Origin of the sequence: Pantoea anthophila (assembly GCF_026104315.1) — a bacterium.
Classification (GTDB): domain Bacteria; phylum Pseudomonadota; class Gammaproteobacteria; order Enterobacterales; family Enterobacteriaceae; genus Pantoea; species Pantoea anthophila.
The window spans coordinates 1834957-2063091 of sequence record NZ_CP110473.1; the positions used below are offsets into that span (position 1 = coordinate 1834957).

The window sequence follows — 228135 nt, forward strand, 5'->3', positions numbered from 1 at the left end:
CGCCTGCACGGTGACTTCGCTGCCCAGTGCGCTGACGCGCAGCGCACTGTCGACGATCAGCAGGCTTTTCAGATTGCGCTTGCTGTCGATATCAGCGGATTCGAGCAGCAGGGTTGCCGGACGTGCGCCGCACAGCTGGTGAAACACTGCGGCCGGATCTTCGCGGTAGGGCGCGGTGCCGGTAATCAACTTCACTGTAGGTTTCGCATTTGGCATGATGATTTCTCTGAATTTCGCTCAAAAAAAAGCCCGCTCGGTGGCGGGCTCAGGTATCTGCACAGCGTTTACGCAAAATGTGCACGACCGTGTCGCCCGGTTTCGGGAACATCGCGCCAGCCATGTAAATGCGTAATTGTAATCGCCATGATGAAACACCCGTTACGTGTGAACTTGTGTACTAGTTAACGGGTTCGGGGCGGAAATGTCAATACACTTTTTCACTGAGCGTTAAAATCGTTATCATGCTGGCCGGTTTAGTTTCAGCAGGAGTTCTCTTGAGCGATATCGCCCGTTTCCCGGTTTATGATCTACACAGCCACACGCGCGCCTCCGATGGTTTACTGACGCCCGCCGTGCTGGTGCAGCGCGCGGTAGAGATGCGGGTTGGCGTTCTGGCGATCACCGATCACGACAGCGTGGACGGGGTGGACGAGGCGCAACAGACCGCCCGTGACCACGATCTGCCGATAAAAGTGCTGGCCGGTGCTGAGATTTCTACCCTGTGGGAGAATCATGAGATCCATATCGTGGGGCTGAACATCGATATCCATCATCCGGCGATGGTGACCTTTCTGGCGGGGCAACTGGCCTGCCGGCAGCGGCGCGCGGAAGAGATTGGTGAGCGGCTGGCGAAGGCACATATTCCCGACGCGCTGGCGGGGGCGACCCGACTGGCCGGGGGCGGCATCATTACCCGCGGACACTTTGCCCGCTTCCTGATAGAGCAGGGCAAAGCCGGTGACATGGCCCAGGTTTTCAAAAATTACCTGGCGCGAGGCAAAACCGGCTACGTGCCGCCACAATGGTGTACAATTAAACAAGCCATTGATGCGATTCATCATTCTGGTGGTTGCGCCGTGCTGGCTCATCCGGGCCGGTATGGTTTATCGGCGAAGTGGCTGAAACGGCTGATCGCCCACTTCCGCGAAGCGGGGGGCGATGCTATGGAAGTGGCACAGTGCCAGCAGCCACCCAATGAGCGCACGCAACTGGCGCAGTACGCCAGAGAGAATGAGCTGGCCGCATCGCAAGGTTCAGATTTTCATCAACCCTGCCCGTGGATTGAGCTGGGCCGCAAACTCTGGCTGCCCGGCGACGTTGAGCCGGTCTGGGAACGCTTTCCGGACCTCGCTCCCGCAGTGGCAATCACGGAAAGGTGACACGAGGTTTCTATGAGTCAACTGTTTCATATTCATCCGGACAATCCGCAGCCGCGCCTGATCAACCAGGCGGTCGACTACCTGAACAAAGGCAGCGTCATCGTCTATCCCACCGATTCCGGCTATGCGCTGGGATGCCGGCTGGAAGAGAAGGGCGCGATGGAGCGTATCTGCCGTATCCGTCAGCTCGATGGACACCACAATTTCACCCTGATGTGCCGTGACCTCTCTGAGCTGTCGGTCTATTCTCAGGTGGGAAACTCGGCCTTTCGCCTGCTGAAAAACAACACGCCAGGTAACTACACCTTTATTCTCAAGGCGACCAAAGAGGTACCGCGCCGTCTGATGAACGAAAAGCGTAAGACCATTGGTCTGCGTGTGCCATCCAATCCGGTGGCGCTGGCGCTGCTGGAAGCCCTGAATCAGCCGATGATGTCGACCTCGTTAATCCTGCCGGGCAACGATTTTACGGAATCCGATCCGGAAGAGATTCAGCATACCATTGGCAAGCTGGTCGATCTGATCATCGACGGCGGGACGCTGGGGCAGCAGCCGACCACGGTGGTCGATCTGACCACCGATACGCCGGAAATTGTGCGTGAAGGTGTGGGCGATACCCGCCCGTTCCTGTAATCAATCCGGCTCAGACACCGCGCGTCGGTGTCGGGGCCAGATTTGACTGCAACCAGCTTTTAAACTGGCCGTAGGGAATATAAAGTGAAACGTCTTTCAGGATCACTTTCCCGTTACGGCCATTTTTAATGGCATCGGAATAACCGACAATCACGCCGCTCAGCGTTTCATCGCGGTTATAAACACCGCCGCCCGACATTCCCTGAACCACGCCTGCATTAGAGGCCATCGCAATGCAGGGACTTTTATTCCATTTATTCCGAATAGCCGTGCGGGCTAAATTCACCCCCGTCGACTCTACCGGCATCGCGGAAATAAAGCTGTATCCGTACATTTTAACGGGATCGCCAATATCACCACTGCGGAATTTTGCCAGGGTGGTGGCATCATTCTTGTGATAAATAATCGCAAGGTCGCAATAGGGATGATAAGACTTCACGCGCTGCACGGCGGTTTTGGCAACGTGCGCTGCGGTAAGGCTATATTCAGGCGTCAGTGGGATGCTGGTGCCCAGTGTGCCGAAACCGAGGATCGTCGGGATGCCGGTCACGCTCATATCTACGTGCTGCATCGCCGTACGACTGTACTCAGTGTGGCCCACGGAACACCCGCTCAGCACCAGTGCAGCCAGCACCGGGCACAGAAACAGGTTTCTCATGATGGCATTCTTTATTTCGGCATGTCGGAAAATCCCTGGTGAAGACTTATGACATGCAAGCAAGGTTCATCAGTGAACCGTATTAACGCAACAATTCCGGATGCGCCGGTTTATTGGATTATCTGAAAACACGATTTTTATTAACGAATAACAAAGGGCCGTACTGTTATGATGCAGGACCATGAAATTTCAGGTGCTGCTTTTTTATTGTGCTGCTGAGAGAAAGTGTATCAGCTTAATAGTGTCAGACAATTTATTAAAGCTAATAAGAATTAAATACCCCTGAAAATAGGGTTTTAACAGAATCTGCATTAGGAATAATCTTACCCGGGCCGTTTATTTGGCTTATCGAGCTGACTAAAGATAATTTTACGGTTGTTTATTCTGCCTTTGAGAGAGAAGCCAGAGGATTAGATTCGCTGATAAATCTCTGGAAGTTTAAGATAGTGTTAAGTTTTTGATCGCTGCGGCCTCTTTTTACAGCCCCGCCAGTGTTTAAAAAATTTAATTTTCTTCAGCTATAAAGTTTTCGCCCACGCCGTTTTATTCAGTATATTTCCTTAACTGAGTCTGCTGTTATTTTAATCAGGCATGTAAATGATGAGGAATATTATTATCCGGTCTCTATGTTTTTTCAGCGGCTATTTGCAGAAGCACAAAGGGCGTTACATCGGGGTTAAATGCCTGTATAATGGGCCGAAGTTGATAGGTTAACCTGTTGATAAAGAAAGAATTATCACCCTGCCATGACGCCTGGGAAGGCGACAAAGAGGAAGCTCAATGAGCGAAAAGTTACAGAAAGTCTTAGCGCGTGCCGGTCATGGCTCGCGTCGTGAAATCGAATCAATGATTGCCGCTGGCCGTGTCAGCGTCGACGGAAAGATCGCCACCCTGGGCGACCGTGTCGAAAGCAGCAAATCCCTGAAAATCCGTATTGATGGCCATCTGGTTTCGATTGCTGAATCAGCAACCGAAGTCTGCCGCGTGCTGGCCTATTACAAACCAGAAGGTGAACTCTGTACCCGCAGCGATCCTGAAGGGCGCCCGACGGTCTTCGATCGCCTGCCGCGTCTGCGCGGGTCACGCTGGATTGCCGTCGGCCGTCTGGATGTGAACACCTGTGGTCTGATGCTGTTCACCACGGACGGTGAGCTGGCGAACCGTCTGATGCATCCCAGCCGTGAAGTGGAACGTGAATATGCGGTGCGCGTCTTTGGCCAGGTGGATGATGATAAAATTCGTCAGCTGAGCAAGGGCGTTCAGCTGGAGGATGGCCCGGCTGCGTTCAAAACCCTGCGTTTTGGCGGCGGAGAAGGGATCAACCAGTGGTATAACGTGACCCTGACCGAAGGACGTAACCGCGAAGTGCGTCGGTTATGGGAAGCGGTCGGTGTACAGGTCAGCCGTCTGATGCGCGTTCGCTATGGCGATATTACCTTACCGAAAGGCTTGCCGCGCGGCGGCTGGACGGAGCTGGATCTGCCGGCGGTAAACTATCTGCGTAACCTGGTGGAGATGGATGATGAGACGGTGACCAAACTGGTCGTTGAGAAAGATCGTCGTCGCACTAAAGCAAACCAGATCCGTCGTGCGGTGAAACGCCACAGCAAAGTCAGCTCGACCCCTCGTACGCCGCGCCGCAATCCGGGCAGCAAACGCAATTCCGGTTAATTATGCCGGCAGGATAAAAAAACGCAGCCTCCGGGCTGCGTTTTCTTTTTCTGTCACCAGTCAATACCCTGCTGGGCCTGTATACCGGCATCAAAGGCGTGCTTGACCGGGCGCATCTCCGTCACGGTATCGGCCATCTCAGTCAGGGTGCGGTGACAGCCGCGTCCGGTAATAATGACGCTCTGCTTCGCCGGGCGCTGCTGCAGCGCGGCGATCAGCGCCTCCAGCGGCAGATAACCCATGCTCACCATATAGGTAATTTCGTCCAGTACCACCAGATCGATCTGCGCATCGGCCATCATCCGCCGGGCATGCTGCCAGACTGCCAGACAGGCGGTGGTGTCCGTCTCACGGTTTTGCGTCTCCCAGGTAAAGCCGGTGGCCATAACCTGAAATTCCACCCCGTGCTGCTCCAGCAGGTTTCGCTCGCCGTTCGGCCAGTCACCCTTGATGAACTGGACCACCGCCACGCGCTTGCCATGTCCGGTGGTGCGCAGTGCCGTGCCGAAGGCCGCAGTTGTTTTGCCTTTGCCGTTGCCGGTAAACACCATCAGAATGCCGCGAACCGCTGTCGCGGCGGCGATACGCGCATCCACCTGCTCTTTCAGGCGCTGCTGACGCTGCTGATGACGATCGTCAGCCATTATTCCGCGGCTCCGGGTTTCCTGCCCGGCTGCGCATCGAAGCTCATCCCGGTCTTGCGGCGGCTGTCATCGCCCATCAGATAGAGGTAGAGCGGCATCAGATCGGCAGGCGTTTTCAGTTTATTTGCATCTTCCTGCGGGAAGGCGCTGGCGCGCATTTTGGTTCGCGTGCCGCCCGGATTGATACAGTTCACCCGCAGCGACTGGCTCTTATACTCATCCGCCAGCACCTGCATCATTCCTTCCGTTGCAAATTTAGAGACCGCATAAGCGCCCCAGCCTGCACGACCGGTGCGACCCACGCTGGAGGTGGTAAATACCAGCGAACCCGCCTCTGACTTCAGCAGCAGCGGCAACAGGGCCTGAGTCAGGAAGAAAGTCGCATCCAGATTGACATCCATCACCTGACGCCAGATCTGCGGATCGAGTTCAGCCAGCGGCACGATTTCACCGAGCAGACCGGCATTATGCAGCACGCCGTCGAGACGCGGAAACTGTTGCGCCAGCTGGTCGGCAACCCGCTGGCAGCGTTCTGGTGTGGCCTCGGCCAGGTCCAGCACCACCTGGTGAGCAGGGCGTTTATTGAGTTGATTGATTGACGTTCTGACCTGTTCGAGTTTTTCCGGGTTGCGGCCCATCAGGATCACTTCTGCGCCATAGCGGGCATAGGTCAGCGCCGCTTCCTGGCCGATGCCATCTGACGCGCCCGTGACCAGAATAATACGATGATTGAGCAGGTCACTTTTCGGTTGATAATGCACAGCGGGGTCCTCCGGCGAAAACAGCATGATTCCGCTTTATGCCTGAATTTACGAATGGGTGCAATCGCCAGCCCGCGCATTCTGTGCCAGCTGCTGGCATTTCAGGCGACGAGGCAGGGTAAAACGGCTAAACTGGCGAACTGTTTTTGATTCTTTTTTACTAAGGCGACCTGATGGATTTTATTTCAACGTATGGACTCTTTTTAGCGAAAGCGGTGACGCTGGTGGTTGCGGTCGCGGCGATTGTCATGATTGTGATGAATGCGGCACTGCGTAAACGCTCGCAAAGTGGTCAGCTGCGCCTGACCCATCTGGGTGATGACTATCAACAGATGAAAGAAGATCTGCAGCTGGCAAAAATGAAACCGCAGGCGCAGAAGGTCTGGCTGAAAAACCATAAAAAGAGCGAAAAGCTGAAAGCCAAAGCGGAAAAGCAGGCGGCGAAGCAGGGCGCGCGTGGGGGCGAGAAGCCGACGCTTTATGTGCTTGATTTTAAAGGTAGCATGGATGCCAGTGAGGTCACGTCGCTGCGTGAAGAGATTTCAGCCGTGCTGGCGGTGCAGCAACCGGGCGATGAAGTGCTGCTGCGTCTGGAAAGCCCTGGCGGTGTGGTGCATGGCTATGGTCTGGCCGCGTCACAGCTGCAGCGTCTGCGCGACCACGGGCTGCGCATCACCGCGGCCGTGGACAAAGTGGCAGCCAGCGGCGGATATATGATGGCCTGTGTGGCCGATCGCATTGTGGCGGCCCCGTTCTCCATTATTGGTTCAATCGGTGTGGTGGCCCAGATCCCTAACTTCAACCGTCTGCTGAAGCGCAATGACATCGATATCGAGCTGCACACGGCCGGTCAGTACAAGCGAACGCTGACGCTGTTTGGCGAGAACAGCGAAGAAGGGCGGGAGAAATTCCAGCAGGATCTCGACGAAACGCACCTGCTGTTCAAGCAGTTTGTGCATCAGATGCGCCCGTCGCTGGATATTGATAAGGTCGCGACCGGTGAACACTGGTATGGCCGCCAGGCGCTGGATCTGGGGCTGATTGATGAGATCGGCACCAGCGATGATTTAATCATCCGCCAGATGGATCAGTTCAACGTGCTGGGGGTGCACTTCGCCCGCCGTCGTAAAATGATGGATCGCTTTACTCAAAGCGCGGGCTCGGTGGCAGAGCGTCTGCTGCTGAAACTCTGGCAGCGCGGCGAAAAGCCGCTGCTGTGATGCGAAACCCGGCCTGTGCCGGGTTTTTTTATTCCAGGTGATAGTGCGGCGACAGGACCACCGCGAGATGTTTGAAGACGTTAAACACCGCTGTGGTTTTAGCCGTCGGCAATCCCTGATCGTCGAGAAAAAACGGGCCGCGAAAAACCAGCACATCACCCTGCTGACTGACGTCATCCGCCTGCATGCCCGCTAAATAATCATCATGTTCTTTAATCAGGGCGTTGGCCTTTTCCAGCAACGCCTGGCGGGAAATAGCCTGGGTCGGTGTCTGCATTTATTTGCTCCTTTTTTGACAGCACTCGAATCCTTTCTATATTACTGACGAGTCTGCTGGCATGACAACCCGCCCTGACCGATGAAAACCTGGCGTAACGACGGGCTGAATGCTAATTAAGTTGCGTAACAGATTTTATCAGGTAGAGTGTGGGCGATTCCGATTTCAGGGATTTTGCACCAGGATGTGCGAAGAGTTCAGATGGAAAAATCATGCTTTATCATGCAGTTGCATTTAGCCGGATCATCTGTTCTGAGATTGACCCCTCCGCCTTGAAATGTTAGACAGGCGCAGCAATATTGAACCCGATGGGTTTTTGGGCATCCAATCCTCTCCCGTTAAGCAGGATGTTTTCATTAGGTAAAGGTAAATATGGGTAAAGCACTCGTTATTGTTGAGTCCCCGGCAAAGGCCAAAACAATCAATAAATATCTGGGCAATGACTACGTGGTGAAATCCAGCGTGGGTCATATCCGGGATCTGCCGACCAGTGGTTCAACCGCAAAGAAAAGTGCTGACGCCTCGACAGATAAGAAAGTCAAAAAAGTTAAAAAAGATGAGAAAGCCGCCCTCGTCAGCCGCATGGGTGTTGACCCCTATCATGGCTGGGAAGCGGATTATCAGATCCTGCCCGGCAAAGAGAAGGTGGTGGCAGAACTGAAGGCGCTGGCCGCCAATGCTGACCACATCTATCTCGCAACCGACCTTGACCGCGAAGGGGAAGCCATTGCCTGGCACCTGCGGGAAGTGATCGGAGGCGATGACTCACGCTTCAGCCGCGTGGTGTTCAACGAAATTACCAAAAATGCGATTCGTCAGGCGTTTGAAAAGCCGGGCGAACTCAATATCGACCGGGTCAATGCTCAGCAGGCGCGCCGCTTTATGGACCGCGTGGTGGGCTACATGGTGTCACCGCTGCTGTGGAAAAAGATCGCCCGTGGCCTCTCAGCCGGTCGTGTGCAGTCAGTGGCCGTTCGCCTGGTAGTGGAACGTGAACGTGAAATTAAAGCCTTTGTTCCCGAAGAGTACTGGGAAGTTAATGCCGCGCTGACCACGCCAAACGGCGATGAGCTGTCGATGGATGTGACACACCGAGGCGACAAGGTGTTCCGCCCGGTCAACCGTGACGAAACTTACGCCGCAGTGGCGCTGCTGGAAAAAGCGCGCTTTGAAATTGTGGATCGTGAAGATAAGCCGACCAGCAGTAAGCCGGGTGCGCCCTATATCACCTCGACGCTACAGCAGGCGGCCAGCACCCGTCTGGGCTTTGGCGTTAAAAAGACCATGATGATGGCGCAGCGCCTCTATGAAGCGGGTCACATCACTTACATGCGTACCGATTCGACCAACCTGAGTCAGGATGCGGTGGCCATGGCGCGGGGCTACATCGAAAACAACTTCGGTAAAAAATATCTGCCAGACAGCCCCGTCACTTACGCCAGCAAAGAGAACTCTCAGGAAGCGCACGAAGCGATTCGTCCTTCCGATGTGGAAGTCGTGGCGGAAAAACTGAAGGATATGGAAGCGGATGCGCAGAAGCTCTATCAGCTGATCTGGCGTCAGTTTGTCGCCTGCCAGATGACCCCGGCCAAATATGATTCCAGCACCATCACGGCCGCCGCCGGTGAGTTTAAACTCAAAGCGAAAGGCCGTATTCTGCGCTTCGACGGCTGGACTAAAGTGATGCCTGCGCTGCGTAAGAACGATGAAGATCGCACGCTGCCTGCGGTCAGTGTGGGGGATAGCCTCGACCTGCAACAGCTGCTGCCGGGTCAGCACTTCACCAAGCCACCGGCACGCTTCAGCGAAGCCTCGCTGGTGCGTGAGCTGGAGAAGCGCGGTATCGGCCGTCCGTCGACCTACGCCGCCATTACCTCGACCATTCAGGACCGTGGCTATGTCCGGGTAGAAAACCGCCGTTTCTATGCGGAAAAAATGGGTGAAATCGTCACCGATCGTCTGGAAGAGAACTTCCGCGAGCTGATGAACTACGATTTCACCGCGCGCATGGAGGACAGCCTGGACCAGGTCGCCAATAACCAGGCGAAATGGAAAGCGGTGCTGGACCACTTCTTCAGCGACTTTACCGAGCAGCTTGAAAAAGCTGAAAAAGATCCTGAAGAGGGCGGCATGCAGCCCAATCAGATGGTGCTGACCTCGATTGACTGTCCGACCTGTAGTCGTCCGATGGGGATCCGCACCGCCAGTACCGGTGTCTTCCTGGGCTGTTCCGGCTATGCGCTGCCCCCGAAAGAGCGCTGCAAGCAGACCATCAACCTGATTCCGGAAAACGAAGTTCTGAACATTCTGGAAGGGGACGATGCCGAAACCAACGCCCTGCGTGCCCGTCGTCGCTGCCAGAAGTGCGGCACAGCGATGGACAGCTACCTGATCGACAATGAACGCAAACTGCACGTCTGTGGTAATAACCCGGAGTGTGATGGTTACGAAATCGAGAAAGGCGAGTTCCGCATCAAGGGTTATGACGGCCCGGTCGTGGAGTGCGAGAAGTGTGGTTCGGAGATGCATCTGAAGATGGGACGCTTTGGCAAGTACATGGCGTGTACCAACGAAGAGTGCAAAAACACCCGCAAAATTCTGCGCAGTGGGGAAGTGGCGCCACCGAAAGAAGATCCGGTGCCGCTGCCTGAGCTGGCGTGTGAGAAGTCAGATGCCTATTTCGTGTTGCGCGACGGGGCGGCGGGCGTCTTCCTGGCAGCCAATACGTTCCCGAAATCGCGCGAAACCCGTGCGCCGCTGGTGGAAGAGCTGCTGCGCTTCAAAGATCGTCTGCCTGAGAAGCTGAAATATCTGGCAGACGCGCCGGTCGCCGATCCGGAAGGGAATAAAACGCTGGTGCGGTTCAGCCGCAAGACTAAACAGCAGTATGTCTCCTCAGAAAAAGAGGGTAAAGCCACCGGCTGGTCAGCCTTCTTTATTGATGGCAAATGGCAGGAAGCGAAAAAGTAATCTTATCAGGCCAGCGTTCGCTGGCCTTTTTCTGAGCCTTATATCAATCCGTTCTATTCTCACACTTAAACTGATATAGTTGTTATAGCATTTCCGACCTTTCCTGATGCATAGCCTTTCTTCACCCTTGCGACTGTCGGTCAAGCGGGGATGCGACTCTGTAACTTACCAGGACAAAACAGATATGAAATTACAGCAGTTGCGCTATATCGTCGAAGTGGTGAACCATAACCTCAACGTCTCTTCGACGGCGGAAGGTCTCTATACCTCGCAGCCCGGCATCAGTAAGCAGGTCCGGATGCTGGAAGATGAACTGGGTGTGCAGATTTTTGCCCGGAGCGGGAAACATCTCACGCAGGTCACGCCAGCCGGGGAAGAGATCATTCGTATTGCGCGTGAAGTGCTCTCCAAAGTGGATGCCATTAAATCGGTTGCCGGTGAGCATACCTGGCCCGATAAAGGCTCGCTCTATGTGGCGACCACCCATACCCAGGCGCGCTACGCGCTGCCCGGCGTGATCAAAGGCTTTATCGAACGCTATCCACGCGTCTCTCTGCATATGCATCAGGGATCGCCGACCCAGATTGCCGAAGCCGTTTCCAAAGGCAATGCCGATTTTGCCATTGCCACCGAAGCGCTGCATCTCTATGACGATCTCATCATGCTGCCGTGCTACCACTGGAATCGGGCGATTGTGGTTACCGCCGATCACCCGCTGGCCGGAAAAGGGCAGGTGACCATTGAAGAGCTGGCGGAGTATCCGCTGGTGACTTACACCTTTGGCTTTACCGGGCGGTCAGAACTGGATACCGCCTTCAACCGCGCCGGGTTAACACCTCGCATCGTCTTCACCGCAACCGACGCAGACGTCATCAAAACCTATGTCCGTCTGGGGCTGGGTGTCGGCGTGATCGCCAGTATGGCGGTTGACCCGGTCTCCGATCCCGATCTGATTCGCATTGAAGCCGCGGATATCTTTACCAACAGCACCACCAAAATAGGCTTCCGTCGCAGCACCTTCCTGCGCAGCTATATGTATGATTTCATCCAGCGTTTTGCCCCGCACCTGACGCGTGACGTGGTGGATACCGCCGTTGCGCTTCGCTCTAATGAAGACATTGAAGCGATGTTTAAAGATATCAAGCTGCCGTTTAAATAGGGTTTACACCCTGCGCGACAACATAAGGCTGCCTGGTGCAGCCTTTTTTGTTGCCAGCCTTTAGCGCCAGATGAGACTGAAAGTTTTTATGATTTTTTTGTAAATGAAACATTGATCACATGTTTTCCGGTTCGGCTTTCTTAAATGCGAATCACAACACATTTTTAACTATGTCACTTTGCGACATGCCAGGATTATTCCCATACTCCAGTTAACAGCCTGTGTTGGAAGCCAGTAAACATCAGGCTCTGGGGTTTGCTCTTTAGTTTTAAATGGATCTGAAATGGAATTAACTCAAATTGATTAGTGCTTCATTTAATTAAAGAGTGGTTCCGCTGTTAATGATTTCTGGCGTTATTTAAGACTATTGATTAATACCGTTAATCGTTTTACTCAATAAAAATAACTGGATTTTTGGCCTTAACGCGTTTAGGATTCCTCCTAAATCTTAATCGTTGTTATCAATCATTTTGTTGAGAGTGATTATCAGAAACTATGAATACACGACTGACTGTAGAACCGGGTTTCCCGGTAAAAAGCACCAAGGTTGAGCGTACTGTTAACACCCGTCGCAAAGCCTGGTTAACCGTATTCGCTGCCTCTGCGCTGTTCTGGGTGGTTGTCGCGTTAATGATTTGGCGTATCTGGGGCTAAAGCCATGTGGGCAAACACACTCAGCCATAAACGTTCTCTGACGGCGCGTCAGACCAAGCCGGTCAGCTGCAAAGCGAAAGAGCCGCTTGCAAAGGACGAGAAAGTGTCTATCCCCGAGTCATGGGATTTGAGTGATAACCAGCGACTTTTTATTGAGTCGTTTCTGCAGCCTGAAACTAAATAATGTTGTCTGACTTTCTTTAGTCACCGCTCTTTTATTACCGGACTTTCCGGCGGGCTTTTTTAAATGCCCCTTTCCACATCCAGCACGACCCAAGGGTGTCGCCAGAGTTAGGTGACCGCAAAAAACTTTTACGCCCGATTCCGGCGAAGGAGTGAACCAAATGAATATGATTAAAATGTCCTGGCTTAGCGCGTATGCGTTCTCCTTTGCGTTCTGGTCTGCGGCGGTGTGGATAACGCTTTAATCTGAATTACCCCCCTTTCTATGATGCCTCGTGATTTTCACGGGGCATTTTCGTTTATGGGCGATTGTAGCAATTTGTGTTGTAATCAAAACGTTAACGAATTTGTGGACTATCTTTAACATAAACCTTTGTCTCTCTAAGGTTTAAAGACCATGAATGAAAGGAGGAGCTATGTCGTCTACCCTACGCGAGCAGAGTCAGGAAATACTGCAGGTCGACAGCAAAAAACATCATATCTTCAGTCTTCCCCGCGCTGCTCAACACCTCGGCAATATCGATAACCTGCCGAAATCGCTCAAAGTTCTGCTGGAAAACCTGCTGCGCTGGCAGGATGGCGACTCCGTCACCGAGGAGGATATCCAGGCGCTGGTTGACTGGCAAAAAGAGGCGCATGCCGATCGCGAAATTGCCTACCGGCCAGCCCGTGTTCTGATGCAGGATTTTACCGGCGTGCCGGCCGTCGTTGACCTGGCCGCCATGCGCGAAGCGGTGAACCGGCTGGGCGGCGACGTCGCGAAGGTGAACCCCTTGTCGCCGGTCGATCTGGTGATTGACCACTCCGTGACCGTTGACCATTTTGGCGATGATGATGCGTTTGAAGAGAACGTCCGGCTGGAGATGGAGCGCAACCATGAACGCTACGTCTTTCTCCGCTGGGGGCAAAAAGCGTTCGATAAATTCCGCGTCGTGCCGCCGGGCACCGGTATCTGTCACCAGGTGAACCTGGAGTATCTCGGCAAGGCAATCTGGCATGAAACCCTGAACGGTGAAGAGTATGCCTGGCCCGATACGCTGGTCGGTACAGACTCCCACACCACCATGATCAACGCGCTGGGCGTGCTGGGATGGGGCGTGGGGGGGATAGAAGCTGAAGCGGCCATGCTCGGTCAGCCGGTTTCTATGCTGATCCCGGATGTGGTTGGCTTTAAGCTGACCGGCAAACTGCGTGCCGGCATCACGGCAACCGACCTGGTTCTGACCGTGACCCAGATGCTACGCAAGCACGGTGTGGTCGGCAAATTTGTTGAGTTCTATGGCGATGGCCTGGCCGATCTGCCCCTGGCTGACCGCGCCACCATTGCCAATATGGCACCCGAATATGGTGCAACCTGCGGATTCTTCCCGGTGGATGATGTCACCCTGAGCTATATGACGCTGACGGGGCGTGATGCTGAGCAGGTCGCGCTGGTGGAGGCCTATGCCAAAGCGCAGGGCCTGTGGCGTCATGCCGGGGATGAGCCGCGCTTTACCAGTTCTCTGGCGCTGGATATGAACGACGTAGAGTCCAGCCTCGCCGGACCCAAACGTCCGCAGGATCGGGTGTCGCTGGGGGATGTGCCTGCCGCGTTTGACGCCAGCAACGAGCTTGAAGTCAACCAGGCGCAGAAACCCCATAAAAATGTCACCTATACCGACAGTGATACCGGGCTGACACATACCCTCTCAGACGGTGCCGTGGTAATCAGTGCAATCACCTCCTGTACCAACACCTCTAACCCCAGCGTGCTGATGGCGGCCGGTTTACTGGCGAAGAAAGCGGTTGAGCGCGGCCTGAAACGTCAGCCGTGGGTCAAAGCTTCCCTGGCTCCCGGTTCTAAAGTGGTGTCAGACTATCTGGCCGTGGCACAGCTGACCCCGTGGCTGGATAAGCTGGGCTTCAACCTGGTCGGCTATGGCTGCACCACCTGTATTGGTAACTCCGGGCCGCTGAAAGATGAAATCGAGTCCGCTATCAAAGCGGGCGATCTTACCGTCGGGGCTGTCCTCTCCGGTAACCGCAACTTTGAAGGCCGCATTCATCCGCTGATCAAAACCAACTGGCTGGCGTCACCGCCGCTGGTGGTGGCGTATGCACTGGCGGGTAATATGAAGATCAACCTGCAGACGGAACCGCTGGGCAAGGATCAGCAGGGCCAGCCGGTCTACCTGAAAGATATCTGGCCGACCCCGGAAGAAATTGCCACGGCGGTGCAGCAGGTCACCAGCGATATGTTCCATAAAGAGTACGCTGAAGTCTTCGACGGTACGCCGGAGTGGCAACAGATCAAAGTCAGCGAGGCGGCGACTTACGACTGGGACGAAGGGTCAACCTATATCCGGCTGTCGCCTTTCTTTGATGATATGGAGAAAGAGCCGAAGCCGGTGCAGGATATCCGCGGCGCGCGGATCCTTGCCGTGCTGGGTGATTCCGTCACTACTGACCATATCTCGCCAGCGGGCAGCATCAAAGCGGAGAGTCCGGCCGGACGCTATCTGCTCTCTCACGGCGTGGAGCGCACCGACTTTAACTCCTATGGTTCGCGGCGCGGTAATCATGAGGTAATGATGCGCGGTACCTTTGCCAATATCCGTATCCGCAACGAGATGGTGCCGGGTGTGGAGGGCGGTTATACCCGACACTATCCGAGTGGCGAACAGCTGGCCATCTATGATGCGGCGATGAAGTATCAGGCGGACGGTGTCCCGCTGGCCGTGATCGCCGGTAAAGAGTATGGCTCGGGCTCAAGCCGCGACTGGGCGGCAAAAGGGCCGCGTCTGCAGGGGGTAAGGGTCGTCATTGCTGAATCGTTTGAACGTATTCACCGTTCAAACCTGATTGGTATGGGAATCCTGCCACTGGAATTCCCGCAGGGCGTGACCCGCAAAAGCCTGGGACTGACGGGCGAAGAGCGCATCGACGTGGAAAATCTGCAGGCCCTGACGCCAGGCTGCAGCGTTAAAGTGACACTGACCCGCGCCGATGGCAGCAAGGAAGAGCTGGATACCCGCTGTCGCATCGACACCGGTAATGAGCTGACCTATTACCGCAACGACGGTATCCTGCACTATGTGATCCGCAACATGCTGAACTGAGTGACAAAAAAGCCGGGGAAACCCGGCTTTTATTTGCTAAAGAGCAATTTCCAGTCTGCTGTAAGACCGGAGCTGCACAGGGAAGACGGTCAGATCGGAAAGTCGCTTAAGCCATCCATGGCCGCTCGGCCCGCGCCGTCCCTGGCGCGGGACGCTTTCCTCTTCTGACCGTCTTCCCTGCGCTTTACGTTAGCCATGGCGGTCAGGCTCGCCCGGATGTGGCTTCGTCAGCGCACTCAGTCCTTACGACTTCGGCAGCAGATGTCCCATCTTCTCGGCTTTAGTGTCGAGATAGTGCGCATTCTTCGGGTTACGGCCGACAACCAGCGGCACACGCTCTACGATATTGATCCCGGCTTCACTGAGGATCTCCACTTTGCGTGGGTTGTTGGTCAGCAGGCGCACTTCATTCACGCCCAGCAGTTTGAACATGTCGGCACACAGGGTAAAGTCGCGCTCATCAGCGGCAAAGCCAAGCTGATGGTTCGCCTCGACAGTATCGTAACCTTTATCCTGCAGCGCATAGGCGCGAATCTTATTAAGCAGACCGATATTACGGCCTTCCTGACGATGATAGAGCAGGACGCCGCGACCCTCTTCTGCGATGGCGTTAAGGGCGGCTTCCAGCTGAAAACCACAGTCGCAACGCAGGCTGAAGAGTGCGTCGCCGGTCAGGCATTCGGAGTGAACGCGCGCCAGTACCGGCTCATTATCGTTAATATCGCCAAAGACCAGGGCAACATGGTCATGTCCGGTTGCCAGTTCTTCAAAACCAACCATCAGGAAATCTCCCCATGGCGTGGGCAGTTTGGCTTCTGCCACCCGTTTAAGCTGCATGTGACTCTCCAGAACCTTCAGAGGATGCACTATCATCATGATAGTGCACAGGCCAGTGTGGCCTGACAAACGTGCAATATTGTGCCACAACCCTGAGTCGGGCTGGTAATCTCTCATACCAATTGCATTGATAAAGCACAATTATCCAATCTGCAACAGGTATGTTATTCTTTTTTAAGCTAAAGTTATGCATGCTTTGTGACCTGACACCGGGATAAGGGAAGAGATGTTTAAGATTTCGCGCCGTACCACCCTGGGAATGCTGCTGCTGCTGATCATGCCCGTTACCGTCTGGCTTAGCGGCTGGCGCTGGCAACCCGGCGAAAGCAACGCCCTGCTGAAAACGCTGTTCTGGATGACCGAAACGGTCACCAGCCCGTGGGGCGTTGTCACCAGCGTGCTGCTGAGCGCCTGGATGCTCTGGTGCCTGCGCTTTCGCCTGAAGCCGGCGATCCTGCTGCTGCTGATCATGAATGCCACTATTCTGGCGGGGCAGTACACCAAATCTTTCATCAAAGAGCAGATCCAGGAGCCGCGTCCCTATGTCATCTGGCTGGAACAGCATCACGGACTGGATGAAAAAACCTTTTATGAACTGAAGCGCAAACAGCGTAGTGAGATGGTAACGTCGCTGATCGCCGATGAGACGCAGATACCCGGCTGGCTGAAACGGCACTGGGCTTTTGAAACCGGTTTTGCCTTTCCGTCAGGCCATACGATGTTTGCGGCCAGCTGGGCGCTGCTGGCTCTCGGCCTGCTCTGGCCGCGCCGTCACTATAAAACCGTGGTGGTGATCTTTCTCTGGGCCACGGGCGTCATGGCGAGCCGGATGCTACTCGGCATGCACTGGCCTCGCGATCTGGCGATGGCCACCGTGATCTCCTGGATACTGGTGACCCTGGCGACCTGGCTGGCCCAGCGCGTCTGCGGCCCGCTCACGCTGCCACCTGAAGAGCAAAAAGAGGTGGCACAGCGGGAGCCCTGATTGTAATTCCCCGCGAAGACCCCATATTATTGATCGGTCTTGCGCAAAAGCGACTCGGCCAATGCTGCTGGGAGCAGCATTTTTGCTGTAGTTTTGGCATAATTCTACCTGACAACCTCACAACAGGACGCACTGTGAAATATTTGCTGATTTTTTTAGTGGTACTGGTCATTTTCATTGTTTCCGTCACCTTAGGCGCGCATAACGACCAGGTCATTACTTTTAACTATCTGCTGGCGCAGGGTGAGTTCAGCATCTCGACCTTACTGGCATCACTGTTTGGCGCAGGGTTTGTCCTCGGCTGGGTCATCTGCGGCCTGTTCTGGTTACGCACCCGCGTCGCACTGGCGAATGCCAACCGTAAAATCAGGCGTATGCAGACGCAGATTGAACAGAGCACCGCGCTGGCGACCACGCCATCCTCTCCGGCCGGCCGGGAATAATCCCCGATGCATGAATTGCTGTTTCTGTTACTGCCGGTTGCGGCTGCGTATGGCTGGTATATGGGCCGCCGCAGCGCGCATCAGGATAAGCAACAGGAAGCCAACAGACTCTCGCGTGAATATGTTGCTGGCGTAAACTTCCTGCTTTCTAACCAGCAGGACAAAGCGGTCGACCTCTTTCTGGATATGCTGAAAGAGGACAGCGGCACCGTAGAAGCACACCTCACACTGGGCAATCTGTTCCGGTCGCGTGGCGAAGTAGACCGCGCCATCCGAATCCATCAGGCTTTAATGGAAAGTGCCTCTCTGAGCTACGAGCAGCGCCTGCTTGCCGTGCAGCAACTGGGCCGGGACTACATGGCGGCGGGCCTGTATGACCGCGCCGAAGATATGTTTAAACAGCTCACCGATGAAACCGACTTTCGGGTGGGGGCGTTGCAGCAGCTGCTGTTAATCCATCAGGCCACCAGCGACTGGCAGCAGGCGATTGAAGTGGCAGAGCGGCTGGTTAAGCTCGGCAAAGAGAAACAGAAAGGCGAAATCGCTCACTTCTACTGTGAACTGGCGTTGCAGGCGATGAGCAGCGACGACCTGGATCGTGCCATAAGCCTGCTGAAGAAAGGGGAGGCGGCCGATCGCAACAGCGCCCGCATCTCCATCATGATGGGCCGTATCCTGATGGAAAAAGAGGATTTCGCCCGTGCGGTGGGGCATCTGCAGCGGGTGCTGGATCAGGATAAAGAGCTGGTCAGTGAAACACTGGCGATGCTGGAAACCTGCTACCAGCGACTCAACCAGCCTGAGGCCTGGGCGGCGTTTCTGCAGCGCTGCGTCGATGAGAACACCGGTGCGGCAGCGGAACTCTATCTCTCTGATATTGTTGAGCAGCAGCAGGGTTTAGAGGCGGCCCAGAACTACATCAGTCGTCAGTTGCAGCGTCATCCCACCATGCGGGTGTTCCATCGTCTGATGGATCTCAACCTGCTTGAAGCCGAAGATGGCCGGGCCAAAGAGAGCCTTATGGTGTTGCGTGACATGGTGGGTGAACAGATTCGCACCAAGCCGCGCTATCGCTGCCAGAAGTGTGGTTTTACCGCTCATGCGCTTTACTGGCACTGCCCATCCTGCCGCACCTGGTCTTCCGTTAAGCCTATCCGGGGACTCGACGGCCAGTAATCCGGCCGACGCTGTCCGGTGTTTATCAGTGCGTTGTAGTTACAACATACTATAGGGGTGAACTGACGCCGGGGACAGGCAGCCGTGCATTTATTGCCGAGCAGAGGGGCACGGCGATTGTGATGCTCCGGAGCCGCAGGTAGAATGCTTGCCGTTTGTCTATTGCGCCTGCGGGTGCCTACTGCAGAGGAAATGCCATGCCTTCACCCCACCACGTGACCGCCTCGCCGATTCTGGTAGCGCTGGATTATCATGATCTCGACAGCGCATTGCGTTTTGTCGACCAGATCGACCCCCGCAGTTGCCGCCTGAAGGTGGGCAAAGAGATGTTTACGCTGTTTGGCCCGTCGCTGGTCAGAACCCTGCAGCAGCGCGGCTTTGAGATCTTCCTCGACCTGAAATTTCACGATATTCCTAACACTACCGCGCATGCTGTGGCGGCTGCGGCCGATCTCGGTGTCTGGATGGTCAACGTCCACGCCAGCGGTGGGGCGCGGATGATGAATGCGGCGCGTGAAGCGCTGGTTCCTTATGGCAACGATGCCCCCTTGCTGATTGCGGTCACCGTACTGACCAGCATGGATGCCGATGATCTGAACGGGCTGGGCATCACGCTCTCGCCGGCTGAGCAGGCGGAGCGACTGGCGAAACTGACTCACGCCTGCGGGCTGGATGGCGTCGTCTGCTCCGCGCAGGAAGCCGTTCGCTTTAAAGAAGTGATGGGCAACGACTTCGCGCTGGTCACGCCGGGGATTCGTCCGGCAGGCAGTGAGGCAGGCGATCAGCGTCGCATCATGACGCCTCAGCAGGCGAAGCAGGCAGGCGTGGACTATATGGTTATTGGTCGTCCGATTACCCAGGCGACCGATCCGGCTGCCGCACTGCAGGCAATTCTGCACTCTCTGGAGATACGCTAATGGCCAATGATAATCCACTGGTTTACTCAACCGACAGCGGCCGAATTGCTCAGCCGCAGCCGAAAGCGGAACGCCCCAAAGGGGATGGCATTGTGCGCATCCAGCGTCAGACCAGCGGCCGTAAAGGCAAAGGGGTCTGCCTGATTAGCGGGATTGACCTGGATGATGCGGCACTGACACTGCTGGCGGCGGAGCTGAAAAAGAAGTGCGGCTGTGGCGGATCCGTTAAAGAGGGCGTGATCGAGATTCAGGGCGATAAACGCGATCTGCTGAAAAGTCTGCTGGAAGCCAAAGGCATGAAGGTGAAACTGGCGGGCGGCTGATAAAAAAATCGGGCTACAGACGTAGCCCGATTGTAACGCAGATGCTTAGCGTAGCCGATTATAGTTTTAATAAGGTCCTTAGTGGACCTGATGACCGATAATACCACCCACAGCGGCGCCGCCGACTGTTCCGAGTGCGCTACCATTGGTCAGAACTGAACCCCCAATTGCGCCCGCACCCGCGCCAATCGCGGTGTTACGGTCACGTTTGGACCAGTTAGAGCAGCCGCTCAGTGCGACGGCTAAGGTGGTCGCCAGTACAACGGCAGTGATTCGTTTCATTGTTGTTGTCATACACTTCTCCTTTGATGTGCTCACAGAGGCAACACTCTTAGTATAGCTCCGATATTGACTCAGCCCGCTTGTGCCGCATCATTGCCGCGTCCGTGACGGCATCGAAATGTGATCACCATGGACAAACCGTTTGTAGCGGATGAGTAGCCATGCTGTCCCAACAGGTCCATGCATTGCCGGAGAGAATTTTAATCGTTCTGCGGAAATTCCGAAGATAGAAAATTCTTAAATCACGGCACATTTTTGCATTCATAGCCATTCCTTCTGCGTTTATAGCTAATCGCTCCATAACCCTTTGTCGGCCAACTCCGCAAAATTCAGGGACGATTGTCAGCAGGAGAAGAGGCATGCTGGAACACCTTAAACAACAGGTTCTGGAAGCGAATCTGGATCTACCCAAATATAACCTGGTGACCTTCACCTGGGGCAATGTCAGCGCAATCGACCGCGAACAGGGCCTGCTGGTGATTAAACCCTCTGGCGTGCGCTACGAGGTCATGAAGCGCGACGACATGGTCGTGGTCGATCTCACGACAGGTGAGGTGGTGGAGGGAGACAAGCGTCCCTCATCGGACACCGCGACGCACCGGGCGCTCTATCTCGCCTGGCCGGAGGTGGGGGGCATCGTCCATACCCATTCACGGCATGCGACGATCTGGGCGCAGGCAGGACGACCGATTCCCGCCTGGGGAACCACCCATGCCGATGATTTCTACGGAGAGATCCCCTGTACCCGCTCCATGCGCAGCGAAGAGATTCAGCACGATTATGAGTGGAACACCGGAGAGGTGATTATCGAAACCTTTGCGCAGCGTGGCCTGTCTCCCTCCGCGATTCCGGCGGTGCTGGTCAACTCGCATGGCCCGTTTGCCTGGGGGAAGGATGCCCACGCGGCTGTCCACAGCGCCGTCGTGCTGGAGGAGGTGGCCTACATGGGCTTATTCAGCCAGCAGCTGACGGCAAACCTGCCGCCCATCCAGCAACCGCTGCTTGACCTTCACTACCTGCGAAAGCACGGCGAAAATGCCTGGTACGGTCAGAAATAATCATCAGGACGCTTCGGCGTCCTTTTTTTACCCGCTTTACGCAGGGTGGCACGTTCTCTGTTCTGTTTTTTTCTGGCTTTTCAACAGCCGAAACCTGCGTCCACCCCTTTTAAGACGATTGCCGGATGACTGTACGCCGGTCCGCTTTATCTATTCAGTGCGCGTTAAGCATCGGCCTGGTGCTGCCTGACAGCATGGTGACAATGTGTAACGTGCCTAATCTATTTCTGACGAGCCTGTCAGGGATCACTCTGGATTTTGTGTTGTAAATCAATCTCTCATTTGGTCTGGCCTCACTCTGCATTACGCTGATGTCGCGTATTAAACGCATCAAATATAAACAGAGGATGAGACAATGACAGTAATTAACCAACCCACTTGCAGATTATTTACCGAAGCCGGCAACACCACGCAGTTAGTCGCCTATTACGAAGAAGGGCGTCGGACGATGTGGATGATGCTGCGTGCGCAGCCGCGCCCGAGTTTCAACCATGAACTGATTGAGGAGATCATGAATCTGAGCTACGCCGCACAGCGTTCTGGTCTGCCCATCGATTTCTGGGTCACCGGGTCACTGGTGCCGCAGATGTTCAACGCCGGTGGCGATCTGCGCTTCTTCGTCGAGTGCATCCGCAATAACCGCCGTGAGGCGCTGCGGGCCTATGCCCGTGCCTGCGTGGACTGCATCCACTCGGCGGCGCGCGGATTTGACACGGGGGCGGTAACGCTGGCGATGATCGAGGGAAGTGCCTTAGGCGGTGGATTCGAAGCGGCGCTGGCACATCACTTCATTCTGGCGCAAAATAATGCGCGGATGGGGTTCCCGGAAATCGCCTTTAACCTGTTCCCTGGCATGGGCGGTTACTCGCTGGTGGCCCGTCGTTCCGGCATGAAGCTGGCCGAGGAGTTAATCTGTGAAGGGGAGTCCCACAGTGCAGAGTGGTATGAAACGCGCGGTCTGGTGGACAAAGTCTTCCAGCCGGGCGATAGCTACCGTGCCACCCGCACCTTTATCGATACTTTACGGCCGAAGCTGAATGGCGTCCGGGCGATGCTGAAAGCGCGTCAGCGCGTGCTGCAGTTGTCACGCGCCGAGCTGATGGATATCACCGAGGATTGGGTCGATTACGCCTTTACGCTCGAACCTAAAGACATTGCTTACATGGAACGCCTGGTTCAGTTACAAAACCGCCACAGCGCATCACTGCGTAAAGCGGGATAACCGGACTCAGCGTTAAACGCGGGCAGGATGCTTAGCCAGCCAATGCCCAAATTGCTCCGCGGGCATTGGTTTTGCGTAGTAGTAACCCTGACGCCCATCCACACCACTTTTGAGAACAAACGACTCTTCATCCGGGGTTTCAATGCCTTCCGCGATGACCTGCAAATCGAGCGCTTTGGCAACGGCGACGATGGCGCGCACCAGCGACTGGGAAACCGGCTGCGTACTAATATTGCGGATAAAGCTCTGATCGAGCTTGATGGCATTAATCGGCACACGGGCCAGCTGCGACAGCGAGGAGTAACCGGTGCCGAAGTCATCAAGATGAATCTTCGCGCCCAGATCCTGAAACTGCTTCATCAGCTTCAGCGCTTCGGTCTCATTCTCAATCAGGCAGCTTTCAGTCAGCTCAATGTCGATGGGGCAGTCGGTAAGCCCCGCCTCATGCAGCGCCTGTTTCAGGTCGGTGTAGATGCTTTGATCGATCAGCTGGCGGGCTGAGACATTCACGGCGACGCGCAGGAAAATGCCCTCCTGGCGCCAGGCAATGATCTGCTTCAGCACGTTGAGCATCACCCAGCGGCCCAGCGGCACAATCAGTCCCGACTCTTCGGCATAGGGAATGAAATCGGCCGGCGACACCAGGCCCCGTTCCGGTGAGTTCCAGCGAACCAGGGCTTCCGCACTGCGGACTTCGCCATCGCTGTCGATTTTGGGCTGGTAGTAGACCAGCAAGTGGTCGAGTTCCAGCGCCTTGCGCAGATTGGTATCCAGCCAGAGGTATTCAAAAACCCGCTGGTTCATCTCGGCGGCAAAAACGCAGAATTTGCCGCGACCGTTCTCTTTGGCGTGATACATCGCGGTATCCGCATTACGAATCAGGCTTTCACGATCTTCGCCATGCAGCGGTGCGAACGCGATGCCGATTGAGCAGCCGCTGTAGACTTCGATCAGGCCAATACGGAACGGCTGACGCAGCCGCTCCAGAATGCGTGAGGCCATCGCCTCCAGCGCGGCCTGGCTGGTGTGCTCGGCCAGCACCACAAACTCATCACCGCCCAGCCGGCCCAGCGTCTGATCTTTGCCCAGACAGCTCAGGATCGCCAGCGACACCGCCTGCAGGAGCTGGTCGCCAAACATATGGCCGTAGGCGTCATTCACTTTCTTGAAGTTATCGAGATCCAGGTAAACCACACCGGTCTCATCTCCCCCGGAACACTCCAGCGCCAGGCTAATCTGTTGATGGATGGCGTTACGATTGGGTAAACCGGTCACCGTATCGGTGTTAGCCAGTACCCGGAGCCGTTCCTGAGCCCGACGCTCCTCGGTGATGTCGGTCCCGGAACAGATGAGGAAAATTTCATTTTTGCCACTGCCGCTGTGAACAAACTTATTACGAAACAGAAAGAGTCGCTGGCCTTTGCGGGTTTTGACCCAGCGTTCGACCTCATAGGAGTTGCCGTCGCGAAAGAAGCCCGCAATGTTGCGGCGCGACTGGGACGCTTCCTGTTTGGTCATAAAGAGCTGGAAGACGTTGCGGCCAATCACCTCATGCTCATTCAGGCCGGTATATTCTTCACTGAGACGGTTAAAACGCTGAATATTGCCGCGCTGGTCGAGGATGACAATCACCGAGTTGGCTTCAGAAACCACCTGTTCGGCGAAAGAGAGTCCCAGCGTTAGATCGCGTGCAACCGCCGAGGTGTCGCCCCAGGCGGAGGCGGTGCCTGCCCAGGATGCCTGGTTCACTTTACGCCCGACAAAATGCATAGGCACATCAATGCCCTGCAATGTCATGGTCAGGTTAATGCTTGACGTGATGACGGGCATCGCGCGAATCATCGCGGCCTGGCCGGGGGTCAGCGGCAGGGCGATATTGGTCTGTGACGACTCATCTTCAGCAAAATGTAGCGCATCGCTGTCCGCGGTCAGACGCCAATGAGGGCTGGTTGTACCAAACAGGGTGTACAACAAGGTTTGCCCTTGTTCATCGGTCATGGAAACTTCCTCCGGGAAGTGCTCTGCAGGCGTTATCTCATTATTTTAGCAACAGTATTCATCATCTGACGCCAGCACAAGATGCAAACCAAATATATTTTTCCATCCAGATAAGAATGGCACAAAAAAGCCCCGGCGGTGCGGGGCATTAAGCCATGATCAGCAGGGACATTTCCCCAGTTTTCCCGCCTGACTCGGGAAGCGCGCATCCAGACAGTAACGGTGGAAATCGCGCTCGTTCATCGTCGGCTGGCCAGGATGATGCTGCCGCATATGCTGCAGATATGTTTCATAATCCTGTACCCCGACCATTAAGCGAAAGCACTGCTGCAGGCCGCGCCAGAAGCCGCGCCAGCTGAACGCGACAGGAGCAGAGGCCGTAAGGGGATGACAGCCGATAATCTGCCATTTCCCCTGCGGCCGCTGGAACTGATGAATCGCATCAGACATGGCGCACCTCCTTGTTACGCAGCGCCACCGATGACTCATGGGTGGTTGGGGTGTCACTGCGCAGCGCCTTGCGGATAACAAAGAACGCGGCGATCAGCATCGTTACGGCCACCAGCATAAAAAAGGCACACAGCGCCGCGTTGATCTGATTGCTGAACACGATGGTCTGCATGTCCGCCACGCTTTTTGCCGGGGCGATGATCACGCCGTCCTCCACGCCTTTGCGGAACTTGCTGGCCTGCGCCAGGAAGCCGATAGCGGGTTTCTCATGGAAGATTTTCTGCCAGCCTGCGGTCATGGAGGTGATAAACAGCCAGACGGTGGGCAGGATGGTGACCCAGGCGTAGCGCTGCTTTTTCATCTTGAACAGCACGACGGTGCCGAGGATCAACGCCATCGACGCCAGCATCTGATTACCGATACCGAACAGTGGCCAGAGCGTATTAATGCCGCCCAGTGGATCCACCACGCCCTGATAAACAAAGAACCCCCAGCCCGCAACGGCGACGGTGGTGCCCGCCATATTGCCCAGCCAGGAACGGTTGTTCGCCATGGAAGGCACCACGGTGCCCACAAGATCCTGCACCATAAAACGGCAGGCGCGGGTGCCGGCATCGACCGCAGTCAGGATAAACAGCGCTTCAAACAGGATGGCGAAGTGGTACCAGAACGCCATCATCGCCCGGCTGTTAAAGATCTCGGTGATGATATGGGCCATGCCCACGGCGAAGGTCGGTGCACCGCCGGCGCGCGACAGAATCGAGCCTTCGCCCACGTCACGGGCGATGCCGCTCAGCATTTCAGGCGTCACCACAAAGCCCCAGCCGTTAATCACCTGTGAGGCGCTCTCCACGGAGGTACCAATCAGCGCCGCTGGCGAGTTCATGGCAAAGTAGACGCCGGGGTCCAGCACCGAGGCGCAGATCAGCGCCATAATGGCCACAAAAGATTCCATCAGCATCGCGCCGTAGCCAATAAAGCGGATATGGCTTTCGCGCTCCACCAGTTTAGGCGTGGTGCCGCTGGACACCAGTGCATGGAAGCCTGAGATCGCGCCACAGGCGATGGTAATAAACAGGAAGGGGAACATCGCCCCGGAGAAGACCGGGCCGGTGCCGTCGATAAAGCGGGTCACCGCCGGCATTTTCATCTCCGGCATGGCAAAGACAATGCCCACCGCCAGGCCGACAATCACGCCGATTTTGAGAAAGGTCGAGAGATAGTCACGCGGTGCCAGCAGCAGCCAGACCGGCAGCACTGAGGCGATAAAGCCGTAGATGACCAGCACCCAGGTCAGCGTGGTGCCTTTCAGGGTGAAGAAGGGGCCCCAGTAGGGGTGTTGCGCCACATCGCCGCCATAGATAATCGCCGCCATCATCAGCACAAAGCCAATCAGCGATACCTCCGCGATTTTACCCGGACGGATAAAGCGCATGTAGATGCCCATAAACAGCGCGATAGGAATGGTCGCGGCTATCGTAAACAGCCCCCACGGACTGTTAGCCAGCGCCTTCACCACCACCAGCGCCAGCGCCGACAGGATAATGATCATCACGCCCAGCGCGCCGAGCATGGTCACCACACCGGCAAACGCGCCGAGCTCCTGACGGGCCATCTCACCCAGCGAACGACCATCCCGGCGGGTTGAGATAAACAGGATCAGGAAATCCTGAACCGCGCCCGCCAGCATTACCCCCACAAGGATCCAGATAGTACCGGGCAGAAAGCCCATCTGCGCCGCCAGAATCGGCCCGACCAGGGGACCGGCACCGGCAATCGCCGCAAAGTGATGACCGAACAGCACCCATTTATTGGTCGGGACATAATCCAGCCCGTCGCTCAGCCGCTCGGCCGGGGTCATCCGGCGGTCGTCCAGCTCGAAGATATTACGGGCAATAAACAGGCTGTAGAAACGATACGCGATGCTGTAACAGGCGACAGCGGCTATCACCAGCCAGACTGCGTTGACGTGTTCGCCGCGGCTGAGGGCCAGCATGGCAAAAGCGCCTGCGCCGATTAACGCCACCACTAACCAGATCGCGCTGGTTTTGACGTTTTTCATGACTAACTCCTTGTAGGGATCGAGAGGAAGGCGATCGAAAACAACGAGTTAAACTTAATGTAATGGAATGTAAGTGAAAGTTAATCAGTGGAGAAGTGTGAAGCGGGGTACAAATATAACCTGTTTACAACCTGAACGGGGGCGGGAACGGGCGGGATAACCGGAGTTATCCCGCCAGATGGCGTAAGTCAGCTGGAACTCAGACGGCGGGACGCGCCACGACGCTGCGGGTTTCCATGCGGACTTCGGCGATGGTGACATCAATCACGTCAGTCACACGATAAACCACGTCGCCTTTAATCTGAACGCTGCCATTTTCCTGGCTACAGACCATCTCATCACGCACCGCGTGAATGAACGGAGCAGGGATAAAGGCCACCGCGCCATACTCCAGCAGACGAACGCGCATACCGCCGCGTGACACGTCGATGATCTCGGCGCTGAAGCGACGATCGGTGCCTGCAAACGGCGCAAGATAACGGGCGTAGAGCCAGTCACCCACATCACGTTCGGCCATGCGGTTCAGACGACGGCGCTCGCTCATCGTGACCGTCACGGCATCGTCCGGACGGGCGATCGTCTCGCCACGGATGATCGCTTTCAGCAGGCGATGGTTGATCATGTCGCCAAACTTACGGATGGGTGAGGTCCAGGTGGCGTACGCCTCCAGTCCCAGCCCGAAGTGCGGGCCCGGCTCGGTGCTGATCTCGGCAAAGGTCTGGAAGCGACGGATGCGGCTGTCGAGGAACGGCGTCGGCTGGGCATCGAGTTCACGACGCAGCACGCGGAAGCCTTCCAGGGTAGTAATCGCCTGAGCATCCACGGTGATGCCATGATTCGCCAGCACTGCTGCGGCCTGTTCAGCATTGGTGGCATCGAAACCGGCATGGACGTTGTAAATACCAAAGCCGAGACGGTCACGCAGCACCTTCGCCGCACAGATGTTTGCCAGGATCATCGCCTCTTCAACGATGCGGTTAGCGATGCGACGCGGTTCCGCGACGATCTCCAGCACTTCACCTTTTTCTCCCAGCAGGAAGCGGTAGTCAGGACGATCTTTGAACACCAGCGCGTGGGTCTGACGCCACTCGCTGCGCGCCTGGCAGAGACGATGCAGCAGACGAATCTGTTCTGCAATCGCGTCACTGTCCGGCTGCCAGCTGCCGCTGTTTTCCAGCCAGTCAGAAACGTCGTCATAAGCCAGCTTGGCTTTGGACTCGATCCAGGCCGCAAAGAAGGTGACATCATCCGCCAAGCTGCCATCGGCGGCCACGGTGACGCGGCAGGCCAGCGCCGGACGGCGGACATTCGGACGCAGCGAGCAGACATCATCAGAGAGTTCGCGCGGAAGCATCGGGATGTTAAAGCCCGGCAGGTAGTTGGTGAAGGCGCGCTTCGCTGCCAGCTTATCCAGCTGACTGCCTTCCGCGACATAAGCGGTCGGGTCGGCGATAGCGATGGTCAGGGAGAGCGAGCCATCCGCCTGCGCTTCCACATAAAGCGCATCATCCATATCCTGGGTGCTGGCGCTGTCAATGGTGACAAAATTGAGCGCGGTCAGATCTTCGCGCGTCAGATTCTCATCCATCATCTCGCCAAAGCTGACATCCGGCGCTTCACGCTCAAGGTTGTGACGCGACAGCGTCACCCACCACGGCGCCAGATGGTCATCCGCTTTGACGATAAAATCGGTGATTTCGGCGTAAAAACCGCGGTCGCCTTTCAGAGGATGACGACGCATTTCAGCGACAGCCCAGTCGCCATTCTCAAAATCATGGCTGACATCGCGCGCCGGGCGGCACGGGATAGCCTCTTTCAGCAGGGGATGGTCCGGCACGATCGACAGGCGATCGTCTTTCTTCTGTACCCGGCCGACAAAACGGCTCAGGAACGGCTCAACCAGGGTTTCCGGTTCAGCACTTTCGCGGTCTTTATCGGTGTGGATCACGGCGACGATACGATCGCCATGCATCACTTTCTTCATCTGCGGAGGCGGAATGAAGTAACTTTTCTGCGCATCGACTTCCAGAAAGCCGAAGCCTTTTTCGGTGCCTTTTACCACGCCTTCTGCACGTGGTGTCTGTGAATGGAGCTTCTCTTTCAGCTGCGCGAGCAGCGGGTTATCCTGGAACATAATTTTTACGTTTCGTGGCCTGAATGCGGCTGACAGTTTTACGCGAATCGACGCCGCGCGGCAAGGCAAAAAGCCGGACGAACCGGCTTTTCAGAGGGGCTGACAGGGGATCAGGCGATGCGCTGATCGGCCTGTGCCAGGGAGAGTTCCAGCTTCACGGGCACCGATTTGGAGGTCGGTGTACCGCTGCCATCACCAAAGCTGTTCAGCGGCACCAGCGGGTTGGTTTCCGGATAGTAGGCCGCCAGATTTCCGCGCGGAATATTATAAGGAACCAGTTTGAAACCGCTGACGCGACGGGTGATGCCATCATTCCACAGCGTTTCGATATCGACATTCTGGCCTTCGGTAAAGCCCAGATCCGCCATATCGTCCGGATTGATAAACACCACTTCGCGCTGACCAAACACGCCACGATAACGGTCATCGAGGCCGTAGATGGTGGTGTTGTACTGGTCGTGTGAACGCAGGGTCTGCAGGGTGAACGGCACCGCCTGATCCAGCGCCGGGAACAGTGAGTCCGGCAGCATCGACGCATTAAATTCCGCTTTCTGGCTCGGCGTATTGAAGCGTAACTCTGCAGCGGCATTGCCCAGGTAGAACCCGCCAGGGATATCGCATTTCGCGTTAAAGTCGGCAAAGCCCGGAATGGTCGCGGCGATATGATCGCGGATCAGGTTGTAGTCACCCGCCAGGTCGCGCCACTTCACTTTGTCATCACCCAGCACCGCCTGCGCGATCCCGGCGACGATGGCCGTTTCAGAGCGCTGCGTTTCCGCCAGCGGAATGCCGATCCCTTCGGAGGCGTGCACCATGCTGAACGAGTCTTCGACGGTAATAAACTGATTGCCGGTTGCCTGGCGGTCACGTTCCGTGCGGCCCAGCGTCGGCAGAATCAGCCCTTCATGACCCGGCACCAGGTGGCTGCGGTTCAGCTTGGTGCTGATGTGTACGGTCAGACCACAGCGCGATAACGCCTCTTCCGTGCGCGGTGAATCGGGCGCCGCCGCGGCCAGGTTGCCACCCAGCGCAATCAGCACTTTGACTTCATCACGCAGCATGGCATTCAGCGCTTCAACGGTGTTGTGGCCCGCGGCACGCGGTGGCTCGAAACCAAAATGGTTGCCCAGCGCATCCAGGAACGCCTGCGTCGGTTTCTCATCAATGCCCATCGTCCGGTTGCCCTGCACGTTACTGTGACCGCGCACCGGGCAGAGACCTGCGCCTTTTTTGCCCAGCTGGCCAAACAGCAGCTGCAGGTTGGTGATTTCACGCACCGTGTCTACCGAATGCTTGTGCTGTGTGATCCCCATCGCCCAGGTGCAGATCACCCGGTCAGCGCTCTGATAGATGGCCGCTGCTTCACGGATTTGCGCCTGCGTCAGGCCCGACTGCGCCACAATCTGCATCCAGCTGGTGTTGTCTACGGCGTCAAGGTAGGCCTCAATGCCGTTGGTTTTGGCATTGATAAAGGTCTGATCGAACAGGCCGCTTTCACCTGCCGCCAGGCGGGCACGGTGGGTTTCCAGCAGGGATTTCACCATGCCGCGCACGGCGGCCATATCTCCGCCCAGATTCGGCTGATAGTAGGAGGAGCTGATGGTGCCGGCTTTAGAGGTCACCACTTCCAGCGGTTTCTGTGGATCGGCAAAGCGCTCCAGACCGCGTTCGCGCAGGGTGTTAAAGGTCACGATTTTTGCGCCGTGGTCGGCAGCGTGACGCAGGCTGTGCAGCATGCGCGGATGGTTAGTGCCGGGATTCTGACCAAAGACAAAAATCGCATCCGCATGGTCAAAATCGTCCAGACGAATGGTGCCTTTACCGACGCCAATGCTGCGCTTCAGCCCGGTGCCGCTGGCTTCGTGACACATATTGGAGCAGTCAGGGAAGTTATTGGTGCCCACCAGGCGACCAAACAGCTGATAGAGCCAGGAGGCTTCATTGCTGGCGCGACCGGAGGTGTAAAGCTCCATCTGATCCGGATTGTCCATCGCCTTAATGTGCTGCGCGATCAGCGCAAAGGCGTCGTCCCAGCTGATCGGCTCATAATGGTCAGTTTCGGCGTTGTAGCGCAGCGGATGCGTCAGACGACCCTGATATTCCAGGAAGTAGTCACTCTGGGTGTAGAGGGTGGTTACGCTGTGGCGGGCGAAAAAGTCGGTATCAACCACCCGGCGTGTCGCTTCCCAGGTCACCGCTTTGGCGCCGTTTTCGCAGAAGCTGAAGGTACTTTTATTGTCATCACCCCAGGCGCAGCCCGGACAGTCAAAACCGCGTGCTTTGTTCATGCGCATCAGGTTGCGCATATTTTTCAGGGCCGCTTTGCTGTCAAGAACGAAACGCGTGGTGGCTTCCAGTGAACCCCAGCCGCCCGCAGCCGCGCGGTAGGGTTTGATTTGGCGTTTAAATTTCATATTGAGTGCAGGCTTTTTATAGTAGGAATAATTGTTTGATGATTGTTATCAGGTTATAGCCTGATGGTGAAGGGGAGTGTGCAATTATCGTCATACCTTGTCTAATTGATTGACATAATGGTGCGATAGCTGGCGTTTATCGTGCATCGGCCAGAAGTGTGATGCTGGTCAGATTTTACCCAGTTTTAACGTGCTGATAACGGGAGTTCTCCCGGTAACGGGCTAATACTTGCTGTTTATCATCAGAGAGGGCGCGACACCATGAAACAGCTGACCAGCCAGATCCACGCGTTCGGCAAAGCGCTAATGATGCCAATCTCAGTGATCGCCGCCGCAGGGATCTTTCTCGGGCTGGCGGCGGCGATGCAGAACCCGGCGGTGACCGGTGAGGCGTTTGTTCAGATGGCGGTGCCGCAGGTCATCATCGGCTTTATCCGCAAGATCGCCGGTGCGCTGTTTACAAACCTGCCGCTCTTCTTTGCCGTGGCGAGTGCTATCGGGCTGGCAAAAGCGGAGAAGCCCACCGCCGCGTTTGCTGCGGTGATTGGCTACATCGTGATGAATGTCGGCATCAGCGCCACCCTGGCGGCCAAAGGGATCACGGCCGCCACCACCACACCGGCCGCTCTGCAGCAGGCGGGGATGGATCAGACGACGGCGATGATGACCTCGGCGGAATATATCAGCATGCTGGGGGTCTTTACCTACAACATGAGCGTGCTGGGTGGGGTGATTGCCGGGCTGATAACGGTCGCGCTGCACAACCGCTTTTACACCCAGCAACTGCCCACCGCGATCAGTTTTTTTGGCGGGCGGCGTTTTGTGCCAATCGTCACCGTCGTCTGCCTGCCGCTGGTGGGGGTACTGCTGGCGCTGGTCTGGCCGACCATCGGCCAGGGAATCGCCTGGATCGGCGCGATGATCGGCAAAAGTGGCCAGTATGGCGCGTTCCTGCTGGGGGCATTTGAACGCATTCTGATCCCCACCGGCCTGCACCATATCCTCAACGAAACCGTTCGCTTCACCCCGATCGGCGGTATGGCCGTGGTCGATGGCCAGACCATTGTCGGTGCGCTCAACATCTTCAACGCGTCGCTGACCCATCCGGGGTCGATCCCGGATGCGACGCTGCGCACCGCCACGCAGTTTCTGGCGCAGGGTAAAATTCCGGTCATGATGTTTGGCCTGCCCGCCGCTGCCCTGGCGATCTATCACACCGCACGGCCAGAGCATAAACAGCGGGTCAAAGCGCTGGTGATGGCGGGCGCGCTGACCTCATTCACGACCGGTATTACGGAACCGCTCGAGTTCTGCTTTATTTTTGTCTCGCCGGTACTCTATCTCCTGCACGCCTTCCTGACCGGTCTCTCCTTCATGCTGATGTCGATGCTGCACCTGATGATTGGCAATGTGCAGGGCGGCATCATCGACCTGGTGGTGTTCGGCATGCTGGGCGGGGCGAAAACGCACTGGTGGTGGACACTGGCGCTGGGGGCCATCTACGCGCCGCTCTACTACTACGCTTTCCGGCTGGTGATCACCCGGATGCATGTCGAAACGCCGGGCCGGGAATCGGAAGAGGAGAAACCGCAGCAGGTCGCGGCGGATGAGCGCACTCAGGTGATTATCAGCGGGCTGGGCGGGCAGGCCAATATCGAGGATGTCGATTGCTGCTTTACCCGACTGCGGGTCCGGGTCAGAGAGATGAATCAGGTGGTGGATCAGACGCTGATGAGCACCGGTGCCAACGGCGTCAATCGCGTCAGCGAGCATGATGTTCAGGTGATTTACGGGCCGCAGGTTGAGAAAGTCGCCAGTGAGGTAAAGCGGGCGCTAGGCGTGGCTTAGCGACAGCCTGTTTCGGGTCATCAGCGGGCGGTCTGCCGGAAAGGGGGAGAAAGGCTGCACGCTGCCGCTCCGCTTATTGTAACTAAAAAAAGTTCAGCCCTAATGGGCTGCTTTTTTTTGCCGATATAGCCACTAATCCTCCCAATTTCCGGAACGTAGCGATGTCGTTAAAAAAGTCCTCCCTGATTATTTTTTCTTTCCTGCTGGCGCTGTTTCTTACCAGCGTGGCAATCAGTACCTGGCTGCTTGTTCAGAGCAATCACTCCCTGAATGCGGTTAACAAAGAGATCCGCGTTGTGCTGTCGGTGATCGACCCTATCAACCACAGCCGTACGCTGCGTGTCCGCCTGATGGAGTACATGAAGTCGATAGAGGGCAGTGAGGCGAATAACCCGGCCACGCTGGACAGCGTTCGCACCGTTGCCGGTAAGGCGGATGCGGCGTTTGAAGCCTATATGAACGCGCCGCGTCTGCCGGGCGAAGAGGCTGAAGCGGAAGCCTATCGTCAGGCCTATCAGGCCTATCGCCAGCAGGGCCTGCAGCCGTTAATTGAGGCAGCAGAAGCGCACGACCAGCTGCGATTCAAAAACCAGATTGCCACCGTGGTGCGTCTGGATCGCCAGTATGAAATTATTCTGGATCGGGTGCTGGCGCAGCATGAAACCTACGCCAGAAAACTCAACAGTGATGCGCAGAGTCATTTCACCACCGGCATTACCCTGCTGGGACTGTTTGGCGTGCTCTTTTTTGCCATCATCATCGCGATCTACATCTTCATGAAGCGCTACGTGCTCTCTCCGCTGAATGATGCGCAGGAACACTGCAGGCTGATTGCGGCGGGCGTGCTGGACAGCAGCGTCCCGGTCAGGGCGAACTCCCGCAGTGAAATTCAGCTGCTGATGGGCTCGCTGGAGCAGATGCGCAGCGCGCTGACCTCTATCATTCTGCAGGTTCGTGACTCGACCCGATCCGTCTCCACCGCATCACAGGAAATTGCTGCGGGCAACATCGATCTCGCCTCACGCACCGAGCAGCAGGCTGCCGCGCTGACCGAGACCGCCGCCAGCATGGAGCAGCTGGGCGCAACGGTGAAACAGAATACCGAAAACGTCTTTGAAGCCTGCCGCCTGACCAGTGAAGCGGTGAAAAATGCCGAAAGCGGTGAGAAAGTGTCGCAGGAAGTGGTGGTCTCAATGGGGCTGATTAACGCCAGCTCGAAGAAGATTGAAGAGATCACCACCGTTATCGACAGCATCGCTTTTCAGACCAATATTCTGGCGCTGAACGCAGCGGTGGAAGCGGCCCGTGCCGGGGAGCAGGGTCGCGGTTTTGCGGTGGTGGCGGGCGAAGTCCGGAACCTGGCGCAGCGCAGCGCCACGGCCGCTAAAGAGATCGAGAGCCTGATTGCCGAATCGGTCGCCATCATTCACGCCGGTTCTGATCAGGTCAGCCGCACGGGTGAGGCGATGAGCGCGATTATCTCCTCAGTGAGCCAGGTTAACCTGCTGATGGAGCATATCTCTACCGCGTCAGATGAACAGAGTCGCGGTATCGGTCAGATTGAACAGGCCGTGACCGAAATGGACAGCGTGACGCAGCAGAACTCGGCGCTGGTGCAGGAGTCTGCAGCGGCCTCCGCCTCGCTGGAAGAGCAGGTGCAGTACCTGACGCAGTCGGTATCCACGTTCCGTCTCGCCAGCCATTAACCGGCGGTTCCGCGCGGCGCCAGTGCCGCGCGGAACCTGCTTCCGGTAAGGCATGTTATCCGGGCAGATTGCCCTGAGGTCAGTGCGTCGGGAGAGTTTGATTCAGCGCCTTGTCGCCGGCCGGGAAACGGCGGATGATAAGGCTTTCCTCTGAATATGTGGTGGTCATGCTAATCAGTACAGAAAGTGCCCGCAGCCACAGCGCCGACACCCGTCTGGCCTGTACGCTGGCGGCCGCTGCGGGGGCGCTGAACACCGCCGCCTTTGAGATTGTCGGTTTCTTTTCTGCCAACATGACCGGCAATGTCTCGCTGCTCTCCGATCATCTGGCAAAAGCGAATCCGGGAACCGGCCTCTTTTTTCTCGCCATCGTCATCCTCTTCATCGCCGGGTCGGCGCTCTCCACCTTGGTTATCAATTCCGGTCGCCGCAGAAACATCCGCACTATTTATGCCTTTGTCATCCTGGCTGAAGGCGCTGCGCTGATGGTACTGGGGGTGATAGAAAATCATTTTCCGCCGCTGTCGCCGGGCGTGGTGTTAATCCTGAGCCTCAGTTTTCTGATGGGGCTGCAGAATGCGGTGGTGACACGGATTTCGGACGCCCGCGTCCGTACCACCCATGTCTCCGGCACGGCGACCGATATCGGGATTGAGCTGGCGATGTTGTTTGAGGTGCTGCGGCGTAAAATCTCCCCGAAAGAGGCGCCGCTCTACCTGAGCCGGTTGCGGCTGCATGTGCTGACGCTGCTCGCATTCCTGGCGGGCGGCATAGCCGGAATAGGGCTCTACAGGCTGCTCAGCTACGACTTTCTGCTGCTGGTGGGGTTCGGCCTGATCTGCCTGGCGCTGAACGCCATTTTCCGGCGGCCGGTAAAGACGGCAAGCTGATGGCCCGGCAGTTGCTGAGTAAAATCTGATAAGCCGGGGCCGCTCACCTTAGAAAACTCATCGGCCCCATGTTGTGAACCTCAAGCCTGCTTATTAAAGTCCAGCCATTCCTCCCAGCAATGTTCCGGGTCGATATCCTGATACCCACGACGCTCAGCCACAGCTAAAACTCCTTCAGCATCCGTGACAATAGCCGTGGCATTATCACGAATAGCCAACACCTCCTCTTTAGTCAAAGGAGAGCCTTTCTCCTCGGCTTTAGAGACAAGCAGGCTGATAAGGGACGGAATGAAAAGGATGATCACTTACCTTCCTCTTTCTGATAGATCGCGTCAGTGTCGCGAGGGTAATGTAGAGAGACGTTCCTGTCATGCTGCCATCTCTGCCTGAAATATTCACGCTGGCTCTCAGGCTGCTGCATCTCCACTTCATGCGGGATAACGGGCATATCATACACTCCTTGTCTTATTTGCAGACCAATTGGAAGTCTCCAGCACAATTCTGCAAGCGCCCATGATAATAACCTGTGTCAATAGGTCATTAACAGGCTTCGATGATGCTAAGTGCATACGCCCTGACATAGCCAAACAGGCCGAAGCATTACTGAAAGTGCGAATGGCTATGGCTGTTGAGGCATTCTGCTGGACGCCATCTGATACTGGATTGCAAAGACTGTATGCGTGCCGATCATGGTCACTAAATAAGAATGGCAATCAGCATGAGCTGACTGCAACATTTGAAAAGGTAGGGCGTTGAAGGTTATTTACACGAAGAAGAGCATTATTTTCTACACCAAACTGTAAAATCACTACTTGTAGCAGAAACTATAAACTCACCATCCCATGAAAACCCGGCGCAAATGAAATAGTCCCTGGCAAGTGTGATACAACCATCCTGATGACCAGTCGCTAAAGCATCTTTGTTTATCGGACACCATATTAGTAATTCAATAGGCCATTCCGGAGCTACGCGGACTAAACTTTCGCCATAACGGTTATACATTGGTAAACCGCCACCGCATAATCCACAAATCGAGATGTCTTCATGAGATAAAGGGCCAATCCCTTTACAGGAAAGGCTTAAGGGAGAATACCAGTCTGAATATTCATCGTATTCTCTGGCAAGCTTTTCACCATTAATACAGTTATATACACTGCGCCCAGAGGATGATACGACTAACAATAAATGATTTTGTTGATGGGAAAAGCCAACTTCGGTTAAGCCTCCTACAGCAACCTGTAAAACCGGAAGCCATTTTTCGGACGAAGAAGGAATGTTAAGGACTGATCCCACATAATTATCCGATTTATCTTTTTTGAACAAGCCCAGCATTTTTTTCATCCTCATAAACTTTCCCGTTCTGCAAATCAGCAACAACATTATCCTATTAAGTCATACAATACCTTAATTCAAAATATCTCTACCTTATAAAAAACCGCCGACCGTGCAATGACTCAACCGCGCCTCTTTCAGGGGGCGGCGGGGGGCAGGTGCGGGTGGCCGCTGGGAAGAGCAGGCAGAAAAAAGCCCACCAAAGGCGAGCGACCACAAAATTTACCAGTACATTGCAGAGAGGAAAAACCTCATAACAGGTATCGCCTTGCCGTAGAAAAAATTTAGCTCTTATGTCTCGCTTTTAATGGTTGTTTATTCACCTAAATCAAAGCGCAAAAAAGCCCGCGTTAAGCAGGCATGAATTGGCACAAAAAGGAAAAATCTCAGTATCAGCATTCGCTGACAGTCGCACCATACAGTGTTTCGGTCCAATAGATAGTGATGAATATGGCAATAGCGAAGCGTGAGCACGTTATGTATGTTCGCCATGTAAAACGAGGCAGCGCCCGTGCTGTAGAACATAAATTCAGCACCAGCCGCAGCTTTACAATTGTGCCTGCTGATTCGCCTTGATTAGATCCATCTATCGATACTGCTGTTTATCAACGCAGTACTTATCAAAAGGGAATTACTGATGGCGAGACGATACAGGTTCATGCACTACAGGGCATCATCGTGTTGGGTAAGGTTACAGCTGAAGTTCTGTCAGTGTTAAAGTCAAACCGACCCACAATTTGAAGCTCACCTGCAACAGGCATAGTATGATGTGAGAAGAAAAGAAATCTGAGGTGAAATTTCATTTAGTACATCGCGTAGTACGTAAAACACTAGATGGAAATTTAATTAACACCTGACTAATTGATTGGTAATTAAAATCGACATTAAACAACTGATTTATTTGTGTAACCTGGAGCGCGAACGCCATTTCGGGCGCGCAGCAGAAGCCAGTTTCGTTACACAGCCAACACTATCTATGCGCCTGAAAAATCTGGAGCGAGAGCTGGGCCTGCCGCTGATTAACCGCAGTAATAACTTCGCCGGATTTACGCCAGAGGGCGATCGCGTGCTGGCATGGGCGCGGGAAATCGTTTCGGTATATCAGGGGCTGAAGCTGGAAGTCGAATCACTGAAACATGGGGTAAACGGCACGCTGCGGGTGGGAGTGGTTCCGCAGTGCAGCATGGCCCTGCCGCTGCTGCTGAAAGTGGTCCAGGAGAGATATCCGCAACTCGACTACCGCATCGCGGTGCTGAGCGCTGATCAGCTGCTGGATGCGCTTAACAGTCACACCGTGGATGTCGGCATCGGCTTTTTTGAGATGGCGACCCTGCGCGAACTCCATTTTCAGACCGAGCTGCTGGCGGACCGCGGCGTTGAAGCGGTGTTCCATCCTGACCATTTCCCGGCGCTGGTGGGTGATACGCCGCTGGCGCTGTCGGATCTGGCGCAACAGCCGCTCTGCCTGGCGGAGCCGACCCGCTATTTTCGCCGTTATCTCGACATGGCCTTTCGTGAGGCGGGGCTGGTGCCACGGGTGATCGTCGAGAGCGCGTCCGTCATGCAGTTGATGCAGTGCGCTCAGGTCGGGCTGGGGCTGCTGGTTTCACCGGTGGGGCATCTGTTGCCCGCTTCACTTCAGGGGCTGCAGCAGCGCGCCATCACGCTGCCACCCATGGCACGTCAGGCGGCGCTGGTTATCGCCGAGCCTGGCCGTGCCACCCCGCTGGCCCAGCACTTTTTCGATGAAGCGCGCGCGCGGCTGCCGATGTAACCGGCGGCAGGCTCTCATTTTTTACGCTTACTGCGCTTCGCCCAGCGCGTAAAAGAGGCGACTGTTCCAGTTGCCTATCGCGACACGCTGAACCAGCGCGAAAAGCGCATCATTCTCCCAGCCCGCTTCCATGAGGGGTTGCAGATGGGCCGCGCTGAAGCGCTCCGGTGAGCGGGTCAGCTGCGCCGCCAGTGCAATAATCTGCTGTTCTGCGCCGCGTGATCCGGCATCATCGACCCCTTCAATCAGACTCGCCTGACCGTACAGCAGCCGGAAAAGCCAGCGACTGCCGAGGATGCGGGCGGCGACCGCCTCCGGCAAGGCAGGTTCGTCAGAGAGGTGCTGACGCAGCTGCGCCCAGCCATATAACGCCGCAGGATCGTGTGCCAGCACCCAGACTGCCTCCTGCATACCCGGCAGTGACTGGCAACGGGTGATTGCTGCGAGCTGCTCCGCGCTGGCATAACGCAGCTCCAGCGGCTTCAGCACCGGCTGCCAGCGGGCGGGCTGATCGAAGCCGGTTGCCTCTGCATCGGGGGGCGCGGTGCTGCCGGGCAGCCAGCGAACCGGCTGAGCCTGCAGTGCCTGTAAGCCCGCCACCACCCGCGCCTGATAACTGACAAACCCGATCACCTGATTCAGCGTCACGATATCGGGCTCGGTCAGGCCAACCCCATCCAGTGCGGTAATGGCGCTGCCGTTGATCAGCTCAGGCTGCATCGCCAGCTGACGGGCGTATTGCGTGATCTGGGTCAGGCGGTTGTTACTCTCGCGTGAAGAGTCGGGGCCGGGCAGCGGATTCAGGCGGGCAGAGTAGTGGTTACACAACCGCTGGATCCCCGCCACCTGCGCGACGGTCAGGGCGGTGCTGAGGCGGTCGTAGAGCGTTAACGTATGGGTGAGCGACGTGGTCACCCGATCGGGAAACAGCAGCTGCGCCAGATCGCGTGCGGCCAGCAGGGCGGCCTGCTGCGAGCGCAACAGAGAGTGCATCCCGGCGTGATCGGCGTGGCAGCCCAGCAGAAAGCGGTCATCGATATGGGCGGCCTCGGGCACCAGCGGCGCGGCCTGAGAGGTTCGTGGACTGGTCTGGCTCTCGTAAAACCAGTGGTTATGGCCCGGATAGCGGCGTTGTTCCATGATCAATCCTTTTGCAGATTCGGGTTCGGTATGCAGGCGGCAGAATCTGAAAATGTGCATATACCGAAGGGCAGGCTTATCGTCGCTGATGGCCGGTCCGGGGCAAAAGAATGATCGGTGATAATTAATAGCGTTACGCTATAACGGCAGAAAAATCAGGGAGTGAGGCGTGGCGAGGGCAAAAAAAGAGGGCGAGCCAGGCTCGCCCTCAGGGAACTTATTTCAGTTCCAGTTCGTTCATCGCGGCGATGCTGAAGCCGCCATCAACGTGAACGACTTCACCGGTGATGCCGCCTGCCAGATCAGAGCAGAGGAACGCGGCAGAGTTGCCGACATCTTCGATGGTGACGGTACGGCGAATCGGGGTAACCGCTTCGCAATGCGCCAGCATCTTACGGAAATCTTTGATGCCTGAGGCGGCCAGGGTGCGGATTGGACCTGCAGAGACGGCGTTAACACGCACGCCTTCCGGGCCCATGGCGTTTGCCATGTAACGCACGTTCGCTTCCAGGGACGCTTTCGCCAGACCCATCACGTTGTAGTTCGGGATCGCGCGCTCAGCACCCAGGTAAGAGAGGGTCAGCAGACCGGAGCCTGGATTCAGCATCTCACGGCACTCTTTCGCCATCGCAACGAAGCTGTAAGCACTGATGTCATGCGCGATTTTAAAGCCTTCACGGGTAACGGCGTTCACATAGTCGCCATCCAGCTGGTCGCCAGGCGCGAAGCCGATAGAGTGAACGAAACCGTCAAATTTCGGCCAGGTTTTTGCCAGTTCAGTGAACAGAGATTTGATGCTCTCATCTTCTGCGACGTCACATGGCAGCACGATGTCTGAACCCAAATCTTTAGCAAACTCTTCCACACGACCTTTTAACTTGTCGTTCTGGTAGGTGAAAGCCAGTTCTGCGCCCTGTTTGTGCATCGCCTGTGCAATACCGTAGGCGATGGAAAGTTTACTGGCAACGCCAGTAATCAGAATGCGCTTACCGGAAAGAAAACCCATAGCTGTAATCCTTATGGTCATTGTTGTTGGCGGCCGCATGATTAAAAAGTAAGCGACCGACGTTAATCGACGTGCGGATTCTAGCACGTCTCTCATAAATCAGGTAAACCGGCCCGCAATTTCCGCGACGGGCAGCAAAATCAGCGTTCGCGTCGCCAGGCTTCGGCACTCAGCGCTTCGCCGAAGTGGCTGCTGATCAGGCGTCGGGTCAGATCGTGCAGCGGCGAGGCCAGCACATCCGCGGTGCCGCCGCGCTCGACCACTTCGCCCTGATGCATCACCAGCACCTTGTCGCTGATATGTTTCATCATGCCCAGATGCTGCGTCACATAAATGTAGGAGATACCATGTTTTTCCTGCAGCTCCAGCATCAGATTCACCAGCTGGGAGCGCATGGTCATATCCAGCGAGGCCAGCGCTTCATCAGCCACGATCACTTTGGGCTGCAGGATCAGCGCACGGGCCAGACCCAGACGCTGCTTCTGACCGGGTGCCAGCATATGGGGATAATAGCCGGCGTGATCGCGCAGTAATCCCACCTGCCGCAGGGTTGCGATGATGCGCTTCTCGCGCGCTTCCGCATTGAGATCGGTGTTGAGCCGCAGCGGAAAATCAAGAATCTGACTGATGCGCTGACGCGGATTCAGGGAAGTGGAGGGGTCCTGAAAAATCATGCGGATGCGCTGACTGCGGTAGCCATAATCGCCAAAGGTCAGCGGATGATCGTCAATCAGAATCTCACCCTCCGTCGGCGCGACCATGCCGCTAAGCATCTTCGCCAGGGTGGATTTGCCTGACCCGTTCTCGCCGATGATGGCCAGCGTCTGCCTTTCACGCAGGGTAAAGCTCACCGATTTCACCGCCTCGACATGCTGACGGCGGAACAAACCGGTGCGATAGCGAAACGTTTTACTCAGGTTGCGCACTTCCAGCAGGGTTTCCATGTTACTGGCCCTCCATATTGAGCGGGAAATGGCAGGCATAAAGATGCGTTTTGCTGCCGGTCAGCCTCGGCGTTTCAATACATTTGCGTTGTGCGTAAGGACAACGCGGCCCCAGCCGGCAACCTATCGGCAGGCTCTCCAGCGAAGGGATCGCCCCGGAGAGGGTGTTGAGACGACTCTTGTGCGGCAGCGCACGCCCGAAATCGGGCATCGCCCGAATCAGCGCCTGGGTATAGGGGTGGTGCGGTGTGCTCATCAGATCGTCGCTCTGCGCGGTTTCTACCGTCTGGCCGCAGTACATCACGTTAATCCGATCCGCCCACTGGCTCATGGTGCGCAGGTCATGACTGATCAGCAGAATGGTGGTGTTATTATTCTGATTCAGGCGGCTCAGCAGGCGGAAAATCTGCGCCTGCGTGGTTGGCTCCATGGCGTTGGTCGGTTCATCCGCGATCAGCAGACGCGGCTGATTCGCCAGCGCAATGGCGATCATCACTTTCTGGCACTCGCCTTCGGTCAGCTCATAGGGGAAGCTGCGCATGATATCTTTGTGATCTTTAATACCGACGCGATGCAGCAGCTCGATGGCACGGGTTTTGCGCCAGAACCAGAAACGTTTCAGCCACGACCCTTTATACGTCCAGCGCGGGATCACCTGCATCAGCTGACGACCGATACTTTCAGAGGGATCGAGACAGGATTGCGGCTCCTGAAAAATCATCGAGACGTTATGCCCGATAATACGGCGGCGCTCGCGCGGCGTCAGGCGCAGCAGATCCACGTCATCAAACACCATACGGTCTGCGGTCACACGCCAGTTGTCATTGGTTACGCCGCAGATGGCCTTTGCCACCAGACTTTTGCCTGAGCCGGACTCTCCGACCAGACCGCGGATTTCCCCTTCGCCCAGCGTCAGGTTTACGCGGTCTACCGCTTTGACCGGTCCGTCAGCGGTCATAAATTCGATGGTGAGATTACGGATATCGAGTAACGGCATCTATTCCACTCCCGCTTCGACGGCGCGACGGATGCCGTCACCGAGCAGGTTAACAATTAATACGCTGACCATCAGCGCCACGCCCGGCAGCATCACGGTCCAGGGGGCCACGTAGATCAGCTCCAGCGAGTCGCCCAGCATCGCGCCCCACTCGGGTGAGGGCAGCTGCGCGCCCAGGTCAAGAAAGCCGAGTGCGGCAATGTCCAGAATCGCCATCGACAGCGCCCGGGTGATCTCCGTGATCAGCAGCGGCAGAATGTTCGGCATAATGGCGTAGCGCAGGATGTTGCGGCCGCTGGCCCCGTCCAGACGCGCGGCGACCACATACTCTTTTTCCAGCTCATCATGCACCGCGCTGTATATCTCACGCACCAGGCGAGGCATCAGCGCCAGCCAGACCGCCAGCAGCGCATGCTCCAGTCGCGGCCCGAGAAAAGCCACGACAATGATCGCCAGCAGCAGCGAAGGAATAGAGAGCAGCGTATCCAGTACGTGGTTCATTACCGCCGAGCGGATGCCGTGAGTCATGCCGGCCAGCACGCCCAGTATCAGGGCGCCCAGCGTGGCGAACAGCGTGACCAGCATGGCTGACCCTACCGTCGGGCCTGCACCGCTCAGCAGGCGGCTCAGCACATCCCGCCCAAGATCGTCGGTGCCGAGGAAAAAGGAGACGTCGCCATAGCGTGACCACGACGGCGGCAGCAGCTGATACCCCAGGAACTGCTGATCGATGCCGTAAGGCGCGATCAGCCCGCCGAACAGGCAGAGCAGCAGCAGGGTGCCAAAGCCATACAGCCCGACCATCGAAATCGGATTGCCGTAGAAATGGTGCCAGCTCTGACGAAACGCGCTGGGCAGGCGTTTCTCGGCATAGATATTATCTAAGGGCATACCATTCCTTATGTTTCAGCGGATTCATTGCCGCGCCAATCACATCAGAGATGACGTTGACCAGGATCACCAGCCCGCCAATCACCATCACCCCGGCGGAGATAGCCGCATAATCCTGCTGACGAATCGCATTAATCAGCCAGCGGCCCAGTCCGGGCCAGTTGAACACCATCTCGGTAATCATCGCCAGCGTCAGCATGGTGGAAAACTGCAGCCCCAGACGCGGGATGACCGGCGGCAGGGCGTTATGCAGCACGTGCCGGCGGATCACCGTAAAGCGCGACAGCCCCCGGGTAGCGGCTGCTTTAATATAATTTTTATCCATCACGTCGCTGGTGCTGTTGCGCAGCAGGCGGATCACCTCTGTGGTGGGGGCCATCGCCAGCACCAGCACCGGCAGAATCAGGTGGGTCAGCGCGCTGATGATCATCTCGTGACGCCAGGGCGAAGGACTCAGCCAGGCATCGATCAGCGCAAAGCCCGTGATATTCTGCACCGGGTAGAGCAGATCGTGGCGACCCGACACCGGCAGCCAGCCGAGCGTCAGCGAGAAGAAAAGCGTGAACAGCAGCGCCAGCCAGAAAATCGGCGCGGAGAAGCCGAACAGCGCCAGCGCACTGATGGTTTTATCCTGCCATTTATTGCGCATCACGCCGGCGCATATCCCCAGCGGGATCCCCACCAGCAGCGCGAACAGAAACGCCAGGATGCAGAGCTCCATCGTCGCCGGGAACACCTCGCGCAGCTGCAGGCCAATCTCCTGACCGTTGGTGCTGGAGACGCCAAAGTCGAACTGCAGCATTCCTTTAAACCAGAACCACCAGGCGTCCGAAAGCGCAGCGCCTTCCAGCGGGGCGTTGGGGGTAAAGTAGCTCAGGCTGAAGCTGACCAGCGACAGCAGAAATAGGGTAATGACCAGCAGCAGCAGACGCCGCAGAAGATAGATAATCACTTACTTTTCCTTATCGCTTTCACGATAAACCCCGGCAAACGAGGCGTTGCCAAACGGACTCAGCACCAGCCCTTTAATATCATGGCGGAATGCCTGCAGACGCAGCGAGGAGGCCAGCGGCAGCACCGGCAGCTCCTGCGCCAGAATCTGCTGCGCTTTGTCATAGCTGTCGATGCGGCCAGAGAGCTGCTGCGACAGCAGGGCATTCTGTAGCGTTTCATCAAAGGCGGGTGAGCACCAGTGCGCGTAATTGGTCTGGGAGCGAATTGCCGCGCAGCTGAGCAGCGGACGGAAAAAGCTGTCCGGGTCATTACTGTCAGTGGCCCAGCCAGAGAGGGTCAGATCGTGATTCATCGCCATCAGCTGCGCCTCCTGGAAACGCCCCTCCACCGGCACAATCGTCAACCGGACACCCACCTGGGCCAGATCCGCCTGCAACAGTTCAGCCGTTTTCAGCGGGCTGGGATTCCAGGATTGCGACGCTGCGGGCACCACCAGCCGCAGATGCAGATCGCTGATGCCCAGCGCGGCCAGCGCTTCGCGTGACTTCGCCGGGTCATAGCCAGTAATGCGCGCATCATTGTCATACGCCCAGGAGGCGCGCGGCAATATCGACGCGGCCGTTTCGGCCGTTCCGTAATAGATGGACTCCATCAGGCGTTCGTTATTGATCGCCAGCGCCAGCGCATGCCGCACCTCAGGCCGGTCCAGCGGCGGCTTGCGGGTATTGAAGGCCAGATAGGCGATGTTCATGCCAGGGCGCAGCGTCATCCGCAGACGCGGGTCATCGCGCAGGATACTGAGCTGACTGGCGGCCGGGTAGGCCAGCACGTCACACTCACCGGTTAACAGTTTAGAGAGTCGTCCGGTGCCGCCAGAACCGAGATCGATGACCGCCTGTTGCAGACGCGGCACGCCTTTCCAGTAATGCGGATTGCGCGCCAGACGAATGTACTGGCCGGTGCGATATTCGCTGAGCTGATAAGGGCCGGTGCCCACCGGCTGCCGGTCCAGCTCCTCCTGATGCCCCTGCGCCGTCAGCTGGTCAGCATACTCTTTCGAGAGGATCGGCGCATAGTGCGTGGCCATGTGCCACAGGAAAGACGCGTCCGGGCTGTTGAGCCGGAACTCGACCGTCCGGTTATCGATCTTCTTCACGCTCTGAACAGAATCGGCGAACTGCAGGCTGTCAAAGTAGGGGTAGTTGCCGCCATTCACGTTATGCCACGGGTGATGGCGATCAAACATGCGGGCGAAGCTGAAGACCACATCGTCAGCATTGAGAGTGCGGGTGGGGCGGAACTGATTCGTCTGCTGGAAGGCGACACCACTCCGCAGGTGAAAGCGGTAGGTCGCGCCGTTATCGCGCACTTCCCAGCTGGAGGCCAGATCGGGTTTCAGCCGGTAGGTATACGGGTCGACATCCAGCAGACGGTCATAAAGCTGAGCCGCCAGGGTATCCACCGTCAGCCCGCTGCTGGCCATCTGCGGATTAAAGGTGTTCAGCGTGCCGCTGACGCAGTAGACAAAGCCGGACTGGCGGATATCACCCGCCGGTGCTGACCATGCAGGGGCACTCAACACGCTGAGGCTGAGCAACAGCGAACTTAGTAGTTTTGACATAGAACTCAACGATTTTGAGGCATTGAACAGAGTGTATCGCAAAGCGGGCGTTGTCCCAAAACCTGCAACCGCCGTCAGCCTGATTTTCATCCTCTGCGGGGCAAAAGGGCGCACAGAAGGTGGGGTAATGAGAAATATTCTCAATTACACCTTTACAGATGATAATAAGAATGATTATTATTCATATGCACTTCGACGGTGGCTCTGCCGAAGAGGAGCACGACATTGCTCACATTGCTTCCAGTATTGTTGCCCGCCTGATGGCGGGCTTTTTTTTGCCTGACGCAGCCCGGGTGGGAAAGAAAGCAGGATAGTGAACCCGGCTTTACCCCGGTGCAACAACCCGCCGTGCAGCAGGCGGATCAGTTCTCGGCTTTGATATCGTGCTTTTTCATCATTGCGCGCAACTGGTGGTAGGTGACGCCGAGCAGACCGGCAGCGCGGCGCTGGTTGTAGCGTGCCTGTTGCAGACTCGCCTCCACCAGATCCCGCTCCTGCTGGTTTTGCCACTGTCGCAGATCCAGCGGCAGTCCGGGCAGCGCAGCGCTATCCGCAGCCGGATTTAACGGCATTCTGGCGACCGGTTGCTGGCGCGAAGCAAAGGGATTAATAATGATGTTATCCAGCGGCTGCTCGCTACTGTTATGCCGGTAGACCGAGCGCTCCACCACATTTTTCAGTTCACGCACGTTACCGGGCCAGTGGTAATCGAGCAGCGTCTGCTGCGCGCGGGCCGTGAAGCCAGGAAAGAGTAACAGCCCCAGCTCCCGGCACATCTGGATGGCGAAATGTCCGGCCATCACCAGAATATCGCTGCGGCGTTCGCGCAGTGGCGGCAACTGCACCACATCGAAAGCCAGACGATCCAGCAGATCGGCGCGGAATTTGCCCGCTGCCGCCAGTGCAGGGAGATCTTCGTTGGTGGCGCAGACCAGACGTACATTGACCTGCAGGGAGTGGTTGCCGCCGACCCGCTCCAGCTGACCATACTCAATTACCCGCAGCAGTTTCTCCTGCACCAGCATGGGTGCGGTTGCCAGCTCATCCAGAAACAGTGTACCGCCATCGGCCCGTTCAAAACGCCCAAGATGACGCTTCTGCGCGCCGGTAAACGCGCCCGCCTCATGCCCGAACAGTTCCGAATCCAGCAGATTCTCGTTAAGGGCGGCGCAGTTCAGCGAGATGAACGGCCCCTGCCAGCGGTCGGAAAGATAGTGTAACCGGCTGGCGATCAGCTCTTTACCGGTTCCGCGCTCGCCAATCACCAGAACGGGTTTCTCCAGCGGGGCGAGTTTAGAAACCTGCTCCAGCACCTCCAGAAAATTGTTCGACTCACCGAGAAGATTATCATTAGTTCCGGTCATGATGAATTTCGCTACCCGTTAATCATTTTGACTATCTTAAAGCAGCCGGGAGAGGGTGTAAAATTTAAAAGATGATTAAAATCAATTAGATGTAAAATTGGCACGCATCTTGTATTAATCAGGCAGGGCAACATTGTTTAAGACTTTTAAAAGAGGAACATCATTATGGGTATTTTTTCTCGTTTCGCCGACATCGTGAATGCCAATATCAATTCGCTGCTGGAGCGTGCGGAAGATCCACAGAAACTGGTGCGGCTGATGATTCAGGAAATGGAAGACACCTTAGTCGAAGTGCGTTCTACCTCTGCGCGGGCGCTGGCAGAGAAGAAACAGCTGTCCCGTCGCATTGAGCAGGTGGAGATTCAGCAGGCGGAGTGGCAGGAAAAAGCCGAGCTGGCGCTGCGCAAAGATAAAGACGACCTGGCCCGCGCTGCGCTGATTGAAAAACAGAAGCTGACAGATCTTATCGCCTCGCTGAAGCAGGAAGTCACTCATGTTGAAGAGACGCTGGAACGCATGAAGGGCGAAATTGGCGAGCTGGAGAAAAAGCTGAGCGAAACGCGCGCCCGTCAGCAGGCCTTAACGCTGCGTCATCAGGCGGCGTCGTCTTCACGCGATGTGCGTCGTCAGCTGGACAGCGGTAAAATTGATGAAGCGATGGCGCGTTTTGAATCCTTTGAACGCCGTATTGATCACATGGAAGCGGAAGCGGAAAGTCACGGCTTTGGTAAAACCAAAACCCTGGACCAGCAGTTTACCGATCTGAAAGCGGACGATGAGATCAGCCAGCAGCTTAATGCGCTGAAAGCCAAAATGAACCGCAGTGAGTAACCTTCGACGTTGCAAAAAGTGATTAAGGAGAGTCAATGAGCGCACTTTTTCTCGCCATACCGCTGACGATTTTCGTGCTGTTCGTGGCACCCATCTGGTTATGGCTGCATTACAGCAACAAACGCAACGGCGGTTCGGAACTGTCGCAAAGCGAACTTCAGCGCCTGCAGCGTGTGACCCAGGATGCGCAACGAATGCGCGAACGGATTGACGCGCTGGAAGCGATTCTGGACGCAGAGCATCCTAACTGGAGGCAGCCATGATGAAAGGCCGTAAGTTATGGCGTAAGCCAGACGAAGGAAAGCTGATGGGGGTCTGTGCAGGGCTGGCCGAGTATCTCGACATCCCGGTTCGCCTGCTGCGGATCATCGTGGTGTTATCCCTGTTCTTTGGTCTGTTTGTTTTTACGATTATCGCCTACTTTGTGCTGGGGTTTGTGCTGGATGAGAAGCCCGCCTCGGCCGCAGAAGGGGAACGCCCGCCCAGCGCCAGCGAACTGCTGGACCAGCTGGAAAGCGCACTGCAGCGTGATGAACGCAGCGTGCGCGACGTGGAACGCTACGTAACGTCTGAAACGTTCAGCGTACGCAGTCGCTTCCGCCAGATCTGAAACCGCCTGTACCGGGCCGCTTCAGGCCCGTTCGTTCACGCAATGGAGGTGTTATGTCTTTTTCGCGATCCACAATGTTCCGTCACCGCGCGGCACCTGCATTGAAGTCGGCGGCCAGATTCATCATTATCAATGCTGTTACCTATGGTCCGGCCGGTGTGACGGGCTGGGCGGTGAAATCGGTAGCGCGACGCCCGTTACGTCTGCTGCTGGCCGTGGCGCTGGAGCCACTGCTGAAGCGGGTGATGAATCGGGTTGCGTCGCGCTTCATCAGGGAGAAAGATGAAAAGACTGCAAACTGAACTACTGGCGTTAATGAACCGCGGCGTCGATCGCCATCTTCGTCTGGCGGTCACCGGATTAAGCCGCAGCGGTAAAACCGCCTTTATCACTTCTCTGGTCAACCAGCTGTTAACCGTTCACAGCGGCGCTCGTTTGCCGCTGTTTTCCGTTGTGCGGGATGAGCGTCTGTTAGGTGTCAAGCGGGTGCCGCAGCGCGACATGGGCACCGCACGCTTTACCTACGACGAAGGGCTGGCACAGCTCTACGGCACGCCTCCCGCCTGGCCTGTGCCCACCCGTGGCGTCAGCGAAATGCGTCTGGCGCTGCGTTACCGTCCCAGCGATTCCCTGCTGCGCCACCTGAAAGAGACCGCGACCCTCTATCTGGAAATTGTTGATTATCCCGGTGAGTGGCTGCTGGATCTGCCGATGCTGGCACAGGACTACCTCGCCTGGTCCCGGCAGATGAACGGACTGTTGCAGGGCGACCGCGCGGAGTGGGCAGCGCCGTGGCGCGCCCTCTGCGAGAACCTGGACCCGCTGGCACCCGCCGATGAAACCCGGCTGGCAGAAATCGCCGCCGCCTGGACCGACTATCTGCACCGCTGTAAAGCCGAAGGCTTACACTTTATTCAGCCTGGCCGCTTTGTCCTGCCCGGTGATATGGCGGGCGCGCCTGCGCTGCAGTTCTTCCCCTGGCCGACCACCGATGAGGCCCGGCTGACGAAGCTGGCGCAGGCGGACAAGGGCAGTAACTTTGGCATGTTGCAGCAGCGGTTTAACTACTACTGTCAGCATGTCGTGAAAGGCTTCTATAAGAACCATTTTCTGCGTTTCGACCGCCAGATTGTTCTGGTTGACTGCCTGCAACCGCTGAACAGCGGGCCGCAGGCGTTTAACGACATGCGTCTGGCCCTGACACAGCTGATGCAGAGTTTTCATTACGGCCAGCGCACGCTGTTTCGCCGGCTCTTCTCGCCGGTAATTGATAAATTGCTGTTTGCTGCCACCAAGGCCGATCACATCACCAGCGATCAGCATGGCAATATGGTTTCGCTGTTGCAGCAGCTGGTGCAGGATGCCTGGCAGAACGCGGCGTTTGAAGGGATCACGATGGAATGCATCGGACTGGCTTCGGTTCAGGCGACGCAGAGCGGGCTGGTCGATCACCGTGGCGAAAAGATCCCGGCACTGCGCGGCAACCGGCTGGATAATGGCGAGCCGCTGACCGTCTATCCTGGCGACGTTCCGCCGCGTCTGCCCGGCAATGCCTTCTGGCAGCAGCAGGGTTTTCAGTTTGAACAATTCCGCCCGCAGCAGCTCGACGTCGATCGTCCGCTGCCTCATATCCGCATGGATGCCGCGCTGGAATTTTTGTTGGGAGATAAATTGCGATGAGTGATCCGCTGAAGCCGCGTATCGATTTTGCCCGTCCGCTGGAGGAGAGCCGCACCACGCCACTGCGCCCGGCACACGCCTTTGATGCAGAGGCCGATGCCGCCTTTCTGGCAGTACAGGATGAAGATGTCGCCGTTGAAGAGGAGGGCGCAGGCGAACGGGCAGTGGAGGCCGCGCTGAAACCGAAGCGCAGCCTTTGGCGTAAACTGGTTACTGCAGGCGCACTGCTGTTTGGCGTCAGCGTCATTGCCCAGGGCGTGCAGTGGACCCATGACGCCTGGCTGGCCCGCGACTGGTTCTCACTGGGCAGCGGCGTGGCCGGTGGCCTGATCGTCCTGGCGGGGGTGGGTGCCCTGACCACGGAGTGGCGTCGTCTCTATCAGCTGCGTCAGCGCGCTGAAGAGCGCGACGTCGGCCGTGAACTGCTGCACAGTCATGGCATCGGCAAAGGCCGGGCCTTCTGTGAAAAGCTGGCGCAGCAGGCGGAACTGGACCAGGCGCATCCGGCTTTGCAGCGCTGGCACGCGTCCCTGCATGAAACCCAAAACGACAGTGAGATTGTCCGTCTGTATGCGCAGCTGGTGCAGCCTGTGCTGGATCGCCAGGCGCGGCGTGAAATCAGTCGCCATGCAGCCGAGTCCACCCTGATGATTGCGGTCAGCCCGCTGGCGCTGGTCGATATGGCGTTTATCGCCTGGCGTAATCTGCGGCTGGTCAACCGCATCGCCGCCATCTACGGCATCGAGCTGGGCTATTTCAGCCGTATCCGCCTGTTCCGTCTGGTGCTGCTTAACATGGCTTTTGCCGGGGCGTCAGAGCTGGTGCGGGAAGTGGGGATGGACTGGATGTCGCAGGATATCGCCGCCCGGCTCTCAACGCGGGCCGCACAGGGCATTGGTGCCGGTTTACTGACTGCACGTCTGGGTGTTAAAGCAATGGAGCTTTGTCGTCCGCTGCCCTGGCTGGATCAGGATAAGCCCCGGCTGGGCGATTTCCGGCGTGAGCTGCTGGGACAGATGAAAGAGGCGTTGCAGAAGGGTGGCAATAAATCTGCCTGAGGCACATCTGAAAGCATGAAGGCGGCCTGGCCGCCTTCATGCCGATCACGGTGTCTGACGCAGAACCTGACGAGAGTCGATAATCAGACAGTTACCCGGGCAAGGCCCTTCATCCGTAATAACCGGATTTTCGGGTAGGGTATAGGCCATGCCGTTTTTCTCGCGGATAAAATGGGCCATCCCGGCAAAGGTCCATGACATGCTCAGGCCCAGTCCGCCAAAATCATCATATTTCCGCAGCGTAGCGACTTTCGGTAAATACTCCCCGGTCAGGCGATAGTAGAGCGCCCCGTTGAACGCTTTTGGCACCTGCTGCGTGATCGCCCGTTCGAGCAGGGCAAACTCCTTGCGGGCAGGTGCGGAATAACCGTTGATAAGATGACTGATCGACAGTGAGGCCGCCGCGATCACCAGCAGGGCATAGAATGTCTTTTTCCACTTCAGCTTTTTACTGAGTTCAAACAGACCCAGAATAAAGACGCTGGTAGTCATCAGCGCACCGGCAATAAGCGTCCGGTAGGCCGCCATGCTCTCACTGACAATCAGGTTAGGCAGAGCGGCGATAACCAGTAAGATAAACATCAGATAAAATTTGTCGTTACCGGCTGCCTTAATTTTCTTCAGCCCAAAACCGATAATGATCGACGAGATGATGACTGAAACCGTCTTTGCGCCGAGGTCAAAATTGCAGATCACGTTCTTAAGGTATTCCGTGAAAAACCAGCTGAGCTTAGCCGGGACGTCATAGCTGAAGGCGGAGCGCGGCAGTGTGTGGCCATAAAGCTGGACCGGGAGGACCTTTGATGCGAGCAGCGCCGCAAACATACCGGCACCCAGTACAATCATAGAGATTGCAGCCCGCTTCCTGTCAATTCTTCGTACTGAAAGGCAGAGATCCAGCGCGGCAAAAAAGGTAAAGCTCATTGCGGCTGGCTGATAGAGACAAAAGGCAACGGTCAGCAGGCACACCGCTGACACGCGACCTGTCACGCCGGGTTTAGTCGAGAAGTGGTAGCTGGCACCTGCCAGTAAAATGGCAGCGATGTAAGGGAAGCAGGATGCCCAGGCAATATAAACCTGAAAGGAGGGAAGCAGGCAGAGTAATAACGCAAAGGTTATCCGCTGAGCCTGGCTTTCCATCAGCTGATATTTCTGGCAAAGGGTATAGAGATAGTAGCCGGTAAAGATAAGCAGAATAATGGCGACACCGCGCAGGAGTGCCAGGCGTTCTATGCTCGCGACCAGGAATGAGGCGCTGTACTGAATAATGCCATAGACCGGTCTGCCCGACAGGGTGTCCCAGTTTAAAATACTGAGCCTGTCAAAATTGGCCCAGTAGAGATTAGTCCAGTCATCGGTATAGGCGTATTGGGTCAGCCAGGCGGGACTGTAGGCCACCAGAAAAACTAACGCAAAAAGTAAAAAAACCTGACGGCGGGTCAGGCCGTTATCGGTGGCGATCATCTGTCATCCTTTTATTCTGACCATTATCTCTGCCCGTTTACCGGACAATTTAATCGATGTTTTCGGGTGGGCTTGATTTATTTTCCACGGATTTTCGCAAAATATAGCGAGGCCGGTTTTTGGTTTCCATATAGATGCGGCCAATATATTCACCCAGTACACCAATGCCAATCAGCTGAACTCCGCCAAGAAACAGTACGGAAACCAGGATAGAGGGATAGCCAGGCACCGGATTACCGAACAGGAGTTTATCTGCGATCATCCAGAGCCCATAAAGAAAGGCCAGCGAGGCAACCAGAAAACCCAGATAAGACCAGATACGTAGCGGTACGGTTGAGAAAGAGGTCAGTCCCTCCAGCGCCAGATTCCACAATTTCCAGCCTCCGAATTTACTGTGCCCCGCGACCCGCTCAGTCCGGACATATTCAACAATGTCAGTCTGTCCGCCGACCCAGCTCAGAATGCCTTTCATAAACAGATTTTTTTCGGGTAGCCGTTTAATGTTCTCAACCACTTCCCGCGACATCAGCCGGAAATCACCCACGTTCTCTTCAATCTGCGGATAGCTGATTTTGTTATGCAGCTTGTAAAACCAGCGGGCGGTTTTGCGCTTCAGATGGCCATCAGCACTTCTGTCAATCCGTTTGGCTAAAACGATATCGGCACCCGCCTGCCATTTACGGACCATTTCGGGAATTATCGTAATAGGATCCTGTAAATCGACATCGATTGGAATTATGGCCTCGCCGGTTGCCGCTTCCAGTCCGGCAAACAGCGCCGGCTCTTTGCCAAAATTACGAATAAACGACAGGCTGCGCACCAGCGGATCGCGCTGGCTCAGTTGAGTAATCAGCGCACGCGTTGCGTCCGTGCTGCCATCATCGATAAAAATAATCTCAACCTGCCAGGCCGCAAGCGCCTCATCTTTTCTCACGGCCTGATAAAAATGGGGAATAGCCTCTTCTTCATTGAATACCGGTACCACCAAAGAGATGTTCATGACTCTCCTTTAAAGACGATAAAGCGGGAAAAAAGGAAGCCACACGCCAGACTCAGGGCGGATGAGGCGATCAGCGTTATCAGAGGGTAGAGGCCGAGCCGGTCAGCGAGATAACCCACGCTAAAGGCCATTGCCCCCATAAACAGGACGTAAAGAAGATAGCGCCAGGCTGTTGCCTGCTGATTAAAGGTCCAGCGTGCATTCACAAAGAAAGAGAAGGTGACGGCCAGACAAAACGCCAACAGATTAGCGGTTGACTGGAAAAGGCCCAGACTAAGGCAGATAAAGAAGGTGGCCCAGTGAAGCAGGGTATTGATGACACCTACCGTCAGATATTTTGCGAAGAAAGTCAGCATTTTATAGTGGTTTTTATTCGGTTTTGAAAAATATACAGCAAGTCGGATGGGATAAAAACTCCGGCGCTGACAAATCCTGACACTCTGAGACAGAATCATGGTCTCAGCGGCGCAGTACAAAATGCCATCATCCACGCCAGAAGTGTCAACTTTTCCTGACAGAGTCCTTTCTGCCGGTGCGCGACTTAGCGTATCATTGAACCATCTGAACCTGATTAAGGCGAACGCAATGCGTCTGGAAGTGTTCTGTCAGGACCGTATCGGTCTGACGCGTGAACTGCTCGACCTGCTGGTGGCACGCAATATTGATTTACGCGGTATCGAAATTACGGCGATTGGGCGCATCTATCTCAACTTTGCTGCACTGGAATTTGATGCCTTCAGCAATCTGATGGCTGAAATCCGGCGTACGCCCGGCGTGACAGATGTGCGCACTGTCACGTACATGCCTTCTGAGCGGGAACACCGTGCGCTGAGTGCGCTGCTGGTGGCGATGCCCGATCCGGTGTTCTCTGTCGATCTGAAAAGTAAGGTTGAGTTAGCTAATCCGGCGGCACAAAACCTCTTCAATCTCGATGAAGAGAAGATGCGCAATTTCAGCGCCGGTCATCTGATCACCGGCTTTAACTTTATGCGCTGGCTCGAGAGCGATCGGGTGGAAGCGCAGGCGCAGCATGTCGTTATTGAAGGCCGGGATTTTCTGATGGAAGCGCGTCCCATCTATCTGCCGGGTGAAGAGGGCCAGAGCGATCGGCCGGTCGGCGCGATGGTGATGCTGAAGTCGACCGCCCGCATGGGCCGTCAGCTGCAGAATCTGGTGGTCACCGACGATTCGGAGTTTGATCACATCATTGCCGTCACGCCGAAAATGCGGCAGGTGGTGGATCAGGCCCGCAAGCTGGCGATGCTGGATGCGCCGTTGCTGATTGTGGGCGACACCGGCACCGGGAAAGACATGCTCGCGCGCGCCTGCCATCTCCGCAGCGCCCGCGGGAAGAATCCTTTCCTGGCGCTGAACTGCGCCTCACTGCCTGACGACGTTGCGGAAAGCGAGCTGTTTGGACATGCTGCCGGCGCCTATCCTAATGCGCTTGAAGGCAAGAAGGGCTTTTTCGAACAGGCGAACGGCGGCTCGGTGCTGCTGGATGAAATCGGTGAGATGTCGCCGAGAATGCAGACCAAACTGTTGCGTTTTCTCAATGACGGCACCTTCCGCCGCGTCGGTGAAGAGCATGAAGTGCATGTGAATGTGCGGGTGATCTGCGCCACGCAAAAGAACCTGATTGAGCTGGTACAGCGCGGAGAGTTCCGCGAAGATCTCTTCTACCGTCTCAATGTCCTGACGCTGCAGTTGCCGCCTCTGCGCGACCGTCCGCAGGATATTCTGCCGCTGACCGAGATGTTTGTTGCCCGCTTTGCGGATGAGCAGGGGATGGCGCGTCCACGCCTCTCTCTGCAGCTCAACGCGTTTCTGACCCGCTATGCCTGGCCGGGCAACGTACGTCAGTTAAAGAATGCGCTTTACCGGGCGTTAACCCAGCTGGAGGGTTACGAACTGCGTCCTCAGGACATCGTACTGCCTGAGCAGGCGCTGGATGTGTCGCTGGGTGATGAGGCGCTGGAAGGCACGCTGGATCAAATCACCAGCCGTTTCGAGCGCTCAATCCTGACGCGGCTTTACCTCTCCTATCCCAGCACCCGAAAACTGGCAAAACGGCTTGGCGTGTCACACACGGCGATTGCCAACAAGCTGCGGGAATATGGTCTGGGGCAGAAGCGCAGCGACAGCGAATAGGCTATGCGCGAAAGGGAAAAAGCGGATAACCCGGTTATCCGCTTTTTTTTATTACTTCAGCGCGGCCAGCGCTGCGTCATAATCAGGTTCGTTGGTGATTTCATCCACCAGCTGGCTGTAAAGCACTTTATCATTCTCATCCAGCACCACTACCGCACGCGCGGTCAGCCCTTCCAGCGCACCATCGGCAATTTCCACGCCATAATCATACTTAAACTCTGAGCCGCGCAGCGTCGACAGGGTTACCACGTTGCTCAGGTTCTCTGCGCCACAAAAGCGCGACTGGGCAAACGGCAGGTCAGCAGAGATACATAACACCACGGTGTTATTCAGTTCGCTGGCTGCCTGATTGAATTTACGCACTGATGACGCACACACGCCGGTATCCACACTCGGGAAAATGTTCAGAATTTTGCGTTTTCCTGCATACTCAGAGAGCGCAACGTTAACCAGGTTTTTCGCCACCAGGGTGAACGCTTTGGCTTTATCGCCCGCCTGAGGGAACTGACCTGCAACCGGGACGGCATTACCCTGAAAATGAACAGTCTGAGACATAGTGATTCCTTTTGATGATAAAAAAGCGCTGATACAAAAAGGCTAAACTTAGCCGTTGTTTATGACATAAATGTTAAGGGTTTACGAGTTCAATTGTCGAAATCTCTGTGGCGGTCTGCCACTGCGTCATTCATTCTGGAGTGGAAATGAGAACGGTAAAAAGTTATCCCGAGGCCTGGCCGTTGCATACCCCGTTTGTCATTGCCCGTGGAACCCGAACCGAAGTGAAGGTGGTGGTGGTTGAGATTGAAGAGGGGGGCGTCAAGGGGGTGGGTGAGGCAACGCCTTATGCCCGCTATGGCGAAACCGAGGACTCCGTGCTGGCGCAGATCGCCTCTCTGCTGCCCGCGCTGCAGCAGGGCATGACGCGCGAGGCACTGCAGCAGGCGCTGCCCGCCGGTGCCGCGCGTAACGCTATCGACAGTGCGCTGTGGGATCTCGCCGTTCATCAGCAGAAAATCAGCCTGTGGCAGCTGAATGGCGTCACCGCGCCCCCGGAGGTGGTGACCGCCCAGACGGTGAGCATCGACACGCCGGCAGCGATGGCCAGCAGCGCGCTGGCGCTCTGGCAGCATGGTGCCACGCTACTGAAAATTAAGCTGGATGATAATTTCATTACCGAGCGGTTGATGGCGATCCGCGCAGCGGTGCCGGAAGCCACCCTGATTGTCGATGCGAACGAATCCTGGCATGCAGAGGGGCTGGCGGCGCGCTGTCAGCTGCTGGCCGATATCGACGTGGCGATGCTGGAGCAGCCGCTGCCCGCCGGTGAAGATGCGGCGCTGGAAAACTTTATTCATCCCCTGCCGATCTGTGCCGATGAGAGCTGTCACACGCGTGACAGCCTGCCGGCGCTGCGCGGCCGTTATGAGATGGTCAATATCAAACTGGATAAGGCTGGCGGGCTGACCGAAGCGCTGGCGCTGGCCGAAGCGGCGCAGCAGCAGGGCTTTGCGGTCATGCTTGGCTGCATGCTCTGCACCTCGCGGGCGATACGCGCTGCACTGCCGCTGGTGCCGCAGACTCGTTTTGCCGATCTTGATGGCCCGACCTGGCTGGCAGTAGATGCCGAACCACCGATTAACGTGCGGAACGGTCAGTTACTCATTGCTGCCAGCGCAGCAGGTTAACCATCACCTCAAGGTAGACTTCCGTCGCTTCATCCACGGAGATTACCGGCAGCTCCGCGGTCACGCAGGGCAGGCTGAGATCTTTGCACCAGCTGCCGAAGGAGCCGGGAGTGTCATATCCGACGCTGGTGACGCGGGGGAGGCCGGTGTGGTCGGCCAGCCAGCCGCCTATTTCTGACTGATGCGGGTCATCAATGCACCCCAGCGGCTCATGCCAGGAGACGATCCAGCGTGGTTTGATCTGATGAATCAGGGCGCAGAGCGCCTGGGTTTCCGGTTCTGAGGCGGGATGATTGCCGGTTGAGAGCGCCACATCGCGCGCATCGGCGGCGCTGTTCCAGCGATAAACGGTATCGCCCGACTGCCAGTTTGCGGCCGGAAAGTTACGGTTGAGATCCACACCACTGGCATTCGCGCGCAACCCCAGCTGACAGCCGTCTGGATTAACCGCTAACACCACATGATGCCGCCGCATGCCATCGGGCAGCGTCCGCAATGCGGCGGAGAGCGTGGCGATAGCCGCATTCTCATCCCCATGGGTGCCTGCCAGGATCAGCCCGCTCTCTGAATCGCCCAGCGGAGCCGGAAACCAGAGCAGCGGCGCGCCCAGGAGTGAGCGACCATACTGCTGATACGGAACGTCCAGCTTGCCACGCAGCGGGCGCGGATGAAGTGGCGACATAATGATTTCCTCGAAGGGTTTTATTAAAAGTAGCGGAAAAGCAGAAGGCGGAAAATAGTTATTTATCCATCAGCGATTTGCGTTAAAGTGCCCTGCACAAGCTGCATCGCGATCGGCGTCGTGCAGCGCTTCTTTGAGGTAAAGGAGTGATTATGGTTAAAACCTTTCGCATGACGCTGGCCGCCATCAGTCTGAGCAGCCTCTTCACACCCGCCCTCGCGGCGAATCCACCCGCTGGCGCGCAGCTGGCTGAGCAGCAGCAGATCGTGCGTCATATCAAGGATGAACCCGCTTCGCTCGATCCGCTTAAAGCGGTCGGCCTGCCAGAGATTCAGGTCATTCGCGATCTCTTTGAAGGCCTCACCAATCAGGATGCGCACGGCAAAATCGTACCGGGCGTGGCCCAGAGCTGGAGCAGCAGCGACAACAAAACCTGGATCTTTACGCTGCGCAACAACGCACGCTGGTCGAATGGCGAGCCGGTCACCGCGCAGGATTTTGTTTACAGCTGGCAGCGCCTTGTCGACCCTGAAAACAGTTCACCGTCGGCCTCGTTCGCCGCCTTAAGCGGTATTGAGAATGCGGCGGCGATCGCCAAAGGTCAGATGACACCGGATAAGCTGGGCGTGGTGGCACAGGATAACAGCCGCCTGAAGGTCACGCTGGATCGTCCGGTGCCGTGGTTCCCGGCGCTGGTGGCTAACGTGGCGCTCTTTCCGGTGCCGCAGAAGACCCTGGCGCAGCAGGGCGACAGCTGGACCGCGCCTGGTAAACTGGTCGGCAACGGGGCCTATCAGCTCAGCGAGCGCGTGGTAAATGAGAAAATTGTCCTGACGCGCAATCCGCACTACTGGGATGATGCCCATTCGGTTTTGACCCGGGTGACGTTTGTTCCGATCAATGAAGAGTCGAGTGCCACCAAACGTTATCGCGCCAACGACATCGATATCACCGAATCTTTTCCTAAAGAGATGTATGGTCTGCTGAAGAAAAATCTGCCGGGTGAGGTCTACACGCCTGACCAGCTGGGCACCTATTACTATGCGTTTAATACGCAGAAAGGCCCGACGGCTGACGCGCGGGTGCGCAAAGCGCTCTCCTGGTCTATTGATCGCCGGATTATTGCGGAAAAAGTGCTGGGAACCGGTGAAAAACCGGCATGGCACTTTACCCCGGATGTCACCGCTGGCTTCAGGCCGCTGCCTTCTTTCCTGCAGCAACATGACCAGAACAATCTCAACGCGCAGGCAAAAGCACTGCTCACCTCAGCGGGCTATGGCCCGGCTAAACCGCTCAGGCTTAAGCTGCTTTATAACACCTCGGAGAGCCATCAGAAGATTGCTATCGCGGTGGCGTCCATGTGGAAAAAGAACCTTGGCGTGGATGTCTCGCTGGAAAATCAGGAGTGGAAAACCTACATCGACAGCCGTAACAGCGGCAATTTCGATGTGATCCGGGCATCCTGGGTCGGCGATTACAATGAGCCGTCCACTTTCCTGAATCTGCTGACTTCCGGCAATAGCAGCAACATTCCCCGCTTCAGCAACGCGGATTACGATGCCGTGCTGGCCAAAGCGAGTCGCGAGACCAGTGACGAGGCGCGCAGCAGCGATTACAACCGCGCGGAACAGATTCTGGCGGATCAGGCACCCATCGCCCCGATCTATCAGTACACCAATGGCCGCCTGATTAAACCCTGGGTCAAAGGGTATCCCATCACCAACCCCGAAGATGTCGCCTATAGCCGCGAGCTCTGGATCGAGAAACATTAAGCCTCCGGTGGCTGTTCATCCGGCCACCGGCTGACATCTTTCTACACAGCCCGGAGATTGCAACTCATCGCCGCCACGCTAGACTGTATCGTATTGATTTTGATAGTGAGGGGACGGTGTGGACGTAATTGAAGGAAAAGCATTGCAGGTTTCAGACGCCATCATTTCCTGCCAGCTTGATGGCAAGGGCGGCATGATCCCGATCGCGGAAGATGAGGTGATTCAGTGCGAGCAGCCCTGCTGGCTGCATCTGAACTACACCCATCGTAAAAGCGCAGAGTGGCTGCAGTCGACGCCTCAAATTCCTGATGCCGTCCGTGATGCCCTGGCGGGTGACAGTATGCGTCCGCGCGTCAGCCGTCTGGGTGATGGCTTCATGATTGTGCTGCGCAGCGTTAACCATAACAGCGATGCGCGCCGAGACCAGCTGGTCGTGATGCGGGTCTTTATCAACGACAAGCTGATTGTTTCGACCCGCCGGCGCAAAGTCTCTGCCGTGGATGAAGTACTGACCGACCTGCAGAACGGCAACGGCCCGATCGATTGCGGCAGCTGGCTGGTCGATGTCTGTGATGCCCTGACCGATCACACCAGCGAATTTATCGAAGAGTTGCATGACAAAATCATTGAGCTGGAGGATGCGCTACTGGATCAGCGGATGCCCGCGCGGGGTGAGCTGGGTCTGCTGCGCAAACAGCTGATTGTGATGCGGCGCTATATGGCCCCGCAGCGCGATGTCTATGCCCGGCTGGCGAGCGAAAAACTGGCCTGGATGGATGACAACGAGCGGCGTCGGATGCAGGAGATTGCCGACAGGCTGGGACGCGGGCTGGATGACCTGGATGCTGGCGTGGCGCGAACCGCCATTCTGGCCGACGAGGTAGCCTCTGCCATGGCCGAATCGATGAACCGGCGCACCTATACCATGTCAGTTATGGCGATGATCTTCCTGCCGGCCACCTTCCTGACCGGTCTGTTCGGCGTAAACCTCGGCGGCATTCCGGGCGGAGAATGGCGATACGGCTTTTCCATTTTCTGCCTGCTGCTGGTGGTTCTGGCTGTCGGCGTCGCCGGTTATCTGCGTAAACGGCACTGGCTGTAGCGCGACGGGGAGGGGGCATCTCAGCCCAGACGCTGAAATTCGAGGAAAGGCGGCAAAAGCTGATCGATATCAAGAACCCGATGTCGCCGTTGACGCAAACTCTCTCCCGCAGGTGAATGCAACGTCAAGCGATGGGCGTTGCGCTCCATATTGTCTTACTTCCTGATTTAGAATTAATGCATAGCACATTTAATTCGAAACATGCCGGCCAGTGCGCCGGCTTTTTTTTGCCTGGCTGGCTGGAACGCCGTTCCTTACCTAAGCTTAAAGTCCATTCGCAAGAAAAGGAGTACGGCATGAGCGCGATTTATAACAGCGAGCCGATCCCCACGGATCCGACCCCGATTCCTGACCCGATCCCCCATCCGCAACCTCAGCCCGATCCGCCGACGGATCCGGAGTTTCCGCCGATAATGGATCCACCGCCACACCGCAACATATAAAAAAAGGGCGTGCTGCCAGCAGCACGCCCTTCTGTTTTTCCGGCACTTACTTAATCTGAAGCACATCCAGACGTGCGCCTGTGACAGGGGCATCTTCATCATCGAGCCGCCAGCCTGCCGGCTGCAACGGCAGCGTTTCGCGGTCAAAGGCGATATCGCCCCCGTCCACCACCGCATCGCCATGTTTGATGCCTTTGAAGTCGAACAGATTGACATCGGCGAGGTGCGACGGCACGACATTCTGCATTGCACTGAACATTGTTTCGATACGGCCCGGGTAGCGCTTATCCCAGTCACGCAGCATATCGGCTACCACCTGACGCTGCAGGTTTGGCTGAGAACCGCAGAGATTGCAGGGGATAATCGGGAACTGACGCGCTTCCGAGAAGCGGATGATATCTTTTTCACGGCAGTAGGCCAGCGGGCGGATCACAATCTGCTTGCCATCGTCGCTCATCAGCTTCGGTGGCATGCCTTTCATTTTCCCGCCATAGAACATGTTGAGGAACAGCGTCTGCAGAATGTCATCGCGGTGGTGGCCCAGCGCAATTTTCGTGCAGCCCAGCTCCGTGGCAACGCGGTACAGAATGCCACGGCGCAGGCGTGAGCAGAGAGAGCAGGTGGTTTTCCCTTCCGGAATCTTCTCTTTGACGATGGAGTAGGTATCTTCTTCGATAATCCGGTACTCCACCCCCTGAGACTCCAGATAGGCCGGGAGGATATGCTCAGGGAAGCCAGGCTGCTTCTGGTCCAGGTTAACGGCAATCAGGCTGAAACTGACCGGGGCGCTTTTTTGCAGACTGCGCAGAATTTCCAGCATGGTATAGCTGTCTTTTCCGCCCGACAGGCAGACCATGATGCGGTCACCTTCTTCGATCATATTGAAATCTGCAATGGCTTCGCCGACATGACGGCGCAGGCGTTTCTGCAGTTTATTGAGGTTGTACTGTTCTTTCTTGTCAACCGTTTGATTATCTTGCATTTTTACCTATCTCTAAAACCAGAAAGCGTAGCCTGAGGGCAAATCAACGTGCGCATTCAGCCAGCCACTTCTCTGCGGTGTCACGAATATGCAGCGTATGGTACGGATTGTTGCCGCGAATGCCAGTGCCGGAGTGAAGTAATCCGCGGATTAAGACGCCAGAGTTCACCTTCCGCACGTTGCGTAAAGGCAAACGGGGAGAGAAAAGGATATTGCAGCATTGCGCAGTGGCGCATACGGCGGAGAAAAGTCAGCGTTACCTCCTCAGCTGGCGGGGACCTCTTTCCACTGACAGTCGATTTCATCACTGTGCGAGGAGCAGGAGGGGGATGAAGCCTGGTCAGTCGCGGTTCGCGCGCTATCGTTCTTTGTCGCGCAGCCTGCGATCATAAAAATGAAGGAGAGGATTAACAGATATTTCATTGACGCCACCGGTTCAGCAAATTAACCAGCATGAGCAGGTAAAGATCAATCAGACATAAACAGGCACTATTATATCGGGAGTGAAATTTGACCCATATCAAATTTAAATATTTTGCTTTTTAAATCGGGCGTTCTGCGTGAGTCAGGCTGGGACAGATTAAACGGAGTGATTTGAAAGTCGCACGCGGTTTAATCTGTGTTGAGCGGAAAAGATTATAATCAGCTTCATCGACAGGCTGGATTAATGGCCTGAATCGAACGCTCTGTTACTTTCAGTCTGCACTTTGTTATCTGGAAAAAGAGATAATAAACAATCAGTTGTTTATTGCTTAAGAACGTCTTTACCGTATAGAAAAGCATAACGCCGGGCTGGGTTTTATCCAACGTAAAATCAAAAGACAGACATCCGGGGCGTCGTTTCGCACATTTCGGCAATACAGCGGAACAAAGGAACCGTTTAATATCCCGATGTGCAATCAGGTTAAAAAAGGAGTGGTGATTAACCGCGATGAGAAAGCCGGATAACGATCACAAAATAAAAAAGTCTGGTGTGAAATTTTTCATGACGCTGCTGCTTTTTTTAATCTGTTATGTCGCCGTAATGTATGGTGGCGTTCTGCTGCTGCTGAACCGGCATGGCTTACTCCATTTTCTGCTGCACTGAATTTAATTAGCCGCAGGCTTTAAAGATCCAGCGATAGGCATGGTGTAAAAAATGCCTGAGTACGCCAAGAATGTTTTCAGCGCCTTCCTCAGCCAGACATTGTCCGGTTTCAAGCGCATTATTCACCGAGTTGCGATGGTCCAGAATCATGATAATCGCCACCGCAGCCGCGATCAGAATAACCGTCAGCAGGCTTAGCCCGCGCCAGTTGCTTTTACGTGCGGTCGCGGACAGGGCATTGTCTGCAGGGTCAGAGTCAGGGCGCATTGGTCTCCGGCTGTCATCATTTCGCTGATAAATAATACCGGATTATGTCATTAATTTCTGACCGGCTCCATGTGTCAGGTCAGGGGATGGCCATTCTGAAGGGTGACAGTGGATCAGGCTGTTAACAATGTCGGCAGCAGGCAAGGGGAGCGCCATCGTCTGCGCCGACATTTTCAGGGGGGTTGAACCCACCGGGCTGGCGCACCAGCCCGGTGAGACAGGACAGATGCTCACATCATCTCCAGCGACTGCACCCCTTTAATCTCCATCACCTTATCGTAAAGATGCGCGTCATTTGACCTGCGCGACAGCGTAACCTGTACGCTGAGTTCACACAGTCCGCTTTCTTGATCGCGATTAATCACCGTCACGTTGCCGTAGCGGATGCCTTCCCGCTGCATCACCAGCAGCACCAGCGGTACACTCTTCGGCTTCAGGAAAACCAGCAGGGTATGGTGTTTACCGATTAAAACGTGGCTCAGACGGCGGAACACTTCCAGCACGACCAGCGCCAGTACGGTGCCATAGATGCCGATCTCATACATGCCGCTGCCGATGACCAGGCCAATCGCTGCAGTTACCCATAAACCCGCCGCCGTGGTTAAGCCTTTCACCACCTGCTTCTGGATCATGATGGTACCCGCGCCAAGGAAGCCCATGCCGCTGACCACCTGCGCCGCAATACGGCTGGGGTCCAGCGCGACATGGTTGCTGTTCAGCATATCGGCAAAGCCATATTTCGACACCAGCATGAACATCGCACTGCCGATCCCGACCAGGATGTGGGTGCGAAGTCCGGCTTCTTTGGCCCGCATCTGCCGCTCCAGGCCGATGAGGCCGCCAAGAATACCGGCCAGCGCAATGCGAATTAACATATCCATTAACATGGCTTTACTCCGAAATAAGGGGGGCCGGAAAAGGGTGACAGTTCAGTGTTACCAGGTAAACAAGATAATTCTGCTTGCAAAACACGCCGCAGAAATTTGTAAAAAGCTGTTTCACCTCTCGACCCCTTGTGCTGCCTGACATATGCTGAGCCAGCCTATTATCCCAATTCCCGGAGTCCGACTGATGAAAGCAGCCACCTTTTTGCTGGCCGGTGCCGCGTTATTCCTCTCTGCCTGCAGCAGCCACAGTGATGATAACGAGCCACCGCAACAAGCCACCGCCGCCCATGTTCAGCCCCGCGTGGTGATGTCTTCTCTGGCAGAAAGCACCTGTGAAAATGCAGGCGGAACCCTGGCTTTTTCGCATCAGCTGGATGGATCCCGGGTGGGGATGTGTCAGTTAGTGAACGGGCGTCGTTGTGATGAGCAGGCGCTGATCGGCGGGCACTGCGCGCGCTGATAGACAGGCCGGATTGCTCCGGCCCGCACCCTCAGACAGAGAGTCGGTTCGGGCAGTTTTCACCGCGATCGAGCTGACTGAGATTGCTTAACGTGGTTTCAGAAATGGCGGTCAGGGCTTCGGCGGTTAAAAACGCCTGATGGCCGGTGAAGAGCACGTTATGGCACGCCGACAGACGGCGGAAGACATCGTCCTGAATCACATCATTCGACTTATCTTCAAAGAACAGGTCGCGTTCGTTCTCATAAACATCCATGCCGAGCGCGCCAATCTTCTGCTGCTTCAGCGCATCAATCGCCGCCTGTGAATCGATCAGGCCACCGCGGCTGGTATTGATAATCATGACGCCGTCACGCATCTGGCTGAACGCCTCGGCGTTGAGCAGATGGTGATTTTCCGGCGTCAGCGGGCAGTGCAGCGTAATGACGTGCGACTCTGCAAACAGCGTCTTCAGATCGACATACTCCGCGCCAAGTTCCAGCGCCTGCTCGCTCGGCCAGGGATCAAACGCCAGCAGCCGCATGCCAAAGCCTTTCAGGATGCGCATGGTCGCAATGCCGATTTTACCGGTGCCTATCACGCCCGCCGTTTTGTTATGCATGTTAAAGCCGGTCAGGCCGTCGAGTGAAAAGTTCGCGTCACGGGTGCGCTGATAGGCGCGATGAATACGGCGGTTCAGCGTCATCATCAGGCCGATAGCATGCTCCGCGACCGCTTCCGGCGAATAGGCGGGCACACGCACCACCTCCAGGCTCAGCTCTTTTGCAGCGTCCAGATCGACATTATTAAAACCGGCACAGCGCAGCGCGATATACTTCACACCCAGCGCGGCCAGCTCTTCCAGCACCGGTCGGCTGCCATCATCATTGACAAAGATGCAGACCGCATCGCAATCCACTGCCGTTTTTGCGGTGCTTTCAGTGAGTAAAAAGTCGAAGAACACCAGTTCAAAGCCGAACTGCTGATTGACCTGCTCAAGGTATTTCTGATCGTAATGCTTGGTGCTGTAAACCGCGATCTTCATCGTTGTGCTCCTGCAGAGGTGATAGACCAAGGATAACGTTTTCTGACGGACTTTGCTGAAACCGCTGAAATGCGTCCGGGGCAGACCTTCACCTCGCGCAATTTACATGCCATCATCATGGTCAGGAAAGGGTGAGGAAAAGGATAATGGCTTTTATGCCACGGAGAGTCCGGCGGCGACTGGCGGCTATTCTGGCGCTGATTCTGCTGCTGCTCGGCCTGATGTTAACAGTGACACAGTGGCTGCCCCGGCTGGTCGGGATCTGGCTGCCGCAGGAGACCCGCATTGAGCTGTCTGGCGCACCCCGCTGGCGGGAGGGAGGCCTGTGGTTGCCAGAAATTCGTTATCTGGCGGGCGACTGTACGCTGGCAACGGTAGAAGCCGTCTCGCTGGGCTGGCATCAGTCGCGCTGGAAACTTAACGCGGCCGCGCTGACGCTGGACAGCGCCTGCCTGCAAAAACTGCCGACGGCCGACGACAATCCCGGTTCGCCCAGAACGCTGGCCGAATGGCAGGCAATGCTGCCGGGTGCCGATGTCCATCTGGATAAGCTGACGGTGGCCCCGTGGCAGACCTACGCGGGTGCACTGGATCTCACGCTGGAAAAAGATCGCCAGCGTCTGACTTATCGGGGTGACAATCTGCAGCTGGCGGCAACGCTGACCGGTCAGCAACTGGCAGTCGACCATCTGACGCTGACCCATCCGGCACTCTCTGAACCCATCACCCTCAAGGGTCATCTTGAACTTCCCACCTTTGCCAGTGACCTGCCGGTAAATGGCGAGGTGGCCGGACAACTGGCGCTGGCTGCGCTGCCGCATCCGCTTCAGCTCAGCCTCAGCTGGCAGCAGCAGCAGGGCGTAGTTGTCGCAACGACGGCGGAACAGGATCGCCCGCTTCTGCGTCTGCCCTGGCAGATCAGTCGCGACCAGATTCAGATTGAGAAGGGGGAATATTACTGGCCGTTCACCGCCCAGCCGCTCTCCGGCTTTGTTAATCTGACGCTGGAGAACTGGCAGTCGGGGCTTGAACAGAGCCAGATCAGCGGACGCCTCAATCTGCTGACCCGCGGGCGCGGCGGCAAGGGCAACGTTGTACTGGGTCTCGGCCCCGGCCACCTCAGCCTGACAGAGAGCCATCTGCCGTTTCAGCTGACCGGCGAAAGTAAGCTGGCGGATCTGCAACTCTACGGCTCCATTCCGGGCGTGCTCAGCGGGTCACTCCTCGATCCTCAGCTGCAACTCCAGCCTAAATCGCTGCTGCGCCTGCGGGGCCGCCTGCTCTCCACGCTGGAGGTGGACGAGGCGCGCTGGCCGCTGGCGGGCGTGCGCCTCTCATCGCAGGGGATTGATGGCCGTCTGCAGGCGATTCTTAACGCGCACGATGCCAGTTTTGGCCGTTTCCGGCTGCATCTCGATGGGCGTGCCAGCGACTTCTGGCCTGATAAGGGCGAATGGAACTGGCGCTACTGGGGCGGAGGCGAGATGCTGCCGCTTCAGGCACGCTGGGATGTCAAAGGCACGGGCGGCTGGCACAATACGCTGATCCATCTGGATACGCTCTCCACCGGTTTTAATCAGCTGGCCTACGGCAGTGTCAACGTCGCCAGTCCGCGTCTGACATTAACTAAACCGGTTAACTGGCAGCGCGATGCGGCCCACCCGGCGTTTAATGGCCACTTCCGGCTGCAGGCGGGCGAGACCCGTTTCAGCTATGGCGGCAGGCTGGCTGATTCTACGCTCGATTTCGAGGCGAAAGGCCGAGACCCCGGCGACTTTATCTGGCGGGGCAGCCTGAATGCCGGCAGGATTGGCCCGCTGCGGGTCAATGGTCGCTGGGATGGCGAACGGCTGCGCGGTCAGGCCTGGTGGCCGTCACAGTCGCTCCGGGTATTTCAGCCGTTAATCAGCCCGGACATGAAAATGCAGATTCAGGATGGTCAGCTGCAGGCGCAGTTCGCCTTTTCCGCTGCCCCCGAGCAGGGTTTTCAGGCTGGTGGACACTGGTCGGTGAAGCAGGGCAGCGTCTGGACGCCGGACAGCCAGATCAATGGTATCGACTTCTCACTGCCCTTTCGCTTCAGGGCCGGGCAGTGGCAGTTTGGTCAGCATGGCCCGGTTTCCCTGCGCATTGCCGAGGTAAAAAACCAGTTTGCGATGCAGAATATCCGTGCCGATCTGCAGGGCAGCTGGCCGTGGAGCGAAGCCGCGCCGCTGAGGTTGCAGGATGTCAGTCTGGAACTCCTCGGCGGGCAGATTACGCTGCCCGCATTGCAGATGCCACAGCATGAGCCTGCGCGGGTAACGCTGCGTCAAATCAGCCTCAGCGAGCTGGTGACCGCACTGAAGCCTAAGCAGTTCGCCATGTCGGGACGGGTTAACGGTGAACTGCCGCTGTGGCTCAATAATCCGCGCTGGCTGGTCGAGAAAGGGTGGATAGCCAACAGCGGCCCTCTGACTTTCCGGCTGGACAACGATATGGCGGATGCCATTACCCGTAATAACGTCGCCACTGGCGCGGCGCTGGACTGGCTACGCTATATGGAGATCTCCCGCAGCTGGGCGACGATTAATCTGGATAACCTCGGCGACCTGAGCATGACGGCAGAGGTGCAGGGCGTCAGCCGGTTCAGCAACCGTCGTCAGACGGTGAATCTTAACTACCATCATCAGGAAAATCTGTTTCAGCTCTGGCGCAGCCTGCGCTTTGGCGATAATTTGCAATCCTGGCTGGAACAACACGCGACTTTGCCATCGAACAAGGACACTTCACCATGAGCCTGAGGGCACTACTGGTTCTGGCAGCCGGACTGCTGAGCATCGGCTGCGTGCCGCGCATTGAGGTTACGGCACCCAAAGATCCCATCACCATCAATATGAACGTAAAAATTGAGCATGAGATCCACATCAAGGTGGATAAAGACGTGGAAGCGTTACTGAAAAACCAGAGCGGTCTGTTCTGAGGAGAGCACGTATGAGACGCAAAAGCGCGGCGCTGCTACTCGCGCTGATGATGATGCAGCCCGCCTGGGCGCTGACGCTGGATCAGGCCCGGCAGTCGGGGCTGGTGGGCGAAACGCTCTCCGGCTACCTCGCGGCGCGCGCCGGAGACAGCGAAACCCAGGCACTGGTGCAGCGCATCAACGCCGGACGGCATCAGCAATATCAGCGGCTGGCAGAACAGAACAATCTCTCCACGGCGGATATCGCCAGCATTGCCGGGCAGAAACTGGTGAGCCGGGCGGCGGTGGGGGAATATGTGCGGGGCATTAACGGTCAGTGGCTGAGAAAAGAGGCTCCGGGCACGCCCTAAGCCGCAAAAAAACCGGGCGCGTGGCCCGGTTGAGTGTGCGTCTCATCCTGAGATGAGCACCTTTTAAGCGGTGACGATCTGTTTGATCGCGTCTTTCGCTTCAGCGGTCGCTTTGCTGGCCACTTCAGGACCGTAGGCGATACCTTCAGCAAACACGAACTCAACGTCAGTGATGCCGATGAAGCCCAGGAACAGCTTAACGTATGGCGTCAGCAGATCGGTCGGGGTGTCTTTGTGAATCCCGCCACGGCTGGTGATCACAACCGCTTTTTTCCCTTTAACCAGACCTTCCGGGCCTGCTTCGGTGTAGCGGAACGTCACGCCTGCACGGGCAATCAGATCGAAATAGTTTTTCAGCTGGGTCGGGATGTTGAAATTGTACATCGGTGCCGCAATAACCACTTCGTCATGGGCCTGCAGTTCTTCAATCAGCGCGTTGGAGAGATCCAGCGCTTCCTGCTGACGCGGAGACAGCGGCGTGTCAGAAGGACGCATAGCACCGACCAGTTCACCATCCAGAACCGGAATCGGGTTCGCCGCCAGATCACGAACGGTCACGTCTTTACCCTGGGCTTTTGCCTGTTCAACGTAGAAGTCAGCAAGCTGGCCTGATTGTGAGTAGCCTGCGAGGATGCTTGATTTCAGAACTAAAACTTTGCTCATGGTGATTTCCTGTCTGTAACGCGGAAGGGTTTCCGCTCAATGGTTTACACTCTACGGTTATCAATGGCGCGGTGAAAGCGCAATATTTCGAGAGCTATGTTCGAATTTATTGAATAAGCGTAACCGGGGCGCATCCCCGGAACAGTTCAGAATGTGCTATTATGCGCGCAATTATTTTCACTGAATCAGCTGGTTATCCCGGCGTCCAGGGCGCTGTTTCTGCAGCGACACTGTCTGAGTAAGGTACGTCACTATTATGTCATCTCCCGATACGTCTCCACTGACCGCGCTCCGGGCCCGGCTCGACGGCTTAATGCTTCGCGATCGCCAGCGGCTGCAGCGCCGTCTGCAGGGGGCGAGAAAAGTCAAAAGCCCCGAGGCACAACAGGGCATAGCCCGCGAGCTGGAGCAGGACGTTTTCGCCGCTGAACAGCGTGTCGCCCAGCGGCGCGCGGCGACGCCAGCCATCACCTTCCCGGACAATCTGCCTGTCAGCCAGAAACAGCAGGATATCGCTGAGGCGATTCGCGATTACCAGGTCGTGATTGTGGCCGGGGAAACCGGCTCCGGTAAAACCACGCAGCTGCCGAAAATCTGTCTGGCGCTGGGGCGTGGCGTGACCGGATTGATTGGTCACACCCAGCCCCGTCGCCTGGCGGCACGCACCGTGGCCAATCGCATCGCCGATGAGCTGAACACCTCGCCCGGCGGCTGTGTCGGCTATAAAGTGCGCTTTAATGACCAGGTCAGCGAGCTGACCCAGGTCAAGCTGATGACCGATGGGATCCTGCTGGCGGAGATCCAGCAGGATCGCCTGCTGATGCAATATGACACCATCATCATCGACGAAGCGCACGAGCGCAGCCTGAATATCGACTTCCTGCTCGGTTATCTGCGTGAGCTGCTGCCGCGGCGTCCCGATCTCAAGGTGATCATCACCTCTGCGACCATCGACCCGCAGCGTTTCTCGCGGCATTTCAACGATGCGCCGGTTATCGAAGTCTCCGGCCGCACCTTCCCGGTGGAAGTGCGCTACCGGCCGGTGGTTGAAGAGGCGGAGGATGGCGACCGCGACCAGCTGCAGGCGATCTTTGATGCCGTCGATGAACTCGGACAGGAGAGCCGGGGCGATATTCTGATCTTCATGAGCGGCGAGCGCGAAATCCGCGATACCGCCGACGCGCTGAATAAACGCGACCTGCCGCACACTGAAGTGCTGCCGCTGTATGCACGACTGTCGAACGCCGAACAGAACCGGGTGTTTCAGTCGCACAGCGGCCGCCGCATCGTGCTGGCCACCAACGTGGCGGAAACCTCGCTGACGGTGCCCGGCATCAAATATGTGATTGACCCCGGCACCGCGCGTATCAGCCGCTACAGCTTCCGCACCAAAGTGCAGCGTCTGCCGATTGAGCCGATTTCTCAGGCCTCGGCCAATCAGCGTAAAGGACGATGCGGACGTGTTTCCGACGGTATCTGTATCCGCCTCTACTCGGAAGAGGATTTCCTGAGTCGTCCGGCCTTTACTGACCCCGAAATTCTGCGCACCAACCTGGCGTCGGTGATCCTGCAGATGACCTCGCTGGGGCTGGGCGATATCGCGGCGTTCCCCTTTGTGGAAGCGCCCGATAAGCGCAATATTCAGGATGGTATCCGCCTGCTGGAAGAGCTGGGTGCGCTGACGCTGAATGAAGAGACGGGTCACTACACGCTCACCGGCTCCGGGCGACAGCTGGCGCAGTTGCCGGTCGATCCGCGCCTGGCGCGAATGGTGCTGGAGGCGCAGCGGCTGGGCTGTGTGCGCGAAGTGATGATCATCACTGCGGGCCTGTCGATTCAGGACCCGCGCGAGCGTCCGGCAGAGAAGAAGCAGGCCTCTGATGAAAAACACCGGCGCTTTGCTGACAAAGATTCCGACTTCCTGGCCTATGTCAATCTGTGGAACTATCTGGCGGAGCAGCAGAAAGCCCTGTCCGGCAACCTGTTCCGACGCCAGTGCAAAAGCGACTTTCTCAACTATCTGCGCGTGCGGGAGTGGCAGGATATCTATACTCAGCTGCGGCAGGTGGTGCGCGAACTGGGTATTCCGGTCAACAGCGAACCGGCTCCGTTACAGCAGGTTCACTGTACGCTGTTGAGCGGTCTGCTGTCGCACATCGGGCAGAAAGATGCCGACAAGCAGGAGTACACCGGCGCGCGCAATACCCGCTTCGCCATCTTCCCCGGCTCCGGACTGTTTAAGAAGCCGCCGAAGTGGACCATGGTGGCAGAGCTGGTCGAAACCAGCCGCCTCTGGGGGCGGACGGCGGGACGCATTGAGCCGGAGTGGATTGAACCGCTGGCGCAGCATCTGACGAAGCGCAGCTACAGCGAACCGCACTGGGAGAAATCGCAGGGGGCGGTGATGGCAACCGAGAAGGTCACGCTCTATGGCCTGCCGATTGTTGCCGCGCGCAAGGTCAACTACGGCAGCATCGATCCCACCCTGAGCCGCGAACTCTTTATCCGTCACGCCCTGGTTGAGGGCGACTGGCAGACGCGTCACGCTTTCTTCCGCGCCAACCAGAAACTGCGCAGCGAAGTGGAAGATCTGGAGCATAAATCCCGTCGCCGCGACATTCTGGTCGATGACGAAACGCTGTTTGCTTTTTATGACCAGCGCATCGGCAAAGAGGTGGTCTCGGCCAGGCATTTTGACAGCTGGTGGAAACGGGCCAGCCGCGATAACGCCGATCTGCTCAACTTCGACAGGCAGATGCTGATCAAAGAGGGCGCGGACAAGGTCAGTCAGCTCGACTATCCCAACTTCTGGCATCAGGGCAACCTGAAACTGAAGCTGAGTTACCAGTTCGAGCCAGGCGCAGATGCCGATGGTGTGACGGTCCATATTCCGCTGCCGTTGCTGAATCAGGTTGAGGATAGCGGCTTTGAATGGCAGATCCCCGGCGTGCGCCGTGAGTTGATTATTGCGCTGATTAAGTCGCTGCCGAAACCCCTGCGCCGCCATCTGGTACCTGCTCCTAACTACGCCGAGGCGTTTCTGGGAAGGGTGACGGCGATGGAGATGCCGCTGGCAGATGCGCTGGCGCGCGAGTTTCGCCGCATGACCGGCGTTACGCTGGAGCGGGAGAACTGGCAGTGGGAACAGGTGCCCGATCATCTGAAAATGACCTTCCGGGTAGTCGACGAGCACAATCGTAAACTGCTGGAAGGCAAGGACCTCACCGCGCTCAAGGCCCGGCTGAAGGACAAGGTGCAGGAGACGCTGTCGAAAGTGGCCGATGACGGGCTGGAACAGAGCGGGCTGCATCTCTGGAGCTTTGGCGAACTGCCTCGCAGCTATGAACAGAAGCGCGGCAGTTACCAGGTGAAAGCCTGGCCTGCGCTGGTAGATGAAAAAGAGAGCGTTGCTATCCGCCTGTTTGACAGCGAACAGGAGCAGCAAAAAATGATGTGGCGCGGCCAGCGTCGTCTGCTGCTGCTGAATGTGCCGTCGCCGGTGAAGTATCTGCACGAGAAGTTACCGAACAAGGCCAAACTCGGACTCTACTTTAACCCCTATGGCAAAGTGCTGGAGCTGATCGACGACTGCATCGCCTGCGGCATCGATAAACTGATGGGGGAAGCGGGCGGCCCTGCCTGGGATCAGGCCTCGTTTGAGCAGCTGCGTGACAAAGTCCGCGGTGAGCTTAATGAGACCGTGGTGACGATAGCTAAGCAGGTAGAGCAGATTCTGACGGCGGTCTTTAACATCAATAAACGGCTGAAAGGCCGGGTGGATATGACCATGGCGCTGGCGCTGTCCGATATCAAAGCGCAGTTAAACGGGCTGGTCTATCGGGGCTTTGTCACCGGCAACGGCTGGCAGCGACTGGCCGACACGCTGCGTTATCTGCAGGGCATTGAGCGGCGACTGGAGAAACTGCCTGCCGATCCGCACAGCGATCGGGCACGGATGCTGAAAGTTCAGGCGGTGGAACAGGCGTACCAGGCGTGGCGCAACAAGCTGCCGCCGCAGCGTCAGGATGATGAAGAGGTGCTCAGCATTCGCTGGATGATTGAAGAGCTGCGCATCAGCTACTTTGCTCAGCAGCTGGGTACGCCTTATCCGATCTCGGATAAGCGTATTCTGCAGATGATGGAGCAGATAGCGGGCTGAAAGCCGGGTGCGCACGGAGCGTGCGCACCCGACAGCCGCTCAGGCTACACGCAATTACTGCGCGAGGGACTCCAGCTTATCTTTAAATGAGGTGACCGCAATCGCGCGGTTGTCCGCCAGATAGCGATCCTTTGCCGCGGGCGCGGAGCTCTGCACCGCAATCAGCTGCCAGCCTTTGTCGCTGTTGAGCAGCAGCGGTGAACCGCTGTCGCCAGGCAGGGTGTCGCACTGATGTGACAGCACGGCGCGCTGTGCCCAGCCGGTAATCAGACAGTTGCTGTGGGAATAGAGGTTATCCAGGTGATCGGCCGGATAGCCCGCCTGCGTCACTTTACGACCGGTCAGCTTCAGGGCGGCCGTCAGGTCGCTGCGCGAGCCCTCAAACAGCGGGATAGGGGTAATGGCCGACGGTGGATTGCGTAATATCACAATGCCATAGTCATACGGGGCCGCACTGCTTGGGACGATCCAGCCTTCGCCATCCGCCTTTAACTTGGAGGCCAGCGAGGGCTCAACCCGTGCATCAATGTCATGCAGCTCATAGCGCCAGCCTTTGTCGCTGGCCATAAAACGCAGCGCAACCGGCTTATCAAAGTTACCCGGCGGGGCGAGCAGACAGTGTCCGGCCGTCAGCGCCAGATGGGGAGAGATGAGCGTGGCTGTACAGAGGTTACCGCTTTCTGTTTCGAGCTGACCAATCGCATCCCAGGGAGCAGCGGTGATATCCGTGATTGCCTGGCGATGATCCTTGCCGAAGAACAGCATCTTAATTTCAGCCGGTGTCGGCGAATCATCGTCATCATCGGCATGAACCGTCGTGGCAAAGCTGAAAAGTCCAACCATTAACAAGGTAGCCAGGCGCATAGAAATCTCAATGGCGAGAAAATAGACGTTATTGTTATCACGTAAGAACGGTAACTATAGTCGGTGAGCGTTAAAAAAGGGAGTTTTATCGGTTAATCAGTACGCTACAGCAGTTAAATAAAGAAGCTGGCAGCAACGATGCCACACAGGATCATCACAAGCAGAATAATTTCGAAGCGATAGCGACGCACCATTTCATCCACTCCAGTAAAGAAACACCCGGCAGAACCGGGTGTTTTTAAGCATTATCGCGTGGCTGTGCGCCTGTGGGCGATCTTATTTAGCCGCTGATTTAACAACTTTCTTGTGGTGAACTTTCTTAGCTGCCTGCGCTTTCTGAGCAGGTTTTACTGCTTTCTTGTGGTGAACTTTCTTAGCAGCCTGCGCTTTCTGAGCAGGTTTTACCGCTTTCTTGTGATGAACTTTTTTCGCAGCCTGGGCTTTCTGTGCAGCGGGCTGAGTGGCTTTTTTGTGGTGAACTTTTTTAGCTGCCTGCGCTTTCTGGGCAGCAGGTTTTACCGCTTTCTTGTGGTGAACTTTTTTAGCTGCCTGCGCTTTCTGAGCAGCATCTTTTTTCACCACTTTTTTGTGGTGAGTCTTTTTAGCAGCCTGCGCTTTCTGTGCTGCTTTATGGTGTTTCTTGTGTGCAGTTTTGTGAACGGTTTTAGCCGGTGCAGCTGCGGTGGTTGTGGTGGTCGCTGTTGCGGCTGGCGCAGCGGCTGGCGCAGCTGTGGTTTCAGCAGCGAAAGCAACAGAAGACATACCCATAGCAGCGGCGACAACCAGTGCAAATAATTTTTTCATTGCAAATCCCTCGGACTCTTTTTTCATGTGTAGCCCACTGCGGGGCCGGTGAAGAGACTATAGGGAAATCAACAAAGCCTGTCCGTGGGTGTTTGGTATCGGCGTGTAACCGATTGTACAAAGGGGGAAAGGGCGGCGTGATGGCCGCCCGGAGGGTCAGTTCTTCAGATAACGCTGTTCAAGATGCTGGCGGAAATAAGCCGGGTTCAGCGCTTCGCCTGTCGCATTGATCAGCAGCTGGTCGGTGGAGAAGCGGCTGCCGTGCTGCCAGATGTTCTGTTGCAGCCAGTCGAATACCGGTTGCAGTTCGCCGTGCTGAATCAGTTCGCTGAGCTGAGGAATGGCGGTCTGGACGGAGCGGAACAGCTGCGCGGCGTACATCGCGCCCAGCGTGTAGGTGGGGAAGTAGCCAAACGCGCCATCGGTCCAGTGAATATCCTGCATACAGCCATCGCGATAGTTGCCGCGGGTATCCAGACCCAGCGACTGCATCATCTTCTCATCCCACAGCGCCGGAATATCCTCAACCTCTATCTCCCCTTCAATCAGCGCCTGTTCGATTTCGTAGCGCAGAATGACATGAGCCGGGTAGCTCAGCTCATCGGCGTCCACCCGGATCAGGCCCGGCTTCACCTGCTGGGTCAGACGGATGAAATTATCCGCCTGCAGGGCAGGCTGATCGCCAAAGGTGGCGATGATGGTCGGCAGAATGCGCTGCAAAAATTCGCGGCTGCGACCGAGCTGCATCTCCATGAACAGGCTTTGTGACTCGTGGATGGCGGTGGAACGCGCCAGCGCCACCGGCTGCCCCCGCCACTGCTGCGGCAGATTCTGCTCATAGCGGGCGTGGCCGGTTTCATGGATCACTCCCATCATGGCGCTGAGAAACTCAGCCTCATTGTAACGGGTGGTAATGCGTACATCTTCCGGCACGCCGCCGCAGAAAGGATGCGCGCTGATGTCCAGGCGACCATGATTGAAGTCGAAGCCCAGCGTTTCCATGATGCTCAGCCCGAGCTGGCGCTGCGCAGGCACGGCGAACGGCCCCTGCGGCGTGACGATCGGCTGCTGTGCCTGCTTCTCCACGACCTGCTGTAACAGATCGGGCAGCCAGCTTTTCAGTTCGCCAAACGTCGCATCCAGCCTGGCGCGGGTCATGCCCGGTTCATAGAGATCGAGCAGGGCATCGTATCGCGAGCAGCCGCTGGCATCGGCGCGTCGCTGCGCCTCTTCTCGGCTCAGGCGCACCACCTCTTTCAGGTTGGTGGCGAAGCCCTGCCAGTCGTTAGCCGGGCGCTGAGTGCGCCACGCATGTTCACACACCGAACCGGCAATCGATTTGGCTTCCACGAAGTCGTCAGGCAGCAGGCTGGCCTGCTGGTAAGCACGCTGCATCTCATGAAGATTGGCCCGCTCAACATCGTTCAGCGACGCCTGCTCTGCGGCCTTCAGCCACTCTCCGACCTGGGGAGCCGTCAGGATCTGATGCTGCAGAACGCTCATCTCGGCCAGGGCTTCACCCCGCGCCTGACTGCCGCCTGGCGGCATGGTGGTCTGCATATCACAGCCGGCGATGGCCGTGACATGGCTGAAACGGGAGAGGCGCTGGAAGGTCGCGCTAAGGTGTTGATACGCTGAGGTCACGTGAGACTCCTTGTAGTGTTTAACGCAGCGGAATTTCCCGCAAGGGTAGATCAACCGGCCAGCAAAAGCGAACGCTGGCTCCGCCTAGCGGGCTGGCCTCAATGGTGACCTGGCCGCTCAGCGCCTGCGCGATAGAGTGGACAATCGCCAGCCCCAGTCCGCAGCCACCCGTGGCGCGATCGCGGCTCGGATCGAGCCGGACAAAAGGTTCGAAGACCCGTTCCCGCTCTTCTGGCGGAATGCCCGGACCATCATCCTCCACCTGCAGGCAGCCGGTTGCGCCGTCGAACCATAAGCTCACCCGCAGTCGCTGCTGCGCATAACGCAGCGCATTATTGACCAGATTATCCAGCACCCGCTCCATCAGGCGGCTATCTGAAATCCCGATATTTTCACGCTGTGGCAGGTCGAGATCGATCCGGACATCGGGATTGATGGTGCGGAAGTCATCGAGGCGCTCGCGCAGCCAGCTGGCGAGATCCTGCGACTTCAGATTGAGGTCTACGCGTGGCCGATCCAGCCGCGCATAGGTCAGCAACTCCTCAATCAGGCTTTCAAGCTGGCCGATGTCGCGGTTCAGCGCCACCCGTTCGGCGTCCGTGAGGTTATCGCTCATCTCCAGCCGGTAGCGCAGACGCACCAGCGGCGTCCGCAGCTCATGGGCGATGCCGTCGATCAACTGCTTCTTACTGGCGACCAGGGTGTTGATGTTTTCCGCCATCTGGTTAAAGGCGATACCGAGCCGGAACAGGCTGGAGGTGCTGTCAAAATGGGTGCGCACATCCAGCTCACCGCGACCAAAGCGCTGAGCCGCTTTTTCCAGCCGCTGCATCTCCTGCCAGTGGGGGCGCAGCCAGATAAACACCGGCAGCGCCAGTGACATGCCGATAAAGACCAGCAGGGCAATATCGAGCAGCCGCATCTGATGCAGATAGAACAGATAGGGGATAGGCCCGACCGACAGCACGTAGTGGCTGCGCGGGATATGCTGCAAAAAGGTGTACTGGTCGTCGAGCGCCACAATCTCACCGGCGTGCAGGCGACGCATGTTGGTCTCGTCGAGCTGGAATTTGTTCATCGGCTCAATATGCAGGTCAAACGAGAGGCCAAGATCGAGACTCTTGATGGTTTTGTTCCAGTCGCGCGGCGGGATCTCCCGCAGTTCGCTGCGGATCAGGTAGAGCGAGCTGGCCATCAGGTCATTCATCGACTGTCGGCCTGCGCGCTCGGCGGTGAACTTATAGACCAGTCCCACCAGCAGCGCCATCACCAGAAAGCAGACAAACAGCAGCAGATAGAACTGAATAAAAAGCTTTCTCATAGGACGCGGGTATCCCAGGCCTGAGGCGCAAACAGGTAGCCTTTGTTGCGGATGGTCTTGATACGAAACGGCTCGGTGGCGCTGTCGTGCAGCTTTTTACGCAGACGGGAAATGGCCACGTCGATGCTGCGATCCAGACCGTCATAGCTGACGCCGCGCAGGGTTTTCAGCAGCGCATCGCGGTTAAGCGTCTGACCGGCATGGCTGGCGAGGACCCAGAGCAGGTCAAAATCGGCCGTAGAGAGGGCGATCTGTTCGTCAAACAGCGTCACCTGTCGATTGAGGGCATCGATGGTCAGCGATCCAAAACGCAGCATACGGTTCGCGGCAGAAATGGCGGGCGCATCCTCCGGCTGCGTCTGCTGAGACTGACGCAGATGCAGGCGCAGACGGGCCAGCAGGACCGCGGGTGGCGTGGTCTTGAGGATGTAATCCTGCGCGCCCATCTCCAGCGCCAGAATGTGATTCATGTCGCTGTCGAGTGAGGTGAGCAGCACAATTGGCCCCTGCCAGTTGGCCCGTAAATCACGGCAGATCGTCATGCCATCCTTGCCGGGCAGCATGATATCCAGCATCACCAGATCGGGTTGCTGTTCGGCAATCACCGCTTCAGCGCGGTCGCCGCGCGTCTCAACAATCACTTCAATGTCATGACGACCCAGGTAGGCCGCAATCAGTGAACCCACTTCGGGTTCATCTTCTACATAAACAATTTTGTTCATAGTTTACAAAGCAGAGACAGGGATGGACGAAAGCATATCTTTTCCTGGTCCTGAGCTCTACGCTACCGCACGAAATATCCTTAGCTTGCTGGTATATAACCGGCAAAATGTGCAATCATTAGCGCGGCCTTTTTGCGCCAGGTTTGGGATATCGTTGATTATTATGAGGAGCATTAGTGTGTCTGATAAAGAGCTGGCATCAGCCATATACCCTGACCGCATCTGCTTCAATTACAGTGACTTTCTTTCCGCTTCCTGCAAAAAACGCTGGAGCTTTGTCGATGCGATTTATGGCGTGATGCCGATATTCGGCATGGTGACACGGAAATCAGCACACCGCTTACAGAGCAGTGACGACCCGTTAAAAGAATTAGCATTACAAATCATTTCTACCCAGGTGAGTGACGAAATTAACATCGCGCGCCTGGTCACTCTCGCGGAACAGCAGCAGATCAGCCGCTTTGATATCCAGCTCCCTTATCCGCTGTCGGCGGAGCAGCTGGATGCCATTCATCATGAATATGCCAAGCCGCTGAATCTCACACAGCAGGATGACCTGCTGTGTGTGTCGATTCCGGTGCAGTCACACTAAGCGCACCTTCCGCGCTATTTCGTCAACTGCCACACGGCGGGCAGCGTCGCCGCGATCAGTAATCCCATCACAATCCGCTCCGGTGCGGTCAGCGCAGACGCTGCGCGGCCTCCCCGGCGGGCAAAGAGAAACAGCAGCAGGCCCGGCGTATAGAGCACCACCGACATCATCAGATGCAGGGGGCCTGAGGCATAAAGCAGCCAGATGCCATACAGGCTGGCACCGAGACCGATCGCCATTGCCAGCGGCTTGTGCTGTCCCCGCACGACTTTGATCAGATACAACCCCACCAGCAGATAGGGCACCAGAATCATCTCCGAGGCGATGGTCAGCAGATTGTTGTAATCCGCGCCGGTCACGGCGATCAGAATCAGGCAGACCTGAATACTGCCGTTGGTCAGCCACAGTGAGGCGGCGGGCGCGTTGTGGCGGTTTTGCCGGGCAATGCTGCGAGGAAAGGCACCCTGCTGCGCGGCAATCAGCGGCACTTCGGCAGCCATAATCGTCCAGCTCAGATAGGCGCCGCAGACGGAGATGATCAGGCCGATGGCAATCACCGCATCGCCCCAGTGTCCCATCAGTCGCGTCATCAGTCCCGCCATGGAGGGGTTGCGCATCCCGGCCAGTTCGGCACGGGGCACCACGCCCAGCGACAGCAGCGTCACCAGCAGATAAACCAGCAGGGCGGCCAGTACCGCCAGCAGGGTGGCGCGTCCCACATCTTTTTTCTGACGTGCGCGGGCAGAAACCACCACGGCACCCTCAACCCCGATAAAGACCCACAGAGTGATCAGCATCGTCTGTTTGACCTGCTCCCACAGGGGTTGCCCCAGCGTGACGCCGGAAAAGTCGACCCGGAAGCGATCGTAGTTAAACGCCATCACCGCCAGCACGATAAACAGCAGCAGCGGCACCAGTTTGCCCAGCGTCGCCATCAGATTGATACTGGCCGCAGTCTGTACCCCGCGCAGTACCAGCCAGTGAACCAGCCACAGCAGCACCGAGGCCCCCAGCATCGCCTGCCAGGTGTTGCCATCCCCAAAGATCACCCGATCCGGGGTATCCGTGAAAAAGCTCAGGGCGGAGAAGACGATCACCAGATAGGAGACGTTGGCGATGACAGCACAGAGCCAGTAGCCCCAGGCGGAGCAGAAGCCTGTCAGTTCACCGAACCCGGCGCGGGCGTAGGTGAAAATGCCGCCGTCGAGTTCAGGTTTCAGGCGGGTCAGCAGCAGCATCGCCAGCGACAGAAAGATGATGCCGACGCCGGTAATCAGCCAGCCCAGCAGCAGCGCCGCCGGACCCGCCACCGCAGCCATATTTTGCGGCAGACTGAACACGCCGGCACCCAGCATGGAACTGAGTACCAGCGCCGTCAGCGCACCGAGACCTAATTTTTTCTCCAAAACAACCTTCCCGCTAGCATATATGGCTGGATAAATCGGATTTCATCGCTGGGTTATCGCAGACTCGCGGCAGAAAACAGGGACAAACTCCGGCAAAACAGGCGGCAGATTTTACGGAGTGTGGCGGGGGATGGCAATGCGTGACTATGCAAATCCGCGCAGGAATTATGCAAACAGCAGGGCGGCGGGCGCCGCCCTGAAGAGATTACTTAAACAGGTCAGCGGTGACGGTCAGGTTACCGCCACTCTGGTTCTGCCACTGACGGGTCACGTGATAAAACTTCGCACCTTTATCAGACGCACGCTTCGCCACTTCTTCAGAAACTTCGGTAGGGGAACCGAAGTGACCGGTAAAGGTCACGGTGTCGAACGGCTGCATCTGCGCGGCCGTAATCGCGTTCACTTCCTGCACGGATTTGCCGTTTGGCAGATTCACCGTGTAGCGCTTGCCGGTTGAGCTCTGGGTTTCGAAGAAGCGGCCCACTTTATTGCTCGGTGTCTCAGAGGAGGCGACGCCAGGGATTTCAACCTGAGCGGCCGCTGCACCACCCGCAGCCAGTGCAGCTTTACCCGCTTCTGAGTCGGCAGGAATCGCGTTCGGCGTCTGAACCATACGCGCTTTAGCATCCGCTTTATAGACGTAGGCCGTGATGTACTGGTTGCCGCCGCTGTTGGCGTCAATCTGACGAACAATAAAGAATGAGGCGGCACCTTTCTCTTTAGCCGCTTTTGAAATTGCATCGTTGACATCAGGCTGGCTGGCAAAGAAGCCGCTGACGGAAACGGTGTCGAAAGGTTCGAGCTTATAAGCTTCAGCCTTTGGCAGTTCGTTGACGCCGTTAAAGCGACGGTATTGGGTGGTTTCGGAAGCGGCCGGGGCATCAGCCTTGTAGAGGTCGGCAGTAACGCGCCAGTTGCCGCTGTTGCCGTTGCTGTCGTTGATCCCCTGAATGTAAAAAGAAGCAGCGCCCATCTCATCTGCACGCTTAGAGACCGCATCGGCTGCGTCGCCAATTGCGTTGAAACGGCCGGTGATATTAATACGTTCGAATGGCTTCAACGCGGCCGCTTTTTCTGGCGTTAACTCCTGCGCAGCGAATGCATTAGCTGCCAGCAGGGACAACAGAGTGGACGCCAGAATAGTGTTCTTCAGCTTCATAAAAATAATCCTTCGCCTTACGCAAAAATGAGTACGAAAACGTGCTGGACTCTTGATGTATAACAGATTAGCCGCTGATTATTGCATGTTATAAACAGACTGTCGCAGCGATTTTTTGCGCGATATCGCGTTATTCAACTCCCTGTTTTTCATCTGACTGTCATGAAATGCGTTTAAGGCGTCATTTCTGGGCGCTGTTACCACTAAAAACGGTAACACTTAGCGCTATAACAGTTAATGCATTGTTAATTAAGGGTTTTTATTGTTGATTAATTCGTCCGGAGCGCAATTTTCATAGCAGATTATCTGCTGATGACGCGTTTTAATAGCGTAATAATGCAGGATTTCAAAGCGAATACTGAATAATCAGGTGAATGTCTCCATCTGCGGTAACCGCTGTGGATCAGGCGTCACAATTTAAGTAGGTTATAAACACTTTGAAATATCTGCATTTCGACTATAAGCAGCTGAAACCGCGTTTCGGCTGCGCTGTCGTGGTGCGGATTCGGGCCATCATCCTTTAACCGATGAAAGGAAACACTATGTTAATTGGAATACCCAAGGAAAGGTTGCCAAACGAGTCGCGCGTGGCAGCCACGCCAAAGACCGTGGAACAACTGATCAAACTGGGTTTCAGCGTCACGCTTGAGCACGACGCCGGTAAACGCGCCAGTTTTGATGACGAAAGTTACCTTGCTGCGGGTGCCACCCTCAGCGACCGTCAGCAGGTCTGGCAGGCCGATATCGTCATGAAGGTAAACGCACCCGATGACGACGAAATTGCGCTGACCCGTGCAGGCAGCACGCTGGTCAGTTTTATCTGGCCCGCCCAGAATCCGGCGCTGCTGGAAAAGCTGGCTGCCCGTCAGGTGACAGTGATGGCGATGGATTCGGTGCCGCGTATTTCGCGCGCGCAGTCGCTGGATGCCCTGAGCTCGATGGCCAACATCGCCGGTTATCGCGCTATCGTCGAGGCGGCACATGAATTTGGCCGCTTCTTTACCGGTCAGATTACCGCGGCAGGTAAAGTGCCACCGGCAAAAGTGATGGTGATTGGAGCTGGCGTGGCGGGACTGGCTGCGATAGGCGCGGCGGGCAGCCTGGGCGCCATCGTCCGGGCCTTTGATACCCGTCCCGAAGTCAAAGAGCAGGTGCAGAGTATGGGCGCCGAATTCCTCGAACTCGATTTTGAAGAGGAGGCGGGCAGTGGGGATGGCTATGCCAGAGTCATGTCCGACGCCTTTATCAAAGCGGAGATGGCGCTGTTCGCCAGCCAGGCCAGAGAGGTGGACATCATTGTCACCACCGCGCTCATCCCAGGCAAACCGGCTCCGAAACTGATCACCGAAGAGATGATCGCCAGCATGAAGCCGGGCAGTGTGATAGTGGATCTGGCAGCGCAGACCGGCGGCAACTGTGCGCTGACCGTCGCCGACCAGGTGACCGTGACACCGAATGGCGTGAAAATTATCGGCTATACCGATCTGCCCAGCCGGCTGGCGACGCAGTCCTCCCAGCTGTACGGCACCAATCTGGTCAACCTGCTCAGGCTGCTCTGCAAAGAGAAAAATGGCGAAATCCAGGTCGATTTTGAGGATGTGGTGGTGCGGGGCGTGACGGTGGTGCGCAACGGCGAAATCACCTGGCCCGCGCCCCCGATTCAGGTCTCTGCTGCCCCTCAGGCCAGACCTGCTGCCGCAAAACCCGCAGAGAAACCGGAAGCAAAACCGGCCTCGCCGTGGCGCACCGCGCTGCTGATGGCTCTGGCGATAGTGCTGTTTGGCTGGCTGGCCAGCGTGGCACCGGCAGAGTTCCTCTCCCATTTTACCGTGTTCGCGCTCTCCTGCGTGGTTGGCTACTACGTGGTCTGGAACGTCAGCCATGCGCTGCATACCCCGCTGATGTCCGTGACCAACGCCATCTCCGGCATCATCGTCATCGGAGCGGTTTTGCAGATGGGGCACGGTGGCTGGGTCACCTTCATCTCCTTTATTGCCGTGCTGATTGCCAGCATCAATATCTTTGGTGGCTTCACCGTCACGCAGCGCATGCTGAAAATGTTTCGTAAGGGGTAATTCATGTCTGGCGGATTAGTCACTGCAGCCTATATTGTGGCTGCCATTCTGTTCATCTGTAGTCTTGCCGGTCTTTCGCGTCATGAGACCGCTAAACGGGGCAACATTTTCGGCATCAGCGGGATGGCGCTTGCCCTTGTCGCAACCATCTTCGGCCCGGACAGCGGCAATGTGGCCTGGATCCTGCTGGCGATGGTAATTGGCGGTGCAATCGGCATTCGCCTGGCAAAAAAAGTCGAAATGACCGAAATGCCAGAGCTGGTGGCGATTCTGCACAGCTTTGTGGGTCTGGCCGCGGTGCTGGTCGGGATTAACAGCTATATCGACCATGCGCCAGGCCTGCCTGCCGCGATGGAGAATATCCATCTCAGCGAAGTCTTTATCGGGATCTTTATCGGTGCCGTTACCTTTACCGGCTCACTGGTGGCGTTTGGCAAGCTGTGCGGCAAAATCTCCTCACGACCGCTGACGCTGCCCCACCGTCATAAGCTCAATCTGCTGGCGCTGGTCGTCTCCTTCCTGCTGCTGCTCTGGTTTGTTGACACCAGCAGCACCGCGGCGCAGGTGTTTGCCCTGCTGCTGATGACGGTCATTGCGCTGGCCTTTGGCTGGCATCTGGTTGCCTCCATTGGCGGTGCAGATATGCCGGTTGTGGTGTCGATGCTCAACTCTTACTCAGGCTGGGCTGCGGCCGCGGCCGGTTTTATGCTCAGCAATGACCTGCTGATCGTGACCGGTGCGCTGGTGGGCTCATCCGGTGCAATCCTCTCCTACATCATGTGTAAAGCGATGAACCGTTCGTTCATCAGCGTGATTGCGGGCGGCTTTGGCACCGAAGCCAGCAGCAGCGATGAGAGTCAGGAAGCAGGAGAACATCGCGAGATCTCCCCTGAAGAGACAGCTGAGATGCTGAAGTCCTCTGCGTCGGTGATTATCACGCCAGGCTATGGCATGGCGGTGGCACAGGCACAGTATCCGGTAGCGGATCTGACAGCCCAACTGCGTGCCCTCGGCATCCGGGTGCGTTTCGGTATTCATCCGGTGGCGGGCCGCCTGCCAGGACACATGAACGTGCTGCTGGCAGAGGCCAAAGTGCCGTATGACGTGGTGCTGGAGATGGATGAGATCAACGATGACTTCAGTGAAACCGATACGGTGCTGGTTATCGGCGCGAATGACACGGTGAACCCGGCGGCGCAGGATGATCCCCGCAGCCCGATTGCCGGCATGCCGGTGCTGGAGGTGTGGAAAGCACACAATGTGGTGGTCTTCAAACGTTCAATGAACACCGGCTATGCCGGGGTGCAGAATCCGCTGTTCTTTAAAGAGAACAGTCAGATGCTGTTTGGCGATGCCAAAGCCAGCGTCGAAGCGATTCTCAAAGCGCTGTAACAGAAAAGGGGCGGCTAATCTGCCGCCCCTTTTTTTGCGGAGGTTTAATCCTCCTCATCCTCTTCATCATCCAGATCAATCGGCGATTTAAAATCGTCTGGCTTAATCGCCAGCAGATCGCAGCGCAGGTGATCGATCACCTGTTCCGCCGTATTACCCAGAAATGCAGCCGAAAGTCCGGTGCGTCCGATGGTGCCCAGCACCACCACGCCGGCTCCCAGATGCGAAGCCAGATCCGGGATAACCTCTTCAGGCAGCCCTTTGGCAACGTGGGTGAACTCTTCACCAATGGAAAACTTCTGCCGCAACGCTTTCATGGCCACCAGATGCTGACCGCGGATGGCGTCGTTATAGACGCTGGGGTCGAAATCAGGCAGCTCAATCGCGATGTTGATCGGCGTAATCGGGTAGGCGCCGACCAGGTGCACCTCGGTCTGATTGACCTTTTCCGCCAGCTTCACCGTTTCACGAATCAGCTTCTGATTCAGGCCATCATGATGCGGCTCTTCGCTGGCAAGATTGACGGCGACGATAGCTTTACCGCCCTCCGGCCAGGGCTGATCTTTCACCATCCAGACCGGGCAGGGGCATTTACGCAGCAGATGCCAGTCGGTGGGAGTAAAAATCACGGACTCCAGGCGGTCATGCTGGTGGGCCATTTTCAGCACAAGGTCATGCTGATGGGCGAGCACTTCCTGGATAATCGCTTCATAGGGCCGGTTATGCCAGATAACCTTGATGTCGATTTCGACACCGGCATCCAGATAGGCGCGGGCCTGTTCACGAATCCATTCGGTGCGCTGGCTGATGACGCCCTGACGCATGGAGGCGCGTTCGTCCGGCGACAGCAGGGTGGTCATCTCATAGGAAAAGTCATAGATAGGCAGAAAGGCTTTAATTCTCCCGCCAATACGTTGATTCAGATAGACCGCACGTCGCAGCGCGGGCTGATCGTCTTGCTGGGCATCAATGGCGACCAGAATATTTTGGTACTGGGACATGAGGCGTTCTCCTTAAACCAGAGCGACTGGAATAAAGATAGCCTATGTTGCACAGGGGAAGAAGTGAAAAAGTTACTGCCGGATCAACAAAATAAGATTTATTGATCCGGTGGCAGATCAGGCGGCCTGATGGCTCTGACCTGCTAACTCTTCCAGCAGGGCGTGGTTCTCGATAGTGATATATTTGCCTTTCACCGCCAGCATACCGGACTTCTGGAATCGACCCAGCAGACGGCTGATCGTTTCCACCGTCAGGCCCAGATAATTACCGATGTCGCCACGCGTCATGGTGAGGCGGAATTCACGCTGTGAGAAGCCGCGCTGGCCGAAGCGGCGGGAGAGGTTCCAGATAAAGGCCGCCAGGCGCTCCTCTGCGTTTTTCTTGGAGAGCAGCAGGATCATATCCTGGTCGCCTTTGATTTCACCGCTCATCAGACGCATCATCTGCTGACGCAGGGCAGGCATTTTGCCTGACAGGTCATCAAGGGTCTCAAAAGGAATTTCACAGACCATCGCGGTTTCCAGCGCCTGCGCAAAGCTGGGATGGCTGGAACCCATAATGGCATCAAAGCCAACTAAATCACCCGCCAGATGGAAGCCGGTAATCTGCTCATCACCCTGCTCAGTAATGGTGTAGCTTTTGATCGTGCCGGAACGGATGGCGTACAGCGACTTCAGTTCGTCACCCGCTTTGAAAAGCGTTTGCCCTTTCTGAATCGGTTTTTTACGCTCAATGATGTTGTCGAGCTGATCCAGCTCATGTTCATTTAGCGTGAAGGGGATGCAGAGCTGACTGATGCTGCAATCCTGGCAGTGAATGGCACAACCGCCCGACTGAATACGACGAATGCTGCGTTTTTCAGGGATCATAATGGTTCGCTCGACGATTATTGACTGGGGTCAATTTTAACATTTTTTGAGCTGAAGGGAACTCATCCGAGCAGTTTTACACTTACAAAAACCAGGGATGATTCACACATCGCTAAACGCAGATGTGACGGGCTTCTCAGAACGGCGCGCGGCATAAGTGTCACGAAAAGTTTCCGTTTTTTTGATCCGTTACACGAAAACCTGCGGCCAGTCATAATCAGAAAAGTGGGCTGGCCCGGTGTTTACACCTTTTGCTACGCTATCGGGTAAGACCTGTTTTTGTAGGCTATCAATTTTAATCAGGTGTGAGAAAACCATGAACCTTGATGATAACGATCTGTTTCGGGATGCCATGGGTGATGTCACGCCGCTGAAAGACACCACCACAACCCTGTGGCTTAAATCCCCCTCAACCAAAGTGCCACGCAAAGCACCCGATGAGTCGGTGCTGGAGAACTTTCTTACCCGGGGCGATCTGGAGATTATTCCGCTCAATACGCCGCTGGAGTATAAAGCCGACGGCATTCAGCAGGGCATCGTCGATAAGCTGCGCAGAGGGGAGTATAAGCTGGATGCCAGTCTCAACCTGCTGCGGCAACCGGTCGAAACCTGCCGTCAGGCGCTGTTTAACTTTATGATGCAGGCGCACAAACTGGGTTTACGCAATCTGCTGATTATCCACGGCAAGGGGCGCGATGATGAATCGCACGCTAACATCGTGCGCAGCTATCTGGCGCGGTGGCTGCAGCAGTTCGATGACGTTCAGACTTTCTGTGTGGCGCAGACCCGGCACGGTGGCGCCGGGGCGCTCTATGTCGGGCTGCGGAAAACGGACAAGGCGCGGCTGGAAAACCGCGAGCGGCATGCCAAACGCAGCCGCTAGCTGTGAAATTTACGGATGGTCGACATTAACACTTCGGCACTCAGGCTCAGCTCCGCGCCGGTGCGGGTGATGATGCCGACCGGTTCACCCGGTCCGGAGGAGTGAATCGGCAGGGCACAGACGGCATTGTGGCTGAGGTCCTCCTTGATGGCCCCGGACGGCACAAACCAGATGTAGTCGTAGCGCAGCGCCAGCTGACGCGCCAGTGAGGTGGAGGAGGTTTCAATACAGTGGGGCGGCAGCGTGCAGCCCTGTTCATCAAGCATCTGCTGCGCGATGCGGCGCGGGGCGGTGCCTTCCGGTGAGATCACCACCGGCCACTGCATCGCCCGGGATAAGGTGACATTGTCACTTAAGAGGGGGTGTTCCGGCCTCACCACCAGCTTCAGGGACTCCAGAAACAGCAATTCGTAGGTGAGACCGGTCATCATGTCGCTGTCAGCCATACGGCCGATACCGATATCAAACTCGCCGCCGCGCAGGCCAGCCAGCAGGACGTTGTTATGCAGCGTTGCTACCTGAATAGTGGTATTGGGTTGCAGCTGATGAAAACGATCCAGGATACGTGGCAGCATGCCCATCGCCGCCGTGGTGAGCGCCCCCAGCCTGATAATGGCCGGGGCATCACCCGGCTGCTCATTGAAACTCTGTCCGGCATGGTTCAGGGCGTCCAGCACCCGAACCGCATGGGTCAGAAACTGCTCTCCCATGGTGGTCAGCTGCGCGCCCAGCCGCCCGCGTTCAAAGAGGCGGGCACCCGTCAGCTCCTCCAGCTCGTTCAGGGTTTTTGAAAGGGCGGGCTGACTCAGGCTGAGGGTCTCTGCCGCCCGTCCAAGCGTGCCTTGCTGCGCAACCGCAACAAAGGTGTGAAGGTGGCGCAAGCGAATGCGCTGATTGAAAAGGATATTTTTGTCCATAGCGTAAACTTAATGAGAATGGCCGACATTAAGCAATACTTTAAAATGAAATCTGTTAACTTTGCTGCAAATTTTATTTAACAAAAAGGGTAAATATGGCCTTTCTTTAGTTAACTGACTGATCTGACTGACTTATGCAGTCCCTCCCGCCGTCACCGCCCATCACCCGCCAGTGTAATATCAGGCACTTACCGCGCTGAAACTGAAGAATTCTCATCACCCGACAAAAATCTGACCGCTTAAGGTTAACGATGGGCTATCATAAGCGCCGTTTTTTTTACTTAAACTGATGTCCGATCCCGTTACTCCCGAGGAGTGTCCATTGACCAGCGTCGAGGCGGTAGATGTCCGCCAGCTTATCAACCAGCAGGGGCTCAGCCACTGGCAAAAGCGGCTTATTGCACTCTGTTTTATCGTGGTGGCACTCGATGGCATGGACATTGCGATTATGGGATTTATCGCGCCAACGCTGAAAGCAGCCTGGGGCGTAAGCAATCATCAGCTGGGGGGCGTCATCAGCGCCGCACTGATCGGCCTGGCACTGGGTGCGATGGTGGCAGGGCCGCTTGCTGACCGTTATGGCCGGCGCATGATGATTATCTTCAGCGTCTTCTTTTTTGGTCTCTGGACGCTGGCAACCGCTTTTTCTCAGAACATCGAACAGATGATGCTGTTTCGCTTTCTGACCGGGCTGGGACTGGGGGCCGCGATGCCCAACGTTGGCACGCTGGTCGCGGAGTATGCGCCCGAACGTCGTCGCGCCTTCATTATCACCGTGGTCTTTTGCGGTTTCACCTTCGGCGCGGCCAGCGGCGGTTTTGCCGCCTCCTGGCTGTTGCCCCGCTATGACTGGCATTCGGTACTGCTGCTGGGCGGTATCCTGCCGCTGCTGGTGCTCCCTTTTCTGATCCGTGGCCTGCCGGAGTCGGTGCGATTTCTGATCGGTCGTGGCGCGCCGGCTGCACGCATTCACGCCATCCTGGAGCGGATGCTGCCGGGTAAAACCGCACCCGACTGCGCCTTTCACGCACCTGAAGCCAGCGTGCCGGTGCGTGGCGCAATCGGTACCGTGCTTTCGCGCCGCTATCTGTTTGGCAGCGTGATGCTGTGGGGCGGCTATTTTATGGGCCTGTTCATGGTCTACCTGATTGGCAGCTGGCTGCCCTCACTGGTTAACACCCTGGGCATGTCGGTCACCGAAGCGGCGATCATTACTGCGATGTATCAGGCGGGTGGGACCCTCGGATCGCTCTTTGCGGGCTGGATGATGGATCGGTTCAACGCCAATCTGGCGCTGGCGGCGATCTACGGCTGTGGCGGCCTGTTTATTGTCGCCCTGGGATTCTCACCGGCCGAAGTGGGTATGATGAGCGCCATCGCTTTTTGCAGTGGCTTTTGCTTTAACGGGGCCAACACCGGGATGAATGCGTTATCTGCCAGCTACTATCCCACCCATGCCCGCGCCACCGGCTCCAGCTGGATGCACGCTGTGGGTCGCGTCGGGGCGATCCTGAGCGCTTTCGTGGGAGCAGAGATGATGTCCCTGGGCTGGTCGTTCAGCGTGATCTTTCTGCTGCTGGCGATACCGGCGGTGATCACCACCCTGATGCTGCTGCTGAAAAACCGTTACGGCTTTAAGCCGATCACAGATTCGTGATTTTTTCCGCTGAGACCGGCGCGTTGCATTACATTAGCTGCAACGCTCACGGTGTCAGGTGGATAAGATGGAAAACTTTCTCAGTGCGGATCGCATCCGTACCCGTTTCTCTCAGGCGATGTCAGGAATGTATCAGCAGGAGGTGCCGCAGTACGGCACGCTGATGCAGCTGGTCGCCACCGTCAACGAACGCACGCTGGACGCAGACTGCGCGCTGAAAGATCGCCTTACGGCCGCAGATGAGATTGACCGGCTCAATATTGAGCGTCACGGTGCCATTCGGGTCGGGACGGCGGATGAACTCGCCACGCTGCGCCAGCTGTTTGCGGTCATGGGCATGTCCCCGGTGGGCTATTACGATCTCTCTCAGGCAGGCGTGCCGGTTCACTCCACCGCGTTCCGACCGGTCGATGACACGGCGCTGCGTCGCAATCCCTTCCGGGTTTTCACCTCACTGTTGCGTCCTGAACTGATCGACGATCCCGCGCTGCGCGAGAAGGCGACAACGATTCTGGCCGCGCGTGACATTTTTACTCCCCGCTGCCGGGCGCTGCTGCGGGTGCATCAGGAGCAGGGCGGCTTCACCGCTGACCAGGCGGAGGCCTTTGTTACCGAAGCGCTGGAAACCTTTCGCTGGCACGCTCACAGCCCTGTCGACAGTCAGACCTATCAGGCGCTTAATCAGCAGCATCGCCTGATCGCCGATGTGGTCTGCTTTCCCGGCTGCCACATCAACCATCTGACGCCGCGCACGCTGGATATCGACCGTGTCCAGCAGCTGATGCCGTCGCGCGGCATCGATCCGAAAACGCTGATCGAGGGGCCGCCACGTCGTCAGGTGCCGATCCTGCTGCGTCAGACCAGCTTCAGGGCGCTTGAAGAAGCGATCATCTTTCAGGATGGACATCCGGGCACCCACACTGCGCGCTTCGGGGAAATTGAGCAGCGAGGCGTTGCGCTGACGCCGAAAGGCCGGGCGCTCTACGACAGGCTGCTGAGTGAGGCGGGCAGCGGTCAGGATAACGAGCAGCATCAGCAGCACCTGGCCGCGATTTTCCGCGACTTCCCCGACGATGAGACGACGCTGCGTCAGCAGGGGCTGGCCTGGTTCCATTATCGCCTGAGTGAAAAGGGCATGATGACACCGCCCGCTCAGGGTGAATCCCTGGATACCCTGATTGCCCAGGGCCGGGTGGTGGCCGATCCCATCGTCTATGAGGATTTTCTGCCGGTCAGTGCGGCGGGGATCTTTCAGTCTAACCTGGGGGACCAGGCGCAGGTGCGTTCTGCGGGACAGGCGAGCCGACAGACCTTTGAGGCGGCGCTGGGCTGTGAGGTGCTGGATGAGATGGCGCTTTACGAAGCGCGCCAGCAGCGCTCGCTGGCGCAGTGTGGGTTACGCCCGGCATAGATCCAGCGCAGATTCACGTTGTCTGCTGACCCGTGCCGGTAAAGCGCAAATCCTCGCTTTACCGGCCTGCACAGGTTTAGCGCTGTGATTACCCCGATTGATTAATGCCATCAGCGGGTCCGGTGGGCCAGCTGGCGGGGAAAACCGTCAGTCACCCCCTCAGCGCTGTGCGGCCACATCACTCTCCCGCCATTTTAAAGATAAACAGAATTAATCGGAAACCGCCCCTGACTCCCGCAACTGGCTGCTGAGCATGATGAGGGCTGCCGGGCGTTGTTCAGCATATTCTGCAAATCCCGCCTGAACCTGGACAATGCAGACGGGCCTGCAAATAATGGAGGAACGAGTAAACAGGGAATCAGGAATGAAAAACGAAACAGGTCTGAGGATCATGACTGCCGAAGGGGAGTTACGTGGAAGCATGGACGATGACCTTTTCGTATTCAAAGGCATACCTTATGCAGCCCCGCCCGTGGGCGCGTTACGCTGGCGGCCACCCCAGCCGGTCACACCCTGGCAGCAGGTGCGTGACGCGACACAGTTTGGTGCCTCCGGCTGGCAGAATCGGGCCTGGTGTGAGGCTGTCGGCGGAGGCAATCCCGGCGAGTTCAGTGAAGACTGCCTCTATCTTAACGTCTGGACACCCGATGTGGAGCCAGCCCGACCGCTGCCGGTGATGGTCTGGCTGCATGGCGGTGGCTTTACCATTGGCGCAGGCGGACTGGCCCCCTATAACGGCAAACCCCTGGCGTCACGTGGCGCAGTGGTGGTGACCCTGAACTACCGGCTGGGCCATCTCGGCTTCTTCTCTCATCCCGCGCTGGATGCGGAATACCCTGTTGCCGGCACGGTGAACAATTTTGGTCTGCTCGACCAGATCGCCGCCCTGCAATGGGTTCAGCGCAATATTCCCGCTTTTGGCGGCGACCGTCGCAATGTGACCCTGTTCGGTGAATCGGCCGGTGCGCGCAGCGTGCTGTCACTCTGCTGTTCGCCGCTGGCGGAAGGGTTGTTTCACAAGGGCATTGTCCAGAGCGCCTACAGCCTGCCCGATACCCCACTGAAAAAGGCGCGTCAGCAGGGTGTGGCGGTGGCACGACACTTTGGCCTGCCGCCTGATGTCACCGCAGAGCAGTTGCGCGCGCTGCCTGCTGATGCCTTCTGGTCGCTGGAGGGGACGCTGGCGATCCCGCCGGTGCCGATTGCCGGGGACGCCGTTCTGCCCGAGCCGATGCTGAAAACCTTCCTGGCGGCTAAACAGCACCGTCTGCCGCTGATGGCGGGCAGCAATAGTGATGAGGCCAGCGTACTGGACTATTTTGGTGTGGATGCCACTGCCGTGCTGCATCAGTTGCGTGACAAAAACCGGCTGACCTACCGGACACTTAAATGGATGTATGACATCCATGACGACCGACTGCTGGGACGGGCCGTGGCGCGCGATATGGCCTTCAGCCTGATGCCGTGGCTGGTGATGCGGGCGCAGTATCGTGTCGGCATGCCGGGCTGGCGCTACTGGTTTGATTATGTCTCTGAGCACGCCCGCGACCTCTATCCTCATGGTGCCTGGCACGGTAATGAAGTGCCGTATGTGCTGGATACGCTGAGTCAGATGCCCGACCCCAACGAAGCCCGGCCGTTCAGTGAGGCGGACAGGGCGTTTGCGGCGCAGGTCAGCGACTACTGGTTCAGATTTGCCCGCGACGCCACGGAATATACGCACCAGCTGGACGGTGAGGTAGTCTGGCCCGCGTGGCACCCCGGCAATGACGTGACAATGTCACTTGGTGACGACCGCCAGCATGCCCTGAAGCTGAAGCGAAACTTTATGCGTGCCCGTCTGCGCCTCTTCCGGTTACTGATGACGCGCATGGTCAGGCTTTAGTGGGGATTTAATGATTAGCTCGCTAACCATTAAATAAAGCGAATGGAAAAAATCTGCTTTTTTAATCCTAACTGATTGATATAGCGTTTTTTTAACCGAAATCTGACATCCGGACGCTGTAAAATATTAGGTAACAAAACAGTTACATCTTCACAATTCCATGCCGATAAACCTCCTATGCCCGACACTTGCGGGTCAACGTGTATAGGATTTTGGTATGGGAATGCTTAAAAATTTTACCATCAGAGCAGTGATGCTCTCCATTCTGGGACTGTTCTGCTTACTCTGGAGCGGCGTCGGGCTCTATAGCATCCACTCGCTTGGCGCGCTGAGCGAAGGCAATGATGTTGACCGTCATCTGGTTGAACAGATGACGGTTCTGAGCAAAGGGAACGATCAATATTTCCGCGTCGTGACGCGCCTGTCGCGCGTTATGGAAGGTAAAGCTGCCGGTAAAACATTAACGGATGAAGCCTATGCCCCGGTGCAGCAGGCGCTGGACAGCATGACGCAGCAACTGGCGCGCTTTAAGCAGCTGGCACCGGGCCCGATGAACCCGGAGGTGGTGGATAGCGTGATTCAGAGCTGGCAGAAACTGCTGGACGAAGGCGTGACCCCGCAGCTGCAGCTGGCCCGTCAGGCGTCGCCGGATGCCTATCGCCAGCAGGCGAACAACGTGACCCCGCCGCTGAGCCGCGCCTTTGGCGTGAGTGCCGACAAATTTAACCAGGGTGCGGCTGAAAAACTCGATACCACCCGCGTGGAGGTCGATCATCTCACCTCCATTACCAAGACGATTATCACCATTGCAGTGATCATCGGCCTGCTGATTCTGCTGTTTACCGATCGCTATCTGGTGGCGATGCTGGTGCGTCCGCTGGAGAGCATCCGCACGCACTTCGCGGTCATTGCCACGGGCGATCTGAGCCAGCCGGTGACCGATTTTGGCCGCAACTGCGTCGGTAAACTGGTGCCGCTGTTGGGTGCCATGCAGGACAGCCTGCGCGAAGCGGTCAGTGCGATTCGCAACGGCACGGAAAATATCTCCCGTGGCGCGGCGGAGATCTCTGCCGGAAACAACGATCTCTCCTCCCGTACCGAAGAGCAGGCCTCCGCGCTGGAACAGACCGCGGCCAGCATGGAGGAACTGACGGCGACCGTGAAATTTAACGCCGACAATGCGCGCCAGGCCAGCCTGCTGGCCGAGACCGCGACCACGACAGCGCAGCGTGGTGGTCAGCTGGTGAGTGAAGTGATCAGCACCATGGATGGCATCTCCGGCAGCTCGAAGAAAATTGCTGAGATCACCAACGTCATTAACGGTATCGCCTTCCAGACCAACATTCTGGCCCTCAACGCCGCGGTTGAAGCGGCGCGTGCCGGGGAACAGGGGCGCGGATTTGCGGTGGTGGCTTCAGAGGTGCGGAGTCTGGCTCAGCGCAGTGCTAACGCCGCCAAAGAGATCGCCACGCTAATTGAAGAGTCGGTTCAGCGGGTGGATAAAGGCGCCGAACTGGTCAGCACCACGGGTGGCACCATGAACAACATCCTGAAATCGGTGCAGGATGTGGATGCCATCATGAAACAGATCGCCTCTGCCTCGGAAGAGCAGAGCAAGGGCATCTCTCAGGTTGGCACGGCAGTGACCGAAATGGACAGCGTGACCCAGCAGAACGCCTCACTGGTCGAAGAGGTCTCTGCGGCAGCCAGTGCGCTCGCACTGCAGACGGAAGCGCTCCAGGCGTCAGTGTCGAAGTTCCGTCTTTCCGGCACCAGCCAGCCTGCGCCGGTCATCAGCCACAAGCCCACCGCGCCGAAAGCGCCGGCGCTGAGCGTGGCTCAGGCTAAACCTGTGGATAATGGCGACTGGGTCACCTTCTGATCCCGGCACAGCCACGCCACCAGTTCCGCCAGGAAGGGGGGCGCATCCTGCGGCGCCCGCTGCAGTAGACTGTAAACGGCGCCGGTTTTCACCTCGCCAGCGAACGGCTTAATCAGCCTGCCGCTGGCGATGTCACTCTCCACCAGATTGCTGTCGGCAATCGCCACCCCGAATCCCTGAATCGCCGCGCTGATCGCTAAGTCCATGGTGGAAAAATGCTGATTGCGCGGCATCTTCAGCGTCACCTGCTGCGCCTCCAGCCAGCACTGCCAGTCACGTTTGTCCTCTGTGGGATGCAGAAACGTCATCGACTCCAGCGCCGCCAGGTCGTCTGGTGCGGGCTGAACCGCCGCCATGACCGGCGTCAGTGATTCGCTGAACAGGGTGATCCCGTCGGGCTGTGGCTTGCCATAAACAATTGCCGCATCAAAGTTTCCCAGCCGGGCTGCGTGATCCAGCGTGGTGGTCAGCGCCACATGCAGTTCCGGCCGCTGCTGCTCCAGCGCGATCAGCCGGGGAACCAGCCAGCGCATCGCGCAGCTCGGCGCTTTCAGCCGAATGCTGACCTGCGTGCGGCGCACCTTCTCGCTGGCCTGCACCATCATCTCAAATCCCTGACGTAATTCCGGCAGCAGCGCGCTGCCCTGGGCGGTCAGCCGCAGCCCGCGGGCATGACGGTCAAACAGCGTTACCCCCAGCCACTGCTCCAGCGCGGCAATTTTGCGGCTCACGGCCCCCTGAGTCAGACAGAGTTCACCCGCCGCGTGGGTCAGGTTGAGATGGCGGGCGGTCACCAGAAAAGCGTGGATGGCATTAAGCGGCAGCGATGAGCGCGACACGATAAACCTCAGCTATGCATTTTTGTCATGGCTATTATGACGACATTTCGCTTGCCGACTCAAGCCGCAGCCCGTTGAATAGTTTTTTACCGGATCAGACCGGCTATGTTTCTGATGGAGAGAGTATGTCCCTGACAACGCCTGTTGCTGTTCACTCAAAACTGCCGGATGTCGGCACCACTATTTTTAGCGTGATTGGCCAGCTGTCAGCGCAGCATCAGGCGATTAACCTGTCGCAGGGCGCACCGGGCTTTCCCTGTGACCCGGCGCTGGTCGCCTCCGTCAGCCGCGCGATGGAGGAGGGGCACAATCAGTATGCTCCCATGATGGGGCTGCCCGCTCTGCGTGAAGCGCTCGCCACGAAAGTCGAGGTGCTTTATGGCGGGAAATACGATCCCGCCAGCGAAGTGCTGATCACCGGCAGCGCCAGTCAGGGGATCTATATGGCGATCACCGCGCTGGTGCATCAGGGGGATGAGGTGATCTTCTTTGAGCCAGCCTTCGACAGCTATGCGCCAGTCGTCCGGTTGCAGGGCGGAAAGCCGGTCGGGCTGAAGCTGGCGGTGCCTTCCTTTGCGATCGACTGGGAGGCATTACGGGCTGCGATTACGCCGCGCACTCGCATGATCATCATCAATACGCCACACAACCCCAGCGCGCAGGTGCTGACGTCTGAGGATCTGAACCAGCTGGCAGCCTTAATCCGCAACACAGACATCGTGGTGCTCTCGGATGAGGTTTACGAGCACATTCTGTTTGATGGCCGCCCGCACTGCGGGATGGCGACGCATCCGGAGCTGGCTGCGCGCAGCGTCATCGTCTCCTCGTTTGGCAAAACCTTTCACGTTACCGGCTGGCGGGTGGGCTACTGTCTGGCCCCGGCGGCGCTGATGACCGAACTGGTTAAAGTGCATCAGTTCATGATGTACGCCGCCGATACGCCGATGCAGGTGGGCTTCGCACACTATCTGCAGACACCGGATCATTATCTGTCGCTCAGCGCGTTCTATCAGCAGAAACGCGACCGGCTGATTGCGCTGATGCAGGATTCGCCCTTCAGGCTGCTGCCGAGCGCCGGTTCGTTCTTTATGCTCGCCAGCTACGGACATTTCAGTGACGAACCCGACAGTGAAATGGTAAAACGTCTTATCGTCGATCACGGCGTGGCGACCATTCCGCTGTCGGCGTTTTATATGGATGGCACAGACAACAAACTGATTCGTCTCTCTTTTGCAAAGGACGAGGCGACGCTGGAAGCTGGCGCAGCAGCGCTGAGTGCGTTTTCCTGCTGAATCACGCGACAGCGTGAAGCAGGGGAAACGGGTAAATAATACTTTTCGGGGCTAATAATGAAGAAACTGAACGCGCTTTTCCTCGCTCTGGGCATGATGACATCGCTACAGGCACTGGCACAGGATTTACGTTACGGCGTGGAATCACAATATCCCCCGTTTGAAAGCCGCAACGCGAAGGGCGAACTCGAAGGCTTTGATATTGAGCTGGGCAATGCAATCTGTCAGGCGGGCAAATTTACCTGCCACTGGGTTGAGAGCAGCTTTGATGCGCTGATCCCGGCGCTGCAGGCAAAGAAGTTTGACGCGATTAACTCGGCGATGAACATTACTGAAGCCCGCGCCAGAAGCATCGCCTTTACCCAGCCCATCTACCGTATTCCGACAATGTTAGTGGCGAAGACCGGCGAGAATCTGGCCCCGACCGCTGACGGTCTGAAGGGCAAAAATATCGGGGTTCTGCAGGGGTCCATTCAGGAAACTTACGCGAAGAAGCACTGGGAGCCGCAGGGCGTGACGGTGACCTCTTATCAGGATCAGAACCAGGTTTACAACGACATGGTCGCGGGGCGTCTTGACGGCACGCTGGTGATGTCTGCTGCCGGTCAGTCCGGCTTTCTCGATAAGCCACAGGGCAAAGGTTTCGGCTTTGTCGGCAAACCGGTCGAGGATGACGCGATTCTTGGTTCCGGCATCGGCTACGGACTGCGTAAGGATGACACCCAGCTGAAACAGTCGCTGGATGCGGCAATTGCCAAAGTGCAGAGCGATGGCACCATTAAAAAGCTGGCGGAGAAGTATTTCCCTGGCATTGATGTCAGCGCGAAACCCTGACCTTAATCGGGCGCGAAATGCGCCCGATTTTCCGCTTTACTCTGCCGCCAGATGGCAGAGTTTCTCCGCGACCTGATAGGACTTCACAAACGAGGAGATGGGCAGAAACTCAAAGCGCGAATGGAAATTATGCGCGCCGGTAAAGAAGTTTGGCGTCAGCAAGCCTTTGGCCGAGAGGGCCGCGCCGTCCGTTCCTCCGCGCATCGGGATCACTTTGGGTTCAATCTCCAGCGCGGCAAAGGCCGTGAAGATCAGATCGATCGCCCGCCGATCCTCTCCCAGCGCATTGCTGATGTTGCTGTAGATATCGCTGATGGTGATGCTGACCTCACCGGTCGGATAACGCGCCGCAATATCCCTGGCTGCCGCTTCTAACTGCTGTTTGCGTGCCGCAAAGCGGGTCAGGTCAAAATCGCGGATGGAGGCTTTCAGGGTCGCCCGGCTGGCGTTGGCCTGAATCTCGTTAAACCAGATATAGCCTTCACGTCCTTCGGTATGCTCCGGGGTCTGCTGGCGGTCAAACAGGCTGATATAGTCGTGCGCCATCAGCAGGGGATTCACCAGCACCCCTTTGCCCGACATCGGATGCGCCGGAACGCCGGTAAACACGATTTCTGCGGCGGCGCCATTGAAGTTCTCATAGACCACTTCGCCCAGTTCACAGCAGTCGATGGTCCAGGCAAAGTCCACGTTAAAGCGCGTTTCCAGATCCAGCGCTTTCGCCCCGCGCAGGCCGATCTCCTCATCCGGCACAAAGGCCACCACGATATCGCCATGATCGCCGCTGAGGTTTGCCATCAGCGTCATGACCACAGCCACGGCGGCTTTGTTGTCTGCGCCCAGCACGCTGGTGCCGTCGCTGAAAATAACCGGCTCACCGATGTAGGGCGCGATCTCCGGATGTTCATCGCGGCGCAGCCAGATATCCTGCTGTGCGTTGAGACAGAGATCTTCGCCCTGCCAGGTGAGGATCTGCGGATGGATATCGGGCGACAGACCGACATCAACGGTGTCGATATGGGTAATAAAGCCGATGCGTGGCGCGTCAGGGCGGTTGCCGCGCTTCACGGCGGTCACGGTGGCATGTTCATCCACCACCACCTGATCCAGTCCCAGCGCACGCAGCTCCTCCGCCAGCAGGGCAGCCATGGCGTGCTGGCTCGGTGTGCTGGGCAGGGTGGTGGATTTGGCATCGCTCTGGCTGCTGACGGCGAGGTAACGGAAAAAACGTTCGGTGAGCTGAGACTCAGGTTTGTCTGTCATCACTATTCCTTATTAGTCAGCTACAGGCAGGGTTCGCTATGGTGCCGAATCGTGCTATCAATGAAGCATCTGAATGATTCATTTAGATATTGTGCCCACCAGAAGTCAATACAAAGCGAGGATGATAATGAAAACAAAGATAGCCACCTTAGCGCTGATGACGGCAGGCGTCGCGCTGGCTGGCAGCGTGAACGCCAGAACCCTGGTTTACTGCTCTGAAGGTTCGCCAGAAAACTTCAATCCTCAGCTCTACACCTCCGGGACCAGTGTGGATGCCAGCGCCGTGCCGGTGTTCAACCGGCTGGTGGACTTCACCCCCGGCACCACCGAGCTGGTGCCCAGTCTGGCTGAACGCTGGGAGATCAGCCCTGACGGCAAGGTCTATACCTTCCATCTGCGGCAGAACGTAAAGTTTCAGAGTAATAAGGCGTTTAAACCCAGCCGCGACTTTAACGCCGATGATGTGATTTTCTCGTTTATGCGCCAGATGGACCCGAAAAACCCCTACCACAACGTCTCTGGCGGCACCTACTCGAACTTTGAAAGTCTGGAACTCTCCACCCTGATCAAAAGCATCGACCGGGTTGACGATCACACCGTCCGCTTTACGCTCTCACATTCTGAAGCGCCGTTTCTGGCCGATCTCGCCTGGTATTTCGCCTCTATCCACTCAGCCGAATATGCTGATGCCATGCTGAAGGCGGGGACGCCGGAGAAGGTGGATATGAATCCGATTGGCACCGGTCCGTTTGAGCTGGTGCAGTATCAGAAGGATTCACGCATTCTTTACAAGGCGTTTCCGGACTACTGGCAGGGCAAGGCGAAGATTGATCGGCTGGTGTTCAGCATTACGCCGGATGCTTCCGTGCGGTATGCCAAACTGGAGAAGAACGAGTGTCAGGTGATGCCGTTCCCTAATCCCGCCGATCTGGAGAAGATGCGCGCTAACCCCGATATCACCCTGGAACAGAAGGCGGGGCTGAACACCGGTTTCCTGGCGTTTAACACCACTAAAGCTCCCACCGACAATGTCAAAGTGCGCCAGGCGCTGGCAATGGCCATTAACAAACCGGCCATCATCGAGGCGATTTTCAAAGGCACCGGCACGGTCGCAAAAAATATCCTGCCGCCGGGCGTCTGGAGCGCCGATAAGGATCTGAAAGATTACGACTACGATCCAGAGCAGGCCAAAGTTTTGTTGCAGCAGGCGGGGGTCAAACCGGGCACGGAGATCGCGCTCTGGGCGATGCCGGTGCAGCGCCCCTATAACCCTAACGCGCGCCGCATGGCGGAGATGATTCAGGCGGACTGGGCCAAAGTCGGCATCAAAGCCAGCATCGTCAGCTACGAGTGGGGCGAGTACCTGAAACGGGTACGCAGCGGCGAGCATCAGGCGGCACTCATGGGCTGGACCACTGCGACCGGCGATCCGGATAACTTCTTTGGCCCGCTTTACAGCTGCACGTCGGCACAGGGCGGGTCTAACTCGTCGAAATGGTGCTATCAGCCATTTGAAAAGTTAATTACCGAAGCGCGTGCCGAACCGGATCAGGGCAAACGCACCGCACTCTATCTGCAGGCGCAGCAGATGATGCATGACCAGATGCCCGCGGTGATGATTGCGCACTCGACGATCTTCGAGCCGGTGCGCAAATCGGTCAGCGGCTATCAGGTCGATCCCTTTGGCAAACACATCTTCTATCCGGTCGACATCAATCAGTGAGTCGCGAACAGAAAGATTAAACGGGCCGCCTGTGCGGCCCGTTTTGTTAATGGCCCTGCAGATAGGCGACATGGGTCTGCAGATAGGCCTCCAGACCATGTTTACCATCGGCACCGCCAATGCCCGATTTGCGCCATCCGGCATGAAAGCCCTGCATGGCCTCAAAATTTTCACGGTTAACATAGGTTTCGCCAAACTTCAGCTTACGCAGGGCATAGAGCGTGGTGTTGAGATCCTGCGTATAGAGGGAAGAGGTCAGCCCATACTGGCAGTCGTTCGCCAGGGCTATCGCCTCATCCAGCGTTTTGAAGCTCATCACCGGCAGCACAGGCCCGAATATCTCCTCCTGCATAATCGGCATCTCCTGACGAACCCCGGTCAGCAGCGTGGGCTGGAAGAAAAAGCCTTTCTCGCCGGCGCGCCGGCCGCCCAGCACCACGCTGGCACCTGCGGCGACCGCCTCAGCCACCTTCTGCTCAACGCGATCGCGTGCCGCAGCGCTGATCAGCGGCCCCATATCAACATCGCTCTGTTCGGCGGGGTCACCCAGGGTCACCTGCTGAAAAGCCGCCGTGAGCGCGTTGATAAAGCGGTCATAAATCGCCTCCTGCACATAGAGCCGTTCAACGCAGTTACAGACCTGGCCGCTGTTTATCATTCGCGAAGCGACGATGGCGCGCACGGCCAGCTCCAGGTCAGCATCCGCCATGACAATCGCCGGGGCCTTACCGCCCAGCTCCAGGGAGACGCTGGTGACGTTCTGTGCCGCGGCCTGCATGGTGGCGATGCCGGCACCGACGCTACCCGTCAGGCTGACCAGGCCGACTTTCGGGTTTGCCGCCAGCTCCTGGCCCACGTCCTGCCCGAAACCATAGACGATATTGATCACCCCAGCGGGCAGGCCTGTCTGCTGCAGAATATCGGCGAAGATCGCCGCATTGTTTGGCGTCAGCTCACTGGGTTTAATGACGATGGTGTTGCCGGTGATCAGGGCAGGTGCGGCTTTACGGGCGATCAGGAAGAAGGGGAAATTCCACGGCAGTATCCCGGTTGTCACCCCAATCGCCTTTCTGAACAGGAAGATATGCTCACCGGGTCGGTCGCTGTTGATGATTTCGCCTTCATAACGCCGCGCCCACTCCGCCATGTAATCGAGATAGTCGGCGGTAAACAGCACTTCGGTCTTCGCCAGTCCCTGCGTTTTTCCGCCTTCGGCCACAATCGTGGCCGTCAGCTCCGGTTCGCGCTCACGGATGGCCGAGGCGATTTTATGCAGCCAGAGACCACGCTCTACCGCAGGCAGCGCCTCCCAGTCCGGCTGAGCGGCTTCTGCCGCGTGGATGGCAAGACGGGCGTCCTCACGACTTCCCTGCGGGATGCGTGACAGCAACGCCTCGGTGGCCGGGTTGATCACCTCAATCCACTGGTCACCCTGCGAACCGACAAACTGGCCATTAATGTAATGTTGATGATGTGTTGTCATTTACTTAACTCTCCGCTATCGACACGTTGCAGTAATGTGATTGCAGGGTGAAGCAGATGCGGGCGGGTGACCTTATGCTGAGTGCCAGTGGCGGCGTCTGGCTGGCAGCCAGTGACAGATAGTGCGCTGCTCTGCGGCAAAAACGTCAATATGTTGTAGATTTATAGAAGCAATGAAATGAAAAAAGGGGGTGTATCATGGCTAACGGATGGGCGTCAGAAGGCGCAGTACAGGAGCAGATTGACAGCACCGTCAATGATGGCATCGAGCGGGTGAGGCAGTCGCTCGGTCATGGCGAAAGCGCGACCGAATGTGAACTCTGTGGCGAGCCGATTCCTGAAGCCCGCCGCCAGGCGCTGAAAGGGGTACGCTACTGCGTAGCCTGTCAGGAAAAAATCGATAAACAGCAGCAGACCAGCAGTTTATACAACCGTCGGGGCAGTAAAGACAGTCAGCTGCGCTAACCGTGACCCGCAGTCGGCCACGCCGGGGGACGGGCAGCGCGCGTCACGCTGCTGCCTTAGCCGTTACGAGCCTGGCATGGCCAGACCGCTGCCGATAAACCACGCCAGAAAGCCGACGCCTGCCACAATGATGGCGATCGGAAACAGGATGCCAATTCTCATACTCTACCTGCTGCAAACAGCACTATGGGGGCGCAATCTTATCATGAGATCTGCAGCACTGCGCGATGGGTTTTCAGCAGCGTAAAGAGCTGAAACTGCGTGGCCTCCGTCTCCTCCCTTAACACCTCTCCCTTCTTATACACAATATGCTCGATATGCCCCAGCTGACGCCAGACCACAATCGCGGAGGCGATCAGCGCGCAGTGCTGCTCCGCCTGTATACATTCGATGGTGGCGTAGTGGGCTTCATCCATGCCATTCACAAACACCTTTAGCGCCTCAGCAGGCACTATCGCGCGGATATCATCCAGCATCACCCGGCTGACTGCCTGCGAAAGAAACAGTGTTAACCACTTAGTCGTCATCCTGAACCCTGAACCGATCAATTTTCCCCAGTGTATACGACCTTGCAGGTGGGAATGAAAGGCTTCTTTGCGCCTCTGCCACGCGGGTGGCGTACATGGCAGTGACGCGGGAATTGTGCTGCGCCACACAGCAGAAAGGGGAAAAACAGTGAATTATAAGGCACTTACCCGTTCAGGCAGCCCGGCCTCTGACAACTGCAGAATTGTGATCCCTGACAGCAGCATCGGGTCAATATTGCCACTCCGCGCGGGCTTCCGGCATTCATCCAAAGGCTGAGGAATCGATGCAAACCGTAGACTGCCTGCTGAGCGGAAGCTGATCGCTTTCCGACAGACCTCAACCAAACCGGGGAATAACAATGAACAGTGCCATTATTGCGGGGATTTTCTGGCATTTTGTCGGCGCTGCCAGCGCCGCGTGTTTCTACGCGCCGTTTAAGCAGGTAAAACGATGGTCCTGGGAAACCATGTGGTCGGTGGGGGGCCTGATCTCCTGGCTGATCCTGCCGTGGGCGGTCAGTGCCATTCTGCTGCCCGACTTCCGGGCTTATTACAGCAGCTTCACGCTGTCGCAGCTGACACCCGTGTTTCTCTTCGGCGCGATGTGGGGCATCGGTAATATCAACTACGGACTGACCATGCGCTATCTCGGCATGTCGATGGGCATCGGCATCGCGATTGGTATTACGCTGGTGGTCGGCACGCTGATGACGCCGCTGCTGCAGGGGCGCTTTGGCGAGTTATTTGCCTCTGCGGGGGGGCGGCTGACCTTAATGGGCGTGCTGGTGGCCCTGGCTGGCGTCGGGATTGTGTCGCGTGCCGGATTGCTGAAGGAACGGGCGCTGGGGATCAACGCCGAAGAGTTTAATCTCAGGAAGGGTCTGCTGCTGGCGGTAATGTGCGGCATCTTCTCGGCGGGGATGTCCTTTGCGATGGATGCCGCGAAGCCGATGCATCAGGCCGCCGCGAATCTGGGGATCGACCCGCTCTATGTGGCGTTACCCAGCTATGTGATCATCATGGGCGGTGGGGCGCTGGTGAACCTGGGCTTCTGCTTCTGGCGGCTGGCTACCCGACCCGATCTGTCAGTTCGCAGGGACTTTTCCGTCGCCAGGCCGCTGCTTATTGCTAATACCGCGTTCGCCGTGCTTGGCGGCACCATGTGGTATCTGCAGTTTTTCTTTTACGCCTGGGGCCACGCCCGAATCCCGCCGCAGTATGACTATGTCAGCTGGATGCTGCACATGAGCCTGTATGTGCTGTGCGGGGGACTGGTAGGCCTGCTGTTGAAAGAGTGGAAGTCAGCGGGACGCCGCCCGGTCAGTGTGTTATCGATTGGCTGCGTGGTCATTATCATCGCGGCAAACATCGTTGGGCTGGGTATGGCAGCGTAAGCCGCAGGCTTCCTGCGGCGCGGAGGAGAACGGGCCTGTCTGACAGGCTCGTTCCGGGCGTTCTCAGGCGGTAATATCGTGCCTGCACAGGGAACAGGGTCAGATCGGAAAGTCGCTTAAGCCATCCATGGCCGCTCGGCCCGCGCCGTCCCTGGCGCGGGACGCTTTCCTCCTCTGACCCTGTTCCCTGTGTTTTGTACTTTTGCGCTGCGGTATCCAGCGCTCTGGTCTGACGCCCGTGTTATTCCGGTTCGGCGCTTTTCAGCGCTGGCCCGGAGGGGAGAAATCGCTGACGCCAGGCACTGGGTGTCAGGCCGGTTTCACGCGTGAAAACCACGGAAAAATAGTTACTGTCATCAAAGCCGCAGCGGGCCGCCACTTCGCTGATCAGGCACGCCTGCGTTCGCAGCAGATATTTTGCCTGACAGAGCTGTAACTGACGCAGGTAATGGCCGATGGTCATCCCGGTCTGCTGACGGAAAAGCTGTTTCAGCGCCCGTTCGCTCAGCTGGTTTTGCTGGCAGAACGCAGCCAGATCAAACGGCCGGGAAATCGCCCCCTGCAACGCTGACATCAGCAGATCGAGCTGTTCCCCCTCCGGCAGAACCCAGGGGCGATCGGCGGCGTAACCGTGGCGCCGCAGAATCAGCACCAGCTGCAGAAACAGGGCTTCAGAGAGCTGAACCGACAGGGGATCGCTCTTGCGACTTTCACGCTCCAGCTGGCTGATCACACCGCGCGCCAGCCCCATACCGCGCGTAGTCAGACGCCAGCAGCCAGGGGCTTCGGGGCCCTGTGGCGGCAGCAGGCTATCCCAGTCAAGCGCCAGACCAAAGCGATCGCGGCAGTAGAGGATGTTATCCAGCACCAGGTCGTTAACGCTGTCGTAACTATGGCAGTCGCTGTCGCGGATAAAAAAGAGGTCGCCGCAGGTGATGAGCCAGGGGCGATCGTTGAGGACGTGCAGGCCATTACCGCGCCAGACGATGACGATTTCGCTGAACTCGTGTCGGTGCGGCGGAAAAGAGGGCTGTGGCATCCTTTCGGCAACCGCCACCGGTAAACTGGGGGCGGGAAAATAGTCATCACGACTGAGTATCAACGCCATAGTCGGCTCCTTTACCTCATCTGCTGGCGCTCCGCTCGCGGGGCGCAGCCAAATTCGCGCCTGAACAGGGTAGAGAAATGGTTGCTGTCTCCAAATCCACACTGGAAGGCGATGTCGGTAATGCGCAGATCGCTGTGACGCAGCAGGTGACGCGCCTGTAACAGGCGCAGACGGTTCAGATAACGCTGCGGCGTACTGCCGGTCTGCTGCTTCATCTGTCGGTGCAGCGTTCGCAGCGACAGAGAGAAACGATCGGCCAGTTCATCCCAGACAATCTCGTCACTGTAATGATCCGCCAGCCAGTCCAGCAGGCGATGCAGACGCGCCTCCTGATCCTGACGACCGCCATCACGACAGGCTTCACGTAACAGCACCAGCAGCTGTAAAAAGAGCTGCTCCTGCCGCGCCTGCCTGTCCAGTGACCAGGCCTCGTGCTGCTGCATCTGCGCTGCCACACTCAGGGCCTGCGCCATCACCTTCTGATTGATGCGCCAGTGAGAAGGATAATCCCCATCCCGTTCGCACGGCAGCAGCGCCTGCAATCCGGAGAGAAAACGGAACGCGCCGGGGCTGCGATAGAGCACATTGGTCAGGCAGAGGTTATCCGTCTGTTCATAAAGATGACGATCGTGATCGCGGACAAAGCAGACACAGCCGGCGCAGAGCGCTTGTGGCTGACCATTGAACACATGAATCCCGGCACCGTGCTCAACCAGAACGATTTCATGAAAATCATGATGATGCTCCGGAAAGGGGGCCTGGGGGATGCGGGGTTCAATCGCAATCGCGTAATTGCCGTCAGGAAAAAAATCCGCACTGTGCAACAGAGTCATGATCGTCCCTCACTGATTAACAAAACTGCAACGCAGTCTAATCAGGACACCGTAACCTTACCTTGAATTTTCAGCACGTCTCAGCAGGAATCCTGCTGATTTTTCAAGAAATCCCCGGTAGTTAACAGATTTGCGGCAGGGGTCACATCGTGCTTACTGCTGCCTCTGTGATCTCTCTCACGACATTCTTTGCAGGTCTGCCAGGGCACCCCGGCCGCTGGCACTGCCGGGAAGGTGTTCAGGCGACCCGATTTTTACTCTGTGACCACTTAATCACAGGGAAAAGCCACCATGACCAGGCGAAATATCATTGCAATCGATCTCGGCGCATCCAGCGGCCGGGTCATGCTCGCCCGCTGGGATGACGCGCAGCGCCAGCTGGATCTGCGTGAAATCCGCCGTTTTGAAAACCGGCGTCTGCGTCGTGCCGGCTATGACTGCTGGGATCTGGCGATGCTGGAGCAGGCGATCCGTGCCGGGCTGGAGCAGGCTGTTGAGGAGGGGATCGTGCCGGACAGTATCGGCATCGACACCTGGGGCGTGGATATGGTGCTGCTGGATGCGCAGGGTGAGCCGGTGGGTGAAGCGGTCAGCTATCGTGATGCACGCACCCACGGCCTGATGGCGCAGGCGCAGCAGGAGCTGGGCCACAGCGCCATCTATGCAAAAACCGGCATTCAGTTTCTGCCTTTCAATACGCTCTATCAGATGCGCGCCCTGCATCAGCAGCAGCCTGACTGGCAGGCGCGTGTGGCACATGCGCTGATGATCCCGGATTACCTGCACTTCCGCCTGACCGGCAACCTCAACTGGGAGTACACCAACGCCACCACCACCCAGATGCTCAATATTCACAGCGGCGAGTGGGATCGCGATTTGATTGGCTGGGCGGGGATTGAGGCAGGCTGGTTCGGTCAGCCGCAGGCGCCGGGCAACACAGTGGGACACTGGCGGAGTCAGCGGGGCGAGGCGGTGCCGGTTATTGCGGTGGCCACCCACGACACCGCCAGCGCAGTGCTGGCCACGCCGCTGCTGCAGGAGGATGCCGCCTATCTCAGCTCCGGCACCTGGTCGCTGATGGGCTTTGAAAGCCTGCAACCCTATGCGAGCGAGGCGGCACTGCGTGCCAATATTACCAACGAAGGCGGCGCAGAAGGCTATCGCGTCCTGAAAAACATCATGGGTTTATGGCTGCTGCAGCGTCTCTGTGCTGAACGGCAGATTGACGACCTCTGTGCGCTGATCGCTGAGACCGCCCGTCAGCCCGCCTGTCTTTCGCTGATTAACCCCAACGATCCGCGCTTTATCAATCCTGACAACATGGTCAGCGAGATTCAGAAAGCCTGCGCAGAGCAGGGCATGCCCGTGCCGCAATCCGCCGCTGCGCTGGCCCGCTGCATTTTTGACAGCCTGGCGCTGCTCTACCGTCAGGTCATCAGCGAACTCGCCGCGCTGCGCGGGAAGCCCTTCACCCGGCTGCATGTGGTCGGCGGTGGCAGCCAGAATCGTTTTCTGAATCAGCTCTGTGCAGATGCCTGTGAGATTCCGGTGCTGGCCGGGCCGGTAGAGGCCTCCACGCTGGGTAATGTCGGCTGCCAGCTGATTGCCCTCGGCGAACTGACGGATGTCGCCGATTTCCGCAACTGCGTGATGAACACCTTCCCCCTCGAAACATTCGAACCACACATTTCAGACGTCTTCGCGGCCAGTCAGGCCCGCTTCGCGACGCTGAGTCAACCCGCAGAGGAACCCGCTTATGACTAAGCAGACAGAACAGGCCTTTGAACTGGCTAAACAACGCTATGCCGATATTGGGGTTGATGCTGAACAGGCTATTCGCCAGCTCGACACAATCCCGGTTTCCATGCACTGCTGGCAGGGCGACGATGTGCGGGGATTTGAAAACCCGCAGGCCGCCCTCACCGGCGGCATTCAGGCGACCGGTAACTATCCGGGACGTGCACGCAACGCCAGCGAACTGCGCGGTGATATCGATAAGGCGATGTCGCTGATCCCCGGCCTCAAGCGCCTGAACCTGCATGCACTCTATCTGGAGAGCGACAGGCCGGTTGAGCGGGACGCTATTGAGCCGGTGCATTTCGCGCGCTGGGTCGAATGGGCCAGAGAGCGGGACGTGGGGCTCGATTTTAACCCCAGCTGCTTCTCGCATCCGCTCAGTGCTGACGGGTTTACGCTGTCGCACAGCGATCAAACCGTGCGCCAGTTCTGGATCGAGCACTGCAAAGCCAGTCGCCGCATCTCCGCCCACTTTGGTGAGCAGCTGGGCACACCCTCGGTGATGAACATCTGGGTACCGGACGGCATGAAGGATATCACCGTCGATCGGCTGGCGCCGCGTCAGCGTCTGATGAGCGCCCTGGATGAGGTCATTGCGGAAAAACTCAACCCGCAGCATCACATCGATGCGGTAGAGAGCAAGCTGTTCGGTATCGGCGCAGAGAGCTACACCGTGGGATCAAATGAGTTTTATCTCGGCTACGCCGCCAGCCGTCAGACGGCACTGACCCTGGATGCGGGTCATTTCCATCCTACCGAGGTGATCTCCGACAAGATCTCCGCCGCCATGCTCTATGTGCCGCGCCTGCTGCTGCACGTCAGCCGTCCGGTGCGCTGGGACAGCGATCATGTGGTGTTGCTGGATGATGAAACGCAGGCTATTGCCAGTGAGATCGTCCGTCACCGGCTGTTCGACAAAGTGCATATCGGCCTCGATTTCTTTGACGCGTCGATCAACCGGATTGCGGCCTGGGTTATCGGCACCCGCAACACCCAGAAGGCGCTGCTGCGCGCCCTGCTGGAGCCGACCGATCGTCTGCGTCAGGCTGAGAATAGCGGGGATTACACCGCGCGGCTGGTCTGGCTGGAAGAGCAGAAATCACTGCCGTGGCAGGCGGTGTGGGAAGCCTGGTGCCTGCGTCATGACGTTCCGGCTGACGCCAGCTGGTTAAGTGATGTGCGCCATTATGAACAGCAGATTTTGAGCCAACGTTAAGGGATTTCATTATGCAAAGCATTCTTGCTTCAGAGTTTGTAAAGGGAATGGTTAAGGCAACCAGCGACATGTGGCTGAAGGGATGGGATGAACGCAATGGTGGCAACGTCAGCCTGCGGCTGAGTGAGGAGGAGGTGAGCCCCTACAGGGCTGATTTCTGCCAGGAGCCTCGCTGTTTCGAGCTGAGTCAGCCCGCCCCGGCGCTGGCAAACGACTGGTTTCTGGTGACCGGGTCGGGAAAATTTATGCGGAACGTTCAGCTGGACCCCGCGGACTGCCTGGCGCTGCTGCAGGTCGACAGCCAGGGGCTCTCCTGCAAAATTCACTGGGGGCTGGTTAATGGCGGGCTGCCGACCTCCGAGCTGGCGTCACATTTTCAGTCGCATGCGGTGCGCAAGGCAGTCAGCGGCGGCAGAGATCGGGTGATTATGCACTGTCATGCCACCCACTTTATGGCTCTGAGTTATGTGGTTGAGATGGATTCGGCGCGCTTTACCCGCCTGCTGTGGGAGGGAAGCACCGAGTGTCTGGTGGTCTTCCCGGATGGCGTGGGCGTGTTGCCCTGGATGGTGCCCGGCACCGATGAGATCGGCGCCGCGACGGCGGCGCAGATGCAGTCGCACACGCTGGTGATGTGGCCGTTCCACGGCGTCTTTGGCACCGGCCCGACGCTCGATGAGACGTTTGGGCTGATTGACACCGCCGAGAAATCATCTGAAGTGATGGTTAAGGTGCTGTCGATGGGCGGGATACGCCAGAGCATCACCACAGAACAGCTGGTCGCGCTGGGTAAACGTTTTGGTGTCACGCCCTGGCAACCAGCACTGGATGCGGGGCCTGCCCATGTTGCGTAAAGCCTTTGTGATGCAGGTCAATCCGGATTGTCATGCGGAGTATGAGCGTCGTCACTCACCTATCTGGCCCGAACTGGCTGAAACGCTGAAAGCACATGGTGCCCGTAATTATGCCATCTGGCTGGATGAGGAGCGACATTTGCTCTTTGCCAGCGTGGAGATTGAATCGGAAGCGCGCTGGAACGCGGTGGCGCAAACGGCGGTCTGTCAGCGCTGGTGGGCCTCCATGAAGGATCTGATGCCCTCTCATGCGGACAACAGTCCCGTCAGTCAGCCGCTCCGGCCGGTCTTCTTTCTCAGCTGAACGTGCAACAGGGCGGGAATCCCGCCCTGAATCTTACCGCTGAGCCTGACAGAGTCCTGTCAGGGTGGGCCACATCGCCATCAGCGTATCAATAATACTCTCCAGGTCTGCGCGCTCCGCACCTTCCCGCGCCCGCACCGACATGCCCTGAAGCAGACAGCTCAGATAGCGTGACAGCGCAGCAATGTCCACTGACTCTCCCAGTTCACCACGCTGCTGACGCGAGCAGAGGAAATCCTTTAAAACCTGCTCCTGTGACTGATGCTGCTCTTGCAGCATGGCCGCAATATCCGCGGAAGCCGCCGACAGGGCGCTTGAGGTGCAGATAAAGAAGCAGCCGCCGGGCGAGTCGCGTTCGGTAAAGCAGGCCGCGGTAGCGCGGAAATAGGCCTCAACCGCCTCAGAGACCGCCAGCTTATCATCGCCCAGTGCCGCATCACGCCAGGCGCTGAATTTCTCAACATAGCGCTCCATCGCGGCGCGGAATAATCCCTCTTTATTGACGAACTCCGCATAGAGCGTCGGCGCTTTAGCACCGGTAGCGGCCACCAGATCGGCGAGCGAGGTGCCTTCGTACCCGTGGGTCCAGAACAGGGTCAGTGCCTTATCGAGCGCGGCTTCACGATCGAACACTTTGGGACGGCCACGGCATTTCCGGGTATCGCAATCCTGAACCTGACTCATACATCCTCTCTGACTGGGGAACACTCTATTAAATTACCGATCATTATAAAAATGTGCAAGGGCGGAGAGGCAGGCCGTCCTCCGGGGTTGCCATTTTGTGCGCCAGCCCGGTTTTATCGCCCCTATGGTTAAGTCAGAAAAGGGGCTGAAGCCCATAATCACGCCACTTCGCGATTAAAATAACGCTCATTAAATAAATATTGACGGCCAGCCTGATCGGGGTCTATCATTTATTTAACGGTCGTTAATTAAATAGCGACAACCGATTTCAGACCCACTGAACACGATCACTGAGAAGAGAGAAGATTATGAAAACCATCAAAACTACCCTGGCTGTTCTGGCACTCACCACACTGACTTTTGGCGCGTCTGCCGCTGACCTGGTTACCAGCGAACCGGCTAATCAGCAGCCTGTCGGCACCATCTCTGTGCTGGGCGGCACCAACCTGAGTTCAGTCGAAGCGCAGCTCAACGCCAAAGCAGATGAAGCCGGTGCGAAATCGTTCCGCATCACCTCAACCAGCGGTCAGAACAAACTGCACGGCACGGCTGTGATTTATCAGTAACCGGGCATCCGGCAGATATGAAGAAGGGGTTCGTTATGAAACGTATCAGTATGATAGTGGCGGCGGCCCTGCTCAGTGGCCTCTCGTTCACCAGCGTGGCGGCGCAGCAGGTGAGCAGCACGCCACTGGATCAGCAACGCGTGGGCGTCATCAGCGCGACGGGCAGCAGCAATCTGACCTCGCTTGAGCAGCAACTATCAGAAAAGGCCAGCGATGCGGGTGCAAAGTCTTTCCGCATCACTTCGACCTCTGGCAGCAACAACCTGCATGGCACCGCCATTCTCTATAAATAAGAGAAACAGGCTTCAGATAACCTGCTTATCTGAAGCCTTTTTTTATCCTCTCGGCGCCGGTCTTAGCCATTACTGCGAAGCTGAGGATAACGGCGGAAAATATAGACACACCACAGTAACGCCACCAGACCAATCATCCCCCCGACGTTGCCGACTTCCGACATATTCAGATAGAGACTGACCTGGCTTCCCAGCAGCGCGCCTGCGCCTATGCCGATATTGTAGATGCCGGACATGAGTGACATTGCCACATCCGTTGCATCCGGCGCCAGAGACAGCACCCGCACCTGCATACCCAGTCCAATCATCATCATCGCCATGCCCCAGACGATACACAGGATAGCGATCGCCGTCGGACGAACCGCAGCAAAGATCAGCAGTCCCATGCAGAGGGTAATCAGCGCAATCGCGGCAATCAGCAGCGCGGAAGGAAATTTATTGCCCAGGGTGCTGAACAGTACGCTGCCCAGAATACCCGCAGAGCCAAACAGCAGCAGCAGCAGGGTGGTAAAATTGCCGCTGGATTGCGCCACGCTCTGCATAAAGGGCTCGATGTAGCTGTAGGCCGTGTAGTGCGCGGTCACCACAATGGTCACCAGCAGATACATGCTGACCAGCGCCGGACGACGAAACAGCATCGGCACGCTGCTCAGCGAGCCGGTGTGTTCACTGGGCAGACGCGGCAGTATCCGTACCAGCATGATCATCAGCACCAGTGCCGACAGGCCAATCGCGCCGAAGGTGGTTCGCCAGCCAAGATACTGACCCACCACGCGGCCAATCGGCACCCCCAGCACCATGGCCAGTGCGGTTCCGGTCGCCAGCATACTCAGCGCCTGCGTTTTCTTTCCGGCCGGGGCCACGCGAATAGCCAGTGAAGCCGTGATCGACCAGAACACCGCGTGAGAGAGGGCGATGCCGACGCGTGAGACCATCAGCGACCGAAAGTCCCAGGCGAAGGTCGACAGAACGTGACTGACGATAAAGATCGTAAACAGCACTCCCAGCAGCAGTCGCCGCTCCACGTTGCGCGTCAGCAGCATCAGCGGCAGTGACAGCAGCGCGACCACCCAGGCGTAGATCGTCAGCATGATCCCGACATCCGCCGTCTGCATGGAAAAGTCAGCCGCGATGTCCGAAAGGAGACCCACCGGTACAAATTCGGTGGTATTAAATACAAAAGCCGCGATGGCCAGCAAGACCACGCGTAGCCAGGCAGTTTTACGTGAAACAGTTGTTGGTTGCATGAGGTGTCAAATCTGTCAGTACAGCGAATTCGGATGTGGCAGACATCCAGCGAAAGTGACCTGCGTCACAAATTACAGACCATTGTAGTGAATAAAGCGGGAAGCGAAACCTGATAACCGGCTTTTAAGGCGGAAATTTTTTTATCGCCCCGTTCAGGGGCGACGGGATGAGATTACTGACCGCGGCGAGGCGGCATCATGCGCAGCAGGGTATTGTCTTTAAGCAGATAGTGATGAAACAGCGCCGCCGCCGCATGCAGCCCGATCAGCCAGTATCCCAGCGGTGCCAGGGTTTCATGCCAGTCGATCAGCGTATCCGCCAGGTCAAAATTGGGCTCCGGTGCAACCGGCATGCTGATGCCAAACAGCCACCACTCCCGCCCCTTGAGATAGCGCGACGACAGGCCGAGGATCGGCAGGGTGATAAACAGGGCATAGATCAGGGTATGCGTCAGATGAGCCACCCCGGTCTGCCAGCGCGGCGCGGCTGGCGTAATGGGCGGCGTGCGATGACGGGTACGCAGAAACAGGCGGGCGATCATCAGCAACAGAACGGTCGCACCTGCGCTGAAGTGGGTGATGATCATGGCGTACCCCTGCCAGGAGCCGCGCTGCACAAAGCCGCGCAGCTCAATGGTGGCGTAGGCTGTCACGACCAGTAAAAAGGTCAGCCAGTGAAGGGCGATCTGAGAACGCGCAAACTTATCCCGCATCGTGCTTTCCATCAAAAAGAGTCAGGAAGAGTAACATAACGGAAAACGGCGCTGATGCTTAACAAATTAGCGCAGCGGTAGGTAAATTTCACGCCGACACCCTCCGACAGCTTAGCGTGACCCCGGCGTATGTTTCTGGGCGACGCTGAGCGGCGTCTCCGGCAGGTGGCTGGCATTAATCGGGCAGCAGTTCTCACAGCCGATAGCCCCCACGTAATATTTTTTTGCCTGAAGAATGGCGGCATTGACGTGATAAAAACTGCCCAGAAACAGTCGGTTTTCCATGTCGGGAAGATGCGGGCAGCCAGCAGCATGCACCACATGATTATCGTTATATCCCGATTGTTTATTGACGTAGTAGTAGAGAGCCACAGGCGTTCCTTGTTGCCGTGTTAAGAGGCAAAGCAGATGAAATGATTCAATAAAACCGATTATAGCGGGAATTGTGGGTTTTTTTCGCGGAGGATTTTCAGCGAAGAGGATGAGCGAGAGTCAGCGTGTTGTGCTGCCAGGCCCGGTGAGGCCATCCGGGCCTGGCAGAGAGAGGAAACTCAGAGCTTTTTGCGGTGCAGATGCCAGGCCACCAGCAACGCCAGCAGCAGCAGGGTGCTGATAAACAGCGTGATGCCGTGCCAGCCAAAGTTATGCCAGAACAGACCGCCCAGCGTCCCGGCGACGCTGGAACCCACGTAGTAGCTGAACAGGTAAAGCGATGAGGCCTGGCCGCGCGCCCGGCGTGCGCGCGGGCCAATCCAGCCACTGGCAACCGCATGGGCGGCAAAGAAACCGGCGGTGAACAGCATCATCCCCGGCAGGATCAGCCAGAGCGAGTTGAACGCCGTGATCAGCAGTCCCAGCAGCATAATGGCGGTCGCACCCAGCATCACCGGTCCCCGTCCCAGCCGGCTGGTCAGCGCACCCGCTTTCGGCGAACTCCACGAGCCGGTGAGATAGACCACCGACAACAACCCGACCACCGCCTGACTCAGATGCCAGGGGGCATCCAGCAGCCGGTAGCCGATGTAGTTAAACAGCGTGACAAAGGCACCCATCAGCAGGAACCCTTCGGCAAACAGCCAGGGCAGCCCAGGATCGCGCCAGTGCAGCCGGAAGTTAATCAGCAGGTTGCGCGGACGCAGCGTGATGGGGCGAAAATGACGTGACGCGGGAAGGATCTTCCAGAACATCAGCGCCGAAGCCAGCGAAAACAGGCCAATTACCGCTACGGCGATCCGCCATGAGAAAAGGTCGGTCAGCACACCGCTCAGCAGACGCCCGCTCATGCCGCCAATGGAGTTTCCGCTGATATAGAGCCCCATAGAGAAGGCGACAACCCGCGCATCCATCTCCTCGCTGAGGTAGGTCATGCCCACCGCCGCCACCCCGCTGAGCGACAGCCCCATCAGCGCCCGCATGATCAGAATGCCGTGCCAGCTGCTCATGGTGGCTGAAATCAGCGTGCAGATGGCGGCCAGCATCAGGGCTGTCACCATCACCGATTTGCGGCCGACAGCATCCGAAAGTGGCCCGGTCACCAGCAGGCCCAGCGCCATCAGGCCGGTTGAGATAGAGAGTGACAGGCTGCTGGTCGCCGGTGAGATGCCAAACTGATGCGAGAGCACCGGCAGAATCGGCTGGACACAATAGAGCAGGGCAAAGGTCGCCAGACCGGCGGAGAAGAGGGCCAGCGTCACGCGCATAAACTGCCGCGAACCCCGACGGATATAACCTGACGCAGCCACCGGTTCTGAAGGCACACGACCCGCCTCTTCATTTACCGCGGCGGCCTCTGTTGAGTGACTCACACACTTTCCTTTAAGAGTAAAAAAACCTGTCGTCAGCTTAGGCAGGCATCATTATGATGTCTAATATATTAATAATCTTAAATGAGACGTTTCAGATATGAATATTGAGTTGCGTCACCTGCGCTACTTTATTGCGGTGGCCGAGGAGCTCCATTTCGGGCGCGCGGCCCGTCGGCTGAACATCTCCCAGCCGCCACTCAGTCAGCAGATACTGCAACTGGAGGCAGAAACCGGCGCCCGACTCTTTAACCGGACCAACCGCAGCGTTCAGCTGACCGCTGCCGGACAGCAATTGCTGAACGATGCCCGCGCCATCCTGCTGCAGGTTGAGCAGGCGGCCGACCGGGCAGCCCGGCTGCATCGGGGAGAAGAGGGCGGTCTGCGAATCGGTTTCACCTCCTCGGCGCCTTTTACCGCGGTGGTCTCCGATGCGCTGTTTCGCTTTCGCCAGCGCTGGCCGCAGGTGCATATTCAGATGCAGGAAATTAATACCCGCCAGCAGCTGGCCCCGCTGCATGAGGGACGGCTCGATCTTGGCGTGATGCGCAACACGCCGCTGCCCGCCGATCTCGCGCATCAGCTGCTGATGAGCGAGCCGCTGTGTGCGGTGGTGCACAAAGCGCATCCGCTGGCGGATGCCGGCGCGATCTCCGTCACCGCGCTGGCCGCCGAACCCTTCGTCTTCTTTGATGCCCAGGGCGGAACTGCGCTCTACAGCGATATCCTGGCGCTGCTGCATCGCTATCACATCCAGCCCTATATCACTCAGGAAGTGGGGGAAGCGATGACCATTCTGGGGCTGGTGGCAACCGGTCTTGGCGTCTCCATTCTACCCGCCTCCTTCCGCCGGGCGCAGCTGGCCGATCTGGTCTGGTTGCCGCTGACGGAAGAGGATGCCATTTCAGAGCTGTGGCTGGTCTGGTCAGCCAGCCGCGAAATCACCGCACCGATGGCGAATATGATGGCGCTACTGCGGGAAAACCGGCCCGGAAGCACCCTTTGACAGAGGCCAATATGTGCGATAAATCACATTTCTAATCAAATATTTGACGCTGTTGCCTGATCTGCCTCACCATGGCGCATGTTTATTTAGAAGCGCGAAAATAACCGGGAGCAGGGTTGTGAATCCGGACAGTCAACCTGGCCATATTGACCAGATCAAGCAGACCAATGCAGGTGTCGTATATCAGCTGATTGACCGTTATGGTCCCATTTCGCGTATCGAACTTTCCCGCCGTGCCCAGCTTGCGCCAGCCAGCATCACAAAAATTGTGCGTGAAATGCTGGACGCGCATCTGGTGCAGGAGACGGAGTTTCAGGAACCCGGCAGTCGGGGCCGTCCGGCCATCGGCCTGATTCTGGACACGGAGGCCTGGCACTATCTGGCCATTCGTCTGCATCGCGGTGCCATGACCTTTACGCTGCGCGATCTCAGCAGTCAGGCGCTGGCCGAAGATAGCCTGCCGCTGCCCGATGAATCCGCTCAGCCGCTGCTGACCGCTCTGATTGAACAGGTGGATGCCTTCTTTATCCGTCATCAGAAAAAGCTGGAGCGTCTGACGGCCATCGCCATCACGCTGCCGGGTCTGATCAACGCCGCGTCAGGCGTGGTGCATCGGCTGCCGGGCTATCAGGTGCGTGATATGCCGCTGGGCGATGCGCTGGAGGCGCACACGGGATTACCGGTGTTTGTGCAGCACGATATCTCCGCCTGGACGCTGGCGGAGTCACTGTTCGGCGCTTCGCGCGGCGCGCAGGATGTGATTCAGATCGTGATCGATGAAACGGTCGGCGCCGGGGTCATCAGCGGCGGCCAGCTGCTGCATAAGCGGGGGCGGGCGCTGGTCGAGATCGGCCATACGCAAATCGATCCTTATGGTCAGCAGTGCTACTGCGGCAATCACGGCTGTCTGGAGACGGTCGCCAGCACCGGCAGTCTGCTGGCGCTGGCGGCGCAGCGTCTGGCGGCCCAGCCCGACAGCCTGCTTAATCGTCAGGAGCTGACGCTGTCATCGTTATGTGAGGCCGCCCTGTCGGGCGATCGCCTGGCGCGCGACACCATCGCCAGCGTCGGTCATCACGCAGGCCGGATTCTGGCGATGATGGTTAATATTTTTAATCCACAACATATTCTTATCGGTTCTCCGCTGAATGCGGCGGCAGAGGTGCTGTTTCCGGCGGTGAGCAACACGATTCTGCAGCAGTCCCTGCCTGCCTACAGTGCGGGCATTCAGCTGGCCCCCACCGAATTCAGCGAACCGGGCACACTCGGTGCCGCCGCGCTGATCAAAGACGCTCTCTATAACGGACACCTGTTAGTAAAACTGTTGCAAGGTTAAGCGGGTCTGAACTTGCGCTAACGCAATCTGTTCTCATTCTGGATTCCTTAAAATGCCGTTTCGCAGCAGGGCTAATCACCGATTAGCCGCAACGCTTTGAGAGGAGAAGTGGAGTGAACAGACTATTTGTTACCGGCACCGATACGGCTACAGGCAAAACGGTGGTGTCCCGCGCCCTTTTGCAATGTTTTATTCAGAGCAACGTCAGTGCCGTCGGCTATAAGCCTGTCGCGCGCTGCGCGGTCAAAACCGCTGATGGCCTGCGTAACAAAGATGCGCAGGTTCTGCAAAGCGCTTCATCCATCGACCTGCCTTATGAGGCGATTAATCCGCTGGTGTTTGAGGAGGAGGAGATCTGCACCCATCCCAGCCAGATGATCGACTATTCGCGGCTGACTCAGGGTCTGACACATCTGACGCAGCAGGCCGATCGGGTGGTGGTGGAGGGCACCGGCGGCTGGCGCAGTCTGATGAACGACGGACGTCCGCTCTCGCGCTGGGTCGCAGAACAGCAGCTGCCGGTTGTGCTGGTGGTCGGTATCCAGTCGGGCTGCATCAGTCATGCGCTGCTGACCGCGGAAGCCATCGCGCACGATGGCCTGCCGCTGGTGGGCTGGGTGGCTAACCGCGTCAATCCGGGGCTGGCGCACTACAGTGACATCATTGAGGTGCTGCGTGAAAAGATTGCGGCGCCGCTGCTGGGTGAGCTTCCTTATCTGCCCCGTCCTGAACAGCGCGATCTGACCTCCTGGATCGATATTTCTCTGCTGGAGCAGCCCGATCTGCACGCTGTGAGTGCAAAGATCGCCTGATACTGAAACAAAACAAGTCATCTGAGCGGGTCGTGAGCCTAAAGTTTCAGGCTCGCGACCCGTTTTCTGTAACTATTTCCGCTTATATTTGAATGACCTGGATCGTTAACCGCGAATCCCTGACGTGATGGCGCAGAAAATGCATTAACTCCGCTAACCACACAGAGCTGGAGCACCACCATGTCGCACTCGCACGAGAAAGGTTTGTTATATGGGCTTGAAGCCCGCATTGGTCCCGTACCGGCATTCTTTGCCGCACTGCAGCATCTGCTTGCCAGCGTCGTCGGCATTATCACTCCGCCGCTGATTATCGGTTCGGTGCTGGGACTGCAGGCCTATATTCCTTATCTGATCAGCATGTCCCTGTTTGTTTCCGGTCTGGGCACCTTTATGCAGGCCCGGCGCTTTTATGGCGTCGGTGCCGGGATGATCTGTCTGCAGGGCACCAGCTTTGCGTTTCTGGGTGTGATCCTGTCGGGTGGGTTAATGATCAAGGGGCGTGGCGGTTCACCTGAAGAGATTCTGGCGATGCTGTTTGGCTGCAACCTGGTGGCGGCACTGATCCCGGTGGTCATCAGCCGCTGCGTCGGCGCGCTGCGCAAGGTGCTGACGCCGGTCGTCACCGGCACAGTGATTACGCTGATTGGTATCAGCCTGATCAAAGTGAGCATCACCGACTGGGCGGGCGGTCACAATGCCACGGACTTTGGCGCGCCGGGAAATCTGGCGCTGGGTGCGCTGACGCTGCTGGTGATTGTGGCGCTGAACCGCTCGCGAAACCGCTGGGCGCGGCTGGTTGCCGTGGTCGCGGGTATCGCCGTGGGGTGTGTGGCGGCGGCGTTAACCGGCCATCTGCAGCTGAAGGCTGCGCCGGAGAGCAGCTGGCTGGTACTGCCGGCCTTTTTCCGCTTTGGTTTCGCCTTCGACTGGACCATCTTTCTGCCTATCGCGCTGGTATCTGTCATTGCGGTGATTGAAGCGGTGGGCGATCTGACGGCCAACTGTCTGATTTCACAGCAGCCGATCACCGGTAAGCCTTTCCAGCAGCGGCTGCAGGGCGGTATTGTCGCCGATGGCCTGAGCTGCGTGCTGGCCGCGGTTTTCTCGGCCTTTCCTAACACCACCTTCGCGCAGAATAACGGTGTCATCCAGATGACCGGCGTTGCCAGCCGCTACGTGGGGATGCTGCTGGGCATTATGCTGGCGCTGCTGGGGCTCTTTCCGGCGGTTGGCTCCCTGCTGCAGCAGATCCCACCGCCAGTACTGGGCGGCGCGACCGTGGTGATGTTTGGCAGCGTGGTTGCGGCCGGTATCCGGGTGATGACCCAGACACCGCTTGGTCGCCGCGAGATGCTGATCGTCGCCATCGCCTTCGGCATCGGGCTGGGTGTGGAAGCGGTGCCAGACGTGCTGAAGCAGTTCCCGCCGCTGATCGGCAGCCTGTTTGGTCATGCAGTCACTACCGGTGGCATCCTGGCCATTGTGCTGAATCTGGTGCTGCCGGATGAGGCGCGGACGGTGGAAGAGGTTGAGGCGGAGACGCTGACGGAGGGATGATCGGCTGAGAGGAGTCCGCCAGCAGGACGGGTTGCCAGCCTGTGGCCCGGCTTGCTGTAAGATCGCACCAGCGCAGGGAACAGGGTCAGATCGGAAAGACGCAAAAGATGTCATCCATGACAGGCTCGGCCCGCGCCATCCCTGGCGCGGGACGCTTTCCTCTTCTGACCCTGTTCCCTTCGCCTTAAGCAACGTTATTGCGGTTTAATTCGTGCCTGTTGGCGGTAACAAAAAAGGGCCGTGTGGCCCTTTCATCAACAGAGGAGTTTACGTATTGAGACGACGACGCGTGCGGCCTGAACTCAGGTAGTCGGCGATATAATCCTGCGAAATCTCACCGCTGTAGCGACCCTCCTCATCAACAATCGGCATCCAGACCGTATTGTGTTCATAGAGCTTTGACAGCACCACTCGCAGGTTCTCTTCCGCTTTGCCGGTCACCTTAAAGGTGTGCAGGCGCTCTTCACAACGGCCGCTGACGTTGCGCGCCTCGCGACGCTTCACAAAGCCCAGCGGTTTGCCATCCTCATCGACCACGGTAATCGAGCGCATATCGTTCTCATCCATGGTGCCAAAGGCTTCCTCCAGCGGCGTAGAACGACGCACGGTAATGGTGGGCTGCTGATCGGTAACGTCCCCCGCCTGCACCAGCAGCAGGCGCTTCAGCGTGCGGTCCTGACCGACAAACGAGCCGACAAAATCATTCGCCGGTGTGGCCAGCAGCTCATCCGGGCTGGCGCACTGCACGATCTTACCCTGACCAAACACCGCAATCCGGTCGCCGAGCTTCAGCGCCTCATCGATATCGTGACTCACCAGCATCACGGTTTTCTTTAGCTGACGCTGCATATCGAGAAACTCGTTCTGAATGACTTCACGGTTAATCGGGTCAACCGCCCCGAAAGGCTCATCCATCAGCAGCACCGGTGGATCCGCCGCCAGCGCACGAATCACCCCGATGCGCTGCTGCTGGCCGCCGGACATCTCTCGCGGATAGCGATGCAGGAATTTAGTCGGGTCCAGCGCCACCATGCTCATCAGCTCGGTCGCGCGCTCGTGACACTGCTTCTTATCCCAGCCCAGCATGCGCGGCACCACGGTAATGTTCTCTTCGATAGTCATGTTCGGGAACAGTCCAATCTGCTGGATCACATAGCCGATGTTGCGACGCAGGGTGGTGGTGTCCTGTGTACTGGTATCTTCGCCATTGATCAGAATCCGGCCACTGGTGGCAGGGATAAGGCGGTTAATCATCTTCAGGGTAGTGGTTTTTCCGCAGCCCGATGGCCCCAGCAGGACGCACATCTCACCGGCTGGCACATGCAGACTGACGTTATCGACGGCTTTATTGGTGGTACCGTTTTTCTGGGTAAAGGTTTTCGTCAGGTTTTCCAGCGTGATCATTATCGAATCCCCTTAGGAGTCAGCGCCTGCTGCAAACGGTGCAGCAGCCAGTCAAGAACAATAGCCAGCAGACAGATCATCAGTGCCCCGGCAATTAACATGCGAATATCACTGCCGCTGATGCCATCCAGCAGCAGCTGGCCCAGGCCGCCGGCTCCAATCACGGCGGCAATCGCCATGACGCCGACGTTCATCACCACGGCGGTGCGGATGCCGCCAAAAATGACCGGCAGCGCCATCGGGATCTCCACCCAGCGCAGACGCTGCCAGAAGGTCATGCCGATACCACGACCCGCCTCACGCAGACCGCCTGGCAGGTTCTCCAGTGCGGTGTGCGTGTTGCGCACAATCGGCAGCAGAGAATAGAGGAACACAGCGGTGATGGCGGGCAGCGCACCAATGCCCTGACCGATCAGTGAAAAGAGCGGGATCATCAGACCAAACAGCGCAATGGTCGGGATGGTCAGCACCACGGTGGCGATGCCGAGGATCGGGGCCGCCAGCCACCGGACCCGGACAATCAGAATGCCGAGCGGCACGCCAATGACAATCGCCAGTCCGACCGCGACCAGCACCAGCCAGCTGTGCTGCCAGCTCAGGGTCAGCAGGGTATTCCAGTTATCCATGATGTAGTGAAGGGTATCCACATTGCCTCCTTACAGCATGTTTTTGGATTGAAGGAAATCACGCGCCACTTTCTCCGGCGACTGATGATCGATGTCGACCCGCTTATTCAGCTCGGTAATCGCCTCATCGGTGATCTGCGCCGAGAGCTGATTGAGCGCGGTGTCCAGACCCGGATGGCTCGCCAGCACATCCTGACGCACCACGGGCGTCACGTTGTAGCTGGGGAAGAAATGCTTATCATCTTCCAGCACTTTCAGGTCGAATCCTTTTACCCGGCCATCGGTGGTGTAGATCAGACCGGCGTCGACAAAGCCGTCGCGAATGGCGTTATAGACCAGGCCGGGGTCCATCTGCCGGATCTGCGGGCGATCCAGCGCCAGGTCGTAGGTTTTCTGCAGCGGCTTCATGCCGTCGCTGCGCCCTGAAAACTCCAGGTCCAGCCCGAGTCGCCAGTTATGGTCCGGGTCGGTCTTCCGCACCTGCTCAATCTTTGCGACCAGCTGCGACATCGTGCTGATACCCTCTTTTTCGGCCCGTTTCCGGGTCATGGCAAAGGCGTAGGTGTTGTTCATCGGTGCCGGGTCAAGCCAGACCAGCCCCAGTTTTGCATCCAGTTTTTTCACCGTCTCATAGGCCTGCTGAGACGACATCGGCTGGCTGATGTGGTTGAAAATAATCAGTGAGGTCCCGGTGTACTCCCAGACCATATCGATCTGTTTATTCAGCAGCGCGTTACGGCCGATGGTGGTGGCAATATTCCGTTTGGGCACCACCTCATAGCCTTTCTTCTTCAGCCACAGCACGGTCATGGCGGAGAGAATATGCTGCTCGGTAAAACTCTTGGTCGCCATCACCAGCGGGGCAGCCGCCTGTGCCGTCTGGCTTAGCAGCAGCGTCGCCGTAAGCGCCACCACGCTCTTCTTTATCCAGTGCGTTAGCATTGCAAAGCTCCTTGTGGTCAGACCGCCGCGTGCGGGCTCAGTAAGCGGCCCAGTGCAGCCAGCAACATATCCAGCACCAGTGCCACCAGTGCGGTAGCGACAGCGCCGAGGATCAGCGTCGGAAAGTCATTCAGATAGATGCCGGGGAAGATCAGCTCGCCGAAGCTGCTGGCCCCAATCAGGAACGCCAGCGGAGCGGTTCCGACATTGATGGCCGTCGCGATGCGCACGCCGGAGAGGATCACCGGCAGGGCATTCGGCAGTTCCACCCGGCGCAGACGCTGCAGTTTAGTCATACCGATGCCGTTGGCGGCTTCAATCAGTGACGGGGGAACGGCGCTCAGGCCGGAGAAGGTGTTGCGGACGATAGGCAGCAGCGAGGCCAGAAACAGGGCTATCAGCGCCGGACGGTCGCCAATCCCGATAATGACCATCGCCAGAGCCAGCACCGCCAGCGGCGGCAGGGTGTTACCGATGTTGAAAATCTGCATCACATACTCGGCCCAGCGGCGGGCAAACGGGCGACTGAGCAGGATGCCGCTGGGAATACCGACCAGCAGGGCGAACAGCATCGACCAGAACACTAAGAAGAGGTGTTGTTGCCCGAGATAAAGCAGGTCGACCTTACGGGCGACCAGTTGATCCCAGCCGAGGCCCCAGATCAGCACCGCAATCACTGCGACCACTGCAAGCAGTGCCAGACCGGCGCGTCGGGCCAGTGAAGCATTTTGCATAGGAGAATCTCCCTGATAACGATCTCAATTGTTATAACAGCGCTAAACAGTCCGACAGATGCAGCAAAAAAGGCCGCCGCACCCAAAACCGAAACTGCGATAAAATGTAGACAAAATGCGTATTTACCTACTCTTTTTCAGTGAACACTGAGAAAGATGCTTTACTCCTATAGCAGCCCTTTACCCGGCAAGCCAGCTTTTCAGCCTTTCCTCGGTGAGTGAGAAAGTGGTTAAAATGGTGTTAAGGCCGCGTAGCCACTGGGCTGATGCGTCAATAAAAAAAATTCATCGACTTTTAGTGACACCGTCACAGATGGTGCAGGAAATGCGCACGTTCAGGAAACTGCACGGGCTGATTTTCAGCTAGCCTTGCTGATAAAAAAGGAACCCTATGACTGAAAGCGCACAACTCCGGACCGGACACCGCCACTGGATACTGATTGCCTGCATGCTGGCGATGTTTATGGCGGCTATCGAAGTCACCATCGTGGCCACCGCCATGCCCACCATCATTGCCGACCTCGGCGGTTTTTCGCAGTTTGGCTGGGTCTTCTCCATCTATCTGCTGACGCAGGCGGTCAGCGTGCCGCTCTATGGACGGCTGGCGGATAAGGTGGGGCGTAAAACCATGTTTTTTACCGGCACCTCCCTTTTCCTGCTCGGATCGGTGCTGTGTGGCTTCGCCCACTCCATGACCTGGCTGATCCTGTTCCGGGCGTTTCAGGGACTGGGGGCGGGGGCCATTATGCCGATCAGCTCCACCATCGTGGCGGACATCTATTCGCCGCGCGAGCGCGCCAGCGTTCAGGGCTGGCTCTCCAGCGTCTGGGGAGTGGCGGCCATCGTCGGGCCGCTGACCGGTGCCTGGCTGGTGCAGCACTTCAGCTGGTCCGTGATTTTCTGGGTCAATCTGCCGATTGGCCTGATCAGCATGCTGATGCTGGCGCGCTGGTTACCGGCGCATCAGCAGGAGGAGAAATCAGCTCCCCTCAACCTCGCGGGCAGCGGCTGGCTGATGCTCTGCGTCTCCGCGCTGCTGGTGGCGCTGTTGCAGGCGGAGCTGCTCGGATACTGGCTGATCCCTTTTCTGCTCTGTTCACTGCTGGCAGGCTGGCAGCTGAAACGCCACGAGCAGCGGGCCGCGGCACCGCTGTTTCCGCTGGTGATCTGGCGCAGCCGGCTGATCATTGCCGGTAATGCGGGCAACCTGATTATCGGCGCGGCCATGATGGGGATCAGTGCGTTTCTGCCGACCTGGATTCAGGGGATCCGCGGCGGCACGCCGTTACAGGCGGGCAGCGCGCTGGCGATGATGTCGATTGGCTGGCCGCTGGCCAGTACCCTGAGCGGCAGGCTGATGCTGCTGACCTCCTATCGCTTTACCGCCCAGCTCGGCGCGCTGCTGCTGGTCAGCGGCAGCGCCTTACTGCTGCTGCTTCAGCCCGCGAGCTCACTCTATCAGGCGGGCTTTACCGCCTTACTGATTGGCACCGGCATGGGGATGACCAGCACCACGTTTCTGGTCTCCGTGCAAAACGAGGCGGACTATCAGATTCGCGGCATCTGTACTGCCTCGGTGATGTTCAGCAGGATGATCGGTTCGGCGGTGGGCACGGCGATCATGGGGGCGGTGCTCAATCTCAATCTGCAGTGGCGGCTGCCGCAGGTGGCCGATCCGGTGCAGCAGATTATGTCTGAACCCAGCCGTCAGCAGCTGGCGCCACAGGCGCTGCAGCAGATGGTGCAGGCGATTGCAGCCTCACTGCACTGGGTGTTTGTGGTGGCGCTGGTGATTGCGCTGTTTGCGCTGGGTGTGGCGTGGATGATGCCGCGTCAGCGGCCGGAACAGGCGGAGTAAACGGCAGGGCGACAGACCGTCGCCCTGATTAACACAGGTTTATTGCTGCGCAGGCGCGTCCTGAGAACTGCCGGCACTGGCGGGCACGCTGGCCTCGTCATCCCGGCCGGTGCGCTTGTAAACAATCTTCTGGCTGTCGTTTTCACAATGCCCGACCACCTGACCGCCCGCCTGATCGACCTGATCGTTGGCGACGATGTCGAGAGTGAAGCCCGATTCAGGCACGCCGTTCTGAACAATTTTCTGACTGATGTCGGCTTTTACCGATTCGCAGGAAGCCTGCGCCATCAGCGGCAGCGAGAACAACGCTGCGGTGAACAAAACCCTCTGTAGCTTCATCACGTCTTCCTTATGTTAGTCGTCCGTCATTACTATAGCGCAAATTCAGGGAGTGACCGGGCGGCCTGAGCGTCGGTCCAGACAGCGCAGGGTGTTGGGCTCCCAGTAGGCGTTCAGATTGAGGCTCTGCTCGCACTTGTCGCGGGTGTCGAACGCGCGGTCGGTTTTATCAAACTCTTTTTCTACGCGGCTGTTCACCTTGTTGCGCAGCATCCGCGTGTCATTCCATTGCTCTTTATTCTGGCGAGCCGCTTCGTTACTCAGCGCAGAACTGCCATCTTCGATGATCAGGCGGTTGGTGGTCGCACCCGCCGTGAAGGCGGTACCAGACAGCAGAACCAGAAGCAGAGCAGGGATCATTTTTTTCATCAGACTATCCTTTCGTTATCGCCAACATCGCCATCCGGGACGGCTGTTGCAGCGGGTCCGGGTAGTATATCATCGCCGTTTCTTTGCTCACCAGTGGTGCGTGGTTTGTTTAAGTTCAGGAGAGGTATGGGTGCTGATTAAAACCGCCTTGCTGTTTTTTATCACCGCCCTGGCGGAGATCACGGGCTGCTTTCTGCCGTGGTTATGGCTGAAAAAAGGCGGCCCGGTCTGGCTGTTACTGCCTGCGGCGGCCAGCCTGGCGCTGTTTGTCTGGCTGCTGACCCTGCATCCTGCCGCCAGCGGCCGGGTCTACGCCGCGTATGGGGGCGTCTATGTGCTCACCGCGCTGCTCTGGCTGCGGGTGGTGGATGGCGTGAAGCTGAGCATCTGGGACTGGAGTGGCGCACTGATTGCACTCAGCGGCATGCTGATTATCGTTCTGGGCTGGGGGCGTGGCTAGCGCCAGCCGGGAGAGCTGGCGCGCAGAGGATTAAGGCTTGTGCACCTTCAGGCCCGCCAGCGTCTGGCTGACCGGCATCATCTCCAGCGTGTTGATGTTGACGTGCGCTGGCAGTGTGGCCACCCAGTAAACCGCTTCCGTGACATCTTCCGGGGTCAGGGCGGTGGCACCCTCATAGACCTGACCGGCTTTGTCATCATCACCTTTAAAGCGGACGTTAGAGAACTCGGTGCCGCCCACCAGCCCCGGTTCGATATCGGTCACGCGCAGCGCGGTGCCGTGCAGATCGGTGCGCAGGTTCAGGCTGAACTGCCGCACAAATGCCTTTGTGGCCCCATAGACGTTGCCGCCGGCATAGGGCCAGCTACCGGCAATCGAGCCGATATTGATGATATGGCCCACGTTACGCTCGACCATCTGTGGCAGCAGGGCGCGGGTCATATAGACCAGGCCTTTCGTGTTGGTATCGATCATGTTTTCCCAGTCTTCCACACTGGCTTTGTGCGCGGGCTCTATGCCCAGAGCCAGACCGGCATTGTTCACCAGGATATCGATAGCGCGCCACGCCGCCGGTAACTGCGCCACAGCTTCTTCGATGGCGGCGCGGTTCCGCACGTCCAGCTGGACGGTGTAGAGATTCTCACCCAGCTCATCTTTCAGCGCTTTTAAGCGTTCGGCGCGGCGTCCGCTGGCGATCACTTTGTGCCCGTTTTTGATAAAGCGGCGGGTAATACTTTCACCAAAACCGGCCGTCGCACCGGTGACAAAAATAATCATCTCACTGTTCCTTATGCCATTTTCAACGTCGATGGCTTCACCATAGCATGCCATTTCGGCTTCTGCGCGCAGAAAAACGGGCAGGGGGGTAAACCCCTTTTTACGGGCAACGTCCTGCGCCTTTTCAGGGCGCACTGCACCGTTAAGGGGCAGGGCAGCAGCCAGCCTGCGCGTCAGACACGCCGCCAGAATCGGCAATTTAGCTTCGCAACCGATTGCGACATGAAAGCAAACGGTTGCTATGCTTTTTACAGGCTTTTTTGTTGCGCAACAGGCGGAGGTTTCTCTAAGTAACTGATATTTATAGATTTTATAGCAGAGTAAATCTGGCACGCAGGTTGCAAAGAGTTAAACAGAGAGTTAACTGCACCACCTCATCGCGCTTTCAGAAAGGAAACAGCATGCACCCAGCAACCGACACGGCGATACGCGCCAGCTTCTTTGACTTCACCGGCGTGGTGGATCATCCCGATGATCTGGCAACGCAGGCCCGCTATCTGGAGGATGGCGTGTTGCTGCTGCGTGACGGACGTGTGGCCGGGCTGGAGAGCTGGGAAACGGCTGAGGCGAAGCTGGCGGGTCTGCCGGTCACTGACCTGCGCGGCCGGCTGATCGTGCCGGGCTTTGTGGACACCCACATACACTATCCGCAGACGGAGATGATCGGCGCCTTTGGCGAACAGCTGCTGGAGTGGCTGAATCACTACACGTTCCCGGTAGAGGCGCAGTATCACTGCCCGGATCATGCCGCCCGGATGTCCGCCTTTTTCCTGCACCAGCTGCTCTCCAATGGCACCACCAGCGCGCTGGTCTTTGGTACCGTGCACCCGCAGTCGGTCGAGGCGCTGTTCAGCGCCGCCGAAGCGCTGAACATGCGGCTGATTGCCGGGAAAGTGATGATGGATCGCAATGCGCCGGACAACCTTACGGAAACCCCGGAACAGAGCTATCAGCAGACCCGGGCACTGATTGAACGCTGGCATCAGCGTGGCCGGCTGAGTTATGCGCTGACGCCGCGTTTTGCCCCGACCTCTTCGCCGCAGCTGCTGGAAAAAGTGCAGCAGCTGCGTCAGGAGTTTCCCGACACCTGGCTGCACACCCATCTCAGCGAAAACCCGCAGGAGGTGGCCTGGGTTAAAGCACTCTTTCCGGAACGCGACGGCTATCTGGATGTGTACCACCATCATCAGCTCACCGGCCGCCGCAGCGTGTTTGCCCACTGCCTGCATCTGGAAGAGAAGGAGTGGCAGTGTCTGCACGACACCGACTCCTCAATTGCCTTCTGTCCCACCTCTAACCTGTTCCTCGGCAGCGGCCTGTTTAATCTGAAACGCAGCTGGCAGCAGGGCGTGAAGGTGGGAGTGGGCACCGATGTCGGCGCGGGCACCACCTTTAACATGCTGCAGACCCTGGGCGAAGCCTACAAGGTGGGCCAGTTGCAGCACTACCGGCTCAGCGCCGCCGAAGCCTTTTATCACGCGACGCTGGGCGGGGCGCGGGCACTCGATCTCGACCACGCCATCGGGAATTTCAACACCGGCAAAGAGGCGGATTTTGTGGTGCTCGATCCGGCGGTTTCTGCCCTGCAGCAGCTGCGCATCGGCAACAGCAAAGATATCTGGGAAAAACTTTTTGTCTTAATGACGCTGGGCGACGACCGCAATATTGCCCAGACCTGGGTGGCCGGTCGCCCGATCTGGCAGCGTGACGCACAGGAGCAAGCCGCATGATCCAGTTTCTGCTCAATAACCAGCTGGTCAGCGAAACCGCGCTCGACCCCAACCTCACTATCCTTAACTATCTGCGTACCCGCCAGCAGCGGCCCGGCACCAAAGAGGGCTGCGCCTCAGGCGACTGTGGCGCCTGCAGCGTCACCCTGGGCAAAGCGGTGGATGGCAGGATGCAGTATGAAACGGTCAACAGCTGCCTGACCCTGGTCTCCACGCTGCAGGGTAAACAGCTGATCACGGTTGAAGATTTACGTCACGGACGGGCGCTGCACCCGGCGCAGCAGGCGATGGTTGACTGCCACGGCTCGCAGTGCGGCTTCTGCACGCCGGGCTTTGTGATGTCGCTGTTCACGCTGCAAAAAAATGCCACGGGCTGGGATCGTCATCAGGCGGAAACCGCGCTGGCGGGTAATCTCTGCCGCTGTACCGGCTACCGGCCCATCATGGCGGCCGCCGAGCAGCTCTGTTCGCAGCCGGTGACGGATCAGTTTGATCACAGCGCCGCGGGTACCGTGCAGCGTCTTGAAGCGCTGGCGACCCCGGAGATGCAGGAGACGGGCGCAGCAGGGCGGCGCTGCTTCCTGCCTAAAACCCCGGCGCAGCTGGCGGAGATCTATCTGGCGCATCCCGAAGCGGTACTGATTGCCGGAGGCACCGATCTCAGCCTGCAGATCACCCAGCAGCATAAAAGACTGCCGCTGCTCATCGCCCTGGAGCAGGTCGCCGCGCTCAAAGTCTGCAGTGAATTTGATGACCATTATCTGCTGGGCGCAGGCGCGTCGCTGCAACAGGTCAGCGATTTTCTGGCCAGCCGCATCCCGGGCGTGAGCGAGATGCTGCAACGCTTTGCCTCCCTGCAAATCCGTCTGCAGGGCACGCTGGGCGGTAATATCGGCAACGCCTCCCCGATCGGAGACGCATCGCCCATGCTGCTGGCGCTGAACGCCAGCCTGATACTGCAACGCGGCGAGCAGCAGCGCTGCCTGCCGCTGAACGACTTTTTTACCGGCTACCGGCAGACCCGGCTGGAAAAAAGCGAGTTTATCCGCGCGATTCGCATCGATAAGGTGACGGTGTCACCTGACTTTGTCGCCTGGAAAGTCTCCAAACGGCTGGATGACGACATCTCAGCGGTCTTTGCCGCCTTTAACCTGCACACCGATCAGGGCATCGTGACCGACGCCCGCGTCGCCTTTGGCGGCATGGCGGCCACGCCGCAGCGGGCACAGCACTGTGAACAGGCGTTGATCGGTCAGCCCCTTAATGCCGTGACGGTGTCACGTGCAGCGGCCGCACTGGCCGACGATTTCCAGCCGCTCTCCGATTTTCGTGCCAGCAGCGCCTATCGGCTGCAGGTGGCGCGTAACCTGCTGCGCCGCTTTCTTCATCGCTATAATGGCGAAATAACCTGTACCGAGGTGACCCGCTATGTCTCATAACCGTCCTAAACTCAACGAAGCGGTAATCAAGGCGCAGTATGCCGCCGATCTGCAGAGCGGCGTGGGCCGCAGTAACTGCCATGAAAGCGCGGAAAAACATGTCTCCGGGGAAGCGCGTTTCATCGACGACAAGCCGGAGCTGCCGGGTCTGCTGCATCTCTGTCCGCGCCTGAGCGAGCATGCGCATGCGCGGATTGTGCGCATCGACGTGCAGCCCTGCTACGCTGTGCCGGGCGTGGTCAGCGTGTTAACCTGGCAGGACGTTCCTGGCATCAATGATGTCGGGCCGCTGGAACCGGGCGACCCGCTGCTGGCGCATGACAGAGTCGACTATCTGGGGCAGATCGTCCTCGCCGTGGCGGCGGAGTCGCCGGAGGCGGCCCGTCTCGGTGCCGCCGCCGCAGTGATTGACTATGAGGTGCTGGAACCGCTGCTGGATGTGGAGCAGGCGCTGGCGCAGCGCAGTTTCCTTCAGGAACCGCACGTGCATCAGCGCGGTGATGTGGAAGCGGCACTGGCACGCGCGCCGCATCGGGTCAGCGGCGCGTTTCACATCGGCGGACAGGAGCATTTTTATCTGGAAACCCAGACGGCGATGGTGATCCCCGGCGAAGATCACCAGCTGCAGGTCTTCTCCTCAACGCAGAACCCCACCGAAGTGCAGAAGCTGGTGGCAGAGGTGATGGGCATCAGCCTGAATCAGGTGACCATTGATATGCGGCGTATGGGCGGCGGCTTTGGCGGCAAAGAGACGCAGGCGGCCGGTGTGGCCTGCCTCTGCGCCATTGTCGCCCGTCAGACCGGACGGGCGGCGAAGATGCGGCTCTCCCGCCGCGACGATATGCGTGTCACCGGCAAACGTCACCCCTTCTTTGTGCGTTATGAGGCGGGTGTGGAGGAGGATGGCCGGCTGTGCGGCATCAAAATCGATCTGGCGGGAAACTGCGGTTATTCACTGGATCTCAGTGGATCGATTGTCGATCGTGCCATGTTTCACGCCGATAACGCCTATTACCTTGGCGATGCGCGGATCACCGGCTATCGCTGCCGCACCAATACCGCCTCTAACACCGCCTATCGCGGGTTTGGCGGCCCGCAGGGAATGGTGGCCATCGAGCAGATTATGGATCACATCGCGCGGGAACGCGGGCTGGACCCGCTGGAACTGCGCAAGCGTAACTACTATGGCAAGCAGGAGCGCAACATCACTCATTACCACCAGCAGGTAGAGGACAATCTGCTGGATGAGATCACGGCGCAGCTGGAGGCCAGCAGCGACTATCAGGCGCGCCGGGCGGAGATCAGCGCCTTCAACGCCCGCAGCCCGCTGCTGAAGCGCGGACTGGCGCTGACGCCGGTGAAATTCGGCATCTCCTTTACCTCCAGCTTTCTCAATCAGGCAGGTGCCCTGATCCTGATTTACACCGACGGCACGGTGCAGCTAAACCACGGCGGCACCGAGATGGGCCAGGGACTGAACACCAAAGTGATCCAGATTGTCGCCGAGGTGCTGCAGATTGAGGTCGATAAGATCCAGATCACCGCCACCGACACCGGTAAAGTGCCTAACACCTCGCCAACCGCGGCCTCCAGCGGCGCGGATCTCAACGGCAAAGCGGCGCAGAATGCCGCTGAGATTCTGCGTGACAGAATGACGGAGATGCTCTGCAGGCTGCATGAGTGTGATGCCAGCGCGGTGAGTTTCCGCAACGGCGTGGTGCGCGCCGGGGATAAGCATTACACCTTCGCCGAGGTGGCAAAGCTGGCGTGGCTGAATCAGGTGCCGCTCTCTGCCACCGGCTACTACCGCGTGCCGGGGATTCATTACGACCGGCTGGCGGGGCGCGGCAAGCCGTTCTACTACTTTGCCTACGGTGCCGCCTGCTGCGAGGTGGTGATCGACACCTTAACCGGTGAATCGCGCCTGCTGCGTGCCGACATCCTGCATGATGTCGGGGCCTCGCTGAATCCGGCCATCGATATCGGTCAGGTGGAAGGGGGATTTGTGCAGGGCGTGGGCTGGCTCACCTGTGAAGAGCTGGTCTGGAACGACAAAGGTCAGCTGCTGACCGATGGACCGGCGAGCTACAAAATTCCGGCCATCAGTGATGTGCCAGCCGATCTCAGGGTCACGCTGGTGGAGAACCGCAGGAATCCAAAGGATACGGTGTTTCACTCCAAAGCCGTGGGTGAGCCGCCATTTATGCTGGGCATTGCCGCCTGGTGTGCGCTGCAGGATGCGGTCGCCAGCGTCGCCGACTACCGGCAGCACCCTCATCTGGATGCCCCTGCCACGCCGGAGCGGATCTTCTGGGGCGTGCAGCGTCTGGCAGGAGCAGAACATGATTTACCATGACTGGATAGGCGTCCTGCATCAGCTGCGGGAGAAGCGGCAGAGCTGCGTCCTGGTCACCGTGCTCAGCGAGCACGGTTCGGTGCCGCGTGACAGCGGCAGCAAAATGGTGGTGACGCAGCAGGAGAGCTTCCTCACCATTGGCGGCGGTCATCTGGAGTTTCAGTGCATCGCCCAGGCCAGAGCGATGCTGCAGAGCGGGGCAGGTGCGCCCCATACCGAGGAGTACAGCCTGGGCGCACGACTGGGCCAGTGCTGCGGCGGCAAAACCACACTGCTGTTTGAGCCTCTGCTGCAGGCGCAGCCGGAAATCTATCTGTTCGGCGCCGGGCATGTCGGCCAGGCGCTGGTGAACCTGCTCTCTACGTTACCCTGTCACATTAACTGGATCGACAGTCGTCCCGGTCAGTTCGGCCACGTGCCTGCCGGTGTGGTGACGCATCAGCCGGAGGAACCGATCGAGTGCGTGGCGGAGGCTCCCGCCGGGAGCTACTTCATTATCATGACCCACCACCATCCGCTCGATTTTGCGCTGTGCGAAGCGGTGCTGAAACGCAACGACTTTGCCTATGCCGGGGTGATCGGTTCAGAAACGAAAAACCAGCGTTTTCGCTACCGGCTCGCTGGCCGTGGCGTTGGCAGTGAACCGCTGGCGCGGCTGCGCTGTCCGATCGGTCTGCCTGACGTCAAAGGCAAGCTGCCCGCCGAAATCGCCGTGGCGATTGCAGGTGAAATAATCAGCGTCTATCAGCAGCGCATCGCCTGAGTTGTCGCCTCAGCCGCAACCTGTCAGGATAGGCCTTTGCGATGCCCATCAGGAGCGAACCATGAACGCCCGTCAGAATCCCTTCTTCAGCGTCAGCACACTGCCTTATCAGGCGCCCCCTTTTGATCAGATCCAGCAGCAGGACTTCCTGCCCGCGCTTGAGGCGGGCATTGCGGAAAAGCGTCGGGAGATCGATGCGATTGCCCATAACAGCGAGGCTCCCACCTTTTCCAACACCTATGAGGCGCTGGAGAAGAGTGGACAACTGCTCAACCGGGTCAATCTGGTGTTCAGCGCCATGACCTCCGCGCATACCAGCCCCTTGCTGCAGCAGGTGGATGAGGAGATTGCGCCGCAGCTCACCGCACTTAACGATGACATCATGCTCAACCGGCCGCTCTTTTCCCGGCTTGACGCTGTCTATCTGCAGCGCGCCAGCCTGGACAGCGAATCAAAGCGGCTGGTCGAGGTGGTCTGGCAGCGCTTTCAGCTGGCGGGAGCTAACCTGCCGGAGGCGCAGAAACTGCAGCTCAAAACGCTGAATCAGGAGGCGGCGCGTCTCAGCACCCGCTTCACCAATAAACTGCTGGCGGCGACGCAGGCGGGTGGTCTGGTGGTCCGGGATGCGCAGCAGCTGGCGGGGCTCTCCCCGGCCGACCTCGCGGTGGCGCAGGCGGAAGCGCGGGCGCGCGGGCTGGAAAACAGCTGGCTGCTGGTGCTGCAGAACACCACGCAGCAACCGGCGCTGCAGAGTCTTTCCGATCGGGCGACCCGTGAAGCGCTGTTTCAGGCGGGCGTGACGCGCACGGAAAAAGGGGATGACAACGATACCCGCGAGCTGGTGTTACGGCTGGCGCAGGTCAGGGCGGAGCAGGCCCGGCTGCTGGGCTTTACCAGCTATGCCGCCTGGAAGCTGCAGGATCAGATGGCAAAAACCCCTGAGGCGGCGCTGGCCTTTATGCGCAACATCGTGCCTGCCGCGCGTGCCCGTGCGGAACGGGAAGCCGCCGCGATACAGCAGACGATCGATCAGCAGCAGGGCGATTTTCTCCTGCAGGCCTGGGACTGGCGTTTTTATGCCGAACAGGTGCGGCGTGCCCGTTACGATCTGGATGAGAGCCAGATCAAACCCTATTTCGAGCTGAACGCGGTGCTGCACAATGGCGTCTTCGAGGCAGCAACGCGGCTCTATGGCATCCGTTTTACGCCGCGTCAGGATCTGCCGGTCTATCACCCGGATGTGCAGGTCTATGAGATTTTCGATGCTGATGAGACGCCGCTGGCGCTCTTCTACACCGATTTCTTTAAGCGCGACAGCAAAGGCGGCGGCGCATGGATGAGTAATTTTGTAAATCAGTCGACGCTGCTCGACAGCAAACCGGTGATCTACAACGTCTGCAACTACACGAAACCGCCTGCCGGTGAGCCGGCGCTGCTGAGCTGGGATGACGTGATCACGATGTTCCACGAATTTGGTCATACGCTGCACGGCCTGTTTGCCACGCAGCGCTATCCGGGTCTCTCAGGCACCGAAACCCCGCGCGATTTCGTCGAATTTCCGTCGCAGATTAATGAGCACTGGGCCAGCGAGCCGTCGCTGTTCCTTCACTACGCCCGTCACTATCAGACCGGGGAGGCGATGCCGGATGCGCTGCATGAGAAGATCGTCCGCGCCGCTCAGTTCAACAAAGGCTATGAGATGAGCGAGCTGCTGGCTGCCGCCCTGCTGGATCAGCACTGGCACGGCCTGACGCCGGACAGCGCACCGCAAAGCGTGGCGGGATTTGAGCAGCAGTCGCTGCAGAGCGACAACCTGGCGCTGGCGGCGGTGCCTCCGCGCTATCGCTCCAGCTATTTCCAGCACATCTGGGGCGGCGGCTATGCTGCCGGGTATTACGCCTATATCTGGACGCAGATGCTGGCGGACGATGGCTATCAGTGGTTTGTGGAGCATGGCGGGCTGACGCGGGAAAACGGCGAGATCTTCCGGCAGAAAATTCTGTCGCGGGGCAACAGCAGCGATCTGAAAACGCTGTATGAAAGCTGGCGGGGCGCCGCGCCTCAGCTGGAGCCGATGCTGAAAAATCGCGGTCTGGCGGAGGAGTAAGGTGACGGGCTGTCTCACTGACAGCCCGGTTCAGGATCTCAGCCCAGCGGGCCACCTTCGATGGTTTCACACATACCGGCCAGCACCCGCTCGCCGGTTTCGCTTTTCAGTGACTGATACCACGCCGCGGTGATCGCCGGGTCGTGCGCGTGGGTCACCTCGCAGCGTTTACGGGCTTTCAGCACCAGATCTTTGACCCGTTCCACCCGTCGCGCCTGATAGCGCAGCAGCGCATCTTCGATCCCCAGTGAGTGAGACGCCAGCGTCGCGGCCAGCACCACCGCATCTTCCATCGCCGCGCAGCCGCCCTGACCGATATCGGGGGTGGTGCTGTGCGCCGCATCGCCGAGCAGGGCGACGCGGCCTTTTACAAAATGGCTGAACGGCTCGATGTCATGGATCTCAACCCGGTTGGTGGTCTCAGGATTGATGGCCGCGATCAGCTGCTGAACCGGCTCAGCCCAGCCCTGAAAATAGCCGGTTAAATCGGCTTTCACCGTGCTGCGATCCTGCGGCAATCCTTTCGGCAGCGGCACATCAAAGAAGAAGTAGAACCGGTTGCCACTGACCGGCATCAGCGATACCCGCTTGCCGTCGCCGACAAACGTCGTCCACTGATCGGCAGGCGCGATGCGTTCATCAATGGTCACCAGTCCGTTCCAGTTAACGTAACCGGCATAGCGGCGCTCCAGCTTCTGCTCCAGCACATACTCGCGCACCACCGAATGGGTGCCGTCGGCGGCAATCAGAAAGTCGCCCCGCGCCTGACTGTTATCAGTGAAGGTGGCAATGACGCCCTCTGCGGTCTCTTCGACCTGGATGACCCGCTTGCCAAACTGCACCCGTTCACGGCCAAAGGTATCAATCAGCATCGCCTGCAGTTCAGCACGCGCCACCGGGCAGGGATATTCGCCGACCTGCTGCACCAGCGGGGCCATACTGAAGCGGGTCAGGGGCGCGCCGGTTGCGCCGTCGTGATAGGCCATATAGGCCATGTTGCCGCCCAGTGCGCGCAGTTGCTCTTTCATGCCCAGCGCATTCAGGCACTTTACGCCATTAGGCCAGATAGAGATCGCCGCGCCGACCGGCTTCATCTCCTGCACGGCTTCAAACACCTCGACTTCTATTCCGGCTTTTTCCAGCGCAATGGCGCTGCTCATACCGCCAATCCCGCCACCAATCACGATTGCTTTCATAATGCTCTCCTGTCTGCATAGAGAGGTTGCTGCAACTTTTGTACCAGACCGGCGCATTCTGAGTGCACGTTAATAATTTGATGTTAATTCATTGGGTTAGAGGGTGTAAAAGGCGTTTATGGCGTAGGGCCTGACACCTGAAACTGCACCATGATGTGGCAAAGCAGCGGGTCAGCGTGGTGCAGGCGCGGGTGCGCTGTATCATTTGTTTCATCGGCAGCGGGCTGACCACCTGGCGTAATCATCAGCGCGTAGGGGGAACCGTCTGCTTTCTGTTTCGTTTGTTTAAAAGTTTTAAACTATATGCGTCATTTCAGGCGATATTAATTTTCACAAATAATTAAACATTCACATAACAAATGGTCCGTTTATTGCCCGTATAAATAGCGGGATATTCAACAAGGGGTTAGCCTGACACAAAAAAACACAGGTGTTACGAAACTGAGAAAAGACCGCTGTTATGCCTGCTTTATCACCGGAAGCAATCATTAGCAAAAGCGGAGAGGCCGCGCCACGCGGGCCTTTTTAGGATATTGCTCAGACGAAACAGCCGCAGCTGCATGCTATAGATGATGCCGTATACAAGGACTCTGGAGAGCGTGCATGAAAATTGGAATTACGAATAATCAATATCCGGAGCAGCGTAATATTTTAGTGAATCCGGCAAACGAATATATCAATCTGAAAAAAGGCAATCTGTTCTATTTTATTAATCCCCTCCGGACCCGCCTGCTTAAGAAAAATAAAACCTTCGTCTTTCAGCCGGTGCCGTTTTCAGGCGCTTCACGGGCTGACATCCTCCATCTGTTCAATGAAGTTGCGATCACCCACCAGAAGTGGGTCGCCTCGTTTGAAACCGAGCTGCCGCGCGTGCTGCCGGTGCCCGGCGTCGCCAAGCGGGATAACCCGGAGCTGAAGCGCTTAATTCCTCATCTGTTAAAAGAGAACTGCCTCGGATTGATTGCCATCTCCGACGCGACGCTGAATATTCAGATGAAGCTGTTCAGCCCGGATGAGGCGCAGAAAATCCGGCGGAAAACGCTGGTGCTGCATCCGCCCCAGACGCTGTTTGTGCAGCATAAGACGCCACGCCAGCCGGGTGTGCTGAAGCTGGTCTTTGCCGGTAATGAGTTTTATCGCAAAGGCGGAGCGGAAGTGGTGCTGGCGATCAGTGAGCTGATTGAAGAGCGTCGCCTGGAGGAGTCGCAGCTGGACGTGCAGCTGATCGGCGAACTTACCAAACGTCACAACGTCGCCCATCGCCAGTTTCAGGATGATGACGCCTTTTATCGCGGCATCGAGAGCCGCATCGCCCGTTACCGCTGTTTCACGCATCAGGCGCGGATGGATAACCGTGAACTGATGCAGCTGTTCCGCGAGAGCGACGTCGGCCTGTTGCCGACCTGGCAGGAGACCTACGGCTTTTCCGTACTGGAGATGCAGGCTAACGGCTGTCCGGTGATCACCAGTAATGTGCGGGCCCTGCCGGAGATCAACCCTGCCAGCGCGGGCTGGGTCATCGCCAGTCCGCTGAACGCCGATCGCGAATACAGTATCACCACGCCGGAGCAGAAATCGCAGCTGCGCCGGTCGCTGGTGGAGGGGCTGAAAGCGACGCTGCTGGAGATCGTTGAGCAGCCGGAACGGCTGCAGGAGAAAGGCGAGGCGGCGATCCTGCGCATCAAAGAGCAGCATGATACCCAGCGTTACATCGCCAGACTGAACGATATCTACACCCGTGGCGTAATAAATGCCACCCAACACCCGCCTGTGGTCTCAATTTGATAAGATTTCCCTGACGCTGCCCGCCAGACTGGCCATACTAGGGGCAGCGTCCTACAGGAGAACTCTTATGAAACGCATCATCACGCTGCTGCTGTCCGGATTACTGGGCAGCAGCGCTTTCGCTCAGCCCGCTTCGCCTTTTCCGGCCCGCGCCCCCCTGGTTCAGCTGACACCTGCGGCGGCCCGCTGCGATCTGGCGGCCTGTCAGTCCAACTGCTATGTCGAACGCTCCCACTGTAATACCCGCGACAGCGGTGCCTGCAGTACGCAGGCGCAGATCTGCGTGCAGGCATGTGCTGACCAGTGTAAATAATCTGACCCGGTGAACCCTCTTCGTTGCTAATGAAAAAGTCTCTGTTTTGTTTTGTTCTGTTTTCGCTTTCTGTCCGCTGTGTCGCCGCCGATCTCTCTTCACAGCAGGTCACTTCTCTGGTTAAAGCCGCGATTGAACCGCTGATGGAGCAGCAGGCGATCCCCGGTATGTCGGTGGCGGTGCTTTACAAAGGCCGGACGCAGTTTGTGAATGCGGGCGTGGCCGACACCGATTCGGGCCGCCGGGTCACAGAAAACACGCTGTTTGAGCTGGGCTCGGTGAGTAAAACCTTCACCGGCACCCTGGCGGGGATTCTGATCCGCAACGGTGAACTCCGCCTGAACGATCCGGTGCAGAAGGTCTGGCCGCAGCTGACAGGGGCGCAGTGGCGTCCGGTCCGGATGCTGCACCTGGCGACCTACACGGCGGGCGGGCTGCCGCTGCAACTGCCGGAGGCGGTCACCGATCAGGCGTCGCTGCTTCGCTTCTATCAGGAGTGGCAACCGCAGGCGGCACCCGGTACGGTTCGCCAGTACTCCAACGCCAGTATCGGTCTCTTCGGCGCGCTGATGGTGAAGGGGGACTTTGAGGCGGCGATGGTGAAATCGCTGTTTCAGCCGCTGCGCCTGACACGCACCTTTATTACCGTGCCGCCGTCGATGATGATTAACTACGCCTGGGGTTACAAAAATGGCCAGCCGGTGCGTGTTTCCCCCGGCATGCTGGATGCCGAAGCCTATGGGGTTAAATCGACCGCTCGCGACATGCTCACCTTCATGCAGGCCAACAGCGATCCAAACGGCCTCTCTGCCGGCAATGCCGTGCTGCGCAATGCCATCCGCACGGCGCAGTCGCGCTATTTCAGAACCGCCAGTTTCTATCAGGGGCTGGGCTGGGAGATCTATGACTGGCCCGTCAGTGCTGACACGCTGATCGCCGACAGTGAGAATGGCGTGGCGCTGAAGCCGCAACCGGTGACCCGCGTGGAACCGGTCGGGCCCTCCCGACGCGCCAGCTGGGTGCATAAAACCGGTTCGACCAACGGGTTTGGTGCCTATATCGCGTTTATCCCGGAGAAGAACACCGGCATTGTGATGCTGGCCAACAAGAGCTACCCCAATCCGCTGCGCATCAGGGCGGCGTGGCAGATTATGCAGGCGCTGGAGCAGGGCACAGCAGAGTAACGACGGATACGCGCCGGACTTGCGGTGGTACCTTCTGTTCATTTGCGCTAAAATAAAAATCAAATGAACAGGAGGGCTGCTATGTCCATCGCCATCTACACACCCGCTCAGCCTCGCCGCCACGCGTCGCTGCTGCATGCCCTTAACCTGCCGGAAACCCTGCCGGATGCGCATCAGCGTATCGCGACAGGGTTCAGCAGCGGCGTGCTGAAACGCACCGCGTCGTTGTCCACCTTCGACGAGGGGTGGCTGTGCCGTCTGGCGGGCATCGATCGCACCACCTACAACCGCAAAGTGAAAGATCCGGCGCAGACCTTTTCGCCCGACCAGAGCGGACGCATCTACATGCTGATTCGCGTTCTCTCTGCCGCCAGCAACCTGTTCCGCGACGACAGGGCGCGTCTGGTGCAGTGGCTGGAAACGCCCGCCAAAGCGCTGGGCGGAAAAAAACCGGCGGAGATGACCACCACGGTGGCAGGGGCGGAAGCGGTGATAAACCTGATCGGCCAGCTCGAGCACGGTGTCATCACCTGATGGCGGTTCCCTTTTTTCGCCTGGTGAAGCGTGAATATGCGATGACCGCCTTTGATGGTTTTGGCGCCCGGACGTATGGCGGGCGCTGGAATTCGGTGGGATCGGTCTGTGTCTACCTGGGGTCGAGCCGGGCGCTCTGCGTGCTGGAGGCGCTGGTGCATCTCACCATTCAGGATCTGTCACGCGACTACAGCATGATCGCGATCAGCGTGCCGGAGTCCCTGATCACCGAACTGGCACTGACGGCGCTGCCGGATGAGTGGCAGGCCGATCCTGCGCCCGCGTCCACCCGGCAGATCGGGGATGAGTGGCTCGCCAGCCCGGAGAACGGCCTGATACTCAAAGTACCCAGCACGCTGACCGGTGAGTGGAATGCGCTGTTCAATCCCCGTCATCCGGCAGCGGCGGGCATCATTGCGAAAGCGGTAGTGGAGCCGTTTTTCTTCGACCCGCGCTTCCGGCTGCAATAGTCGCCCCTATACCTCTCTTACACCTCTCCTTTTGATTCCGATAGCGCCTGTGCCGCGCAGATCAGCGCCAGATGACTCAGTCCCTGCGGCATGTTGCCACGCCAGCTCTGACTGCGGACGTCATACATCTCATTAAAGATATCGACGTTACCCTGACCGTCCAGCGTCGCCAGAATCTCCTGCATCGCCTGTTCCGCCTGATCCGTGTCACCCATTTCCGCCCAGGCTTCCACCAGCCAGAAGGCGCAGGCGAGAAAGGTACTCTCCTCCTGCCTGACGCCGCTGTAGCGATAGAGCATGGCGCTGCCGTCGCCCAGCTTCTGCCGGATAGCGTGGTAGGTGGAGAGCATCCGCTGCGGATTAACCGCATTGCCATAGCTGTGCACCAGCGCCAGCGAGGCGTCCAGGCGTGCATCACTGCCGACGTAGAAGAGGTAAGCCTGCTGCGTTTCTGACCAGCAGTGCGACTCAATCCAGTCGCGGATGCGGTCACGTTCCCGCTGCCAGCGGCCCAGCCAGGTCGGTTCGATATGTTTACTTTCCGCCAGCGCCACCGCCCGATCCAGCGCTATCCAGCAGGCCATTTTGGAGTGGGTATAGTGCTGCAGCTCCGGCAGCTCCCAGATGCCGCAATCTTTCTGTCGCCAGTTGTCGGCGCAGCAGTTCGCCAGGTCGCCCAGCAGGCGTGAGGTGGTGATATCCAGCACGTGACCCGCTTCAATAAAGCGCTGCGCGGTCATGAGCATATCGCCATACATACTGAGCTGCAGCTGATCGCGGGCATTGTTGCCGATGCGCACCGGCTGAGAGTGCTGATAGCCGCTCAGGGGCGGATAACGCTCGGCGGGCACCTCATCGCCATTCAGGGTATAGCAGGCGCGCAGCCTGACGCCGTGACGGATGATGGTCTGCGACAGCCAGGAGAAGGCCGCCTTACAATCTTCCAGCGCGCCGAGATAGACAAAGGCTTTGATAATAAGGCAGGCGTCCCGCACCCAGGCGTAGCGGTAGTCATAGTTTTTCTCGCCGCCGATGCCCTCCGGCAGCGACGTGGTGGCCGCGGCGGCCAGCGCGCCGGTCGGGGAGTACCAGAGAAACTTCAGCGACAGGGCAGAGCGCCTGACCAGCGCCGGGTAGCTGCCGTCATAACTCAGGCTCTCCACCCAGCTGGTCCATCCGGTATGGCTGGTTTCAATCCGCTGGTCGATAGCCTCCAGCGGCGGCACGGCCAGCGGCTCCTTTTCGGTGATCAGCAGGGCGCAGAGCGAGCGGGAACCGGCGGTAGTGCGCAGCGTGGCGCAGACCTGTTCATCATCCAGTTCGGTGATGGTGATGTCGTCGCTGGTGCGGAACATCGCCATGGTTTCGGCGATGTGAAACACCTTGCCTTTCTCATTGTCGGCCACCCAGGGGGAACGGGTTTCAGCGGCGGTGCCGAAGCGCAGCGTGATCTGCAACTCCACCTCGCCCTCAACGCCTTCGATGCGGCGGGCCAGCTCACACCAGGGCAGACGGCCCGCCAGCGTGCTGTTGATCGATTCGGTAAGCAGGACGGCGCCGCTGTCGGTGTCAAAGCGGGTTTCCAGCACGTTGCTGTTGTCACGATAGCGTCGCGTAACCTGATAGCTGCCGCGCGGAACGACCTGAAAGTAGCCGCCCAGCCCGGCGTCCAGCAGGCGATCAAACAGCGGTTTCGCATCGAGATTGGGCGCACACCACCAGTCAATGGAGCCATCCGGCGCAATCAGCGCCACCGAACGGCCTTCACCAATGGCGGCATAGTCGCCCAGCCCCGCAAAACCTTCTTTTCTGACCGGCGAATGAAAAACCGGGTTTTCCATGTTCTTTTTCCTTATACCAGGCACAACGATTCAGAGGGGGAGAGAGGCAGGACAAAAAAATGGCCGCTTTACGCGGCCACCAGAAGGGGATTACAGGGTGCCGGTGCCGCCATCAGAGCACCAGACCTGACCGGAGGAGTAGCTGCTCTCGGTCGAGGCCAGGGTGACGTAGAGCGGGGCGATCTCAACCGGCTGGCCCGGACGGCCCATCGGTGAGTCGGCACCAAACTGCTTCACTTTCTCCATCGGCTGCCCGCCGCTGGATTGCAGTGCGGTCCAGTATGGACCCGGCGCTACCGCGTTGACGCGGATGCCGTCGCCGCCCAGCTGTTTCGCCAGGGATTTGGTAAAGGCCACAATCGCCGCTTTGGTCTGCGCATAGTCCAGCAGGATATCGCTGGGTTTAAACGCCTGCACTGACGAGGTGTTAATAATGGATGCGCCGCGTGGCAGATATTCCAGCGCCGCTTTGGTGAACCAGAACATTGCATAAACGTTGGTTTTAAACGTCGCGTCAAAATCTTCTGTACTCAGGGTACGAATGGACTCATTAAACTGCTGTCGACCGGCGTTATTAACCAGAATATCCAGACCACCTAATTTGTCGGCCGCCTCTTTGACCAGCTGCTGACAGAATTCTTCTGAACGAATGTCACCTGGAATAGCGAAAACTTTACGGCCTTCCGCTTCGATTAATTTAACCACTTCATCGGCATCCGGCTGTTCTTCCGGCAGGTAGTTAATCACCACATCGGCGCCTTCACGGGCATAAGCAATCGCAACGGCACGGCCAATTCCGGAGTCGCCGCCGGTGATCAGCGCTTTGCGGCCGGTCAGGCGACCGGTGCCACGGTAGCTGGTTTCACCGTGATCGGGAACCGGAACCATTTTGCTGGCAAGGCCTGGCGCCTGCTGGGGCTGATCCTCAAAAGGAGGCTTAGGAAAGTGATCCAGATCGAGCGTCTTGTTAGTGGGTGTGGCCATTGTATGCTCCTTGAACAGTGTTATCTGAGACTGTAAGCCTGGCACAAATGTGATGTTTGTCACATCTGACTGCTGATTCATTGAGCAGATAAAACCAGAGTAAATTAATAATGCAGATAAAGCGTAGACAGGAAATCGCGATTGCGGGGCGAAGCGGCCGAATATTTTTCCGGGCAGGAGAGCGCTATTTAAAGCGAAGCGTAAAACCGGTACTCAATTATTTCGCTGAGAAATAACGTACCGGCTGAAAATAAAGAATGGCGCTCATCCGCCGCGCACCGATCCCCGCCAGACCACATCGACCGGATATATTTTCCGTGCCTGCGGCTGTTCTGTTCGTGGCAGGAGAGTTTCCGGTTGCGCCTCCGCCGCCACCAGCCAGTCAATCGCATCGCGGGCGAACTGCTCTACCGGCTGCGCAAAGGTGGTGAGGTCGTAGGCGCTCCAGCCCGACTGCGCGATGTTGTCGTGTCCGATGATGCAGAGATCCTCCGGGATACGCAGCGCAAAACGGTGACGCGCCTCATCCATAAAGCCGCAGGCGAGCAGGTCGGTGGCGCAACAGACCGCATCCGGGCGGACGCTGCGCGTCAGCAGACGCTGCGCCAGAATCTGTCCGCTCTCATAGGAGGTGCTGCCGAACCGTTCCACCTGCACGGCAATGCCGGCCTGCTGCGCCGCAGTCAGAAAATCGGCTTCGCGTTTCAGCAGGCTCGGCGTTCCCGCCAGCGAATTCACAAAGGCGATGCGGCTGCAGCCCGCGCGCAGAAAGGCGTTAACCGCCATCTCCGCCGCCGGACGGGAGTCAAGGTTAAGGCTGAGCGTGCCGGGCAGGGCGTCGTCGCGGTTAATCAGCACCAGCTGCTGACCGTGCCGGTAGCAGAGCCGGGTAATGCCACTGTCAGGCATGCCGGAGAGAATGATCGAGGCGTCGGCGCGGAAATGGATCGCCTGCTGCAGCGCGGCGGAAACCCGCTCATCCGACCGGTCGGTGTTAATCAGCATCGCCACCTTGCCCGCTTCCTGCAGATACTGGGTCATCCAGCGCACCAGGCTGGCACGGTAGGGCGTATCCACCTCTGAGGCGATCAGGCAGACAATGCCGCTGCGGTTTCGTACCAGGCCGCGCGCCAGATGATTGACGTGATAGCCCAGCTCTTCCGCCGCTTTCATTACCCGCTGCCGGGTGGCGTCCGACACGCTGGCCCCCGGTGTAAAGGTGCGGGAGACCGCCGAGCGCGAGACGCCCGCCCGATCTGCCACATCCTGTGCACTCACCACTGCCCTGGGCTGCTGCATCTTCTCTCCTCATCCTGCCGTTGACCGCACTGAGTCTGCCTGAAAATGCAAGGGTGTGCAAAAGATAACAGGGCAGCGAATGTTTCAAATTTGTGACAGCGACTGACAATTGCTCAACAAGTGAATTGACAGCATGGCGGGGTCGCCGTACTACTTTGCACACATGTGCAAAAGCTGGCGCACGCCCTCATCATCCGGCCTCAAGGAGAATCCCATGCGTTATTCCTCTCTGCTCGCTGCTGTTATCGTCAGTTGCCCGGTGGTGCCGTTTGCGGCCACGGCGGCGGGCAGCCTTAATATGATCTGCTCCGCCGATGTGGTGGTGTGCGAACAGATGACCACGCTGTTCAGCCAGTCTCATCCCGATATCCGGCTCAGCATGGTGCGGCTCTCAGCCGGTGAAGCCTATGCCCGAATCCGCAGCGAGGCGCGCAATCCCCGCACCGATATCTGGTGGGCGGGCACCGGCGATCCGCACATGCAGGCCGCAGAAGAGGGGCTGAGCCAGCCCTACAAGTCCCCTTTACTTGACCAGCAGCAGCCCTGGTCACAAAAGGTGGCGGAGATTTCCGGTTACCGGACCGTTGGCGTCTATGCCGGTGCGCTGGGCTGGGGCTACAACACCCGCCTGCTGGCGGAGAAAAAGCTGAAGGTGCCTGCCTGCTGGGCGGATCTCCTTGATCCCGGTTTTAAGGGCGAGATTCAGATCGCCAACCCCAACTCCTCCGGCACGGCGTACAATACGCTGGCGACGCTGGTGCAGATCATGGGGGAAGATGACGCCTTTGCCTACCTGAAGAAGCTCAACGCCAACATCTCGCAATACACCAAGTCCGGCTCGGCACCGGTAAAAGCGGCTGCGCGCGGTGAAACCACTGTCGGGATTGTCTTTATGCACGATGCGGTCGCGATGGAAGTCGAAGGCTTCCCGATCAAACCTGTCGCCCCCTGTGAAGGCACCGGCTATGAGATTGGCTCCATGTCGATTATCAAAGGGGCGCGCAACCTGGCGAATGCCCGGGCCTGGTATGACTGGGCGCTGAGTGCGGATGCGCAGTCCCATATGAAAGAGGCGAAATCGTTCCAGCTGCCCTCCAACCGTCAGGCGGAAATCTCCGAGTATGCGCCGCGTTTCGAGAACATCCGCCTGATCGATTATGACTTCAAAACCTATGGCGACTCGGCGAAACGCAGGGCGCTGCTGGGGCGCTGGGACAGAGAAATTGGTGCCAGCGCGCACTGAAGCGTGGCACTGCCCGGCCATCAGACGCCGGGCACGAGCCGAACCGCGGTGGCATCAGCCAGTTGTCCGCTTCTCCAATCGAGGTGATGTATGAATGCGCACAATCGCCGTTTAACCGGCGCGCTGCTGGCGGGGGCCGTGGCCCTGACGCTGCTGCCCTGGTACAGCCTGGAGCAGGGATTCTTTGCGGGTGACTGGCTCTTTCGTTCTGCGGAGGAGAACAGTGCACCGGCCCTGTGGCAGCTCGCTCAGCAGCCCTGGCTTCTGGTCGCCGTGGCGCTGTGGGGAGGCGTTACCGCCTGCGCCTTTCTGCCTCCCGGCCAGACCCGCAGCACGCTGCTGCTGCTGTTCAGCGTCTCCGGCATCCTGTTTCTGCTGCTGGAGGGGCATGCCATTGGTTTCAGCGGCTGGAACTGGCTGTGGCTGGAGCACCTTACCGGGCCGCTGGCTCAGGGACAGCCCGCCATGGGCGCCGGGGCCTTACTGCTGCTGACCGTTTTTCTGCTGATCTTTGCCTTTGCGCTGGCAGAGCGCGGTGTCCTGAAAGGCGACGCCTTTGTGGTAGCGGCGATTGTGCTGCTGGTGGCGCTGGTCACCACCTTCGTGCTCTATCCGGTGCTCAGCCTGTTTGTCGCCGCGGTGCAGGACAGCGATGGCAGCTTCAAACCCGATGGGCTGATCGCCAGCCTGCAGGACCCGGCCATCTGGAGCCTCGGCTGTTTTACCGGCGGCAACTGCGGGACGGCCTGGCGAACGCTGGGACTGGCGCTGATGACGGCCAGCGGCTCGACGCTGCTGGGGCTGGCGTTTGCGCTGGCGGCGACGCGCACGGCACTGCCGTGTAAGAAAGCGCTGCGGATGCTCACCGTTCTGCCGATTATCACGCCGCCGTTTGTCATCGGTCTGGCGCTGATTTTGCTGTTTGGCCGCTCTGGCGTGGTCACCGAGTCGCTGGCGTCGCTGTTCGGCATTGCGCCGGGACGCTGGCTCTACGGGCTGACCGGGATCTGGATTGCGCAGGTGCTCTCGTTTACGCCGGTGGCCTTCCTGGTGCTGATCGGGGTAGTCGAGGGCGTCAGTCCCTCACTGGAGGAGGCGTCGCAGACGCTGCGAGCCAGCCGCTGGCGGACCTTCTCCCGCGTGTCGCTGCCGCTGATGGCTCCGGGGCTGGCCAATGCCTTTCTCATCAGCTTTATCGAAAGCATGGCGGACTTCGGCAATCCGATGGTGCTGGGCGGCAGTCACGGCGTGCTCTCTACAGAGATCTTCTTTTCAGTGGTCGGCGCGCAAAACGACCCGAGCCGCGCGGCGGTGCTGGCGATGATCCTGCTGGCCTTCACGCTGGCGGCCTTTCTGCTGCAGCGTCTCTGGCTTGCCGGGAAAAGTTTTACCACCGTCACCGGGAAAGGCGACGGCGGCCGTCATGCCATGCTGCCGCGTCCGGTCAGATTTGGCGTATACGGGATGGTGATCCCATGGGGGCTCTTTACTCTGGTGATCTACGGCATGATCCTCATTGGTGGCTTTGTCCACTCCTGGGGGCTCGACAACAGCCTGACGCTGGATCACTACATCCGCGCCTTCCGTGTCACCCTCACTCAGGGGGAGCTGGTTTGGCAGGGCGTGGCGTGGAACTCCTTCTGGACGACGCTGGAGATTGCCCTGATTGCGGCCCCCCTCACGGCGATTGTCGGGCTGCTGACCGCCTGGCTGATCGTGCGTCAGCGCTTTGCCGGACGGCAGACCTTTGAGTTCATGCTGATGCTGAGCTTTGCCATTCCCGGTACGGTTATCGGCGTGAGCTATGTCATGGCCTATAACCTGCCGCCGCTGGAGATAACCGGCACCGCGATGATCCTGATTGCCTGTTTTGTCTTTCGTAACATGCCCGTCGGGGTGCGTGGCGGCATTGCGGCGATGAGCCAGCTGGATAAAAGCCTGGATGAAGCGTCACTCACGCTGGGCGCAACCAGTTTCCGTACCCTGCGCAAGGTGGTGCTGCCGCTGCTGAAACCGGCCATCAGCGCGGCGCTTGTGTATGCCTTTGTGCGCGCCATTACTTCCATCAGCGCGGTGATCTTCCTGGTCAGCGCGCAGTACAACATGGCGACCTCGTACATTGTCGGGCTGGTGGAGAACGGTGAATATGGCGTCGCCATTGCCTACTCCTCGGTCCTGATCCTGGTGATGCTGCTGATTATTGGTCTCTTCCAGCTGCTGGTGGGCGAACGCCGCCTGCGCCGTGTCACCCGACCGGCGGCCCTCGCCGCCACTCCCTCTGCATCCACCCTGACTCAGGAGAGCACCGTATGACGACACATCAGGCCGGATCGGTGGTTTTTGACCATGTCACAAAACGTTTTGCCGGCTTCAGTGCGGTGCCGGATCTGTCGCTCACCGTGGAGCCCGGCACGCTGGTGACGCTGCTCGGGCCCTCCGGCTGCGGCAAAACCACCACGCTGCGGCTGCTGGCCGGGCTGGAACATCCTGACGCGGGCCGGATCCTGATAGGCGGTAAGGATGTTACCCATCTGCCCGCCAACGCGCGGGACGTGGCGATGGTGTTTCAATCCTACGCGCTGTTTCCGCACATGAACGCCCTCGACAACATTCTCTATGGGCTGAATGCCTCGGGCATGAACCGGCGCGAGGCGCAGGATCGGGCGCGTGAGGGGCTGAAGCTGGTGGGGCTGGAGAGTCAGGGGCAGCGGCTGCCCTCGGAGCTTTCCGGCGGGCAGCAGCAGCGCATTGCGGTGGCGCGCGCGCTGGTGCTGGAGCCGCAGGTGCTGCTGCTCGATGAACCGCTGTCGAACCTGGATGAGCGTCTGCGTCGTCAGGTGCGCACCGATATCCGCGATCTGCAGCAGCGGCTCGGCTTTACTGCGGTCTATGTCACCCATGACCAGGAGGAGGCGCTGGCGGTCTCCGATAAAATTATTGTCATGAAAGAGGGGGATATTGCTCAGGAGGGGACGCCGGAGACGCTTTACCATTCCCCCCGTTCGGTCTTTATCGCGGATTTTATGGGGGAGGCGAACATTCTGCCCTGCGAGGTAGAGCAGGCCGGCGCGGAAGAGACGCTGGTCCGTCTCGGCACGCAGCGCTTCCGGCTGCCCGGTGCGGGGGTGCGGACCGGCCCGGCTCAGCTGGCGGTGCGGCCCCGCTTCATGACCCTCTCCGGCGACGGACAGGGCGCACTGCAGGGGGAGATCACCCACAGCACCTGGCTGGGTGACCATATCGAATATGAAGTGGCCACTGAACTGGGCGCGCTGTTCATTATCGATCCGCTGATGGAGCAGCGTCTCCCGCTCGCCACCAGGGTTGGCGTTAACTTCAGGGCGCAGGGGCTGGCCCTGCTCGCGCACGAATCTGATTAAAACTGAGGAGCTGGCATGGCATCACATGATGAAATAATGGCGCGTCTGGCTGTCGCTGAGGCCGTTGCCCGTGAAGGCGGCGCGACCGCGCTTTCCTACTTTAACCGTCGCGAGACGCTGGTGGTGGAAACCAAATATGATCTGCAGGATGTGGTCTCGATTGCTGACCGCGACGTGGAGCAGCAGATCGCGGCCCATCTCCGCGCCGCCTTTCCCGATGATGGATTTCTGGGTGAGGAGAGCGGTCTGCAGCCGGGAGCATCGGACTACACCTGGGTGGTCGATCCTATCGATGGCACCAGCCCGTTTCTGAACGGAATGCCAAACTGGTGTGTTTCGGTGGCCGTGCTGCGCGGCGGCCTGCCGGTCATCGGGGTGATCTTTGCCCCCCTCTATGATGAATGCTACGTCGCGGCGCTGGGGCAGGGCGCGACGCTCAACGGCTGCCGTCTGGCCGTCGATCCGGCGCGCACGCTGCAAAACCACGTCACCGGATTCGGGGCGAACAGTCACGTGACCCCGCAGCAGGTTGGCGAGATCGTGGCCGCTTTGCTGACGGCAGGCGGTAACTTTATCCGACTGGGTTCCGGCGCGCTGATGCTGGCATGGGTGGCCGCCGGACGGGTAGTGGGTTACTACGAGCCCTATATGCACGCCTGGGATTGTCTGGCGGGCTACTGCCTGGTGAAAGAGGCGGGCGGCTGGTATCACCCGTTTAATACTGAAGGCGACCGCCTTACCCGCGGTGCGCAGGTGCTTGCCGTGGCACCCGGTGCCGAAGCAGACCTGCGCCGCATCGCCGGGCTGTGACCCTGTCACGCCAGCGCGATACGTATTTGTGTAATTATGCCGGCCGGAGTCTCTTCGTCAGATAGTGACGCTGCATGCCGGTCTGCGGAAAGTCGGGCAGGGACATCTGCTGCTGATATCCCTGCTTCTGATAGAACGGCAGCGCCTGAAAGCTGAACGTATCCACCAGCGCACAGAGACATCCGTCCGCCACCGCCGCCTGTTCCGCCGCGCTGAGCAGTTCACTGCCCAGACCGCTGCCCCGCAGCGTCTCGTCCACCCACAGAAAATCGATACAGAGCCAGTTTCCTTTGCGGGACGCGATTAATCCGCCCCGTAATGTCCCCTGTGTGTCGCGATGCATGACCGACAGCGGCCCCCAGTTCTCAGTCTGGATAAACTGCCGGTTGTACCCGCCGAGTCCCGCCAGTAGTGCTTCACGGTCCTGCTCGCTGATCTGATGGGTGATGCTGAATCTGCTCATTCTCTTCCTCTCTTCTCCGTGGATTATGCGTCCTGAATTATCCCTCATAAGGGATAAAACTCTCTTTATCCCCTTAAGGGTATAAAAAGCAAATTATCCGTTAAAGGGGATAAATGCACATTTATACCCTTTCGGGGATAATGCAGCTGCGCTATGCTTACCCTCTGTGATCCAGAAGGAGTCACCCATGATATATAGTCCGATTCAGCTGGCAAACCGGCTGAAACTTATCCGCCAGCGCAACGGCTGGACGCAGAGTGAGCTGGCAAAAAAAGTGGGCCTTAAGCAGGCGACGATCTCTCACTTTGAAAATGCACCTGACAGCACCTCACTGGCAACGCTGTTTAAGCTGCTGCAGTCGCTGGAGCTGAGCCTGGAGGTTCAGGAAAAAGCGGCACCGGCGCCAGCGCCATTCAATGACGAGGATGACTGGTAATGCAGAAGCTGATGGCCTGGATGAACGGCGAGCGGGTGGGGGTGCTGACCCGGCAGCGAAACGGCGCACATGAATTTGAGTATGATGCAGGCTGGCTGCGCAGTCCGCTGGCGCGTCCCCTTTCCCTCTCTATGCCGCTGCAGGTCAGGCCGATCACCTCCGCCGCCGTGATTAACTTTTTCGATAACCTGCTGCCTGACAGCCCGGCGATCCGTGACCGGATTGTGGCGCGCTATCAGATAAAATCCCGCCAGCCGTTTGATCTGCTGCAGGAGGTGGGACGAGACAGCGTCGGCGCGACCATGCTGCTGCCGCCGGAGATGCCGCTGCCGCCGCTGCAGGCACGCTATGAGGTGCTGGATGAGGCGCGGCTGGAGAAGGTGTTGTCGGCCTATCAGTCCGATATTCCGCTGGGGATGCTGCGTGAAGAGATCGATTTTCGCATCTCGGTGGCCGGCGCGCAGGAGAAAACGGCCCTGCTGCTGACCGATGAGGGCTGGAGCATTCCGGCCGGGGCGACGCCCACCTCCCACATCATCAAGCTGCCCATCGGGGAGATTAAGCAGCCTGCCGCCACCCTGGATATGCGCGAAAGCGTGGAGAATGAGTATCTCTGTCTGGCGCTGGCCCGGGCGCTGGGAATGGCGGTGCCGCAGGCGACCATTATCCGCGCCGGGGCGATGCGGGCGCTGGCGGTGGAGCGGTTTGACCGGCGCTGGTCCCGCGATAAGACCCGGCTGATCCGGCTGCCGCAGGAGGATATCTGCCAGGCGCTGGGGCTGCCATCCTCAACCAAATATGAGTCAGACGGCGGGCCGGGCATAGAGACGATCATGCAGCTGCTGATGGGCTCCAGCCAGGCGATAGCGGATCGCTACCGCTTTATGCAGTTTCAGGTTTTCCAGTGGCTGATCGGCGCAACCGATGGCCATGCAAAAAACTTCTCCCTGTTTATTAAGCGCGGCGGCAGTTACCGGCTGACGCCATTTTATGACGTCATCTCAGCCTACCCGGTACTGGGTGGCACCGGCCTCAACAAGCGGGCGCTGAAACTGGCGATGGGGCTGTGCGCCACCAAGGGTAAAAAGATGGCGATCGACAAAATCTATCCGCGCCATTTTATCGCCACGGCAAAGCGCGTCAGTTTTGATCCGGCCAGTATGGAGGAGATTTTTGACTTCTTTATCCATGCTTTTCCCCAGGCGGTGGTTTCGGTGCGGGATGCGCTGCCCGCCGATTTTCCGCAGCACATCGCCGACGCCATTTTCAGTCACTCCCTGATCATGCTGGAGCGGTTACGGCACAGAACGTGATGGAGAGCGCGCACACCGGTAAGAGGATGATGGCATTTGGAAAAGGGCGTCCGGGCTGATAAGTTAACGAAAGGTTAAATCTTATTGCTGTCAGGAGTTTTCATGCTGGATATTGTTCATTTTCCGTTGTTTCTGGCGTCGGTGGTGCTGCTCTGCATTACGCCGGGCCCCGATCTCGCTTATGTTGTCGGACAAAGTGTGGCACGGGGGCGACAGGCCGGGGTTCTCTCGGCGTCGGGCGTGGCGCTGGGAAGCTGTACGCATGCGGTTGCCAGTGCGCTGGGCTTAACGGCGCTGATTGCAGCCTCGCCGCTGCTGTTCACCGTCATTAAATATACGGGTGCAGCCTACCTGATCTATCTGGGGACGAAGATGATCGTGGCGACGTTCCGCGTCCGTCACGTCGTCAGGCCGGAGGGCGCGGAGGCGGTCGCACAGACCGAAACCCGTCAGCTGCTGCTGCGCGGCTTTATTACCTCGATAACCAATCCCAAAGTGCTGCTGTTCTTCATCGCCTTCTTTCCTCAGTTTGTGACGGTGGAGGGCGATCATCATGCCGTCTCCTTTCTGCTGCTGGGTCTGGCCTATGCGCTGACGGGCCTGATAACGGATGTGCTGTTTGCCCTATTGGCAGGCGGTGCCGCCGGCGCCGTTGCGAAGAATCAGACCCTGCAGAAGGTGCTCGATCGGGTGGTGGGTGCTACCTTTATCGGGCTGGGCATCCGTCTGGCGCTGACGCGTCGCTAGCCGCTTTTCATCCCGCCCGAAACAGACCTGTCTCCCCTGAAACCGGCCCCGTCAGGCCGGTAATAATTTGTATAATTTAACTGAGAGTAAAACGCAGGCGCATCTGTCAGGATACGCGCCTCAGAAAGCTCCTGGTTGCTCTCATTCGATGAAATGGTTTACCAAAAACGCGGTTTTGTTTGCCTGCAAAACTTCTCTTGCCGCGTTTATTGCACTCTCTGTGGCGCTGCTTCTTAATTTTGAAAAACCTGCCTGGGCGCTCACGACCGTTTTTGTGACTTCACAGCTCTATGCGGCCTCAACCGTGTCGAAATCCCTGTTTCGTCTGCTGGGTACGCTGCTGGGGGGCCTCTTTATTCTGCTGATCTACCCCGAAACGGTGCAGTCGCCGGTTCTGTTCAGCCTCTGCGTGTCACTGTGGGTAACGGTCTGCCTCTATCTCTCGCTGCATGACCGCACGCCCAAGAGCTACATCTTTATGCTGGGCGGGTATAGCGCCGCCATTATGGGCTTTCCCGACGTGGATACGCCGTCAGCCATTATCAATACGGTCATTTCACGTATTGAGGAGATCACGCTCGGCATTCTCTGCAGCACCCTGGTTCACCGGCTGGTGTTTCCGGTGTCGATGCATCATCTGCTCGGCCAGAGCGTGAATCTCTGGTTTCAGAATGCGCGCAGGCTATGCGATGAGCTGATCAGCGGAATGGCAAAGAACAAATCACTGGAGCGGGAAGATATCCTGATTCAGATGGCCGGTTATCCGCTGAACGTTGAAACGCTGCTGACCCACTGTGTCTATGAGGGGGAGGCGGCGCGTAACGTCATCCGTCTGGTCAGCGTGCAGTATCAGCATCTGACCTATCTGCTGCCGACGCTCACCGCGATTGAGTCACGGCTGGGCGTACTGGCGGAGCTGAACATTCGTTTTCCAGCGTGCGTGACCGATGTGTTTCAGCAGTTTCTGTTGTGGCTGCATCACGATCGCGTCAATGACATTAACGGGCTGCGTGAGGCGATCAATGCCGGGCAGGCGAACCTTGAGCAGTCGTGGCGGGCAGGGGAACTGGCGACCGAGGAGAGCCTGCTGCTGATCGGGCTGCTGGAGCGGCTGGCAAACTTTGTGCGCATTGCCGATGCCTATGAGAATGTCAGCGCCCGTGCCGGGGATCTCTACAGTCATGGCGACGGAGCGGCTATCCGTAATATCCGTGAGCATCGCCATATCGACAAAGGGCTGTTGAGGCTGTCGGCGCTGACGGCTTTTCTGGCGACCTTTCTCTCCAGTCTCTTCTGGATTGGCAGCGGCTGGCCCGACGGGGCGAACGCACCGCTGATGGCGGCGATTATCAGTTCGTTTTTTGCCGGTGTCGATTCGCCGGTGACGCCGATGAAGCTGTTTGTCAAAGGGGTGATGATTGCGCTGGTCGTGAGCCTGTTTTACATCGCTTTTCTCATCCCGCAGGCGAACACCTTACAGGCGCTGATGATCTGTCTGCTGCCCGGTCTGATGCTGCTGAGTCTGGTGATTGCGAATCCGGCCACCAACCTGATCGGGCTGAGCGTGGCGATTCAGATCCCCGGCTTTATCGGGCTGAGTCACCACTTCGTGCCCAATCTTATCGTTACCCTGAATGCGGCGATCTCTTCGATGGTGGGGATTATGTTTGCCGTTGTGCTGACGGCGCTGATCCGCAACAAACGACCTTCATGGATAGCGCGAAGAGCGGTACAGCGCGGCCTGCGCGATCTGTTAGGGTTTATCAAAATGGTGGAGCGTAACGCCGCCACGCTGCTGTCACGGCAGCAGTTTATTGCACGCATGCTCGACAGGGTGAATATCATTCTGCCGCGGAAACGGCTCGACCCGGTGCCGGATATCGTGGTGGGGGGCTATCTGATTACGGAAACCTGGCTGGGGGCGAACTGCTATGACTTTTATGCGCGCTATCGCGAGGTGCTGGAACGGCATGGGATTGATAGCGGGCAGATGTTTCACGAGCTTGCGCTCTATCTGAAGCGCAAGATGAAATCACTGCAGTTAACGCCGCATCAGGATTTGCTGGAGGAGCTTGATCTGCTGCTGCTGCGTCTGGAGCCCCTGGCCCGGCAGGAGAGTGAAGCCGTCGCGCCCCTGATCCACCTGTTTAACATCCGGGTCTCGCTGTTTCCGCATCAGCGCTGGCCGGAATGAAAGGGTAGAAACGCGGGCTGGTGGTCTGAAGAGGCTGGTGGCCCGGAACAGGTCTTAACGGCAATCTATTTTAGTTACATCATACATTAGATCTCTTCCTATAACTGAGATTCGACATCATGCCTGTTTGTAAGGTCTGACAGAAAAGGGAGGCGGGATCAGACAGAGCGGGCTGACAGAATCGCGCCCGGAAGCAGGGCGCGAATTGCAGATCAGGGGGTATCAGCACTGTTCACGGGGCTGAAGCTGATAGATCCAGGCGCTGAGCTGCTGATTATCGTGGGTAGAAACGCACACTTCGACGCGATCATAGCCTTCCTCAAACGCATCCAGCATCGGCCAGTGAGCCGCCAGCTTATCGGAGGTAAAGAGAAAACCCGGCACCTGCGGGCCGTGCTCATCCAGAATAATGCCAGGAAAATCAGCCGCTGCCCCCCAGCCGCGTTCATAGAAGGTGCCCGTGACCGAACCGGCGAGCCACTCTCCGCCGATATTCTCCAGGATATGCGCATTTTCACGTCCAGGGCAGAGCGTGCCGTAAACAAATAAACGTTTCATTTTCCCTCATCCAGCCTGCAAACCGAAACAGGCAACTTTAGCGTGCCGGGACGCCATTGTCCTGCAAAACATTCACTTAAAAGCCGTGGTGTAGTTAACCGGAATGCCCTGGTCGTTGATAACCGTATAGTTCAGCGCCGTTCCGTGAGAGAGCGCGGCCTGACTCTCTGCCTGCAGTTCCGCGTGCGGGGCGATCAACAGGTTTTTAATCGCTGCCTGACCTTGAGGTTTGACGTTCAGGCTCATAAACCAGGGCGTCGGGTTGGTTATCGTGATTTTATCTCCCGTGACGGCGAAACGAAGCTTTTCCGGGTCGGTCGCCTGAGGCGCGTGAAGTCCCGCAGGCCGGATAAAAATCTTCAGCCGGATTCGCAGCGGCAGCACGACTCTGCGTTCAGCCGCGTCAGGCGCTTTTTTCAGCGCCGGAATCTGGTAAATATTCAGCCAGAAGAGGCTCTCTTTACCGGCGGGCAGCGCATCGCGCGAGGTCAGCATCAGGCGCAGCGATCGCATCTCGCCCGGAACCATTTTTACCACTGGCGGCAAGACAAGCACGGGCGTGATGCTGGCATCCGGTGACAGCGTCACGTTGCCATCATCCGTCCAGAGTTGCAGAAACGTCTCGGTGTTGCCGCTGTTGACGACGTTAATCGACTGCGTCAGATCGGCCTGATTAAAGATAATCCGGGTCTTATCCACGTTGACCACTGCCCAGACGCTGGACGAGAGCAGAACGCCAGATAACACAATGAGGTTACTGAAAACTGACCACAACCTGTAATTGCGCATTCACTGCTCCTGCTGTAAGGGTTTGCCCGCTGATGGCTTCAAGGGAGGCGGTAAAATCACCGCTGTAGATATCACTGCCTCCGGAGGAGACCTGCGAGGTTAAATCTTTGTAGGCATACCAGCCGCGGCTGTTGCCGGTGCCAGTGCTGGCACGGTCCGGCAGTAAATTGATGGGGGTATTGTTGCTGTCATAAATTCTGATACCGACGCCGGAGGCGGCAGTACTGCTGCCATAATGGGTATCCAGCAGCCAGGTTAACCCGCCGCCCGAGGTGGTCAGCCCCAGATTTCTCGCCTGTATAACCGCATTAGACTGGTTAACCAGAAAGCCCATGGCGACATTGGCCGAAGTGGTCGTCGACGTGGCGGTGCCGGAGAGTGCGCCCGATTCGCACTGAATGGAGATCGTAAACGGAGCCTGGCTTTTTCCGCCTGCCGCGAGGGTGCTGACGCTCACGGTAGGCAGCAGTACCACCGAGGGATAATCCTGAACTTCACACAGTGCGCCGCGCACATAAGTGACGTTAGAGTAGGTGCTCCACGCTGCCGGCCAGTTACGGTACCAGCCGTACCAGTAAGAGAGGCTGTCCTGGCCCACCTGGAGGCTATTGGTGTCGAGTCCCGGACCTTTAAAAGCGATGTAACCCCGCGGCTGTGTCCAGGTGTCCACGTAGCGATTACTGTTGCTGGCGTAATAGCGGGTTGAGTCAATTTTAAACATCTCATACAGCACATTGCTGAAGGCGCTGGCCGGGATGTAGATATAGGTGCCATCGGAATACCAGTCGCTGGCCGTCAGCTGACGCGCTTTCCAGTAGCGGCTGTAATATTCGCCGGTTGAGAGGTTAGTCAGCCTGACCGCGACATTTGCGGCGACATCATAATAAGCGCCGTCCACTTCAGACGTAACGTATTGCCCGGCATAGGGACTGTCGCCGTTGGTGGCGTACATCTCATACAGGCTGTCAGCATCCGCCACGGCGCAGCGGTAGAGAATCTGATTAGCCGAGTAGGGAACGTTACTGGCCGAGGAGAGAAAGCTCCCCACCGAGCTGGCCAGCAGGGTGCCGGAGGGCTGAAAGGTCTTTCCGCTGTTAATGCTGATCACGGACGGCAGCCCGACATTCCCGGAACAGGTGTCGCAGGCACCCGTCCAGCTGGCGGCGGTGTAGCCCGCCGCGATGGCGCTCTGAGAGAGCGAAGAGGTGGAGGTGACCACGCTGCAGTTCGCCCAGGCGGGCACATTAAGCAGCAGTAACACGATGTACAGGAGTAATTTTTCGATTCTCACGCTATTCACCCTTGCGGCAGACGGCATCCAGGCGAACGATATTCTCATTCACGCGTCCGGTTATCTGATAATTAACGAGGCAGGTTTTATGGCCTTTATTTTGCCAGCTGACCCGTAAGGTGCCGGAGTCATGCGGAACGCGGGCATAGACCTGTCCGCCCTGACCGACAATGCCGATGACGGTATTATCCGCGTCACGGACTTCACTCCCCATCGGCGGAATGTCCTGATCGTCACTCTTCAGCGCGATCAACACCGCCTTGCCCTGCAGGGTGGCAAAATTAATCCGCGTCACGGAACCGGCATGGGGCACCACGCGCTGGCTGCCGCCCCTTAATTCCGCATCGCTATTCATGTAGCGGGTATCCAGGCTGACGGTATTCGCCTGATAAGGCGTGAGCGAAGGCAGGATGGCGTAACCCGCATGATCGATAACCGCGCCCTGACCGTTACGCACGCTGGCGCCCTGAGCACCTTCCGCATGAATCAGCGCAAAGGTGTCGCTGGTATAGGGGCCGGCTGTAATGCCGCCGGAATGGATCAGCAACGTTCCCGACAGACCCAGACCCGCCTGACGGTAGTTATCACCCTGTCCATAGTTCGCTCTGACGCCGCCCACGCGGGTATTCTGCTGCACGTTTCCGCCAAACGAGGCGCGCTGGCTGCCGCTATTCTGCGTCTGCCCGGTTCCGCCATACAGCGACCAGGAGAGCTGATTATTCTCGCCCGACGAACCGGTGAGTGAGAGCGTGGAATTGCGCGTCTCTTTAGACTGGTTGTAGTTATAGGCCACGGAAGCGTTGTGATTGCTCCAGTTCAGCGGGACGGAAACATTCAGGGCAACAGTATTCTCGGTGTACTTCTCCCGGTAGCTATTATCGCCATCGTCCAGGCTCAGCCCGAAGCGATCGCTATTCCAGGTGGTGCGCTGGCGGGCGACGTTGAGACTGTAACTGATGTTATGCCAGCTATTGTTGTAACCGAGCTGAAGCTGGGTAATGCGGGAGCGGTTATTGTAATAATCCGCTGTGCTGGCGCTCAGGCTGATCAAGCCATAGTCAGCCATTGTCTGACTCAGCGTGACAGAAAAGTTATTACGCTGATGCAGCGTGTCGGAGTAGTAGCTGAGGCCACCATCCTGCTGGCGACGCACGCCCAGCACATCCTGCAGGTCGCGATAACCGCTGGTCGAGTAGCGATAGGCAGCCAGGACCACGTTGGTGCCGGTGGTGAAGGTTTTGCTGTAGCTCAGTTCGGCGCGCCATCCCGTGGCAGTCTGGTTCTGTGCCACCTTTGCATCCGAGAAGGTGGTATTCAGTCCCACGGCGCCCGCCGCAGAGCTCCAGACACCACCAAGCAGCCAGGCCTGATAATCCTCAGCCAGGCGCGAACCGGCCGTCGCGGTCAGCTGGTTGCTGATACCGCGCTGCAGCAATCCTTCAAAGAAGGTGTTATTGACGGAGTAGAACTGTCGCACCCGTCCCAGGGCAACGGAGTAGTGCCAGTTACCCGGCCTGACCGAATCGGGCACCGAGGCATAGGGGACGGTAAACGAGGACGTTTTGCCACTCGCTTCAACAATCTCCACGTCGAGATCGCCCTGGCTGCGGGTATTGTACAAATCGTTAATGACAAAAGGCCCCGGAGCCACGCTGGTCTCATAAATAACGCGATTGAGCTGCCTGACGATAACCCGCGCGCTCGAAGAGGCCACGCCCCGGATCTCCGGCGCGTACCCCCGACGGCTTTGCGGACGCATCCTCTCATCCGTTGTCAGCTTAATCCCGTTATAGGAGAGGCTGCCAAACTGCGAACTTTCTGTGTAGCTGTCGCCAACGGTCAGCACACTGTTCAGCGGTTCGATGGGGCGCTGAAGCCAGGTTCTGACCGTGGTATAACGCGCGTCGCTGCCGGTGACGTTATTGTCGATAACCCGCAGATTGCCCTGATGGCGCAGCTGCCAGTTATCGATATTGGTGCCCGCCGTGACACCGCTCCAGAGATACTGATATCGGTAACCGGAGGCGCTATTTTCCGTCCAGCTGTAGTTGGTGTTATGCCGGATGAAAAGGGCGGTGATGCCTTTATCCCACTCGGAAACGGGGATCGTTCCGCGAGGCAGACGGATTAACTCCGCATCCGGAATCGTCAATTGCAGCCGCAGTGATGACTGATCAAATTGCCAGCTGGCCGCGGAGGACCAGTGACGCAAAGGCTGGCATTGCTCGCTGGCTGCGGTTTTATTCAGTGACTTAAGGCGCAATGATTCCGCCACCTTCAGGGGAAGGCAGGGTTCAATGGGCTGACCTTTTTCTGCTGATAAAAAGGTGAGGGTGACACCGCTTTTGATCAGCTTATTATTGAGATAAATGTCGACATAATAGCTGCCGGGAGCAATCGTCTGATGATTAAACTGTTCGATGTTCTGGCCAAAAGCCGAACCTTTAAACAGCGAAGGATCAAAATAATATTCCTCAGCGTGTCCATACGTTGAAAAAGTGAAGGAGGCACAGAGAGGTAAAAAAAGGGTGCAGATATTACCTGGCTGCAAGCGGATAATCTTCACTGACTTTCGCTCCCTGGTCATTCATTGCTGAAAGAGAGACCACGCTGTTCGCGGGTAACGCGTGCGTTGCCGCTTTGCACCTGACAATTTTTTTTGAGAAGGGCGCAATCATATCGGCGTCGCAGGCTATTTTTTTGTCTGCTGTTTTTAGCGTTACGTCGGTCAGCGAGAAAAACCAGGGCTGGGTGTTATTGATTTCGAGGCCCTCTTTTTTCGCCGTTATTTTTATTCCGCTGAAAATATCCCCCGGTTGACCAATCGCCGTAGGCCGGTAGAAGAGTTTCATGCGGTTGCGTAACATTAAAACGATACTGTTACGGCCTGACTCGCCCTGAATATTGGCGGGCGGAATTTGCAGGGAGTTGAACCAGTAGACCGTTTCGCGATCCTGCGGTAAGAAGGCCTCTGGCGTGAAGCGGATTCTCAGCACCTGACCGGTCAGAGGCTGAATCCGGAATAACGGAGGGGTGATAATAAAAGGCACGTCACTCTTATCGCCCGGTTGCGAATCCATATTGCCATTATCAAACCAGGCCTGAATAACATACGGAATATTATCGTTGTTCTTTAACTGAACATCGACGGAGAGAGCATTGCCGGGATAAATAATACGGCTACCCAGAATCGTGACGCTCGCCTGGACTTTATCCGAAATAAACGTCATCAACAGAATGAAAATGACGAACAGTGAGGGGTAGAGCACAATGCGTGAATACATGTCAGAGATCTCAAGCGTGGCGTGCGTACCCGGGATACCGGATACGCACGAAAACGATTACTGATAAGTCACGGCGTATTGCAGTGATGCGGTCACGGTACCGGCCGTTGGTGTGCCTGATGCATAGTAGCGGGCAGAGTAGGTGGCTGAGCCTGAGGTTTCCCCTGCCTGAAGCGTCATATCGCCGCTGCCGGTGTAACCGCTGGTCAGATCGACGACGGTATCTTTCGGGTCGAGGATCTGAACCTCAACGTTTTTCGCGGTGCCGGTGTTCGACAGGTTGCCGGCAGCGCTGACGTTATTGCCCACGAAGACCGTGGAGATTTTCGTGGTCTTGGTGCTGTCACCGGTACAGCCGCTTACGCCCACGGTGAAGGGGGTTTCGCCCGCAGTCGCACCTGAGGCCGCAAGGTCCGACGTACTGACCGTTGGCAGCAGAACGACAGGTGAAGCGTTGTTACCGTTCACCGACACCGAACAGGTTTCGGTGGTCACTTCGCCCTGGAAGTTAATGGTGTTATCAGAAGCCGCAGAGACGCTGGCTGAAACCAGCGCGGCACTGATTAACACCGCAAGATTAAGCGTTCTGAAATGGGTGTTCATGTCATACTCCTTTATCATCGTTATACGGAAAGCAATTGGTTGAGGCTGATGCCCATTTTCCGGCGAATAGCCTCTTTGATGTTATAAACACGCTTGATTTCAACTCCCATTTCTCTGGCAATAATCGGCAGTGAGAGTCCATTCACTGCCAGGTCAAGGAACTGAACTTCATCCTGTTTAAACGCATTCACTTTTTTTCTGACGTCGCCCTTCAGGCCGAAATAGCAGCCATTGATCTGACGGCTTATCTCTTCACGCGACTGATCGGCATAAATAACGGTCTGGATACGCAGGTCTTCTTTTTGCCAGAACGCGGCAAGGGATTGCATATAGCGATCGCTGACGATAATCAGCATCAATCCGGTGTTTTTTAAATATTCAATCCAGTTACTGTTGGTAAAATACCTGATATTCTCTCTTGAGAAGTCAACAAATATGCATCCCCGGCAAAAGATGCTTTCATATTTACCCGCCACCATGCTAAGCAGGGATGAAGAGAAAAAATGATTTCCTCCGGGCCAGGTGGTAATTTTTTGCAGCGGACATCGGTTATAAATGTCTGATGCGCGATGGGCGAGATCACAGCCATATTTACAACTGGCGCAGCGAATTTCCTCTCTGGTTATCTTTATCATAATATTCTGATGCTGTTGCGAGAGTTGTATTTATTTTATCGATAAAAATCTCCGCGTTTCAAGGCGATGAAAATTACCCGCTATTTCCTGCATTCGGATTTTTCTTAACGCACCTCCTCTGTGGCCTGGCGTAATATTGATTGAAAATTCGGGACAAAAACGTCTGCCGCCCACTCAGTCGTACTGAGAGACCTGGATTTTTTTACGTCTGTTAGGAATATTTCGCAAATAACGCTGTTTTGATCAATAAAAATTCCGCACGCAAAGCTAAATATGCGCGAATTTTGATCAGTGTCATTTTTTGTATATTTTTGACGCCGGATTGTGGTTGAGGAATACCTGTTTTTGTCGCTCTTAATGCAAGCCCTCTTATTAATACCCGTTGGTTATTTTTCTAATCCTGTTGAGTCAGAACCTCAAAAATACTATTCATCGCTCAGGAAATCCTTTTATTAAGAAAAGTCCTGGTAACAAAGATGTTAATTGACGCATCTGCTAGAAATATTGATCTAAATCAGTAATTTAGCGCGTGTTATCTGTTCTGTTTTCAGCATTGTCATTAATTCTCTATTTAATTTTACGCAGGAAATGATTATTCAGCTTTTGTATAAAATAATCGCCGCGCATTGACGTTTGGCTGCTCTGGCCGGTTTTAATAAACCAGTAAGGCTGATTACTGAACAGACAGAGCAGGGATGTTATGTTTTTTTGTCTCCCGTAAACGTCTTATCAAAACCGGCTGTCCCTGACCGAATCTCTGCAGGTCATCAACAGGCGCGGCCGATGCGGCAGGCTTTATCATGACGATGCGCGGATGTGTGCAGGACCAGGCGTTGTTGGTGCAGCTGAGCGAGAGAAAAAGCAGGCGTTCAGGAGACGCATTTACAGCATTTTTGTGGCCGTCAGCCCTGATAAGAGCGCTAATTTTCACGTAGCGACGTCTCTTGCGGAGTGCGGAAAGCCGCCGGATGGCGTTAAGCGAGCAAAGTGCAGAGATGTACAGACCGGACGCACAATCCAGAGCAAGGTGAAGAGCGATTGAAAAGCTGAGCGCGCAGCATGTCGTGAGCGCTCAATTCATTCACTTAGCCATAAAGATGAAGCCGGATGTGATATCTTCGGCATCGGACATTGAAGAGAGCGAGTGAATCAGGCTGCGAAGAGAATGCCGGACGGATGCGCAGCAAACCACATGGCATTCAGAAAAGCGGATGCGTGGTGGTGAGATGATGAGGCTGAGTTGCACAGAGATTTACGGCCAGGCAAAAAACAGCCAGGATCGGTGCCGGAAGGTAAACAGTGAGGCCCAACCCTGATAATGATAAATATGCGCATAATGTATATTATGTTAAATAAGATATCTGATAACGGCTGTGGCTGCTTTATCTCGTTCCCTGCCGTGCTGCTGCTAACTTCGTTCCTGCCCGTCTGATGAGGCAATTATGATTCCCGGTCAACCCGATACCGGCTGTTCCCTTAGCGACGATAACTTTCCGCGTATTCATCTTCCGGCACGTCTGCTGATTAACATCAGGCGATTCTTCGCTTCCACTGTTTTGTGCTGCCTCCACTGAAGCCTTATCAATCTCTTCGCACTCTCCGAAAAATGTCCGCTTCACCCGATGATTCCTCTTTCGCAGCCATCACCACTATTCCCGGCGTCCCTGAAAGCCAGCGCTTCTGGCGTGTGTGCGTGACTTTGCTGCTTTGCGGATAATGATGCCGGTAAAATCCTGGGTAAATGCATCCTGACTACCTCTGCTGACAACGGATTCTGTTTCACGGCCAGTTCAGTAACGGGCGAAGATGACGCCCTGACAGGCAAAGCATTCAGCGTGCGTCGCGCAGGCATACCGGCCCGATGACGCAAACCGCGTGGTTTACGGGCCGTTCGGTGAGCATGGCCCTGAATCCTCTCATCCCTCTGAATCAGCTGGATTTTATCAGCCATCAGAGGCTACAATCCGGGAACTGCAACGGAATAAAACTCTGACACCTGACGGATTTATGTGACGCTGTCACGCTTTCTGTCTCTGTTTTCCCACCCTGCGATTCTGCTGCCCTCTCCTTTTACATACTTTCTGGCCGCCGTTTCATCCTGATTAGCGATGTCAGCACAGAGCTCAACTCAGGTAACGAAAGAGAGTATGTATGATGTAACTAAAAGGCATGCGCTTCTGGGAAATTTCACATTTAGCGCCGTTAAATGTCCCTTTCGCCTCAGCCCGATTACGCTTCAGCAAAACAACACGCACTCCAACAGTCAATAAAGGAAACATTGATGAAAAAGACAACGGCTCTGATTGCCACCTTACTGATGACCTCTGGCGCATCTGCTGTCGCCGCTCAGCCTGCCGCTGCGAAAAATCCACTGAGCGTACACGTGCTCAACCTGCAGACCGGTCAGCCCACCGCGGGCATTGAAGTCGAGCTGGATCAGAAGCAGCAGGATAACTGGGTGAAACTGGCTTCTGGCGTGACGGATAACAATGGCCGCATCAGCGCCCTGTTCCCGCAGGACAAAACGGCCAGCGCCGGCAGCTATCGCGTGGTATTCAAAACCGGTGATTTTTATAAGAAGAGCAGCCAGAAAACCTTCTTCCCGGAGATCCCGGTGGAGTTCAACATGGAAGCCAGCGGTGAGCACTACCATATCCCCCTGCTGCTGAGCCCGTTTGGGTACTCAACCTATCGCGGCAACTGATTGATTCTGCCCAATCCGGCATTCAGGTGCCGGATTGGGCCTCTCCCGCTATTCGCGCCGGAAAACAGGCCACCAGCCAGTCGATAAACACCCGCAGGCGTTGCGTGACGTGCCGGTTCTGCGGATAAACCAGATGAAACGGATACCCGGCAGGACGCCAGTCGCGCAGGATCTCCACCATCTCACCCTGCCGCAGAATCGACGACAGCGAATAGCTGAACGTCTGAATGATCCCCAGACCGGCCAGCCCCGCAGCCAGATGCCCGTTGCTCTCATTGACGCCAATGCGATGCGCACTGGTTACCTCGATTTTTTCCCCGTCACGTTCAAACCGAAACGGAAATGGCCTGCCGGTCTGCGGAGAGAGATAGCTCACCAGCCGGTGACCGTTGCGCAGTTCATCCGGATAGGCCGGTACGCCAAAGGCTTTCAGATAGGCGGGCGTTGCACAGGTGATCAGCGTGGCGTGCCCAATCAGACGGGCGATCAGAGAGGAGTCCATCAGCGGACCGCCGCGGATCACACAGTCAGCATTGTCACTGATCAGGTCGATCGGACGATCCGAAACGCCGAGATCCAGCGTAATATCAGGATAGCGGGCAAAGAAATCGGGCAGCAGCGGAATCAGAACGTCCCGGGCAGTCGAACCGCCGACATCAATGCGTAACTGCCCGCGTGGCTTACTGCGCAGTGCATTAAAACAGGCATCCACATCCTCAAGGTCGTGCAGAATACGCAGCGCCTTCTCATAATATTCCCGCCCTTCCGCAGTCACGGTCACGCGCCGCGTGGTGCGCTGCAAAAGCCTGACGGAGAGATGCTCCTCCAGCTCCTGCACCAGCTTGCTCACCGTCGCTTTCGGCATGTTCAGCGTATCTGCAGCACGGGTAAAACTGCCGCTCTCTACCACCCGTGAAAAGGCTCTGATCGCCAGCAACTGATCCATTCTCTGTCCCTATTGTCCACCCGTGTGGATAGTCATTTTCATTTTAGCGGATTTATCAGTCAATCCCGCTCTTTTACAGTGGCCCCCTGTCCGGCAGCGACGCTGACCGGGAAGCTTATCCTCATTCACTGACCGACTCCGGAGACGACTTTATGAGCGCATCACTCGCAGGAAAAATTGCCCTGGTAACAGGCGGAACAAGCGGAATTGGCCTGGCCACCGCACGGGAACTGGCGTCACAGGGCGCGCAGGTCTTTATTACGGGTCGCCGTGAGGCGGAACTGGATGCCGCCGTCGCGGACATCGGTGGAACGGTCACCGGTATCCGGGCCGATGCGTCACAGCTGCACGATCTCGACGACGTGTATGCCCGGATTGCGTCTCAGTCGGGCCATCTGGATATCCTGTTCGCCAACGCCGGCGGGGGCGACATGCTGCCGCTGGGGGCGATCACAGAGGCGCATTTCGATCGTATCTTCGACACCAACGTACGCGGCGTGCTGTTTACGGTTCAGAAAGCGCTGCCACTGCTGGTTGATGGCGCGTCGGTTATTCTTACCGGCTCTACCGCCTCGGCTCAGGGTACCGCAGCCTTCAGTGTCTACAGCGCCAGTAAAGCCGCCGTGCGCAACTTTGCCCGTTCATGGGCGCTGGATCTGAAAGATCGCGGCATCCGGGTGAACGTGGTGAGTCCCGGCCCTGTCCGTACTCCGGGCCTGGGCGGGCTGGTCAGTGAGGATCAGCGTCAGGGCCTGTTTAATGCGCTGGCTGCGCAGATACCGCTGGGTCGCCTGGGTGAGCCGCAGGAGGTGGCCAGAACCGTTGCCTTCCTGGCGTCAGATGCCGCCAGCTTTATCAATGCGACAGAACTGTTTGTCGATGGCGGAATGGCGCAGGTGTAACGTTACGCTTCAGACCCTGTGGCTGTCGCAGCAGGGTCTTTTGCTCCCCGACGCCGGGACACAATCACAAAATGTCACGTTGCATTACCCACGGTCTCCTCAATCCCCCGCTATAGTTATTGCCTGTCACATTCGTCATAACACCATGGAGATCACATGAGCCAACTTTTTTCCACTGTCTCACTGGGCGACCTTACGCTGGATAACCGCATTGTGATTGCGCCGATGTGCCAGTACTCAGCCGAAGCCGGTAATGCTACAGCCTGGCACCGCATCCACCTGGGTCAGCTCTCTTTTTCCGGCGCAGGCCTGATGATTATCGAAGCCACGGCGGTAGAAGACATTGGCCGCATCTCTCCCGGCGATCTCGGATTGTGGAATGATGAGAATGAAGCCGCACTGAAAACGGTGCTGGAGGATGTGCGCCGCTACTCCTCGATTCCGGTGGGCATTCAGCTGGGCCATGCCGGACGTAAAGCGTCGTGCGCGGTGCCCTGGGAAGGCGGCAAACAGATTGCACCGGATGCCGGCGGCTGGCAGACCATTGCCCCGTCAGCCGTGAGCTACAGCGCGGATGAAGTCAGACCGGTCGCGATGAGCGCCGATGACCTGGCCCGGGTGAAGCAGGCCTTTGTGGAGAGCGCCCTGCGTGCAGAGCGTCTGGGGCTGGATCTTATCGAAGTCCATGCCGCGCACGGCTATCTGCTGCATCAGTTCCTCTCTCCGCTGTCGAACCAGCGCACCGATGAATATGGCGGATCGCTGGAGAACCGTATGCGCTTTCCGCTGGAAGTGTTCAGGGCGGTTCGTGACGCGGTTCCGGCCTCACTGCCGGTAGGCGTTCGCATTTCCGCGACGGACTGGGTCGAAGGCGGCTGGGAAATCAACCAGTCCATCGCCTTCTCGCGTGAGCTGGAAGCGCTGAACTGCGCCTATATCCATGTCTCCAGTGGCGGACTGTCGGAAGATCAGAAAATCAGCGTCGGCCCTAATTACCAGGTTCCGTTTGCCCGCGATATCCGTTCGCAGGTTTCCGTTCCGGTGATCGCGGTCGGCCTGATCACTGAGCCACAGCAGGCCGAGGATCTGCTGCAACAGGGCGAAGCCGATCTGGTGGCTCTGGCGCGCGGGATCCTCTACGACCCGCGCTGGCCATGGCATGCGGCCGCCGCGCTGGATGGCAAGGTGCAGGTGCCACCTCAGTATCTGCGCTCCGAACCGCATGACGTAAAAGGCATTCTGACCCAGGATCAGTAAGCCTTTCCCGGCAGACCGCTTATACAGGGGTCTGCCGGTTAACTTATAAAATGCCCTTCAGCCGCAGATGCTGCAGCAGCATGATGGTCTTGGCATCCATAATTTCGCCCTGGTCAATCGCCCTGAGCGCCTGGTCGAAATCAAGCTCCAGCACCTCAATATCCTCGCCCTCCTCTTCGATGCCGCCGCCCTCACCGCTACGCGGCTGATCCCCATATTCGGCAATAAAGAAATAGAGCTTCTCGGTAACGGAGCCGGGACTCATAAAGGCTTCAAACACCTTCTCTACCCGGGTTACCCGATATCCGGTCTCCTCTTCGGCTTCTGCCACAATCCGGGCTTCCGGCGACGCGTTATCCAGCAGGCCAGCCGCCGCCTCGATCAGGAAGCCATCGTGTCCATTAAGGAAGATGGGGAAACGGAACTGGCGGGTCAGCACCACGCTGCGTTTTTCACGGTTGTAGAGCAGAATCGCCGCGCCGTTACCACGGTCATAGGCTTCACGGCTCTGCTCCTGCCAGCGACCATCGCGGCGCAGCAGTGAGAACGTATATTTTTTCAGGGTATACCAGTTATCTGACAGCAACTGCTCATTGAGGATACGCACACGGGAAGAGGCTTGCGGCATGACAGGCTCCGGGAGTGATAGACAGCCTTCACGCTATCATGCACAATCGTGCACATTCAAGAAAAATCATGCAGAGGACAACGATGCTTTCCAGCCAGCGGAAACAGGCAATACTGGCGCTGCTCGCCCGTGAAAAACAGGTGCAGTCGCGCGAGCTCAGCCAGCGGTTCGGCCTTTCTGAGGACTCCATCCGCCGTGACCTGCGTGAGCTGGCGGCGGAGGGATTGCTGCAGCGGGTGCATGGCGGTGCCCTGCCGGTCTCTGCCGCGCTGGGCACCTTTGAAACACGCAAAAACGTGCAGACCGCGTCGAAGCAGGCGATCGCGCAAAAGGCGGTTTCGCTGATCCAGCCGGGGCAGATCGTACTCATTGATGGCGGCACCACCAGCGCGGAACTGGTGCGACGCTTACCGCCGACGCTGAGCTTTACCGCCGTGACGCACAGCCCGAGCGTGGCACTGGCGCTGGTCGATCATTCGCAGGTGGAGATTATCCTGATTGGCGGGCAGCTCTATAAACACTCCGTGGTGACGGTGGGCGCCGCAATGCTGGAGTCGATAAGTCGCATCAACGCCGATCTCTTCTTTATGGGTGTCACCGGTGTGCACCCGGCTGCCGGGCTGACCACCGGTAATTTTGAAGAGGCCACCGTGAAGCGAGCATTAGCCGGACGCGCAGCGGAAACCGTGGTGCTGGCGTCAGCAGAGAAGCTGAACGCCGCCTCTCCCTTTGCCATTGGCGGATTGTCGCTTGCCTCAACCCTGGTCGTTGAAACGCCGCCGGATGAGCCGTTACAGCAGGCGCTGACCCGGCAGGGTGTCACGGTTATCTGAGATCGTAGCAGGCCTGCAGCGCCAGATCGGGGCCGGTGAGCGGACGCTGTGTGGCGGGAAACCGCTGTGCCACCGGCGTCATTGAGCTTTGCGCCAGAGCCACCGCCACCGCGCCCTGCTGATAGGCCCGTTCTGCCGCCGCCGCAATCAGGTCAAAATAGCGGGTCGTGTTACCCGCCTTAAAGGCATCCCATGCCCCCGCCACCAGCTCCGTCTTCACCTGCGTGCCGGGCTGACAGAACAGCGCCCGGGTGGCCGCCACGGTCGATTCTGCCGCGCAGAGCGCCACCGCAAGCCCCGCCTGGCGATGCAGCGCCTCCGCCAGCATTCTGTCGGTGCGCATGACCCTTTCCTGCACGGGGAAAGCGTCGGCTACCGGGGCCAGCGTCGAACAGGTGATCAGAATGGCATCAAACTGCGGCAGCACGCCCTCAATCAGCCGGGCCATCCTGAGACGTAAGTCACTGTCCATCCCGCCGCGCTCTTCGGCCTCAGCCAGCAGTGCAGGCATGACCAGATGATTCAGCGGCGGGGTGTGACGCACCAGCGAGGCGGCAGCAGCATCAAAAATCGCAATGTTACTGGCCGCGGTGTGGAAGCAAAGTATGTTCAGGGGACACTCCGTTTCATTAAAAGATCAGCTTTCGACATGCCAGGCTGCATGCTGAATCACCACACGATAACCATCATCGTCACTGAATGTCACGCCCTGCCGATCCCAGTAAGGATTAAAAGAAGGCACCCGCCGGAATCCTGCCTTATCCATCGCAGCGCAACGGGCCAGCCAGTCAGGCCGATGCGGCAGGTAAAGCACCAGCAGATCCTCTTGCGACGGTGACGGCGTCAGGGGATGCGTAAGTGACTGCGTAAATTCCAGATGCCAGGCCAGACCCGGCGCGCCCAGCATCACGCCACTGAATCCCTCATGGTCGGTAAAGGCACCGATTTTCTGCAATCCTAACCCGTGACAATAGCGCTGAGACATTTCTGTCAGGCTGGTTACCGGCCGTGCGATTCGCATGTGCTGAATGTGCATGGTTCTCTCTCCTCTCTGTTTACTGAGTTCTATCACACTCATCCGCCCGTCCCGTGGCCCCGGATGCGCTGCAGAATCGCGTGAAGCAGATTAATCAGGGCGCGATTTTGCAAGCGAATGTGAATATCACGCCGTCCGGGCAAGGGGCCGTCATCGCCTGACAGACGCAGTGTCGCCCCGTCCGCAAGGCTGCGCTGGCTGATGGCGGGCAGCAGATTGCCGCTCATCGTGCTAAAGGCATTCCCCTCTCCGTCATCTACACTTTTTCGGTATTCATACGGCGATGCCCTGTGCATTGCCAGGCCATAAAAGGATGACAATATGACTGAACACGCGCCTCAGAATCACGCCTGGTTACTGGCTTCACGCCCACACGGCGAGCCGACCAAAGAGAATTTCCGCCATGTGGCTCAGCCCGTGCCGGAACTGAAAGAGGGTGAAATTCTGCTGAAGACGATCTACCTGTCGCTCGATCCCTACATGCGTGGCCGGATGGATGAGGGGAAATCCTACGCCCCGCCAGCAGAGCTGGATCAGCCGATGGTGGGCGGCACCGTCTGTCAGGTGGCCGAATCAAAAAACAGCGAGTTTCAGAAAGGCGACTGGGTCCTGTCGCAGAATGGCTGGCAGGAGTATGCCGTTTCCGATGGCAAAGAGATCGCGAAGCTGGGCAACGACCTGCCCAACCCCTCCTGGGCGCTGGGCATTCTCGGTATGCCAGGCTTTACCGCCTATATGGGCCTGATGGACATCGGCCAGCCGAAAGCCGGTGAAACCCTGGTGGTCGCCGCCGCAACCGGTCCGGTCGGCGCAACGGTGGGTCAGCTGGGGAAACAGAAAGGCTGTCGCGTGGTCGGTGTGGCGGGCGGTGAAGAAAAATGCCGTTATGCCATCGAAACCCTGGGCTTTGATGCCTGCCTCGATCACCACAGTGCTGACTTTGAAGAGCAGCTGAAGAACGCCTGCCCGGATGGCATCGATATCTATTTCGAAAACGTGGGCGGTAAAGTCTTTGATGCCGTGTTCCCCCTGCTGAACACCGCCGCGCGCGTGCCGGTCTGTGGTCTGGTGTCGGCGTACAGCCAGCGCGAGCTGCCGGAAGGCCCGGACAGAACCTCTCTGATCATGGCGGGTATCCTGAAACGTCGTATCCGTATGCAGGGCTTTATCATCTTCCAGGATTACGGCGACCGCTACCCTGAGTTTCTGAAGGCGATGACGCCGCTGGTGGAGAGCAAAAAGATCCACTATCGCGAGCACATGATTGAGGGATTAGAGAACGCGCCACAGGCGTTTATCGATATGCTGAACGGCAAAAACTTCGGCAAGACCGTAGTGAAGGTCGGCGGCTGATGGAATTTGTGTGCCACGTCAGTGACGTGGCACACGTCTCGATCATTGTGGCTGCCGGGAAACGTGTTCGGCAGCCGCTCGGTTAGCCTCTTCTGCCGCTTCTCTCAGCGTTGCCCCGATGCTCAGACGCTGACACAACACGCCGACAAAACAGTCCCCGGCACCATGGGTGCTGACCAGCGTCACCTTCTGCGCCACCAGCGTGTGCGTCTCTCCCGCCTCGCTGAAAGCGACGCCGTGTTCCCCTGCGGTCACGACCACCCTGGCAAAGCGTCCCGCCAGCGATTCCGCGGCCGCGCGGGCTGACGTCAGATCCTGTACGCTTATCCCGCACATATCGCGCGCTTCAATGGCATTGACCACCAGCAGGTCGATACACGCTTCAAACGCCGCCGACAGGGGGCGTGCGGGCGCGGCATTGACGCAGACCCTAATCCCTCGCTGTTGCGCCGCCCGGGCCGCACAGAGATTGACCGTTTCCGGCACCTCGTTTTGCAGCACAAGCAGTGAGACATCCTGCCAGAAGCCTGGCTGTTCGAAAGTCTCCAGCGGAATGTGCTGATTGGCATTGGACACCACGACGGCACCGTAATCCCCTTCGGCATCGGTAATCGCGACACTCATACCGGAAGGTATCGCCTCGATCACACTCACCGCCGTGCAATCGACGCCAGCCTGCTGCAGAAAGTCCCGCAGAAACTGGCCCTGCTGATCGCGTCCCACCGAACCGGCGAACCGCACCGCAGCCCCCGCCCGGGCCGCCGCCACCGCCTGATTTCCGCCCTTGCCGCCAGACTTATAGTGACAGGCACTGCCCATCACCGTTTCGCCTTTCTCCGGACGATGAGGCGCGTCCAGCATAATGTCGTAATGAAGACTGCCGGTGACTGCAATTTTGCTCATAGCTAGAATTCCCGCAGATCCTGAACCGCATGCTGGGTTTTCATCAGGTTCTTCTCCGCCCGCTTCAGATCTTTCTTGGCGATAGCGACAAACAGCGCGTCCAGAATATTGAGCTGGGCGATGCGTGACGCGGCGTTTTCACCCAACAGATGCGATCCCTGAGAGGTTGAATTGAGGACCACATGCGCACTCTGCGCGATCGGCGATTCGGCGTAGTTGGTAATGGCGATCACTTTCGCACCATTTCTTCCCGCCAGTTTGACCGGATCGTTCACTGCGCGTGTTGCACCCGAGTGGCTGATGGCGATAACCACATCGTCATCAGATAACACGGCGGCTGACATCAGCATGATATGGGCGTCATCATAGGCGGTCGACTTGATGCCTATCTTCAGCATCTTGTGTGACAGATCCCGCGCGACGGCGGCAGAACCGCCAACGGCATAGAGATCGATATGACGCGCTTTAAAGATAATGTCCGCCGCCCGATTGAACTCAGAAACATCCAGAATTGATAAGGTCTCTTCAATCGCCTGGATTGAGGTTCTGAACACTTTGGCCAGCAACTGCTCCGACGAATCATCCGGCTCAATTTCCGCATGCAGCCCCGCTACTTCAGACTGGTTGTAATAGATCAGACCACTTCTGAAATGTCTGAAGCCGGTGAAGTTAAGCTTTTTGGTGATCTTAACGATCATCGCTTCAGAGACATTATTCTCCTGCGCAATCTCTTTTAAGGATGACTGCTCGGTAATGTCGGTTCGGGCAATGATGGCCTCAGCCACCCGACGTTCTAACGGCGTCAGCTGGGGCAAACGCATACGAATCTGAGCACCAATGGCTCGCGGATCTTGCTTCATTACCTGCCTCGGGTCGCCCGGTCAATCAACATCGCTATGATAATAATAAGGCCGGTAGCGAGCAATTGGTAAAAGGCCTGAATATTCAGCAAGGTCAAGCCATTACGCAGCACGCCGAGGATCACTACGCCAATCAGCGTCCCGAAAATGCTCCCTTTCCCCCCCATCAGTGAAGCCCCACCAATGGCCGCCGCCGCGATAGCGTCCAGCTCCCACAGGTTACCGATGGTTGGCTCGGCAGCGCCCAGACGGCCAATCAGAATCAGCGCGGCCAGTGAGGCCAGCAGGCCGGAGAAGATGTAAACCGTCACCTTGGTGCGCTTCACGGGCACACCGGCGACCCGTGCCGCCTCTTCGTTGCCGCCAATCGCCAGAATATATTCCCCCAGCGGGGTTTTATTCATGACCGTCCACAGCAGCAGCGCGATGATCGCCACAATCACGATGGGGGTCGGGATACCTAAAATCGTGCTGTTGATCAGGCTGCGAAACGTCAGCGGAATACCGAAAACCGGATTTCCGCCGGTCAAGATCAGCGCAATGGCCCGGAACAGCGACAGGCCACCCAGTGTCACAATAAACGGCTGTAACCCGGCATAAGCGATGAGTGACCCGCTGAACAGACCACACATCGCGCCGACGCCCAGCGTGGCGAGGATCGCCAGCGGCACCGGTACACCCGACGCCATCAGGGTCGCCCCCAGCACCGCCGAGAGAGCCGCGGTGGGGCCGACCGAAAGGTCAATCCCGCCGGAGATGATCACCAGCGTCATGCCCAGTGCAATCAGGGCGTTGATCGAGGACTGCTGCAGAATATTCAGCAGATTTGGCAGTGTGAAAAAGACCGGCGACAGAAACGAAAATGTCACCACGATAATCAGTAAGCCGATTAAGGTACCGGCATCCCGTACGTTAAATTTAAGCCGCAGCGCAGGACGGGTATCCGGCCCGGTAGAGGTCTGAGTGGTCATAGTTATCACCTTAGTGAATGTCAGGTAAGCGGTCAGGCAGGCTGGTCGCTCTCTTTAATGGCATAACGGGCAATGTTCTCTTCGGTGATGGCGCTGCCGGTAAGCTCTCGGGTGATCCGCCCTTCCCGCATCACCAGCACCCGGTCTGAGATGCGCATAATCTCGGTCATCTCTGATGAGACCACCACAATGGCTTTGCCCGACTGCGCCAGCTTTTCAATCAGATGATAGATCTCAGACTTGGCGCCAATGTCGATGCCACGCGTCGGCTCATCAAACAGAAAGACATTGGCGTCCGCCGCCACCCAGCGGCCGATGATCACCTTTTGCTGATTACCGCCGCTCAGCGTGCCGATGGTTTTTTCGATATCGAGCGGGCGCAGCTTCAGATCGCCCATTACGCTCAGCGCTTCCCGATCGAGCCGGGCCTGGTTCGTCAGCCCCGCCGACGTGAAACGGTGCATCGACGGCAGCGCCATATTCATCTTCACGGCCCGCTCTTTGATGATGCCCTCTTTTTTGCGATCTTCCGGCACCAGACCAATGCCCGCCTTAATGGCGGCGCGCACGTTGTGGTTCTGCACCGGGTTGCCGTTGACGCTCACTGAGCCGCGCGTGCGCCGGTCAATACCGGCAATCAGCTTCAGCAGTTCAGTGCGACCTGCGCCGACCAGCCCGGCGATCCCCAGCACCTCGCCAGCGCGGACGCTGAAGTTCGCCCCAACCACCTCGTTGCCGCGCGTCAGATCCTCGACCCGCAGCACTTCGCGATCGCTGACAAACGTCTGATGATGGAGTTTGTCGATCTTCCGTCCGACCATCTTCGCGACGATGCTCTCTTCATTCTCCTCACGGATATTGACCACGCCCACCTGCTTACCGTCACGCATAATGGTCGCGCGGTCGCAGACCCGGAAAATCTCATTCATCTTGTGCGACACGTAGATCAGCGAAACGCCCGTCGACTTCAGATCGCCAATCAGCTCGGCCAGACGGTCAAACTCCCGTGGCGTCAGGCTGGAGGTTGGCTCATCCATCGCGATGATTTTTGCGTCGTCCAGCAGCGCACGGGCAATCTCAACAATCTGCTGCTGCGACACTTTGAGATTCCGGATCGGCGTATCGGGATCGATAGTGGGATCCAGCGTCTTCAGGATCAGCGCAGCCCGCGCCAGCTGCGCTTTTTTATTCACCCATAAGCCTCCGGCGCAGGTTATCGGACGACCCAGAAACATGTTCTGCGCGACGGAGAGCTCCGGAACGTGCTGCAACTCCTGATGGATCATCGCAATGCCGGCCTGCCGGGCACTGAGGGGGCTGCGGATCTGAACCCGGTTGCCGTTGACACTGATCTCTCCGCTATCCGCACCGCGTACGCCGGAGAGGATGTTCAGCAGCGTCGACTTGCCCGCGCCATTTTCTCCGATCAGCGCATGCACCTCGCCGGGCCGCACCGTAAAATCGACATCCTGCAGCGCGGCGGCGTTACCGTAACTTTTACTGATGCCGCGCATCATTAAGCGAAACTGTTCCATACCCGCTCCCGCTGACTTATTGCTGAACCAGCAGCTGACGCAACCGCGCGTTATCTTTGGTTGAGAACGCGTCGACATTCTCTTTGGTGATCAGCGCCTGAGGCGTTGAAACCACACGCGACAGCTTCTGACCGTTGATCAGACGGATCATGACGTCCATTGCCACTTCACCGGTAAGAACCGGAAAGCTGTCTACCGTGCCGGTGAGTTCACCGCGTTTAATCGAGGCGTAAGCATCAGAAATGCCGTCGGTGCCAAAGATCGCCACCTGTGACGCTTTGTTCTGCGCACGCACCGCTTCCACCACGCCCAGCGCCATCGTGTCGTTGTTGGCGTAGATGCCGATCAGATCAGGGTGCTGCTGCAGAATGGTCGACGCGGCATTAAAGGCCTGCTCGCGACTCCAGTTCGCCGGCACGCTGGCGACAATGGTGAACTTCCCGGCGCTGTCCAGCGTCTCTTTAAATCCACGGGTTCGCTGACCGGCGGCATACACCCCCGGCTGCCCTTCAATGACCGCCACTTTGCCGCCCTGCGGATGGTGCTGAATGAACCATTTCGCCACGCGCACGCCGTTATCTTTCTGGACGTTGCCGACGTAGTAGCGCGCATCCGGCATCACAGCGTCATTGACGTTGACCACCGGAATATTTTTACTGCTGGCGCTCTCCAGCGCAGGTTGCAGGTTAATGTCGGTCTGCGGCGAGACCAGCAGGCCGTTGAAGCCCTGCGAGATCAGGGTTTCCGCAATCGACAGCTGACCAAGCTGATCGTCTTCATTAGCCGCCGCCTGATAAGCCACCGTGATGCCATATTTCTTTGCTGCGTTCTGGTAGCCCTGGCCGAGTGAGCGCCAGTATTCATTGGTCAGGGTTTTTGACACCCCGCCAATCTTCAGCGCCTTGTCGACTTTTGGCAGGGCACCATATTTGCTGTCGAGCTGCGTCCAGTCGGTACGATCCGGTTCCGTATCTGACTGCAACGGGGCCAGGTCTGCCGCATAGACGGTGCTGCAGAGCAGTGAGGAGGCGATAAGAGCAAGCAGGCGTTTTTTCATTTTTTTATTCTCAGGGTGTGGGTAACGTTTTTTGTTCTACAGACTCAGGTTACGCAGAAGCGGGCTGTTATCGCGCCAGCATGATGTCATTGACGATCTGCTGGGAGGCAACCGCATCCTGACGCTCGATGGCCGCCAGTAATGCCGCGTTGCCATGCAGCTGGTCACACAACCTCAGCAAGCGGGTGACGGTCGCGATATTGCTTTCCGCTTCCCGAATCGGGTCAAGGCCGCTGGCATCCGGGAACGTATCGAAGTAGTAGGCACCGCGGTAGCCGTCGCGCTGCATCTGCCAGAGAAACTCCAGCGTGGCGCGCGGATTGACTGAGCCGACCATCAGCCCGTCGTCGCGTTTGCCCCAGCCATCATTCAGGTCCAGCCCCAGCAGCCGCGAGCGGCGTGCCACCATCGCGGCGGCGAAGGCCGGGATCTCATTGGCAAACAGCACGTGAGCAAAATCCAGAGTAATCCCCAGATTGGCGCAGCCCGCCTCTTCCACCGCCAGCAGACAGGTGGTAGCGTTGGGAAAGATGCTGTAGGCGCGCGGCTCGTTGGGCTTATATTCAATGCTGACATCCACATCCGGGGCGTACTCCGCCACCTCACGCACCGCGCTGACGGCATCCTCCCAGATCTTCTTATAGTCCGCCTGAAAGCAGTAATCGAAACCGTCCTGCCCCATCCACAGCGTCATCAGCCGGGAACCAAACTCCCGACCGGCGTCGATACCGCGTTTGGTCAGCTCGATCGCTTCGCGACGCACTCTGGCGTCAGGATGAGTGAACGCGCCAATTTTGAACTGGGGCGCATCCCAGCGCATCTGCATCCCGTTGACCGCCAGACCCGCATCGCTGATCGCCTGGCGCAGCGTGGGAATGTCGCTGGTGAGATGCTGCGGATAGTTAAGGTCGAGATGCGTCAGACCTTTAACCTTGCCTGCACGGGCCACCATCTGCAGTACCGAGGGCTTGCCCTGCTGGCCGGGCCAGTAGAGGTGCGCCCCCGAGGCGAAAGAGTTAAGACGGGTAGCAAATTTCAGTTCCGACATGAGCGTCAATCCTTCAGAGTGCGTATTGTGAAGTACTTTTCATATTCACGATTAGTTGTGAAGTTATGGTTTACTCTACGCTTCGCGGCTCAATGCGCAAGTCGGACAGGCCAGGCAAATCGCTAAACCGCGAGCGCTGTCACGAAATAGTTTCGATACGGTATCATCGGTCAGGCAGGTTTTGCTTGAAGAATAGAAAGGTAATACAACGGGTTGTAATGCAGAGAGAGAGGGCGAATCGGGCGGACAGAAAAGTAAAAAAAACTGAGCGCCCGTATGGCGCTCAGTCTCTGAGGTTACTTCAGGCGGAAAGCGACCACGCTGTCGCCCGCCGTGGTGCCGAGCGAGCCATGCCCCCCCGCCGCAATCACCACATACTGCCGGCCATCTTTACCCATAAAGGTCGATGGCGTGGCCTGCGCACCGGCACTCAGCTCCGTCTGCCACAGCAGTTCGCCGGTGGTGCTGTCGTAAGCCCGGAAGAAGTTATCCGCCGTCGCACCGTGGAACACCAGATCACCCGCCGTCAGCAGCGGCCCACCGTGCGCCACCATGCCCATCGGGAATCCCAGCGGGAAGCGGCCGGGCAGGAAACTGGTCTTCAGGTTTTTGGTGGTGCCGACGCGGCGCAGCCACGCGGTTTTACCGGTAGTGAGATCCACCCCCACCATCCGCCCCCACGGCGGCGCAATGCAGGGAATGCCCAGCCCGGAAGCCATCTGCTGAATATGGATCGCGTAGTCACCGTGGAAGTTCTCATTCCAGTATGGCGTGCCATCTTTGGTGAAGGTCCGCTGCGTTTCCGTTTCCGGCGTGCGTTTAATCAGGTTGTATTTGTAGGCCAGACGCACCGGGGCCGCTATCAGCATCTGACGCTGCGGATCGACAGCGACAGAGCCCCAGTTAAAGACACCGATGTTGCCGGGGAAGATCAGCGATCCTTTTTCCGTTGGCGGCGTCCACGGATTGCCATCGTAGCGCAGCTCGCGGAACGTGATGCGGCAGGCCATCTGGTCAAACGGCGTAATGCCCCACATGGCGCTCTCCGTCAGCGGCTGCGGAATGAAGTTCAGGCCGGAAACCGGCTGGGTTGCCGCATACTGCTCGCCCGGGATACCGTCCGTGGAGACCTTCACCTGCTTAACCGGATAAACCGGCTCGCCGGTCAGACGGTTCAGCACAAACAGGTTGCCGGTTTTGGTCGGCAGGATCACCGCCGGTTGTGGCTTGCCCTGATAGCTGATGTCCACCAGCGAGGGCTGCGACGGATTATCGCGGTCCCAGAGGTCGTGATTTGAGCTCTGATAACGCCATCTGAAAGCACCGGTTTTCAGATCCAGCGCCACCAGCGCATCACGGAATTTCTCGGTATTGCTGGCCGGATCGCGAGCCGTGCCGACTTCATCCGGTGAAGCATTACCAAAGGGTACGTAGACCAGACCGTTCTTCAGGTCGGCGCTCAGGGTTGCCCAGGCGACCGGGGTATCCTGCGGATAGATGACCGCGTCAGCAACAGGCGCGCTCTTTTCCGGGTTAGCCGGATCGAAGTTCCACACCAGACGCCCGGTGACCGCATCATAGGCACGGATGACACCTGACGGATTGCCGGTGTTGAACCCGTTATCCATGACCGAACCACCCACGATCACCAGATTACCGGCCACCAGCGGTGCGGCCGTCTGCATCAGTGCGTGCGGGCGCAGCTCGCCCATATTAGCGCGCAGATCCACCTCACCGTTGTTGCCGAAGTCAGCGCAGGGTTTGCCGGTATCCGCATCCAGCGCCCGCAGGCGGGCATCGGTGGTGGCGTTAAAAATTCGCTTGCGGCAGAGGGCCGGTGCCCTTTCCGTCGCCTGCTGCGCCTGCTGACCGGCATCGAAGTAGCTCACACCGCGACAGGTCTGATGCTGCTGCAGCCAGGAGCGGTTTTTATCCGGGACGGCTTTCCATTTCACCGACCCGGTTTCCGGGTCAAGCGCATGCACTTCGTTGTGCGGCGTACAGAAGTAGAGCATGCCATTAGCTTTCAGCGGCGTCGCTTCAAAGGTGTACTCGGTGGCATCGCCCTCCTGACGCAGATCGCCGGTGTGATAGGTCCATGCCACTTCCAGATTTTTCACGTTATCTTTGGTGATCTGTTTCAGCGCCGAAAAACGCTGACCCTCCGCTGTCCCGCCATAGGCGCGCCACTCCTCATCCGCGCCGCCGGTGACGGAACTGTTACGGGCTGTCGTGATGGTCCCCTGCTGCGGCAGCGGATCGTAGAAGCAGAGGCCGGCGACCAGCAGCAGCATCACAATAACCGAGCCGCCCAGGAAAGGATGAAAGCGGCGCTGTCCCTGAAACAGAGGACGTACCACCCAGGGCAGCGCCAGCCAGACGCCGAGCACCCCGAACAGATCCCCGCGCGGGATCCACTGCCACTTATCGAAGCCCACTTCCCGGATCATCCAGAACAGTGTGATCCACATCAGCAGCGCATAGAGTGTCAGCGCGCTGCGTTTTTTCATCCACAGCAGAACTGCGCTAAGCAGCACGCCCACACCCATCAGCGCATAAAATGCGCTGCCTCCTGCCAGCAGGAGTTGTCCTCCCATGTAAATCAGGGCAATAGCAAATATCACCATGATTATACTGGTTATTTTATTGATCATGATCCTTCCTCGGGTCATTAGCGGCGTCAGAAACGTTAAACGTGAAACATAATTTCAACGAGATTTTAACTTACACATGAAATATGTAAAAACGTGTACAGACGTAAATCATTAATGAATTTTATTTAACCGCACCCGATCCAGACCGGTATTGCCGCTTTTTCTGCTTCCGGAAGGGACAATAACGCGATATTCATCACAATAAATTAACCTCAGGCCGCAGGTTATCGCACCTTTTGTTCAAAAGTGGAGAAATATCAGACAAGCCGGGCTTCAGTAATGCTCACTTATGCGTCATCGCTGAATTAAAAGGAGTGTCAAATAATCATAATGCTTTTTAATCCCTGTTCAGGGTTTAATCTTATTGCTGAAACTGGCAACGCGACTGTTCCGTATCCTTTATTCGCCAGCGAGCCCCGACTGGCGCAGCGCGAAATTATTTTTCGCCCGTTTATTCGGGACAGACATTTATCACCGCCCTGTTTAACCGGCCGGAAAGCAATAATTAATACATTAATGCAGGAAGGCATTCCGGCGCTGAAAACGATTTCAGACTTTCCGCAGCCTGCCGCTTAATTTATCTGTGATATATATCAGCATTATCTTTTCGATTTATCCGGCCATCAGGCAGGATTTTTTTCATGCAGCAATAACTCAGGCAGGTAATTATGTCCGCATTGAATGCGATTTATCGCAAGCTTCGTTTTCCGTTTAAATTTATACACGCCGCGATTCGTTACCCTGCCGCCCAGGCGCGGGTAAAACGTTATTCTGTTATGTCGATAGAAGAGACGATTGACCTGTTATTGCGTAATCCTCAATTATCGCTGGCCCGTTATGGTGACGGTGAACTGGAGATGACCTGGTATAAAAACATCGGCTTTCAGCCCTTTGATCCGAACCTCTCTGCGCGGCTCAAGGCCCTGCTGCAGCAGGAGCCGCAGGCCAACCCGAACTGTCTGATCTGCCTGCCCGATGCCTTTCGCACCACCCGTAATATGCGCAGTGGATCGGCCCTCTTCTGGTTCTTCCATAAATCCTTTTATTTCAGGCATTATGACGCGCTGCTGAATAGGCAGTACCGCTATGGAAATACTTCCGTGACCCGCCCTTATCACGACTATAAAGGCAAACAGTTATCCCGGACGATATTTGATAAATTTAAACAGCTCTATAAGGGCCGCCGGGTATTAATTGTCGAAGGCAGCGGAACACGTCTGGGATTAGGCAACGATTTACTGGATGGTGCCCTGGAGGTGAAACGTATTACCACGCTGAACCGTAATGCCTTTTCTGTTTACGATCGTCTTTTTGACACGGTATTAGCGCAGGCGCTCAGCTTTGATCTGGTCTTAATTTCATTAGGCCCGACCGCTACCGTGCTGGCTTATGATTTAAGTCAGCACGGCATTCGCTGTATTGATAGCGGACACGTTGATATTGAATATGAATGGATGCTGGCCAGCGCCACACATAAAATGAAAGTCGAAGGCAAAAACGTGAATGAGGCGGGCGTACTGCTGGGTGAACAGACCACGGTGGAAGATGCAACCTATCAGCAGCAGATCCTGCAGCACGTTGGCGAAATGCCACCGGCAAAGCCGGGTTCTGATGCCGCAGTGGTCGCGGTTGTGGTTCCCCTGCCACACGTCAGCACGACTCACCATAACGCGGCCTGAGGCTCCCCATCGGCAGGCAGTGACTGCACTGCATTGATGCGCAGGCGAATAATTAGCGCGATCACTGCCTGATGTGGCGGGCGGGCTCACCGGCCTGCCGGGCTTTGCCGGGCGATGCGCTTTTCCGGCATCAATTTTGCTTCAGATCTCCTGAAACTATCAATCAGGAGAAGTGAGATGACACCCAGCCGTTACCGTTACACCATATTTTCACTGCTGTTCCTGATCGCGCTGATTAACTATATCGATCGCGGCGCCCTCTCATTTGCAGCCAACGCCATTGCGGCAGAATACCATTTCAGTAAGGTGCAGCTCGGCGCCGTGCTGGGCTACTTTGGCTTTGGCTATCTGTTTGGTTCGCTGTGCGGCGGGTTTCTGGCTGACCGCATCGGCACCAAAAAAGTCTGGCTGCTGGCGGGCGTACTCTGGTCGTTACTGGAGATCGCCACCGCCTGGGCGGGTGAGCTCGGTATGGCACTGTTTGGCGGCTCAGCCATTATGGGCTTTGCCGCCCTGCGCATTCTGTTCGGCTTTTCCGAAGGCCCGGCCTACGCGCTAATGAACAAGGCGATTGCCCACTGGGCACCCGACAACGAGCGTGGCTTTGCGCTGGGCATCGGCCTGCTCTCGACCCAGGTCGGCGCGCTGCTGACCGCCCCAATCGCCGTGGGCCTGCTGCTGCTGACCCATGACTGGCGCATGATGTTTATTCTGCTGGGGGTCTTTTCCCTGCTGGCGATGGCGCTGTTTGCCCGGACCTTCAGCGACAGCCCGGAAAAGAGCGCCGCCACCAATCCGGCCGAGCGCGCGCTGATCCACGCCGGGCAGCGCCGCAGCGCGGCCGACAGTGTGCCGCTGCCCTGGTGGCGCTTTTTCACCAGCCGGACGCTGGTCTGCAACGCGCTGGGCTATTTCTCCTTCCTCTACATCACCTTCACGCTGGTGACCTGGATGCCGAAATATCTGCAGGATAATTTCCACTACGATCTGCACTCGCTGTGGTACGTGGCGATGATCCCATGGAGCGGTGCCTGCCTGACGGTCCTGCTGGGCGGCCGCATCGCCGACGCGCTGCTGGCGCGCTTCCATAACCTGCGGCTGGCGCGCAACCTGTTCGCCGCCGTGACGCTCTGCGGCACCGCCTGCTGCTTTATGGCGATCCCCTATATGCAGTCGGCCGCAGGCATTATTGCGCTGATGACCCTGGGCAACGCACTCAATGCGCTGGTGAATAATGTCTACTGGTCGGTGGTGATCGATGTCAGCCCGAAAGCCTCGGTAGGCACCTTCAGCGGCATGACGCTGGCGATTGCCAATCTGGCGGCGATTATCTCACCGATGCTGTGCGGCTGGCTGGCGGAGTATTACGGCTATAACGCGATGTTCACCGTGACGGCGCTTATCGCCTTTGGCAGCATGCTGGCCATGACGCTGCTGCAGCCGGAAAAACCGCTGGTGGCTGACACTGAGGGCGGCACCGCGGACGTTTCTGCTGCCTGACAGGTCAGCCGCTGGGGCGCACCCGCACCATCTCAGCACGACAGTCAAAAAAGCCGCCCCTCAGGGCGGCTTTTTTTATCCCGCAGAGGGCGTGCCGCGGCGATCCCAGTGGCTGGCGACGAGCCATAGCAGTGCGGTGACACACCAGCCGATGATCCAGGAGACATCATTGCCGGCAAAAATCCACGTCAGTGAGCCATGGTGCAAAGGGTTGTCAATAAACGGCAACTGCACCGCCACGCCCAGAAAGTAGACCACGATGCCGGTGAGGTTCCAGCGTCCATAGCGTCCCTCGGGCCGGGAAAGTGCCGGGATATCGACGCGGCCTTTGGTAACGAGGTAGAAATCCGTCAGGCTGATGGCGCTCCAGGGCACAAAGAACGCCAGCAGAAAGAGCAGGAAGTGGGTAAAGGATTTCAGAAAGGCCGGTTCACTGAGCAGAGCGATGACGCAGGCCAGCGTGACCATCAGCACCACAAACAGGATGCGCCCGCCCTGGCTCAGCGTCGTTTGCTGCCGAAAGCCAGAGACAATGGTGGTCAGGGACATGAAACTGCCGTAGGCATTCAGCGTGGTAAAGGTGATCTTGCCAAAGCAGATCGCGAAATAGATCACCATCGCCATCGTGGCCGTGCTGCCCAGACTCACAATGTAGCCGACCTCATTGCCTGAAAACGCGCTGCCGGCAATCGCGGCCACGATCACCCCCAGCGTCATCGACGCCTGGGTGCCCAGCACGGTGCCAAAAAAGACGGCACTGAAGAGTTTCTTCGCGGAAACCTGCGCGGGCAGATAGCGGGAATAGTCAGAGACATAGGGACAGAACGCGATTTGCCAGGAGGAAGAGAGAGAAACCGCCAGCAGAAAATTTGCCAGGGTAAAGTGCCGGTTCTGCCACACCGCCGATAAATCATGGGTGGTGAACAGGGTAATGAATAGATAGGCAAAGGCTGCCACGCCAATCACGCTCGCCAGTTTTCCCAGCTGATGAATGACGCGATAACCCAGTACCGCAATGACCACAATCAGGACGCTGAACACCACCATGCCGGTGGCGTTGCTGACGTGAATCAGTCTGGCCAGCGCCTGTCCCGCTAATACCGTCCCGCTGGCTGAAAAGCCCACATACATAATACAGACCAGCACCAGCGGGATCACGGCACCAAAGACGCCAAACTGCATACGGCTGGTAATCATCTGCGGTAAGCCCAGGCGCGGTCCCTGAATCGCATGCAGGGCCATGATCCCCGCCCCTAAGATCTGACCCACCAGTAAACCGGCCAGCGACCACACCACATCGCCACCCAGTACGACAGCCAGCGCACCCGTCACGATCGCCGTAATTTGCAGATTGCCGCCAAACCAGAGCGTAAACTGACTGAAGGGATGACCGTGACGCTCCTGCAAGGGGATGTAATCAATCGAGCGGGTTTCCGACAGGCGCGGTTTCTCTGCGCCCGGATAGTCTGATACAGAGGGTTTGACCGACATAGAGTCCTCGCTGGAACAGTGAGAGATGCGTTGAGTAAAAAGAGATCAGTCAGTAAGACAGTTGAAGATACATGTCTATACATGTATCGATGGTGTCATGCGCACCGGAAAGTTACAAGGCAACCTGTCATTCGAAAATGTGATGATAACGACAGGTCCGCCAGGTCGATTATCCTTCCGCGATGACCCGCTGACGATGGCGGGTCCATTTCAGCGTATTCTGCTCACTACTCTCCGTGCCGCTGGCAGAACGCGTCGATATCGCCGTGCTGAAAGTCAGGCAGGTTCGCCAGCAGTTTCTCCAGCGGCCAGTTCCACCAGGCTATGCGCTGCAGGCGGGCGGCAATCGCAGGGGTAAAGCGCATCCGCAGCGGACGCGCCGGCACGCCCCCCACCACGCTGTAGGGGGCGACATCTCTGGTCACCACCGCGCCCGCCGCCAGCACCGCACCGTCACCGACGGTCACGCCGGGCAGCACAATCACCCCATGCCCGATCCAGACATCATTGCCTATCACCACCCGGTCGGCCCGGCGGGCGGCAAAGAAGCCCTGATCGCGGCGGGCGCTGGCGTGATAATACTCCGGGCAGTAGGTAAAGCGGTGCTGTGAGGCGCGATCTATCGGATGATTCGGCGCGCCGATGCGCACCTGATTCGCGATGGCGCAGAAGCGGCCCACGCGGGTATCCGCCAGGCAGCAGTGTTCGCCAACATAGGAGAAGTCACCCAGCTCGCTGTATTCCAGCAGGCTGTGCGCCAGAATTTCACACTGCTGTCCCACAGTGGTTTCCCGCATCCGTACACTGTCGTCGATCCAGGTGTGCGCAAGCCGGGCAGGCATAACGGCGGCAAGAGACATAATCGTTCCGGTCAGGTAAGCCACGCCCCGCTGGCGTGCTTTTGTCGCCCCACCTTACCCGCTGCGCATGACAGAGAATTGACAAAGAAAAAAGGCGGAGTGGTTAGCTCCGCCTTGTTTCAAGTTCCGGTTAACCTGCGTGACCGGTCAGTTGCATAAGGGCAACGATGATCTGCAAGATGACCCGGATAAGATCCAGAATCAGCTTAGTCAGTTCCATCACTTTCCTTCTCCTTTTACAGGAGCGCGCTGTTCGGCAACCAGGGCTTTGACTCTACCCGCCGGGCGCCTAAGCACATCTTTGTGGAGAGGGCTGAGCGGCACTCAAGGTTAAAGCCACAGGCCAGCACCACCTGATACCTGCCGGGATTTTAAAACCGTGCCCCTGGGAGCGGCCAGTCGACAATGAGGCGAGGCTCAACACTCAACACATGTATAAACATACAGTATTTTGGCGAAACTTGAAATCCTTAGCCGCACATTTTACAATCTGTTCTGTGGAGAGTGCTGAGCACCCCGTTCGCAGCGCGGTTACCAGCCGGGTAGCGAACAAAAAAATAAAGGATTTGGCGCGATGCCAAATCCTTTTTTTATGCCTGCTTTCCGGCAGTGAAAACGGACCCGTCCGGGTTACCTGGCGGCGCTGACCCGCCAGATGGTGTTCCCTGCGTCATCCGCAATCAGCACACCCCCCTCTCTGTCGCTGGCGAGACCTACCGGCAATCCCCGCACCTGCTTTTGATCATCCGTCAGGAAGCCCGAGACCACCGTCTGCGGCTGCCCCACCGGTTTGCCGTTCTCAAATTTCACCCACACCACTTTGTAGCCATTCAACGGTGTCCGGTTCCAGCTGCCGTGTTCACTGATAAAGGCACCGCCACGATACTGCGGCATGTTATCTGCGCCATAGAAGAGCAGACCCAGCGGAGCGACATGTGAGCTCAGGGCGTAATCGGGTTTGATCGCCTTCGCCACCAGATCGGGACGCTGCGGTTCGGCGCGGGTATCAACATGCTGACCAAAGTAGCTGTAGGGCCAGCCGTAGAACCCTTTGTCCTGCACCGAGGTCATGTAGTCGGGCACCAGGTCCGAGCCGATTTCATCACGCTCATTGACGATAGCCCAGAGTTTGCCGCTCTGAGGTTCCCACTGTAAGCCGGTTGGATTGCGCAGCCCGCTGGCAAAGATGCGGCTGGCGCCGGTGGCGGCATCCACTTCCAGCACCGCGGCACGGCGATACTCTGCGCCAATGCCGTTCTCGGTGACGTTACTGTTGGAACCGACCCCGACATAGAGCTTGCTGCCATCGGGGCTGGCCAGCAGCGCCTTGGTCCAGTGGTGGTTAATCGGGCCGCCCGGCAGTTCAGTCACCTCTTCCGGCGCGGTGCGAATCTCGGTTTCCCCTTCGCGATACGGGAACTTCACCAGGCTGTCCGCATTGGCGACATAGAGCGTGTTGCCAATCAGCTGCATGCCAAACGGGGAATGCAGATTCTCAATAAAGCGGTGCTGCTCCCATTTGCCGTTCACCTTGCGCAGCAGCGTAATCCGGTTGCCGCCTGCACCGCCCTTACCTGAGGCTTTCTGTACGATGCCCATGATGAGCTGCTTCGGCCGGGTCGTCGGTTTGGCCGGGCCGTTTGATTCCGCCACCAGCACGTCGTCGTTCGGCAGGACATAGACCTGACGCGGATGCTGCAGATTGTCAGCGATCTTTTCAATCTTCAGCCCGTCAGCCACTTTGGGCATCTCACCCGCCTTCCAGGGCGTGCCTTCCGGCACCTGCATCGGCGGCATAAAGAAACTCTTCGCCTTTGGCAGTTCAGGATTCGGACCGGTCTGCTTCTGGGGGTCGATTTGTGCACCATCATCACAGCCCGCCAGCAGGGCTGCCAGGGTCAGCGCGAGCAGCGTTTTATGCGGTATCTTCATGGTGGCTCCTCCTTAAGCGCTACGCTGACGTAACGCAAGTTGCACATTCGCCAGCAGCAGCAGCGCCACCACCAGCGTCGAAAGCGTCACGCCCAGCGGGATCACCGCGGCGGCATCACGGCTGTGAATAAACGCATTGATGACAGCGATCACAACCGCCACCAGCCAGAGCCAGAAATGGCTCTTCTCCGCACTGTCACTGCCGCGAAACAGATAAACCAGCGCGATGAGTCGCGGCACAATGGCCAGAATCAGTCCCAGCGCAATCAGCCAGCCTGCGGCGTCAGTCCAGAACTGTACAAAGGTCTGACTGTAGAAAATGTCGAACAGCCAGGCCGCAACAAAAAAGCCCAGCGGCACCGGCTCCAGCAGAGCGTACAGCGTCACGGCAAAGGCCGATCTTCCCGAGATATTGCGCATGTTTCTCTCCATTTTTAGCGTGAATGCGGACGACGACACGTCATGCTGCTCAGAGCAAACGAGGCCGCGCCTGTAAAAGGTTAGTAAATCTGAAGGGAAAGAGCGGGTTTATTCGGCGGGAAGTGTAATGCTGGCGATGACATCCCTGTCATCGCCGGTCAGTCAGGGTTTATCTGCGGGCAGTGTCACCCAGTAGCCTGGCTGATAAGGCAGCGGCAGGAACTTCTGATGAAATTCGCGGAACGTTGCGTCGGGATCGAGATCGGCAAAGAGATCGGGATGCAGCCACTTCGCCAGCGCCTGGATAGCCACAAACTGATAAGGACTGTCGTAGAACTGATGCCAGATCGCGTGGACGTTGCCATTGTGCGCCACCGGCAGGGTTTTAAACGCATCGCGCATCATCAGCGCCTTCAGACGCGCCGTCGCCTCGGTCACATTGGCGCCCGGCCCGACGCCGACCCATTTGCCCACGGTATTGTAGTTCTTCCAGTTGGCCCCGGTGACCACCACCACATCGGGTTGACTGGCGATGATCTGCTCCGGGTTCACGGTGCCGAAGGTGCCGGGGATAAGATCTCTGGCAATATTACGTCCGCCCGCTATCTCCACCATCTGACCGAAGTTCTCATTACCAAACGACATGCAGCACTCATCGCTGTAGCCACCGGCGCGGTCGATCATCACTTTCGGGCGATAGCCGGTAAAGTTTTTCAGCCGCGAGGTCACCCTCTCAATCTGCTGCTGGCGGAACTGAATGATCTCCTGCGCCCGCGCCGGTTTGTTCACCAGTTCGCCCATGATGCGGATACTTTTCTCGGCGTTCACCATCGGCGCTTCACGGAAATCGATAAACACCACCGGCACACCGACCGCCTGCAGTTTTTCTGTCAGCTTGCCTTCATCAGTGGCCGCTTTCGATTCCAGATTCATCAGCACCAGATCGGGCTTCAGGGTTAACGCCTGCTCAATGTTAAAGGTGCCATCTTTCGCCCCGCCGAAGGTCGGCAGTTTCCTGATTTGCGGATAGCGTTTCTCATAAGCCTGATAGCCATCCCAGTCGGCCTTGTGGAGATCGTCCCGCCAGCCGATGACCCGCTTAAAGGGCGCGTCGGTGTCAAAGGCTGCCAGCAGATAGATCTGACGCCCCTCACCCAGAATGATGCGCTTCGCCTCCTGCGGCACCTCAACCTGACGGCCTGCGACATCAGTAATCATTTTGGCCGACGCCATTCCTGACAGCGTGAGCATCCCCAGTGCGAAAAACCATTTTTTCATTGTAAAAACCCACACAGATGATAATGAGAATTATTAATGTAAAGCGGCGTTACTATCACTTAAATCAGCGATCAGGGGAAGAGCGTGAATGAAAAGTTTTTTGCCGTCGTGTGAAGTGGATTCAGGTCTGAACAGAGAAAAAAATTTCTGAAAAGGGTTGTCAGATAACTGAATGATTAGCCGGGATTTCCTCTGCATCCCGCGCTGCGCTTAGGCCCGGGTTAAAAATCATTCCATCCCATTCCTGTACAAAATAAGGATCGCTGTATAAGTTTAATAGCAACACCAGTGCATTTTTTAACCCGAAACAGGACAATAATATGCCGATGCAAAACACCCTGACCCTGCCGGTCAATCCCACTCTCCCGACCCAAACCGGGTTCAGCTCCTCTTTTACTGCCTCTGAACAGGACAAACTTAATTTCCTGATCGAGGAGTTACTGGAAGCGGGCAAGGAAAAAAGCTGCATGGAACTGCTGCGCTATCTCGCCTCCGCAGACAGTGACGAAGAAGAAGCGTGCTGCCGTGAACTGCTGACCATGCTGATGGCCCGGAAATGATGTCTGCTCGTTTTTGTTCCCGCTCCGTGTTCCTCTCTCTGCCTCTCGCCTGACTCCTCTCCGGGTTCAGGCGCAGATCGATCTGCCTCCTCCCCGCCTGTAAACCTCGATCTCATTCAGCCAGACCCTTGTCTGCAATATCCGGATATGCCGGATGCGTGGGTTTGTCACATCTGTCCGCGACCAGAGCAGCCGCGCTTATTTCGTTTCAGGCCGAAGCATTGACGCGTCCCGCCCGCTATTTTCCGGCTATCAACCCCAAGGAGAAGCGCAATGATTGCTGTACTATTTGAAGCTGAAGCCCTGCCGGAACACCAGATGCGTTACAGGCAGCTGGCGGCGGACCTTAGACCGCTGCTGATGGAAAACGAGGGATTTATCTCTCTGGAGCGTTTTCAGAGCCTGACCGATGAGAAAAAAATCCTTTCACTCTCCTGGTGGCGCGATGAAGAGTCGATCAGGGCCTGGAAGCGCAATCTGTGCCATCAGGCTGCCCAGCGCGAAGGCCGTGAGACGCTTTTTGCCGCTTATCATCTGCGCATCGTCACCCTCGTCAGAGAATATGCGTTTAACCCGGGAGAAATGTAATATGTTCGACATTCATGTGATCCTGCAGAATAGCCCGGGCACGCTCTCCCGGCTTACCACGTTGCTGGGCGATCAGGGGATTGGACTGGAAGGCGGTGGCATGTTCTCGTCCGGCACACTGAGCCACGCCCATTTTCTGGTGGCAGAGGGTGAACGGGCCCGAAGGGTGCTGGAAGCGGAAGGGATCGCGGTTGAAGCCGTCCATGTTCCACTCATCCGCCGGCTCCCTCAGCAGCGTCCCGGCGAACTGGGTGCCATTACCACACGCCTGGCCGCAGCAGGGATAAATATCCTGGTGCAGTACAGTGACCACGCTAACCGGCTGATCCTGATCACCGACAACAATCTCTCAGCCGCCGGGCTGACTACAGAATGGGCCGTATCCTCCGATGGCAACACCGCAACCCCATAATGCCCCCGACGACAGTGACGCGCTGGAAAACGCCATTGCCGGTGTCGCCGCCGCGATGGCCGATCCCTCGCGGGTAAAGATGCTGTCAGCGCTGATGGATGGACGCGCATGGACGGCCACGGAGCTCAGTGCCGTCACGGATGTCGCGCCCTCCACCGCCAGCGCACATCTGACCCGGCTGATGAATAGCGGGCTGATCGTGTGCCTGGCGCAGGGCCGTCACCGTTATTACCGGCTGAATGGCAGTGATATCGCCACGCTGATTGAGAACATGATGGGCGTGTCGTGGCAACGGATTGCCGCCCCTGAGAGCACAGCGCCACGCGCGCTTCGCACCGCCCGCACCTGTTATGACCATCTGGCAGGTGAAATTGCGGTGCAGATCTATGTCTCACTGGTGCATCAGGGCTGGATCACGCCCGAAGGCAGCGCGGTCACGCTTCACGGCAGACAGCAGTTTCTGGCATTGCAGATTGACCTGTCACAACCCGGACGACGGAAAGCGTGCTGTGGCTGCCTGGACTGGAGTGAGCGGCAGTTTCATCTCGGGGGCTACGCGGGCGCCGCGCTGCTGACCGGCTTTGAACAGCAGGGCTGGCTGACCCGGCAGGCAGGCTATCGGGAAGTGGCTTTCACCGTGGCGGGTCTCCGCCATCTGCAACAGATTTTCGGTGTCACCTCGCGTTAACGCATAACATGACCTGACCGTTTTATTCCTGCCGCCAGACCCCTTCTGGCGGCACGACAACTGGCGCATCCCCTGCCAGAACCTGTAACACGCCTATGAATCCTGTCACATTTCCGCAAACTCACGCCAGCACCGATAACAGAAGCAGTGAAAACGCGCGGCTGTCTAACCTTCTGAATCGTAAGCCTTTAAATTGATAACGCCGGGCAATCATGCGACTGACACATCAATTGATTCTCATTTTGCACTTATTTAGCGCCGGGCGCTGGTCCACTCTTCAGTCACAGGCGCGGCAAAAAGCGTCATACCTTACTGGAGCTTCTGATGCAGACCACCTCACCCATGACTCACCGCGCCAGGATTGGCGCAATTTTCCGTGTGACCTCTGGCAACTTCCTCGAACAGTTCGATTTCTTCCTGTTCGGTTTCTATGCCACCTATATCGCTCACACCTTCTTTCCGGCCAGCAGTGAGTTCGCCTCCCTGATGATGACCTTTGCCGTGTTTGGGGCCGGTTTCCTGATGCGCCCTATCGGCGCGGTCGTGCTGGGAGCCTACATCGATAAGGTCGGCCGTCGTAAGGGACTAATCGTTACGCTCTCCATTATGGCGGCGGGCACCTTTCTGATCGTGCTGATCCCCTCCTACCAGAGCATTGGCCTGTGGGCGCCGCTGCTGGTGCTGATCGGCCGCCTGTTGCAGGGCTTCTCGGCCGGTGCGGAGCTGGGTGGTGTGTCGGTCTATCTGGCCGAGATCGCCACGCCAGGCCGCAAAGGCTTCTACACCAGCTGGCAGTCAGGCAGCCAGCAGGTGGCCATTATGGTCGCCGCCGCGATGGGCTTTATTCTCAACGCCGTACTGGCAGAAAGTGAAATCCGCGAGTGGGGCTGGCGTATTCCCTTCCTGTTCGGCTGTCTGATCGTGCCGTTTATTTTCGTGCTGCGCCGCAAGCTCGAAGAGACGCAGGAGTTCAACAATCGTCGCAGCCATCCCGAAGTGAAGCAGGTGTTCCGTATTCTGCTCGCTAACTGGCAGGTCGTGATTGCCGGCATGCTGATGGTCGCGATGACAACCACCGCGTTTTACCTGATCACGGTTTACGCCCCGACCTTTGGCAAGAAAGTGCTGCTGCTTAGCGCCTCTGACAGCCTGCTGGTGACGTTACTGGTGGCGGTATCGAACTTTATCTGGTTGCCGATCGGCGGCGCGCTCTCCGACCGCTTTGGCCGTAAGCCGATCCTGGTGGCGATGACCCTGCTGGCGATGGCGACCAGCTATCCGGCGCTGAGCCTGCTGGCGGCGGCCCCCGGCTTCTCAATGATGCTGGGCGTGCTGCTGTGGCTTTCGATGATCTACGGTCTCTACAACGGTGCGATGATCCCGGCCCTGACCGAAATCATGCCGGCTGAAGTGCGCGTCGCGGGCTTTTCACTGGCCTACAGCCTGGCGACTGCCCTGTTTGGCGGCTTTACCCCGGTGATGTCCACCGGCCTGATTGAGCTGACCGGCGATAAAGCGTCGCCCGGCTACTGGATGAGCTTTGCGGCTGTCTGCGCCCTGCTGGCCACCCTCTATCTCTATCGCCGTACCAGCCGTGCGTTATCCCACGCCGGTAAGACCTTTAGCTGAGGAACTGAGAATGAAATCTGCTTTACTGTTAATCCCCCTGTTGCTGGGCAGTGCCGGTGCGCAGGCCAAAGAACTGACGGTGATGATCTCCGGCGGGTTTAAAGCGGCCTGGGATACTCTCTCGCCCCGTTTCGCCCGGCAGGAAGGGATCACCCTCCATACGGTTGCCGGTCCGTCGATGGGCAAGACCCCACAGGCGATCCCGGCGCGACTGGCGCGCGGTGAACCGGCCGATGTGGTGATTATGGTCGGCGACGCGCTGACCGGACTGGAGAAAAAGGGTGAGACGCTGCCGGGTTCCCGGGTAGAACTCGCCGACTCGCGCATCGGCGCGGTCATCAGACAGGGGGCGACACCGGTTAAAATCGGCAGCGAAAGTGAACTCCGCGCCACCCTGCTGAAGGCCGGTTCCATCGCCTATTCCGACAGCGCCAGCGGCAAATATGTCAGCAGCCAGCTTTTCAGCCGGCTGGGCATTGAGGATCAGGTCAGGAATAAAGCCGTGAAGGTTGAGCGCATTCCGGTGGCGTCAGAGGTGGCGGCCGGGAAATACAGTATCGGGTTTCAGCAGGTGAGTGAGTTGCTGCCCGTGTCAGGCGTCACCTTTATTGGGGAGCTGCCGGCGAAGCTGCAATACACCACCCGCTTTGCCGGTGCCGTGGTTCGCACCTCCGGGCAGCCGGATGAGGCGAGTAAGCTGCTCCACTGGCTCGCGTCGCCGGAAAACCAGAAGGCCGTGCTGGCCAGCGGACTGCACAGCGTGACGGCCTCAAAACCGGTCAGAGAAGCTGATACTGTTCAGTAATCAGGTTTTCCAGTTCGCCCGCGATATGCGACAGCATCCGGCCATTTTTGCGCAGCAGACCGATGGTGCGTTTCACCTCCGGGTCGGTTAACGGCACGCCCGTCAGCAGGGCGTGATCGTAACCCGGCATCGACATGGCGGGGACGGCAGCAATGCCGAGCCCCGCCTCAACCATTCCCAGCATGGTCGTGACGTGCCGGGTTTCGCAGACACAGGGCTTCTCCGGCACGATCGCCTGCAATGCCTGATCCAGCAGATTGCGATTACCGGAGGTCTTATCCAGCCCGATCCACTCATACTGATAAAACGCCTGCCAGCTCAGACTCTTTTTTCCGGCAATCGGATGATCGCGCCGACAGGCCGCCACGTAAGGGTCATCCCTCAGCGGCTGAAAATGGACATCCGGCTGCGAACGGCTGGAGAAGCTGATGCCGAAATCCGCCTGCCCGCCGATCACCGCGTCATACACATTGGCCGCACTGCTGTCGATCAGTTTCACCCGCACTCTGGGGTAGCGCACCTGAAACAGCCGGATGATATTGGGCATGAAGTAGTAGGCCGCTGACGGCACGCAGGCGACCGTAATCAGCCCCGTGCGGGCGAGGCTGACCTCACTGAGATCGGCCATCACCTCTTCGAAGTCTGTCAGCAGCTTGTCTGAGCGCTGCGCAAACGCGTGCCCTTTCAGCGTCAGCGTTACGCGGCGCGTGGTGCGCTCAAACAGTTTGATCCCCAGTGTGGTTTCCAGTTTATCGATCCGGCGGCTCAGCGCCGACTGGGAGAGACAGATCGATTCCGCCGCCAGGCGAAAGTTACCAAACTCCACCAGCGCGCGAAACGCGTAGAGATCGTTGAGATCGAAGTTAACCGGCATGCATCCCTCTATCCGTTGTCTGGCAGCACAGGCGTGCTGTGGTCATGGGCAGCAACAATAACCCCAAGGATATCATTGATCTCAGTGCCGCCCACAGCCACCTTTCACACTTCAGCGCGGGGCATCAACCTGATGCAGAAAACGTCCGGGATAATCGGGGACAATCGCATGCTGGCTGCTGTAACGGCCAAACAGCCTGTAGCGATTTAACGCGATGCGGTCATAAGCAAAGTTACTGAGGGTGTCGGGGAAGTGACGCAGCACCGCCAGCCCGCGCCACGGCAGAGGGAGATGCTGCATAACGCGGAACACCGCCTGCGCCCGCAGCCAGTGCTGGTCACCTTTAATGTAGACAATGGTGCTGATCTTCTCTTCCGGCAGTCCGGCCCAGCGCAGCAGCGCCTTGCCCTGCTCGCTCTGCACCGAGGCAAAACGAACCTGCCGCGCCAGCCGGTGGCGCAGCAGAAACTGAACCCAGCCGTTACACAGCTTACAGACGCCGTCATAGAGCACGGCGCTTTCACCGGTTTGCAGATAGGGGGGTGATGTCATCCTGCCGCTCCTCACGTCGCTCATGATGAGCTGAAGTGTAGCGGGTTCTGGTCAGCTGATGTTGCAGCCAGTGAATAACGGCCGTGTCGTCCCGGGCGCAGGCGTCAGTCTCACAGACCGGCCCCAGCGCCATCGGCCTGGCCTGACGCGCCAGCTGGCGCAGCTCCGGCAGATACTCGGCGCCGGGATGTCCCGGCAGCCGCTGCGACAGCCGTGCCTGATAGCGCGCCACCGCCACCTCCGGATCAATCTTCAGCCACAGCTCAAGCGCCTCCTCCACGCCGGCCTGTTTCAGCCCCTGCTCCAGCAGCGCACGCGGCTGAAACCCGAACCAGGCGTCGATCAGCCAGATCTGACTGGCCGGTGCCTGGCCGACGATGTTCCAGATCGCCTGGTAGGCCGCGCAGCCCAGCTGCCGGTTTCGCGCGCGGTCGACCGGAGTAAAGCAGCGCATAAACGGCTCTTTGAGCGTGTCGAGCGTCAGCACCGGCCAGCCAAAATGGTGAGAGAGCGCCTGCGTCAGGGTACTTTTACCCGACGCCGGGATGCCGTTCACCAGCACCACCCGTTTTACCGTATTTGTCAGCGTCATAAGATATCGATGACCTCCGCTGCGCTGCTGGCCTGACGTAACCTGACCAGCGTCTCCTCATCCTCCAGCAGCGACACAATGGCCCGGATCCCCTCTTCGATGTGCGCGTTACTGTCGCGCGCACCAAACATGATCACAATGTCCGCCTTGTCACTGCCCGCAAAGGAGATCGGTTCCTTCAGCAGGATCAGACTGAAACAGTCGCGGATCACCCCCGCTTCCGGTCGCGCATGAGGAATGGCAATGCCCTCCTCAAAGACATAGTACGCGCCATGCGTCAGCGTATTGGCAATCACCGCCTCCGAATAGGAGGCGTGAAGATAGCCGCCGCTGACCAGCGGAGCCGCGGCCAGGGCGATAACCTGACGCCAGTCCGTGGCGTCAATGCCGGTCTGAATGGCGTCGGCCTCCTGTAATAACTGCTTAATGGTCATCCGCTCTCCTCAGATCGACTGGCGAACCACATTGCGCAGTTCATCTATTTTGACAAACAGCGCATCGATTTCATTGCGGTAGCGAGGGCTTTTCGCAAATAAGCTTAACGCCCGGTTATATTCCAGCATTAATTCTTTCTGCGTTGCGCCATCGCGCGGATTAATAGCCAGCTGCTGCTCCAGCTGCGTTATTTTGCCGCGGCTGAGTTCCGCCAGATGGTCCTGCTGCTGCGGGCTGACCGGTTCACCCGCCGGTGACTTTTTCAGAAATCCAAACATAGGCTCTCCTGCCCCGGATTATTTCAGGGGTTCAGTTAAGGCATGAAAATAAAAACGTTACGACTGACTGATAACCGATCCGGCGATCAGCGGAATAACTGCATCTTCTCCACCAGCACATTGGTCACCGCGTCATTTGCCGGCACCAGGAAATTACGCACGCTGTCATTGACCTTGCCTTTTTCAAAGGTCGATTTGCACTGTGCCACCCACTGAACGTTCATTTCCGTTCCGACGTTGACCTTTTCAATCCCGCTGCTCACCGCCAGCCGCATATCTTCGTCGCTGACGCCGGTGCCGCCGTGCAGAACCAGCGGCGTGCGGGTGGCCGCCGTAATATCGGCCAGCCTCTGATGCTGAATGTGCGCCTTGCCGGTGTAAAGCCCGTGCACGGTGCCGATAGAGATCGCCAGCATATCGACGCCGGTTTCCTCCACGAAGCGACGCGCATCCTCCACCGGCGTAAAGGCAATCGCCTCCATTTCCAGGCTTTTGCCATCCTCCGAGCCGCCAATCGCCCCCAGCTCCGCCTCGACCGAGACGTTGTGCGGTCGCGCCATATCGATCACCCGACGGGTGTTGGCAATATTCTCCTCAATCGGCAGATGAGAGCCGTCATACATGACAGAGCTGAAGCCGGCGTCGATCGCCGTCTGAATAGCCGTCAGATCCGAGCAGTGATCGAGATGCAGACATGTCGGCACGCCGGTGCTCTCTGACAGCGATTTAATGGCGTCGACCAGCAGCTTATGGCCGAGATATTTCGCCGTACCGGTGGAGATCTGGATCATTAACGGGCTGCTGGTTTTCTCCGCCGCTTTAAAATAGGCGGGCAGCATCTCCAGACAGTGCAGATTAAAAGATCCCACCGCTTTAAAGTCACGCTGTTTAGCCAGCTGAAGCAGGTCGGCGAAATTATAAAGTTTCATGGATTTTTTCCTCGTGAGGTCGGGTGGATTTGCCATTAACAAACCAGGCAAGCGCGGTAACAAAGGCAATAAACAGGGCGACAAACAGCCAGTTGTTCTGGAAAGCGTGGCCGAGTACCAGTCCGGTACTGATGACGTCGGAATCGCTGAAGGTCACGCCGGTAAAGCCGTAGCTTTCCAGCATCGGCACCAGGATGGCGGGCAGGAACGTGATAAAGAGGCCGTGAACAAAGCCGCCGATCATCGCGCCGCGCCGCCCGCCCATGGCGTTACCAAAGACCCCGGCGGTGCCCCCGGCAAAGAAGTTGGTCAGCAGACCGGGCAGGATCATCGCCAGACCCATCATCGGGAAGAGAAGCATGCCGACGATGGAGCCGAGCGTGGTGGCGAGGAAGCCGACAATCACCGCATTAGGGGCGTAAGGAAACATCACCGGACAGTCCAGCGCCGGTTTCGCATCCGGCACCACCCGCATGGCGATACCGCGGAACGCAGGCACCAGCTCGTTTAGCAGCAGGCGAACGCCGCTGTAGAGCACAAACACCCCGGCAACAAACTGAATCGACTGCATAAAGGCGTACATCAGGTAGTTCATGCCGTTGCTGTACTGTGCGATGAAGGCCGGGCCGGCGGCCAGGGCGGGGATCAGATACATCGGCACCATCACCAGCGCCATCGACAGATAGGTGTCCTGCAGAAACTTAAAGTTATCCGGCAGCTTCAGATCTTCGGTTGAGCGGGAGCCTTTGCCGACCACTCTGGCGACCGCAGCCGTGACCAGATAGCCAATGGTGCAGAAGTGACCCAGCGCGACATCATCCGACTCGGTAATGCGCCGCACCACCGGCTGCGCCAGCGCAGGCATGATGACCGCCATGATGCCGCCGAAGATGCCGCCGGTCAGGATCAGCGGCAGGCCGGTCAGTCCCGCTTTGTAACCGATGACGGCGCCGATCGTCGCCATCCAGAGCAGCGCCTGTCCCGTCAGGAAGATGTACTTAAAGGGCGTCAGGCGCGCGATGATGATGTTGACGATAAAGATCGCCAGCAGCGTCAGCGCCACTTCCGACCCCAGCTCACGGTTTGCCAGCCCGGCAATGGCGGCCACATCGGTGATATAACCGCGCATGCCAAAGCCGTGGGTAAAGATGGTGTTCAGGAAGGTCAGCGTGCCGACAATAATATTGATACCCGCCATCATAATTAAAAATCCGAGCAGGGTTTTAAAGGTGCCTTCCATCACCTTCCCTGCCGATTTTTTTTGCAGCAGCAGACCGATAAGGGCAATAAAGGCGATCAGAATCGATGCCTGTCCCAGCAGATCTTTGACCAGAAAATCAATCACACTATTCATGGGCGGCGACCTTCAGGTTGCGTTCTTTTAAAAAGGCCAGGATCTTCTGCTCTATTTCCGCTTTATCGGTGAGCCGGTTAAGAATAATGACCCGTTTAATCTGCTCTGGCGTGGCATCCGCATTCAATACATCGGCAAAGGCTTTTTGCGTCAGGATCATATCTGACTTAAAAGCATTCGCTTCTGAAATGGTGGTGTGATCGATATCGGCCTCAATTTCCAGTTTTTTTAAAACGGCCTTTGCGCTCATCTCAATGGCAAAACTGGAGCCTAATCCACAACCACAGACACATAATATTTTCAGCATGTTCTTCTCCTCACACGATGTTGAGTTGTTTAGCGAGTTTGTAATAGTGCCCGTCAATATCGACCAGGCGTTTTTGCATGCTTATTAAATCAATCGGGATCGGTTTATTGCTGCCGTTAATAATGACCGCTTTATTCCGCATGCCTGACTGAATACAACGCACCACCTCACTGGCCATAATGGTGCCCTGATAAATCTCTTCGCAGGTGGGGTCACCATTACGCAGTCCGTAACCGAGAATGGTTTTACGGATCCGAACGCCAATCAGGGGTTCAAGCTGTTGGATTAAGGTGTCGATAGCGCCCTGAAAACCGGGCGAATATTCCCGGGTGTAACCTTCTGAACAGAGAATCACCACGCTGTTCTGCTGTTCCAGCCGGCGGGTAATGCGCTGCGCCAGCTGCGGTACCGGGATCTGGCACTCCGGGATCAGCGCAATATCCGCGTTGGCTTTAATCGCGGACTGCAGGGTCAATTCACCGCAGTAGCCGCCGAGCAGCTCCACCATAAATACCCGGCCCGGTAAGGCGCGCCCGGTATTACGCAGCTTCGCCACCTCTTTTAAGACCTGCTCGCAGGCGGTGGAAAAGCCCAGGGTGTAATCACTGCCGAAAACATCGTTGTCGATGGTCATGCCGACACCAAAGCAGTTCACCCCGCTCTGTGAGAGCATGTGAAGAAACTGCAGCGATCCGTCACCGCCCGCCAGAATCAATACGTCAATCCGGGCGTTTTTCAGCTGGCGTGCAATCAGCTCGTACTCGCTCTGCACCAGTTTTTTTTCGGTGCGTCCCGACTGAATGACCGGAATCGCGGCGATGGAGAAGTCCAGCAGATCGCGCTGGCTGATTTCACGGTGGTTATTGGCCAGCAGGCCGGGAATGCCGCCGTCAAATATCACCATCCCGGCCTGGGTCAGACGGCCAATCTGAAAAACAAAATTATTAATCCCGGTGACATCGCCGCCACTGATGACCATTCCAATCCGCATCATCCTCTCCTCGCTGGCTGAATCTGCTGAGGGTCATTCTTCCGGTAAGCGGAGTTGCACTTTGCAGGTGAGGTCACATTTATGAGCGGTTTTTCACTGGCCGGAATATTGACAGCGGGTTGTGAGGCGCATGATTTGTGATGTGAATCACGCTATTCCGACTTATTACGCCTGAGACGAATCGATATAAATCATCGGGTTAGCGTGCGGGCTGGCGGGATGGGGAGAACGGCGGAAAAAGCTGGAATCAGGCAAGACAGTGATGTTGCGAATTTGTGACTTTCACCTCATTTTTTCGGGTTTCGCCGCCGGCCGGCGGATAAAGGGATGCCGATATCCCCTGCCCATCGTCATGTTAATCAGATTCAGCATCGCTGTTGCGAACAGGTAACACTCTTCTGTATAACGATTAAAGCCGACAGAAAATGCAGCAGAAGCATGATGATTTGTAAGGAGAATCGTGCGCCTTATCTTCGGCGAGGCGGACGCCTCCTCTGTCCGACGCTGCTCTTCCGCACCCCCGGCCTGACAGTCAGCCGGTTTGTCATCAACGCCTTTGACCAGGATAAGACGCATGGAAATCAGTATCCACACCCCGCTCATTTACTCCCTGCCACTCAGTCAGCACAGCGGGAGCCATGTCTGGCTGAAAATGGAATCAGCGCAGCCGACCGGGTCATTTAAGCTCCGGAGTGCGGCCCACATCTGCCGCCATTACGCCGCGCAGGGCGCAAAAGCCTTTATCAGCTCCTCCGGCGGCAATGCGGGTATTGCCGTGGCCCACAGTGGCCGCCGGCTGGGGCTGCCGGTCACGGTGGTGGTGCCTGAAACCACCTCGGCGCGCGCCAGACAGCTTATTGAACAGGAAGGCGCCAGGCTCATCGTCCACGGCAGGGTCTGGAGTGAAGCGAATGCATATGCCCTGTCGCTGGCGACAGCGGAGAATATCTATATTCACCCCTTTGACAACCCGCTGCTGTGGGATGGCATCAGTACGCTGGTGGATGAAGTGATCGACGAAGGGCTGCGTCCGGATGCCGTCATCCTGTCGACAGGCGGTGGCAGCCTGCTCTCCGGCGTGATGCAGGGACTGGAAAAACATCAGCTCGGCCATATTCCGGTTTATGCGGTGGAAACAGAGGGAACCGCCTCCCTTAACGCCGCGCTGAAGGCGGGCGAGCGGGTCACGCTGGAGAGCGTCAGTGGCATTGCCACGACGCTGGCGGCCAGTCAGGTGTGTGAAAATGCGTTTACGGTGGCGCGCCGTTCAGACGTCCGGGGAATGGTGGTGACCGATGATGAAGCCGTGAACGCCTGTCGCCGCTTTCTGGACGATCATCGTGTTCTGACAGAACCTGCCTGTGGCGTGTCGCTGTCGATGCTCTATGACGGGAAGATTAGCTTTAAGCCGGAAGAGAAGGTGCTGGTTATCGTCTGTGGCGGGGCTTCTGTCACGCTGGAGAGCCTGCAGGGCTGGCTGACAGCGTGAGAAACGTGGCGCAGCCGCACGGGCTGCGCCGCCGGCCTGTTACTTCGCGTAGGCTTCGGTAGACAGGGTCAGGGTGACCTCGTCGCTGACCGCTGGCACATATTTATCCAGTTTGAAGTCAGAACGTTTGATGGTGCCGGTGGCATCAAAACCAATCGCCTGCTTCTTCACCATCGGATGTTCGCCCTGCTTGTTCAGCGTAGCGTGCAGCGTAACCGGTTTGGTGATCCCTTTCAGGGTCAGGTTACCTTCAACATCAAATTTGTTGTCGCCTTTCGCGACCACTTTGGTGCTGTGGAAGGTGGCCGTCGGGTATTTCGCGGTATCGAAATAGTCCGCGCCTTTGAATTCTTTCGTCAGTGCCGCAACGTGGCTGTCGATTTTGCTGACCGGCAGGGTCACGTCAACGCGTGAAGCTTCCGGATGATCTTTGTCAAACACCAGCGTACCGGTGGCATCCGGGATATCCGCGGTCGGGTTGGAGAAGCCGAAGTGGTTCCAGGCAACGATAACAGACGTATGCTCAGGGTTCAGCTGGTAGTGCATCGCCTCAGCCTGGGACAGGGGAGCATACAGGGTCGCAGCGGCTAACAGGGGCAGTGCAATACGTTTGAAGTTCTTCACGGTCAATTCCTTATGCGGACAAAAGTGCACTAAGTGTGGTGCAAATTTCCCGTTTTAGACAGTGAAGAGATTTGTCGGTAATTTTCAAATAAATTCAGCAACTCTCTGCCAGGCCTGCGTCCGCTCTCCGTCCGTGAACAGCACCCGCCAGCGGCGGCGATCCTGCATCAGCGTGCGATGCAGCTGCTGCAGATCCCTGAGATCCAGCGCCTGGATCTGCGCCGCATCGGGTTCGGCCAGGCCATTCTCCTGACGCAGCCGTGCCAGCGGCTGATCGCTTTCTCTGCTGAGCAGGCGGGTTTTCAGTGCCACCAGATCGCACTCGGCCAGCGTCGGCGTCAGCGAGCGCAGGAAGTTGCGGCAGTAGCGCAGCAGGGAGAGCGCGCTGTAGTCGGGTGACTGCAGCGCAAACAGCACCCCGTCTTCGTCGGCGCAGCGCAGATAGCGGCTGCTGACCACGTAGCCCACCGGCTGTTCGACCCGATAGCGCTGGAAAAAGCGCGGCTCGTAGATCAGGGCCAGCGCCCGCAGCGCAGCCAGCTGTTCACTCTGCTGCAGCGGGATAAAGAGCAGCAGCGCATTATCGGTGCTGGCATGGGGCAGACGCGTCAGACCGGTCCGGGGCGTCATGCGCGTCGGCGGCGTGGCCGGGTTGACCGGCAGCGACAGCGCACTCAGCCGCCGGGCGATCAGGGCGTGCAGCGCCGCGTTGCCCCCTTTCAGTGCCGCCCGCCAGCTGCCGGGCGCTACGTTTACCGCCAGCTCATAGGGTAACTGCTGCAGCAGCGCACGAATGGCGATGCTCTCCACAGGCGGAGTCGGCCCGGATTCGGCAGGCGGCGTGAGAGCAGGCACCATCAGGCTGAGCGCCCTGTCGGCCACCGCCGCATCCGGCGGCAGCTGCAGCGTCAGTTGCCACACCCCCTCCACTTCCTGCCAGCGCCCATGACCGCCCTGATGGCGCAGCGCGGCAAACAGCGGACGCAGCCGTTTTTCCAGCGCCAGGCCCCTCTCCGGCGTAAAGGTTGTCCAGAACTCCGGGCGCAGGATCAGCGTAGCGTCCCCGTCGTCAGGCTGATGATGCGGTAAGTCTACCGCTGTGGCAGGCAGCGGTTCAGCGGTGGCGGCGCTGCTGAGCGGATAGAAGGTGAATGAGGCCGGGGATGGCTTCGTGCGGGGAAACGCATTCCGTGGGGAGAGCGCCAGGCTGAATCCCTGCGTGACCAGATTCTCCGCCGCCGGTTGCGGCGAGCAGATCAGCCAGCTATGCGGCGCGCGGCAGAGCGACGCCAGCAGCAGCGGCAACGCAGACTCTGCCTCATCCGGCGCAAAGCCGAAGGCGCGCTGGCGTAACTGATCCAGCGGCGCGAGCGCGGCAAAACGCTGCTGTGCCAGCCGCTGATAGTGCTGATGCTGCGATTCAGTGGTCTGGCGCAGCGCGGCCAGATAGTCATCGATCACGCTGTCTGTCAGCTCAGGCTGGTCGGTATCCACCTTCAGGGCCAGCCAGTGCGCGTCATCGGCCTGATAGATCCATTGCAGATCCAGCGCCTCCGCCAGCTTCCACTCGCGCAGCGTCGCCAGCAGTGAACCGGGCGCTTCATCGAGCAGAAACTCACGCCATAACGTGACACCGTCACTACTGTTCAGCAGCCAGCTGCGCCACAGCGCCGCGGGTGCGCCCTCCGCCAGCTGCCAGACAGCCTCACCTGTCAGTCCGGGCGGCGACAGATCCTGCTGCGCGTGACCGGACGGCAGCCCGGCGGCAAAATCCCGCGCCAGCTGCTCCAGCTCATCCAGCGTCTGCGGTCCCTGCAGCCAGAGCCGCATATTGCCGGAAACGTAATAGCGCTGGTGGAACTGGCGCAGCGCCCGCTGCAGAGCGGGGAGATCATCGCCAAAGGTGGCGCGACTTCCTACCTGGAAGCGGCGGAATGCGGGGGGTGATGTGGCGGCGTGCAGCAGTGCCGCCTCCGTGCGTGTCGGCTGATGGCGCTGTAACAGCTGATACTCTGCGTCGATCACTGCCACTTCCTGCCCGATCGCCTGATTGTCGAGCAGCGGATGGGCAATCATATCCTGCAATCGCAGCAGCCCGTCAGCCAGCAGCGACGGCGTAACCTCAAAGAAGAAGGCGCTGCGGCGGGCCTGCGTGGTGGCATTAACCCTGCCACCCTGCGCCTGGATCCAGCTCATCAGCCGCCCCTCATCAGGCCAGCCGGTGCTGCCGGTGAAGAGCAGATGCTCAAGCAGATGCGCCAGGCCCGGCCAGCGGTCAGGCTCGTCGTGGCTGCCTGCCGCCACCTGAATCAGCGCCGCGGCCTGGCTGGCGTCGGCGTGATGCACCAGCTCAATCGTCAGGCCATTGATCGTCAGGCCGCGCGTTATCATCAGAGGTTCCGGGTTTTGTAGATCAGCTGTGAGTTGCTGCGGTTGCGGAACTGCAGCTGACCAATCCTGATGTCGCTGCAATCCGCCTCGCGGCGGGCCTCAAGGATTTTGCCATGATGCGGTGATTTGCTGCAGACCGGATCGGCGTTGTCGGCGTTGCCGGTCTGCATATACGCCTGGCAGCGACAGCCGCCGAAGTCTTTCTCTTTCTCGTCACAGGAGCGGCACGGCTCTGGCATCCAGTCGAAACCGCGATAGCGGTTAAAACCGAACGAGTTGTACCAGATATCGTCCAGACTCTGCGTCAGCACCGACGGAAACTCCACCGGCAGCTGGCGCGCACTGTGACACGGCAGCGCGGTGCCTTCCGGCGTGACGCTGAGGAAGATGGCACCCCAGCCGCCCATGCAGGGCTTGGGCCGCTCTTCGTAATAGTCCGGGGTCACAAACAGCAGATTGGTCAGGCTGCCGCTGTCGCTCATGCGCTCACGGTAACGGTTTACCACCGCTTCCGCCTGCGCGATCTGCTCACGGGTAGGCAGCAGGCCCTCGCGGTTCAGCTGCGCCCAGCCGTAGAACTGACAGGTCGCCAGCTCGACGTCATCCGCTTCCAGCTCGATGCAGAGGTCGATAATTTTATCGATCTGATCGATGTTGTGGCGATGCAGCACGAAGTTAAGCACCATCGGATAGCCGTGGGCCTTCACCGCCTTCGCCATCTCCAGCTTCTGCTGAAACGCCTTTTTCGAGCCTGCCAGCGCGGCATTCAGGGTTTCATCACTCGCCTGGAAGCTGATCTGGATATGGTCCAGACCCGCCTCGCTGAAGGCATCCAGCTTTTTCTCTGTCAGGCCGATGCCGGAAGTAATGAGGTTGGTATAGAAGCCGAGATCGCGCGCGGCCTTAATCAGCTCCGGCAGATCTTTGCGGGTCAGCGGCTCGCCGCCGGAAAAACCGAGCTGCACGCTGCCCATGGCGCGCGCCTGGCGAAACACCTCAATCCACTGCGCCGTCGTCAGCTCCTTCTCCTGCTGCGCAAAGTCGAGCGGATTCGAGCAGTAAGGACACTGCAGCGGGCAGCGATAGGTCAGCTCGGCCAGCAGCCAGAGCGGCGGATTTACGCCAGGTTTATGCGGGGTCACGGAACTGTATCCACTTCTGTTCATAGGCTGACTGCAGGAACTCTAAAACGTCTGCACCCACGCCGCCCGCTTCCGGGAAACGGCTGTCGAGCGTCGCGATAATCGCGGCGATATCCTGTTTGCCATCCACCAGCTCAAGAATGGCGGCGGCGGTTTCATTCAGTTTCGCCATCCCTTCCGGATAGAGCACGACGTGGCTCTCCTGGGCGGCTTCCCACTGCATGCGGTAGCCGCGACGAAACACGGCAATCGAGTTCTCATTCATCTGTTATACCAGTCGGGTGGTGTGCCACGCCGCCTTGTCAGTGACGGTGTGGTAAGGCGGACGTTTCAGCTCGTAAGCCATGGTCATCGCATCCAGCATGCTCCATAAAATATCGAGCTTAAACTGCAAAATTTCCAGCATGCGGTTCTGGCTCTCTGCGGTGGTGAAAAAGTCCAGCGCCAGCGCCAGGCCATGTTCCACATCGCGGTTCGCCTGACCCAGGCGGCTGCGGAAGTAGAAGTAGCCCTCTTCTTTGATCCATGGATAGTGCTGTGGCCAGCTGTCGAGCCGCGACTGATGGATCTGCGGCGCGAACAGCTCGGTCAGTGAACTGCACGCGGCCTCCTGCCAGTTAGCGCGGCGGGCAAAGTTAATATAGGCATCCACCGCAAAACGCACGCCGGGCAGCACGTGTTGCTCCGACAGCAGTTCCTCACGCGTCAGACCGACGGCCTCGCCCAGCCGCAGCCAGGCTTCGATGCCGCCCTCTTCGCCATTACTGCCGTCATGGTCAAGGATGCGCTGCACCCATTTGCGCCGGGTAGCCGGATCGGGACAGTTCGCCATGATCGCCGCATCTTTCAGCGGAATGGTGGTCTGGTAATAGAAGCGGTTGGCCACCCAGCCCTGAATCTGCTCGCGGGTCGCCTGACCGTTGTGCATCGCAATGTGATAGGGGTGATAAATGTGGTAGTACGCACCCTTGTCGCGCAGGGCCTGTTCAAAAGCCTGTGGCGACAGCGTTTCGGTGATCTGCATGATTTAGCCCTGAAGGTGGATCGCCATTCCGTCCCAGCTCACCTCGATGCCCTGCTCTGTCAGAAACTGACGCTGGGATGACTGCTCGTTAAGGATCGGATTGGTGTTGTTAATGTGGATCAGAATTTTGCGTTTTGCCGGCAGCGACGCCAGCAGCGCCATCAGCCCCTGCTCTTCTGCCAGTGCCAGATGGCCCATCGCCTTGCCGGTGTTGTGGCCTACGCCGGTGGCGAGCAGCTCATCATCCTGCCAGACGGTGCCGTCAATCAGCAGGCAGTCTGCCTTGTGCAGCCACGGCAGGATGACGTCATCAGGCTCTCCCAGACCGGGTGCATAGAGCAGCGTCTGGCCGCTGGCGCGGTTTTCGATAAACAGCGCCACGTTGTGACCCGGCAGCGGCCGATCGCGATAGGGCGAGTATGGCGGCGCGTTACTGATGATCGGAATCGCGGTAAACACCAGATCGCGACAGACATCAACGCTGAACGGCGTCAGTGGCGCAATGGGCCGGTGCTGTAAGCCGCCGTTCCAGTGGCTGAGCATCGGAAAGATGGGGAAGCCGGTGCTGAGGTCGGCATGCACCTCAGGGGTGCACCATACCTGATGCGGACAGCCTTCACGCAGGCTGAGCAGCCCGGTGGTGTGATCGATCTGACTGTCGGTCAGGATAATGGCACCTATCGCGGTGCCGCGCAGTACCCCTTTGCGGGTCAGCTCGGGCGTATGCAGGATCTGTTGACTGATATCGGGAGAGGCATTGCACAGCACCCAGTCCTCGCCGTTATCGCTGAGAATAATCGACGACTGTGTACGCATGCTGGCCTGAATCGTGCCGTTTCGCACGCCGTGGCAGTTGGCGCAGTTGCAGTTCCACTGCGGAAACCCGCCACCCGCGGCCGAACCGAGGATTTTGATAAACATAGAGGAAAACCAGAAGTTGAAAAAATGCCCGCTCAGAAGGCGGGCATAACGATTAACGGTTGGAGATGTAGAGAGTCACTTCCAGACCGAGACGCAGATCAACGAAGGTTGGTTTTTTCCACATAATTTATATCCTCTTTATTAACAGTAATTTAGCTGCCTGGAATCAGCGTGACAGCGATTAAATGAGAGCACTGTCACAATTTCCAGGCAGATGGTGCGCCAATGGCGCGTCGGGATCAAGTCCGGACATAAGGAAATTGTTATCACAGCCCGGTCAGACGTAAAACCCGCTGCCAGTTTCCCCATGCCAGCTTCTCTGTCAGTGTCTGATCATAGCCCGCTTCCCGGAAAGCCGCGAGCAGACGCGGCATCCCGCTGACATCCCCCAGCGCATCCGGCGGGGTGATGCCGTCGAAATCGGAGCCAAAGGCCACATGGTCGCTGCCCATTATCCTCAACAGGTGATCACAATGCTTAACAATTTCTGTTAATGGCGTGTCGGCATCGCGTTTACCGTCGGCCCGCAGAAACGCGTTGCCGAAGTTGATGCCGACCAGCCCCCCGCTGTCGCGGATCGCCATCAGCTGCGCATCCGTGAGATTGCGCGGCTGCGGGCAGAGGGCGTGCGCGTTAGAGTGGCTGGCGACCAGCGGCGCAGCGGCGATCCGGGCAGTGTCCTGGAAGGCCTTTTCATTCATGTGAGAGACGTCAATCATCATATTGAGCGCGCTGGCCTGCTGGATCAGCCGTTCACCGGCCGGGGTCAGCCCCGGCCCGGTATCGGGCGAGCCGGGGAAGCTGCCGCTGACGCCCTGACCAAAGCGGTTAGGCAGATTCCAGAACGGCCCGATGCTGCGCACCCCCGCCTGCCAGAAAGCGTGCAGCTGTTCGCCCTCTTCATCCAGCGCATCGGCCCCTTCGATATGCGCCACCATCGCCAGTACACCCGCCGCCCGGCACTCCGCAATCTCCTCCACGCTGCGGCAGAGACGCGCCCGACCCCCTGATTCATCGGCCAGTTGCTGCAGGATCTGCAACTGCTGCCACATGATCTCAAGCGGTTGCCAGGGTTCACCGGCACGGGCTGGCACGGTGCGGGCAATGTACTCCTGTGGCGGCACAAAAATCGCAAACAGCCCGCCGCCAAAGCCGCCCTGCTGAATGCGCGGGAAATCGAGGTGGCCCCGTTCAATACCCTGATAAAACGCCTGCACAGGCGCATCGCGATGGTGCAGCCAGAGGTTAAGCAGCAGGTCGTTGTGACCGTCAAAAATCAGCATAAGTGTTCACCCGGAGAAACAGGCGATCATGCTAACCCCGCCCGGCAGATTCATCAAACCGGAGCGCACGCAGGGTGTTGTCCTGAATATTTCAGGATATAGTGCAGAGAACATTTCTTATGCGCCGGTCTGAAGTGGATTATTTACTGGGGTCAACAGGTGACTGAGTTTTATATCTCAAGAGCGGGGCTGATCTCTGGCCTGGCTGGTAGCTTTCTGATTTTCATCTCTTTCTTTCTGTATGCTTTTAACAGAAAAGCGTATGACAGACTCATTTCCCTGTTCCTGGAGAAATATCAGTTTCCGCCACCCTGTTCGTTCTATCACATGGCCGGTTTTTTTGGCGCATATCAGGTGTGCAGATTTTTCATTAATCTCAGCAGGAATAAACCAATAGCCTCCCTCAGCAAGGAGAGTCCTGCTTACTCCTTTTTCGGCGAAAACAGACTCACTGTCAGCCGCTGGATGATCTCGTTAGTGCGTCTGTGGATGTTTGCAGGAATCTGCTATCTCGGCACAGCGCTCGCTGTTCTGACTCTGATTGTCCTCAGGTGAGAACGACACTGATCCCGACGTAATCTTACCAGCCCACGCTGTGGGCATCGTCTTTGACTACAGCGCCTGATGCTCACCTATCTGACATCAACTCAGAGCCTTCCCTTTTCAGCCTTCTGCGTCTTCAGGCGGAACAGCGCTGCTTGCATATTCACCTTGCTGTGTGTTGTCACTTTTGCGCATCAGGTTGTCAGCATCGCGCGCGCGGCGGAGAGGCGCTGGCGGCAGAATGATAAAAAAACAAGGAGAACCCTATGCTGACGCAACCCGCTGATAAATACCGTCCCGCCCCGCTGATGTCGCTGCCCGATCGTCAGTGGCCTTCACGCCAGCTCACTCAGGCACCGCGCTGGCTCTCTACCGATCTGCGCGATGGCAATCAGGCGCTGGCGGAGCCGATGGATCGCGAGCGCAAAATGGCCTTCTGGGATCTGCTGCTGCGCTGCGGTTTCCGGGAGATCGAGGTCGCCTTTCCCTCAGCATCGCAGACAGATTTTGATTTCGTTCGCGATCTGATTGAACAGCAGCGCATTCCGCAGGATGTAACGCTGCAGGTGCTGACACAGGCGCGTGCCGATCTGATCGCCCGCACCTTCGAATCGCTGCAGGGAGTGCCGCGCGCCATTGTGCATTTCTATAACGCCACTGCGCCGCTGTTTCGCGAGCGGGTTTTTAAACAGAGCAAAGCGGAGATTATCGCCCTCGCCACCGCAGGCGCGCGGCAGATCCGCGCCGGATGCGAGGCGCAGCCGGCAACCCACTGGACCTTTCAATATTCACCCGAAACGTTCTGTTTCACCGAACCGGCGTTCGTTCTGGAGATTTGCGAGGCGGTGGCGGATGTCTGGCAGCCTGATGTCACGCGGCCGATGATCATCAACCTGCCCGCCACGGTGGAGGTGAATACGCCGAATGTCTATGCCGATCAGATCGAGTATTTCTGCCGCCACTTCAGCCGCCGCGATGCCGTCTGTATCAGCGTCCATCCGCATAACGATCGCGGCACCGGCGTCGCCTGCGCGGAGCTGGCTCTGCTGGCAGGCGCTGACCGGGTTGAAGGTTGCCTGTTTGGCAACGGCGAGCGCACCGGCAATGTCGATCTGGTGACGCTGGCGCTGAATCTCTACACGCAGGGCGTTTCGCCACAGCTCGACTTCAGCAAAATGCAGGAGGTGATTGAGGTGGTGACCCGCTGCAACCAGTTGCCGGTGCATCCCCGCCATCCCTACGCGGGGGAACTGGTCTTCACCGCCTTCTCCGGTTCGCATCAGGACGCGATCAAAAAAGGGTTCGCCATTCGCGCCGAACAGCAGGAGACGCTGTGGCAGATGCCCTACCTGCCCCTTGACCCGGCCGACATCGGCTGCAGCTATGAGGCGGTGATCCGTGTCAACAGCCAGTCAGGCAAAAGCGGAGCCGCCTGGCTGCTGGAACAGAATCACGGTTTACAGCTGCCGCGTGCCCTGCAGCAGGATTTCAGCCGCTGTGTGCAGCAGGAGACAGACCGGCACGGCGGCGAGATGACGCACTACGCGCTGTGGCAGCTCTTTTGCCGCCGCTACGGTGTGACGCAGCCGGCAATCACCCTGGAGCAGGCTGACAGTCAGAGTGACAGCGCCGGACAGACGCAGATGCGCGCCAGCGTCCGCTGTCAGGCGCGTCCAGTGACGCTCACCGGCCGGGGCAATGGCTGGCTGTCGGCAGCGGTCAATGCCCTCGCTGGCGCGTTCGACCTCCATCTGACCATTGAGGATTATCATGAACATACGCTGGGGCGGCGCAGTGACAGCCGTTCCGTGGCCTATATCAGCTGTGTGGATGCGCGTGGGGTGCGGGCCTGGGGTGTGAGCATCGACAACGACACGACCCGTGCGGCCCTGCAGGCACTGCTCAGCGCGGCGGGCTGCTTTCTGGCGGCGGAAAGTAGTCCGTCGGTGACACGCCCAGCAGACGACGAAACATCGCACTGAAGGCGCTGGGGCTTTCATAGCCCAGCTCCAGCGCCACCCGCAGCACCGCGTCGCCCTGCGCCAGTCGCGTCAGGGCGATCGCCAGCCGGGCGCGTCGCACCCAGTCGCTGAACTGCAATCCGGTTTCGCGCATAAAATGGCGGGCCAGCGTCCGGCCCGAGACGTTCAGGTGGGCACTGGCGCGCAGTAGCGTCCAGTTTTCGCCGGGGGTCTGCTGGATCCGCTCACACAGCGCCTGAAGCCGGGCGCTGTGTGGCGTCGGCAGCGCAAACGGCAGCACATCCATGCCGCGAATTTCATCCAGAATCAACTCCATTACCCGCTCAGCCCGACTGCCTGCCTCGTAATGCACCGGCAGCGCGAGTGCGGTAACAATCAGCTCACGCAGCAACGGTGAAATCTGCACCACCTGACAGCTGGCGGGCAGATCGGCGCGTGCCAGCGGATCGATAAACAGCGTGCGCGCCGCGACGCTGCCGGTAATCTGCAACGCATGACGGGTAAACGCGGGCAGCCAGACGCCGCGGCTGGGTGGCACGATCCAGCTGCCATACTCCGTTTCCACCCGCACCACGCCGCTCAGCGTGTGGATCAGCTGTGCGCAGGTATGGTGGTGCCAGGGCTCACTGGCACCGTGCCGGTAGTCGTGCGCCAGCGGCACCAGCGGACGATGGCTGAAGTCAACCGGCTGCTGGCTCATTGCGCCTTCAGATAGCGGTAGATCACCGCCAGATCCTCTTCACCGTGTCCTTCATCAACCGCCTGCTGCCAGAGCCGGGAAATATTTTCCAGCGCCGGCAGCGGCGTTTCTGCGGCATCCAGCGCCAGTCGGGCATCCTTCAGCGCCCAGACCAGATGCATCTGCGGGGTGTAGTCATCGCGGGCCATCATCTCCAGCTTCATTTTTGCATAAGGGGCCGCCAGCGGACCGCCCTCCAGCACCTGCCAGAGATCGTCGGTGGAGAAGCCGAACTGCGCTGCCAGCTGGGTACTCTCTGCCAGGCTCTGCATCATGCCAATCAGCCAGCTGTTGATCACCAGCTTCATACGGCTGCTTTTACCCGCTTCGCCCAGCCACTGCGTACCTTTACCGATGGCGGCAAACACCGCTTCTGCCGACTGCGCCCGGCTCTGATCGCCACTGGCGAGCACCAGAATCTGCGCGTTTTCGGCCGGTGCCTTGGTGCCGGAAACCGGCGCATCAATAAACAGCAGATCGGGACGGGCCTCTGCGAAAAAGGCGATCAGCGCGTCCGTTTTTTCCACCCCGATGGTGCCCATCTGGCACAGCGTTGCACCCTGTTTAAGGGCTTCCTTAACCTGATGCAGCACCTGCTCAGTGGTATCACCGTCCGCCAGCATGGCGATCACGACATCCGCCTGCCGCACCGCCTCGTCCGGCGTGTCAGCCAGCTGCAACCCCGCATCCAGCAAATCTTCGCCGCGTGCGCGGGTGCGATTCCAGCCATGCACGGTAAAGCCTTTCTTCAGCAGATTAGCGGCAAATGCGTGCCCCATTGCGCCTAATCCCAGAACCGCTACTTCAGGTTGTTTCATGCTGACTCCCTTGAGTTATCTGACGGCACCCCACAACGGTGGATGCCCGTGACCAGTAAAGTTGCGTTTCAGCCTGGCGGTAAACAGAGAAAAAATCCAGCCCGAAGCGGTGTACCCCAACCGGGCAAACCCTTACCATACGCGACAATTGTTCCATCTGGTTCAATACCTCTTCTCTTTTCCAGGCGACTTATAATGAAAATAATTTCTCTGCGTCAGATGACGCTGGTCATGCTGCCCGCCATGCTGCCGCTGCCGCTGCTGGGGGCGGATAACGACGCGACCCTGGTCGTCACCGCCGCGCCGTCAGAACAGGGCCTCAACGAACTCGATACCCCGGCGGCCCTGAGCGTGGTCAGCGGCGACGATATGCGCCAGGCTGCCCCGCGCGTGAACCTGTCGGAAAATCTCAGCAGCGTGCCCGGTCTGCAGATCCAGAACCGGCAGAATTATGCCCAGGACCTGCAGATTTCGATGCGCGGCTTTGGCTCCCGTTCCACCTATGGCGTGCGCGGCCTGCGCATCTATGTGGATGGCATTCCGGCGACCATGCCGGATGGGCAGTCACAGACCTCAAATATCGATATCGGCTCGGTTGACCATGTTGAAGTGCTGCGCGGCCCCTTCTCAGCACTCTATGGCAATGCGTCAGGTGGGGTCATCAACGTCACGACACAGCAGGGGCAGCAGCCGACGACGCTGGAAGCCGGCAGCTGGTACGGCAGTTACGGCAGCTGGCGCAACAGTGTCAAAGCCAGCGGCGCGACCGGTGACGGCACGCATGCCGGCGATGTGAACTACACCGTTTCTGCCTCCCGCTTCACCACCCACGGCTATCGCGACCACAGCTCCGCCCAGAAAAATCTCGGAAACGCCAGACTCGGCATGCGCATTGATGATGTCAGTACCCTGACGCTGCTGTTTAACAGCGTTCACATCGACGCACAGGACCCGGGCGGCCTGACCGCGGCACAGTGGCGCGACAATCCGCGTCAGGTGGTGAACAATGTCTCGCTCTATAACACCCGCAAAACGGTCGATCAGACCCAGGGCGGTCTGCGCTATCAGCGCCAGATGAGTGAAAATGACGACCTCAGCGTCATGCTCTATGCGGGCATGCGCGAAACGACCCAGTTCCAGTCGATTCCCGCCGCCGTGCAGCTTAAACCTTCCCATCCCGGTGGCGTGATCGCCCTGACCCGCCATTATCAGGGTGCAGACACCCGCTGGACTCATCGCGATACCCTGCTGTCCATTCCGGTGGCGCTGACCGGTGGCCTCGACTATGAAACCATGAGCGAGCGCCGTAAAGGCTACGAGAACTTCACTGTCAGTGACGGCGTTACGCATCTGGGCGAACAGGGCAACCTGCGACGCAACGAGCGCAACCTGATGTGGACGCTCGACCCCTACCTGCAGACCGCCTGGCAACTGACGGATAAGCTTTCGCTCGATGCGGGCGTGCGCTTCAGCACCGTCAACTTTGACTCGAATGACTTCTACATTCGTCCCGGCAACGGCGACGACAGCGGGAATGCGCGCTATCACAAGTGGCTGCCCACGGCGGCGCTGAAGTATGCCGTTGATCCCGGCTGGAACATGTGGATCTCTGCCGGGCGCGGCTTTGAAACCCCGACCATCAATGAGCTTTCCTATCGTTCGGATAATGCGACCGGCCTGAACCTGGGACTGAAACCCGCCACCAGCGACACGCTGGAGGCAGGCACCAAAAAACGTATCGGCAATGGCCTGCTGAGCGCGGCGCTGTTCCAGACAGACACCCGCGATGAGATTGTGGCGGATGCCAGCAGCGGCGGTCGTACCACCTATAAAAACGCCGGTCAGACGCGCCGTCGCGGTCTTGAGCTGAGCCTGGACCAGCAGTTTGCCTGGGACTGGCGGCTGAAGATGGCTTACACCCTGCTGGATGCGCGCTATCGCAGCAATGCCTGCGGCAGTGACAGCTGTGACGGCAACCGCATTCCGGGCATTGCCCGCAACATGGCCTACGCAGGCCTGGGCTACCTGCCGGAAGAGGGTTTCTATGCGGGAAGCGAAGTGCGCTACCTGAGCCAGATTGCCGCTGAAGATCAGAACAGCGTTAACACCCCCTCTTACACGGTGGCCGCACTGAACAGTGGCTATAAATGGAAACTGGACGCGTGGACGCTGGATCTGTTTGGGCGGGTCGATAACCTGTTTGACCGGCATTACGTGGGGTCGGTGATTGTGAACGAGAGTAATGGCCGTTATTTCGAGTCTGCGCCCGGTCGTAATTACAGCGCTGAATTCACGGTGAGTTACGCATTTAACTAATTTAATAAGTGGCTTTTATAAAGCCACTTATTACCGCCCAACCCTGCATTGCCAATTAATAATACCCGTTACCTTCTTAGTTAATTAATAACCCACACAAGCCCGCACTCATAAAAAAAGCCCCTTATTTACCCACCCCCGTAACCTTATTGCAACCAGAACCCTCTTTTGATAATAGAAACCGGGGCGCATTTGGGATAAATCAAAAATAGAACCCGCCTTCCCTGATAAATTATTCTCAGCTCAAACGTATCTGCTTAGCCGCACATTGAATAATTAATCTTTCTGTGTGCGCGTTGATTTTTCGTGCCACACAGGGAATGTTTTGCTGATGAATAAGATAATGAGTCGTTTAACGCCGCTGGCGTTACTGACAGGATTTATGATGAGCGGTAACGTGGCGGGTGAGAATATCGGAAGCCAGACAGGGGCCAATATAACCCTGAATGATGGCGACATTCTGACCGGAGACGCCACCTATTCAGGCGGGCTATATGGCGTCGTCAATCCCTACAATCAGACCGGAATTGTTAATCTGGGTCGTCGCGCTTTTATAAACGTTACTGATGCCGATAATTATGCACGCGGCGTAGTCATCTGGGGGAATGAGAGCCAGCTGTCTGCGGAAGGACTTACTCTCAATATCAGTGGAAATAGTGCCCTGGGCATTAATATTACGGGTCAGGATATTACTGCCGATCTGGGGACGGGAACCACTGTCAATGTGACCGGAACCGCTACCGCTTCCGGTATTTTGATTCGGGGAGCGTCATCGCTGAAAGCGGAAGCCCTTACGGTGAATCTGACAGGAGACAGTGGTTTTGGCCTCAGCGTCAGCAATGCGGGCACCCGCGTGGACCTGGGGAGTGGCAGCACCCTATCGACTCAGGGCAGAGGAAGCCACGCTATCAGGGTCCATGCCCTGAATGGGAGAGAGTCATCCCGCCGCACATCACTGACCGCAAATCAACTGACGCTCAACACGACAGGCGATTCTGCTTATGGCCTCAATCTGCAGGCCGATTCGCTCGCGAATCTCGGATCCGGAAGCACCATCACGACAACTGGCGCGAACGCCTTTGGTATCTGGAACTTTGGTGAACTCGCCGCTGATAATCTGACCATTAATACGACAGGAAGCGGCTCAATCGGTCTGGAAGTGCGTCAGAATGGCGTTGCTGACATTGGCCCCGGCAGTCAGGTAACGTCTGAACAGGCTGGCAGCATCGTCGCCAGCGGCACGTCAGCAATCATTAACTTCAAAGGAACAGCAGAACAGCGAAACAGCCTTCATTCAGGCGGTTCTTATGCCGCTTCTGCCCAGACGTCTGGCTCCTCTGTCACGCTTGATGAGACCGATATTACCAGCGCCGACATGGCGCTGTGGGCGCTCAACGGGGGTCATATCTCGGCGAATAATGTTTCCATCAGTAGTTCAGTGACTCCCAGAGCGGCGCTTTATGCAATGACAGGCGGCGAGATCAATCTGACCGGTAATGTCGATATCGCTATGGCTTCGGCAGATCAGTTCGCCATCGCCACGCAATATAACGAAGGTTATGCACAGGGCGTGGTTAATATCGACGGCAAACTGAATATGACAGGATCCGTTTATTCCCGCGACGGCTTCGTTGATTTAGCGCTGCAGCCCGGCTCGGTCTGGCAAGGCGCAGCCATCAGCGACGGTGTAAATAAGGGGTATCTGAATACGACCTTAGATAAAAGTGACTGGTATGTCAGCGCAAATTCAAATGTGGATCGGTTAAACATGAATAAGGGGCGGATTGATTTTACCCGGTCAATCTCTGCATCCGATTATTCCACCTTAACCGTTGCCGATCTGTCAGGTAGTGGTAATTTTAATATGCGTGTTGATCTGGCAGGTGAAGGTGATGGCATTAATAACCATGGCGATAAGCTGGTTGTCACAAACAGCAGCCAGGGTGACTTCACATTGTCATTTGTTAATCAGGGCAGTCTGGCGACAACAGGCCATGAGTTATTAACCGTGGCAGAAACTCCTGACGGGATAGCAAATTTTACCACAGCATCAGATATTGAACTGGGCGGCTATCTCTACTCAGTGCGTAAAACCGGCACGAACTGGGAACTCTACTCTTCCGGCGCCGCATCAGCACCGGAACCAGAACCCGCTCCGGATCCTGCTCCGGATCCGGCACCAGAGCCAGCCCCTGCTCCGCAGCCTGCGCCAGAACCAGAACCTGAACCTGAACCTGAACCGGCACCGACGCCAGCGCCCCCGATTACCACCACGGCAGATGCAGGCGGTAATTTCCTGCATGTCAGTTACCTGATGAACTATGTCGAAACGCAAACCCTGTTTCAGCGACTGGGCGACATCCGCCAGGACCATGCGAAAGGGAATGTCTGGCTGCGGGGCTTCGGCGGTAAACTGAACACCTTCTCAGGCGGCAGGCTGAGTGACTTTGAAATGGGCTACAGCGGCTATCAGTTTGGCGCAGATAAGCATCTGGCCGACGATATAAACGTGTCAGGCGGCCTGTTTATGGGGACCACCCACGCCTCACCTCACTACCGCGGGGGCGATGGTACGGCCAAATCAGAACATGTGGGGGGCTATCTGACCTGGGTCGCTGACAACGGTTTTTACGTTGATCAGGTCGTTAAGATCAACCGCATCCGCAATCAGTTCATGGTGAAAGATAGCCAGCAGAATCCGGTCTCCGGTCAGGCCAAATCAAATGGATTCACATTTTCCGTTGAAGCAGGCAGGCGTTTTCACTTCTCTTCTGATGACCAGGGCTTTTATCTCGAACCTCAGGCTCAGATTACCGCAGGCCGGCAGAAAGGGTCGCAGACCCGGGCCAGCAACGGTCTGGTTATCGCGTTTAAAGACTATCATTCCGTTAACGGTCGGGCAGGCGCGCTGGCAGGATACAGTCAGAAAAGTGGAGCCACGAATTACAATGTCTATTTCAAAACCGGCGTGGAACGCGAGTTTTCAGCCAGCATGCAATATGCTCTGAACGGTTCAACGGAGAAAGCGGATTTCAGCGGAAATGCCTTGCGCAACGGACTGGGAGTCAGTGCCGATATAGACACCGCACATCATCTTTATCTGGAAGCCGATTTAACGACCGGTCAGCGCTTTGATCAACGCCAGCTCAATGCCGGTTACCGTTTTAGCTTTTAACTGAAGGTGGCACGTTCAGCCATCCCTGTCCTGCCCTCCGTGGCAGGACTTTTTTGCCTGATACTCAGTCAGATCTGGCCTGCGGCAGCAGCGCAACAATCTCCTCACTGCTGCCGGTTTCACCCAGGCGCGGGAAGATCAGATTGATGCTGTTGTTGTGCGTATCAATGTTGAGATCGGTCATCGCATCGGTCGCCAGTGTGACGTTGTAACCTGACTCATAGGCCTGTCGTGCCGTGGACTCCACGCCGATACTGGTCGCGATCCCGCAGATCACCACCTGGGTGATGCCGCGCTGCTGCAATTCCTCGTGCAGCGCCGTGGCCTGAAACGCGCCCCAGCTCTTTTTGGTGATGGTGATGTCATTCTGCTGCGGCGTCATTGCCGGAACCAGCGTCGCCCAGTCGGCAGGCAGTTCACCGCTGTGACGGGCCTGCTCAGTGCGGCCTGGCGCACCACCGGCCACGTTAACCAGCACAACCGGCAGATTATGCTGGCGGAATGCCGCCGCCAGCGCGGCACAGCGTTCGATCACCGGCTGCGGCTCATGAACCAGTGGCAGCGCCACAATGCCATGCTGCAGGTCGATAACAATCAGCGCCGTTTTTGCATCAAGTGTGGTTACAGCCATATTAAATCCTTAAAGTGAATGGTCAGCGAGTCGCTGCAGTAAAGGGAGAACATCGGTCAGTTGCTGCTGTTCAGCCGGCGTCAGCCGGGCCTCCAGCGTCCGTACCAGCCAGTCGTCACGCATCGCGCGGCTGGAAGCAATCACCGCCAGGCTGGCCGCGGTCGGCAGGTAACGGGTCTTGCGGCCATCGTGCGGGTCGGGTTCCCCTGTCACCAGATCCGCCGCCAGTAACCCCGCAACGGTGCTGCCCATCGACTGGCTGCGCACGCCTTCCGCCGCGGCCAGCTGCGTCACCGTCATCGCCCCGTCCCGCACCAGATGGCCCAGTACCGCCACCTGTGACCAGGTTAACTCACCGGGTGGGGCCGATTCGCGCAGGCGGCGACTCAGCTTACCCACCAGCATGCGCAGCAGGGCTGCCGATTCAGTCAGATCGCTCATTGCCGGTCTCCATAGCCAGGCGAAAGTATAGAGATACGAAGGTAAACTGTGTAGTTTGCTCAGGTATCAATTTGTAACGTCCGGCCGCTGCAGATAGTGGATCAGACTGTGAAAACGCAGTGGCGTCGCCAGCGGATTACGGTAGCTGTGTGTCACATCCGCCCTGAACTGGAACGCCTCTCCCGCCACCAGTCGTCGCCAGATATCACCGACGCCCAGCAGCAGCTCGCCTTCAATCACCACCACCTGCTCGACACAGCCCGCTTCATGGGGTGACGACTGGCTCTGCGCGCCCGCTGCCAGCTCAACCGCCAGCAGATCAAAACGCAGCTGCGGATCGTAAGGCAGCAGCGGATGAACCGTCATCTCGGCGTTGGCCTGGCTGAACCCGGCGACCGCGCCAGAGGGAAGCACCCGTCCATCGATAAAAAAGGAAAAGGGAACGCTGAAACCGGTGGCGATCTTCCACAGCGTGGCCACGGTCGGACTCGATTCGCCGCGCTCAATCTGCCCCAGCATCGCTTTACTGACGCCGGTTCGCTCCGCCGTGAGCGTCAGGCTCCAGCCGTTGGCCTGGCGCAACTGTCTGAGCGCGGCGCTCAGGTGTTGCTGAAAATCTGCCATTTTTTCTCCTGCATTTTTCGTCAATGAGCTGACGTTATGCTGCCAGTGTAGCACTTGTGCGTTATAGCGTATCATGCAATCATGTGCGCTATAACGCACAACACAGATTCACCTTCGCTGAGGGTGAGAGAGAGCGATGATGAAAAGAGTGGGACATCCCCGTTTTACCCTGCCGATGGTGGTTTCCGGCTTTGTCGCCGTGCTGGTGGGCTACAGCAGCAGCGGCGCCATTATTTACCAGATGTTTCAGGCGGCGGGCGCCACACCGGCGCAGATCGGCGGCTGGCTCTCCGTACTCGGCATCGCGATGGGGATCGCCTCGCTGGGATTGTCGCTGCGCTACCGCATGCCGGTGCTGGCCGCCTGGTCAACACCCGGCGCGGCGCTGCTGGCCACCAGTTTTCATGGCATTTCGCTGAACGAGGCAGTGGGCGTCTTTGTGTTCTCCAATCTTCTCATCGTCCTGTGCGGGGTCACCGGACTGTTTGCCCGACTGATGAATCACATTCCCGCCTCGCTGGCGGCGGCGATGCTGGCCGGGATTCTGCTGCGCTTCGGGCTGCAGACCTTTGCCGATTTGCAGACCAACTTTGTGCTCTGCGGCAGCATGTGTCTCGCCTGGCTGCTGGCCCGCCGCTGGCTGGCCCGCTATGCCATTCTGGTCACCCTGCTGATCGGTATCGCCGTCGCGCTGGCGCAACACGCCATTCACTTTCCGCCGCAGCCCTTAAGCGTAATGCTGCCCGAACCGGTGATGCCGCACTTTACCCTGACCACCCTGCTGGGGATCGGTGTGCCCTATTTCCTGGTTACGATGGCGTCGCAGAACGCCCCCGGTATCGCGACCTTACAGGCGCACGGTTATCGTGCACCGGTGTCTGCCCTGATGAGCTGGACTGGCCTGACGGCGCTGCTGTTATCACCGTTTGGCGGTTTTTCCGTCTGTGTGGCGGCCATTACCGCGGCGATCTGCATGAGTGATGAGGTCGACCCCGATCCGCAGCAACGCTGGCGCGCGGCGGTGCTGGCCGGGATTTTCTATCTGCTGGCGGGTGCGTCCGGGGCGTTGATCGCCGTGCTGTTCAGCGCCCTGCCAGGAGTGCTGATTGAAGCGCTGGCGGGACTGGCTCTGCTTGCCACGCTGGGCGGCAGCCTGCAGCGCGCGCTCGAACAGCCTGCTGAACGCGACAGCGCGCTGATCACTTTTCTGATCACCGCTTCCGGCGTCTCGCTTTTGGGTATTGGTCCGGCCTTCTGGGGCCTGGTGGGCGGCATTGTCGCCCATCTGCTGCTGGTGCGCAGACGCGCCTGAATCTGCTGATCTCACTGAACTGGCGGTTGTTTTTCCGCCAGCCAGTGAAAAAAACGCTGGATTTAGCCCCTTTTCTGCCGTTTGATTTGTCATTGCCCCGCGTAAAATCAACGTAATCGTCGATAACACGCGATTTTCTGCCTCAGACAACGACCGATAAGGGCCCAACAGGTGGCAAAAACTTTTCTGCGCAGCGGTAATTTAGATGCAGTTCTGGCATTAGGTGAAAATGGCCAGCCGGTCTACGCCTCAGCACTGCAAATTCGTGAAACCCTGCGCCTGCGCCGTCAAAGCGCACTGGCAGATTGCCTGGCCATTCCCCAGGCCAACGACCGGGGCGACCGCCTCGACTGGTATGCCCCTTTCAGCGGCCGGGTGAAATCCTGGCTGGGTGCCAGCGATCATGAGCGTCGCGCGGCGCTGCAGCACCTTACCGCCTGCCAGCAGGATATGCAGGATCTCAGTACGCGCGCGCGCGCGGCAGAGAATCCGTCGATGCGCCTGTTTGGCGCGCTGCTGAGCAAGACCCTGCAATTTCCCGACCAGCAGTATGTTTATCTGGTCGATGGCAAACCGGTGATCACGTTCTGGGGCTTTGTCGACGCGCAGGCGCGCAGCCGCGATGACGCGCTGGCCTGCCTGCGTGACACCCTGGAAGAGAATCTGCCGGTGGCGCTGGTTGAACCGCCACCGGCTGTGTTGCCTGCCGCGCCTGTCGTGGCAGAGCCGGAGACCCTCGCGCCGCCACCGGTTCCGG

The 228135-nt window shown here is 57.8% G+C and carries 215 protein-coding genes and 1 other annotated feature (2 of these 216 cut by a window edge); of the genes, 100 read left to right on the forward strand and 115 right to left on the reverse strand.

Going from position 1 to position 228135, the window contains the following annotated elements; all coding sequences use genetic code 11:
- On the reverse strand, positions 1–216 hold the beginning of the coding sequence (locus OJ965_RS11060; RefSeq protein ID WP_154928221.1) for an anthranilate synthase component 1. Its footprint begins 1350 nt before the window's first position; the window shows 216 of its 1566 coding nt (coding positions 1–216); the start codon lies at positions 214–216; its stop codon lies beyond the left edge, outside the window.
- 23 nt (positions 217–239) lie between these two features.
- Positions 240–341, reverse strand: a sequence feature (Trp leader region).
- Between the two features lie 153 nt (positions 342–494).
- On the opposite strand from OJ965_RS11060, the gene rnm reads away from it, so the two are divergent.
- Together rnm and OJ965_RS11070 are read left to right on the forward strand one after the other, a co-directional pair.
- Entirely contained in the window at positions 495–1379 is an 885-nt protein-coding gene (gene rnm, locus OJ965_RS11065; protein WP_420874793.1) for an RNase RNM, read from the forward strand.
- Positions 1380–1391: 12 nt separating this feature from the next.
- Complete coding sequence (locus OJ965_RS11070) at positions 1392–2012, forward strand: L-threonylcarbamoyladenylate synthase (RefSeq protein WP_009089952.1); 621 nt, start codon at positions 1392–1394, stop codon at positions 2010–2012.
- Between the two features lie 10 nt (positions 2013–2022).
- Here OJ965_RS11070 and OJ965_RS11075 read toward each other — a convergent pair whose 3' ends face one another.
- Positions 2023–2670 carry a hypothetical protein gene (locus OJ965_RS11075; RefSeq protein ID WP_009089953.1) on the reverse strand — a complete coding sequence of 216 codons (648 nt, stop codon included), beginning with the start codon at positions 2668–2670 and terminating at the stop codon, positions 2023–2025.
- A gap of 780 nt (positions 2671–3450) precedes the next feature.
- On the opposite strand from OJ965_RS11075, the gene rluB reads away from it, so the two are divergent.
- Positions 3451–4341: a 23S rRNA pseudouridine(2605) synthase RluB gene (gene rluB, locus OJ965_RS11080; protein ID WP_058958472.1), complete on the forward strand. Its 891-nt coding sequence runs from the start codon at positions 3451–3453 to the stop codon at positions 4339–4341.
- Between the two features lie 53 nt (positions 4342–4394).
- Here the strand turns inward: rluB and cobO are convergent, their stop codons facing one another.
- Together cobO and OJ965_RS11090 are read right to left on the reverse strand one after the other, a co-directional pair.
- Positions 4395–4985, reverse strand: a complete 591-nt coding sequence (gene cobO / locus OJ965_RS11085) for a cob(I)yrinic acid a,c-diamide adenosyltransferase (RefSeq protein WP_265139214.1) — start codon at positions 4983–4985, stop codon at positions 4395–4397.
- The gene (locus OJ965_RS11090; RefSeq protein ID WP_265139215.1) at positions 4985–5746 is read right to left on the reverse strand and encodes a YciK family oxidoreductase; all 762 of its coding nucleotides are present in this window, start codon (positions 5744–5746) and stop codon (positions 4985–4987) included. Before OJ965_RS11090 ends, cobO begins: the two co-directional genes overlap by 1 nt.
- Positions 5747–5919: 173 nt before the next feature.
- On the opposite strand from OJ965_RS11090, the gene sohB reads away from it, so the two are divergent.
- A complete protein-coding gene (sohB, locus tag OJ965_RS11095) occupies positions 5920–6966 on the forward strand; it encodes a protease SohB (RefSeq protein WP_009089960.1) in 1047 nt (348 codons plus the stop codon).
- A gap of 28 nt (positions 6967–6994) precedes the next feature.
- Here sohB and OJ965_RS11100 read toward each other — a convergent pair whose 3' ends face one another.
- On the reverse strand, positions 6995–7243 hold the full coding sequence (locus OJ965_RS11100; protein ID WP_009089962.1) for a YciN family protein: 249 nt from the start codon (positions 7241–7243) through the stop codon (positions 6995–6997).
- Positions 7244–7615: 372 nt separating this feature from the next.
- On the opposite strand from OJ965_RS11100, the gene topA reads away from it, so the two are divergent.
- The 4 genes from topA to acnA all read left to right on the forward strand — a co-directional run bounded on the left by topA (position 7616) and on the right by acnA (position 15307).
- On the forward strand, positions 7616–10213 hold the full coding sequence (gene topA, locus OJ965_RS11105) for a type I DNA topoisomerase (RefSeq protein WP_154928219.1): 2598 nt from the start codon (positions 7616–7618) through the stop codon (positions 10211–10213).
- Between the two features lie 184 nt (positions 10214–10397).
- A complete protein-coding gene (gene cysB / locus OJ965_RS11110; protein ID WP_009089966.1) occupies positions 10398–11372 on the forward strand; it encodes an HTH-type transcriptional regulator CysB in 975 nt (324 codons plus the stop codon).
- A gap of 495 nt (positions 11373–11867) precedes the next feature.
- Positions 11868–12026, forward strand: a complete 159-nt coding sequence (locus OJ965_RS11115) for a YmiA family putative membrane protein (RefSeq protein WP_265139216.1) — start codon at positions 11868–11870, stop codon at positions 12024–12026.
- Between the two features lie 599 nt (positions 12027–12625).
- Positions 12626–15307 (forward strand): aconitate hydratase AcnA, encoded by a 2682-nt coding sequence (gene acnA / locus OJ965_RS11120; RefSeq protein WP_265139217.1) that lies wholly within the window; start codon positions 12626–12628, stop codon positions 15305–15307.
- Positions 15308–15550: 243 nt separating this feature from the next.
- On the opposite strand, the gene ribA is transcribed toward acnA, so the two are convergent.
- Entirely contained in the window at positions 15551–16144 is a 594-nt protein-coding gene (gene ribA / locus OJ965_RS11125) for a GTP cyclohydrolase II (protein WP_033783243.1), read from the reverse strand.
- Positions 16145–16370: 226 nt separating this feature from the next.
- Between ribA and pgpB the strand changes: the two genes are divergently transcribed.
- From pgpB to yciH, 5 genes are all read left to right on the forward strand, one after another.
- The gene (gene pgpB / locus OJ965_RS11130) at positions 16371–17129 is read left to right on the forward strand and encodes a phosphatidylglycerophosphatase B (RefSeq protein ID WP_154928217.1); all 759 of its coding nucleotides are present in this window, start codon (positions 16371–16373) and stop codon (positions 17127–17129) included.
- A 134-nt stretch (positions 17130–17263) separates the two neighbouring features.
- Positions 17264–17572, forward strand: a complete 309-nt coding sequence (locus OJ965_RS11135; protein ID WP_046101909.1) for a LapA family protein — start codon at positions 17264–17266, stop codon at positions 17570–17572.
- A 6-nt stretch (positions 17573–17578) separates the two neighbouring features.
- Positions 17579–18748, forward strand: coding sequence for a lipopolysaccharide assembly protein LapB (lapB, locus tag OJ965_RS11140; RefSeq protein WP_154928216.1), 1170 nt, complete (start codon positions 17579–17581; stop codon positions 18746–18748).
- 197 nt (positions 18749–18945) lie between these two features.
- A complete protein-coding gene (pyrF, locus tag OJ965_RS11145; protein ID WP_186806379.1) occupies positions 18946–19665 on the forward strand; it encodes an orotidine-5'-phosphate decarboxylase in 720 nt (239 codons plus the stop codon).
- Positions 19665–19988 (forward strand): stress response translation initiation inhibitor YciH, encoded by a 324-nt coding sequence (yciH, locus tag OJ965_RS11150; RefSeq protein ID WP_154928215.1) that lies wholly within the window; start codon positions 19665–19667, stop codon positions 19986–19988. The genes pyrF and yciH overlap by 1 nt, the downstream gene beginning before the upstream one ends.
- Before the next feature lie 78 nt (positions 19989–20066).
- On the opposite strand, the gene osmB is transcribed toward yciH, so the two are convergent.
- Positions 20067–20282 (reverse strand): osmotically-inducible lipoprotein OsmB, encoded by a 216-nt coding sequence (gene osmB, locus OJ965_RS11155; RefSeq protein ID WP_003853848.1) that lies wholly within the window; start codon positions 20280–20282, stop codon positions 20067–20069.
- Positions 20283–20629: 347 nt separating this feature from the next.
- Here osmB and araD point away from each other — a divergent pair, with 347 nt between their 5' ends.
- Positions 20630–21328 (forward strand): L-ribulose-5-phosphate 4-epimerase, encoded by a 699-nt coding sequence (gene araD / locus OJ965_RS11160; protein ID WP_009089984.1) that lies wholly within the window; start codon positions 20630–20632, stop codon positions 21326–21328.
- 355 nt (positions 21329–21683) lie between these two features.
- Positions 21684–22550, forward strand: coding sequence for a crotonase/enoyl-CoA hydratase family protein (locus OJ965_RS11165; RefSeq protein WP_009089985.1), 867 nt, complete (start codon positions 21684–21686; stop codon positions 22548–22550).
- A gap of 12 nt (positions 22551–22562) precedes the next feature.
- Here OJ965_RS11165 and pdeR read toward each other — a convergent pair whose 3' ends face one another.
- The 5 genes from pdeR to OJ965_RS11190 form a co-directional block, all read right to left on the reverse strand.
- The gene (gene pdeR / locus OJ965_RS11170) at positions 22563–24548 is read right to left on the reverse strand and encodes a cyclic di-GMP phosphodiesterase (RefSeq protein ID WP_265139218.1); all 1986 of its coding nucleotides are present in this window, start codon (positions 24546–24548) and stop codon (positions 22563–22565) included.
- 159 nt (positions 24549–24707) lie between these two features.
- Positions 24708–24998, reverse strand: coding sequence for a YbdD/YjiX family protein (locus OJ965_RS11175; RefSeq protein WP_058957884.1), 291 nt, complete (start codon positions 24996–24998; stop codon positions 24708–24710).
- Complete coding sequence (locus OJ965_RS11180) at positions 24991–27060, reverse strand: carbon starvation CstA family protein (protein ID WP_265139219.1); 2070 nt, start codon at positions 27058–27060, stop codon at positions 24991–24993. The genes OJ965_RS11175 and OJ965_RS11180 overlap by 8 nt, the downstream gene beginning before the upstream one ends.
- A 199-nt stretch (positions 27061–27259) precedes the next feature.
- The gene (locus OJ965_RS11185; protein ID WP_265139220.1) at positions 27260–29194 is read right to left on the reverse strand and encodes an exoribonuclease II; all 1935 of its coding nucleotides are present in this window, start codon (positions 29192–29194) and stop codon (positions 27260–27262) included.
- Between the two features lie 110 nt (positions 29195–29304).
- A complete protein-coding gene (locus tag OJ965_RS11190; protein ID WP_140028600.1) occupies positions 29305–31608 on the reverse strand; it encodes an FdhF/YdeP family oxidoreductase in 2304 nt (767 codons plus the stop codon).
- A gap of 261 nt (positions 31609–31869) precedes the next feature.
- On the opposite strand from OJ965_RS11190, the gene OJ965_RS11195 reads away from it, so the two are divergent.
- The 3 genes from OJ965_RS11195 (at position 31870) to OJ965_RS11205 (ending at position 36052) form a co-directional block, all read left to right on the forward strand.
- Complete coding sequence (locus OJ965_RS11195; protein WP_265139221.1) at positions 31870–33456, forward strand: PTS transporter subunit EIIC; 1587 nt, start codon at positions 31870–31872, stop codon at positions 33454–33456.
- Between the two features lie 161 nt (positions 33457–33617).
- Complete coding sequence (locus tag OJ965_RS11200) at positions 33618–35162, forward strand: methyl-accepting chemotaxis protein (protein WP_009089998.1); 1545 nt, start codon at positions 33618–33620, stop codon at positions 35160–35162.
- Between the two features lie 167 nt (positions 35163–35329).
- Complete coding sequence (locus tag OJ965_RS11205; protein WP_111207622.1) at positions 35330–36052, forward strand: YoaK family protein; 723 nt, start codon at positions 35330–35332, stop codon at positions 36050–36052.
- An 80-nt stretch (positions 36053–36132) separates the two neighbouring features.
- On the opposite strand, the gene OJ965_RS11210 is transcribed toward OJ965_RS11205, so the two are convergent.
- From OJ965_RS11210 to OJ965_RS11225, 3 genes are all read right to left on the reverse strand, one after another.
- Positions 36133–36357 carry a hypothetical protein gene (locus tag OJ965_RS11210; RefSeq protein WP_140925451.1) on the reverse strand — a complete coding sequence of 75 codons (225 nt, stop codon included), beginning with the start codon at positions 36355–36357 and terminating at the stop codon, positions 36133–36135.
- Entirely contained in the window at positions 36354–36500 is a 147-nt protein-coding gene (locus OJ965_RS11215) for a DNA polymerase III subunit theta (protein ID WP_265139222.1), read from the reverse strand. Before OJ965_RS11215 ends, OJ965_RS11210 begins: the two co-directional genes overlap by 4 nt.
- Before the next feature lie 332 nt (positions 36501–36832).
- Positions 36833–37393, reverse strand: coding sequence for a hypothetical protein (locus tag OJ965_RS11225; RefSeq protein WP_265139223.1), 561 nt, complete (start codon positions 37391–37393; stop codon positions 36833–36835).
- 868 nt (positions 37394–38261) lie between these two features.
- Between OJ965_RS11225 and OJ965_RS11230 the strand changes: the two genes are divergently transcribed.
- The gene (locus OJ965_RS11230; RefSeq protein WP_033736237.1) at positions 38262–39158 is read left to right on the forward strand and encodes a LysR family transcriptional regulator; all 897 of its coding nucleotides are present in this window, start codon (positions 38262–38264) and stop codon (positions 39156–39158) included.
- A 27-nt stretch (positions 39159–39185) separates the two neighbouring features.
- Here OJ965_RS11230 and OJ965_RS11235 read toward each other — a convergent pair whose 3' ends face one another.
- The 7 genes from OJ965_RS11235 to sapA all read right to left on the reverse strand — a co-directional run bounded on the left by OJ965_RS11235 (position 39186) and on the right by sapA (position 46711).
- On the reverse strand, positions 39186–40298 hold the full coding sequence (locus OJ965_RS11235; protein WP_265139224.1) for a CMD domain-containing protein: 1113 nt from the start codon (positions 40296–40298) through the stop codon (positions 39186–39188).
- Between the two features lie 217 nt (positions 40299–40515).
- Positions 40516–41304, reverse strand: coding sequence for an enoyl-ACP reductase FabI (fabI, locus tag OJ965_RS11240; protein WP_009090006.1), 789 nt, complete (start codon positions 41302–41304; stop codon positions 40516–40518).
- A gap of 140 nt (positions 41305–41444) precedes the next feature.
- Positions 41445–42248 (reverse strand): putrescine export ABC transporter ATP-binding protein SapF, encoded by an 804-nt coding sequence (gene sapF / locus OJ965_RS11245; protein WP_009090008.1) that lies wholly within the window; start codon positions 42246–42248, stop codon positions 41445–41447.
- Position 42249: 1 nt separating this feature from the next.
- Positions 42250–43245, reverse strand: coding sequence for a putrescine export ABC transporter ATP-binding protein SapD (sapD, locus tag OJ965_RS11250; protein WP_154928210.1), 996 nt, complete (start codon positions 43243–43245; stop codon positions 42250–42252).
- Complete coding sequence (gene sapC / locus OJ965_RS11255; protein WP_154928209.1) at positions 43246–44136, reverse strand: putrescine export ABC transporter permease SapC; 891 nt, start codon at positions 44134–44136, stop codon at positions 43246–43248.
- Positions 44123–45088, reverse strand: a complete 966-nt coding sequence (sapB, locus tag OJ965_RS11260) for a putrescine export ABC transporter permease SapB (RefSeq protein WP_009090012.1) — start codon at positions 45086–45088, stop codon at positions 44123–44125. Before sapB ends, sapC begins: the two co-directional genes overlap by 14 nt.
- Complete coding sequence (gene sapA / locus OJ965_RS11265) at positions 45089–46711, reverse strand: ABC transporter substrate-binding protein SapA (protein ID WP_009090014.1); 1623 nt, start codon at positions 46709–46711, stop codon at positions 45089–45091.
- A 170-nt stretch (positions 46712–46881) separates the two neighbouring features.
- On the opposite strand from sapA, the gene OJ965_RS11270 reads away from it, so the two are divergent.
- Positions 46882–47025: a hypothetical protein gene (locus OJ965_RS11270; protein WP_162484736.1), complete on the forward strand. Its 144-nt coding sequence runs from the start codon at positions 46882–46884 to the stop codon at positions 47023–47025.
- A gap of 48 nt (positions 47026–47073) precedes the next feature.
- Here OJ965_RS11270 and pspF read toward each other — a convergent pair whose 3' ends face one another.
- The gene (gene pspF / locus OJ965_RS11275; RefSeq protein ID WP_046101896.1) at positions 47074–48075 is read right to left on the reverse strand and encodes a phage shock protein operon transcriptional activator; all 1002 of its coding nucleotides are present in this window, start codon (positions 48073–48075) and stop codon (positions 47074–47076) included.
- A 165-nt stretch (positions 48076–48240) separates the two neighbouring features.
- Here pspF and pspA point away from each other — a divergent pair, with 165 nt between their 5' ends.
- From pspA to OJ965_RS11305, 6 genes are read left to right on the forward strand one after another with little or no spacing between them, the layout of a single operon-like run.
- Positions 48241–48906 (forward strand): phage shock protein PspA, encoded by a 666-nt coding sequence (pspA, locus tag OJ965_RS11280; RefSeq protein ID WP_150029537.1) that lies wholly within the window; start codon positions 48241–48243, stop codon positions 48904–48906.
- Positions 48907–48941: 35 nt separating this feature from the next.
- Entirely contained in the window at positions 48942–49169 is a 228-nt protein-coding gene (gene pspB, locus OJ965_RS11285; RefSeq protein ID WP_009090021.1) for an envelope stress response membrane protein PspB, read from the forward strand.
- Positions 49166–49516: an envelope stress response membrane protein PspC gene (pspC, locus tag OJ965_RS11290; protein ID WP_009090023.1), complete on the forward strand. Its 351-nt coding sequence runs from the start codon at positions 49166–49168 to the stop codon at positions 49514–49516. Before pspB ends, pspC begins: the two co-directional genes overlap by 4 nt.
- A 53-nt stretch (positions 49517–49569) precedes the next feature.
- Positions 49570–49818 (forward strand): phage shock protein PspD, encoded by a 249-nt coding sequence (gene pspD / locus OJ965_RS11295; RefSeq protein ID WP_009090024.1) that lies wholly within the window; start codon positions 49570–49572, stop codon positions 49816–49818.
- Positions 49799–51196, forward strand: coding sequence for a YcjX family GTP-binding protein (locus OJ965_RS11300; RefSeq protein WP_009090026.1), 1398 nt, complete (start codon positions 49799–49801; stop codon positions 51194–51196). Before pspD ends, OJ965_RS11300 begins: the two co-directional genes overlap by 20 nt.
- Entirely contained in the window at positions 51193–52254 is a 1062-nt protein-coding gene (locus OJ965_RS11305; RefSeq protein WP_265139225.1) for a YcjF family protein, read from the forward strand. The genes OJ965_RS11300 and OJ965_RS11305 overlap by 4 nt, the downstream gene beginning before the upstream one ends.
- 45 nt (positions 52255–52299) lie before the next feature.
- On the opposite strand, the gene OJ965_RS11310 is transcribed toward OJ965_RS11305, so the two are convergent.
- From OJ965_RS11310 to OJ965_RS11320, 3 genes are read right to left on the reverse strand one after another with little or no spacing between them, the layout of a single operon-like run.
- On the reverse strand, positions 52300–53718 hold the full coding sequence (locus OJ965_RS11310; RefSeq protein ID WP_265139226.1) for a hypothetical protein: 1419 nt from the start codon (positions 53716–53718) through the stop codon (positions 52300–52302).
- Between the two features lie 49 nt (positions 53719–53767).
- Positions 53768–54718, reverse strand: a complete 951-nt coding sequence (locus OJ965_RS11315; protein ID WP_265139227.1) for a glycosyltransferase family 2 protein — start codon at positions 54716–54718, stop codon at positions 53768–53770.
- Entirely contained in the window at positions 54715–55074 is a 360-nt protein-coding gene (locus OJ965_RS11320) for a GtrA family protein (RefSeq protein WP_150029541.1), read from the reverse strand. The genes OJ965_RS11315 and OJ965_RS11320 overlap by 4 nt, the downstream gene beginning before the upstream one ends.
- A gap of 229 nt (positions 55075–55303) precedes the next feature.
- Here OJ965_RS11320 and tyrR point away from each other — a divergent pair, with 229 nt between their 5' ends.
- The gene (gene tyrR / locus OJ965_RS11325) at positions 55304–56869 is read left to right on the forward strand and encodes a transcriptional regulator TyrR (protein ID WP_009090034.1); all 1566 of its coding nucleotides are present in this window, start codon (positions 55304–55306) and stop codon (positions 56867–56869) included.
- A 51-nt stretch (positions 56870–56920) separates the two neighbouring features.
- Here tyrR and tpx read toward each other — a convergent pair whose 3' ends face one another.
- Positions 56921–57424 carry a thiol peroxidase gene (tpx, locus tag OJ965_RS11330; protein WP_046101893.1) on the reverse strand — a complete coding sequence of 168 codons (504 nt, stop codon included), beginning with the start codon at positions 57422–57424 and terminating at the stop codon, positions 56921–56923.
- Positions 57425–57570: 146 nt separating this feature from the next.
- On the opposite strand from tpx, the gene ycjG reads away from it, so the two are divergent.
- On the forward strand, positions 57571–58554 hold the full coding sequence (gene ycjG, locus OJ965_RS11335) for an L-Ala-D/L-Glu epimerase (RefSeq protein ID WP_265139229.1): 984 nt from the start codon (positions 57571–57573) through the stop codon (positions 58552–58554).
- Here the strand turns inward: ycjG and mpaA are convergent.
- Entirely contained in the window at positions 58529–59236 is a 708-nt protein-coding gene (gene mpaA, locus OJ965_RS11340) for a murein tripeptide amidase MpaA (RefSeq protein WP_058957867.1), read from the reverse strand. The two genes, ycjG and mpaA, sit on opposite strands and share 26 nt — an antisense overlap.
- Before the next feature lie 152 nt (positions 59237–59388).
- On the opposite strand from mpaA, the gene OJ965_RS11345 reads away from it, so the two are divergent.
- From OJ965_RS11345 to ynaL, 3 genes are all read left to right on the forward strand, one after another.
- Complete coding sequence (locus OJ965_RS11345; RefSeq protein ID WP_265139230.1) at positions 59389–61008, forward strand: peptide ABC transporter substrate-binding protein; 1620 nt, start codon at positions 59389–59391, stop codon at positions 61006–61008.
- Positions 61009–61126: 118 nt separating this feature from the next.
- Positions 61127–62110, forward strand: coding sequence for a zinc transporter ZntB (gene zntB / locus OJ965_RS11350; protein ID WP_009090042.1), 984 nt, complete (start codon positions 61127–61129; stop codon positions 62108–62110).
- Positions 62111–62226: 116 nt separating this feature from the next.
- Positions 62227–62553 carry a proline-rich small protein YnaL gene (gene ynaL, locus OJ965_RS21335; RefSeq protein ID WP_140925444.1) on the forward strand — a complete coding sequence of 109 codons (327 nt, stop codon included), beginning with the start codon at positions 62227–62229 and terminating at the stop codon, positions 62551–62553.
- 46 nt (positions 62554–62599) lie between these two features.
- Here ynaL and ttcA read toward each other — a convergent pair whose 3' ends face one another.
- The 3 genes from ttcA to OJ965_RS11370 form a co-directional block, all read right to left on the reverse strand.
- Complete coding sequence (ttcA, locus tag OJ965_RS11360; RefSeq protein WP_009090046.1) at positions 62600–63535, reverse strand: tRNA 2-thiocytidine(32) synthetase TtcA; 936 nt, start codon at positions 63533–63535, stop codon at positions 62600–62602.
- Between the two features lie 1093 nt (positions 63536–64628).
- The gene (locus tag OJ965_RS11365) at positions 64629–64889 is read right to left on the reverse strand and encodes a hypothetical protein (RefSeq protein ID WP_009090049.1); all 261 of its coding nucleotides are present in this window, start codon (positions 64887–64889) and stop codon (positions 64629–64631) included.
- A gap of 230 nt (positions 64890–65119) precedes the next feature.
- Positions 65120–65776: an MgtC/SapB family protein gene (locus OJ965_RS11370; RefSeq protein WP_265139231.1), complete on the reverse strand. Its 657-nt coding sequence runs from the start codon at positions 65774–65776 to the stop codon at positions 65120–65122.
- A gap of 184 nt (positions 65777–65960) precedes the next feature.
- Here OJ965_RS11370 and OJ965_RS11375 point away from each other — a divergent pair, with 184 nt between their 5' ends.
- Positions 65961–66236: a putative hemolysin gene (locus OJ965_RS11375; protein WP_009090053.1), complete on the forward strand. Its 276-nt coding sequence runs from the start codon at positions 65961–65963 to the stop codon at positions 66234–66236.
- Between the two features lie 31 nt (positions 66237–66267).
- On the opposite strand, the gene OJ965_RS11380 is transcribed toward OJ965_RS11375, so the two are convergent.
- Complete coding sequence (locus OJ965_RS11380; protein WP_265139232.1) at positions 66268–67260, reverse strand: 2-hydroxyacid dehydrogenase; 993 nt, start codon at positions 67258–67260, stop codon at positions 66268–66270.
- A 146-nt stretch (positions 67261–67406) separates the two neighbouring features.
- Between OJ965_RS11380 and OJ965_RS11385 the strand changes: the two genes are divergently transcribed.
- From OJ965_RS11385 to OJ965_RS11395, 3 genes are read left to right on the forward strand one after another with little or no spacing between them, the layout of a single operon-like run.
- Positions 67407–70037: a YdbH family protein gene (locus tag OJ965_RS11385; RefSeq protein WP_276558947.1), complete on the forward strand. Its 2631-nt coding sequence runs from the start codon at positions 67407–67409 to the stop codon at positions 70035–70037.
- Entirely contained in the window at positions 70034–70222 is a 189-nt protein-coding gene (locus OJ965_RS11390) for a YnbE family lipoprotein (RefSeq protein ID WP_009090058.1), read from the forward strand. Before OJ965_RS11385 ends, OJ965_RS11390 begins: the two co-directional genes overlap by 4 nt.
- An 11-nt stretch (positions 70223–70233) precedes the next feature.
- Positions 70234–70572 carry a YdbL family probable chaperone protein gene (locus OJ965_RS11395; protein ID WP_009090060.1) on the forward strand — a complete coding sequence of 113 codons (339 nt, stop codon included), beginning with the start codon at positions 70234–70236 and terminating at the stop codon, positions 70570–70572.
- A gap of 63 nt (positions 70573–70635) precedes the next feature.
- Here the strand turns inward: OJ965_RS11395 and OJ965_RS11400 are convergent, their stop codons facing one another.
- Positions 70636–71235, reverse strand: coding sequence for an FMN-dependent NADH-azoreductase (locus tag OJ965_RS11400; protein ID WP_009090062.1), 600 nt, complete (start codon positions 71233–71235; stop codon positions 70636–70638).
- A gap of 256 nt (positions 71236–71491) precedes the next feature.
- Here OJ965_RS11400 and hrpA point away from each other — a divergent pair, with 256 nt between their 5' ends.
- Complete coding sequence (hrpA, locus tag OJ965_RS11405) at positions 71492–75394, forward strand: ATP-dependent RNA helicase HrpA (RefSeq protein ID WP_265139234.1); 3903 nt, start codon at positions 71492–71494, stop codon at positions 75392–75394.
- A gap of 54 nt (positions 75395–75448) precedes the next feature.
- Here the strand turns inward: hrpA and OJ965_RS11410 are convergent, their stop codons facing one another.
- The 6 genes from OJ965_RS11410 to rstA form a co-directional block, all read right to left on the reverse strand.
- Positions 75449–76258, reverse strand: coding sequence for a trypsin-like serine peptidase (locus tag OJ965_RS11410; RefSeq protein ID WP_265139235.1), 810 nt, complete (start codon positions 76256–76258; stop codon positions 75449–75451).
- Between the two features lie 113 nt (positions 76259–76371).
- Positions 76372–76452, reverse strand: a complete 81-nt coding sequence (gene ydgU, locus OJ965_RS21365; RefSeq protein WP_009090068.1) for a small membrane protein YdgU — start codon at positions 76450–76452, stop codon at positions 76372–76374.
- Positions 76453–76534: 82 nt separating this feature from the next.
- Complete coding sequence (gene asr, locus OJ965_RS11415; protein WP_265139236.1) at positions 76535–77062, reverse strand: acid resistance repetitive basic protein Asr; 528 nt, start codon at positions 77060–77062, stop codon at positions 76535–76537.
- Between the two features lie 156 nt (positions 77063–77218).
- Entirely contained in the window at positions 77219–78706 is a 1488-nt protein-coding gene (locus OJ965_RS11420) for a carboxypeptidase M32 (protein ID WP_058957861.1), read from the reverse strand.
- Between the two features lie 19 nt (positions 78707–78725).
- Positions 78726–80027, reverse strand: coding sequence for a two-component system sensor histidine kinase RstB (gene rstB / locus OJ965_RS11425; protein ID WP_009090073.1), 1302 nt, complete (start codon positions 80025–80027; stop codon positions 78726–78728).
- On the reverse strand, positions 80024–80749 hold the full coding sequence (rstA, locus tag OJ965_RS11430; protein WP_265139237.1) for a two-component system response regulator RstA: 726 nt from the start codon (positions 80747–80749) through the stop codon (positions 80024–80026). The genes rstB and rstA overlap by 4 nt, the downstream gene beginning before the upstream one ends.
- 178 nt (positions 80750–80927) lie before the next feature.
- Here rstA and OJ965_RS11435 point away from each other — a divergent pair, with 178 nt between their 5' ends.
- Positions 80928–81341: a hypothetical protein gene (locus OJ965_RS11435; RefSeq protein ID WP_058957860.1), complete on the forward strand. Its 414-nt coding sequence runs from the start codon at positions 80928–80930 to the stop codon at positions 81339–81341.
- A 14-nt stretch (positions 81342–81355) separates the two neighbouring features.
- Here OJ965_RS11435 and OJ965_RS11440 read toward each other — a convergent pair whose 3' ends face one another.
- Together OJ965_RS11440 and ydgH are read right to left on the reverse strand one after the other, a co-directional pair.
- Positions 81356–82747 (reverse strand): basic amino acid/polyamine antiporter, encoded by a 1392-nt coding sequence (locus tag OJ965_RS11440; protein WP_046101883.1) that lies wholly within the window; start codon positions 82745–82747, stop codon positions 81356–81358.
- A gap of 205 nt (positions 82748–82952) precedes the next feature.
- The gene (gene ydgH / locus OJ965_RS11445) at positions 82953–83906 is read right to left on the reverse strand and encodes a DUF1471 family protein YdgH (RefSeq protein ID WP_154928196.1); all 954 of its coding nucleotides are present in this window, start codon (positions 83904–83906) and stop codon (positions 82953–82955) included.
- A 542-nt stretch (positions 83907–84448) separates the two neighbouring features.
- Between ydgH and pntA the strand changes: the two genes are divergently transcribed.
- Entirely contained in the window at positions 84449–85981 is a 1533-nt protein-coding gene (gene pntA / locus OJ965_RS11450; protein ID WP_265139238.1) for a Re/Si-specific NAD(P)(+) transhydrogenase subunit alpha, read from the forward strand.
- Positions 85982–85984: 3 nt separating this feature from the next.
- The gene (gene pntB / locus OJ965_RS11455) at positions 85985–87373 is read left to right on the forward strand and encodes a Re/Si-specific NAD(P)(+) transhydrogenase subunit beta (RefSeq protein ID WP_265139240.1); all 1389 of its coding nucleotides are present in this window, start codon (positions 85985–85987) and stop codon (positions 87371–87373) included.
- 44 nt (positions 87374–87417) lie between these two features.
- On the opposite strand, the gene uspE is transcribed toward pntB, so the two are convergent.
- Positions 87418–88374, reverse strand: coding sequence for a universal stress protein UspE (gene uspE / locus OJ965_RS11460; RefSeq protein WP_046101879.1), 957 nt, complete (start codon positions 88372–88374; stop codon positions 87418–87420).
- A 117-nt stretch (positions 88375–88491) separates the two neighbouring features.
- Positions 88492–89244, reverse strand: a complete 753-nt coding sequence (locus OJ965_RS11465; RefSeq protein ID WP_010244686.1) for an FNR family transcription factor — start codon at positions 89242–89244, stop codon at positions 88492–88494.
- Positions 89245–89560: 316 nt separating this feature from the next.
- Between OJ965_RS11465 and smrA the strand changes: the two genes are divergently transcribed.
- The gene (gene smrA / locus OJ965_RS11470) at positions 89561–90127 is read left to right on the forward strand and encodes a DNA endonuclease SmrA (RefSeq protein ID WP_265139241.1); all 567 of its coding nucleotides are present in this window, start codon (positions 89561–89563) and stop codon (positions 90125–90127) included.
- Here the strand turns inward: smrA and OJ965_RS11475 are convergent.
- Positions 90124–91044 carry a LysR substrate-binding domain-containing protein gene (locus OJ965_RS11475; RefSeq protein ID WP_009090092.1) on the reverse strand — a complete coding sequence of 307 codons (921 nt, stop codon included), beginning with the start codon at positions 91042–91044 and terminating at the stop codon, positions 90124–90126. The two genes, smrA and OJ965_RS11475, sit on opposite strands and share 4 nt — an antisense overlap.
- 322 nt (positions 91045–91366) lie before the next feature.
- Here OJ965_RS11475 and OJ965_RS11480 point away from each other — a divergent pair, with 322 nt between their 5' ends.
- The 4 genes from OJ965_RS11480 to OJ965_RS11495 all read left to right on the forward strand — a co-directional run bounded on the left by OJ965_RS11480 (position 91367) and on the right by OJ965_RS11495 (position 97879).
- Positions 91367–92701 carry an MFS transporter gene (locus OJ965_RS11480; protein WP_046101878.1) on the forward strand — a complete coding sequence of 445 codons (1335 nt, stop codon included), beginning with the start codon at positions 91367–91369 and terminating at the stop codon, positions 92699–92701.
- 67 nt (positions 92702–92768) lie between these two features.
- Positions 92769–94112: a 2-oxoadipate dioxygenase/decarboxylase HglS gene (gene hglS / locus OJ965_RS11485; RefSeq protein WP_265139242.1), complete on the forward strand. Its 1344-nt coding sequence runs from the start codon at positions 92769–92771 to the stop codon at positions 94110–94112.
- A 364-nt stretch (positions 94113–94476) separates the two neighbouring features.
- Complete coding sequence (locus OJ965_RS11490) at positions 94477–95997, forward strand: carboxylesterase/lipase family protein (protein ID WP_009090097.1); 1521 nt, start codon at positions 94477–94479, stop codon at positions 95995–95997.
- A gap of 217 nt (positions 95998–96214) precedes the next feature.
- Positions 96215–97879, forward strand: coding sequence for a methyl-accepting chemotaxis protein (locus tag OJ965_RS11495; protein WP_009090099.1), 1665 nt, complete (start codon positions 96215–96217; stop codon positions 97877–97879).
- Here OJ965_RS11495 and OJ965_RS11500 read toward each other — a convergent pair.
- Positions 97837–98718: a LysR substrate-binding domain-containing protein gene (locus tag OJ965_RS11500; RefSeq protein WP_265139243.1), complete on the reverse strand. Its 882-nt coding sequence runs from the start codon at positions 98716–98718 to the stop codon at positions 97837–97839. The genes OJ965_RS11495 and OJ965_RS11500 overlap by 43 nt on opposite strands.
- A gap of 125 nt (positions 98719–98843) precedes the next feature.
- Here OJ965_RS11500 and OJ965_RS11505 point away from each other — a divergent pair, with 125 nt between their 5' ends.
- Both OJ965_RS11505 and OJ965_RS11510 read left to right on the forward strand, forming a co-directional pair.
- A complete protein-coding gene (locus tag OJ965_RS11505; protein WP_265139244.1) occupies positions 98844–100010 on the forward strand; it encodes a methionine aminotransferase in 1167 nt (388 codons plus the stop codon).
- 57 nt (positions 100011–100067) lie between these two features.
- A complete protein-coding gene (locus OJ965_RS11510) occupies positions 100068–100844 on the forward strand; it encodes an ABC transporter substrate-binding protein (RefSeq protein WP_046101873.1) in 777 nt (258 codons plus the stop codon).
- A gap of 36 nt (positions 100845–100880) precedes the next feature.
- Here OJ965_RS11510 and pepT read toward each other — a convergent pair whose 3' ends face one another.
- On the reverse strand, positions 100881–102107 hold the full coding sequence (pepT, locus tag OJ965_RS11515; RefSeq protein ID WP_265139245.1) for a peptidase T: 1227 nt from the start codon (positions 102105–102107) through the stop codon (positions 100881–100883).
- Positions 102108–102234: 127 nt separating this feature from the next.
- On the opposite strand from pepT, the gene OJ965_RS11520 reads away from it, so the two are divergent.
- A complete protein-coding gene (locus tag OJ965_RS11520) occupies positions 102235–103830 on the forward strand; it encodes an ABC transporter substrate-binding protein (RefSeq protein WP_265139246.1) in 1596 nt (531 codons plus the stop codon).
- A 46-nt stretch (positions 103831–103876) separates the two neighbouring features.
- On the opposite strand, the gene aldA is transcribed toward OJ965_RS11520, so the two are convergent.
- Entirely contained in the window at positions 103877–105313 is a 1437-nt protein-coding gene (aldA, locus tag OJ965_RS11525) for an aldehyde dehydrogenase (RefSeq protein WP_265139247.1), read from the reverse strand.
- A gap of 197 nt (positions 105314–105510) precedes the next feature.
- Here aldA and OJ965_RS11530 point away from each other — a divergent pair, with 197 nt between their 5' ends.
- Complete coding sequence (locus OJ965_RS11530; RefSeq protein WP_009090111.1) at positions 105511–105777, forward strand: DksA/TraR family C4-type zinc finger protein; 267 nt, start codon at positions 105511–105513, stop codon at positions 105775–105777.
- Positions 105778–105840: 63 nt separating this feature from the next.
- Here the strand turns inward: OJ965_RS11530 and OJ965_RS11535 are convergent, their stop codons facing one another.
- Both OJ965_RS11535 and OJ965_RS11540 read right to left on the reverse strand, forming a co-directional pair.
- Positions 105841–105939, reverse strand: a complete 99-nt coding sequence (locus OJ965_RS11535; RefSeq protein WP_008925225.1) for a YoaK family small membrane protein — start codon at positions 105937–105939, stop codon at positions 105841–105843.
- A gap of 41 nt (positions 105940–105980) precedes the next feature.
- Complete coding sequence (locus tag OJ965_RS11540; protein ID WP_265139248.1) at positions 105981–106304, reverse strand: hypothetical protein; 324 nt, start codon at positions 106302–106304, stop codon at positions 105981–105983.
- Between the two features lie 359 nt (positions 106305–106663).
- Between OJ965_RS11540 and rhaT the strand changes: the two genes are divergently transcribed.
- Positions 106664–107698, forward strand: coding sequence for an L-rhamnose/proton symporter RhaT (gene rhaT / locus OJ965_RS11545; protein ID WP_265139249.1), 1035 nt, complete (start codon positions 106664–106666; stop codon positions 107696–107698).
- A gap of 241 nt (positions 107699–107939) precedes the next feature.
- On the opposite strand, the gene rhaR is transcribed toward rhaT, so the two are convergent.
- On the reverse strand, positions 107940–108806 hold the full coding sequence (gene rhaR / locus OJ965_RS11550) for an HTH-type transcriptional activator RhaR (RefSeq protein ID WP_046101868.1): 867 nt from the start codon (positions 108804–108806) through the stop codon (positions 107940–107942).
- Between the two features lie 11 nt (positions 108807–108817).
- Positions 108818–109639 (reverse strand): HTH-type transcriptional activator RhaS, encoded by an 822-nt coding sequence (rhaS, locus tag OJ965_RS11555; protein ID WP_265139250.1) that lies wholly within the window; start codon positions 109637–109639, stop codon positions 108818–108820.
- Positions 109640–109930: 291 nt separating this feature from the next.
- Between rhaS and rhaB the strand changes: the two genes are divergently transcribed.
- From rhaB to rhaM, 4 genes are read left to right on the forward strand one after another with little or no spacing between them, the layout of a single operon-like run.
- Positions 109931–111403 carry a rhamnulokinase gene (gene rhaB / locus OJ965_RS11560; protein ID WP_009090118.1) on the forward strand — a complete coding sequence of 491 codons (1473 nt, stop codon included), beginning with the start codon at positions 109931–109933 and terminating at the stop codon, positions 111401–111403.
- Positions 111396–112652 (forward strand): L-rhamnose isomerase, encoded by a 1257-nt coding sequence (locus tag OJ965_RS11565; protein WP_265139251.1) that lies wholly within the window; start codon positions 111396–111398, stop codon positions 112650–112652. Before rhaB ends, OJ965_RS11565 begins: the two co-directional genes overlap by 8 nt.
- Positions 112653–112663: 11 nt before the next feature.
- Positions 112664–113506, forward strand: coding sequence for a rhamnulose-1-phosphate aldolase (rhaD, locus tag OJ965_RS11570; protein WP_140925414.1), 843 nt, complete (start codon positions 112664–112666; stop codon positions 113504–113506).
- Complete coding sequence (gene rhaM / locus OJ965_RS11575; RefSeq protein ID WP_058957921.1) at positions 113496–113810, forward strand: L-rhamnose mutarotase; 315 nt, start codon at positions 113496–113498, stop codon at positions 113808–113810. The genes rhaD and rhaM overlap by 11 nt, the downstream gene beginning before the upstream one ends.
- Before the next feature lie 33 nt (positions 113811–113843).
- Here rhaM and OJ965_RS11580 read toward each other — a convergent pair whose 3' ends face one another.
- Entirely contained in the window at positions 113844–114494 is a 651-nt protein-coding gene (locus tag OJ965_RS11580) for a TetR/AcrR family transcriptional regulator (RefSeq protein WP_009090124.1), read from the reverse strand.
- A 308-nt stretch (positions 114495–114802) separates the two neighbouring features.
- Here OJ965_RS11580 and bhsA (OJ965_RS11585) point away from each other — a divergent pair, with 308 nt between their 5' ends.
- Both bhsA (OJ965_RS11585) and bhsA (OJ965_RS11590) read left to right on the forward strand, forming a co-directional pair.
- Positions 114803–115060, forward strand: coding sequence for a multiple stress resistance protein BhsA (gene bhsA, locus OJ965_RS11585; RefSeq protein ID WP_009090125.1), 258 nt, complete (start codon positions 114803–114805; stop codon positions 115058–115060).
- A gap of 35 nt (positions 115061–115095) precedes the next feature.
- Positions 115096–115353 carry a multiple stress resistance protein BhsA gene (gene bhsA, locus OJ965_RS11590; RefSeq protein WP_046101861.1) on the forward strand — a complete coding sequence of 86 codons (258 nt, stop codon included), beginning with the start codon at positions 115096–115098 and terminating at the stop codon, positions 115351–115353.
- Positions 115354–115415: 62 nt separating this feature from the next.
- On the opposite strand, the gene OJ965_RS11595 is transcribed toward bhsA (OJ965_RS11590), so the two are convergent.
- The 4 genes from OJ965_RS11595 to OJ965_RS11610 form a co-directional block, all read right to left on the reverse strand.
- On the reverse strand, positions 115416–116600 hold the full coding sequence (locus OJ965_RS11595) for a sugar transporter (protein ID WP_009090127.1): 1185 nt from the start codon (positions 116598–116600) through the stop codon (positions 115416–115418).
- 173 nt (positions 116601–116773) lie between these two features.
- A complete protein-coding gene (gene cybB / locus OJ965_RS11600; RefSeq protein WP_265139252.1) occupies positions 116774–117313 on the reverse strand; it encodes a cytochrome b561 in 540 nt (179 codons plus the stop codon).
- Positions 117314–117424: 111 nt separating this feature from the next.
- Entirely contained in the window at positions 117425–117685 is a 261-nt protein-coding gene (locus tag OJ965_RS11605; protein ID WP_009090129.1) for a hypothetical protein, read from the reverse strand.
- A gap of 179 nt (positions 117686–117864) precedes the next feature.
- A complete protein-coding gene (locus OJ965_RS11610; RefSeq protein WP_167431218.1) occupies positions 117865–119070 on the reverse strand; it encodes an MFS transporter in 1206 nt (401 codons plus the stop codon).
- 145 nt (positions 119071–119215) lie between these two features.
- On the opposite strand from OJ965_RS11610, the gene OJ965_RS11615 reads away from it, so the two are divergent.
- The 4 genes from OJ965_RS11615 to OJ965_RS11630 all read left to right on the forward strand — a co-directional run bounded on the left by OJ965_RS11615 (position 119216) and on the right by OJ965_RS11630 (position 123826).
- The gene (locus OJ965_RS11615; RefSeq protein WP_140925406.1) at positions 119216–120121 is read left to right on the forward strand and encodes a LysR family transcriptional regulator; all 906 of its coding nucleotides are present in this window, start codon (positions 119216–119218) and stop codon (positions 120119–120121) included.
- A gap of 118 nt (positions 120122–120239) precedes the next feature.
- Positions 120240–121457 carry a sugar metabolism global transcriptional regulator Mlc gene (gene mlc, locus OJ965_RS11620; protein WP_111208396.1) on the forward strand — a complete coding sequence of 406 codons (1218 nt, stop codon included), beginning with the start codon at positions 120240–120242 and terminating at the stop codon, positions 121455–121457.
- 113 nt (positions 121458–121570) lie between these two features.
- Positions 121571–122269, forward strand: a complete 699-nt coding sequence (bioD, locus tag OJ965_RS11625) for a dethiobiotin synthase (protein ID WP_009090134.1) — start codon at positions 121571–121573, stop codon at positions 122267–122269.
- A gap of 180 nt (positions 122270–122449) precedes the next feature.
- Positions 122450–123826 carry a uracil-xanthine permease family protein gene (locus tag OJ965_RS11630; RefSeq protein WP_150029564.1) on the forward strand — a complete coding sequence of 459 codons (1377 nt, stop codon included), beginning with the start codon at positions 122450–122452 and terminating at the stop codon, positions 123824–123826.
- A 267-nt stretch (positions 123827–124093) separates the two neighbouring features.
- Here OJ965_RS11630 and osmV read toward each other — a convergent pair whose 3' ends face one another.
- From osmV to OJ965_RS11650, 4 genes are read right to left on the reverse strand one after another with little or no spacing between them, the layout of a single operon-like run.
- Positions 124094–125230 (reverse strand): osmoprotectant ABC transporter ATP-binding protein OsmV, encoded by a 1137-nt coding sequence (gene osmV / locus OJ965_RS11635; RefSeq protein WP_009090137.1) that lies wholly within the window; start codon positions 125228–125230, stop codon positions 124094–124096.
- Positions 125230–125877: an osmoprotectant ABC transporter permease OsmW gene (osmW, locus tag OJ965_RS11640; RefSeq protein ID WP_009090139.1), complete on the reverse strand. Its 648-nt coding sequence runs from the start codon at positions 125875–125877 to the stop codon at positions 125230–125232. Before osmW ends, osmV begins: the two co-directional genes overlap by 1 nt.
- 9 nt (positions 125878–125886) lie before the next feature.
- The gene (locus tag OJ965_RS11645; protein WP_265135772.1) at positions 125887–126798 is read right to left on the reverse strand and encodes a glycine betaine ABC transporter substrate-binding protein; all 912 of its coding nucleotides are present in this window, start codon (positions 126796–126798) and stop codon (positions 125887–125889) included.
- 17 nt (positions 126799–126815) lie between these two features.
- Positions 126816–127532, reverse strand: coding sequence for an ABC transporter permease (locus tag OJ965_RS11650; protein WP_009090143.1), 717 nt, complete (start codon positions 127530–127532; stop codon positions 126816–126818).
- A gap of 391 nt (positions 127533–127923) precedes the next feature.
- On the opposite strand from OJ965_RS11650, the gene OJ965_RS11655 reads away from it, so the two are divergent.
- Positions 127924–129390: an MDR family MFS transporter gene (locus OJ965_RS11655; protein ID WP_265135775.1), complete on the forward strand. Its 1467-nt coding sequence runs from the start codon at positions 127924–127926 to the stop codon at positions 129388–129390.
- A gap of 39 nt (positions 129391–129429) precedes the next feature.
- On the opposite strand, the gene OJ965_RS11660 is transcribed toward OJ965_RS11655, so the two are convergent.
- Positions 129430–129729: a DUF1161 domain-containing protein gene (locus OJ965_RS11660; protein ID WP_009090146.1), complete on the reverse strand. Its 300-nt coding sequence runs from the start codon at positions 129727–129729 to the stop codon at positions 129430–129432.
- Positions 129730–129774: 45 nt separating this feature from the next.
- The gene (locus tag OJ965_RS11665; protein ID WP_046101855.1) at positions 129775–130098 is read right to left on the reverse strand and encodes a DUF1283 family protein; all 324 of its coding nucleotides are present in this window, start codon (positions 130096–130098) and stop codon (positions 129775–129777) included.
- A gap of 133 nt (positions 130099–130231) precedes the next feature.
- Here OJ965_RS11665 and OJ965_RS11670 point away from each other — a divergent pair, with 133 nt between their 5' ends.
- Positions 130232–130558 carry a YnfA family protein gene (locus tag OJ965_RS11670; protein WP_265139267.1) on the forward strand — a complete coding sequence of 109 codons (327 nt, stop codon included), beginning with the start codon at positions 130232–130234 and terminating at the stop codon, positions 130556–130558.
- 30 nt (positions 130559–130588) lie between these two features.
- On the opposite strand, the gene ydfG is transcribed toward OJ965_RS11670, so the two are convergent.
- A complete protein-coding gene (gene ydfG / locus OJ965_RS11675; protein WP_009090152.1) occupies positions 130589–131335 on the reverse strand; it encodes a bifunctional NADP-dependent 3-hydroxy acid dehydrogenase/3-hydroxypropionate dehydrogenase YdfG in 747 nt (248 codons plus the stop codon).
- 401 nt (positions 131336–131736) lie between these two features.
- On the opposite strand from ydfG, the gene guaD reads away from it, so the two are divergent.
- From guaD to dcp, 5 genes are all read left to right on the forward strand, one after another.
- Entirely contained in the window at positions 131737–133065 is a 1329-nt protein-coding gene (guaD, locus tag OJ965_RS11680; protein WP_265135783.1) for a guanine deaminase, read from the forward strand.
- Positions 133062–134504, forward strand: a complete 1443-nt coding sequence (gene xdhA, locus OJ965_RS11685) for a xanthine dehydrogenase small subunit (RefSeq protein ID WP_265135785.1) — start codon at positions 133062–133064, stop codon at positions 134502–134504. Before guaD ends, xdhA begins: the two co-directional genes overlap by 4 nt.
- Positions 134494–136860, forward strand: coding sequence for a xanthine dehydrogenase molybdopterin binding subunit (xdhB, locus tag OJ965_RS11690; protein WP_265135787.1), 2367 nt, complete (start codon positions 134494–134496; stop codon positions 136858–136860). Before xdhA ends, xdhB begins: the two co-directional genes overlap by 11 nt.
- On the forward strand, positions 136847–137623 hold the full coding sequence (gene xdhC, locus OJ965_RS11695; RefSeq protein WP_265135789.1) for a xanthine dehydrogenase accessory protein XdhC: 777 nt from the start codon (positions 136847–136849) through the stop codon (positions 137621–137623). The genes xdhB and xdhC overlap by 14 nt, the downstream gene beginning before the upstream one ends.
- A 61-nt stretch (positions 137624–137684) precedes the next feature.
- A complete protein-coding gene (gene dcp / locus OJ965_RS11700; protein WP_140028563.1) occupies positions 137685–139730 on the forward strand; it encodes a peptidyl-dipeptidase Dcp in 2046 nt (681 codons plus the stop codon).
- A gap of 38 nt (positions 139731–139768) precedes the next feature.
- Here the strand turns inward: dcp and hpxO are convergent, their stop codons facing one another.
- Positions 139769–140926, reverse strand: a complete 1158-nt coding sequence (gene hpxO / locus OJ965_RS11705) for an FAD-dependent urate hydroxylase HpxO (protein WP_140028562.1) — start codon at positions 140924–140926, stop codon at positions 139769–139771.
- A gap of 603 nt (positions 140927–141529) precedes the next feature.
- On the opposite strand from hpxO, the gene OJ965_RS11710 reads away from it, so the two are divergent.
- The 5 genes from OJ965_RS11710 to OJ965_RS11730 all read left to right on the forward strand — a co-directional run bounded on the left by OJ965_RS11710 (position 141530) and on the right by OJ965_RS11730 (position 145212).
- Positions 141530–142711, forward strand: coding sequence for a glycosyltransferase family 4 protein (locus OJ965_RS11710; RefSeq protein WP_265135795.1), 1182 nt, complete (start codon positions 141530–141532; stop codon positions 142709–142711).
- A 67-nt stretch (positions 142712–142778) separates the two neighbouring features.
- Positions 142779–143024, forward strand: a complete 246-nt coding sequence (locus tag OJ965_RS11715) for a hypothetical protein (protein WP_009090169.1) — start codon at positions 142779–142781, stop codon at positions 143022–143024.
- 29 nt (positions 143025–143053) lie between these two features.
- Positions 143054–144208, forward strand: coding sequence for a class C beta-lactamase (ampC, locus tag OJ965_RS11720; protein ID WP_265135798.1), 1155 nt, complete (start codon positions 143054–143056; stop codon positions 144206–144208).
- Between the two features lie 81 nt (positions 144209–144289).
- Positions 144290–144742 carry a type II RES/Xre toxin-antitoxin system antitoxin gene (gene parS / locus OJ965_RS11725; RefSeq protein WP_009090172.1) on the forward strand — a complete coding sequence of 151 codons (453 nt, stop codon included), beginning with the start codon at positions 144290–144292 and terminating at the stop codon, positions 144740–144742.
- Positions 144742–145212 carry an RES family NAD+ phosphorylase gene (locus OJ965_RS11730; protein WP_046101846.1) on the forward strand — a complete coding sequence of 157 codons (471 nt, stop codon included), beginning with the start codon at positions 144742–144744 and terminating at the stop codon, positions 145210–145212. Before parS ends, OJ965_RS11730 begins: the two co-directional genes overlap by 1 nt.
- 17 nt (positions 145213–145229) lie before the next feature.
- Here OJ965_RS11730 and OJ965_RS11735 read toward each other — a convergent pair whose 3' ends face one another.
- The 3 genes from OJ965_RS11735 to OJ965_RS11745 all read right to left on the reverse strand — a co-directional run bounded on the left by OJ965_RS11735 (position 145230) and on the right by OJ965_RS11745 (position 149336).
- Positions 145230–147053, reverse strand: coding sequence for a glycoside hydrolase family 15 protein (locus OJ965_RS11735; RefSeq protein WP_265135801.1), 1824 nt, complete (start codon positions 147051–147053; stop codon positions 145230–145232).
- A 90-nt stretch (positions 147054–147143) separates the two neighbouring features.
- Positions 147144–148037 carry an SDR family oxidoreductase gene (locus tag OJ965_RS11740; protein ID WP_265135803.1) on the reverse strand — a complete coding sequence of 298 codons (894 nt, stop codon included), beginning with the start codon at positions 148035–148037 and terminating at the stop codon, positions 147144–147146.
- A gap of 264 nt (positions 148038–148301) precedes the next feature.
- On the reverse strand, positions 148302–149336 hold the full coding sequence (locus OJ965_RS11745) for a LacI family DNA-binding transcriptional regulator (protein WP_009090178.1): 1035 nt from the start codon (positions 149334–149336) through the stop codon (positions 148302–148304).
- Positions 149337–149550: 214 nt separating this feature from the next.
- Here OJ965_RS11745 and OJ965_RS11750 point away from each other — a divergent pair, with 214 nt between their 5' ends.
- From OJ965_RS11750 to OJ965_RS11765, 4 genes are all read left to right on the forward strand, one after another.
- On the forward strand, positions 149551–150579 hold the full coding sequence (locus tag OJ965_RS11750) for an ABC transporter substrate-binding protein (protein ID WP_140028557.1): 1029 nt from the start codon (positions 149551–149553) through the stop codon (positions 150577–150579).
- A 90-nt stretch (positions 150580–150669) separates the two neighbouring features.
- A complete protein-coding gene (locus OJ965_RS11755) occupies positions 150670–152892 on the forward strand; it encodes an ABC transporter permease (protein ID WP_265135811.1) in 2223 nt (740 codons plus the stop codon).
- Positions 152889–153959: an ABC transporter ATP-binding protein gene (locus OJ965_RS11760; RefSeq protein ID WP_265135813.1), complete on the forward strand. Its 1071-nt coding sequence runs from the start codon at positions 152889–152891 to the stop codon at positions 153957–153959. The genes OJ965_RS11755 and OJ965_RS11760 overlap by 4 nt, the downstream gene beginning before the upstream one ends.
- A gap of 15 nt (positions 153960–153974) precedes the next feature.
- A complete protein-coding gene (locus OJ965_RS11765; protein WP_265135815.1) occupies positions 153975–154769 on the forward strand; it encodes an inositol monophosphatase family protein in 795 nt (264 codons plus the stop codon).
- A gap of 34 nt (positions 154770–154803) precedes the next feature.
- Here OJ965_RS11765 and OJ965_RS11770 read toward each other — a convergent pair whose 3' ends face one another.
- Positions 154804–155232, reverse strand: coding sequence for a GNAT family N-acetyltransferase (locus OJ965_RS11770; RefSeq protein WP_265135817.1), 429 nt, complete (start codon positions 155230–155232; stop codon positions 154804–154806).
- A gap of 187 nt (positions 155233–155419) precedes the next feature.
- Here OJ965_RS11770 and hipB point away from each other — a divergent pair, with 187 nt between their 5' ends.
- The 4 genes from hipB to OJ965_RS11790 all read left to right on the forward strand — a co-directional run bounded on the left by hipB (position 155420) and on the right by OJ965_RS11790 (position 159922).
- Entirely contained in the window at positions 155420–155668 is a 249-nt protein-coding gene (gene hipB / locus OJ965_RS11775; RefSeq protein WP_265135819.1) for a type II toxin-antitoxin system antitoxin HipB, read from the forward strand.
- Positions 155668–156981 carry a type II toxin-antitoxin system HipA family toxin gene (locus tag OJ965_RS11780; RefSeq protein ID WP_265135821.1) on the forward strand — a complete coding sequence of 438 codons (1314 nt, stop codon included), beginning with the start codon at positions 155668–155670 and terminating at the stop codon, positions 156979–156981. Before hipB ends, OJ965_RS11780 begins: the two co-directional genes overlap by 1 nt.
- A 102-nt stretch (positions 156982–157083) precedes the next feature.
- A complete protein-coding gene (locus tag OJ965_RS11785) occupies positions 157084–157728 on the forward strand; it encodes a LysE family translocator (RefSeq protein ID WP_265135823.1) in 645 nt (214 codons plus the stop codon).
- 148 nt (positions 157729–157876) lie between these two features.
- Positions 157877–159922, forward strand: coding sequence for an FUSC family protein (locus tag OJ965_RS11790; protein WP_265135825.1), 2046 nt, complete (start codon positions 157877–157879; stop codon positions 159920–159922).
- A gap of 222 nt (positions 159923–160144) precedes the next feature.
- On the opposite strand, the gene OJ965_RS11795 is transcribed toward OJ965_RS11790, so the two are convergent.
- From OJ965_RS11795 to OJ965_RS11825, 7 genes are all read right to left on the reverse strand, one after another.
- A complete protein-coding gene (locus OJ965_RS11795) occupies positions 160145–160480 on the reverse strand; it encodes a gamma-glutamylcyclotransferase family protein (protein WP_140028550.1) in 336 nt (111 codons plus the stop codon).
- A 72-nt stretch (positions 160481–160552) separates the two neighbouring features.
- Entirely contained in the window at positions 160553–161269 is a 717-nt protein-coding gene (locus OJ965_RS11800) for a fimbrial assembly chaperone (RefSeq protein WP_265135828.1), read from the reverse strand.
- Positions 161235–162560, reverse strand: a complete 1326-nt coding sequence (gene stbD / locus OJ965_RS11805) for a fimbrial usher protein StbD (protein WP_420874783.1) — start codon at positions 162558–162560, stop codon at positions 161235–161237. The genes OJ965_RS11800 and stbD overlap by 35 nt, the downstream gene beginning before the upstream one ends.
- Position 162561: 1 nt before the next feature.
- Complete coding sequence (locus tag OJ965_RS11810; RefSeq protein WP_420874784.1) at positions 162562–165126, reverse strand: fimbrial outer membrane usher protein; 2565 nt, start codon at positions 165124–165126, stop codon at positions 162562–162564.
- Positions 165098–165844: a fimbria/pilus periplasmic chaperone gene (locus OJ965_RS11815; protein WP_265135830.1), complete on the reverse strand. Its 747-nt coding sequence runs from the start codon at positions 165842–165844 to the stop codon at positions 165098–165100. Before OJ965_RS11815 ends, OJ965_RS11810 begins: the two co-directional genes overlap by 29 nt.
- A gap of 57 nt (positions 165845–165901) precedes the next feature.
- Positions 165902–166447: a fimbrial protein gene (locus OJ965_RS11820; RefSeq protein WP_009090205.1), complete on the reverse strand. Its 546-nt coding sequence runs from the start codon at positions 166445–166447 to the stop codon at positions 165902–165904.
- Positions 166448–166467: 20 nt separating this feature from the next.
- A complete protein-coding gene (locus OJ965_RS11825; protein WP_230200881.1) occupies positions 166468–167082 on the reverse strand; it encodes a helix-turn-helix domain-containing protein in 615 nt (204 codons plus the stop codon).
- Positions 167083–169363: 2281 nt separating this feature from the next.
- Here OJ965_RS11825 and uraH point away from each other — a divergent pair.
- On the forward strand, positions 169364–169786 hold the full coding sequence (uraH, locus tag OJ965_RS11830; protein ID WP_111208419.1) for a hydroxyisourate hydrolase: 423 nt from the start codon (positions 169364–169366) through the stop codon (positions 169784–169786).
- Between the two features lie 22 nt (positions 169787–169808).
- Here uraH and OJ965_RS11835 read toward each other — a convergent pair whose 3' ends face one another.
- Complete coding sequence (locus tag OJ965_RS11835; RefSeq protein ID WP_265135836.1) at positions 169809–170732, reverse strand: LysR family transcriptional regulator; 924 nt, start codon at positions 170730–170732, stop codon at positions 169809–169811.
- A 152-nt stretch (positions 170733–170884) separates the two neighbouring features.
- Here OJ965_RS11835 and OJ965_RS11840 point away from each other — a divergent pair, with 152 nt between their 5' ends.
- Both OJ965_RS11840 and OJ965_RS11845 read left to right on the forward strand, forming a co-directional pair.
- Complete coding sequence (locus OJ965_RS11840; RefSeq protein WP_265135837.1) at positions 170885–171634, forward strand: SDR family oxidoreductase; 750 nt, start codon at positions 170885–170887, stop codon at positions 171632–171634.
- A gap of 156 nt (positions 171635–171790) precedes the next feature.
- Positions 171791–172891 (forward strand): NADH:flavin oxidoreductase/NADH oxidase, encoded by a 1101-nt coding sequence (locus OJ965_RS11845; RefSeq protein WP_265135838.1) that lies wholly within the window; start codon positions 171791–171793, stop codon positions 172889–172891.
- A gap of 43 nt (positions 172892–172934) precedes the next feature.
- Here OJ965_RS11845 and OJ965_RS11850 read toward each other — a convergent pair whose 3' ends face one another.
- On the reverse strand, positions 172935–173519 hold the full coding sequence (locus tag OJ965_RS11850; RefSeq protein ID WP_140028542.1) for an NUDIX domain-containing protein: 585 nt from the start codon (positions 173517–173519) through the stop codon (positions 172935–172937).
- Positions 173520–173602: 83 nt separating this feature from the next.
- On the opposite strand from OJ965_RS11850, the gene OJ965_RS11855 reads away from it, so the two are divergent.
- Positions 173603–174352, forward strand: coding sequence for a DeoR/GlpR family DNA-binding transcription regulator (locus OJ965_RS11855; protein ID WP_265139270.1), 750 nt, complete (start codon positions 173603–173605; stop codon positions 174350–174352).
- On the opposite strand, the gene OJ965_RS11860 is transcribed toward OJ965_RS11855, so the two are convergent.
- The 3 genes from OJ965_RS11860 to OJ965_RS11870 form a co-directional block, all read right to left on the reverse strand.
- Positions 174345–174863 carry a glutamate racemase gene (locus OJ965_RS11860; RefSeq protein ID WP_420874794.1) on the reverse strand — a complete coding sequence of 173 codons (519 nt, stop codon included), beginning with the start codon at positions 174861–174863 and terminating at the stop codon, positions 174345–174347. The genes OJ965_RS11855 and OJ965_RS11860 overlap by 8 nt on opposite strands.
- Positions 174864–174989: 126 nt before the next feature.
- Positions 174990–175388 (reverse strand): VOC family protein, encoded by a 399-nt coding sequence (locus OJ965_RS11865; protein WP_265135841.1) that lies wholly within the window; start codon positions 175386–175388, stop codon positions 174990–174992.
- Positions 175389–175426: 38 nt separating this feature from the next.
- Entirely contained in the window at positions 175427–175615 is a 189-nt protein-coding gene (locus OJ965_RS11870; protein ID WP_265135843.1) for a hypothetical protein, read from the reverse strand.
- A 94-nt stretch (positions 175616–175709) separates the two neighbouring features.
- Here OJ965_RS11870 and OJ965_RS11875 point away from each other — a divergent pair, with 94 nt between their 5' ends.
- On the forward strand, positions 175710–176741 hold the full coding sequence (locus OJ965_RS11875; RefSeq protein WP_058958212.1) for an NADP-dependent oxidoreductase: 1032 nt from the start codon (positions 175710–175712) through the stop codon (positions 176739–176741).
- Between the two features lie 42 nt (positions 176742–176783).
- Here the strand turns inward: OJ965_RS11875 and OJ965_RS11880 are convergent, their stop codons facing one another.
- The 7 genes from OJ965_RS11880 to OJ965_RS11910 all read right to left on the reverse strand — a co-directional run bounded on the left by OJ965_RS11880 (position 176784) and on the right by OJ965_RS11910 (position 185769).
- Positions 176784–177644, reverse strand: a complete 861-nt coding sequence (locus OJ965_RS11880; protein ID WP_265135847.1) for a PfkB family carbohydrate kinase — start codon at positions 177642–177644, stop codon at positions 176784–176786.
- A 2-nt stretch (positions 177645–177646) separates the two neighbouring features.
- Positions 177647–178504 carry a MurR/RpiR family transcriptional regulator gene (locus tag OJ965_RS11885; protein ID WP_009090221.1) on the reverse strand — a complete coding sequence of 286 codons (858 nt, stop codon included), beginning with the start codon at positions 178502–178504 and terminating at the stop codon, positions 177647–177649.
- The gene (locus OJ965_RS11890) at positions 178504–179475 is read right to left on the reverse strand and encodes an ABC transporter permease (RefSeq protein ID WP_265135849.1); all 972 of its coding nucleotides are present in this window, start codon (positions 179473–179475) and stop codon (positions 178504–178506) included. Before OJ965_RS11890 ends, OJ965_RS11885 begins: the two co-directional genes overlap by 1 nt.
- A gap of 32 nt (positions 179476–179507) precedes the next feature.
- Entirely contained in the window at positions 179508–181010 is a 1503-nt protein-coding gene (locus OJ965_RS11895) for a sugar ABC transporter ATP-binding protein (protein ID WP_265135851.1), read from the reverse strand.
- A 16-nt stretch (positions 181011–181026) separates the two neighbouring features.
- Positions 181027–182067 carry a sugar ABC transporter substrate-binding protein gene (locus OJ965_RS11900; RefSeq protein WP_009090224.1) on the reverse strand — a complete coding sequence of 347 codons (1041 nt, stop codon included), beginning with the start codon at positions 182065–182067 and terminating at the stop codon, positions 181027–181029.
- 67 nt (positions 182068–182134) lie between these two features.
- Positions 182135–183115, reverse strand: coding sequence for a TIM barrel protein (locus OJ965_RS11905; protein WP_058958215.1), 981 nt, complete (start codon positions 183113–183115; stop codon positions 182135–182137).
- Between the two features lie 296 nt (positions 183116–183411).
- Entirely contained in the window at positions 183412–185769 is a 2358-nt protein-coding gene (locus OJ965_RS11910) for a membrane-bound PQQ-dependent dehydrogenase, glucose/quinate/shikimate family (RefSeq protein ID WP_265135855.1), read from the reverse strand.
- A 330-nt stretch (positions 185770–186099) separates the two neighbouring features.
- Between OJ965_RS11910 and OJ965_RS11915 the strand changes: the two genes are divergently transcribed.
- The 3 genes from OJ965_RS11915 (at position 186100) to OJ965_RS11925 (ending at position 188948) form a co-directional block, all read left to right on the forward strand.
- On the forward strand, positions 186100–186345 hold the full coding sequence (locus OJ965_RS11915) for a hypothetical protein (RefSeq protein ID WP_265135857.1): 246 nt from the start codon (positions 186100–186102) through the stop codon (positions 186343–186345).
- A gap of 92 nt (positions 186346–186437) precedes the next feature.
- Entirely contained in the window at positions 186438–187448 is a 1011-nt protein-coding gene (locus tag OJ965_RS11920) for a GT-D fold domain-containing glycosyltransferase (protein ID WP_265135859.1), read from the forward strand.
- Between the two features lie 177 nt (positions 187449–187625).
- The gene (locus OJ965_RS11925) at positions 187626–188948 is read left to right on the forward strand and encodes an MFS transporter (protein WP_150029590.1); all 1323 of its coding nucleotides are present in this window, start codon (positions 187626–187628) and stop codon (positions 188946–188948) included.
- 75 nt (positions 188949–189023) lie between these two features.
- On the opposite strand, the gene OJ965_RS11930 is transcribed toward OJ965_RS11925, so the two are convergent.
- The 5 genes from OJ965_RS11930 to OJ965_RS11950 form a co-directional block, all read right to left on the reverse strand.
- On the reverse strand, positions 189024–190439 hold the full coding sequence (locus tag OJ965_RS11930; RefSeq protein ID WP_265135862.1) for a purine-cytosine permease family protein: 1416 nt from the start codon (positions 190437–190439) through the stop codon (positions 189024–189026).
- A 227-nt stretch (positions 190440–190666) separates the two neighbouring features.
- On the reverse strand, positions 190667–191299 hold the full coding sequence (locus OJ965_RS11935; RefSeq protein ID WP_265135864.1) for a DapH/DapD/GlmU-related protein: 633 nt from the start codon (positions 191297–191299) through the stop codon (positions 190667–190669).
- Between the two features lie 630 nt (positions 191300–191929).
- Positions 191930–193231, reverse strand: a complete 1302-nt coding sequence (locus OJ965_RS11940; RefSeq protein WP_046101813.1) for a PQQ-dependent sugar dehydrogenase — start codon at positions 193229–193231, stop codon at positions 191930–191932.
- 12 nt (positions 193232–193243) lie between these two features.
- Positions 193244–193651, reverse strand: a complete 408-nt coding sequence (locus tag OJ965_RS11945; RefSeq protein ID WP_140925340.1) for a DUF2231 domain-containing protein — start codon at positions 193649–193651, stop codon at positions 193244–193246.
- 162 nt (positions 193652–193813) lie between these two features.
- A complete protein-coding gene (locus OJ965_RS11950; RefSeq protein WP_009090234.1) occupies positions 193814–194929 on the reverse strand; it encodes an ABC transporter substrate-binding protein in 1116 nt (371 codons plus the stop codon).
- A 320-nt stretch (positions 194930–195249) separates the two neighbouring features.
- On the opposite strand from OJ965_RS11950, the gene OJ965_RS11955 reads away from it, so the two are divergent.
- The 6 genes from OJ965_RS11955 (at position 195250) to OJ965_RS11980 (ending at position 199611) form a co-directional block, all read left to right on the forward strand.
- A complete protein-coding gene (locus OJ965_RS11955) occupies positions 195250–195489 on the forward strand; it encodes a hypothetical protein (protein WP_265135870.1) in 240 nt (79 codons plus the stop codon).
- Between the two features lie 273 nt (positions 195490–195762).
- Positions 195763–196077, forward strand: a complete 315-nt coding sequence (locus OJ965_RS11960) for an antibiotic biosynthesis monooxygenase family protein (RefSeq protein WP_265135872.1) — start codon at positions 195763–195765, stop codon at positions 196075–196077.
- Between the two features lies 1 nt (position 196078).
- Positions 196079–196489 (forward strand): amino acid-binding protein, encoded by a 411-nt coding sequence (locus tag OJ965_RS11965; RefSeq protein WP_009090237.1) that lies wholly within the window; start codon positions 196079–196081, stop codon positions 196487–196489.
- Positions 196467–197177, forward strand: coding sequence for an ArsR/SmtB family transcription factor (locus OJ965_RS11970; RefSeq protein WP_265135875.1), 711 nt, complete (start codon positions 196467–196469; stop codon positions 197175–197177). Before OJ965_RS11965 ends, OJ965_RS11970 begins: the two co-directional genes overlap by 23 nt.
- A 321-nt stretch (positions 197178–197498) precedes the next feature.
- Positions 197499–198806: an MFS transporter gene (gene tcuC, locus OJ965_RS11975; RefSeq protein WP_276047101.1), complete on the forward strand. Its 1308-nt coding sequence runs from the start codon at positions 197499–197501 to the stop codon at positions 198804–198806.
- 10 nt (positions 198807–198816) lie between these two features.
- On the forward strand, positions 198817–199611 hold the full coding sequence (locus OJ965_RS11980; protein WP_140925332.1) for a substrate-binding domain-containing protein: 795 nt from the start codon (positions 198817–198819) through the stop codon (positions 199609–199611).
- Here OJ965_RS11980 and psrA read toward each other — a convergent pair.
- The 10 genes from psrA to OJ965_RS12030 all read right to left on the reverse strand — a co-directional run bounded on the left by psrA (position 199586) and on the right by OJ965_RS12030 (position 206499).
- Positions 199586–200485, reverse strand: a complete 900-nt coding sequence (gene psrA / locus OJ965_RS11985) for an L-proline-binding transcription factor PsrA (protein WP_058958228.1) — start codon at positions 200483–200485, stop codon at positions 199586–199588. The two genes, OJ965_RS11980 and psrA, sit on opposite strands and share 26 nt — an antisense overlap.
- Positions 200486–200596: 111 nt before the next feature.
- Positions 200597–201037 (reverse strand): thiol-disulfide oxidoreductase DCC family protein, encoded by a 441-nt coding sequence (locus OJ965_RS11990; RefSeq protein WP_046101808.1) that lies wholly within the window; start codon positions 201035–201037, stop codon positions 200597–200599.
- Positions 201006–201629: a P-loop nucleotide/nucleoside kinase family protein gene (locus OJ965_RS11995; RefSeq protein ID WP_009090245.1), complete on the reverse strand. Its 624-nt coding sequence runs from the start codon at positions 201627–201629 to the stop codon at positions 201006–201008. The genes OJ965_RS11990 and OJ965_RS11995 overlap by 32 nt, the downstream gene beginning before the upstream one ends.
- Positions 201626–202063, reverse strand: coding sequence for a PTS sugar transporter subunit IIA (locus tag OJ965_RS12000; RefSeq protein WP_009090247.1), 438 nt, complete (start codon positions 202061–202063; stop codon positions 201626–201628). Before OJ965_RS12000 ends, OJ965_RS11995 begins: the two co-directional genes overlap by 4 nt.
- A gap of 9 nt (positions 202064–202072) precedes the next feature.
- On the reverse strand, positions 202073–202342 hold the full coding sequence (locus tag OJ965_RS12005; RefSeq protein WP_009090249.1) for a hypothetical protein: 270 nt from the start codon (positions 202340–202342) through the stop codon (positions 202073–202075).
- An 86-nt stretch (positions 202343–202428) separates the two neighbouring features.
- A complete protein-coding gene (locus OJ965_RS12010) occupies positions 202429–203271 on the reverse strand; it encodes a class II fructose-bisphosphate aldolase (RefSeq protein ID WP_009090250.1) in 843 nt (280 codons plus the stop codon).
- Complete coding sequence (locus tag OJ965_RS12015) at positions 203258–204625, reverse strand: PTS sugar transporter subunit IIC (protein WP_009090252.1); 1368 nt, start codon at positions 204623–204625, stop codon at positions 203258–203260. The genes OJ965_RS12010 and OJ965_RS12015 overlap by 14 nt, the downstream gene beginning before the upstream one ends.
- Positions 204618–204932 (reverse strand): PTS sugar transporter subunit IIB, encoded by a 315-nt coding sequence (locus OJ965_RS12020; RefSeq protein WP_009090254.1) that lies wholly within the window; start codon positions 204930–204932, stop codon positions 204618–204620. Before OJ965_RS12020 ends, OJ965_RS12015 begins: the two co-directional genes overlap by 8 nt.
- Positions 204933–204942: 10 nt before the next feature.
- Positions 204943–205923 (reverse strand): 6-phosphofructokinase, encoded by a 981-nt coding sequence (locus OJ965_RS12025; RefSeq protein WP_265139271.1) that lies wholly within the window; start codon positions 205921–205923, stop codon positions 204943–204945.
- 282 nt (positions 205924–206205) lie between these two features.
- A complete protein-coding gene (locus tag OJ965_RS12030) occupies positions 206206–206499 on the reverse strand; it encodes a hypothetical protein (RefSeq protein WP_265135883.1) in 294 nt (97 codons plus the stop codon).
- On the opposite strand from OJ965_RS12030, the gene OJ965_RS12035 reads away from it, so the two are divergent.
- The gene (locus OJ965_RS12035; RefSeq protein ID WP_265135885.1) at positions 206498–207412 is read left to right on the forward strand and encodes a pyridoxal-phosphate dependent enzyme; all 915 of its coding nucleotides are present in this window, start codon (positions 206498–206500) and stop codon (positions 207410–207412) included. The two genes, OJ965_RS12030 and OJ965_RS12035, sit on opposite strands and share 2 nt — an antisense overlap.
- A 39-nt stretch (positions 207413–207451) precedes the next feature.
- On the opposite strand, the gene OJ965_RS12040 is transcribed toward OJ965_RS12035, so the two are convergent.
- From OJ965_RS12040 to OJ965_RS12075, 8 genes are all read right to left on the reverse strand, one after another.
- Positions 207452–208036, reverse strand: a complete 585-nt coding sequence (locus OJ965_RS12040) for a YceI family protein (RefSeq protein ID WP_046101799.1) — start codon at positions 208034–208036, stop codon at positions 207452–207454.
- 84 nt (positions 208037–208120) lie between these two features.
- Entirely contained in the window at positions 208121–210427 is a 2307-nt protein-coding gene (pqqF, locus tag OJ965_RS12045; RefSeq protein ID WP_265135888.1) for a pyrroloquinoline quinone biosynthesis protein PqqF, read from the reverse strand.
- Positions 210427–211593, reverse strand: coding sequence for a pyrroloquinoline quinone biosynthesis protein PqqE (gene pqqE, locus OJ965_RS12050; RefSeq protein ID WP_420874785.1), 1167 nt, complete (start codon positions 211591–211593; stop codon positions 210427–210429). Before pqqE ends, pqqF begins: the two co-directional genes overlap by 1 nt.
- Positions 211556–211834 (reverse strand): pyrroloquinoline quinone biosynthesis peptide chaperone PqqD, encoded by a 279-nt coding sequence (gene pqqD / locus OJ965_RS12055; protein WP_111208444.1) that lies wholly within the window; start codon positions 211832–211834, stop codon positions 211556–211558. Before pqqD ends, pqqE begins: the two co-directional genes overlap by 38 nt.
- Before the next feature lie 3 nt (positions 211835–211837).
- A complete protein-coding gene (pqqC, locus tag OJ965_RS12060; protein ID WP_009090267.1) occupies positions 211838–212593 on the reverse strand; it encodes a pyrroloquinoline-quinone synthase PqqC in 756 nt (251 codons plus the stop codon).
- 3 nt (positions 212594–212596) lie between these two features.
- A complete protein-coding gene (pqqB, locus tag OJ965_RS12065; RefSeq protein ID WP_111208445.1) occupies positions 212597–213514 on the reverse strand; it encodes a pyrroloquinoline quinone biosynthesis protein PqqB in 918 nt (305 codons plus the stop codon).
- Between the two features lie 52 nt (positions 213515–213566).
- Positions 213567–213638, reverse strand: a complete 72-nt coding sequence (gene pqqA / locus OJ965_RS12070) for a pyrroloquinoline quinone precursor peptide PqqA (RefSeq protein WP_009090272.1) — start codon at positions 213636–213638, stop codon at positions 213567–213569.
- 142 nt (positions 213639–213780) lie between these two features.
- Positions 213781–214797, reverse strand: coding sequence for a dipeptidase (locus OJ965_RS12075; RefSeq protein ID WP_265135896.1), 1017 nt, complete (start codon positions 214795–214797; stop codon positions 213781–213783).
- Between the two features lie 159 nt (positions 214798–214956).
- Between OJ965_RS12075 and OJ965_RS12080 the strand changes: the two genes are divergently transcribed.
- Positions 214957–215352 carry a hypothetical protein gene (locus OJ965_RS12080; RefSeq protein WP_058958237.1) on the forward strand — a complete coding sequence of 132 codons (396 nt, stop codon included), beginning with the start codon at positions 214957–214959 and terminating at the stop codon, positions 215350–215352.
- A 254-nt stretch (positions 215353–215606) separates the two neighbouring features.
- The gene (gene leuA / locus OJ965_RS12085; RefSeq protein WP_265135900.1) at positions 215607–217322 is read left to right on the forward strand and encodes a 2-isopropylmalate synthase; all 1716 of its coding nucleotides are present in this window, start codon (positions 215607–215609) and stop codon (positions 217320–217322) included.
- Here the strand turns inward: leuA and OJ965_RS12090 are convergent.
- Both OJ965_RS12090 and OJ965_RS12095 read right to left on the reverse strand, forming a co-directional pair.
- The gene (locus OJ965_RS12090) at positions 217243–218022 is read right to left on the reverse strand and encodes an AraC family transcriptional regulator (protein ID WP_265135902.1); all 780 of its coding nucleotides are present in this window, start codon (positions 218020–218022) and stop codon (positions 217243–217245) included. The genes leuA and OJ965_RS12090 overlap by 80 nt on opposite strands.
- A complete protein-coding gene (locus OJ965_RS12095; protein ID WP_265135904.1) occupies positions 218019–218879 on the reverse strand; it encodes an NAD(P)-dependent oxidoreductase in 861 nt (286 codons plus the stop codon). The genes OJ965_RS12090 and OJ965_RS12095 overlap by 4 nt, the downstream gene beginning before the upstream one ends.
- Before the next feature lie 195 nt (positions 218880–219074).
- On the opposite strand from OJ965_RS12095, the gene pqqU reads away from it, so the two are divergent.
- The gene (gene pqqU, locus OJ965_RS12100) at positions 219075–221195 is read left to right on the forward strand and encodes a TonB-dependent receptor PqqU (protein WP_265135906.1); all 2121 of its coding nucleotides are present in this window, start codon (positions 219075–219077) and stop codon (positions 221193–221195) included.
- Between the two features lie 343 nt (positions 221196–221538).
- A complete protein-coding gene (locus tag OJ965_RS12105; RefSeq protein WP_265135908.1) occupies positions 221539–224370 on the forward strand; it encodes an autotransporter outer membrane beta-barrel domain-containing protein in 2832 nt (943 codons plus the stop codon).
- A gap of 64 nt (positions 224371–224434) precedes the next feature.
- On the opposite strand, the gene OJ965_RS12110 is transcribed toward OJ965_RS12105, so the two are convergent.
- From OJ965_RS12110 to OJ965_RS12120, 3 genes are all read right to left on the reverse strand, one after another.
- Entirely contained in the window at positions 224435–225001 is a 567-nt protein-coding gene (locus OJ965_RS12110) for an isochorismatase family protein (RefSeq protein WP_265135910.1), read from the reverse strand.
- A 9-nt stretch (positions 225002–225010) separates the two neighbouring features.
- The gene (locus tag OJ965_RS12115) at positions 225011–225442 is read right to left on the reverse strand and encodes a MarR family winged helix-turn-helix transcriptional regulator (RefSeq protein ID WP_009090285.1); all 432 of its coding nucleotides are present in this window, start codon (positions 225440–225442) and stop codon (positions 225011–225013) included.
- A gap of 66 nt (positions 225443–225508) precedes the next feature.
- Positions 225509–226066, reverse strand: coding sequence for a helix-turn-helix domain-containing protein (locus tag OJ965_RS12120; protein ID WP_111208451.1), 558 nt, complete (start codon positions 226064–226066; stop codon positions 225509–225511).
- 136 nt (positions 226067–226202) lie between these two features.
- Here OJ965_RS12120 and OJ965_RS12125 point away from each other — a divergent pair, with 136 nt between their 5' ends.
- Both OJ965_RS12125 and OJ965_RS12130 read left to right on the forward strand, forming a co-directional pair.
- Positions 226203–227378: a benzoate/H(+) symporter BenE family transporter gene (locus OJ965_RS12125; RefSeq protein WP_140028511.1), complete on the forward strand. Its 1176-nt coding sequence runs from the start codon at positions 226203–226205 to the stop codon at positions 227376–227378.
- A 171-nt stretch (positions 227379–227549) separates the two neighbouring features.
- Positions 227550–228135: the start of an SrfA family protein gene (locus OJ965_RS12130; RefSeq protein ID WP_265135917.1), read on the forward strand. The gene runs 836 nt beyond the window's last position; only the first 586 of its 1422 coding nucleotides appear in the window; it begins with the start codon at positions 227550–227552; the stop codon falls past the right edge of the window.

Bases quoted from the DNA above. Each gene is read 5' to 3' on its own strand.
- OJ965_RS11645 (WP_265135772.1), bottom strand. From the start codon at position 126,798: ATGCTAACGCACTGGATAAAGAAGAGCGTGGTGGCGCTTACGGCGACG.
- OJ965_RS11990 (WP_046101808.1), bottom strand. From the start codon at position 201,037: ATGACATCACCCCCCTATCTGCAAACCGGTGAAAGCGCCGTGCTCTAT.
- topA (WP_154928219.1), top strand. From the start codon at position 7,616: ATGGGTAAAGCACTCGTTATTGTTGAGTCCCCGGCAAAGGCCAAAACA.
- pspA (WP_150029537.1), top strand. From the start codon at position 48,241: ATGGGTATTTTTTCTCGTTTCGCCGACATCGTGAATGCCAATATCAAT.
- OJ965_RS11915 (WP_265135857.1), top strand. From the start codon at position 186,100: ATGCTTTTTAATCCCTGTTCAGGGTTTAATCTTATTGCTGAAACTGGC.
- OJ965_RS11920 (WP_265135859.1), top strand. From the start codon at position 186,438: ATGTCCGCATTGAATGCGATTTATCGCAAGCTTCGTTTTCCGTTTAAA.
- OJ965_RS11365 (WP_009090049.1), bottom strand. From the start codon at position 64,889: ATGCGCCCTGACTCTGACCCTGCAGACAATGCCCTGTCCGCGACCGCA.
- OJ965_RS11740 (WP_265135803.1), bottom strand. From the start codon at position 148,037: ATGGCCACACCCACTAACAAGACGCTCGATCTGGATCACTTTCCTAAG.
- OJ965_RS11580 (WP_009090124.1), bottom strand. From the start codon at position 114,494: ATGAGTCAGGTTCAGGATTGCGATACCCGGAAATGCCGTGGCCGTCCC.
- OJ965_RS11855 (WP_265139270.1), top strand. From the start codon at position 173,603: ATGCTTTCCAGCCAGCGGAAACAGGCAATACTGGCGCTGCTCGCCCGT.
- OJ965_RS12120 (WP_111208451.1), bottom strand. From the start codon at position 226,066: ATGGCAGATTTTCAGCAACACCTGAGCGCCGCGCTCAGACAGTTGCGC.
- OJ965_RS11795 (WP_140028550.1), bottom strand. From the start codon at position 160,480: ATGAAACGTTTATTTGTTTACGGCACGCTCTGCCCTGGACGTGAAAAT.
- OJ965_RS11715 (WP_009090169.1), top strand. From the start codon at position 142,779: ATGAAACGCATCATCACGCTGCTGCTGTCCGGATTACTGGGCAGCAGC.
- xdhC (WP_265135789.1), top strand. From the start codon at position 136,847: ATGATTTACCATGACTGGATAGGCGTCCTGCATCAGCTGCGGGAGAAG.
- OJ965_RS11815 (WP_265135830.1), bottom strand. From the start codon at position 165,844: ATGTATTCACGCATTGTGCTCTACCCCTCACTGTTCGTCATTTTCATT.
- rhaM (WP_058957921.1), top strand. From the start codon at position 113,496: ATGTTGCGTAAAGCCTTTGTGATGCAGGTCAATCCGGATTGTCATGCG.
- hglS (WP_265139242.1), top strand. From the start codon at position 92,769: ATGGAAAACTTTCTCAGTGCGGATCGCATCCGTACCCGTTTCTCTCAG.
- OJ965_RS11945 (WP_140925340.1), bottom strand. From the start codon at position 193,651: ATGCGCAATATCTCGGGAAGATCGGCCTTTGCCGTGACGCTGTACGCT.
- OJ965_RS11410 (WP_265139235.1), bottom strand. From the start codon at position 76,258: ATGCGCCTGGCTACCTTGTTAATGGTTGGACTTTTCAGCTTTGCCACG.
- rhaT (WP_265139249.1), top strand. From the start codon at position 106,664: ATGAACAGTGCCATTATTGCGGGGATTTTCTGGCATTTTGTCGGCGCT.
- sapD (WP_154928210.1), bottom strand. From the start codon at position 43,245: ATGCCGTTACTCGATATCCGTAATCTCACCATCGAATTTATGACCGCT.
- OJ965_RS11345 (WP_265139230.1), top strand. From the start codon at position 59,389: ATGGTTAAAACCTTTCGCATGACGCTGGCCGCCATCAGTCTGAGCAGC.
- OJ965_RS11755 (WP_265135811.1), top strand. From the start codon at position 150,670: ATGAATGCGCACAATCGCCGTTTAACCGGCGCGCTGCTGGCGGGGGCC.
- OJ965_RS12025 (WP_265139271.1), bottom strand. From the start codon at position 205,923: ATGCGGATTGGAATGGTCATCAGTGGCGGCGATGTCACCGGGATTAAT.
- OJ965_RS11970 (WP_265135875.1), top strand. From the start codon at position 196,467: ATGGCAACACCGCAACCCCATAATGCCCCCGACGACAGTGACGCGCTG.
- parS (WP_009090172.1), top strand. From the start codon at position 144,290: ATGTCCATCGCCATCTACACACCCGCTCAGCCTCGCCGCCACGCGTCG.
- OJ965_RS11660 (WP_009090146.1), bottom strand. From the start codon at position 129,729: ATGAAGCTACAGAGGGTTTTGTTCACCGCAGCGTTGTTCTCGCTGCCG.
- ampC (WP_265135798.1), top strand. From the start codon at position 143,054: ATGAAAAAGTCTCTGTTTTGTTTTGTTCTGTTTTCGCTTTCTGTCCGC.
- hipB (WP_265135819.1), top strand. From the start codon at position 155,420: ATGATATATAGTCCGATTCAGCTGGCAAACCGGCTGAAACTTATCCGC.
- pqqF (WP_265135888.1), bottom strand. From the start codon at position 210,427: ATGATAACGCGCGGCCTGACGATCAATGGCCTGACGATTGAGCTGGTG.
- OJ965_RS11655 (WP_265135775.1), top strand. From the start codon at position 127,924: ATGACTGAAAGCGCACAACTCCGGACCGGACACCGCCACTGGATACTG.
- OJ965_RS11840 (WP_265135837.1), top strand. From the start codon at position 170,885: ATGAGCGCATCACTCGCAGGAAAAATTGCCCTGGTAACAGGCGGAACA.
- rhaR (WP_046101868.1), bottom strand. From the start codon at position 108,806: ATGGCGTTGATACTCAGTCGTGATGACTATTTTCCCGCCCCCAGTTTA.
- OJ965_RS11270 (WP_162484736.1), top strand. From the start codon at position 46,882: ATGATTATTATTCATATGCACTTCGACGGTGGCTCTGCCGAAGAGGAG.
- OJ965_RS11885 (WP_009090221.1), bottom strand. From the start codon at position 178,504: ATGAAGCAAGATCCGCGAGCCATTGGTGCTCAGATTCGTATGCGTTTG.
- OJ965_RS11825 (WP_230200881.1), bottom strand. From the start codon at position 167,082: ATGATAAAGATAACCAGAGAGGAAATTCGCTGCGCCAGTTGTAAATAT.
- ycjG (WP_265139229.1), top strand. From the start codon at position 57,571: ATGAGAACGGTAAAAAGTTATCCCGAGGCCTGGCCGTTGCATACCCCG.
- OJ965_RS11875 (WP_058958212.1), top strand. From the start codon at position 175,710: ATGACTGAACACGCGCCTCAGAATCACGCCTGGTTACTGGCTTCACGC.
- OJ965_RS11180 (WP_265139219.1), bottom strand. From the start codon at position 27,060: ATGAAAAACGTCAAAACCAGCGCGATCTGGTTAGTGGTGGCGTTAATC.
- OJ965_RS11370 (WP_265139231.1), bottom strand. From the start codon at position 65,776: ATGTTAATGGATATGTTAATTCGCATTGCGCTGGCCGGTATTCTTGGC.
- OJ965_RS11475 (WP_009090092.1), bottom strand. From the start codon at position 91,044: ATGGACAAAAATATCCTTTTCAATCAGCGCATTCGCTTGCGCCACCTT.
- OJ965_RS11505 (WP_265139244.1), top strand. From the start codon at position 98,844: ATGTCCCTGACAACGCCTGTTGCTGTTCACTCAAAACTGCCGGATGTC.
- uspE (WP_046101879.1), bottom strand. From the start codon at position 88,374: ATGTCCCAGTACCAAAATATTCTGGTCGCCATTGATGCCCAGCAAGAC.
- OJ965_RS11630 (WP_150029564.1), top strand. From the start codon at position 122,450: ATGTCGCACTCGCACGAGAAAGGTTTGTTATATGGGCTTGAAGCCCGC.
- OJ965_RS11850 (WP_140028542.1), bottom strand. From the start codon at position 173,519: ATGCCGCAAGCCTCTTCCCGTGTGCGTATCCTCAATGAGCAGTTGCTG.
- OJ965_RS11200 (WP_009089998.1), top strand. From the start codon at position 33,618: ATGTCGTTAAAAAAGTCCTCCCTGATTATTTTTTCTTTCCTGCTGGCG.
- pspF (WP_046101896.1), bottom strand. From the start codon at position 48,075: ATGACCGGAACTAATGATAATCTTCTCGGTGAGTCGAACAATTTTCTG.
- ydfG (WP_009090152.1), bottom strand. From the start codon at position 131,335: ATGATTATTTTTGTCACCGGTGCGACGGCCGGTTTTGGTGAAAGTATT.
- OJ965_RS11900 (WP_009090224.1), bottom strand. From the start codon at position 182,067: ATGAAAAAACGCCTGCTTGCTCTTATCGCCTCCTCACTGCTCTGCAGC.
- OJ965_RS11935 (WP_265135864.1), bottom strand. From the start codon at position 191,299: ATGTCTCTTGCCGCCGTTATGCCTGCCCGGCTTGCGCACACCTGGATC.
- OJ965_RS12005 (WP_009090249.1), bottom strand. From the start codon at position 202,342: ATGTTTGGATTTCTGAAAAAGTCACCGGCGGGTGAACCGGTCAGCCCG.
- OJ965_RS11765 (WP_265135815.1), top strand. From the start codon at position 153,975: ATGGCATCACATGATGAAATAATGGCGCGTCTGGCTGTCGCTGAGGCC.
- cobO (WP_265139214.1), bottom strand. From the start codon at position 4,985: ATGGCTGACGATCGTCATCAGCAGCGTCAGCAGCGCCTGAAAGAGCAG.
- OJ965_RS11710 (WP_265135795.1), top strand. From the start codon at position 141,530: ATGAAAATTGGAATTACGAATAATCAATATCCGGAGCAGCGTAATATT.
- mpaA (WP_058957867.1), bottom strand. From the start codon at position 59,236: ATGTCGCCACTTCATCCGCGCCCGCTGCGTGGCAAGCTGGACGTTCCG.
- sohB (WP_009089960.1), top strand. From the start codon at position 5,920: ATGGATTTTATTTCAACGTATGGACTCTTTTTAGCGAAAGCGGTGACG.
- OJ965_RS11595 (WP_009090127.1), bottom strand. From the start codon at position 116,600: ATGCAACCAACAACTGTTTCACGTAAAACTGCCTGGCTACGCGTGGTC.
- cysB (WP_009089966.1), top strand. From the start codon at position 10,398: ATGAAATTACAGCAGTTGCGCTATATCGTCGAAGTGGTGAACCATAAC.
- ttcA (WP_009090046.1), bottom strand. From the start codon at position 63,535: ATGCAAGATAATCAAACGGTTGACAAGAAAGAACAGTACAACCTCAAT.
- OJ965_RS11800 (WP_265135828.1), bottom strand. From the start codon at position 161,269: ATGCGCAATTACAGGTTGTGGTCAGTTTTCAGTAACCTCATTGTGTTA.
- OJ965_RS11870 (WP_265135843.1), bottom strand. From the start codon at position 175,615: ATGAGCGGCAATCTGCTGCCCGCCATCAGCCAGCGCAGCCTTGCGGAC.
- ydgU (WP_009090068.1), bottom strand. From the start codon at position 76,452: ATGGTGCGTCGCTATCGCTTCGAAATTATTCTGCTTGTGATGATCCTG.
- OJ965_RS11820 (WP_009090205.1), bottom strand. From the start codon at position 166,447: ATGAACACCCATTTCAGAACGCTTAATCTTGCGGTGTTAATCAGTGCC.
- OJ965_RS11745 (WP_009090178.1), bottom strand. From the start codon at position 149,336: ATGCAGCAGCCCAGGGCAGTGGTGAGTGCACAGGATGTGGCAGATCGG.
- OJ965_RS11965 (WP_009090237.1), top strand. From the start codon at position 196,079: ATGTTCGACATTCATGTGATCCTGCAGAATAGCCCGGGCACGCTCTCC.
- OJ965_RS11615 (WP_140925406.1), top strand. From the start codon at position 119,216: ATGAATATTGAGTTGCGTCACCTGCGCTACTTTATTGCGGTGGCCGAG.
- OJ965_RS11890 (WP_265135849.1), bottom strand. From the start codon at position 179,475: ATGACCACTCAGACCTCTACCGGGCCGGATACCCGTCCTGCGCTGCGG.
- OJ965_RS11070 (WP_009089952.1), top strand. From the start codon at position 1,392: ATGAGTCAACTGTTTCATATTCATCCGGACAATCCGCAGCCGCGCCTG.
- OJ965_RS11185 (WP_265139220.1), bottom strand. From the start codon at position 29,194: ATGTTCCAGGATAACCCGCTGCTCGCGCAGCTGAAAGAGAAGCTCCAT.
- OJ965_RS11465 (WP_010244686.1), bottom strand. From the start codon at position 89,244: ATGATCCCTGAAAAACGCAGCATTCGTCGTATTCAGTCGGGCGGTTGT.
- rhaD (WP_140925414.1), top strand. From the start codon at position 112,664: ATGCAAAGCATTCTTGCTTCAGAGTTTGTAAAGGGAATGGTTAAGGCA.
- pgpB (WP_154928217.1), top strand. From the start codon at position 16,371: ATGTTTAAGATTTCGCGCCGTACCACCCTGGGAATGCTGCTGCTGCTG.
- sapA (WP_009090014.1), bottom strand. From the start codon at position 46,711: ATGTCAAAACTACTAAGTTCGCTGTTGCTCAGCCTCAGCGTGTTGAGT.
- fabI (WP_009090006.1), bottom strand. From the start codon at position 41,304: ATGGGTTTTCTTTCCGGTAAGCGCATTCTGATTACTGGCGTTGCCAGT.
- rstA (WP_265139237.1), bottom strand. From the start codon at position 80,749: ATGAACAAAATTGTTTATGTAGAAGATGAACCCGAAGTGGGTTCACTG.
- rhaB (WP_009090118.1), top strand. From the start codon at position 109,931: ATGACCAGGCGAAATATCATTGCAATCGATCTCGGCGCATCCAGCGGC.
- aldA (WP_265139247.1), bottom strand. From the start codon at position 105,313: ATGACAACACATCATCAACATTACATTAATGGCCAGTTTGTCGGTTCG.
- pqqE (WP_420874785.1), bottom strand. From the start codon at position 211,593: ATGAACAGAAGTGGATACAGTTCCGTGACCCCGCATAAACCTGGCGTA.
- OJ965_RS12075 (WP_265135896.1), bottom strand. From the start codon at position 214,797: ATGCTGATTTTTGACGGTCACAACGACCTGCTGCTTAACCTCTGGCTG.
- OJ965_RS11960 (WP_265135872.1), top strand. From the start codon at position 195,763: ATGATTGCTGTACTATTTGAAGCTGAAGCCCTGCCGGAACACCAGATG.
- pntB (WP_265139240.1), top strand. From the start codon at position 85,985: ATGTCTGGCGGATTAGTCACTGCAGCCTATATTGTGGCTGCCATTCTG.
- OJ965_RS11865 (WP_265135841.1), bottom strand. From the start codon at position 175,388: ATGCACATTCAGCACATGCGAATCGCACGGCCGGTAACCAGCCTGACA.
- OJ965_RS11235 (WP_265139224.1), bottom strand. From the start codon at position 40,298: ATGGAACAACGCCGCTATCCGGGCCATAACCACTGGTTTTACGAGAGC.
- OJ965_RS11225 (WP_265139223.1), bottom strand. From the start codon at position 37,393: ATGAAAAAAATGCTGGGCTTGTTCAAAAAAGATAAATCGGATAATTAT.
- OJ965_RS11780 (WP_265135821.1), top strand. From the start codon at position 155,668: ATGCAGAAGCTGATGGCCTGGATGAACGGCGAGCGGGTGGGGGTGCTG.
- OJ965_RS11205 (WP_111207622.1), top strand. From the start codon at position 35,330: ATGCTAATCAGTACAGAAAGTGCCCGCAGCCACAGCGCCGACACCCGT.
- araD (WP_009089984.1), top strand. From the start codon at position 20,630: ATGCTGGAACACCTTAAACAACAGGTTCTGGAAGCGAATCTGGATCTA.
- OJ965_RS11520 (WP_265139246.1), top strand. From the start codon at position 102,235: ATGAAAACAAAGATAGCCACCTTAGCGCTGATGACGGCAGGCGTCGCG.
- OJ965_RS11400 (WP_009090062.1), bottom strand. From the start codon at position 71,235: ATGAGCAAAGTTTTAGTTCTGAAATCAAGCATCCTCGCAGGCTACTCA.
- OJ965_RS12110 (WP_265135910.1), bottom strand. From the start codon at position 225,001: ATGGCTGTAACCACACTTGATGCAAAAACGGCGCTGATTGTTATCGAC.
- lapB (WP_154928216.1), top strand. From the start codon at position 17,579: ATGCATGAATTGCTGTTTCTGTTACTGCCGGTTGCGGCTGCGTATGGC.
- OJ965_RS12090 (WP_265135902.1), bottom strand. From the start codon at position 218,022: ATGAGCCAGCAGCCGGTTGACTTCAGCCATCGTCCGCTGGTGCCGCTG.
- osmV (WP_009090137.1), bottom strand. From the start codon at position 125,230: ATGATCACGCTGGAAAACCTGACGAAAACCTTTACCCAGAAAAACGGT.
- pspC (WP_009090023.1), top strand. From the start codon at position 49,166: ATGATGAAAGGCCGTAAGTTATGGCGTAAGCCAGACGAAGGAAAGCTG.
- rstB (WP_009090073.1), bottom strand. From the start codon at position 80,027: ATGAGAAAGCTTTTTATTCAGTTCTATCTGCTGCTGTTTGTCTGCTTT.
- xdhB (WP_265135787.1), top strand. From the start codon at position 134,494: ATGTCTCATAACCGTCCTAAACTCAACGAAGCGGTAATCAAGGCGCAG.
- leuA (WP_265135900.1), top strand. From the start codon at position 215,607: ATGCTGACGCAACCCGCTGATAAATACCGTCCCGCCCCGCTGATGTCG.
- OJ965_RS11785 (WP_265135823.1), top strand. From the start codon at position 157,084: ATGCTGGATATTGTTCATTTTCCGTTGTTTCTGGCGTCGGTGGTGCTG.
- pepT (WP_265139245.1), bottom strand. From the start codon at position 102,107: ATGACAGACAAACCTGAGTCTCAGCTCACCGAACGTTTTTTCCGTTAC.
- OJ965_RS11650 (WP_009090143.1), bottom strand. From the start codon at position 127,532: ATGCAAAATGCTTCACTGGCCCGACGCGCCGGTCTGGCACTGCTTGCA.
- OJ965_RS11535 (WP_008925225.1), bottom strand. From the start codon at position 105,939: ATGAGAATTGGCATCCTGTTTCCGATCGCCATCATTGTGGCAGGCGTC.
- OJ965_RS11910 (WP_265135855.1), bottom strand. From the start codon at position 185,769: ATGATCAATAAAATAACCAGTATAATCATGGTGATATTTGCTATTGCC.
- OJ965_RS11510 (WP_046101873.1), top strand. From the start codon at position 100,068: ATGAAGAAACTGAACGCGCTTTTCCTCGCTCTGGGCATGATGACATCG.
- osmB (WP_003853848.1), bottom strand. From the start codon at position 20,282: ATGACAACAACAATGAAACGAATCACTGCCGTTGTACTGGCGACCACC.
- OJ965_RS11665 (WP_046101855.1), bottom strand. From the start codon at position 130,098: ATGAAAAAAATGATCCCTGCTCTGCTTCTGGTTCTGCTGTCTGGTACC.
- bhsA (WP_009090125.1), top strand. From the start codon at position 114,803: ATGAAAACCATCAAAACTACCCTGGCTGTTCTGGCACTCACCACACTG.
- OJ965_RS11100 (WP_009089962.1), bottom strand. From the start codon at position 7,243: ATGCAGACACCGACCCAGGCTATTTCCCGCCAGGCGTTGCTGGAAAAG.
- hrpA (WP_265139234.1), top strand. From the start codon at position 71,492: ATGTCATCTCCCGATACGTCTCCACTGACCGCGCTCCGGGCCCGGCTC.
- rluB (WP_058958472.1), top strand. From the start codon at position 3,451: ATGAGCGAAAAGTTACAGAAAGTCTTAGCGCGTGCCGGTCATGGCTCG.
- OJ965_RS11950 (WP_009090234.1), bottom strand. From the start codon at position 194,929: ATGAAAAAATGGTTTTTCGCACTGGGGATGCTCACGCTGTCAGGAATG.
- OJ965_RS11980 (WP_140925332.1), top strand. From the start codon at position 198,817: ATGAAATCTGCTTTACTGTTAATCCCCCTGTTGCTGGGCAGTGCCGGT.
- guaD (WP_265135783.1), top strand. From the start codon at position 131,737: ATGCACCCAGCAACCGACACGGCGATACGCGCCAGCTTCTTTGACTTC.
- OJ965_RS11075 (WP_009089953.1), bottom strand. From the start codon at position 2,670: ATGAGAAACCTGTTTCTGTGCCCGGTGCTGGCTGCACTGGTGCTGAGC.
- OJ965_RS11905 (WP_058958215.1), bottom strand. From the start codon at position 183,115: ATGTCGGAACTGAAATTTGCTACCCGTCTTAACTCTTTCGCCTCGGGG.
- OJ965_RS11860 (WP_420874794.1), bottom strand. From the start codon at position 174,863: ATGCCTGCACTGCTGGCTGAGGCCGAAGAGCGCGGCGGGATGGACAGT.
- acnA (WP_265139217.1), top strand. From the start codon at position 12,626: ATGTCGTCTACCCTACGCGAGCAGAGTCAGGAAATACTGCAGGTCGAC.
- OJ965_RS12015 (WP_009090252.1), bottom strand. From the start codon at position 204,625: ATGAATAGTGTGATTGATTTTCTGGTCAAAGATCTGCTGGGACAGGCA.
- OJ965_RS11760 (WP_265135813.1), top strand. From the start codon at position 152,889: ATGACGACACATCAGGCCGGATCGGTGGTTTTTGACCATGTCACAAAA.
- cybB (WP_265139252.1), bottom strand. From the start codon at position 117,313: ATGCGGGATAAGTTTGCGCGTTCTCAGATCGCCCTTCACTGGCTGACC.
- OJ965_RS12020 (WP_009090254.1), bottom strand. From the start codon at position 204,932: ATGCTGAAAATATTATGTGTCTGTGGTTGTGGATTAGGCTCCAGTTTT.
- OJ965_RS11320 (WP_150029541.1), bottom strand. From the start codon at position 55,074: ATGCTGACTTTCTTCGCAAAATATCTGACGGTAGGTGTCATCAATACC.
- OJ965_RS11750 (WP_140028557.1), top strand. From the start codon at position 149,551: ATGCGTTATTCCTCTCTGCTCGCTGCTGTTATCGTCAGTTGCCCGGTG.
- ynaL (WP_140925444.1), top strand. From the start codon at position 62,227: ATGCAACGTCAAGCGATGGGCGTTGCGCTCCATATTGTCTTACTTCCT.
- OJ965_RS11385 (WP_276558947.1), top strand. From the start codon at position 67,407: ATGGCTTTTATGCCACGGAGAGTCCGGCGGCGACTGGCGGCTATTCTG.
- OJ965_RS11315 (WP_265139227.1), bottom strand. From the start codon at position 54,718: ATGAACATCTCTTTGGTGGTACCGGTATTCAATGAAGAAGAGGCTATT.
- tyrR (WP_009090034.1), top strand. From the start codon at position 55,304: ATGCGTCTGGAAGTGTTCTGTCAGGACCGTATCGGTCTGACGCGTGAA.
- psrA (WP_058958228.1), bottom strand. From the start codon at position 200,485: ATGCCGGTTAACTTCGATCTCAACGATCTCTACGCGTTTCGCGCGCTG.
- ribA (WP_033783243.1), bottom strand. From the start codon at position 16,144: ATGCAGCTTAAACGGGTGGCAGAAGCCAAACTGCCCACGCCATGGGGA.
- bhsA (WP_046101861.1), top strand. From the start codon at position 115,096: ATGAAACGTATCAGTATGATAGTGGCGGCGGCCCTGCTCAGTGGCCTC.
- pspD (WP_009090024.1), top strand. From the start codon at position 49,570: ATGTCTTTTTCGCGATCCACAATGTTCCGTCACCGCGCGGCACCTGCA.
- pqqU (WP_265135906.1), top strand. From the start codon at position 219,075: ATGAAAATAATTTCTCTGCGTCAGATGACGCTGGTCATGCTGCCCGCC.
- OJ965_RS11955 (WP_265135870.1), top strand. From the start codon at position 195,250: ATGCCGATGCAAAACACCCTGACCCTGCCGGTCAATCCCACTCTCCCG.
- pyrF (WP_186806379.1), top strand. From the start codon at position 18,946: ATGCCTTCACCCCACCACGTGACCGCCTCGCCGATTCTGGTAGCGCTG.
- OJ965_RS11395 (WP_009090060.1), top strand. From the start codon at position 70,234: ATGAGACGCAAAAGCGCGGCGCTGCTACTCGCGCTGATGATGATGCAG.
- OJ965_RS11215 (WP_265139222.1), bottom strand. From the start codon at position 36,500: ATGCCCGTTATCCCGCATGAAGTGGAGATGCAGCAGCCTGAGAGCCAG.
- OJ965_RS11565 (WP_265139251.1), top strand. From the start codon at position 111,396: ATGACTAAGCAGACAGAACAGGCCTTTGAACTGGCTAAACAACGCTAT.
- OJ965_RS11115 (WP_265139216.1), top strand. From the start codon at position 11,868: ATGAATACACGACTGACTGTAGAACCGGGTTTCCCGGTAAAAAGCACC.
- OJ965_RS11305 (WP_265139225.1), top strand. From the start codon at position 51,193: ATGAGTGATCCGCTGAAGCCGCGTATCGATTTTGCCCGTCCGCTGGAG.
- OJ965_RS11770 (WP_265135817.1), bottom strand. From the start codon at position 155,232: ATGAGCAGATTCAGCATCACCCATCAGATCAGCGAGCAGGACCGTGAA.
- OJ965_RS11895 (WP_265135851.1), bottom strand. From the start codon at position 181,010: ATGGAACAGTTTCGCTTAATGATGCGCGGCATCAGTAAAAGTTACGGT.
- OJ965_RS11375 (WP_009090053.1), top strand. From the start codon at position 65,961: ATGAAAGCAGCCACCTTTTTGCTGGCCGGTGCCGCGTTATTCCTCTCT.
- OJ965_RS11165 (WP_009089985.1), top strand. From the start codon at position 21,684: ATGACAGTAATTAACCAACCCACTTGCAGATTATTTACCGAAGCCGGC.
- OJ965_RS11845 (WP_265135838.1), top strand. From the start codon at position 171,791: ATGAGCCAACTTTTTTCCACTGTCTCACTGGGCGACCTTACGCTGGAT.
- OJ965_RS11190 (WP_140028600.1), bottom strand. From the start codon at position 31,608: ATGAAATTTAAACGCCAAATCAAACCCTACCGCGCGGCTGCGGGCGGC.
- OJ965_RS11880 (WP_265135847.1), bottom strand. From the start codon at position 177,644: ATGAGCAAAATTGCAGTCACCGGCAGTCTTCATTACGACATTATGCTG.
- OJ965_RS11790 (WP_265135825.1), top strand. From the start codon at position 157,877: ATGAAATGGTTTACCAAAAACGCGGTTTTGTTTGCCTGCAAAACTTCT.
- yciH (WP_154928215.1), top strand. From the start codon at position 19,665: ATGGCCAATGATAATCCACTGGTTTACTCAACCGACAGCGGCCGAATT.
- xdhA (WP_265135785.1), top strand. From the start codon at position 133,062: ATGATCCAGTTTCTGCTCAATAACCAGCTGGTCAGCGAAACCGCGCTC.
- OJ965_RS12000 (WP_009090247.1), bottom strand. From the start codon at position 202,063: ATGACCATTAAGCAGTTATTACAGGAGGCCGACGCCATTCAGACCGGC.
- sapC (WP_154928209.1), bottom strand. From the start codon at position 44,136: ATGCCCTTAGATAATATCTATGCCGAGAAACGCCTGCCCAGCGCGTTT.
- OJ965_RS11835 (WP_265135836.1), bottom strand. From the start codon at position 170,732: ATGGATCAGTTGCTGGCGATCAGAGCCTTTTCACGGGTGGTAGAGAGC.
- pqqB (WP_111208445.1), bottom strand. From the start codon at position 213,514: ATGTTTATCAAAATCCTCGGTTCGGCCGCGGGTGGCGGGTTTCCGCAG.
- ydgH (WP_154928196.1), bottom strand. From the start codon at position 83,906: ATGAAGCTGAAGAACACTATTCTGGCGTCCACTCTGTTGTCCCTGCTG.
- rhaS (WP_265139250.1), bottom strand. From the start codon at position 109,639: ATGACTCTGTTGCACAGTGCGGATTTTTTTCCTGACGGCAATTACGCG.
- OJ965_RS12030 (WP_265135883.1), bottom strand. From the start codon at position 206,499: ATGCGTCTTATCCTGGTCAAAGGCGTTGATGACAAACCGGCTGACTGT.
- pntA (WP_265139238.1), top strand. From the start codon at position 84,449: ATGTTAATTGGAATACCCAAGGAAAGGTTGCCAAACGAGTCGCGCGTG.
- OJ965_RS11495 (WP_009090099.1), top strand. From the start codon at position 96,215: ATGGGAATGCTTAAAAATTTTACCATCAGAGCAGTGATGCTCTCCATT.
- smrA (WP_265139241.1), top strand. From the start codon at position 89,561: ATGAACCTTGATGATAACGATCTGTTTCGGGATGCCATGGGTGATGTC.
- hpxO (WP_140028562.1), bottom strand. From the start codon at position 140,926: ATGAAAGCAATCGTGATTGGTGGCGGGATTGGCGGTATGAGCAGCGCC.
- OJ965_RS11930 (WP_265135862.1), bottom strand. From the start codon at position 190,439: ATGTCGGTCAAACCCTCTGTATCAGACTATCCGGGCGCAGAGAAACCG.
- uraH (WP_111208419.1), top strand. From the start codon at position 169,364: ATGAAAAAGACAACGGCTCTGATTGCCACCTTACTGATGACCTCTGGC.
- pqqD (WP_111208444.1), bottom strand. From the start codon at position 211,834: ATGAATGAGAACTCGATTGCCGTGTTTCGTCGCGGCTACCGCATGCAG.
- OJ965_RS11940 (WP_046101813.1), bottom strand. From the start codon at position 193,231: ATGAAGATACCGCATAAAACGCTGCTCGCGCTGACCCTGGCAGCCCTG.
- OJ965_RS11925 (WP_150029590.1), top strand. From the start codon at position 187,626: ATGACACCCAGCCGTTACCGTTACACCATATTTTCACTGCTGTTCCTG.
- OJ965_RS11175 (WP_058957884.1), bottom strand. From the start codon at position 24,998: ATGTCTGATGCGATTCATCAGTTCCAGCGGCCGCAGGGGAAATGGCAG.
- OJ965_RS11490 (WP_009090097.1), top strand. From the start codon at position 94,477: ATGAAAAACGAAACAGGTCTGAGGATCATGACTGCCGAAGGGGAGTTA.
- asr (WP_265139236.1), bottom strand. From the start codon at position 77,062: ATGAAAAAATTATTTGCACTGGTTGTCGCCGCTGCTATGGGTATGTCT.
- pqqC (WP_009090267.1), bottom strand. From the start codon at position 212,593: ATGCAGATCACCGAAACGCTGTCGCCACAGGCTTTTGAACAGGCCCTG.
- OJ965_RS12095 (WP_265135904.1), bottom strand. From the start codon at position 218,879: ATGAAACAACCTGAAGTAGCGGTTCTGGGATTAGGCGCAATGGGGCAC.
- OJ965_RS11380 (WP_265139232.1), bottom strand. From the start codon at position 67,260: ATGAAGATCGCGGTTTACAGCACCAAGCATTACGATCAGAAATACCTT.
- tpx (WP_046101893.1), bottom strand. From the start codon at position 57,424: ATGTCTCAGACTGTTCATTTTCAGGGTAATGCCGTCCCGGTTGCAGGT.
- OJ965_RS11730 (WP_046101846.1), top strand. From the start codon at position 144,742: ATGGCGGTTCCCTTTTTTCGCCTGGTGAAGCGTGAATATGCGATGACC.
- OJ965_RS12125 (WP_140028511.1), top strand. From the start codon at position 226,203: ATGATGAAAAGAGTGGGACATCCCCGTTTTACCCTGCCGATGGTGGTT.
- OJ965_RS12010 (WP_009090250.1), bottom strand. From the start codon at position 203,271: ATGAAACTTTATAATTTCGCCGACCTGCTTCAGCTGGCTAAACAGCGT.
- OJ965_RS11195 (WP_265139221.1), top strand. From the start codon at position 31,870: ATGAAACAGCTGACCAGCCAGATCCACGCGTTCGGCAAAGCGCTAATG.
- pspB (WP_009090021.1), top strand. From the start codon at position 48,942: ATGAGCGCACTTTTTCTCGCCATACCGCTGACGATTTTCGTGCTGTTC.
- OJ965_RS11995 (WP_009090245.1), bottom strand. From the start codon at position 201,629: ATGACGCTGACAAATACGGTAAAACGGGTGGTGCTGGTGAACGGCATC.
- OJ965_RS11310 (WP_265139226.1), bottom strand. From the start codon at position 53,718: ATGATCGCCACCGATAACGGCCTGACCCGCCGTCAGGTTTTTTTACTT.
- OJ965_RS11735 (WP_265135801.1), bottom strand. From the start codon at position 147,053: ATGGAAAACCCGGTTTTTCATTCGCCGGTCAGAAAAGAAGGTTTTGCG.
- pdeR (WP_265139218.1), bottom strand. From the start codon at position 24,548: ATGACCGATGAACAAGGGCAAACCTTGTTGTACACCCTGTTTGGTACA.
- OJ965_RS11530 (WP_009090111.1), top strand. From the start codon at position 105,511: ATGGCTAACGGATGGGCGTCAGAAGGCGCAGTACAGGAGCAGATTGAC.
- OJ965_RS11300 (WP_009090026.1), top strand. From the start codon at position 49,799: ATGAAAAGACTGCAAACTGAACTACTGGCGTTAATGAACCGCGGCGTC.
- dcp (WP_140028563.1), top strand. From the start codon at position 137,685: ATGAACGCCCGTCAGAATCCCTTCTTCAGCGTCAGCACACTGCCTTAT.
- OJ965_RS12105 (WP_265135908.1), top strand. From the start codon at position 221,539: ATGAGTCGTTTAACGCCGCTGGCGTTACTGACAGGATTTATGATGAGC.
- OJ965_RS11540 (WP_265139248.1), bottom strand. From the start codon at position 106,304: ATGACGACTAAGTGGTTAACACTGTTTCTTTCGCAGGCAGTCAGCCGG.
- sapF (WP_009090008.1), bottom strand. From the start codon at position 42,248: ATGGAAACCCTGCTGGAAGTGCGCAACCTGAGTAAAACGTTTCGCTAT.
- OJ965_RS12115 (WP_009090285.1), bottom strand. From the start codon at position 225,442: ATGAGCGATCTGACTGAATCGGCAGCCCTGCTGCGCATGCTGGTGGGT.
- OJ965_RS12035 (WP_265135885.1), top strand. From the start codon at position 206,498: ATGGAAATCAGTATCCACACCCCGCTCATTTACTCCCTGCCACTCAGT.
- OJ965_RS11390 (WP_009090058.1), top strand. From the start codon at position 70,034: ATGAGCCTGAGGGCACTACTGGTTCTGGCAGCCGGACTGCTGAGCATC.